Source organism: Streptomyces griseiscabiei, assembly GCF_020010925.1.
Lineage (GTDB): Bacteria > Actinomycetota > Actinomycetes > Streptomycetales > Streptomycetaceae > Streptomyces > Streptomyces griseiscabiei.
On record NZ_JAGJBZ010000001.1, the window covers coordinates 747,364 to 978,049 of the forward strand.

187 protein-coding genes, 5 tRNA genes and 3 pseudogenes (1 of these 195 cut by a window edge) are annotated in these 230,686 nt (G+C 71.5%); 78 read left to right on the forward strand and 117 right to left on the reverse strand.

From position 1 onward, the window contains the following. Positions 1-68: pseudogene (locus J8M51_RS03230) on the forward strand (oxidoreductase); its annotated part reaches 241 nt to the left of the window's first position; the annotation flags it as partial. Between the two features lie 12 nt (positions 69-80). Here J8M51_RS03230 and J8M51_RS03235 read toward each other — a convergent pair. From J8M51_RS03235 to J8M51_RS03260, 6 genes are all read right to left on the reverse strand, one after another. Continuing rightward, complete coding sequence (locus J8M51_RS03235; protein ID WP_086759169.1) at positions 81-458, reverse strand: cytidine/deoxycytidylate deaminase family protein; 378 nt, start codon at positions 456-458, stop codon at positions 81-83. A 16-nt stretch (positions 459-474) separates the two neighbouring features. Beyond that, entirely contained in the window at positions 475-834 is a 360-nt protein-coding gene (locus tag J8M51_RS03240; RefSeq protein ID WP_086759167.1) for an MmcQ/YjbR family DNA-binding protein, read from the reverse strand. Beyond that, positions 831-2,138, reverse strand: a complete 1,308-nt coding sequence (locus tag J8M51_RS03245) for a hemolysin family protein (RefSeq protein ID WP_086759165.1) — start codon at positions 2,136-2,138, stop codon at positions 831-833. Before J8M51_RS03245 ends, J8M51_RS03240 begins: the two co-directional genes overlap by 4 nt. Beyond that, complete coding sequence (ybeY, locus tag J8M51_RS03250; protein WP_086759164.1) at positions 2,135-2,632, reverse strand: rRNA maturation RNase YbeY; 498 nt, start codon at positions 2,630-2,632, stop codon at positions 2,135-2,137. Before ybeY ends, J8M51_RS03245 begins: the two co-directional genes overlap by 4 nt. A 14-nt stretch (positions 2,633-2,646) precedes the next feature. Then, entirely contained in the window at positions 2,647-3,720 is a 1,074-nt protein-coding gene (locus J8M51_RS03255; protein ID WP_086759162.1) for a PhoH family protein, read from the reverse strand. Between the two features lie 155 nt (positions 3,721-3,875). Further along, positions 3,876-4,661, reverse strand: a complete 786-nt coding sequence (locus J8M51_RS03260) for an IclR family transcriptional regulator (protein ID WP_086759160.1) — start codon at positions 4,659-4,661, stop codon at positions 3,876-3,878. Between the two features lie 147 nt (positions 4,662-4,808). On the opposite strand from J8M51_RS03260, the gene J8M51_RS03265 reads away from it, so the two are divergent. The 4 genes and pseudogenes from J8M51_RS03265 to J8M51_RS03280 all read left to right on the forward strand — a co-directional run bounded on the left by J8M51_RS03265 (position 4,809) and on the right by J8M51_RS03280 (position 9,927). Further along, positions 4,809-5,756: a 5-dehydro-4-deoxyglucarate dehydratase gene (locus J8M51_RS03265; RefSeq protein WP_398856269.1), complete on the forward strand. Its 948-nt coding sequence runs from the start codon at positions 4,809-4,811 to the stop codon at positions 5,754-5,756. Then, positions 5,753-7,087, forward strand: a complete 1,335-nt coding sequence (locus J8M51_RS03270; RefSeq protein WP_267298951.1) for a glucarate dehydratase family protein — start codon at positions 5,753-5,755, stop codon at positions 7,085-7,087. Before J8M51_RS03265 ends, J8M51_RS03270 begins: the two co-directional genes overlap by 4 nt. A 187-nt stretch (positions 7,088-7,274) precedes the next feature. Further along, on the forward strand, positions 7,275-8,384 hold the full coding sequence (locus J8M51_RS03275; protein ID WP_086764775.1) for a carbohydrate kinase family protein: 1,110 nt from the start codon (positions 7,275-7,277) through the stop codon (positions 8,382-8,384). A 323-nt stretch (positions 8,385-8,707) separates the two neighbouring features. Next, a pseudogene (locus J8M51_RS03280) lies at positions 8,708-9,927 on the forward strand (MFS transporter). A 26-nt stretch (positions 9,928-9,953) separates the two neighbouring features. Here J8M51_RS03280 and J8M51_RS03285 read toward each other — a convergent pair. From J8M51_RS03285 to hrcA, 10 genes and pseudogenes are all read right to left on the reverse strand, one after another. Then, positions 9,954-10,944, reverse strand: a pseudogene (locus J8M51_RS03285) (adenosine deaminase). A 262-nt stretch (positions 10,945-11,206) separates the two neighbouring features. Next, positions 11,207-12,115: a ribonuclease Z gene (locus J8M51_RS03290; protein WP_086754417.1), complete on the reverse strand. Its 909-nt coding sequence runs from the start codon at positions 12,113-12,115 to the stop codon at positions 11,207-11,209. A 6-nt stretch (positions 12,116-12,121) separates the two neighbouring features. Then, positions 12,122-12,475 carry a histidine triad nucleotide-binding protein gene (locus J8M51_RS03295; protein WP_086754415.1) on the reverse strand — a complete coding sequence of 118 codons (354 nt, stop codon included), beginning with the start codon at positions 12,473-12,475 and terminating at the stop codon, positions 12,122-12,124. Positions 12,476-12,724: 249 nt separating this feature from the next. After that, positions 12,725-15,949: a S41 family peptidase gene (locus J8M51_RS03300; RefSeq protein WP_086754413.1), complete on the reverse strand. Its 3,225-nt coding sequence runs from the start codon at positions 15,947-15,949 to the stop codon at positions 12,725-12,727. Positions 15,950-16,016: 67 nt separating this feature from the next. Continuing rightward, positions 16,017-16,568: a hypothetical protein gene (locus tag J8M51_RS03305; RefSeq protein WP_256964165.1), complete on the reverse strand. Its 552-nt coding sequence runs from the start codon at positions 16,566-16,568 to the stop codon at positions 16,017-16,019. Positions 16,569-16,653: 85 nt separating this feature from the next. Beyond that, positions 16,654-17,046: a VOC family protein gene (locus J8M51_RS03310; protein WP_086754410.1), complete on the reverse strand. Its 393-nt coding sequence runs from the start codon at positions 17,044-17,046 to the stop codon at positions 16,654-16,656. Positions 17,047-17,087: 41 nt separating this feature from the next. Continuing rightward, positions 17,088-17,828, reverse strand: a complete 741-nt coding sequence (locus J8M51_RS03315) for a 16S rRNA (uracil(1498)-N(3))-methyltransferase (RefSeq protein WP_086754408.1) — start codon at positions 17,826-17,828, stop codon at positions 17,088-17,090. Next, complete coding sequence (locus J8M51_RS03320; RefSeq protein ID WP_086754406.1) at positions 17,825-18,889, reverse strand: nitronate monooxygenase; 1,065 nt, start codon at positions 18,887-18,889, stop codon at positions 17,825-17,827. Before J8M51_RS03320 ends, J8M51_RS03315 begins: the two co-directional genes overlap by 4 nt. Positions 18,890-19,129: 240 nt before the next feature. After that, the gene (gene dnaJ, locus J8M51_RS03325) at positions 19,130-20,266 is read right to left on the reverse strand and encodes a molecular chaperone DnaJ (RefSeq protein ID WP_086754404.1); all 1,137 of its coding nucleotides are present in this window, start codon (positions 20,264-20,266) and stop codon (positions 19,130-19,132) included. After that, the gene (hrcA, locus tag J8M51_RS03330) at positions 20,267-21,283 is read right to left on the reverse strand and encodes a heat-inducible transcriptional repressor HrcA (RefSeq protein ID WP_086754402.1); all 1,017 of its coding nucleotides are present in this window, start codon (positions 21,281-21,283) and stop codon (positions 20,267-20,269) included. It lies immediately after the preceding gene. 190 nt (positions 21,284-21,473) lie between these two features. Here hrcA and J8M51_RS03335 point away from each other — a divergent pair, with 190 nt between their 5' ends. Together J8M51_RS03335 and J8M51_RS03340 are read left to right on the forward strand one after the other, a co-directional pair. Continuing rightward, positions 21,474-22,205, forward strand: a complete 732-nt coding sequence (locus J8M51_RS03335; RefSeq protein ID WP_086754400.1) for an MBL fold metallo-hydrolase — start codon at positions 21,474-21,476, stop codon at positions 22,203-22,205. Between the two features lie 42 nt (positions 22,206-22,247). Beyond that, positions 22,248-23,063 carry a DUF3097 domain-containing protein gene (locus tag J8M51_RS03340; protein ID WP_086754397.1) on the forward strand — a complete coding sequence of 272 codons (816 nt, stop codon included), beginning with the start codon at positions 22,248-22,250 and terminating at the stop codon, positions 23,061-23,063. On the opposite strand, the gene J8M51_RS03345 is transcribed toward J8M51_RS03340, so the two are convergent. The 3 genes from J8M51_RS03345 to J8M51_RS03355 form a co-directional block, all read right to left on the reverse strand. Further along, positions 23,041-23,619 (reverse strand): Uma2 family endonuclease, encoded by a 579-nt coding sequence (locus J8M51_RS03345; RefSeq protein ID WP_086754422.1) that lies wholly within the window; start codon positions 23,617-23,619, stop codon positions 23,041-23,043. The genes J8M51_RS03340 and J8M51_RS03345 overlap by 23 nt on opposite strands. A 99-nt stretch (positions 23,620-23,718) precedes the next feature. Further along, on the reverse strand, positions 23,719-24,951 hold the full coding sequence (gene hemW / locus J8M51_RS03350; RefSeq protein WP_086754419.1) for a radical SAM family heme chaperone HemW: 1,233 nt from the start codon (positions 24,949-24,951) through the stop codon (positions 23,719-23,721). Between the two features lie 69 nt (positions 24,952-25,020). Further along, positions 25,021-27,303 carry an ATP-binding SpoIIE family protein phosphatase gene (locus J8M51_RS03355; RefSeq protein WP_267298952.1) on the reverse strand — a complete coding sequence of 761 codons (2,283 nt, stop codon included), beginning with the start codon at positions 27,301-27,303 and terminating at the stop codon, positions 25,021-25,023. Between the two features lie 242 nt (positions 27,304-27,545). Here J8M51_RS03355 and J8M51_RS03360 point away from each other — a divergent pair, with 242 nt between their 5' ends. Next, positions 27,546-31,592: a HAMP domain-containing protein gene (locus J8M51_RS03360; protein WP_086756877.1), complete on the forward strand. Its 4,047-nt coding sequence runs from the start codon at positions 27,546-27,548 to the stop codon at positions 31,590-31,592. Then, positions 31,589-32,161: a response regulator gene (locus J8M51_RS03365; protein ID WP_086756875.1), complete on the forward strand. Its 573-nt coding sequence runs from the start codon at positions 31,589-31,591 to the stop codon at positions 32,159-32,161. Before J8M51_RS03360 ends, J8M51_RS03365 begins: the two co-directional genes overlap by 4 nt. A gap of 76 nt (positions 32,162-32,237) precedes the next feature. Here the strand turns inward: J8M51_RS03365 and J8M51_RS03370 are convergent, their stop codons facing one another. Together J8M51_RS03370 and lepA are read right to left on the reverse strand one after the other, a co-directional pair. Continuing rightward, on the reverse strand, positions 32,238-34,115 hold the full coding sequence (locus J8M51_RS03370; protein ID WP_179203158.1) for an AMP-dependent synthetase/ligase: 1,878 nt from the start codon (positions 34,113-34,115) through the stop codon (positions 32,238-32,240). 244 nt (positions 34,116-34,359) lie between these two features. After that, positions 34,360-36,228: a translation elongation factor 4 gene (gene lepA, locus J8M51_RS03375; RefSeq protein WP_086756871.1), complete on the reverse strand. Its 1,869-nt coding sequence runs from the start codon at positions 36,226-36,228 to the stop codon at positions 34,360-34,362. A gap of 275 nt (positions 36,229-36,503) precedes the next feature. Here lepA and rpsT point away from each other — a divergent pair, with 275 nt between their 5' ends. Next, positions 36,504-36,770, forward strand: a complete 267-nt coding sequence (rpsT, locus tag J8M51_RS03380) for a 30S ribosomal protein S20 (protein ID WP_033525839.1) — start codon at positions 36,504-36,506, stop codon at positions 36,768-36,770. A 300-nt stretch (positions 36,771-37,070) separates the two neighbouring features. Here the strand turns inward: rpsT and holA are convergent, their stop codons facing one another. The 8 genes from holA to leuS form a co-directional block, all read right to left on the reverse strand. Beyond that, positions 37,071-38,057 (reverse strand): DNA polymerase III subunit delta, encoded by a 987-nt coding sequence (gene holA / locus J8M51_RS03385; protein WP_216591255.1) that lies wholly within the window; start codon positions 38,055-38,057, stop codon positions 37,071-37,073. A 144-nt stretch (positions 38,058-38,201) separates the two neighbouring features. Further along, positions 38,202-38,447, reverse strand: coding sequence for a hypothetical protein (locus tag J8M51_RS03390; RefSeq protein WP_216591256.1), 246 nt, complete (start codon positions 38,445-38,447; stop codon positions 38,202-38,204). Between the two features lie 90 nt (positions 38,448-38,537). After that, positions 38,538-39,356, reverse strand: a complete 819-nt coding sequence (locus J8M51_RS03395; RefSeq protein ID WP_267298953.1) for an arylamine N-acetyltransferase family protein — start codon at positions 39,354-39,356, stop codon at positions 38,538-38,540. A 4-nt stretch (positions 39,357-39,360) separates the two neighbouring features. Beyond that, on the reverse strand, positions 39,361-41,847 hold the full coding sequence (locus J8M51_RS03400; protein WP_086762332.1) for a ComEC/Rec2 family competence protein: 2,487 nt from the start codon (positions 41,845-41,847) through the stop codon (positions 39,361-39,363). 95 nt (positions 41,848-41,942) lie between these two features. Next, complete coding sequence (locus J8M51_RS03405; protein WP_267298954.1) at positions 41,943-43,058, reverse strand: ComEA family DNA-binding protein; 1,116 nt, start codon at positions 43,056-43,058, stop codon at positions 41,943-41,945. A gap of 103 nt (positions 43,059-43,161) precedes the next feature. Beyond that, entirely contained in the window at positions 43,162-44,007 is an 846-nt protein-coding gene (locus tag J8M51_RS03410; protein ID WP_216588087.1) for a DegV family protein, read from the reverse strand. 99 nt (positions 44,008-44,106) lie between these two features. After that, positions 44,107-44,892 (reverse strand): hypothetical protein, encoded by a 786-nt coding sequence (locus J8M51_RS03415; protein WP_086758305.1) that lies wholly within the window; start codon positions 44,890-44,892, stop codon positions 44,107-44,109. 221 nt (positions 44,893-45,113) lie between these two features. Further along, positions 45,114-47,984 carry a leucine--tRNA ligase gene (gene leuS, locus J8M51_RS03420; protein ID WP_086758306.1) on the reverse strand — a complete coding sequence of 957 codons (2,871 nt, stop codon included), beginning with the start codon at positions 47,982-47,984 and terminating at the stop codon, positions 45,114-45,116. 415 nt (positions 47,985-48,399) lie between these two features. Here leuS and J8M51_RS03425 point away from each other — a divergent pair, with 415 nt between their 5' ends. Together J8M51_RS03425 and J8M51_RS03430 are read left to right on the forward strand one after the other, a co-directional pair. Then, complete coding sequence (locus J8M51_RS03425; RefSeq protein ID WP_216869088.1) at positions 48,400-49,812, forward strand: ferric reductase-like transmembrane domain-containing protein; 1,413 nt, start codon at positions 48,400-48,402, stop codon at positions 49,810-49,812. Next, on the forward strand, positions 49,809-51,425 hold the full coding sequence (locus J8M51_RS03430) for an NADH-quinone oxidoreductase subunit NuoF family protein (RefSeq protein WP_086758310.1): 1,617 nt from the start codon (positions 49,809-49,811) through the stop codon (positions 51,423-51,425). Before J8M51_RS03425 ends, J8M51_RS03430 begins: the two co-directional genes overlap by 4 nt. Positions 51,426-51,545: 120 nt before the next feature. Here J8M51_RS03430 and J8M51_RS03435 read toward each other — a convergent pair. From J8M51_RS03435 to J8M51_RS03475, 9 genes are all read right to left on the reverse strand, one after another. Continuing rightward, positions 51,546-51,618: transfer RNA gene (locus J8M51_RS03435), tRNA-Ala, on the reverse strand. Positions 51,619-51,864: 246 nt separating this feature from the next. After that, positions 51,865-52,098 (reverse strand): hypothetical protein, encoded by a 234-nt coding sequence (locus tag J8M51_RS03440; protein WP_005479297.1) that lies wholly within the window; start codon positions 52,096-52,098, stop codon positions 51,865-51,867. A gap of 407 nt (positions 52,099-52,505) precedes the next feature. Then, positions 52,506-52,578 (reverse strand) — tRNA-Ala (locus tag J8M51_RS03445). A gap of 123 nt (positions 52,579-52,701) precedes the next feature. Next, the gene (locus J8M51_RS03450; RefSeq protein ID WP_086754870.1) at positions 52,702-53,370 is read right to left on the reverse strand and encodes a histidine phosphatase family protein; all 669 of its coding nucleotides are present in this window, start codon (positions 53,368-53,370) and stop codon (positions 52,702-52,704) included. Then, the gene (rsfS, locus tag J8M51_RS03455; protein WP_086754871.1) at positions 53,367-53,813 is read right to left on the reverse strand and encodes a ribosome silencing factor; all 447 of its coding nucleotides are present in this window, start codon (positions 53,811-53,813) and stop codon (positions 53,367-53,369) included. The genes J8M51_RS03450 and rsfS overlap by 4 nt, the downstream gene beginning before the upstream one ends. Positions 53,814-53,977: 164 nt before the next feature. Further along, a complete protein-coding gene (locus tag J8M51_RS03460; RefSeq protein ID WP_086754872.1) occupies positions 53,978-55,798 on the reverse strand; it encodes an LCP family protein in 1,821 nt (606 codons plus the stop codon). A gap of 16 nt (positions 55,799-55,814) precedes the next feature. Further along, positions 55,815-56,525 carry a nicotinate-nucleotide adenylyltransferase gene (gene nadD / locus J8M51_RS03465; RefSeq protein WP_086754873.1) on the reverse strand — a complete coding sequence of 237 codons (711 nt, stop codon included), beginning with the start codon at positions 56,523-56,525 and terminating at the stop codon, positions 55,815-55,817. 58 nt (positions 56,526-56,583) lie between these two features. Beyond that, a complete protein-coding gene (locus tag J8M51_RS03470; RefSeq protein ID WP_045557516.1) occupies positions 56,584-56,751 on the reverse strand; it encodes a hypothetical protein in 168 nt (55 codons plus the stop codon). A 177-nt stretch (positions 56,752-56,928) separates the two neighbouring features. Further along, positions 56,929-57,099, reverse strand: a complete 171-nt coding sequence (locus J8M51_RS03475) for a hypothetical protein (protein WP_086754874.1) — start codon at positions 57,097-57,099, stop codon at positions 56,929-56,931. 98 nt (positions 57,100-57,197) lie between these two features. On the opposite strand from J8M51_RS03475, the gene J8M51_RS03480 reads away from it, so the two are divergent. Next, on the forward strand, positions 57,198-58,298 hold the full coding sequence (locus J8M51_RS03480) for a M48 family metallopeptidase (protein WP_086754875.1): 1,101 nt from the start codon (positions 57,198-57,200) through the stop codon (positions 58,296-58,298). A 130-nt stretch (positions 58,299-58,428) separates the two neighbouring features. On the opposite strand, the gene J8M51_RS03485 is transcribed toward J8M51_RS03480, so the two are convergent. The 5 genes from J8M51_RS03485 to proB form a co-directional block, all read right to left on the reverse strand. Continuing rightward, positions 58,429-59,499 (reverse strand): SCO2583 family membrane protein, encoded by a 1,071-nt coding sequence (locus J8M51_RS03485; protein WP_086754876.1) that lies wholly within the window; start codon positions 59,497-59,499, stop codon positions 58,429-58,431. Positions 59,500-59,621: 122 nt separating this feature from the next. Further along, a complete protein-coding gene (locus J8M51_RS03490; RefSeq protein ID WP_086754880.1) occupies positions 59,622-60,221 on the reverse strand; it encodes an SCO2584 family spore wall biosynthesis protein in 600 nt (199 codons plus the stop codon). Between the two features lie 123 nt (positions 60,222-60,344). Further along, complete coding sequence (locus tag J8M51_RS03495) at positions 60,345-61,631, reverse strand: glutamate-5-semialdehyde dehydrogenase (RefSeq protein ID WP_086754877.1); 1,287 nt, start codon at positions 61,629-61,631, stop codon at positions 60,345-60,347. An 84-nt stretch (positions 61,632-61,715) separates the two neighbouring features. Beyond that, positions 61,716-62,192: a hypothetical protein gene (locus J8M51_RS03500; protein ID WP_086754878.1), complete on the reverse strand. Its 477-nt coding sequence runs from the start codon at positions 62,190-62,192 to the stop codon at positions 61,716-61,718. A 174-nt stretch (positions 62,193-62,366) separates the two neighbouring features. Continuing rightward, positions 62,367-63,473, reverse strand: a complete 1,107-nt coding sequence (gene proB / locus J8M51_RS03505; RefSeq protein ID WP_086754879.1) for a glutamate 5-kinase — start codon at positions 63,471-63,473, stop codon at positions 62,367-62,369. 400 nt (positions 63,474-63,873) lie between these two features. Between proB and J8M51_RS03510 the strand changes: the two genes are divergently transcribed. Next, a complete protein-coding gene (locus J8M51_RS03510) occupies positions 63,874-65,946 on the forward strand; it encodes a hypothetical protein (RefSeq protein WP_267298955.1) in 2,073 nt (690 codons plus the stop codon). Between the two features lie 151 nt (positions 65,947-66,097). Here the strand turns inward: J8M51_RS03510 and obgE are convergent, their stop codons facing one another. The 6 genes from obgE to J8M51_RS03540 all read right to left on the reverse strand — a co-directional run bounded on the left by obgE (position 66,098) and on the right by J8M51_RS03540 (position 74,956). Then, positions 66,098-67,537, reverse strand: a complete 1,440-nt coding sequence (obgE, locus tag J8M51_RS03515) for a GTPase ObgE (RefSeq protein WP_086759249.1) — start codon at positions 67,535-67,537, stop codon at positions 66,098-66,100. A 176-nt stretch (positions 67,538-67,713) separates the two neighbouring features. Beyond that, a complete protein-coding gene (rpmA, locus tag J8M51_RS03520) occupies positions 67,714-67,968 on the reverse strand; it encodes a 50S ribosomal protein L27 (protein ID WP_020115438.1) in 255 nt (84 codons plus the stop codon). 14 nt (positions 67,969-67,982) lie between these two features. Continuing rightward, positions 67,983-68,303, reverse strand: coding sequence for a 50S ribosomal protein L21 (gene rplU, locus J8M51_RS03525; protein ID WP_006374708.1), 321 nt, complete (start codon positions 68,301-68,303; stop codon positions 67,983-67,985). A gap of 282 nt (positions 68,304-68,585) precedes the next feature. Then, positions 68,586-72,743 (reverse strand): Rne/Rng family ribonuclease, encoded by a 4,158-nt coding sequence (locus J8M51_RS03530; RefSeq protein WP_267298956.1) that lies wholly within the window; start codon positions 72,741-72,743, stop codon positions 68,586-68,588. 245 nt (positions 72,744-72,988) lie between these two features. Beyond that, positions 72,989-73,831: a TIGR03936 family radical SAM-associated protein gene (locus J8M51_RS03535; RefSeq protein ID WP_086761937.1), complete on the reverse strand. Its 843-nt coding sequence runs from the start codon at positions 73,829-73,831 to the stop codon at positions 72,989-72,991. Positions 73,832-73,879: 48 nt separating this feature from the next. Further along, on the reverse strand, positions 73,880-74,956 hold the full coding sequence (locus J8M51_RS03540; protein WP_179203412.1) for a hypothetical protein: 1,077 nt from the start codon (positions 74,954-74,956) through the stop codon (positions 73,880-73,882). A 249-nt stretch (positions 74,957-75,205) separates the two neighbouring features. Between J8M51_RS03540 and J8M51_RS03545 the strand changes: the two genes are divergently transcribed. Further along, positions 75,206-76,741 carry a collagen-like domain-containing protein gene (locus J8M51_RS03545; RefSeq protein ID WP_086761939.1) on the forward strand — a complete coding sequence of 512 codons (1,536 nt, stop codon included), beginning with the start codon at positions 75,206-75,208 and terminating at the stop codon, positions 76,739-76,741. An 82-nt stretch (positions 76,742-76,823) separates the two neighbouring features. On the opposite strand, the gene J8M51_RS03550 is transcribed toward J8M51_RS03545, so the two are convergent. The 11 genes from J8M51_RS03550 to J8M51_RS03600 form a co-directional block, all read right to left on the reverse strand. Continuing rightward, positions 76,824-78,776 carry a TIGR03960 family B12-binding radical SAM protein gene (locus J8M51_RS03550; RefSeq protein ID WP_086753293.1) on the reverse strand — a complete coding sequence of 651 codons (1,953 nt, stop codon included), beginning with the start codon at positions 78,774-78,776 and terminating at the stop codon, positions 76,824-76,826. A 78-nt stretch (positions 78,777-78,854) separates the two neighbouring features. Continuing rightward, entirely contained in the window at positions 78,855-80,420 is a 1,566-nt protein-coding gene (locus J8M51_RS03555; RefSeq protein WP_086753295.1) for a CYTH and CHAD domain-containing protein, read from the reverse strand. Between the two features lie 88 nt (positions 80,421-80,508). Further along, positions 80,509-81,705 (reverse strand): rod shape-determining protein RodA, encoded by a 1,197-nt coding sequence (rodA, locus tag J8M51_RS03560; RefSeq protein ID WP_086753297.1) that lies wholly within the window; start codon positions 81,703-81,705, stop codon positions 80,509-80,511. Next, positions 81,702-83,972: a penicillin-binding protein 2 gene (gene mrdA / locus J8M51_RS03565; protein ID WP_086753299.1), complete on the reverse strand. Its 2,271-nt coding sequence runs from the start codon at positions 83,970-83,972 to the stop codon at positions 81,702-81,704. The genes rodA and mrdA overlap by 4 nt, the downstream gene beginning before the upstream one ends. 117 nt (positions 83,973-84,089) lie before the next feature. Next, positions 84,090-84,761: a rod shape-determining protein MreD gene (mreD, locus tag J8M51_RS03570; protein ID WP_086753301.1), complete on the reverse strand. Its 672-nt coding sequence runs from the start codon at positions 84,759-84,761 to the stop codon at positions 84,090-84,092. A gap of 28 nt (positions 84,762-84,789) precedes the next feature. Further along, a complete protein-coding gene (gene mreC / locus J8M51_RS03575) occupies positions 84,790-85,740 on the reverse strand; it encodes a rod shape-determining protein MreC (protein WP_086753303.1) in 951 nt (316 codons plus the stop codon). Between the two features lie 174 nt (positions 85,741-85,914). After that, positions 85,915-86,934, reverse strand: a complete 1,020-nt coding sequence (locus tag J8M51_RS03580) for a rod shape-determining protein (protein ID WP_005479350.1) — start codon at positions 86,932-86,934, stop codon at positions 85,915-85,917. 422 nt (positions 86,935-87,356) lie between these two features. Further along, complete coding sequence (gene ndk / locus J8M51_RS03585; RefSeq protein WP_086753305.1) at positions 87,357-87,770, reverse strand: nucleoside-diphosphate kinase; 414 nt, start codon at positions 87,768-87,770, stop codon at positions 87,357-87,359. Between the two features lie 76 nt (positions 87,771-87,846). Beyond that, positions 87,847-88,200, reverse strand: a complete 354-nt coding sequence (locus J8M51_RS03590; RefSeq protein WP_086753307.1) for a DUF4233 domain-containing protein — start codon at positions 88,198-88,200, stop codon at positions 87,847-87,849. Positions 88,201-88,210: 10 nt separating this feature from the next. After that, positions 88,211-89,719, reverse strand: a complete 1,509-nt coding sequence (gene folC / locus J8M51_RS03595; protein WP_086753309.1) for a bifunctional tetrahydrofolate synthase/dihydrofolate synthase — start codon at positions 89,717-89,719, stop codon at positions 88,211-88,213. 206 nt (positions 89,720-89,925) lie between these two features. After that, complete coding sequence (locus J8M51_RS03600) at positions 89,926-92,556, reverse strand: valine--tRNA ligase (protein ID WP_086753311.1); 2,631 nt, start codon at positions 92,554-92,556, stop codon at positions 89,926-89,928. Positions 92,557-92,693: 137 nt separating this feature from the next. On the opposite strand from J8M51_RS03600, the gene J8M51_RS03605 reads away from it, so the two are divergent. Then, positions 92,694-93,665 carry a hypothetical protein gene (locus J8M51_RS03605; protein ID WP_267298957.1) on the forward strand — a complete coding sequence of 324 codons (972 nt, stop codon included), beginning with the start codon at positions 92,694-92,696 and terminating at the stop codon, positions 93,663-93,665. Positions 93,666-93,729: 64 nt separating this feature from the next. Here the strand turns inward: J8M51_RS03605 and clpX are convergent, their stop codons facing one another. The 5 genes from clpX to J8M51_RS03630 all read right to left on the reverse strand — a co-directional run bounded on the left by clpX (position 93,730) and on the right by J8M51_RS03630 (position 98,686). Next, positions 93,730-95,016: an ATP-dependent Clp protease ATP-binding subunit ClpX gene (gene clpX / locus J8M51_RS03610; RefSeq protein WP_086762710.1), complete on the reverse strand. Its 1,287-nt coding sequence runs from the start codon at positions 95,014-95,016 to the stop codon at positions 93,730-93,732. Positions 95,017-95,219: 203 nt separating this feature from the next. Beyond that, entirely contained in the window at positions 95,220-95,900 is a 681-nt protein-coding gene (locus J8M51_RS03615; RefSeq protein ID WP_013003578.1) for an ATP-dependent Clp protease proteolytic subunit, read from the reverse strand. A gap of 79 nt (positions 95,901-95,979) precedes the next feature. Beyond that, the gene (locus J8M51_RS03620; RefSeq protein WP_086762708.1) at positions 95,980-96,594 is read right to left on the reverse strand and encodes an ATP-dependent Clp protease proteolytic subunit; all 615 of its coding nucleotides are present in this window, start codon (positions 96,592-96,594) and stop codon (positions 95,980-95,982) included. A 408-nt stretch (positions 96,595-97,002) separates the two neighbouring features. Next, complete coding sequence (gene tig, locus J8M51_RS03625) at positions 97,003-98,400, reverse strand: trigger factor (protein WP_086762706.1); 1,398 nt, start codon at positions 98,398-98,400, stop codon at positions 97,003-97,005. A 209-nt stretch (positions 98,401-98,609) separates the two neighbouring features. Beyond that, positions 98,610-98,686 (reverse strand) — tRNA-Pro (locus J8M51_RS03630). Between the two features lie 200 nt (positions 98,687-98,886). Between J8M51_RS03630 and J8M51_RS03635 the strand changes: the two genes are divergently transcribed. Further along, positions 98,887-98,960, forward strand: a tRNA-Gly gene (locus J8M51_RS03635). A gap of 107 nt (positions 98,961-99,067) precedes the next feature. Here the strand turns inward: J8M51_RS03635 and J8M51_RS03640 are convergent. Next, entirely contained in the window at positions 99,068-99,262 is a 195-nt protein-coding gene (locus J8M51_RS03640) for a hypothetical protein (RefSeq protein WP_033526477.1), read from the reverse strand. Between the two features lie 502 nt (positions 99,263-99,764). On the opposite strand from J8M51_RS03640, the gene J8M51_RS03645 reads away from it, so the two are divergent. Then, on the forward strand, positions 99,765-100,970 hold the full coding sequence (locus tag J8M51_RS03645) for an acyltransferase family protein (RefSeq protein ID WP_086762703.1): 1,206 nt from the start codon (positions 99,765-99,767) through the stop codon (positions 100,968-100,970). Positions 100,971-101,004: 34 nt separating this feature from the next. Here the strand turns inward: J8M51_RS03645 and J8M51_RS03650 are convergent, their stop codons facing one another. Together J8M51_RS03650 and J8M51_RS03655 are read right to left on the reverse strand one after the other, a co-directional pair. After that, positions 101,005-101,493: an HD domain-containing protein gene (locus J8M51_RS03650; protein WP_267298958.1), complete on the reverse strand. Its 489-nt coding sequence runs from the start codon at positions 101,491-101,493 to the stop codon at positions 101,005-101,007. Between the two features lie 204 nt (positions 101,494-101,697). Next, entirely contained in the window at positions 101,698-102,870 is a 1,173-nt protein-coding gene (locus tag J8M51_RS03655) for a PP2C family protein-serine/threonine phosphatase (protein WP_086763040.1), read from the reverse strand. Positions 102,871-103,095: 225 nt separating this feature from the next. On the opposite strand from J8M51_RS03655, the gene J8M51_RS03660 reads away from it, so the two are divergent. Continuing rightward, entirely contained in the window at positions 103,096-104,352 is a 1,257-nt protein-coding gene (locus J8M51_RS03660) for a GNAT family N-acetyltransferase (RefSeq protein WP_086763042.1), read from the forward strand. 19 nt (positions 104,353-104,371) lie between these two features. Here the strand turns inward: J8M51_RS03660 and J8M51_RS03665 are convergent, their stop codons facing one another. Together J8M51_RS03665 and J8M51_RS03670 are read right to left on the reverse strand one after the other, a co-directional pair. Beyond that, complete coding sequence (locus J8M51_RS03665) at positions 104,372-105,223, reverse strand: Fpg/Nei family DNA glycosylase (RefSeq protein ID WP_086764303.1); 852 nt, start codon at positions 105,221-105,223, stop codon at positions 104,372-104,374. 143 nt (positions 105,224-105,366) lie between these two features. Continuing rightward, positions 105,367-105,852, reverse strand: coding sequence for a ribose-5-phosphate isomerase (locus tag J8M51_RS03670; RefSeq protein WP_086764834.1), 486 nt, complete (start codon positions 105,850-105,852; stop codon positions 105,367-105,369). Between the two features lie 277 nt (positions 105,853-106,129). Here J8M51_RS03670 and J8M51_RS03675 point away from each other — a divergent pair, with 277 nt between their 5' ends. Continuing rightward, positions 106,130-107,608: an amino acid permease gene (locus tag J8M51_RS03675; RefSeq protein ID WP_086764831.1), complete on the forward strand. Its 1,479-nt coding sequence runs from the start codon at positions 106,130-106,132 to the stop codon at positions 107,606-107,608. Here the strand turns inward: J8M51_RS03675 and J8M51_RS03680 are convergent. Continuing rightward, entirely contained in the window at positions 107,595-109,367 is a 1,773-nt protein-coding gene (locus J8M51_RS03680; protein WP_267299284.1) for a serine/threonine-protein kinase, read from the reverse strand. The two genes, J8M51_RS03675 and J8M51_RS03680, sit on opposite strands and share 14 nt — an antisense overlap. Before the next feature lie 273 nt (positions 109,368-109,640). On the opposite strand from J8M51_RS03680, the gene J8M51_RS03685 reads away from it, so the two are divergent. Beyond that, entirely contained in the window at positions 109,641-110,414 is a 774-nt protein-coding gene (locus tag J8M51_RS03685; protein WP_086764536.1) for a cell wall protein, read from the forward strand. Between the two features lie 52 nt (positions 110,415-110,466). On the opposite strand, the gene J8M51_RS03690 is transcribed toward J8M51_RS03685, so the two are convergent. Continuing rightward, a complete protein-coding gene (locus J8M51_RS03690) occupies positions 110,467-111,048 on the reverse strand; it encodes a biotin transporter BioY (protein WP_216591628.1) in 582 nt (193 codons plus the stop codon). Positions 111,049-111,531: 483 nt separating this feature from the next. Here J8M51_RS03690 and J8M51_RS03695 point away from each other — a divergent pair, with 483 nt between their 5' ends. From J8M51_RS03695 to J8M51_RS03730, 8 genes are all read left to right on the forward strand, one after another. Then, the gene (locus J8M51_RS03695) at positions 111,532-112,809 is read left to right on the forward strand and encodes an ROK family protein (protein WP_267298959.1); all 1,278 of its coding nucleotides are present in this window, start codon (positions 111,532-111,534) and stop codon (positions 112,807-112,809) included. A 257-nt stretch (positions 112,810-113,066) separates the two neighbouring features. Further along, entirely contained in the window at positions 113,067-114,131 is a 1,065-nt protein-coding gene (locus J8M51_RS03700; RefSeq protein WP_086755912.1) for an ABC transporter substrate-binding protein, read from the forward strand. Beyond that, positions 114,128-115,048, forward strand: coding sequence for an ABC transporter permease (locus J8M51_RS03705; RefSeq protein WP_398855479.1), 921 nt, complete (start codon positions 114,128-114,130; stop codon positions 115,046-115,048). Before J8M51_RS03700 ends, J8M51_RS03705 begins: the two co-directional genes overlap by 4 nt. Next, entirely contained in the window at positions 115,024-115,824 is an 801-nt protein-coding gene (locus J8M51_RS03710; protein WP_086755913.1) for an ABC transporter ATP-binding protein, read from the forward strand. The genes J8M51_RS03705 and J8M51_RS03710 overlap by 25 nt, the downstream gene beginning before the upstream one ends. Positions 115,825-115,862: 38 nt before the next feature. Continuing rightward, positions 115,863-117,233 (forward strand): LLM class flavin-dependent oxidoreductase, encoded by a 1,371-nt coding sequence (locus tag J8M51_RS03715; RefSeq protein WP_086755920.1) that lies wholly within the window; start codon positions 115,863-115,865, stop codon positions 117,231-117,233. An 11-nt stretch (positions 117,234-117,244) separates the two neighbouring features. Continuing rightward, positions 117,245-118,180 (forward strand): TauD/TfdA dioxygenase family protein, encoded by a 936-nt coding sequence (locus J8M51_RS03720; protein WP_086755914.1) that lies wholly within the window; start codon positions 117,245-117,247, stop codon positions 118,178-118,180. Between the two features lie 113 nt (positions 118,181-118,293). Further along, complete coding sequence (locus J8M51_RS03725) at positions 118,294-119,688, forward strand: amino acid permease (protein ID WP_086755915.1); 1,395 nt, start codon at positions 118,294-118,296, stop codon at positions 119,686-119,688. A gap of 379 nt (positions 119,689-120,067) precedes the next feature. Beyond that, on the forward strand, positions 120,068-120,283 hold the full coding sequence (locus J8M51_RS03730) for a hypothetical protein (RefSeq protein WP_086755916.1): 216 nt from the start codon (positions 120,068-120,070) through the stop codon (positions 120,281-120,283). A gap of 170 nt (positions 120,284-120,453) precedes the next feature. On the opposite strand, the gene J8M51_RS03735 is transcribed toward J8M51_RS03730, so the two are convergent. Further along, positions 120,454-121,116, reverse strand: a complete 663-nt coding sequence (locus J8M51_RS03735) for a mycothiol-dependent nitroreductase Rv2466c family protein (protein WP_086755917.1) — start codon at positions 121,114-121,116, stop codon at positions 120,454-120,456. Between the two features lie 155 nt (positions 121,117-121,271). Between J8M51_RS03735 and pepN (J8M51_RS03740) the strand changes: the two genes are divergently transcribed. From pepN (J8M51_RS03740) to J8M51_RS03750, 3 genes are all read left to right on the forward strand, one after another. Beyond that, complete coding sequence (pepN, locus tag J8M51_RS03740; protein ID WP_267298960.1) at positions 121,272-123,854, forward strand: aminopeptidase N; 2,583 nt, start codon at positions 121,272-121,274, stop codon at positions 123,852-123,854. Positions 123,855-124,116: 262 nt separating this feature from the next. Then, the gene (locus J8M51_RS03745) at positions 124,117-125,181 is read left to right on the forward strand and encodes a hypothetical protein (protein WP_267298961.1); all 1,065 of its coding nucleotides are present in this window, start codon (positions 124,117-124,119) and stop codon (positions 125,179-125,181) included. A gap of 193 nt (positions 125,182-125,374) precedes the next feature. After that, entirely contained in the window at positions 125,375-125,827 is a 453-nt protein-coding gene (locus J8M51_RS03750; RefSeq protein ID WP_143673114.1) for a hypothetical protein, read from the forward strand. 22 nt (positions 125,828-125,849) lie between these two features. Here J8M51_RS03750 and J8M51_RS03755 read toward each other — a convergent pair whose 3' ends face one another. The 3 genes from J8M51_RS03755 to J8M51_RS03765 all read right to left on the reverse strand — a co-directional run bounded on the left by J8M51_RS03755 (position 125,850) and on the right by J8M51_RS03765 (position 129,592). Beyond that, the gene (locus J8M51_RS03755) at positions 125,850-127,007 is read right to left on the reverse strand and encodes a serine hydrolase domain-containing protein (RefSeq protein WP_179202985.1); all 1,158 of its coding nucleotides are present in this window, start codon (positions 127,005-127,007) and stop codon (positions 125,850-125,852) included. Between the two features lie 113 nt (positions 127,008-127,120). Further along, entirely contained in the window at positions 127,121-128,893 is a 1,773-nt protein-coding gene (locus J8M51_RS03760; protein ID WP_086754582.1) for a TIGR03767 family metallophosphoesterase, read from the reverse strand. Between the two features lie 234 nt (positions 128,894-129,127). Beyond that, positions 129,128-129,592: an NUDIX hydrolase gene (locus tag J8M51_RS03765; RefSeq protein WP_086754584.1), complete on the reverse strand. Its 465-nt coding sequence runs from the start codon at positions 129,590-129,592 to the stop codon at positions 129,128-129,130. 222 nt (positions 129,593-129,814) lie between these two features. Here J8M51_RS03765 and J8M51_RS03770 point away from each other — a divergent pair, with 222 nt between their 5' ends. Further along, the gene (locus J8M51_RS03770; protein ID WP_086754587.1) at positions 129,815-133,135 is read left to right on the forward strand and encodes a S8 family serine peptidase; all 3,321 of its coding nucleotides are present in this window, start codon (positions 129,815-129,817) and stop codon (positions 133,133-133,135) included. Positions 133,136-133,229: 94 nt separating this feature from the next. Here J8M51_RS03770 and J8M51_RS03775 read toward each other — a convergent pair whose 3' ends face one another. Both J8M51_RS03775 and J8M51_RS03780 read right to left on the reverse strand, forming a co-directional pair. Then, positions 133,230-134,264, reverse strand: coding sequence for a hypothetical protein (locus J8M51_RS03775; RefSeq protein WP_086754589.1), 1,035 nt, complete (start codon positions 134,262-134,264; stop codon positions 133,230-133,232). A 1-nt stretch (position 134,265) separates the two neighbouring features. Then, positions 134,266-134,802, reverse strand: a complete 537-nt coding sequence (locus J8M51_RS03780; protein ID WP_086754591.1) for an RNA polymerase sigma factor — start codon at positions 134,800-134,802, stop codon at positions 134,266-134,268. A gap of 353 nt (positions 134,803-135,155) precedes the next feature. Between J8M51_RS03780 and J8M51_RS03785 the strand changes: the two genes are divergently transcribed. Beyond that, complete coding sequence (locus tag J8M51_RS03785; protein ID WP_086754593.1) at positions 135,156-136,175, forward strand: aspartate-semialdehyde dehydrogenase; 1,020 nt, start codon at positions 135,156-135,158, stop codon at positions 136,173-136,175. 68 nt (positions 136,176-136,243) lie between these two features. On the opposite strand, the gene J8M51_RS03790 is transcribed toward J8M51_RS03785, so the two are convergent. Together J8M51_RS03790 and J8M51_RS03795 are read right to left on the reverse strand one after the other, a co-directional pair. Next, positions 136,244-136,591 carry a type II toxin-antitoxin system PemK/MazF family toxin gene (locus J8M51_RS03790; protein WP_086754595.1) on the reverse strand — a complete coding sequence of 116 codons (348 nt, stop codon included), beginning with the start codon at positions 136,589-136,591 and terminating at the stop codon, positions 136,244-136,246. Continuing rightward, positions 136,578-136,808, reverse strand: coding sequence for a ribbon-helix-helix domain-containing protein (locus tag J8M51_RS03795; RefSeq protein ID WP_086754598.1), 231 nt, complete (start codon positions 136,806-136,808; stop codon positions 136,578-136,580). Before J8M51_RS03795 ends, J8M51_RS03790 begins: the two co-directional genes overlap by 14 nt. A gap of 100 nt (positions 136,809-136,908) precedes the next feature. On the opposite strand from J8M51_RS03795, the gene pepN (J8M51_RS03800) reads away from it, so the two are divergent. Next, the gene (gene pepN / locus J8M51_RS03800; RefSeq protein ID WP_086754601.1) at positions 136,909-139,488 is read left to right on the forward strand and encodes an aminopeptidase N; all 2,580 of its coding nucleotides are present in this window, start codon (positions 136,909-136,911) and stop codon (positions 139,486-139,488) included. Between the two features lie 70 nt (positions 139,489-139,558). Here pepN (J8M51_RS03800) and J8M51_RS03805 read toward each other — a convergent pair whose 3' ends face one another. Further along, positions 139,559-140,521 (reverse strand): EamA family transporter, encoded by a 963-nt coding sequence (locus J8M51_RS03805; RefSeq protein WP_256964175.1) that lies wholly within the window; start codon positions 140,519-140,521, stop codon positions 139,559-139,561. A gap of 147 nt (positions 140,522-140,668) precedes the next feature. On the opposite strand from J8M51_RS03805, the gene J8M51_RS03810 reads away from it, so the two are divergent. Then, a complete protein-coding gene (locus tag J8M51_RS03810; RefSeq protein ID WP_086754603.1) occupies positions 140,669-141,187 on the forward strand; it encodes a MarR family winged helix-turn-helix transcriptional regulator in 519 nt (172 codons plus the stop codon). A 40-nt stretch (positions 141,188-141,227) separates the two neighbouring features. Here J8M51_RS03810 and J8M51_RS03815 read toward each other — a convergent pair whose 3' ends face one another. Then, positions 141,228-142,718, reverse strand: coding sequence for an FAD-dependent monooxygenase (locus J8M51_RS03815; RefSeq protein ID WP_086754605.1), 1,491 nt, complete (start codon positions 142,716-142,718; stop codon positions 141,228-141,230). A 109-nt stretch (positions 142,719-142,827) separates the two neighbouring features. Between J8M51_RS03815 and J8M51_RS03820 the strand changes: the two genes are divergently transcribed. Next, positions 142,828-143,442 carry a TetR/AcrR family transcriptional regulator gene (locus J8M51_RS03820; protein ID WP_086754607.1) on the forward strand — a complete coding sequence of 205 codons (615 nt, stop codon included), beginning with the start codon at positions 142,828-142,830 and terminating at the stop codon, positions 143,440-143,442. Between the two features lie 109 nt (positions 143,443-143,551). Here the strand turns inward: J8M51_RS03820 and J8M51_RS03825 are convergent, their stop codons facing one another. The 3 genes from J8M51_RS03825 to J8M51_RS03835 all read right to left on the reverse strand — a co-directional run bounded on the left by J8M51_RS03825 (position 143,552) and on the right by J8M51_RS03835 (position 146,398). Next, positions 143,552-143,803 (reverse strand): hypothetical protein, encoded by a 252-nt coding sequence (locus J8M51_RS03825; protein ID WP_086754610.1) that lies wholly within the window; start codon positions 143,801-143,803, stop codon positions 143,552-143,554. Between the two features lie 249 nt (positions 143,804-144,052). Continuing rightward, positions 144,053-146,161 carry a 4-alpha-glucanotransferase gene (gene malQ, locus J8M51_RS03830; RefSeq protein WP_267298962.1) on the reverse strand — a complete coding sequence of 703 codons (2,109 nt, stop codon included), beginning with the start codon at positions 146,159-146,161 and terminating at the stop codon, positions 144,053-144,055. Beyond that, complete coding sequence (locus tag J8M51_RS03835; protein WP_086753152.1) at positions 146,162-146,398, reverse strand: hypothetical protein; 237 nt, start codon at positions 146,396-146,398, stop codon at positions 146,162-146,164. Positions 146,399-146,577: 179 nt separating this feature from the next. On the opposite strand from J8M51_RS03835, the gene J8M51_RS03840 reads away from it, so the two are divergent. From J8M51_RS03840 to J8M51_RS03850, 3 genes are read left to right on the forward strand one after another with little or no spacing between them, the layout of a single operon-like run. Then, a complete protein-coding gene (locus J8M51_RS03840) occupies positions 146,578-147,111 on the forward strand; it encodes a PadR family transcriptional regulator (protein WP_086753154.1) in 534 nt (177 codons plus the stop codon). Further along, complete coding sequence (locus J8M51_RS03845; RefSeq protein ID WP_086753156.1) at positions 147,108-147,821, forward strand: ABC transporter ATP-binding protein; 714 nt, start codon at positions 147,108-147,110, stop codon at positions 147,819-147,821. Before J8M51_RS03840 ends, J8M51_RS03845 begins: the two co-directional genes overlap by 4 nt. An 8-nt stretch (positions 147,822-147,829) precedes the next feature. Further along, a complete protein-coding gene (locus tag J8M51_RS03850; protein ID WP_086753204.1) occupies positions 147,830-149,188 on the forward strand; it encodes an ABC transporter permease family protein in 1,359 nt (452 codons plus the stop codon). A gap of 133 nt (positions 149,189-149,321) precedes the next feature. On the opposite strand, the gene J8M51_RS03855 is transcribed toward J8M51_RS03850, so the two are convergent. After that, positions 149,322-150,419, reverse strand: a complete 1,098-nt coding sequence (locus tag J8M51_RS03855) for a mechanosensitive ion channel family protein (protein ID WP_086753158.1) — start codon at positions 150,417-150,419, stop codon at positions 149,322-149,324. Positions 150,420-150,734: 315 nt separating this feature from the next. Here J8M51_RS03855 and J8M51_RS03860 point away from each other — a divergent pair, with 315 nt between their 5' ends. The 15 genes from J8M51_RS03860 to J8M51_RS03930 all read left to right on the forward strand — a co-directional run bounded on the left by J8M51_RS03860 (position 150,735) and on the right by J8M51_RS03930 (position 170,980). Further along, the gene (locus J8M51_RS03860) at positions 150,735-151,271 is read left to right on the forward strand and encodes an HNH endonuclease (protein WP_086753161.1); all 537 of its coding nucleotides are present in this window, start codon (positions 150,735-150,737) and stop codon (positions 151,269-151,271) included. Between the two features lie 197 nt (positions 151,272-151,468). Further along, complete coding sequence (locus J8M51_RS03865; RefSeq protein ID WP_086753206.1) at positions 151,469-152,305, forward strand: hypothetical protein; 837 nt, start codon at positions 151,469-151,471, stop codon at positions 152,303-152,305. 182 nt (positions 152,306-152,487) lie between these two features. Continuing rightward, positions 152,488-153,690 carry an ROK family transcriptional regulator gene (locus J8M51_RS03870; protein WP_086753163.1) on the forward strand — a complete coding sequence of 401 codons (1,203 nt, stop codon included), beginning with the start codon at positions 152,488-152,490 and terminating at the stop codon, positions 153,688-153,690. Between the two features lie 159 nt (positions 153,691-153,849). Beyond that, positions 153,850-155,187 (forward strand): ABC transporter substrate-binding protein, encoded by a 1,338-nt coding sequence (locus J8M51_RS03875; RefSeq protein WP_086753165.1) that lies wholly within the window; start codon positions 153,850-153,852, stop codon positions 155,185-155,187. A 6-nt stretch (positions 155,188-155,193) separates the two neighbouring features. Then, positions 155,194-156,135: a carbohydrate ABC transporter permease gene (locus J8M51_RS03880; RefSeq protein WP_086753167.1), complete on the forward strand. Its 942-nt coding sequence runs from the start codon at positions 155,194-155,196 to the stop codon at positions 156,133-156,135. Continuing rightward, positions 156,135-157,034 carry a carbohydrate ABC transporter permease gene (locus J8M51_RS03885; RefSeq protein WP_086753169.1) on the forward strand — a complete coding sequence of 300 codons (900 nt, stop codon included), beginning with the start codon at positions 156,135-156,137 and terminating at the stop codon, positions 157,032-157,034. The genes J8M51_RS03880 and J8M51_RS03885 overlap by 1 nt, the downstream gene beginning before the upstream one ends. 7 nt (positions 157,035-157,041) lie before the next feature. Next, a complete protein-coding gene (locus J8M51_RS03890; RefSeq protein ID WP_086753172.1) occupies positions 157,042-158,307 on the forward strand; it encodes a 6-phospho-beta-glucosidase in 1,266 nt (421 codons plus the stop codon). Positions 158,308-158,438: 131 nt separating this feature from the next. Next, positions 158,439-159,395: an N-acetylglucosamine kinase gene (locus J8M51_RS03895; protein WP_267299285.1), complete on the forward strand. Its 957-nt coding sequence runs from the start codon at positions 158,439-158,441 to the stop codon at positions 159,393-159,395. 277 nt (positions 159,396-159,672) lie between these two features. Continuing rightward, on the forward strand, positions 159,673-161,145 hold the full coding sequence (locus J8M51_RS03900; protein ID WP_179202915.1) for a hypothetical protein: 1,473 nt from the start codon (positions 159,673-159,675) through the stop codon (positions 161,143-161,145). Positions 161,146-161,180: 35 nt separating this feature from the next. Then, the gene (locus tag J8M51_RS03905; RefSeq protein WP_236067471.1) at positions 161,181-162,212 is read left to right on the forward strand and encodes a glutamate ABC transporter substrate-binding protein; all 1,032 of its coding nucleotides are present in this window, start codon (positions 161,181-161,183) and stop codon (positions 162,210-162,212) included. A 70-nt stretch (positions 162,213-162,282) separates the two neighbouring features. Beyond that, positions 162,283-163,608, forward strand: coding sequence for a hypothetical protein (locus J8M51_RS03910; RefSeq protein ID WP_086753177.1), 1,326 nt, complete (start codon positions 162,283-162,285; stop codon positions 163,606-163,608). After that, entirely contained in the window at positions 163,605-166,322 is a 2,718-nt protein-coding gene (locus J8M51_RS03915; RefSeq protein ID WP_086753179.1) for a serine/threonine-protein kinase, read from the forward strand. The genes J8M51_RS03910 and J8M51_RS03915 overlap by 4 nt, the downstream gene beginning before the upstream one ends. 3 nt (positions 166,323-166,325) lie before the next feature. Beyond that, positions 166,326-167,642, forward strand: coding sequence for a PP2C family serine/threonine-protein phosphatase (locus tag J8M51_RS03920; protein ID WP_086753212.1), 1,317 nt, complete (start codon positions 166,326-166,328; stop codon positions 167,640-167,642). Positions 167,643-167,794: 152 nt separating this feature from the next. Then, on the forward strand, positions 167,795-169,141 hold the full coding sequence (locus tag J8M51_RS03925; protein ID WP_086753181.1) for a vWA domain-containing protein: 1,347 nt from the start codon (positions 167,795-167,797) through the stop codon (positions 169,139-169,141). A gap of 72 nt (positions 169,142-169,213) precedes the next feature. After that, positions 169,214-170,980 carry an FHA domain-containing protein gene (locus tag J8M51_RS03930; protein ID WP_086753182.1) on the forward strand — a complete coding sequence of 589 codons (1,767 nt, stop codon included), beginning with the start codon at positions 169,214-169,216 and terminating at the stop codon, positions 170,978-170,980. 64 nt (positions 170,981-171,044) lie between these two features. Here the strand turns inward: J8M51_RS03930 and J8M51_RS03935 are convergent, their stop codons facing one another. Then, a complete protein-coding gene (locus J8M51_RS03935; RefSeq protein WP_086753184.1) occupies positions 171,045-172,025 on the reverse strand; it encodes a methyltransferase domain-containing protein in 981 nt (326 codons plus the stop codon). A 119-nt stretch (positions 172,026-172,144) separates the two neighbouring features. Between J8M51_RS03935 and J8M51_RS03940 the strand changes: the two genes are divergently transcribed. Continuing rightward, positions 172,145-172,549, forward strand: coding sequence for a globin (locus J8M51_RS03940; protein ID WP_086753186.1), 405 nt, complete (start codon positions 172,145-172,147; stop codon positions 172,547-172,549). A 67-nt stretch (positions 172,550-172,616) separates the two neighbouring features. Here the strand turns inward: J8M51_RS03940 and J8M51_RS03945 are convergent, their stop codons facing one another. The 7 genes from J8M51_RS03945 to J8M51_RS03975 form a co-directional block, all read right to left on the reverse strand. Then, entirely contained in the window at positions 172,617-173,309 is a 693-nt protein-coding gene (locus tag J8M51_RS03945) for a hypothetical protein (RefSeq protein WP_086753188.1), read from the reverse strand. Next, on the reverse strand, positions 173,306-173,716 hold the full coding sequence (locus J8M51_RS03950) for an acyl-CoA thioesterase (protein WP_086753190.1): 411 nt from the start codon (positions 173,714-173,716) through the stop codon (positions 173,306-173,308). The genes J8M51_RS03945 and J8M51_RS03950 overlap by 4 nt, the downstream gene beginning before the upstream one ends. Before the next feature lie 6 nt (positions 173,717-173,722). Next, positions 173,723-175,387 carry an energy-dependent translational throttle protein EttA gene (gene ettA, locus J8M51_RS03955; protein WP_086753192.1) on the reverse strand — a complete coding sequence of 555 codons (1,665 nt, stop codon included), beginning with the start codon at positions 175,385-175,387 and terminating at the stop codon, positions 173,723-173,725. Between the two features lie 259 nt (positions 175,388-175,646). Beyond that, positions 175,647-177,080 (reverse strand): TQXA domain-containing protein, encoded by a 1,434-nt coding sequence (locus J8M51_RS03960; RefSeq protein WP_216587852.1) that lies wholly within the window; start codon positions 177,078-177,080, stop codon positions 175,647-175,649. Positions 177,081-177,345: 265 nt separating this feature from the next. After that, positions 177,346-177,834 (reverse strand): single-stranded DNA-binding protein, encoded by a 489-nt coding sequence (locus tag J8M51_RS03965; RefSeq protein WP_086753196.1) that lies wholly within the window; start codon positions 177,832-177,834, stop codon positions 177,346-177,348. A gap of 190 nt (positions 177,835-178,024) precedes the next feature. Then, positions 178,025-179,995 carry a YfjP family GTPase gene (locus J8M51_RS03970; RefSeq protein ID WP_086753214.1) on the reverse strand — a complete coding sequence of 657 codons (1,971 nt, stop codon included), beginning with the start codon at positions 179,993-179,995 and terminating at the stop codon, positions 178,025-178,027. Between the two features lie 5 nt (positions 179,996-180,000). Continuing rightward, positions 180,001-181,671, reverse strand: coding sequence for a dynamin family protein (locus J8M51_RS03975; protein WP_086753198.1), 1,671 nt, complete (start codon positions 181,669-181,671; stop codon positions 180,001-180,003). A 272-nt stretch (positions 181,672-181,943) separates the two neighbouring features. Between J8M51_RS03975 and J8M51_RS03980 the strand changes: the two genes are divergently transcribed. The 4 genes from J8M51_RS03980 (at position 181,944) to J8M51_RS03995 (ending at position 183,487) form a co-directional block, all read left to right on the forward strand. Further along, positions 181,944-182,016: transfer RNA gene (locus tag J8M51_RS03980), tRNA-Arg, on the forward strand. A gap of 277 nt (positions 182,017-182,293) precedes the next feature. After that, positions 182,294-182,758, forward strand: coding sequence for a hypothetical protein (locus J8M51_RS03985; RefSeq protein ID WP_179202918.1), 465 nt, complete (start codon positions 182,294-182,296; stop codon positions 182,756-182,758). A gap of 7 nt (positions 182,759-182,765) precedes the next feature. After that, positions 182,766-183,011, forward strand: a complete 246-nt coding sequence (locus tag J8M51_RS03990; protein ID WP_086753200.1) for a hypothetical protein — start codon at positions 182,766-182,768, stop codon at positions 183,009-183,011. A gap of 188 nt (positions 183,012-183,199) precedes the next feature. Further along, positions 183,200-183,487, forward strand: coding sequence for a chaplin (locus tag J8M51_RS03995; RefSeq protein WP_086753202.1), 288 nt, complete (start codon positions 183,200-183,202; stop codon positions 183,485-183,487). Positions 183,488-183,597: 110 nt separating this feature from the next. Here J8M51_RS03995 and J8M51_RS04000 read toward each other — a convergent pair whose 3' ends face one another. The 8 genes from J8M51_RS04000 to chpG all read right to left on the reverse strand — a co-directional run bounded on the left by J8M51_RS04000 (position 183,598) and on the right by chpG (position 188,765). After that, positions 183,598-184,464 carry a tyrosinase family protein gene (locus J8M51_RS04000; RefSeq protein WP_216587856.1) on the reverse strand — a complete coding sequence of 289 codons (867 nt, stop codon included), beginning with the start codon at positions 184,462-184,464 and terminating at the stop codon, positions 183,598-183,600. Beyond that, complete coding sequence (locus J8M51_RS04005; protein WP_398855499.1) at positions 184,448-184,906, reverse strand: tyrosinase family oxidase copper chaperone; 459 nt, start codon at positions 184,904-184,906, stop codon at positions 184,448-184,450. Before J8M51_RS04005 ends, J8M51_RS04000 begins: the two co-directional genes overlap by 17 nt. Positions 184,907-184,996: 90 nt before the next feature. Beyond that, positions 184,997-185,503 carry a hypothetical protein gene (locus J8M51_RS04010; RefSeq protein WP_086763356.1) on the reverse strand — a complete coding sequence of 169 codons (507 nt, stop codon included), beginning with the start codon at positions 185,501-185,503 and terminating at the stop codon, positions 184,997-184,999. A gap of 126 nt (positions 185,504-185,629) precedes the next feature. Next, the gene (locus J8M51_RS04015; protein ID WP_267298963.1) at positions 185,630-186,295 is read right to left on the reverse strand and encodes a vitamin K epoxide reductase family protein; all 666 of its coding nucleotides are present in this window, start codon (positions 186,293-186,295) and stop codon (positions 185,630-185,632) included. Then, a complete protein-coding gene (locus tag J8M51_RS04020) occupies positions 186,295-186,792 on the reverse strand; it encodes a DUF5949 family protein (protein ID WP_216587857.1) in 498 nt (165 codons plus the stop codon). Before J8M51_RS04020 ends, J8M51_RS04015 begins: the two co-directional genes overlap by 1 nt. A 176-nt stretch (positions 186,793-186,968) precedes the next feature. After that, positions 186,969-187,259 (reverse strand): hypothetical protein, encoded by a 291-nt coding sequence (locus J8M51_RS04025; RefSeq protein ID WP_086754992.1) that lies wholly within the window; start codon positions 187,257-187,259, stop codon positions 186,969-186,971. A 165-nt stretch (positions 187,260-187,424) separates the two neighbouring features. Beyond that, the gene (locus J8M51_RS04030; RefSeq protein WP_086754997.1) at positions 187,425-188,321 is read right to left on the reverse strand and encodes a hypothetical protein; all 897 of its coding nucleotides are present in this window, start codon (positions 188,319-188,321) and stop codon (positions 187,425-187,427) included. A 204-nt stretch (positions 188,322-188,525) separates the two neighbouring features. Next, positions 188,526-188,765 (reverse strand): chaplin ChpG, encoded by a 240-nt coding sequence (chpG, locus tag J8M51_RS04035; protein ID WP_046708543.1) that lies wholly within the window; start codon positions 188,763-188,765, stop codon positions 188,526-188,528. A 301-nt stretch (positions 188,766-189,066) separates the two neighbouring features. Here chpG and J8M51_RS04040 point away from each other — a divergent pair, with 301 nt between their 5' ends. From J8M51_RS04040 to J8M51_RS04080, 9 genes are all read left to right on the forward strand, one after another. Further along, the gene (locus J8M51_RS04040) at positions 189,067-190,176 is read left to right on the forward strand and encodes a DUF3344 domain-containing protein (protein WP_179203022.1); all 1,110 of its coding nucleotides are present in this window, start codon (positions 189,067-189,069) and stop codon (positions 190,174-190,176) included. 39 nt (positions 190,177-190,215) lie between these two features. Continuing rightward, entirely contained in the window at positions 190,216-191,397 is a 1,182-nt protein-coding gene (locus J8M51_RS04045; protein ID WP_086754991.1) for a glycosyltransferase, read from the forward strand. Beyond that, positions 191,394-192,848 carry an exopolysaccharide biosynthesis polyprenyl glycosylphosphotransferase gene (locus J8M51_RS04050; RefSeq protein WP_086754990.1) on the forward strand — a complete coding sequence of 485 codons (1,455 nt, stop codon included), beginning with the start codon at positions 191,394-191,396 and terminating at the stop codon, positions 192,846-192,848. The genes J8M51_RS04045 and J8M51_RS04050 overlap by 4 nt, the downstream gene beginning before the upstream one ends. Further along, positions 192,845-194,239 (forward strand): O-antigen ligase family protein, encoded by a 1,395-nt coding sequence (locus J8M51_RS04055; protein WP_086754995.1) that lies wholly within the window; start codon positions 192,845-192,847, stop codon positions 194,237-194,239. Before J8M51_RS04050 ends, J8M51_RS04055 begins: the two co-directional genes overlap by 4 nt. Beyond that, entirely contained in the window at positions 194,236-195,939 is a 1,704-nt protein-coding gene (locus J8M51_RS04060) for a lipid II flippase MurJ (protein WP_236067472.1), read from the forward strand. Before J8M51_RS04055 ends, J8M51_RS04060 begins: the two co-directional genes overlap by 4 nt. Positions 195,940-196,018: 79 nt before the next feature. Further along, the gene (locus J8M51_RS04065; protein WP_086754989.1) at positions 196,019-196,711 is read left to right on the forward strand and encodes a polysaccharide deacetylase family protein; all 693 of its coding nucleotides are present in this window, start codon (positions 196,019-196,021) and stop codon (positions 196,709-196,711) included. A gap of 7 nt (positions 196,712-196,718) precedes the next feature. Further along, on the forward strand, positions 196,719-197,864 hold the full coding sequence (locus J8M51_RS04070) for a glycosyltransferase (protein WP_086754988.1): 1,146 nt from the start codon (positions 196,719-196,721) through the stop codon (positions 197,862-197,864). Further along, on the forward strand, positions 197,861-198,529 hold the full coding sequence (locus tag J8M51_RS04075) for a YveK family protein (RefSeq protein ID WP_086754987.1): 669 nt from the start codon (positions 197,861-197,863) through the stop codon (positions 198,527-198,529). The genes J8M51_RS04070 and J8M51_RS04075 overlap by 4 nt, the downstream gene beginning before the upstream one ends. Further along, positions 198,526-199,665: a GNAT family N-acetyltransferase gene (locus J8M51_RS04080; protein WP_086754986.1), complete on the forward strand. Its 1,140-nt coding sequence runs from the start codon at positions 198,526-198,528 to the stop codon at positions 199,663-199,665. Before J8M51_RS04075 ends, J8M51_RS04080 begins: the two co-directional genes overlap by 4 nt. A 22-nt stretch (positions 199,666-199,687) precedes the next feature. On the opposite strand, the gene J8M51_RS04085 is transcribed toward J8M51_RS04080, so the two are convergent. Further along, positions 199,688-201,091, reverse strand: a complete 1,404-nt coding sequence (locus J8M51_RS04085; RefSeq protein ID WP_267298964.1) for a glycoside hydrolase family 26 protein — start codon at positions 201,089-201,091, stop codon at positions 199,688-199,690. A gap of 191 nt (positions 201,092-201,282) precedes the next feature. On the opposite strand from J8M51_RS04085, the gene J8M51_RS04090 reads away from it, so the two are divergent. Next, the gene (locus tag J8M51_RS04090) at positions 201,283-202,548 is read left to right on the forward strand and encodes a carboxylate--amine ligase (protein ID WP_086754993.1); all 1,266 of its coding nucleotides are present in this window, start codon (positions 201,283-201,285) and stop codon (positions 202,546-202,548) included. Then, entirely contained in the window at positions 202,548-203,807 is a 1,260-nt protein-coding gene (locus J8M51_RS04095; RefSeq protein WP_267299286.1) for an NAD(P)-binding domain-containing protein, read from the forward strand. Before J8M51_RS04090 ends, J8M51_RS04095 begins: the two co-directional genes overlap by 1 nt. Positions 203,808-203,855: 48 nt before the next feature. Here J8M51_RS04095 and J8M51_RS04100 read toward each other — a convergent pair whose 3' ends face one another. The 3 genes from J8M51_RS04100 to J8M51_RS04110 form a co-directional block, all read right to left on the reverse strand. Continuing rightward, the gene (locus tag J8M51_RS04100; protein WP_267298965.1) at positions 203,856-204,854 is read right to left on the reverse strand and encodes a chaplin; all 999 of its coding nucleotides are present in this window, start codon (positions 204,852-204,854) and stop codon (positions 203,856-203,858) included. Between the two features lie 110 nt (positions 204,855-204,964). Next, the gene (locus J8M51_RS04105) at positions 204,965-205,222 is read right to left on the reverse strand and encodes a chaplin (RefSeq protein ID WP_086763900.1); all 258 of its coding nucleotides are present in this window, start codon (positions 205,220-205,222) and stop codon (positions 204,965-204,967) included. Positions 205,223-205,489: 267 nt separating this feature from the next. Further along, positions 205,490-205,900 (reverse strand): rodlin, encoded by a 411-nt coding sequence (locus tag J8M51_RS04110; RefSeq protein ID WP_086763902.1) that lies wholly within the window; start codon positions 205,898-205,900, stop codon positions 205,490-205,492. A 255-nt stretch (positions 205,901-206,155) separates the two neighbouring features. Between J8M51_RS04110 and J8M51_RS04115 the strand changes: the two genes are divergently transcribed. Further along, entirely contained in the window at positions 206,156-206,569 is a 414-nt protein-coding gene (locus J8M51_RS04115) for a rodlin (RefSeq protein ID WP_086763904.1), read from the forward strand. Between the two features lie 117 nt (positions 206,570-206,686). Continuing rightward, positions 206,687-207,094: a rodlin gene (locus J8M51_RS04120; protein ID WP_216587867.1), complete on the forward strand. Its 408-nt coding sequence runs from the start codon at positions 206,687-206,689 to the stop codon at positions 207,092-207,094. A gap of 88 nt (positions 207,095-207,182) precedes the next feature. Here J8M51_RS04120 and J8M51_RS04125 read toward each other — a convergent pair whose 3' ends face one another. From J8M51_RS04125 to iolC, 9 genes are all read right to left on the reverse strand, one after another. Then, positions 207,183-209,108 carry an AMP-dependent synthetase/ligase gene (locus J8M51_RS04125; RefSeq protein ID WP_267298966.1) on the reverse strand — a complete coding sequence of 642 codons (1,926 nt, stop codon included), beginning with the start codon at positions 209,106-209,108 and terminating at the stop codon, positions 207,183-207,185. Positions 209,109-209,260: 152 nt separating this feature from the next. Further along, a complete protein-coding gene (locus J8M51_RS04130; protein WP_086763511.1) occupies positions 209,261-210,853 on the reverse strand; it encodes a vWA domain-containing protein in 1,593 nt (530 codons plus the stop codon). A 169-nt stretch (positions 210,854-211,022) separates the two neighbouring features. Further along, complete coding sequence (locus tag J8M51_RS04135; protein ID WP_086763513.1) at positions 211,023-211,919, reverse strand: ABC transporter permease; 897 nt, start codon at positions 211,917-211,919, stop codon at positions 211,023-211,025. Then, entirely contained in the window at positions 211,916-214,573 is a 2,658-nt protein-coding gene (locus J8M51_RS04140; protein WP_086763515.1) for an alpha/beta fold hydrolase, read from the reverse strand. The genes J8M51_RS04135 and J8M51_RS04140 overlap by 4 nt, the downstream gene beginning before the upstream one ends. Before the next feature lie 222 nt (positions 214,574-214,795). Continuing rightward, complete coding sequence (gene mmsA / locus J8M51_RS04145) at positions 214,796-216,298, reverse strand: CoA-acylating methylmalonate-semialdehyde dehydrogenase (protein ID WP_086763544.1); 1,503 nt, start codon at positions 216,296-216,298, stop codon at positions 214,796-214,798. Positions 216,299-216,314: 16 nt separating this feature from the next. Further along, entirely contained in the window at positions 216,315-218,222 is a 1,908-nt protein-coding gene (gene iolD / locus J8M51_RS04150) for a 3D-(3,5/4)-trihydroxycyclohexane-1,2-dione acylhydrolase (decyclizing) (RefSeq protein WP_086763547.1), read from the reverse strand. Continuing rightward, complete coding sequence (gene iolB / locus J8M51_RS04155; protein WP_086763549.1) at positions 218,219-219,067, reverse strand: 5-deoxy-glucuronate isomerase; 849 nt, start codon at positions 219,065-219,067, stop codon at positions 218,219-218,221. Before iolB ends, iolD begins: the two co-directional genes overlap by 4 nt. A 7-nt stretch (positions 219,068-219,074) precedes the next feature. Then, positions 219,075-219,971 (reverse strand): Cgl0159 family (beta/alpha)8-fold protein, encoded by an 897-nt coding sequence (locus J8M51_RS04160; RefSeq protein ID WP_086763557.1) that lies wholly within the window; start codon positions 219,969-219,971, stop codon positions 219,075-219,077. A gap of 14 nt (positions 219,972-219,985) precedes the next feature. Further along, positions 219,986-220,936: a 5-dehydro-2-deoxygluconokinase gene (gene iolC, locus J8M51_RS04165; protein WP_086763551.1), complete on the reverse strand. Its 951-nt coding sequence runs from the start codon at positions 220,934-220,936 to the stop codon at positions 219,986-219,988. Between the two features lie 150 nt (positions 220,937-221,086). On the opposite strand from iolC, the gene J8M51_RS04170 reads away from it, so the two are divergent. Together J8M51_RS04170 and J8M51_RS04175 are read left to right on the forward strand one after the other, a co-directional pair. Then, positions 221,087-222,004: a sugar phosphate isomerase/epimerase family protein gene (locus J8M51_RS04170; protein ID WP_086763553.1), complete on the forward strand. Its 918-nt coding sequence runs from the start codon at positions 221,087-221,089 to the stop codon at positions 222,002-222,004. 345 nt (positions 222,005-222,349) lie between these two features. Then, positions 222,350-222,550, forward strand: coding sequence for a helix-turn-helix transcriptional regulator (locus tag J8M51_RS04175; protein WP_086763555.1), 201 nt, complete (start codon positions 222,350-222,352; stop codon positions 222,548-222,550). Positions 222,551-222,672: 122 nt separating this feature from the next. On the opposite strand, the gene J8M51_RS04180 is transcribed toward J8M51_RS04175, so the two are convergent. Both J8M51_RS04180 and J8M51_RS04185 read right to left on the reverse strand, forming a co-directional pair. Next, on the reverse strand, positions 222,673-223,716 hold the full coding sequence (locus tag J8M51_RS04180; protein WP_267298967.1) for a zinc-dependent alcohol dehydrogenase family protein: 1,044 nt from the start codon (positions 223,714-223,716) through the stop codon (positions 222,673-222,675). A 553-nt stretch (positions 223,717-224,269) separates the two neighbouring features. After that, positions 224,270-226,507 carry an MMPL family transporter gene (locus tag J8M51_RS04185; RefSeq protein ID WP_086762083.1) on the reverse strand — a complete coding sequence of 746 codons (2,238 nt, stop codon included), beginning with the start codon at positions 226,505-226,507 and terminating at the stop codon, positions 224,270-224,272. Positions 226,508-226,689: 182 nt separating this feature from the next. Here J8M51_RS04185 and J8M51_RS04190 point away from each other — a divergent pair, with 182 nt between their 5' ends. The 3 genes from J8M51_RS04190 to J8M51_RS04200 all read left to right on the forward strand — a co-directional run bounded on the left by J8M51_RS04190 (position 226,690) and on the right by J8M51_RS04200 (position 230,097). Then, positions 226,690-227,388, forward strand: a complete 699-nt coding sequence (locus tag J8M51_RS04190) for a TetR/AcrR family transcriptional regulator (protein WP_267298968.1) — start codon at positions 226,690-226,692, stop codon at positions 227,386-227,388. Positions 227,389-227,531: 143 nt separating this feature from the next. Beyond that, entirely contained in the window at positions 227,532-227,771 is a 240-nt protein-coding gene (locus J8M51_RS04195; RefSeq protein WP_086760129.1) for a heavy-metal-associated domain-containing protein, read from the forward strand. A 19-nt stretch (positions 227,772-227,790) separates the two neighbouring features. After that, on the forward strand, positions 227,791-230,097 hold the full coding sequence (locus J8M51_RS04200; protein WP_086760127.1) for a heavy metal translocating P-type ATPase: 2,307 nt from the start codon (positions 227,791-227,793) through the stop codon (positions 230,095-230,097). Positions 230,098-230,686 lie beyond the last annotated feature (589 nt).

Below are 230,686 nucleotides of genomic sequence, written 5' to 3' on the forward strand. Positions count from 1 at the left end.
TCGCCCTCGGCTGGATCCTGACGACGGCCGTCATCGCGGGGGTGACCCGCACGCTGCAGAGGAACTGACCCCGCGGGGGTTCAGCCCGCCGTCACCGTCGCCCGCACCGACCCGTCGGGCCCCGCCAGCAGCACCGGCGTCCCCGGCCCGCCGAGGTCCCGTACGGCCGCCCGGTCCTCGTCGGGGACGGCCCGCGCGTCGCTCACCACGGCCGCCGCCTCCAGGGACTTGGCGCCGGAGGCCACCGCCATGGCGACGGCGGTACGCAGGGCGCTGAGGCGCAGGGAGTCGAGGGCCACGGTCCCGGCCACGTACGTCCGGCCGTTCTCGTCGCGCACGGCGGCCCCCTCGGGCACCCCGTTCCGGGCCCGCGCGGAACGGGCCAGGGTGACGATCTTCCGGTCCTCGGGGTCGAGGTCGGGCACGCTGCTGTCGGTGCTGTCGGTGCTGTCGGTCATGTCCCGAGCATACGTTTCACGGCCGGTCGAGCCGGAGCCGGTCCGCCCGGGGCAGACCGGCCACCACCAGGTCGTACGAGTCCTCGATCAGCTCCCTGATCAAGGGGACCGGGAGGCCGCCGTCGAGAGTCACCGTGTTCCAGTGCCGCTTGTTCATGTGGTAGCCGGGGGCGATCAGGCCCGGCCGCTCGGTGCGGAGCCGGAGCGCGTCCTCGGGGTCGCACTTGAGGTTGACCTTCAGGGGGCGCTGGTCGATCCAGCTCAGGGCGAACATCTTGCCGAGGACCTTGAAGACGGAGATCTCGGGACGGAAGGGGAAGTCCTCGACCGCCTCGTCGAAGGAGAGGCAGAAGGTGCGCAACTCCTGTGGTGTCACCCGGACTTCGCCTCCTCCTCGGGCGGTCCGGCGGGACCGATCGGCTCCACCAGCACCGTGACGATCTTGTTCCGGCGGCCGGCCGCGGCCTCCGCCGTGAGCCGCAGCTCGCGCTCGTCGGGCAGGGCGACGACCGAGGAGGCACCGGCGATGGGGACCCGGCCCAGGGCCTTGGCGAGGAGGCCGCCGACGGTCTCCACGTCCTCGTCGTCGTAGGCGTCGAGCCCGTACAGCTCGCCCAGGTCGGTGATGTCGAGGCGGGCGGTGACCCGGTAGCGGTCGTCGCCCAGCTCCTCCACCGGCGGCAGCTCCCGGTCGTACTCGTCGGTGATCTCGCCGACGATCTCCTCCAGGATGTCCTCGATGGTGACGATCCCGGCGGTGCCGCCGTACTCGTCGATGACGACGGCGACGTGGTTGCGCTCCTGCTGCATCTCGCGGAGCAGATCGCCGGCGTTCTTGGTGTCGGGGACGAAGACGGCCGGGCGCATCGCCGTGGACACCAGCTCGCTCTCCGCGTCCCGGCTGATGTGCGTCTTGCGGGCCAGGTCCTTGAGGTACACGATCCCGACGATGTCGTCCTCGTTCTCCCCGGTGACCGGTATGCGGGAGAAACCGGAGCGCAGCGCGAGGGTGAGCGCCTGCCGGATGGTCTTGTACCGCTCGATGGCGACCAGGTCGGTGCGCGGGACCATCACCTCGCGGACGAGGGTGTCGCCCAGTTCGAACACCGAGTGCACCATCCGGCGCTCCTCGGCCTCGATCAGGGACTCCTTCTCGGCGAGGTCGACCAGCGCCCGCAGCTCCGCCTCGGAGGCGAACGGGCCGCGCCGGAAGCCCTTGCCGGGCGTGAGCGCGTTGCCGATGAGGATCAGCAGGTTCGGGATCGGGCCCATGATCCGGGCCAGCGGCAGCAGCACGTACGCCGCCGCCGTGGCCGTGTTCAGGGGGTGCTGGCGGCCGATGGTGCGCGGGGAGACGCCGACGGCCACGTAACTCACGAGGACCATCACGCCGATCGCGACGACCAGCGCCTCCCAGGTCGCGTCGAACTCCTGCAGGCAGGCGTAGGTGACGAGCGCGGCGGCGGCCATCTCGCAGACGACCCGCACCAGCAGCGCGACGTTCAGATAGCGGGTCGGGTCCGCCGAGATCTGGGCGAGGCCCGCGCTGCCGCGCCGCCCGGACCGTACGGCCTCCTCGGCGCGGAAGCTGGAGACGCGCGCGAGGCCCGCCTCCGCGCAGGCGGCGAGCCAGGCGACGACGACCAGGGCGACGGCACCACCGATGAGGGTCGCGCTCATGACACGGTCGGTGCCGGGGAGGGGCCGGTGAAGCCCTTCTCCGCGCGCCAGCCGTCCACGATGGCGGCCTGCAGACCGAACATCTCGGCCTTCTCGTCCGGCTCCTCGTGGTCGTAGCCGAGCAGGTGCAGCACCCCGTGGACGGTCAGGAGCTGGAGCTCCTCGTCCATGGAGTGCTGCGTCTCCGCTTCCTTGCCCTGCTTCTCGGCGACCTCGGGGCAGAGCACGATGTCACCGAGCAGCCCCTGCGGCGGCTCGTCGTCGTCCTTCGACGGCGGACGCAGCTCGTCCATCGGGAAGGACATGACATCGGTCGGACCGGGCAGGTCCATCCACTGGATGTGCAGCTGCTCCATGGCGTCCGCGTCCACCACGATCACCGACAGCTCGGAGAGGGGGTGGATCCGCATCCGCGTCAGCGCGTAGCGGGCGATGTCGAGGATCGCCTGCTCGTCGACCTCGGTTCCGGACTCGTTGTTGACGTCGATCGACATGGTGCGGTGTCTGTCTACTTCCCCTTGGGCCCGGACTGCCTGCCCCGGCCGCCCTTGTGGCCGCCGTTCTCGGTGCCGTGCTCGCTGTCGTACTTCTCGTACGCGTCGACGATACGGCCGACGAGCTTGTGCCGGACGACATCCTGCGACGACAGCCGGGAGAAGTGCACGTCGTCCAGGCCCTCCAGGATGTCCTGCACCTGGCGCAGACCGGACTTGGTGCCGTTCGGCAGGTCGACCTGGGTCACGTCACCGGTGATGACGATCTTCGAGTCGAAGCCGAGGCGGGTGAGGAACATCTTCATCTGCTCGGGCGAGGTGTTCTGCGCCTCGTCGAGGATGATGAAGGCGTCGTTCAGGGTCCTGCCGCGCATGTACGCCAGCGGCGCCACCTCGATCGTCCCCGCCGCCATCAGCCGGGGGATCGAGTCCGGGTCGAGCATGTCGTGCAGCGCGTCGTACAGCGGGCGCAGATAGGGGTCGATCTTCTCGTAGAGCGTGCCGGGCAGGAAGCCGAGCCGCTCCCCCGCCTCCACCGCCGGGCGGGTCAGGATGATGCGGTTGACCTGCTTGGACTGCAGGGCCTGGACCGCCTTGGCCATGGCGAGGTACGTCTTGCCCGTACCGGCCGGGCCGATGCCGAAGACGATGGTGTGCTTGTCGATGGCGTCGACATAGCGCTTCTGGTTGAGGGTCTTGGGGCGGATCGTGCGGCCGCGCGAGGACAGGATGTTCTGTGTCAGCACCTCGGCCGGGGTCTCCTGGCCTTCGCTCTTCCCGTTCCCGCTCGCCCTCAGCATGGCGATCGAGCGTTCCACCGCATCCTCCGTCATCGGCTGTCCGGTGCGGAGCACCAGCATCATCTCGTCGAACAGGCGCTGGACGAGAGCGACTTCGGGGGCGTCGCCGACCGCGCTGATCTCATTGCCCCGGACATGGATGTCGACCGCCGGGAAGGCCTTCTCGATCACGCGCAGGAGGGAGTCGCCGGAACCCAGCACGGTCACCATGGGGTGCGCCGCGGGGACGGTGAACTGCGCTCTCGCCTTGCCCTGCGCGGGGGTGTGAGCTGTGCGTGTCTGAGTCATGGGCCGGCTCTGTGGCCGCACGTCCTCCTTGAAGCGAGTCGCAGGGTGGGCCTGCGCTGGTGACTCAAGGGTACGCCGGGGCACTGACAGGGCCGTAGGGCTTTTACGCCCCGCACCTTTCGCCCCTTTCGGTGTTCTCGGCGCTCTCGGCGCTCTCAGCGCCAGACCGGCGCACCCGCCGCGCCCGGGGCGGTCGCCTCGATCTTCGCCCGGATCTCCCTCATGACGGTCACGATCCGCTCCTCGTGCTCCGGGACGAGGCGGGCGACCGGGACCGAGCAACTGACGGCGTCGGTGGCGGGGGTGTCGGTGCGCAGGGCGAAGCCGAAGCCGACGATGCCCGGGACGCCCTCCTCCCGGTCGACGGCGTAGCCCCGGGCGCGGACGGCGGCGAGGTCGGCGGCCAGGTCGGCGCGGGTGGTGCGGGTCCGGGGGGTGAGCGCCTCGTAGGGGCCGTCGGGGAGGTCCGCGTCGGGGCGTTCGGCGAGGAGGGCCTTGCCGAGGGCCCCGGCGTGGGCGGGCAGCCGGCGGCCGACGCGGCTGATCGTGCGCAGGTACTCGTGGGACTCGCGGGTGGCGAGATAGGCGACGTCCATGCCGTCGAGGCGGGCGAGGTGGATGGTCTCGCCGAGCGCCTCGGACGCCTCGTCGAGGTACGGCCGTACGGCGCGCACGCGGGGGTCGGAGTCCAGATAGCTGGTGCCGGTGAGCAGTGCGCGGATGCCGATGCCGTAGAGCGAGCCGGTGGTGTCGGTCCTGACCCAGCCCCGGCCGACCAGGGTCTGCAGCAGGGCGTACATCGAGCTGCGCGGGACCCCGAGTTCGTCCGCGAGTTCCTGGAGGCGGGCGGGGCGGTCGCCGCGCGCGGCCAGCAGTTCCAGCAGGTCGACGGTGCGCGCCGCCGACTTCACCTCGCGTACGCCGCTCTCTGTTTCCGACATGCGCCGATCGTAGAAGAGGCACGCACGGCCATTGACGGTCGAAGTTCACCTATCTAATCTTCATCCTCATACATAGATGACGTCTACATAGGGAGATGGTGTCGCGTGAGTCCGTGCACGGATACGGTCCGACGGCTGGCGCACGGCATGACGAGCGGCGTCCTGTCGTTCCCCCTCACCAGCTTCCACGCCGACGGCTCCCTCGACCTCGACGGCTTCCGCGCCCATCTCGACGCCCAGGTCGCCACCGGCCCCGGCGCGGTCTTCCCGGCCTGCGGCACGGGCGAGTTCTTCTCGCTCGACGAGGACGAGTACCGGCAGGTCGTGACCGCCGCGGTGGAGGTCACGGCGGGCCGGGTGCCGGTCGTCGCGGGCATCGGCTACGGCTGGGCGCAGGCCGTACGGTTCGCGCGCATCGCCGGGGAGGCGGGCGCCGACGCCCTGCTGGTGCTGCCGCACTACCTGGTCGCCGCCCCGCAGGAGGGTCTGGTCCGCCAACTGGAGGAGATCGCCGCACGGACCCCGCTGCCGCTGATCGCCTACCAGCGCGGCCAGGTCGCCTTCACCGCCGACTCGCTGCGCCGCATCGCCCGTGTCCCGAACGTCGTCGGGCTCAAGGACGGCCACAGCGACCTCGACCGCCTCCAGCGCCTCACCCTCGCCGCGCCCGAGGGCTTCCTCTTCTTCAACGGCGCCGCCACCGCCGAGATCCAGGCCCGTGCCTACGCCACCGTCGGCGTCCCGGCCTACTCCTCGGCCGTCCACGCCTTCGCACCCGAGATCGCCGGGACCTTCTTCGACGCGCTGCGCCGCGGCGACGACCCGGCGGTGGAGCGGCTGCTCCGCGAGTTCTACGTCCCGCTCGTCGAACTGCGCGACCGGCGGCCGGGATACGCCGTCTCCCTGGTCAAGGCCGCCGCCCGGCTGCGCGGCCGTCCCGTCGGCCCGGTGCGCGCCCCGCTCACCGACCCCTCCCCCGCCGATCTGGCCGACCTGGAGGCGCTGCTGGCCACGGGCCTCGACCTGGTCGCCGATCTCGCCCCCGCCGAGTCCCCCGTCCCCACCCCCACCCTCGCCGTAGGAGCCGCCCTGTGACCGCGCCCCGCGATCTGACCGTCACCGAGGTCCGGCTGACCCCGATCCTGGTCGCCGACCCACCACTGCTGAACACCCAGGGTGTGCACCAGCCGTACACGCCCCGGCTGATCGTGGAGGTGGTGACCGCCAGCGGGATCACGGGCGTGGGCGAGACGTACGGCGACACCAAGTACCTGGAGCTGGCCCGGCCGTTCGCGGAGAAGCTGGTGGGCCGTCAGGTCGGCGATCTGAACGGGCTGTTCACCGTCGCGGACGAGCTGGCGGTCGACGGTTCCCGGGTCGCCGGACAGGTCGACGTGGGCGGGCTGCGCGGTGTCCAGACCGCCGACAAGCTGCGGCTGTCGGTGGTGTCGGGGTTCGAGGTCGCCTGTCTCGACGCGCTCGGCAAGGCGCTGGGGCTGCCCGTGCACGCGCTGCTCGGCGGCAAGGTGCGGGACACCGTGGAGTACAGCGCGTACCTCTTCTACAAGTGGGCGGACCATCCCGGGGGCGTCACCGCCGAGAAGGCGGACCATCCCGGGGGCGTCACCGCCGAGAAGGACGACTGGGGCGCGGCCCTGGACCCGGCCGGGGTGGTGGAGCAGGCCCGGCGGTTCAAGGAGCGGTACGGCTTCACGTCGTTCAAGCTGAAGGGCGGTGTCTTCCCGCCGGAGGAGGAGATCGCCGCGATCCGCGCGCTGGCGGAGGCGTTCCCCGGGCATCCGCTGCGGCTGGACCCCAACGGGGCCTGGTCCGTGGAGACTTCGCTGAAGGTCGCGGACGAACTGGGTGACGTCCTCGAGTATCTGGAGGACCCGGCGCTCGGGACGCCCGCGATGGCGGAGGTGGCGGCGCGGACCTCCGTACCGCTCGCCACCAACATGTGCGTGACGACGTTCGCGGAGATCGAGGAGGCCTTCACGAAGGGCGCCGTGCAGGTCGTCCTCTCCGACCACCACTACTGGGGCGGGCTGCGCAACACACGGGAACTGGCCGCGATCTGCCGGACGTTCGGGGTCGCCGTGTCCATGCACTCCAACACCCATCTGGGGATCAGCCTCGCCGCGATGACCCATGTGGCGTCCACGGTGCCCGGTCTGCGTCACGCCTGCGACTCCCACTACCCCTGGCAGTCGGAGGACGTCCTCACCACCCGCCCGGCCTTCGAGAACGGCGCGGTACGGGTGTCCGACGCGCCCGGCCTCGGCGTCTCCCTCGACCACGACAGGCTCGACCTCCTGCACCGCCGCTGGCTGGACGACGACGGCGCCCTGCGCGACCGGGACGACGCGGCGGCGATGCGGGCCGCCGACGCGGGGTGGGTGACGCCGGGGGTGCCTCGCTGGTAGCGCCGTGAGCGCCCCTGAAAAGCAGGGGGCGCAGCCCCTGCTTTTCAGGGGCGCGGGGAACTGCGCGACCCGCCCCCACCGGACCCGCACCCGACAACACACCGAAGCCCCCCACCACCACACTCGCCCCACCCAGCGGAGCGTTGCGGCAGACTGGCTGGATCCGCACCACGCCAGGGAGCACACCGTGACCGCGTTCAAGGGAGAACGTCCGCACCGGCCCGAGGTCGACCCGCTGAGGGACCTGAGAACGGCCGGCGACCCGCCCTGGGACGTCTATCTGACCGGCACCGTCTTCCTCGACATCATCTTCACCGGCCTGGACTCCGCCCCGGTGCGCGGAACCGAGTCCTGGGCGCGCGGCATGGGGTCGAGCCCCGGCGGCGTGGCGAACATGGCCACGGCCCTGGCCCGGCTCGGCCTGAAGACCTCCCTGGCGGCGGCCTTCGGCGACGACCACTACGGCGAGTACTGCTGGGACGCGCTGGAGCAGGGCGAGGGCATCGACCTCTCCACCTCCCGCACCGTCCTCGGCTGGCACTCCCCGGTCACCGTCTCCATGGCGTACGAGGGCGAGCGCACGATGGTCTCGCACGGCCACGCGGCGCCCCCGGAGCAGTCCGAGCCGGAGTGCCCGCCCTCCGCACGCGCCGCCGTCGCCTCCCTCACGCCCGGCGTACGCGCCCCCTGGATCGCGAAGGCCGCGAGCGAGGGCACCCGGATCTTCGCGGACGTCGGCTGGGACGAGACCGGCGCCTGGGATCTGGCAGGGCTCGCCGATCTGGCGCACTGCGAGGCGTTTTTGCCCAACGCGGCCGAGGCGATGCGGTACACCGGCGCCGAGTGCCCCCGGGCCGCCGCGCGCGCCCTCACCGAGCACGTCCCGGTGGCCGTGGTGACGCTGGGCGCGGACGGCGCGTACGCGGTGGACGGGCGGACCGGTGAGACGGCGGAGGTGCCGGCGATCGCCGTGGAGGCGCTGGACCCCACGGGTGCGGGTGATGTGTTCGTGGCCGGTTTCGTCGCCGGGACGCTGGCGGAGTGGCCGCTCGCGGACCGGCTGGCCTTCGCGGGGCTGACGGCGGCGCTGTCGGTGCAGGAGTTCGGGGGGTCGCTGTCGGCGCCCGGCTGGGCCGAGGTCGCCGCGTGGTGGCGGCGGGTGCAGTCGCTGGACCGTCAGGATCCCGCCGCGCTGCGCCGGTACGCGTTCCTGGAGGACTTCCTCCCCAAGGACCACGTCAGCCCGTGGCCGCTGCGGCGCGCCGTCCCGACGATCGGCTTCCGCCGCTCGGCTTGAGACCGGGCGCCTCATGGCTCGGGGGTGCCTGATTCGTCGGCGGGTGCGGGTGGGTGGGCTGGTCGCGCAGTTCCCCGCGCCCCTGAAAAACCAGGCCCCTGCGGGCCTGAGAAGCACGGGGGCGCAGCCCCTGCTTCTCAGGGGGCGCGGGAACTGCGCGAGAAGCCCCACTGACCCGCACCCGCCGACGAATCAGGCACCCCCGAGCTACTAGGCGCCCCCGAAGCCCCCTCGCCTACCCAGCAACCCCCACCCCAAACCCACCGTGATACAAATTCTCCGCGCGTCCCTGTCCATCGACAGCCAGCCGCCCAACCCCCCGTATTGAGCCGCACCTTCGCACGTCCAGGAACGCCCGTGTCCCCCGCACCACCACCCCACCCCGGCCCCTCGTCGCCCTTTTCACCGCCGGGTACCTCGCCGCGTACCTCCTGCCCACCACGGTCGGCAGACTCGACGCGGCCCTCCCTCACCACCACCGGCGCGGGCGCCGTCGGCAGCGCCCTGCTGCTGGGCTCGGCCACGGCCGGCTTCACGCTCGCCGCCCACGTGGAACGCCTCGGTCCCCGCCGACTCGCCCGCGCCGCCTGCTGCTGGCCGCCGCCGGCTACGGCACCGCCGCGCTCACCACGGCCCTGCCCGCGGTGGTCGCCGGCGCGGTCCTCGGCGGCTTCGGCTCGGGTACGGCGACCGCCGTGGCCGCGACCGGGATCGCCGCGCAGCGCGACCTGCACCGGGTGTCGACGGCGGGCCTGCTGAGCGTCTCGGCGCTGGCCGCGCGCTCTATCTGACGATCCCCCGGCTCGGCCCCGGCCACGGCGTCCCGCTCGCCGCCCTCGCCCTCACGGCCCTGCTCACCCTCCCGGCGACCGCCCGGCTCGCCGCCCCGGTGGCCACCGCCCAGGTCGCCCGGGAGCGGGCCCCGTTGCCCCATCTCCGCCACGGCCTGACCCTCGCCGTGACGCTGCTGCTGTGGTCCCTGGCGCAGAACTCCCTCTGGGGTGTCAGCGGCCGGATCGGGACCACCCAGGCGGGGCTGTCCGAGGTCACCGTCGGCGCGGTGTTCGCGACGGCGCTCGGCGCGGGCCTGCTCGGAGTGATCGGGGCGAGTGCGCTGGGCGCGCGCTTCGGCCGCGCGCTCCCCATAGGGGGGTACCGCACTCATCGCCGGCTGTATCGCGCTCAGCGCAAGCGCCACCGACCTGCCGGCCTTCGCGGCGGGCGAGATCGCCTGGAACACGCTCTACCCGGTCGTGCTGTCGTATCTCATCGGTCTCGCCGCCTCCCTGGACCCGCGCGGCCGTTGGGCGGTCCTCATCGGCTCCGCGTCCTCACTGGGCACGGCCGCCGGTCCGCTCGTCGGCAGCCTGCTCTCCGCGCACGCCGCTATCCGGCGATGGGCGCGATCCTCGCCGTGGGCCTCCTGCTCATCGCGGCCCCCATGACCCGGGTGGCCCTGCGCGTGCCCTCGCTCACCACGGAACACGCCCGCTACCAGGAGCAGGCGACCGCCGGGCATCCCGAGTACCGCCCGGCGGCCTGAGCCCCTCACCGCACACCACCCGCCGCTCAGCCGAACGCGTACGCCTCGACCTCGGCGAGATACCGGGCCCGCCGCTCCTCGTCGTGCTCCAGGAAGGACGCCTCGAAGGAGTTGCGGGCCAGCTCACGCAGCCGGTCCTCGCTCAGGCCGAGGGTCCGGCGTACGGCGTCGAAGTTGTCGCCGGCGTAGCCGCCGAAGTAGGCCGGGTCGTCGGAGTTGACCGTGCAGAGCAGACCCGCGTCGAGCATGGCGGGCAACGGGTGGTCGGCGAGGGTGTCGACGGTCCGCAGCCGTACGTTGGACAGCGGGCACAGGGTCAGCGGCACCCGCTCGCGCACCAGCCGCGCCACGAGGGCCGGGTCCTCCATGCAGCGCAGCCCGTGGTCGACGCGCTCGACGCCGAGGACGTCGAGGGCCTCGGTGATGTACTCCGGCGGGCCCTCCTCCCCGCGTGCGCGACCCGGCGCAGCCCGAGCGCCGCGGCGGCCTCGTACACCGCGCGGAACTTGACCGGCGGATGCCCGACCTCGGCGGAGTCCAGGCCGATCCCGACGATGCGGTCGAGGTACGGCTTCGCGGCCTCCAGGGTGGCGAGGGCGGACTCGGCGGACTCGTCCCGCAGGAAGCAGAGGATCAGCTGTGTGGAGATCCCGTGCCGCTCCTCGCTCCTGCCCAGCGCCCGCCACAGCCCCTCGACGACCGTGCCCATCCCCACGCCCCGCGCGAGGTGGGCCTGCGGGTCGAAGAAGATCTCCGCGTGCCGGACGCCCTGGGCGGCGGCGCGGGCGAGATAGGCGTCGGCGAGGTCGGCGAAGTCCTGCTCGGTGCGCAGGACGGCCATCAGCTCGTAGTACAGGTTCAGAAAGGACTGCAGATCCTCGAACTCGTACGCCTTGCGGAGCGCTTCCGTGTCCGCGTACGGCAGCGCGACCCGTTGCGGGCGGCCAGCGCGAACGCCAGCTCCGGCTCCAGGGTGCCTTCGATGTGCAGGTGCAGTTCAGCTTTGGGGAGGGACATCAAAGCATCGTACGGCCGCTCTGCCACCGTTCCGTAAACGGCCGCTCTCTCGCCCCTAGGGCCTGTCTTCAAATTCCCGTCGTCGCCCGAAGAGCGGCCCCGCGGCGTCAGGTGCGTGCTTTGGCGTGCCGGCCCTGACCCGCGTACTGGACGTACTCGGGTCAGGGCCCGGTGCGGCGGTGGGGTACCTCCCGCTCGAGCGAAGCCGAGAGTGGGGAGCGTGCATGGCGTCGCGGGGCAGGCGGGAATTTGAAGACAGGCCCTAGCGCCGTTTCGGAAGCGGCACCCGCATCAGATCGTGCGCCACGGTCAGCTCCCCCTCGAACCCGGCGGCCCGCGCCTGCCGTTCGAACTCCGCGGGCTCGGAGTAGCGCTGGCTGAAGTGGGTGAGCACCAGATGCCGTACGCCGCTGTCGCGGGCGACGGCGGCGGCCTGGCCGGCCGTCAGATGCCCGTGGTCGGTGGCGAGTCGGACGTCCTCGTCGAGGAACGTGGACTCGATGACGAGCATGTCGGCCGCGTCGGCGAGGGCGTACACCCCGTCGCACAGCCGGGTGTCCATGACGAACGCGAACCGCTGTCCGCGGCGCACCTCGCTGACGTCGTCGAGGGTGACACCCCCGATCGCCCCTTCCCGCTGTATCCGTCCGATGTCCGGGCCCTTGATCCCGTGCTCGGCGAGCCGCTCGGGCAGCATCCGGCGCCCGTCGGGCTCGACGAGCCGGTAGCCGTAGGACTCGACGGGGTGGGACAGCTGCCGCGCGTCGAGCGTGTAGGCGGGGGTGGCGGCCAGCACCCCGCCCTCCCCCTCCACCGGCGCCTCGATCAGCTGAACCGTCTCCCGGTACGCGGTGGCGTACCGCAGTCGGTCGAAGAACCGCTGGCCGGAACGCGGGTAGTGGGCGGTGACCTCGTGCGGGACCCGGTCGAGGTTGATCCGCTGGATGACACCGGCCAGCCCCAGCGAGTGGTCGCCGTGGAAGTGGGTGACGCAGATGCGGTTCAGGTCGTGCGCGGCGACCCCGGCGCGCAGCATCTGGCGCTGGGTGCCCTCGCCGGGGTCGAAGAGGAGGCCCTCGGCGTCCCAGCGCAGCAGATAGCCGTTGTGGTTGCGGTGGCGGGTCGGGACCTGGCTGGCGGTGCCGAGGACGACCAGTTCACGTACGGACACGGCTGGTCAGCCGGGGGGCCACTGCAGGCCGCGGCCGCCGACGACGTGGGCGTGCGCGTGGAACACGGTCTGGCCGGCGCCGGTGCCGGTGTTGAAGACGATGCGGTAGCTCTCCAGCTTGTCCTCGTCCGCGACGGCCTGGGTCTCGCGGAGGACGTCCGCGGCGAGGTCCGGGGCGGCGGTGGCGAGTGTCGCGGCGTCCTTGTAGTGCGCCTTCGGGATGACCAGGACGTGGGTCGGTGCCTGGGGGTTGATGTCCCTGAACGCGACCGTCGTCTCCGTCTCCCTCACGATCGTCGCGGGCACATGCCCCGCCACGATCTTGCAGAACAGACAGTCGTCCTGCGGCTCCCCAGCCATACGTCGCCTCCCAGCCACCGGTGAATCCCCTACCGGGGCATGCTATCTGGAGGGTGCGTCGTCGGGTGCGGGTGCGTGGGGGCTGGTCGCGCGGTTCCCCGCGCCCCTGAAAGACCAGGGCCCCACGGCCCTGGAAGGCGACCGGCGGCGGGCCTGAAAAGCACGGGGCGCAGCCCCTGCTTTTCAGGGGCGCGGGGAACTGTGTGAGAAGCCCCACCGGACCCGCAGACGACAACGCACCCCCGACCCCTAGGACGGCAGCGGAGGTGCCACCTTGGCCGGTGTCGACTCCAGCCCCTCCAGCGCGATCCGGATCGCCTCGTCGAGCTGGGGGTCACGCCCCGCCGCATGGTCCTGCGGCGCCTGGACGACCTCGACGTCCGGATCGACACCGTGGTTCTCCACGCCCCACCCGTACCCCTCCAGCCAGAACGCGTACTTCGGCTGGGTCACCAGCGTGCCGTCCACCAGCCGGTACCGGCTGTCGATGCCGACGACCCCGCCCCACGTCCGCGTCCCGACCACGGGCCCGATCCCGAGAGCCTTGACCGCCGCGTTGACGATGTCCCCGTCGGAGCCGGAGAACTCGTTGGCGACGGCGACGACGGGCCCCCGGGGCGCGTCGTCGGGGTAGCTGGTCGGCCGCATCCCGCGCGGCAGGTCCCACCCGACGATCCGCCGGGCCAGCTTCTCCACGACGAGCTGGGAGGTGTGGCCGCCCCGGTTCTCCCGGACGTCCACGACGAGCCCCTCCCGCGCCACCTCGATCCGCAGATCACGGTGGAGCTGGGCCCACCCGGAGCCGACCATGTCGGGCACATGCAGATAGCCGAGCCGCCCGCCGGACTTCTCGTGGACATAGGCCCGCCGGTCCGCGACCCACGCGTGGTACCGCAGCGGCTCCTCGTCGGAGATGGGCACCACCACGGGATGCCGCAGGTCCCCGCCCCCGGCCGGCAGCACGGTCAGCTCGACCGCCTTGCCCGCCGTGCCGACGAGCAGCGGCCCGGGCCCGGCCACCGGGTCGACGGGCTGCCCGCCGACGGCGACGATCGCGTCCCCGGCCCGCACGGCCACCCCGGGCGCGGCGAGCGGCGAGTGCGCGTCCGGGTCGGAGGTCTCCGAGGGCAGCACCCGGTCGATGCGCCACAGCGGTGATCCCTGCGGCCCGTCGTCGTGCCGGGAGACGTCCGCCCCGAGCAGCCCCTGCCGCCGGTCGCCGGAGCCGCCCCGGCCGCGCGGGGTGACGTAGGCGTGGGAGGTCCCCAACTCGCCCTGGACCTCCCAGAGGAGGTCCACGAGGTCGTCGTGGGTGGCGACCCGCTCCAGGACGGGGCGGTAACGGTCCAGGACGCCGTCCCAGTCGACGCCGCCGAGGTCGGGGCGCCAGAAGTTGTCCCGCATCAGCCGGCCGGTCTCGTCGAACATCTGGCGCCACTCGGCGGCCGGGTCGACGGTCCGCCGGACGCGTCCGAGGTCGACGGTGATGTTGGTGTCGCTGTCGTCGTCGCCGGAGGCGCGCCGGTCGCTGGGGACGACCTTGAGCTTTCCGTCGGTCCACAGCAGGACCCGTTTGCCGTCGCCGCTGACGGAGAAGTGCTCGGCGTCGGAGGCGAGGTACTCCAGGCGCCGCTGGGCGAGGTCGTACCGCTCCAGGGAGGTCTTCGGGTCCGGGTCATCGGGCGTGGCCCGGGAGTGGCCGAGGACGCCGGTGACGGGGTGGCGCAGCCAGAGCACGCCGTCCTTGGCGGCGCGGAGCGTGGAGTAGCGGGCGGCCTCGACCGGGAAGGGGACGATCCGGTCGGCGAGTCCTTCGAGGTCGATCCGGGTGGTGGGGGCGCCCTCGCTGTCGGGGGTCTCGTCCTTGTCGGGCGCCTCGAAGGGGCGGCCGTGGCGCTGCGGTCCGAAGGGCGACGGGGTGGTCGCGGCGAGCGTGATGAGGTGCGGGCGGGCTCCGCTGACGAAGTGCAGGTCGAAGACGTGTTCGTCGTAGACCGGGTCGAAGGCGCGCGCGGAGAGGAACGCGAGGTGTTTGCCGTCGAGGGTGAAGGCCGGGGAGAAGTCCTGGAAGCGCAGCGGGGTCGCCTCGGTGACGGACAGGTCGCTGGTGTTGGCGAGCTTGAGCTGACGCAGGGGGCGTGCGCCGGGGTGCGACCAGGCGAGCCAGGCCGAGTCGGGCGAGAAGACGAGGCCGGAGACCTCGCCGTCCTCGCTGCGGTCGACCTCCCTCACCTCGCCGCTCTCCCGTTCGACGAGCAGGACCCGGCCGTCGTGCGCGGCGACGGCGACACGGCTGCCGTCGGGGGCCACGGCGAGCCCGAGGACGCGGCCCAGCTGTCCGGCGGCGAGCCGGCGCGGGGTGGCGCCCGGTCCGACGCCGGTCGACGGCGCGAACTCCAGCGCGTCGTCGCCCTCCGCGTCCGTCACCCACACCACCCATTCCTCGCCGTCCACCCGGAAGGTGCGCGGCAGCCGGGCCCGTACGCCGTCCTGGGCGGCGAGCGCGCGGGCGGGGCCGGAGCGGTGGGTGATCCAGTGGATCGAGCCGCGTACGGAGACGGCACTGCCCCGGGCGGTGTGGTCGGGCGAGGCGGAGCCGAACCAGCGGGAGGCGTTCACCGGGAACGGCTGGAGGTCGGCGCGCTGTCCGCCGAGCCGGATGTCCAGCCTGCGCGGTTCGGCGCCGTCCAGGTCGTCCAGCAGCCACAGTTCACCGGCGGAGGCGTACACGACGCGGGTGCCGTCGGTGGCCGCGTGCCGGGCGTAGAAGCTGTCGACGGGGGTGTGCCGGCGCAGGTCGGAGCCGTCGGCGAGGGAGGAGTACAGGGCGCCGACACCCTCGTGGTCGGAGAGGAACGCGATCCGGTCGCCGACCCACAGCGGGTACTCGATGTTCCCGTCCAACTCGGTGTGCAGCCGCGTGAATTCAGCGCCGCCCTCGGCGCCCTCGTCGGCCCGGTCGATCCACAGCTTGCCCGCCGTGCCGCCCCGGTACCGCTTCCACCAGGCGGCCTCGCGGCCCATGGGGGCGGACAGCAGCACGGTCGCGGGCCCGTGGGCGACATCGCCGACCGGCCCGTACGGCAGGGTGGTGGCCGGGCCGCCGTCGAGCGGGACCGCGCGTGCCCAGCTGCGCCGGAGGCTGGCCTGGCCGTGGGTGCTGAGCGCGAGGACCCGGCCGTCGGGCATCCAGCCGCGTACCTGGGTGCGCCAACTCCCCCAGTACGTCAGGCGCTTGGCCGAGCCGCCGTCGAGGGGCGCGACATGCACCTCGGGCGCGCCGTCCCGGGTGGAGGTCCACGCGACGGTGGTGCCGTCCGGGGAGATCCGTGGATGGTTCACGGGCACGTTGTCCGCGCTGACCCGCCAGGCACGGCCGCCGTCCAGAGGCGCGACCCACACGTCGTCCTCGGCGGTGAAGGCGACCAGGTCGCCGTGCAGGTGCGGATACCGGAAATACGCGAGCTGAGTCACCCAGTTACTTTATGCAGCGTTCGGTCCGATGGGGAGGGGTTTGGATCATGTCTCCCGCGGCCGGGCCTCACTTGCCCTCGGGCACGCAGGCCGGGTCCTTCTGGCACCAGATGGTCTGGGTGACGGTGACCGTCGCGGTCGGCCCCGGCTGCCCGGGCCCGCCCGGCTGCTCGGACCGGGGGGCGTCGCAGTTGCCCAGCCCCTCGACGTGGAACCACTCCTTGCCGCCCACCTTCGCGGTCAGATCGCCGCGTACGCACCGGCCGTTGACCCCCTTGGTCACCTTCCCGGTGACGGTGATCTTCCGGCCTTCCTTGTCCTCGCCCTCGCAGTCGACCTTCGCGACGGTGGCGACCGAGGAGGACGGCGACGCGGATTTCCCGCCGCCCCCGCCCTCGCCGTCGTAGGACGCCGTGCAGGTGAGCCACCGGACGTCGAGGCCCTCCCGCTCCAGCTCCTTGGTGGCGAGCTGGTCCGTGGTGAACGCGACCGCCCCGGTGTTGAGTCCGCCGCCCTCGCAGGCCACCAGGCCCGCGACCGCGCCGATGCCGAGCCCGGCTCCCAGCAGGAGCTGGCGCCCGCCGGCCCGGTACGCCCTGATCCGCCTCCATGCCCCCATGTACGGCAGCCTGCCACCGCCCGCGGCGCCGGGGAAGACCGCATGCGGCCATGCCGACGGGAGGAGCGGAACCGGGCGTCGGCCGTCAGCCGCCCATCAGCAGCCATTCCTGCAGCTCCACCAAGTTCCCCTCGGGGTCCTTGAGATGGGCCACCCGCATCCGGTCGGTCATCAGTGCGGGTCCCTGGAGGAGGGTGGCGCCGCGCTCCACGATCCTCTCGCAGTAGGCGTCCAGATCGTCGACCCGCAGCACGACCAGCGACCGGTGTCCGTTCGCCGCGTCGGCCAGCTCCCCGAGCACCTCGGACATCATCGCCCGGTCCTGGAGGGCGATCCCCGCGGACCCGACGGCCGGACTGAACTTCTCGTACGGCCCGTCGACCGCCCCGGACTGCGGTTTCAGCCCGAGGACATCGGCGTAGAAGCGGTAGCACGCGGCGAAGTCGGAGACGAGCAGCCTTACTTGGGCGAGTTCCACGTTGCTCCCAGGGGTTGGGGAGGCCGGTCGCGACCGGAGGGTCAGGACCAGCGTCCGGTTCGGCCCAGCAGCAGCGCCCCGGCCGCCGTCCCGGCGGTCGAGGTGCGCAGCACACTGGGCCCGAGTCGATACGCCCCCGCGCCCGCCTCGCCGAAGAGCGCCAGCTCCTCCGGCGACACGCCCCCCTCGGGCCCCACGACGAGCACGATCTCCCCGGCGGCCGGCAGCTCCGCCGTGGCCAGGGAGTCGTCACCGCTCTCGTGCAGGACGGCGGCGAAGTCGGCCTGCGCCAGCAGCGCCGCGACCTGCTTGCTCGTGGCCGCCTCCGCGACCTCGGGGAACCGCGTCCGGCGGGACTGCTTGCCCGCCTCCCGTGCGGTGGCCCGCCACTTGGCGAGGGCCTTCGTCCCCCGGTCGCCCTTCCACTGGGTGATGCAGCGGGCGGCGGCCCAGGGCACGATCGCGTCGATGCCGACCTCGGTCATGGTCTCGACGGCCAGTTCGCCCCGGTCGCCCTTGGGCAGCGCCTGGACGACGGTGATCCGGGGCCGCGCGGGCGGCTCCTCGCGCACGTCCCCCACATCCATGACGACCAGCCGGTCCTTGCCCTCGGCGGCTTTCACCACGCCTTCCACCCACCGGCCCCGCCCGTCGGTGAGGACCACGTCCTCACCGGCCCGCAGCCGCTTCACGGAGACGGCGTGCCGTCCTTCGGGGCCGTCGAGCACGATCTCCGAGCCCCGGCCCTCGAACCGGTCGACCACGAACACGGGTGCGGTCATCGCCCCTCGCTCCCGGCCCGCGCGGCGGTGATCTCGGCGACCAGCAGCTCGACCAGTTCCCCGGCGGGCAGCTCCCGGGCCATCCGGTGGCCCTGCCCGGCCCACAGCGCCATGCCCTGCGCGTCCCCGGCCTTGGCGGCGGCCTTGCGCAGGGGCGAGGTGAGGTGGTGGACCTCGGGGTAGGCGACGGGCGCGTACGGGCCGTGCTCGCGCAGGAACCGGTTGACCAGGCCACGGGCCGGGCGGCCGGAGAAGGCCCGGGTCAGCTCGGTGCGGACGAAGAGGGGGTCGGTCAGCGCCCGCTTGTGCACGGCGTGCGCGCCGGACTCGGCGGTGGCGAGGAACGCGGTGCCCAGCTGGGCCGCGCTCGCGCCCGCCGTGAGGAGGGCGGCGATCTGGCCGCCGCGCATGATGCCGCCGGCCGCGACCACCGGCAGGGCCACGGCCTCGCGGACCTGCGCGACGAGCGACAGCAGGCCGATCCCGGCGCGGTCCCGCTCGGGGTCGTCGCGGTGGGTGCCCTGGTGGCCGCCGGCCTCGACGCCCTGCACGATCACGGCGTGCGCCCCGGACCGCTCCACGGCCTGTGCCTCCTCCGCCGAGGTCGCGGTGACCAGGGTGAGGGTGCCCTTGCGGGCGAGGGAGTCGATGACCTCGGGGGTCGGGCAGCCGAAGTGGAACGACACCACGGGCACCGGGTTGTCGAGCAGCACGGCGAGCTTGGCCTCGTAGCCGTCGTCGCGTCCGCTGTCGGGATCGCCCAGCTCGGCGTCGTACCAGGTGGCCTCACCGGCGAGCTGCTCCGCGTAGACCTCGACGGCGGCGGGCTCGGCATGCTCCGGCTGCGGCATGAAGAGGTTCACGCCGAAGGGGCGTGCGGTGAGTGCCCGGAGCGCCTTGATCTCCTGGTACATCCCGTCGGCGGTCTTGTACCCGGCGGCGAGGAACCCCAGCCCGCCGGCCTCGGACACGGCGGCGGCCAGCTGCGGCACGGATACACCGCCCGCCATCGGGGCCTGCACGATCGGCAGCGGGACGAGATCGGTCAGTGCGGAGGACATGACGGCATGGTGCCACTGTCCTCCGGACATCGCCGAATCGGGTGCGGTCGTGCGTTCGGGTGCGGGTCCGGTGGGGCTTCTCGCGCAGTTCCCCGCGCCCCTGAAAGACCAGGCCCCCGCGGGCCTGAAAAGCCACCGGTCCTACGGGCCTGAAAGGCACGGGGCGCAGCCCCTGTTTTTCAGGGGCGCGGGGAACTGCGCGAGAAGCCCCACGCAGCCGCACCCGACGACGAAACCCACTCAGCGCCCGTTGAACGCGTCCTTCAGCCGGGAGAACAGCCCCTGCTGACCGGGCTGGAACTGCCCCGTGGGCCGTTCCTCACCCCGCAGCGCGGCGAGCTGCCGCAGCAACCCCTCCTGCTCGGGATCCAGCTTCGTCGGCGTCTGCACCTCGACGTGGACGATCAGATCCCCGCGCCCACCGCCGCGAAGATGCGTGACACCGCGCCCGTGCAGCGGAATCGACTGCCCGGACTGCGTCCCGGGCCGGATGTCGACCTCCTCCAGCCCGTCCAGCGTCTCCAGCGGCACCTTCGTACCGAGGGACGCCGCCGTCATCGGGATCGTCACCGTGCAGTGCAGATCGTCGCCGCGCCGCTGGAACGTCGAGTGCGGCAGCTCGTGGATCTCGACGTAGAGGTCACCGGCGGGACCGCCACCGGGCCCGACCTCGCCCTCGCCGGCGAGCTGGATCCGTGTGCCGTTGTCGACACCGGCCGGGATCTTGACCGTGAGCGTCCGCCGCGACCGCACCCGTCCGTCGCCCGCGCACTCGGGGCACGGGTTGGGGACGATCGTGCCGAAGCCCTGGCACTGCGGGCAGGGCCGGGAGGTCATGACCTGGCCGAGGAAGGACCGCGTGACCTGCGAGACCTCACCGCGACCGCGGCACATGTCACAGGTCTGGGCGGTGGTCCCCGGGGCCGCGCCCTCGCCGCTGCACGTCGTGCAGACGATGGCGGTGTCGACCTGGATGTCCTTCGTCGTGCCGAAGGCCGCCTCGTCGAGGTCGATCTCCAGCCGGATCATCGCGTCCTGCCCCCGGCGCGTACGCGAGCGCGGGCCGCGCTGGGACGCCGTACCGAAGAAGGCGTCCATGATGTCCGAGAAGTTGCCGAAGCCACCGGCGCCGAAGCCGCCCGCGCCCCCGCCGCCCGCCTGGGACAGCGGGTCGCCGCCGAGGTCGTAGACCTGCTTCTTCTGCGGGTCCGACAACACCTCGTAGGCGGCGTTGATCTCCTTGAACCGCTCCTGGGTCTTCGGATCGGGATTGACGTCCGGGTGCAGCTCGCGAGCGAGCCTCCTGAACGCCTTCTTGATCTCGTCCTGGGACGCGTCGCGGCGCACGCCGAGCACGGCGTAGTAGTCCGTGGCCACTTAAGACTCCGCCAGGATCTGTCCGACGTACCGTGCCACCGCTCGTACCGCTCCCATCGTTCCCGGATAGTCCATGCGCGTAGGTCCGACCACGCCCAGCTTCGCTACTGCCTCGCCGCCCGAACCGTAGCCGACGGAGACGACGGACGTGGAGTTGAGTCCCTCATACGCGTTCTCATGACCGATGCGTACGGTCATGCCCGAATCCCCCGCCTCGCCAAGCAACTTGAGGAGGACGACCTGTTCCTCCAAGGCTTCCAGAACGGGCCGGATCGTGAGGGGGAAGTCATGACCGAAGCGGGTGAGATTGGCGGTTCCGCCGATCATCAGCCGCTCCTCGCTCTCCTCCACGAGTGCTTCGAGGAGGGTGGAGAGCACCGTCGCGACCGTCCCCCGGTCCTCGACGTCGAACGCCTCCGGCAGGTCCTCGACCAGCCGGGGCACGTCGGTGAACCGGCGGCCCGCGACCTTGCTGTTCAGCCGGGCGCGCAGATCCGCGAGTGACGTTTCTCCGAACGGCGCCGGGCAGTCCACCAGCCGCTGTTCCACCCGTCCCGTGTCCGTGATCAGCACGAGCATCAGGCGGGCGGGGGCCAGCGCCAGCAGCTCCACATGCCGCACCGTCGACCGTGTGAGCGACGGGTACTGCACGACGGCCACCTGCCGGGTGAGCTGCGCGAGCAGCCGCACGGTCCGCGCCACGACGTCATCGAGGTCGACCGCGCCGTCCAGGAAGTTCTGGATGGCGCGCCGCTCGGGCGGGGTCATCGGCTTGACGCCCGCCAGCTTGTCGACGAAGAGCCGGTACCCCTTGTCGGTGGGGATGCGGCCCGCGCTGGTGTGGGGCTGGGCGATGAAGCCCTCGTCCTCCAGCGCCGCCATGTCGTTGCGGACGGTCGCCGGGGAGACGCCGAGGTTGTGCCGCTCGGTGAGCGCCTTGGAACCGACCGGCTCCTCGGTGCCCACATAGTCCTGGACGATGGCGCGCAGCACCTGCAGCCTGCGTTCACTGAGCACTCGCGCACACCTCCAGCTCGTCTCTCTCGTGCGGCCCTGTTGGCACTCACCCCGGGCGAGTGCCAACACTCCCCGCCCAGTGTACGGCGGTGGGGTACGCCCCCGGCAAGGCCGGGCTCCGGGCGGGGCCACTTTCCTACTGGGGAGTACACGACAACGCGGTCCCACGAGCTACAGCTAGCGTCGGCGCATGACGGTGTCTTGGGAAGAGTGCGGGTGGCAGGGATTGACGCCGCGGGTCGGGCGGTGCCGCCTCCCCGGCTGGGACTGCACGGTCGGGCTGGTGGCCGGGGGCGGTGCGGCCCTCATGATCGACTCCGGGTCGAGTCTGCGGGAGGGCGCGCGGTTGCGCGGCGAGGCGTGCCGGCTGCTCGGCGGCGCCCGTGTGACACATCTCGCGCTCACCCACCCCCATTTCGACCATGTCTTCGGCGCGGCGGCGTTCTCCGGGGTGGAGGTCTTCGGCGCGGTGGGCGTCGACGGCGTCCTGGCCCGTGACCGCGACGCCCTCCACACGGACGCCGTGCGCCACGGCCTCCCCCCGGCCGACGCCACCGAGGCGGCCGATCTTCTCGTCCTCCCCCGCCACTCTGTCTCCGGCGAGTGGACGCTCGACCTGGGCGGCGGCGTCCGGGTGCTGCTGGCGAACGTGGGCCCCGGCCACACCGGTCACGACCTGGCGGTCCTGGTGTCGGAGGGCGCCCGGGAGGTGGTGTTCTGCGGTGACCTGGTCGAGGAGTCCGGCGAACCGCAGGCGGGTCCGGACGCGATCCCGTCCCGCTGGCCGGCCGCCCTGGACCGGCTCCTGGCCCTCGGCGGCGAGGACGCGCTGTACGTCCCCGGGCACGGGGCGGTGGTGGACGCGGCGTTCGTCCGGGCCCAACGTGACGCGCTGGCCCGCCGCTTCGGCGTGTCGGACTGAGTGCGGCGGCATCCGGGCGCGGCTTCTCCTATCGTCACTCGAATGCGCCAGTACTCACCCGACCTGACCCCTCCCTGGAAGAAGTCCCAGCCGGCCCCCGAGGTCCCGGCCGACCCCGGTCTGGTCGTCGAGGAGCCCGCCACCGGGTTCTGCGGCGCGGTCATCCGCTGCGAGGCGGGCACGGTGACGCTGGAGGACCGCTTCGGCAAGCACCGGGTGTTCCCGCTGGAGCCCCGGGGCTTCCTGCTGGAGGGCCGTGTGGTGACCCTGGTCCGCCCCTCGTCGGCGGGCCCCGCCGGCCCCTCCCGCACGGCCTCGGGCTCGGTGGCCGTCCCGGGCGCCCGCGCCCGTGTGGCCCGCGCCGGGCGCATCTACGTCGAGGGCCGCCACGACGCCGAGCTCGTCGAGAAGGTCTGGGGCGACGATCTGCGCGTCGAGGGCGTGGTCGTGGAGTACCTGGAGGGCGTGGACGACCTCCCCGCGATCGTCGAGGACTTCGCCCCCGGCCCGGACGCGCGTCTCGGCGTCCTGGTCGACCACCTGGTCCCCGGAAGCAAGGAGTCCCGTATCGCCGCGTCGGTCACGAGCGACCACGCGCTCGTCGTCGGCCACCCGTACATCGACATCTGGGAGGCCGTGAAGCCGTCCTCGGTGGGCATCACGGCGTGGCCGCGCGTACCGCGCGGGCAGGACTGGAAGACAGGGGTGTGCCGGGCGCTGGGCTGGCCCTCGGACAACACCGGGGCGGTGTGGCAGGCGATCCTGGCGCGGGTGGGTTCCTACAAGGACCTGGAGCCGGAACTGCTGGGCCGGGTGGAGGAGTTGATCGACTTCGTCACGGGTAGCGATGAGGCCTGACGTCGGGCAACGTGGCGAAGTCACTCGTGTCCAGTTCGACTCCCAGAATCTCCAAGGCCACCAGGTCACCGAACTTGGTGATCTGTTGCGTCAGGTAGTTCGCTTCCTCTCCCACCCCCTCGGGCCGAGTCAGCAGGACACATTGCCCCATGATCGGGTCAAGGATGAGATACGCGGGCACGTTGCCCGCCGCGTAGATCGACCTCTTGACCTCGTAGTCCTGATGAACACTGGACTTAGAGACGACCTCCACAACCATGGTGACGAGCTGCGACGGCAGCAGCCGACCCGAAGAAGGCAAAAGGTCCCGCGCGACGACCACCAGATCCGGCACAGGCTCACTGGGCTCGGTCACAACGTCGATGTCCTGTGTCTGAAGACGAGACCAGTGCGATCGCGGAATCTGGTCCTGTACATCGGCAACAATCATGTTGTGCACGATGTCAGGGCTGGCCATCATCACGATTACCCCCCGGAGAAGCTCCACCTTGACACCCTCGGGGGGTTCAAGCTCCTCGAAGTACCTGGTCATGTCGCGTTCGTCCACAGCGGTCATCTCCATGGCCTCCATATCCGCCGCGTGCCGTCGGCGGCAGCCTACGAACCAGGTTAGGTACCGAACCCCCGTTCCGCACCGATTCACCCGCCCGAGTGATCAGTCCACCAGGTCCCGCACCACCGCGTCCGCCAGCAACCGCCCGCGCAGGGTGAGAACCGCGCGCCCCTCGTCGTACGGGCCCGGGTCGAGCAGCCCGTCGGACAGGGCACGCTCGGCCGCCGCGAGGCCCTCCTCGCGCAGCAGCGACAACGGGCACCCCTCCCGCAGCCGCAGCTCCAGCAGGATGCGCTCGACGCGCCGGTCCTCGTCCGCCAGCAGCTCACGCCCCGCGCCGGGGGAGCGCCCGGCGGCCAGTGCGCCCGCGTACGCGCCGGGGTGTTTCACGTTCCACCAGCGGACGCCGCCGACGTGGCTGTGGGCGCCCGGCCCCGCGCCCCACCAGTCCGCGCCGCGCCAGTACAGCTCGTTGTGGAGGCAGCGCCCGGCGTCGGAGGTGGCCCAGTTGGAGACCTCGTACCAGTCGAACCCGGCCGCCGAGAGCATCTCCTCGGCGATCAGATACCGGTCGGCGTGGACGTCGTCGTCGGTCATCGGCACCTCGCCCCGGCGGATGCGCCGCGCGAGCTGCGTGCCCTCCTCCACGATCAGCGCGTACGCCGAGATGTGATCCGGCCCGGCACCGAGCGCGGCGTCCAGGGAGGCCCGCCAGTCGTCGTCGGACTCCCCCGGCGTGCCGTAGATCAGGTCCAGGTTGACGTGGTCGAAGCCGGCGGCGCGCGCCTCCGCCACGCAGGCCTCCGGGCGCCCCGGCGTGTGCGTACGGTCGAGGATCTTCAGCACATGCTGCCGCGCGCTCTGCATCCCGAACGAGAGCCGGTTGAAGCCGCCCGCGCGCAGGGTCTCCAGATAGGCGGGGTCGACCGACTCCGGGTTCGCCTCGGTCGTCACCTCCGCGTCGTCCGCGAGCCCGAACTCCTCCCGGACCGCCCCCAGCATCCGTACGAGATCACCGGCGGCCAGCAGCGTGGGCGTGCCGCCGCCGACGAAGACCGTCCGGACCGGGCGCGGGTCGTCACCGAGGACCTTGCGGGCGAGGCGGATCTCGTCGACGACCGTGTCCGCGTAGTTGTCGCGGGAGGCGAGGACGCCGCCGGTACCGCGCAGCTCGGTCGCGGTGTAGGTGTTGAAGTCGCAGTAGCCGCAGCGGGTCGCGCAGTACGGGACGTGCAGATAGAACCCGAGAGGCCGCTCGGCCGCGCCGGACAGGGCGTGCGCGGGCAGCGCCCCGTCGTCGGGGACGGGCTCACCGTCGGGGAGTGCGGAAGGCATGTCGTCCATTGTCCAGCACCCCCGCCGGTCCTCGTCGCGCCCCGGCGTACGCCCCCACTCCGCCCGCAGCTACTCCGCCCGCAGCACCAGCAGCGCCAGGTCGTCGTCCGGCGGGCGTTCCCCGAACTCGTGCACGAGCCGTCGGATGCGTTCGGCGATCAGCTGGGCGTCGAGGCCGGCGCAGCCGGAGAGCGCCACGGCGAGGCCGTCCCCGTCGTCGAACATGTGCGGACCGCTGCGCCGCTCGGTGACCCCGTCGGTCACACACAGCAGCGTGTCGCCGCAGCGCAGCTCGAACGTCTCGGACACGTACTCGGTGTCCTCGATCACCCCGAGCAGCGTCTGCGGCTCCGCCACGGCCCGTACGTCGCCGTCGGGGCCCAGGAGCAGCGGCAGCGGGTGCCCGGCGGAGGCGAGGGTGCAGCGGACGCCGCCGGGGACGGGGACGAGTTCGCCGTAGAGGAGGGAGAGGAAACGGGTCTGGGGGCCGTCGGGGTCGACGAGGCCGGGGTCGCCCGCCGTGACCAGGGCGCGGGCGGCGGCGTCGGCGGCCTCGGTGGCGTCGTCGAGGAGGAGCTGGTTGAGGCGGTCGAGCACGTCCGCCACGCCGTATCCCTCGCGGGCGAGCAGCCGCAGCCAGGGCCGGGCGAGGCCGATGACCACGGCCGCCTCGGGGCCCTTGCCCTGGACGTCGCCGATCGCGAAGCACCAGCGGCCCCGGCCCGCCGGGAAGAGGTCGTAGAAGTCGCCGCTGGGTCCGCCCTTGTCGCACGGCTCGTACACCAGTGCGCTGGACACCCCGGGGATCTCGGCGACCGCGCCCGGCAGCAGTCCGCGCTGGAGGACCCGGCTGATGGTGGCCTGGCGGGCGTACTGGCGGGCCGCGCCGATGGACAGCGCGATCCGCCGGCTGAGGTCCTCGACCAGCCCGGTCACCTCGTCCGGGAAGCGGAGCAGTCCGGCCCGGCCGATGACGAGCGTGCCGAGGGGCCGCCCGCCGGCGATCAGCCGGTAGGCGAGTGCGGCGCCGCCCTCGTCTTCGGCCTTGCCTTCGCTCTCGCTGTCGGTCTCGCTCTCGGCCTCGGTTCGATCCACAGGCCCGCCACCCTCCCCGGTGGCATCGGTCTCCGGCCCTCCCTCCGGCCCTCCCTCCGGCCCTCTCTCCGTTCCGGCGCCCGGCCAGGGGACCGGCACCGCCCTCGACCGCACCGACTCGGGCAGTCTCGGCGGGTCCTGTTCCAGGGCCCGGCGGAGTTCCTCGATGCGGTTCTCGCTGCCGTGCCAGACGCGGGCGAGGCGAGGCGCCGGGCCGAACGAGCCGTCGCCGCCGCGCCAGCCGAGCCCCTCGTCCTCCAGCCACACCGCGCACCAGTCGGCGAGCCTCGGCACCAGCAGCTGCCCGGCGAGCGCGGCGACCAGGTCCTCGTCCAGCTGTCCGGCGAGCAGATCGGACGCCTCGGCGAGGAAGGAGAGCGCGCCCCGGTTCAACCACTCCCGGTCGCGCTCCCCAGTGCGCCGGGGCGCGAGGGCGATCCGGTCCGCCGGGCTCACGCCGGACCCCGGGCCGGCCTCCCCGGCGTAGCCGGCGCAACCGGCGTACGCCCGCGCGTCCCAGCCCCGGTCCCCCTCGCCTGCACCGGCTTCCCCGCCCCCGTCATGGTCCGCGCCCCCTTCGCGCCCCTCCTCCCCCGACCCCGCCGCATCATCGCCGTACGCCTCGAACGCGCCCTCCACGGCCAGGGAACCGTCGACCGCCATCGCCATCGCCCCGTCCACGGACAGCCGCGCCCACACGGTCTTCATGCCTGTCCGGTAGGTGATCCCCCATGCCTCGGAGAGCGCGGCGACGAGCCGCAGGCCGCGCCCGTACTCGGCGTCCCCGTAAGGCCGTTCGACGAGGTAGGGGCGTTCGGCGCCCTCCTCCCGCACCGCACGGGAGGGGTGGTGGTCCGAGACCTCCACCAGCAGCCACCCGGCGGCGGTCGGGTCGTCGCGGCCGAGCCGGCACAGGAGGTCGACGTCCGTGCCCGCGTGGACGACCGCGTTGGTGACCAGCTCGCTGACCACGACGAGCGCGTCCTCGACGAGACGGGCGGGCAGCGCGGCGGCTCCCGGCAGATCGAGTTCCGCCCACTCCGCGAGCGCGGCGCCGACGAAGCGCCGGGCGGCTCCCGGCGCGAGCGGGCCCCCGGGCAGCGACAGATGCGCCATCGCGCGCCGGTCGACGCCCGCGTACGCGGGCGCGGCGGATGATGGATCGGACGGCGCGGCGTACAGGGTTTCGGGCCCGACGCGCGCCGGCGTATCGGAAGCACAGGACACGATGTCCCGTTGCGTCGGAATGGCCCCCACTGAGCGGCTCCCTGAGAAAGTTCGGACGAATAGGCCTCAGGCGGCACGGACAGAGTGACAGACTGACCCCGCCCATAAGCGCCGAGTTACCGAAGTGGGCCACCATGAGTGAGAACAGTGCTACGCGGGTGCTCGAAAACAGCCAATCGGACAGTCGAGCCGACAGCCGGGTGGACAACCGAGCCGACAGCCGGGCGGACGGGTCGATCCGGGCCTCCGATCTCCGCGCGCTGACCGCCGCCATGACCGCCGCACGCGACGGAAGCTTCACCAAGATCCCGGAGGCGGGCCCCGCACCGGTGGCGGAGCTGTGCGCGCTCTTCAACCAGATCATCGACCGCAGCACCCACTTCGGCGGCGAAGTGCAGCGCGTACGGCGGGAGTTGGTCCGGCACGGCCGGCTGGACGAGCGGCTCTCGGCCAGCCCCGGCCAGGGCGCCTGGGCGACCCGTGTCGACGACGTCAACCAGACGCTCGACGCCCTGGTCGCCCCCGCCGCGAACGCCACCCGGGTCCTGGACGCGGTGGCCGGCGGCGACCTGACCCAACGCGTCGACCTGCACGACGGCAACCGTCAACTCCGGGGCGATCTCCGGCGGTTGGGCCGCGCCGTGAACAAGATGGTCGACCAGTTGTCGCTGTTCACGGGTGAGGTGACCCGGGTGGCCCGCGAGGTCGGCACCGAGGGGCGCCTCGGCGGCCGGGCCAAGGTCCGTGGCCTGTCCGGGAGTTGGCGGGACGTGACGGAGGCGGTCAACACCATGGCCGCCCGACTGACCGCGCAGGTGCGGGACATCGCCCTGGTGACGACGTCGGTGGCGCGCGGCGACCTCACCCGTACGGTGACGGTCGAGGCGACCGGTGAGTTGCTCGAACTGAAGCTCACCGTGAACACGATGGTCGATCAGCTGTCCGCGTTCGCCGACGAGGTCACCCGCGTCGCCCGCGAGGTCGGCACCGAAGGGCAGCTCGGCGGCCGGGCCCAGGTCCGGGGCGTCTCCGGGGTGTGGAAGGACCTCACCGACAACGTCAACTTCATGGCGTCCAACCTGACTTCGCAGGTCCGCAACATCGCCCAGGTGACGACGGCCGTGGCGAACGGCGACCTCTCACAGAAGATCATGGTCGACGCGCAGGGCGAGATCCTGGAGCTGAAGTCGACGATCAACACGATGGTCGACCAGCTCTCCGCCTTCGCCGACGAGGTCACCCGCGTCGCCCGCGAGGTCGGCACCGAAGGCAACCTCGGCGGCCGGGCCCAGGTGCGCGGCGTCTCCGGCGTCTGGAAAGACCTCACCGACAACGTCAACTTCATGGCGGACAACCTGACTTCACAGGTCAGGAACATCGCCCTCGTGTCGACGGCCGTCGCCCAGGGCGACCTCGGCAAGAAGATCACGGTCGAGGCGAAGGGCGAGATCCTCGAACTCAAGTCGACGATCAACACGATGGTCGACCAGCTCTCCGCCTTCGCCGACGAGGTCACCCGCGTCGCCCGCGAGGTCGGCACCGAAGGCAACCTCGGCGGCCAGGCGCAGGTACGCGGCGTCTCCGGCGTCTGGAAGGACCTCACCGACAACGTCAACTTCATGGCCCTGAACCTGACTTCACAGGTCCGCAACATCGCCCAGGTCACCACCGCCGTCGCCAACGGCGACCTCTCCAAGAAGATCACCGTCGACGCGCGCGGCGAGATCCTGGAACTGAAGGACACCGTCAACACGATGGTGGAGCAGTTGCGGGCCTTCGCCGACGAGGTGACGAGGGTGGCCCGCGAGGTCGGCACCGACGGCGCGCTCGGCGGCCGGGCCCAGGTGCTGGGCGTGTCGGGTGTGTGGCGGGACCTCACCGACAACGTCAACTACATGGCGGACAACCTGACTTCACAGGTCAGGAACATCGCCCAGGTGACCACGGCGGTGGCCAACGGCGACCTCTCCAAGAAGATCGACGTGGACGCGCGCGGCGAGATCCTGGAGCTGAAGACAGCCATCAACACCATGGTCGACACCCTCTCCTCCTTCTCCTCCGAGGTCACCCGCGTCGCCCGCGAGGTCGGCTCCGAGGGCCAACTCGGCGGCCAGGCACGGGTGGAGGGCGTGTACGGCACCTGGAAGCGGCTGACGACGAACGTGAACGAACTCGCGTCGAACCTGACCACCCAGGTCCGCGCGATCGCCGAGGTCGCCTCCGCCGTGGCGCAGGGAGACATGTCGCGCTCGATCACGGTGGAGACGCAGGGCGAGGTCGCCGAGCTGAAGGACAACATCAACCTGATGGTGGCCAACCTCCGCGAGACCACCCGCGCGAAGGACTGGCTGGAGTCCAACCTCGCCCGGCTCGCCGCCCTGATGCAGGGCCACCGCGATCTGATGGAGGTCGCCGACCTGATCCTGCGCGAGCTGACCCCGCTGGTGAACGCCCAGTACGGCGCCTTCTATCTGGCCGACCCGGACGAGGACGGCGCATCCCCGCTCCCGGTGGCGCCCACCAAGGGACTGGCCTTCATCGCGGGCTACGGGGCGGCGCAGGGCGCGACCGTGGAGACCGGCGGCCTGCCCGTGCACGGTCTGGTCGCGCAGGCGGCCCGGGAGAAGAAGCGGATCCTGGTGGAGGAGGCCCCACCGGACTACATCAAGATCAACAGTGGGCTGGGGGAAGCGTCCCCGTCCAGCGTGGTGATCATCCCGATCCTCTTCGAGGACAAGCTCCTCGGGGTGATCGAGCTGGCCTCCTTCTCCCGCTTCTCCGATGTCCACCTGGCGTTCTTCGACCAGTTCGTGAACACCATCGGTGTCGCCATCAACACCATCATCGCCAACTCCCGCACGGAGTCCCTGCTCGGCGAGTCCCAGCGCCTCGCCATGCAGCTCCAGGAGCGCTCCGACGAACTCCAGATGCAACAGGCGGAGTTGCAGCGCTCCAACGCCGAACTGGAGGAGAAGGCCGCTCTGTTGGCCACCTCCTCCCAGTACAAGTCGGAGTTCCTGGCGAACATGTCCCATGAGCTGCGCACCCCGCTGAACTCCCTGCTGATCCTGGCGCGGCTGCTCTCCGACAACCCGGACGGCCATCTCACCGACCAGGAGGTGCAGTTCGCGACCACGATCCACCGCTCCGGCTCCGACCTCCTCCAGCTGATCAACGACATCCTCGACCTCTCGAAGATCGAGGCCGGCCGGATGGACGTACGCCCCAAGCGCCTCCCGCTCATCAAGCTGCTGGACTACGTGCACGCCACGTTCCGCCCGCTCACCCTCGACCGGGGCCTGGCCTTCGACGTCACGGTCGGCGACGACGTACCCCGCGAGATGTACTCCGACGAGCAGCGCCTCCAGCAGATCCTGCGCAACCTCCTGTCCAACGCGATCAAGTTCACCGCGTCCGGCCGGGTCGAGCTGACCGTCGCCCGCGTCAAGGACCCCGACCACCGCTTCACCCGCGAGGACCACGATGCCGCGACCGCCGAGGTGATCGCCTTCGCGGTCTCCGACACCGGGATCGGTATCGCGGCCGAGAAACTCCCGGTGATCTTCGAGGCGTTCCAGCAGGCCGACGGCACCACCAACCGCAAGTACGGCGGCACCGGCCTCGGCCTCTCCATCAGCCGGGAGATCGCCGGTCTGCTCGGCGGCCGGATCATCGCCGAGAGCGTCCCGGGCAAGGGCTCCACCTTCACGCTGTACGTGCCCGTCTTCAGCCCCGGCCACGGCGTGACCGGCCATGCCGCCGAGGAGCCCGGCAGCCTCGTACCCGAACAGCTGACCACCGAGCCGTACCCGGCCGCCCACGACAGCGGCACGCACGACAGCGACGACACCTGGCCCGCGCCCACCAAACTGGAGGCGTGGAAGGCGGGCCGCGCCGGTCAAGTGCTGCCCGGCCGCCGGGTGTTGATCGTCGACGACGACATCCGCAACGTCTTCGCGCTCACCCATGTACTGGGCCGTGTCGGGATGCCCGTCCTGTACGCGGAGAACGGCCGCGAGGGCATCGAGACCCTGGAGCGCAACCCGGACGTCGAACTCGTCCTGATGGACATCATGATGCCGGAGATGGACGGCTACGAGACGATCTCCGCGATCCGCCGCACCCCGCGCTGGGCGGGCCTGCCCATCGTCGCCCTCACCGCCAAGGCGATGCCCGGCGACCGCGAGAAGTCCATCGTCCGCGGCGCCAACGACTACGTACCGAAGCCGGTGGACGTCGACCAGCTGCTCACGGTCGTCTGCGCGGTCCTGGACCCGGAGGCCGCGGAGAACGAAGAGAACGAGGCACCCTCACCATGACCACTCAGGACCGGACCGACCACAGCGCGGGCATCCTCCTCGTCGACGACATGGAGGACAACCTGATCGCCCTGGAGGCCGTCCTGGCATCCCTCAACGAGCCGCTGGTACGCGCCCGTTCGGGCGAGGAGGCGATGAAGGCGCTGCTCCGGCAGCGCTTCGCCGTGGTCCTCCTCGACATCCGGATGCCCGGCATGGACGGCTTCGAGACCGCCGCCCACATCAAGCGCCTCGACCAGACCAAGGACGTCCCGATCATCTTCCTCACCGGCACGGACGCCGACGCCGGCTACGCCTTCCGCGGCTACGCCACCGGCGCCGCCGACTACCTCACCAAGCCCTTCGACCCCTGGGTGTTACGGGCGAAGGTCAGCGTCTTCCTCGACCTTCACCGCAAGACCCGCGCCCTGGAGACCCTGCTGGCGAACCAACGGGAACACGCGGAACAGGTCAACGCCCGCCTGGCCGCCCTGGAAAAACAACTGACCACACCCACACCGGACTTGACCGAGCTGCGCATACAGATACGCGACCTTCAAGCCTTGGTGGAGAGCAACCGCGCCCTTTAGGGGCGCGGGGAACTGCGCGACAAGCCACAACGAACCCGCAGCCGCCGCCCAGCCCCGCCACCCCCTTCAGACCGCGCTACGCCTCACGAGCCCCCGCGTACATCTCGTCGATGAGGTGCTGGTACTCCTTCTCCACCACCGGCCGCTTCAACTTCAGACTCGGCGTCAGCTCACCGTGCTCGACATCGAGATCCCGCGGCAGCAGCCGGAACTTCTTGATGGTCTGCCACCGCTGCAGCCCCTCGTTGAGCTGCTTGACATGCCCCTCGACCATCTCCACCGTCGCCGGCGCCGAGATGACCTCCTCGTACGACTTCCCGGCCAGCCCGTTCTCCGCGGCCCACGCCTGGATGGACAGCTCGTCGAGCGCGATGAGGGCCGTGCAGAAGTTCCGGTCCGCGCCGATCACCATCACGTTGGAGGTGAAGGGGCACAGCGCCTTGAACTGCCCCTCGATCTCGGTCGGCGCGATGTACTTGCCGCCGGAGGTCTTGAACAGGTCCTTCTTCCGGTCGGTGATCCGCAGATACCCGTCGGGCGACAGCTCCCCGATGTCCCCGGTGTGGAACCACCCGTCGGCCTCCAGCACCTCCGCCGTCTTCTCCGGCAGCCCGTGGTACCCCTCCATGACACCGGGACCGCGCAGCAGGATCTCGCCGTCGTCCGCGATCCGCACCTCACAGCCGGGCAGCGGCTTGCCGACCGTACCGGTGCGGTACGCCTCGCCCGGGTTCACGAAGGACGCCGCCGAGGTCTCGGTGAGGCCGTAGCCCTCCAGGATGTGGATGCCGGCGCCGGCGAAGAAGAAGCCGATCTCGGGCGCCAGCGCGACCGAGCCGGAGACACAGGCCCGCAGCCGGCCGCCGAACGCCTCGCGGAGCTTGGCGTACACCAGCGTGTCGGCGACCTTGTGCTTCGCGCCCAGCGCGAACGGCACCGAGGCGGTGCCGGTGCGCCGGAAGTTGTCCTGGCTGGCCTTGGCGTACTCACGGGAGACCCCGGCCGCCCACTGGAAGATCTTGTACTTGGCCGGGCCGCCCGCGCGGGCCTTGGCGACGACGCCGTTGTAGACCTTCTCGAAGATGCGGGGCACGGCCGCCATGTACGTCGGCTGCACGACCGGCAGATTCTCGATGATCTTGTCGATCCGGCCGTCGACCGCGGTGACGTGCCCGACCTCGATCTGACCGCTGGTGAGCACCTTGCCGAACACGTGCGCGAGCGGCAGCCACAGGTACTGCACGTCCTCGGCGCTGACCAGCCCGGTCGCGGCGATCGCCTTCGCCATGTACGACCAGTTGTCGTGCGGAAGGCGGACACCCTTGGGGCGGCCGGTGGTGCCCGAGGTGTAGATGAGGGTGGCCAGCTGGTCCTTGGTGATCGCGCCGACCTTCTCCTTGATCAGGTCGGGCTTCTTCTCCAGGTACGCGGCGCCGCGCTTCTCCAGCTCCGCCAGCGAGAGCACCCAGTCCTCGGAGAGGTCCGCGCCCTCGGTGTCGATGACGACGACATGCGTCAGCTCGGGCAGCTCGGCCTTCTTCTCCCGGGCCTTCGCGAGCTGCGCCGCGTCCTCGGCGATGAGGACCCGGCTGGAGGAGTCCGAGAGGATGTACGCGGACTCCTCCGCGTTGGTCTGCGGATAGACCGTCGTGGTCGCGGCCCCGGCGCACATGATGCCGAGGTCGGCGAGGATCCACTCGATACGCGTCGACGAGGCGAGGGCGACGCGCTGCTCAGGCTGCACGCCCAGCTCGATCAGCCCGGCCGCGACGGCGTACACCCGCTCGGCCGACTGCGCCCAGCTCAGCGACTTCCAGTCGGAGGGCCCCTCGCCGGAGGCCGGCGGCACCGGGTAGCGGTAGGCCTCGCCGTCGGGCGTCGCCGCCACGCGCTCCAGGAAGAGGGCCGCCACCGAGGGCGGACGGTTCTCGATCAGGGTCTGTGTGTCGCTCACGACATCCTCCGGGGCACGCGACAGTGCGGCTGGCTCATGGACTGCGCGGCTGGCTCAAAGCGGCTGTTGTTTAACTCGCGAGTAACTATCGAGTGGTGATCAGGGTAGAGCCCGGTCCGCCCGTTGGTAAGAGGCGGCGGCAGGTCACTTTCCACCGAGAACGACCCTACGAACACACGTGGGCCCGTCGCGACGACACGCGACGGGCCCACGCCCGGCCCAAGTTCCCCGGGGTAACCGGTGGCTACTTCTTGCCCTTGCCGCCACCGGCGCTGTCGTCGCTGGACAGGACGGCGATGAAGGCCTCCTGCGGAACCTCCACAGAGCCCACCATCTTCATCCGCTTCTTGCCTTCCTTCTGCTTCTCCAGCAGCTTCCGCTTACGGGAGATGTCACCGCCGTAGCACTTGGCGAGGACGTCCTTGCGGATGGCACGGATGGTCTCGCGGGCGATGACCCGCGACCCGATGGCCGCCTGGATGGGCACCTCGAAGGCCTGCCGCGGGATCAGCTCACGCAGCTTGGCGACGAGCCGCACACCGTAGGCGTAGGCGGCGTCCTTGTGGGTGACGGCCGAGAAGGCGTCCACCTTGTCGCCGTGCAGCAGGATGTCGACCTTCACCAGGCTGGAGCTCTGCTCGCCGGTGGGCTCGTAGTCCAGGGAGGCATAGCCGCGCGTCTTCGACTTCAGCTGGTCGAAGAAGTCGAAGACGATCTCCGCGAGCGGAAGCGTGTAGCGGATCTCGACCCGGTCCTCGGAGAGGTAGTCCATACCGAGCAGGGTGCCGCGCCGCGTCTGGCACAGCTCCATGATCGAGCCGATGAACTCCGAGGGCGCGAGGATCGTGGCGCGTACGACAGGCTCGTACACGGCGTCGATCTTCCCCTCGGGGAACTCGCTCGGGTTGGTGACCGTGTGCTCCGCGCCGTCCTCCATGACGACGCGATAGACCACGTTCGGCGCGGTGGCGATCAGATCGAGCCCGAACTCGCGCTCCAGCCGCTCACGGATCACGTCCAGGTGCAGCAGACCGAGGAAACCGACGCGGAAACCGAAGCCGAGCGCGGCGGAGGTCTCCGGCTCGTACACCAGCGCGGCGTCGTTGAGCTGCAGCTTGTCGAGGGCGTCGCGCAGCTCGGGGTAGTCGGAGCCGTCCAGCGGATACAGACCCGAGAAGACCATCGGCTTCGGGTCCTTGTAACCGCCGAGCGCCTCGGTGGCGCCCTTGTGCAGGGTGGTGATCGTGTCACCGACCTTGGACTGACGGACGTCCTTCACACCGGTGATCAGATAGCCGACCTCACCGACACCGAGGCCGTCGGCGGCCTTCATCTCCGGGGCCGAGACACCGATCTCCAGCAGCTCGTGGGTCGCGCCGGTGGACATCATGCGGATCCGCTCACGCTTGTTGAGCTGCCCGTCGATGACACGCACGTACGTCACGACACCGCGGTAGGAGTCGTACACCGAGTCGAAGATCATGGCCCGCGCCGGCGCGTCCTGGACGCCGACCGGGGCCGGGACGTCGGCGACGACCCGGTCCAGCAGCGCCTCGACGCCCAGACCGGTCTTGGCGGAGACCTTGAGCACGTCCTCGGGGTCGCACCCGATGAGGTTGGCCAGCTCCTCGCTGAACTTCTCCGGCTGTGCGGCCGGCAGGTCGATCTTGTTCAGCACGGGGATGATCTTGAGGTCGTTCTCCATCGCCAGGTACAGGTTGGCGAGGGTCTGCGCCTCGATGCCCTGGGCCGCGTCGACGAGGAGGACGGTCCCCTCACAGGCCGCCAGCGATCGTGACACCTCGTACGTGAAGTCGACGTGCCCCGGGGTGTCGATCATGTTGAGGATGTGCGTGTTGCCCGGATCGTCGGTCGGCGCCCAGGGCAGACGCACCGCCTGGGACTTGATCGTGATTCCGCGCTCACGCTCGATGTCCATGCGGTCGAGGTACTGAGCACGCATCTGCCGCTGGTCGACGACGCCGGTCAGCTGGAGCATCCGGTCGGCGAGCGTGGACTTGCCGTGGTCGATGTGCGCGATGATGCAGAAATTGCGGATCTGAGCCGGGTCGGTACGGCTCGGCTCGGGCACATGGCTGGGGATCGCGGGCACGCAGGGTCCTGATTCTTGAGGTGTCCGCAGCGTCTGCGGTCTCGGGTCGGATCTGGCGGTTCTGGTACGTGGTCCGGTGGTACGAGGGCCATTGGTACGTAGGCCATTGGTACGTGGATCGTTCTGCTACGTAGGCACCATGGTCCCACGGGCGGGGAACTGCGACCGGTTTGGGCCGACCCATGGGCGGCTGGTAGCGTGGGCGGCTGTGTCTCATGCCCTCTCAGCAGGAGGCACAACCCAAGAAAATCACCTGAAGCTGAAAAGGCTCATTCGTGGCGAACATCAAGTCCCAGATCAAGCGGAACAAGACCAACGAGAAGGCGCGCCTTCGCAACAAGGCCGTCAAGTCGTCGCTCAAGACCGCCATCCGCAAGGCCCGCGAGGCCGCTGCCGCGGGTGACGTCGAGAAGGCCACCGAGTACCAGCGCGCTGCCGCGCGTCAGCTCGACAAGGCCGTCTCGAAGGGCGTCATCCACAAGAACCAGGCCGCCAACAAGAAGTCGGCGCTTGCTTCCAAGGTCGCTTCCCTCAAGGGCTGAGCTGCACCTGTGATCTGATCGCCGGCTGGACCCAGAGCGGGCCCTCTCTCATCCGCTCCCACCCGGCACCCCGGACCCGTACGCGGCCTGCGTTCGCCACGCGGGTATGGGTCCACCTCTCAATCCAGAACCCCGGTTTCCCCCTTCCCCAGGGCGGACGCCGGGGTTTCGGCGTTGGGAGTGCGGGCGGGAAGAGCCGCCCCCAGGGGCGCGGGGAACTGCGCGAGAAGCCCCACCGAACCCGCACCCGACACCGCACCCCCTCGAACCTCGGGACCGAAGGGGGCAGCACCCGAACCCTCAGCCCCGCCGGGACCGGGCCGCCCGCGCGATCGTCACGACCGCCTTCTCAAGCGCGTACTCGGGATCATCGCCCCCGCCCTTCACCCCCGCGTCCGCCTCGGCCACCGCCCGCAGGGCGACCGCCACCCCGTCCGGCGTCCACCCCCGCATCTGCTGCCGCACCCGGTCGATCTTCCACGGCGGCATCCCCAGCTCCCGCGCGAGATCCCCCGGCCGCCCGCCCCGCGCCGACGACAGCTTCCCGATCGCCCGCACCCCCTGGGCCAGCGCACTGGTGATCAACACCGGCGCCACCCCGGTCGCAAGCGACCACCGCAGCGCCTCCAACGCCTCCGCCGCCCGCCCCTCGACGGCCCGATCGGCCACCTCGAAGCTGGACGCCTCGGCCCGCCCGGTGTAGTACCGCCCGACCACGGCCTCGTCGATCGTCCCCTCGACATCCGCGACCAGCTGCGACGCCGCGGACGCCAGCTCCCGCAGATCACTCCCGATCGCGTCGACCAGCACCTGGCACGCCTCGGGCGTCGCGGACCGCCCCAGCGTCCGGAACTCGCCCCGCACGAACGCCAGCCGATCCGCCGGCTTCGTCATCTTGGGACACGCCACCTCCCGCGCCCCCACCTTGCGCGCGGCGTCCAGCAGCGCCTTCCCCTTGGCACCGCCCGCGTGCAGCAGCACCAGGGTGATCTCCTCGGCGGGAGCCCCCAGATACGCCTTCACGTCCTTGACCGTGTCGGCCGACAGATCATGCGCGTTGCGTACGACCACGACCTTGCGCTCCGCGAAGAGCGACGGACTCGTCAGCTCGGCGAGCGTGCCGGGCTGCAGCTGGTCCGAGGCCAGGTCCCGCACATCCGTGTCGGCGTCGGCGGCCCGCGCCGCGGCCACCACCACCCGCACGGCCCGGTCGAGCAGCAGCTCCTCCTGCCCCACGGCCAGCGTCACGGGGGCGAGAGGATCGTCATTCACAGTCTTCTTGGCCATCCGGGACAGCATCCCACGCCCCACCGACAACCCACCCCGCGGCGACCGCGCCCCACCAGGGGCGCGGGGAACCGCGCGAGCAACCCCCGAAGACCCGCACCCGACGAGCGGCCTGTCAGTCACCCGGCCTTCCCCAGCGGAGCGCTACGGCTCCTCCCGCCACCCCTCCCACTCCCCCGCGAACTCGTCCAACGCCACCGGATCGAGCCGCCCCCGCTCGTCCCGCAGCACCAGCAGCCACTGCGCGTCCTCGGCGTCGTCCTCCCCCGCCAGCGCGTCCCGCACCAACTGCGGCTCCTCATCCAGCCCGAACCGCTCCCCGAGCGCCTCCAATGCCTCCTCGGCCGCGTCACGATCGGGCAGCACCAGCACATGTCTCACATCACTCACGCCCCCATCTTCGACCACGCCTACCCGTACGGGGGGCCTCCCCCTCCTCCCCCTCCCCCCTCCCCCGCCCTCCCCCGCCCTCCCCACCCCTCAACTCCCCCCGCGCCCCGCCCCCACCTCCGGCACCCGCGCCAGCTCCATCCCGAACCACTCCCGGTACGCCGTCAGCACCTCCCCGTCCGTCGACAGCTCGGTCACCTCCCGGTCGTCCTCCGCCGAGGTGACCGTCAGCGTGCGCCCGCTGAGGGTGACGCGGCCGCCGTCCCCGGTGACCCGGGAACAGACGAGGGACTGGGTGAAATGCGAGGCCGGTGAGGTGCTGTGCCACCAGGCCCCGGCCACGAAGTCCCCGAGCACCCTCGGCCGCACCTCCAGCCGGTACTGGGGCCTGCCGTCCCGGAGCACGTCCAGATCCCCGAACTCCCTCCCTCCGCTCTCCCGGTCCGCCTGGACCACCCGGAACACCCCGCCCGGATCCACCTGCTCCCCCCGGTCCCCGAACTCCAGCGGATGGTGGCTGTTCGCCCCGAACCCGACATCGGCCAGCCAGTCACCCCCGTCCACCGTCCGCACCCTCAGCGCCAGATGGTCGTACGGGATGCCCAGCCGTCCCTCCTCCCCGTACACCCGCGCCGCGAGCAGCGTCACATCGAACCCGAGTGCCGCGAGCAACGCCCCGAACAACCCGTTCAGTTCGAAGCAGAAGCCTCCCCTGCGCTCTCCGACCACCTTGTCCAGCAGCCGCTTCTCCTCCAGGACGATCTGCTCTCCGAGATGGATCGACAGGTTCTCGAACGGCACCGCCCGCAGATGGCGCAGGTGCAGATCACGCAGCACGTCGACAGTGGGCCAGGCCGGCTGCTCGGCTCCGAGACGGCGAAGGTAGGCGTCAAGCTCCGCGGTTTCCATGCCCTCAGTCTCTCGCCACGAGCAGTCCCTTCGCCGTACCCGCGACGGCGATCGCGCCGTCCTCGTCCGTACGCAGCACCGTGGCACCTCCGGCCCGCAGCGCCGCGACCGTACTGGGGGCCGGGTGGCCGTACGGGTTGTCCGCGCCGACCGAGATGAGGGCCAGCTGTGGAGTCATCGTCCGTATCAGCCCCGGATCCTGGTAGGCCGAACCATGGTGGGCGACCTTCACCACGTCCACGGCTCCCAGGGCCGCCGCCTCCGGGGATCTCGCCAGTTCCCGCTGGCCGGGTGGTTCCAGATCGCCCAGGAGCAGCAGGGTCAGCCCGGCGGAGCGGACCAGCATGGTCACGCTGGCGTCGTTCGGTCCGTCCGGCGCGACGGCGTCGCCCGGCGGCCACAGCACCCGCCAGGTCAGGCTTCCCGTGCGCCGCTCCTCCCCGGCCACGGCCCGCGTCAGCGGGATCCGCCGGGCCTCCGCCTCCCTGCGCACGAACGCGGCCTGGTCCGCGGGTTCCTCGAATCCCGTCGCCGCGATCGCCCCCACCGAACGCCCCCGCAGCACGCCCGGCAACCCCATGACATGGTCGGCGTGGAAGTGGGTGAGGACGACGAGCGGGACACTGGTGATGCCGAGCGAGGTCAGACAGCGGTCGACCAGCACCGGATCGGGCCCGGCGTCCACGACCACCCCGGCACCGTCGCCCGCCGCGAGGACGGTCGCGTCCCCCTGTCCCACGTCGCACATCACGAAGCGCCAGCCGGGCGGCGGCCACCCCGTGATCACCCTGGTCAGCGGCGGCGGCTGCACCACGACCAGCGCGAACGCCACCAGTGACGCCCCCACCAGCCAGGGGTGGCTCAGCAGCCGCCGCCCGACGAGGACGACGACCACGGTGACCAGGAGCAGCAGCAGCGCGCCGGTCCAGCTGCCCGGCCAGTCCACTCCCGCGCCGGGCAGCGACGCCCCGGTGCGGGCGATGTCCGCGATCCAGCCGGCGGGCCAGCTCGCGCACCAGGCGAGGCACTCGGCCACGGGCATCGCCACCGGGGCCGTCGCCAGTGTGGCGAACCCCAGCACCGTGGCCGGGGCCACCGCGAACTCGGCGAGCAGATTGCACGGCACCGCCACCAGGCTCACCTTGGCCGACAGCACGGCGACGACCGGCGCGCACACCGCCTGCGCCGCCCCGGCCGCGGCCAGCGCCTCGGCCGGGCGCGGTGGCACCCGGCGCCGCTGGAGGGCGGCGCTCCAGCGCGGGGCGAGGGTGAGCAGCGCTCCGGTCGCGAGGACGGACAGCAGGAAGCCGTAACTGCGGGACAGCCACGGGTCGTACAGCACCAGCAGCAGCACCGCCGTCGCCAGCGCGGGGACGAGCGACCTGCGGCGCCCGGTCGCGATGGCCAGCAGCGCGATCGAACCGCAGGCCGCGGCCCGCACCACACTCGGGTCGGGCCGGCACACGACCACGAAACCGAGTGTCAGCGCACCGCCGGCCAGCGCCGTCGCCCGCAGCGGAATCCCCAGCCGGGGCGCGAGTCCTCGTCGCTCGGCCCGCTGTGCCAGCCCCGGGGGCCCGATGAACAGCGCCAGCAGGATCGTGAAGTTGGCGCCGCTGACGGCGAGCAGGTGCGTGAGGTCGGTCGCCTTGAACGCCTCGTCCAACTCGGCCGGCACCCGTGAGGTGTCCCCGACGACGAACCCCGGCAACAACGCCCGCGCGTCGGCGTCCAGCCCGTCGGTCGCCTCCCGCAGCCCGGCCCGTAACCGCCCCGCGAACCGCTGCACCGTGCTCGGCTCCTCCACGACCACCGGCGCCCCGCCGCCGCGCACCCGCAGCGCGGCCGCCACCCGGTCTCCCCCGACCATCGCGGGCACGGCCTGCGCCGTCACCCGCACCCGGGTGGACGGCAGCAGCGAGAGCCAGGCCGCCCGCGCGGCCCGTCCCTCCACGTCGACGATGACCAGTACCGGTGTCCGGGTGTCCACGGCCGTCCCGTCCAGGCTCCGCACCCGCCGTACCTCGGCCTGGAGGAGCACGGCGGTAGGTGCCGCGTGGTTGCCCTGGATCCGGGGGCGGGTGAGCCGTGGGTCGGAGGTCAGCTCGGCCTCCGCGGTCACCCGGGTGTACCGCTCGGCCAGGGCGGGCACCGGGCCTCGCCGCAGATCCGCCCCATGCAGTCCGGCGGAGGCCGCGGCCGCGCCGGCACACAGCAGGACGGCCGCGACGGGCACCCGCGTCCGCCCCCGTCCGCGCACCCGCGCCCACACCCGCCCATGCCCATGCCCATGCCCCTGCCCGGGGACGAGCAGGGCCAGGCCGACGACCAGGCAGACCAGGACCACACCCATGACCCACCCGGGCGAGGCGTGGACCGTCAGCGCCGCCGTCCCCCACGCGGCCAGCGCCGGAGGCACGAGACGCAGATCCGTCGGCCCCTCCTGCCGGGGGTACGGGTCGCCGAGCCGGGTACCGGAGGCCGCGTGCACGGCGGCCCGGGACGGCGTGGCCCTCGCGGGAGCACCCCGCGCGGGAGCACCCCGCGCACCGGCCACCGCCCGCGATGTCTCCTCCTCGGTCGTCCTCATGGCCGTACGAGATTCCGCAGGTCGGCGAAGCGTCGGTCGCCGATGCCGTTCACCTCGCGCAGTTCGTCGACCGAGCGGAAGCCGCCGTGCTGGGTGCGGTAGTCGATGATGTGCTGGGCGAGAACGGGGCCGACACCGGGCAGGGTGTCCAGCTGGTCGGGGGTGGCCGTGTTGAGCGAGACGGGAGCCGCCGGGGCCGCCCCGGCGGCGGCTCCGCCGGTACCGGCCCCGCCGCCCGGTCCGGGCATCGCCCCCGGTGCGGAGACCGGTGCCGGGCTCCCGACCAGGACCTGTTCGCCGTCCACGAGGAGCCGGGCGCGGTTGAGTCCGTCGGTGTTCGCCCCCGGCCGCACCCCGCCCGCCGCGCGCAACGCGTCGGCCACCCGGGAACCGGCCGGCAAGCGCTGGATCCCCGGCCGGCGCACCTTCCCGCCGACGTCCACGACGATGGCGGGCCCGGCGGTGGAAGCGACCGCCCCGGCCGGGGTGCCCGCCCCGGCCGCCGAGCCGTCCGGAGCTCCCACGCGCACCACCTCGGGCGCGCTCACCGGCTGGGTCCGGCCCGCCCAGAAGTGCTGTGCCGCGAACACCGCCGCGACGACCAGCACCACGCTCAGCGCGACCACGCTCTTGCGCTCGATGCCGCACCGCACCTGCAACCACAGCGGCAGCCGCTCCCGCACGGCCGGCCCCACCCGCTCCCGCCAGGCCCCCCGCTCGCCGACGGAAGCACCGGAGCCTCCAGCCCGCTCCACCCGAGCCTCGCCCACCTCACAAGCGCCGGCCTCGCCCACCTCACCGGCCTCACCGACGCGGTCGACCTCACCGTCCCCGGCCTCCGCCGACCTCCCCCTGCGCGCCCCGGGCGGCTCGGGCGGCCCGTGCCCCAACTCCCGTGGCTCCCCGGCCCTTTCCGGGAACAGCGCCTCCGCGCGCAGGCGAAGCGTCTCCGCCGCGGCCTGGCGGCGGCCGGACCTGCCCCTCGGCTGCCGGGAGCGGTGCCGAGCGCGCCCGTCGGAGGACGGACCGCGCCCCGGCCCGCTGGTGACCGTCGCCGTCCGTGGACGTGGCTGTGTCTGTGTCTGTGATCCTGAACGTGATCGAAGTGCCATGCGACGAGGATCGGGCAATCCCGCCGCTCGCGATGATCTTGCTCAATTCCCGTGGATTACTACCCGGTTGTGGACAACTCCGTCACCCCCACGGGCGACAGACTCACCGGGGCGAGACGACCGCCCCCAGCAACCCGGGCCCCGTATGCGCCCCGATGACCGCCCCGACCTCGCTCACATGCAGGTCGGCCAGCCCGGGCACCCGCTCCCGCAGCCGCTCCGCGAGGGCCGCGGCCCGCTCGGGCGCGGCGAGGTGATGGACGGCGATGTCGACCGGTGCGCCGCCCGCCCGCTCGGCGACGATCTCCTCCAGGCGGGCGATGGCCCTGGACGCCGTACGGACCTTCTCCAGCATCTCGATACGGCCGCCGTCCAGCTGCAGCAGCGGTTTGACCGCGAGCGCGGACCCGAACAGTGCCTGTGCCGCGCCGATCCGTCCGCCCCGGCGGAGATAGTCCAGGGTGTCGACGTAGAAGAACGCGGAGGTCCCTGCGGCCCGTTTCTCGGCGGCCGTGACGGCCTCGTCCACGGTGCCGCCCGCCTCCGCGGACTCGGCGGCGGCCAGGGCGCAGAACCCGAGGGCCATCGCGACCATGCCGGTGTCGACGACGCGCACCGGCACGGGTGCCTCGCGGGCCGCGAGGGCGGCTGCGTCGTACGTGCCGGAGAACTCGGCGGAGAGGTGGAGGGAGACGATGCCCGTGGCGCCCGACTCCGCGACCCTGCGGTAGGTCTCCGCGAACAGTTCGGGGCTGGGGCGGGAGGTGGTGACGGACCGTCGCTTCTGCAGTGCCTGGGCGAGGGAGCGCGCCGAGATCTCGGTGCCTTCGTCGAGCGCCTCCCCGCCGAGGACCACGGTCAGGGGTACGGCGGTGATGCTGTGACGCTCCATCGCCGGCGGCGGCAGGTAGGCCGTTGAATCGGTGACGATCGCGACATGGCGGGACATGAGCTGGAGGTTACCCGCCGAGCCCCGAGGACGGCAGCCCGCCCCCTCTCACCTGGGGCCGGGCGGAGCGGACCGAGCGGGACGAGCGCGTCGTCCGGCTCAAGTCGTGCTCTCCGGGCGGGGCTTCTTCTGCCATGGGTAGGTCGGCCGCGCGCTCGGCGGTGTGATCGCGGGCCTGGGCGGCTCCTGGCCACCCTGCGCCCCACCGCCACCGGATCCGGCACCACCGGACTCGGCCCCGCCGGACCCAGCGCCGCGGGCCCCGGAAGTCTCCTGCCAGGTCTGCCCGCCGGAGGCCGTGGGCTCGGGCTTCGGCGCCTCCGGCCAGACCGAGGCGGGTTCCGTCGTCCAGTGCCGCAGCGCGCCCGCTTCGACGTCTATCTGTGCGCTGAGCGTGTCCAGGTCGTCCTCGGCGAACTTGCGGGCCCGGTCGTGTGCGGCCCAGCGCAGCGAGTCGGCGGACTTGATGATCCGCTCCGTGCGCTCGCGCAGCGCGGGCAGCCGCTGGGCGAGCTTGCTCCGGTCCGGCTCGGGCTCCAGGCGCCGCAGTTCGTCGTCCAGCTCGCGGCCGTGCTTGCTGAGCTGGTCGAAGAGGGTCAGGGACTCCTTCAGGGACTCGTCCTCGCCCACGCCCGCCTGCAACGCCTCCTGGGTGGCCCGCATCGAGGTGCGCAACTTCAGTCGCAGATCGGCCAATTGTCCCACTGGGCCGGGCTGGGCCAGGCTCCTGGCGCGCAGGGTGGTGTCCTCGACGGTCCGCTTGGCCTGTGTGATCGTGCGGTCCACACCGCGCTTGGCCGCGCCGACCGCCTTCACCGTGGCGTACGCGCCCAGCACCACAAGCAGCACGAAGAGCAGGGCGACGACTGCGATGACGGCTTCCACGACGCGCTCCTTCTCCGAACCTTCTCCGACCGGCACGGCATGTGCTGCGGCGCTCTTCAACGGTAAACGCAACAGGCAGGTCCCGAGTTCCATCCGAACCCGGAACCTGCCCGTAGGGGACGACCCCGAACCGCTGCCCGACAGCAGCCGGACGACTACCGGCAGCCATCACCGTGGGCGCCCCCTGCCACCGGCGGGGCCGCCCCACCGAGCCCCTCGGCTCACGTGACGATGTTCACCAGCTTCGGCGCCCGCACGATCACCTTGCGAATAGGCGCTCCCGCCAGTGCAGCGACCACCTTCTCGTCGCCCAGGGCCACCTTCTCCAGCTCCTCGTCGGAGATGGCCGGCGACACCTCCAGCCGGGCCTTGACCTTGCCCTTGATCTGGACGACGCAGGTGACGGCCTCGTCGACGACGTACGCGGGGTCGGCGACGGGGAAGTCCCGGTGCACGACGGAGTCCGTGTGCCCCAGCTTGCGCCACAGTTCCTCGGCGATGTGCGGGGCCAGCGGGGCGACCAGCAGGACCAGGGACTCGGCGACGGACCGGGACACCGGGCCGCCCACCTTGGTCAGGTGGTTGTTCAGCTCGGTGACCTTGGCGATCGCGGTGTTGAACCGCATGCCCTCCAGGTCCTGGCGGACGCCGTCGATGGCCTTGTGCAGGGCCCGCAGGGTGTCCTCGCCGGGCTCGGTGTCGACGACCGTGACCGCGCCGGTGGCCTCGTCGACGACGTTGCGCCACAGCCGCTGCAGCAGCCGGAACTGGCCCACCACCGCGCGCGTGTCCCACGGCCGGGAGACGTCCAGCGGTCCCATCGCCATCTCGTACAGGCGCAGCGTGTCGGCGCCGTACTCCTCGCAGATCGACTCCGGAGTGACCGCGTTCTTCAGGGACTTGCCCATCTTGCCCAGCAGCCGGCTGACCTTCTCGCCCTGGTAGTAGTAGGCGCCGTCGCGCTCCTCCACCTCGGCGGCGGGCACCGCGAAGCCACGGCTGTCGCGGTAGACGAAGGCCTGGATCATGCCCTGGTTGAACAGCTTGTGGAACGGCTCGGCCGAGGAGACGTGTCCCAGGTCGAACAGGACCTTGGACCAGAAGCGCGCGTACAGCAGGTGCAGCACGGCGTGCTCGGCGCCGCCGACGTACAGGTCGACACCGCCGTGCGGCTGCTCCGCGCTCGGGCCCATCCAGTACCGCTCGATCTCCGGGTCGACCAGCTTCTCGGAGTTGTGCGGGTCCAGGTAGCGCAGTTCGTACCAGCAGGAGCCGGCCCAGTTGGGCATGGTGTTGGTCTCGCGCCGGTAGCGCTTGGGGCCGTCGCCCAGGTCCAGGGTGACGTTCACCCAGTCCTCGTTGCGCGACAGCGGTGTCTCGGGGCGGGTGTCGGCGTCGTCCGGGTCGAAGGTGCGCGGCGAGTAGTCCTCGACCTCGGGCAGTTCCAGCGGCAGCATCGACTCGGGCAGCGAGTGGGCGACGCCGTCCTCGTCGTAGACGATCGGGAAGGGCTCGCCCCAGTAGCGCTGGCGGCTGAACAGCCAGTCCCGCAGCCGGAAGTTGACCGTGCCCCGACCGGAACCGGAGCGCTCCAGCCACTCGGTGATGCGTGCCTTGGCCTCGACGACGCCCAGGCCGTCCAGGGAGACGCCGTCGGCGGTGGAGTTGATGATCTTCGCGTCGTACGAGCCGAAGGCGTCCTCCCAGGTGGAGGTGTCCGTGCCGCGGCCGTCGGTGGGTTCGACGATGCAGTGGATCGGCAGTTCGAAGGCGCGCGCGAACTCGAAGTCGCGCTGGTCGCCGCAGGGTACGGCCATGATCGCGCCGGTGCCGTAGCCCATCAGGACGTAGTCGGCGATGAAGACGGGGACCCGCTCGCCGTTGACCGGGTTGGTCGCGTACGAGCCGATGAAGACGCCGGTCTTGTCCTTGGCCTCGGCCTGCCGCTCGACGTCGGACTTCGAGGCGGCCTGCGCGCGGTAGGCGGCGACGGCGCCGGCCGGGGTCGGGTGCCCGCCGGTCCACACGTCGTGGGTGCCCTCGGGCCAGGCGTCCGGGGTGAACTTGTCGACCAGGGGGTGCTCGGGGGCCAGCACCATGTAGCTCGCGCCGAACAGGGTGTCGGGGCGGGTGGTGAAGACCGTGATGTGCTCGCCGTCGACGGGGAAGTCGACGCGGGCGCCCTCGGAGCGGCCGATCCAGTTGCGCTGCTGCAGCTTGATGGCCTCGGGCCAGTCCAGCTCGTTCAGGTCGTCCAGCAGCCGGTCGGCGTAGGCGGTGATGCGCATGTTCCACTGGCGCAGCTTGGCCTTGAAGACGGGGAAGTTGCCGCGCTCGGAGCGGCCGTCGGCGGTGACCTCCTCGTTGGCCAGGACGGTGCCCAGACCGGGGCACCAGTTGACCGGTGCGTCGGAGGCGTAGGCCAGGCGGTACTCGCCCAGGACGTCGGCGCGTTCACCGGCGCTCAGCGCGCTCCAGGAGCCGCCGGGCAGTGCGCGCTCCCCGGCCTCGAACTGGGCGACCAGTTCGGCGATGGGGCGGGCCTTGTCCGCCTCGTCGTCGTACCAGGAGTTGAAGATCTGCAGGAAGATCCACTGGGTCCACTTGTAGTAGTCCGGGTCGATCGTGGCGAACGACCGGCGCTTGTCGTGGCCCAGGCCCAGCCGGCGCAGCTGGGACTTCATGTTGGTGATGGCGGCTTCGGTGGTGATCCGGGGGTGCTCACCGGTCTGCACGGCGTGCTGCTCGGCAGGCAGGCCGAAGGCGTCGAAGCCCAGGGTGTGCAGGACGTTGTGGCCGGTCATCCGCTGGAAGCGGGCGGAGACATCGGTGGCGATGTAGCCCAGGGGGTGGCCGACGTGCAGGCCCGCACCGGACGGGTACGGGAACATGTCCATGATGAACTTCTTGGGCCTGGCGGCCAGCTCGGGGTCGCCCGCCAGGTCGCCGCTCGGGTTCGGCGCGGCGTAGGTGCCCTCGGCGTCCCAGAAGTCCTGCCAGCGTGCCTCGATCTCGGCCGCGACGGCGGCCGTGTAGCGGTGTGGCGCGGCATCCACCGCCGCACCTGTGACAGCGGGGTTCGTCTCGCTCATGATCCTCAAGGCTCCATCGATCGTCTCTGCCAGCGGGCTGTTCGTCCAGGTTCGTCCGGGAAACGAAAAATCCCCTCGCACAGGAGGGGACGCCGCGCTGATGCCGACCACGCCGTTCACCGGCGGTCGGGACTGATCAGCGCGGCTCGCTAAGCAGAAGGCGTACGGCACGCATGGGCTCAGGGTACCGCAGCCCCGATGGACACAGACCAGCGGCGTGTCAGCCACGGGATCCGGCCAAAAAAGTTGAACCTTATTCAAAACTTACTTCGCGTAACGACCCCTAAGGGGCAACACAGATGTGAGATTGGCCCTTGATAACAGCGCAATAACTCAAACCTCGTACCGCCCGGTATTGGCACCACTTACAGTTCGACGACGGGACCGCTTTCCCGAACTGTTCGGAGTTGCCCCCATGAACCGTCCTCGCAGTAACAGCTCGCTGCCCCAGACAGGCCGCTCGGCCTATGGGATAGCCACGGCTGCCGCTCTGCTGCTGATACCCGTAAGTGTGCTGGTCGGAGGTGACGCGTACCGGGAGTTCCTCGACTTCGGAGCGGGCGTTCTCTCGCTCGTCTCGCTGACGCTCTCGGTGCTCTGGGGGCTCGTCGCCCAGGACCGGACGCTGCTCACCGTGCGCCAGCGGATCATCGGCCAGGCCGTCCACCGGACGACCGCGATCGCCTCGGTCGCGTTCCTCGTGCTGCACGTCTCGGTCAAGCTGGCGCTCAACCACGTGTCCGCGATCGCCCTGTTCCCCTTCGCCCTCGGCGTGACGGGTTCGGGCGTGCTCATCGGTTTCGGCGCGACCGCCGGTTCCCTGATGATCTTCGTCGCCATCACCGGTGCGCTGCGCAGCAACTTCGCCTCCCCCGCGCCGGTCGCGGCACGCTGGCGCGCGATGCACATGATGGCCTACCCGGCCTGGTGTTTCGCGCTGGTGCACGGACTCTACGCGGGTCGCGAAGCGAAGCCGGTCTTCGTGATCCTCTACTCAGCCGGCCTGGTCGCCGTCGCCGCCGCCCTGCTGCTGCGCGCCGCTCCCCGCCAGGTCAAGCGCGAGGTGGTCGAGCGCGTCGCCGCCATCCTGGGCACCGACGGCCAGCGGCCCCCCGAGGTCGACGAACTCGTGAAGTCCCGCTCCGCCCTGCAGGGCATGGACGAGACCGGCGGCGGACGCCGTGAGGGCGGCAGGCGCGAAGGCGGACAGCGCGACCAGATGCGCGACACCGGCCAGTTCCCGCTGCCCGGCTTCGGCGGCGGCCAGGGCAACCCGCCGCTCGGCGACCCGCTGGTGCCCCCGCAGCGCGCGGGTGCCTCCGCCGACAGCGGCCCCGGTTTCGCCGCCGCGTACCGCGCGGTGTCGATGACCCCGCGCACCCCCGAGCCCACCGCGCCCTATCTCACCCAGCAGCAGCCGCCGTTGGACATGCAGCCCACCCAGGCCATGCCCCGCATGGACGACGGCTCGACCACGGGCAGCACCCGCTGGCCGGCCCCGTCCCCGCCGCCGGTCGGCGAGGCGCCCCCGTCGTCGTACGACCCGATGCAGGACACCTTTGCCGGGCAGCCGATCGGCGGGCAGTCGTACCAGGGGCAGGCGTATCCGGGCCAGACCTACCAGGGCGAGACGTACAACACGGGGGCCAACCCCGTGGTCCCCGAAACTTCCTACGGAACCGCTGAGACGAACGCCCCCTACGGCACGTACAACCCGAACGACACGTACAACAGCGGTCCCGCCACTGATGCGCTGTCCGGCTACGACGACTACAACCAGCCGGGCTCAGGCGAACCCTGGAACGCGCCTTCCGGAGGATATAAGTGAACGAGGCCCTTCCCGACGTCCCCGAAGTCCGAGTGGTGGGGCTCCCCCAGCTCACCTCGGGCTTCGACCTCGTCGAGAGACTCGACCTCCCCATGCACCTGAAGGTGCACGGTCCGCTCGAACCGATGGGCGGCGAGCAACTCGCCCAGCTGTCCGAGCGGATCAATCTGAAGGGCAGGGGCGGCGCGGGCTTCCCGTTCCACAAGAAACTGCGCTCGGTCGCCGAGTCGGCGATCAAACGCGGCATCCGACCCGTCGTGGTCGTCAACGGCAGCGAGGACGAACCCGCCTGCCGCAAGGACACGGTGCTGATCAACCGTGCCCCGCACCTCATCCTGGACGGTGCTCTGCTGGTCGCCGAGGCCCTGGGCGCCCGTCAGCTGGTCATCGGGGTGACACGTGAATCCACCGAGCGCTCGATGGAGGCGGCCCTCGCCGAGCGCGGCCTGAGCAACCGGCGCGGCGCCGCGATCCGCGCGAGCGTGCAGCGCAACCCGGTCCGTATGGTCACCGGCGCGGCCGGCTCGCTGATCCGCTCCATCGACGGCGGCCCGCCCATCCCGCCGGGCCGCAAGACCAGCGCGTCCAAGAGCGGTGTCGGCGGCGCGCCGACCCTCCTCTCCAACGCCGAGACCTTCGCCCAGCTCGCCATCGGCGCCCGCATCGGCTCCGAGCGGTACGGCAACACGGGCCTGTACGACGAGCCGGGCACCGTCATGCTCACCGTGTCCGGCGCGGTCGCCCGCCCCATGGTGATCGAGGCGCCCACCGGTGTGCCGCTGCGCTACATCCTGCAGCTGGCCGGCGCGCCGCCGGTCCCGCAGGGCGTGCTGACCGGCGGCTACCACGGCAAGTGGATCGACGCGGCGACGGTCAACGAGGCGGTCGTCTCCCGCAACTCGCTGGACGCGGTGGGCGGTGCGCTCGGCGCGGGCGCGATCCTGCCGATCAGCCAGGACACCTGCCCGCTCGGCGAGTCGCTGCAGGTCGCCAAGTGGCTCGCCGAGGAGAGCGCGGGCCAGTGCGGTCCCTGCTACCTCGGTCTGCCGGCCGCCGCGCGCGGTATGGAGGACATCCTCAACGGCGGTGGTCCGGCCGCTCTGGAGGCCCTCAAGCAGGTCGCGAAGAACGTCAAGCGGCGCGGCGCGTGCTCGCACCCGGACGGCTCCGCGATGTTCCTGGAATCGACCGTCAAGGCGTTCACGGACGACCTCGCCGCCCATGTCCTCGGCAACGGCTGCGGCCGTCCCGTCGAGGGTGTGCTGCCGCTCTTCGAGGGCGGCAGGATGCCCACCGGCATCCCGGGCGGCACCGGCGAGGAGGAGGGCGGCGCGAGCCGTCAGAAGATCTACGTCGACTGGACGCTCTGCCGGGGCCACGGTCTGTGCGCCGACATCCTCCCGGAGGTCTTCCAGCTCGGCGCCGACGGCTTCCCCACCGTCGCTCAGGCGAAGGTTCCCCAGTACGCGGAGGCCAAGGCGCTGCGCGCGGTGCGCCGCTGCCCGGCGCTCGCCCTGCGCATCGAGGAGGACAACCGCCCCTCCGCCCCGTCCCGGAACCTCCCGGTCCTCTCCCAGGGCCGTGGCCGCCGGGCCCTGGGCAGCGGTCGCTGACGTAAGCACGGAGAAGGGCGGGTCACCCCCACTCGGGGTGACCCGCCCTTCTCCGTGCCACCGGAGCCCCAACAACGCGAAAACCCCGTCCACTTGGACGGGGTCTCTCGGTGAAACTTGTGGAGCTAAGGAGAATTGAACTCCTGACCTCCTGCATGCCATGCAGGCGCTCTACCAACTGAGCTATAGCCCCTTGCGGTGTTCTCCGCCCGGTCTCCCTGGCGACGACGCCAACATTACCGGTCCTCCGCGCGCACCACCAAATCGTTTCCGGCGGGTGCGAACAATGGGCGGATCGGGGCGCTTATGCCGGATTTCGAATCGCCTCTCGCGCAACCGGCGTTCACGCGCCCGTCCGCCAGGGCCGCCCTGCGGGCCCTGGGGCGGCCGTGGCCGCCCGGGAAGGAGCGACAGCCATGGACGGGCGCGGAGTTGACGCTCAGGCCGTCACGAACGAATAGAAGCGTTTGAGTGTGCAGTGCTCTTCGAGGAGCCGGCCGTAGATCGGCTCGCCCTCCAGCTCGCGGTACGTCTCGATCGGGTCGCCTTTTATGATCAGCGCCCGCGCGCATTCCTCGCACCAGTACTGGTAATCGGCGTTGACCGGCTCCATGTCACGGACGATGGGCGTGCCGCTGCCGCACCAGTCGCACTTCCTCCTGTGTGCACCCATCGATCAGCTCCAGCTGTGGCCGCAGGCCGTGCACACGTAGGAGATCCCTCCGTTGTCACCGAGGACTTGGGCAACGTGGAGCGAGCCGCAGGAAGGGCAGAGGAGGATGGTCTTGCTCCGCATCGCCACCGCTGCGGAAAGGTCGTGGACCCTCCCGCGGATGCTCGCAGGCATCGCTTCTCCCTCCCGTCGGGCCGCGCCCCCTTCCGGCCGTTTGATTCTGCCACGGCCGGACCAATACGGTCAGCGACGCCTTCGTACCAGTCCGGGCACGGAGCGGGAAAGAAGGCCGTCCGCAGAGGTATACGCCCACGAGGCCTTACCTGCTCAAGAAGGGACGCAGGTCACACACGAAAAATCCCGCTCCCTCGCGGGAACGGGATCTTCTGTACCGATCTGTCGAACTGTGGAGCTAAGGAGAATTGAACTCCTGACCTCCTGCATGCCATGCAGGCGCTCTACCAACTGAGCTATAGCCCCTTGCGTTCTTCCCGCTCGGCGGGCGAACAAGAAGAACTTTAGCCTGCGACCGGCCGGAAAGTGAAATCCGGCTCCCGGGCCGCCTGACCAGGCCTCTTACGGGGCTCGGTCGCCGTCCGTGGCTCAGTCGTCGTCGCCGAGCACCGGCTCGGGGAGCGTCCCGGCGTTGTGCTCCAGCAGCCGCCAGCCGCGGGCGCCCTCGCCGAGGACGGACCAGCAGCAGTTGGAGAGGCCGCCGAGGCTCTCCCAGTGACGGGGCTCCAGGCCGAGGAGCCGCCCGATGGTGGTGCGGATGGTGCCGCCGTGGCTGACCACCACCAGCGTGCCGTTGTCCGGGAGCTTGTCGGCGTGCCGGAGCACGACGGGGGCGGCTCGGTCGGCGACCTCGGTCTCCAGTTCGCCGCCGCCGCGGCGGATCGGTTCGCCGCGCTTCCACGCGGCGTACTCGTCGCCGTGCCGGGCGATGATCTCGTCGTGCGTGAGGCCCTGCCAGACGCCCGCGTAGGTCTCGCGCAGGCCCTCGTCGTGGCTGATCTCCAGGCCGGTGAGCGCGGCCAGCTCGGCGGCCGTGTTCGCGGCGCGCCTCAGGTCCGAGGCGACGATCGCGTCGGGCCCCAGGGAGGCGAGCAGCCGGGCGGCGCGGCGGGCCTGGCCGAGGCCGGTCTCGGTCAGCTCGACGTCCGTGGTGCCCTGGAAGCGGCGCTCCACGTTCCACGAGGTCTGGCCGTGCCGCCAGAGGATGAGGCGGCGGCCCCGGCCGCTGCCGCCGGCGGTGTCGATGCCGCCGGTCACCGCAGCTCCTCGCCCAGCTCGGCCTCCTCCTCGGCGGCCCGCAGCTTGGCGTGCTCCTCACCCTTGCCCCGGGTGGCCTTGGCGTCGGCGGGCAGCTCCAGCTCGGGGCAGTCCTTCCAGAGCCGCTCCAGGGCGTAGAACACCCGCTCCTCGCTGTGCTGGACGTGGACGACGATGTCGACGTAGTCCAGCAGCACCCAGCGGGCCTCGCGGTCGCCCTCACGGCGGACCGGCTTGGCGCCGAGGTCCTTGCTCAGCCGCTCCTCGATCTCGTCGACGATCGACTTGACCTGGCGGTCGTTGGGCGCGGAGGCGAGCAGGAAGGCGTCCGTGATGGACAGCACATCGCTGACGTCGTACGCGATGACGTCGTGCGCGAGCTTGTCGGCGGCCGCCTGTGCGGCGGTGGTGATGAGCTCGAGGGAGCGGTCGGTGGCGGTCACTACACGGCTTTCGGTCGTCGGTCAGGAACCCTCACGGGCTACCCCAAGGGTCTCACGGCCCACCGACACCGCCCCACGTGTTAATCGATCAGGCCCCGCAGCGGTGCCGATACCTCGGGTGGGTACGGCGGCTCCGGGGCCCGTTCGCGATCATGCCGGCCGGATCAGCCCGTGGTCCCCGTGGCTCCGGGGGTTCCCGTCGTCCCGGTCGTCCCCGTCGCTCCGGCCGGGTCGGTCGTCTCGTAGTTCTGGCCGAGTACGACGGAGACGTCGGCGTTGGAGGTGGTCTCGCCCTTCTTCACGGCGCCGGTCGGCAGGCCGAGGGTCTTGGCGACCTCGATGGCGTCCTGCTTGCGGGCCGGATCGGAGTAGGTGACCTGGGAGGTGGCCTGGGCCGTGGCGGTGGCGCCGGCGTCGAGGAAGGTGTAGCCGCCGTTGAGGACGGTCACCCGGGCCTGTTCGGTGGCGTCCTTCTCGCCGGTGGCGTTGCGGATGCCGACCCGGACGGCGTCCCCGGCGTCGGGGCTCTTCGCGGCGCCGCCGAGCAGGTCCTTGACCACGCTGTCGGAGTCCTCGGCGCTGAGGGTGCCGTCCTGCTGGACGGGCAGCAGTTCGGTCTCGTAGTCGCCGCCCTTGGCGTGGTCGGCGAGCCCCGCGAGGAAGGTGCCGAGGTCCTTGTCGCTGAGCGAGGGGTCGAGGATCTGGGCCAGTGTCTGCACGGTGACCGTGGCGGCCTGGGAGTCGGAGGACAGCTTGCGCAGCACGCCCTGCACGACCTGCCCGAACCGCTTCAGCTGCGCGTCCTGCGACTCGCCGGAGGCCCGGTAGGTGGCGTAGGCGACGGCCATCTTGCCGCTGAGGGTCTGGGCCTTGCCCTTGGTGACGAGGGGGGCCGTGCCCTTCTTCTTCGCCTCGGGGTCGGGCACGTCGGTGTTCGTGTCGACGTCGATGTTGCCGACGAGTCCGACGAGGTTGTTGAGATAGGGGGTGTCGAGCCGCCAGGTGCCCTCGATGTCGGTGCCGAGCACGGTGTCGAGCGCGTCGCGGGTACCGGAGGAGCCGTCGTCGTCGACGGACTTGGCGAGGGTGGTCGTGGTGCCGTCGTCGCCGGTGAGGGCGAGGGCGTTGGGGATCAGGACGGTGGCGCCCCGTCCGGTGGTGGTGTTGTTCACGAGCAGCGCCGTGGAGGTACCGCCCCCCTTGGTGTCGTGCAGGTGGACGACGATCACGTCCCGTTTCTGGGCGGCCGCGGAGGTCGTGGTGCCGGTCCGCCCGTCCGAGGAGGCACCGGGCAGCATGCCGGCCCACCACAGGTAGCCGACACCGCCGACCGCGACCAGGGCGAGGACCACGGCCAGGGCGACCATGCGGCTCTTGGCGCGCCGCTTGGCCTCCTCACGGCGCTCGGTGCGGTTCTCGGTGAAGTTCAGCCAGTCGATGACGTCCTCGGAGTCACCGTCGGGCTCCTCGACGAAGGCGAACTGCTCGGTGCGGTAGTCCGGTTCGTCCGGACCCGGCTCCGCGGAGTCGCCCTGGGCCCGGGACCCGTCCTCCTCTGCGGTGTCCGGCGGCGCCGACTGCTGCGGGATGTAGGCGGTCTGCTCGGCGGCGGGGGCCGCGCGGCCGCCGGCCGCGCTCTGCCCGTAGGGGTCGTACGGGTCGTACGCGTCGTAGGCGGGCCCCGGCGTCTGCTCACCGGTGCCGTAGCCCTGCCCGTACGTCTGGTTCTGGCCGTAGCCCTGGGTCTGCTGCTGCTGGACCTGGCCGGTGGCGTACGGGTCGTAGCCGTAGCCCTGGCCGTACGCCTGGTACTGCCCCTGCGGCTGCTGTGACCCGTAGGGGTCGTAGGCCTGCTGCTGGGGAACCTGCTGCTGCGGCACCTGCTGAGTGGGTGCCTGTCGGTACACCGGCTGTCCGTACTCGTCGTAGCCGACGAGTTCGTAACTCTGGTCTCCCCCGTAGCCGCCGTCGTGTCGGTCGTTCACCGGTGCCCCTCTCGGCTCACTCGCCGCGGTACAGCTGCCGCTTGTCGATGTAGCGCACCACGCCGTCCGGCACCAGGTACCAGACGGGATCGCCCTTGCCGACTCTCGCACGGCAGTCCGTGGAGGAGATGGCGAGGGCGGGGACCTCGACCAGGGAGACCCCGCCCGCGGGCAGGCCGGGGTCGGTCAGGGTGTGACCCGGACGGGTGACCCCGATGAAGTGCGCGAGGGAGAAGAGCTCCTCGGCGTCGCGCCAGGTGAGGATCTGGCCCAGGGCGTCGGCGCCGGTGATGAAGAAGAGGTCCGAGTCGGGGTTCAGCTCGTGCAGTTCCCGCAGGGTGTCGATCGTGTACGTGAGGCCCTTGCGGTCGATGTCGATGCGGCTCACGGAGAAGTGGGGGTTCTCGGCCGTCGCGATGACCGTCATCAGATAGCGGTCCTCGGCCGCCGAGACCGAGCGGTGGGACTTCTGCCACGGCTGGCCGGTCGGTACGAACACGACCTCGTCGAGACCGAACTGCGCGGCGACCTCCTGGGCCGCCACGAGGTGCCCGTGGTGGATCGGGTCGAACGTGCCGCCCATGACGCCGAGCCGGCGTCGGCCGGGCTCCGACGGGCGGTTCCCCGGGGCGCCGGAGGCGCTGTCGGCCCGGCCGTCCGTGGTGTCGTGTGCCTGGTCCGCCGCCTTGTCGTGCTCCGGACCGGTAGGCGTTTCCTGCTCTCCCATGCGTGGAGAGCCTACCGGCCCGGCCGACGCGCACCGTTCGAACGTCCTTTTGCGCGGATTAGCGGTCGCGGTTGAAGCGGGTGGTGATCCACAGCAGCAGCATCAGGGCGACGAAGGCTCCGCCGCCGGTCAGGTAGGGGCTCAGGCTCTCGTGGTTGCCGCCGTGCTCCCCGCCGCCCTCGGCGGCGAGAGTGACCAAGTCGGCAGCGGTGCTGTGGAAGCTCATCGTCGGCGTGACCTATCCGGGTGTGGGATCGGGATAAAGACCCGCCCATCGTAAGCGGGGGGCCCGCCGGCGATCACGCCGACTCCGCCCGGGAGTGAACACGGGCCCCGCCGCGCGCGTACTTCCCTCACGAGACAACCGTTCGCGGACCGTGGACGTCCTTCCTCTCGGCGGGCGTCAGTCGTCCCGCTTGTAGCCCCGCAGCAGGAACCACGCCATCAGGACGGAGCCCAGGACCATCACGATCAGCACCACACGCAGCAGGTTGCCCGGCCCCTGCTCCTTCGCGGCGAGGTCCGCGGCCTCGGTGAGCCAGGCGGACGCGTGCGGGTGCGGGAGATGTCCCATGGAGATCGCTCCTTACGGTTGATGCCCTGCCACGGTAACTCCGCCTAGGCTGGACCCCGCTTCGGGGGCAACATGGGCAAACAGAGCATGGGGGAAACATGCCGGACGACAGCCACGAGCAGAACGGCCACGACAACGGGCACGAGAACGTGCCGAGCAGGCAGCGCAGGCGCTTCGAGGGGATCTCCTCCCGGGCGTACGAACACCCCGCGGACCGCTCGGCGCTGGTGGCGCTGCGCAAGCTCAGCGGCTTCGACACGGTGTTCAAGGCGCTCAGCGGTCTGCTGCCGGAGCGCAGCCTCAGGCTGCTGTTCCTGTCCGACTCCGTACGGGTCTCGGACCAGCAGTTCGCCCACCTCAACACGATGCTGCGGGACGCGTGCTACATCCTGGACCTGGAGAAGGTCCCGCCGATGTACGTGAACCAGGACCCGCAGCCCAACGCGATGTGCATCGGTCTGGACGAGCCGATCATCGTCGTCACCACCGGGCTCGTCGAGCTGCTCGACGAGGAGGAGATGCGGGCGGTCATCGGGCACGAGGTGGGCCACGCGCTCTCCGGCCACTCGGTGTACCGGACGATACTGCTCTTCCTGACGAGCCTCGCCCTGAAGATCGCCTGGATCCCGCTGGGGAACATCGCGATCATGGCCATAGTGACCGCGCTGCGCGAGTGGTTCCGCAAGTCGGAGCTGTCCGCCGACCGCGCGGGCCTGCTGGTCGGCCAGGACGTCCAGGCCTCGATGCGCGGTCTGATGAAGATCGCCGGCGGCAACCACCTGCACGAGATGAACGTGGACGCGTTCCTCGCGCAGGCCGAGGAGTACGAGGCCGGGGGCGACCTGCGTGACTCCGTCCTCAAGATCCTCAATGTGCTGCCCCGCTCGCACCCCTTCACCACCGTGCGCGCGGCCGAGCTGAAGAAGTGGGCCGAGTCCCGCGACTTCCAGCGGATCATGGACGGGCACTACCCGCGGCGCAGCGAGGACAAGGACACCTCGGTGACCGACTCCTTCCGCGAGTCGGCCTCGCACTACACGAGCAGCGTCAAGACCTCGAAGGACCCGCTGATGAAGCTGGTCACCGACATCGCGGGCGGCGCGGGCGACCTGGGCAGCCGGGTCCGCCGCGGCTTCGGCGGTGGCGGCGGCACGGCCACCGGCACCGCCACGGAGGACCGGCCGCGGGACGACGAGTGACGCGGGACTGAGAGCAGAGCGGCCGGGCTGCGCCCCTGAAACGCGGGGGCGCAGCCCACTGCGTTCCAGGGGCGCGGGGAACTGCGCGAGAAGCCCCACCGGCCCCGCGGGCGACGACGCACCCGCGGCCTCACACCTTCGGCTGCGCACTCTCCGCCAAGGTCCCGCACAACGCCGTCGCGGCACCCGTGCCGTAGGGATCGGTCCCGGCGGCCGGCCCGCCGGCCTTCGCGGTCTGCCCGGCCAGCAGCGGCCGCAGATGGTTCGTGGCGTCGTCGGCGCAGGCCAATGGCCCGGCCTGGACGTAGGAGACGACGAGCTCGACCTGGTGGGTGCGCAGATCGTCCTGGTCGAAGCGGAAGTGCAGCTCGCGCCGGACGGTGAACAGCGAGGCCTCCGCGTCGGCCGGGCCGCCGGACGGCCGCAGCGCGTACACGAGGGTGTGGGCGGCGACGACCTCCAGGGTGCCGGAGTCGAACTCGGCGGCCTGCAGGGTGCCCTGTACGCGGACCTTCCGGTCGGCGAGTTCCGCGCGGGCCGGGTCGAAGCGGACCAGCCAGCCGGTGGGCGCGTGCCGCCCGTCCGCCGCCGGATGGTCGAAACTCTGCTCGAACTGGTCGAGCTGTTCGGAGTCGAGCAGCCGCCGCACCGGCTGGACGGTGGTGCCGCCGAGCACCTCCGGGTCGAGCGCGGAGGCGACCAGGTACTCCTTGGCGATGGTCAGCGCGGAGACGACCTGGCTGTCGGTGAAGTGCTCGGTGCGCCGGGTGGCCGGCATGGTGATGCCCTCGGCCCCGACCCGGAACCGGGCGGCCGGGCTGTGCGCGTACAGCGTCTCCGGCTCCGTGGCGCCGGGCACCGCGGACTGCGGGGACAGCGGGATCACCGTCATCCGCAGCGGCTCGGTGGGCTTCGCGGCCGGAGTGTCGTACGGATGGCGGACGCCCATGTAGATCGCGGTGGCGAAGGCGAGGGCGATCAGCAGCACGAGGACCAGGGCCTGCCGGGAGAGGCCGCGGCGTACGGCCGGGCGGCGGCGTACGGCCGGGGCGTGGTCGGAGAGGCGTTCCTGGGCGGAGAACTCCTGGAGGCGGGCAGCACGGATGAACGATTCGTCGAAGACGACGGATCGGTATTCGTCCTCTCCACCGCCGGGGGCGCCCTCGGGGCTCCCCTCAGGTGGGTTTCCGGGCCCGCCCATACATGGAGAGTAGGTCTTCCGGGGCCTCGGTAAACGCCCTGCTCCACCACAAGTTCTGACAGGTCCTCACCAAGGTTCACGCACCAGGGGCGCACCGCGCTCCGGGGCCCGCACGCGGCGCGTCAGGGGGTGCGGGGGTCCGCCGACACCGCCGGCTGGGAGAAGTCCGCGGAGGCGGAGGGGCCGGTCGGGGTGCCCTGTCCGACGCCGGTGGTGGCGGGCGGCAGCGGGACCTCGCCGCGTCCGGAGGAGGCGCCCCGGTAGACCGCGGTGAAGGCCAGCGCGACCATGCCGATGCCCATCACCAGGGCGAGGATCCAGGCGACGGGCCGGTGCCAGCGGGTCTGCTTGCCGTACGGCCTGCCGTAGGCCCCGTCGGCGCCGTAGCGGGCCTCCAGGACCTCGGGGTCGTCGAGGTCGTCCAGGTCGTCGTCGCGGCCGAAGTCGGGGCCGTCGGAGCCGAAGCCGTCGTCGTAGCGGTCGTCGTCGCCGCGTACGCCTCTGGAGTGGGCCCGGCGGGCCTCGGCCTCCTGGGCGGCGGCGCGGGCCTCCGCTGCTGCGAGCAGACGTTCGATCGCGGTCGGCTCGTGGACCACGGCCGCCCGTACGAAGTCCTCGTCGAAGACCACGGAGGCGAACTCTTCGTCCATACCCCCGCGGTCGCGGTCGTCGTCGGGCTCCCAGCCGTTCGGGAACGGCGTGCCCCCCACGTCCTCCGGCACGGATCCAGAGTAGACCGGGGTGGTCAATTTGGGCAGACGGTAAGGAAATTCATCCGTTTTGCCAGCTGGACACCAGGCTGTTCACAGGAACGGACCGGCGCCCCCCGAGCCCCGTGCGCCCCCTCAGCGCCGTACGTGCCCGTCGCCCGTGACGATGTACTTCGTGCTGGTCAGCTCGGGCAGACCCATCGGGCCCCGGGCGTGCAGCTTCTGGGTGGAGATGCCGATCTCGGCGCCGAAGCCGAACTGGCCGCCGTCGGTGAAACGGGTCGAGGCGTTGACGGCGACCGTCGTGGAGTCGACCAGCTGGGTGAAGCGGCGGGCCGCCTGCTGGGAGGTGGTGACGATCGCCTCGGTGTGGCCGGAGCTCCACAGCCGGATGTGCTCCACGGCCCGGTCGAGCGAGTCGACGACGGCGGCGGCGATGTCGTACGACAGGTACTCGGTCTCCCAGTCCTCGGTCGTGGCCTCGACCACGGTGGCCTTGGAGTCCTTCGCGTACGCCAGGACCCGCTCGTCGGCGTGGACGGTGACCCCGGCCTCGGCGAGCGCGTCGAGGGCGCGGGGCAGGAACTCGGGGGCGATGTCCTGGTGGACGAGGAGGGTCTCGGCGGCGTTGCAGACGCTGACCCGGTGGGCCTTGGAGTTGATCAGGATCTCGACCGCCGTGTCGAGGTCGGCCTGGGCGTCGACGTAGACGTGGCAGTTGCCCGTGCCGGTCTCGATCACCGGGACGGTGGACTCCTCGACGACCGAACGGATGAGGGAGGCGCCGCCGCGCGGGATGAGCACGTCGACCAGACCGCGGGCGCGCATCAGCTCGCGCACGGAGTCACGGCTCTCGCCGGGGACGAGCTGGACGGCGTCGGCGGGCAGGCCGGCGCCGCCGACGGCGTCCCGGAGGACCCGGACGAGGGCGGTGTTGGACTCGTAGGCGGAGGACGAGCCGCGCAGCAGGACCGCGTTGCCGGACTTCAGGCAGAGGGCGGCGGCGTCCACGGTCACGTTCGGGCGGGCCTCGTAGATGATGCCGACGACGCCGAGCGGGACCCGGACCTGGCGCAGGTCGATGCCGTTCGGGAGGGTGGAGCCGCGGACGACCTCGCCGACCGGGTCGGGCAGCGCGGCCACGTCACGGACGTCGGCGGCGATCGCGCGCACCCGCTCCGGGGTGAGCGTGAGCCGGTCGACGATCGCCTCGCTGGTGCCTGCCTGACGGGCCTTCTCGATGTCCTTGGCGTTGGCCTCGACGATCTCGCTCGTACGGACCTCCAGGGCGTCCGCGATGGCAAGCAGCGCGTCGTCCTTGTCGGCGCGCGGGAGCGGCGCGAGGTCGGCTGCGGCGGCCTTGGCACGGTAGGCGGCCCGGGTGACCGGCGTCATGGAGTCGTAAGGCGAGAGCGAGGTCATGGGGAAAGGGTAGTGCGCCCGGCGGAGGCGTTCACCGGCTGTTCCACAGCGCGAGACGCCCTCCCGGGGCGGCCGGCGGGAGGGTCAGAAGGGGTGGACGCCCACGGGCGTGGCCGGGGGCGGGCCGTAGCCCTCGGCGATGCGCAGGTGGTACGTCTGGCGGTCGATGACCTCCAGGCCGACGATCTCCCAGGGCGGCAGCCCGGCCGTCCGGCGGTGCTCGCCCCACAGCCGCAGGGCGACGGCGGCCGCGTCGTGGAGGTCGCGGGCCTCCTCCCAGTAGCGGATCTCGGCGTGGTCGTTGGCATAGCGGCTGGTCAGCAGAAAGGGGTGGTCGTGGGCGAGCTGTTCGAGGCCGCGCCGCACCTCCTTGAGGGGGGCCTCGGGACCGGAGACACTCAGGGTGACGTGCCACAGCCGGGGCAGGTCCTGCGGTTTCTCGGCGCTCTCGCCCTCGTACGTGTCCGAGGCGGCGACGCTGGTGAGCGTCCGCTCCTCGCCCGCCGCACGGGAGGTACCACCACCACGGGACGCCGCGGCCCCGGGGCGTACTCGTCTCACGACGGCCTCCTTCGCAACGATGTCGTGCCTCGTATCAGGTCGTGCAGCAGCTCTTCACAGGTCGTGCGGAATCCCCCTGGGACAAAGTTGAGCAGGCTCAGGGCCTTCGCGTGGTGGTTTTACGGAACGTGCACCGCCGGGGCCCGTGCTCCGGCCCCTCCAGGGGGCCGCTGGTCAGGGGTGCAGGAGGACGAGGTCGTCCCTGTGTACGACCTCTCGTTCGTACGCGGGACCCAGCTCGCGCGCCAGTTCCCGGGTCGATCGGCCGATCAGCTGGGGGATCTCCTTGGCGTCGAAGTTCACCAGTCCGCGCGCGACCGCCCGGCCCGCGCCGTCGCGCAGTTCCACGGGGTCACCGGCGGTGAAGTCGCCCTCGACGGCCGCGATGCCGGCCGGCAGCAGCGAGGTGCGGCGCTCGACGACCGCGCGCACGGCCCCGTCGTCGAGGACGAGCGCGCCCTGCGGGGTGGAGGCGTGCTGGAGCCACAGCAGCCGGTCGGCGGACCGCTTGCCGGTGGGGTGGAAGTACGTCCCGGTGTCCCCGCCCGACAGGGCGTCCGCCGCGTGGACCGCGCTGGTCAGGACCACGGGGATGCCCGCCCCGGTGGCGATCCCGGCCGCCTCGACCTTGGTGACCATGCCCCCGGTGCCGACGCCCGCCTTGCCGGCGCTGCCGATCTCCACGTGCGCGAGGTCCGCGGGCCCCCGTACCTCCGCGATCCGCGACGTACCGGGCCTGCCGGGGTCGCCGTCGTACACCCCGTCCACGTCCGACAGCAGGACCAGCAGGTCCGCCCGTACGAGGTGGGCGACGAGGGCGGCGAGGCGGTCGTTGTCGCCGAAGCGGATCTCGTCCGTGGCGACGGTGTCGTTCTCGTTGACGACCGGCAGCGCGCCCATCGCGAGGAGCTTGTCGAGGGTGCGGGAGGCGTTGCGGTGGTGGGCGCGGCGGCTCATGTCGTCGGAGGTGAGGAGCACCTGGCCGACGCGGATGCCGTAGCGGGCGCAGGAGGCCGTGTAGCGGGCCACCAGCAGGCCCTGGCCGACGCTGGCGGCGGCCTGCTGCCGGGCGAGGTCCTTGGGGCGCCGGCGCAGGCCCAGCGGGGCGAGTCCGGCGGCGATGGCACCGGAGGAGACGAGGACGACCTCCCGCTCGCCACCGCTGCGGGCCTTGGCGAGGACGTCCACGAGGGCGTCCACCCGGTCCGCGTCGAGGCCGCCGGACGCCGTCGTCAGCGACGAGGAGCCCACCTTGACGACGATCCGGTGCGCTTCCGCCACGCCCTGCCTTGCCGCTGACACGCTCATCCCCCATGTTCCGAACCGGCCCGGCGTGCGTACTCCGGTGTGTGTACTCCGCATCTCTACTCCGCAATCTACGGGAGCGCGCGGACCGTCGGCGTCCTCATTTCGAGGGGCGGACGGCGGCGGTGCCGGGGGCGGACGGGGTGGTCCGTCTCCGGCCCCTTCCGAAGGGCCCTTCGGAAGGGGGCCTTCATGAGGAGATGCCGGGACAGCCCTCTGGGTTCCATGCGTTATGTCCGACTACCGCCGATTGCTCCTGTCGAAGATTGCTCCCCGGCCTCCCTAGGTCATACGGTCAGGGATCGGCCTCCTTCAGGCCACCCCCAGACTCACCCTCCCCCCTCCGTCCGTCGCACCCTCCGCAGGAGCCCAGCCCGTGCCCTCCGCAGGCCTCGCACCCCGCCGCATCGCGCAGCTGTCAGCGCTGTTCGCGATGTTCGCGCTCTTCACGGCCCAGACCGTCTCCGCGCTGCTGCCGAACATTCCCTTGTTCGTCGCCGCGAGCGCGGCGGGCCTCGTCCTGGACACGTTCCTCCAGTACCGGGATCCCGGACTGCTCTCACTGCTGGGCAAGGTCCGCTTCGACGCGCTGGTCCGCCAGCTGCTGCGCGACATGCTGATCCTGGTGGGACTGCTGCGCATCGACGGCCTGCCGCTGAGCGAGCAGGCCCCGCTCGTGGTCGGCCTTCTGGTCTTCTACGTCGCGCACTTCACCTGCCAGGCCGTCTCGGTGCTGGTCCGCCGCACCCGGACGCTGCCGATCGTCACCCGCAACATCGACGCCTCCGCGCTGCGGCTCACCGCCTCACCGCCGCGTCTCCTGGCCCGCCGCCAGGCGCACCGCCTGCTGACCTTCTCGCTGCCGATCACGGCCGGCCTGGTGCTCACCGCGGCCACGAAGGACGCCACCTGGGGCGGTCTGGGCCTCGGCGCCTCGCTCGGCGCTCTCGTCGTCGGTACGGCGTACCTGGCGACCTGGCTGCTGCCGAAGAAGCGCGCCAAGAGCGAGCAGCAGGTCATGGAGTGGCTGGACCAGTGGCTCGCCGACTACCGGCCGACCACCGCGATGTACTTCTCCGGCGGTACGACGTCGGCGTACCAGGCGAACATGTGGCTCTCCACGCTCTCCCAGCTGGAGAAGCCGCTGATCGTGCTGCGTGAGCGCTTCATGGTGCAGAAGATCGACGCGACCGACGTGCCGGTCATCTGCTTCCCGAAGGTCTCGACGATGTTCTCCCTGGAGAACTCGACGCTGAAGATGATGCTGCACCCGGCCAACGCCGCGAAGACCTCCCAGGTGCTGCGCATCCCCACCGTCAAGCACGCCTTCATCAACCACGGCGAGAGCGACAAGCTGTCCTCCTGCAACCCGTACGCGAAGGCGTACGACGAGGTGTGGGTCGCCGGTCCCGCCGCGCGTGAGCGGTACGCGCTCGCCGAGGTCGGGGTCGAGGACAAGGACATCGTCGAGGTCGGCCGTCCGCAGCTGGCGCCGATCCGCCCGTACGCGGGCCCGCCGACCGGCACGTTCACGACCGTCCTCTACGCCCCCACCTGGGAGGGCTGGGACGGCAACCCCGGCAACACGTCCGTGGTCCTGGCCGGCGAGAACATCGTCCGGGGGCTGCTCGCCGACGACAACGTCCGGCTGCTCTACAAGCCGCACCCGATGACCGGTTCCGTCGACCCGCGCGCGGGCGCCGCGAACGAGCGGATCAAGGCGATGATCCGCGAGGCCAACACCAAGCGGACGGGTACGCGGCCGGGCGCCGACGCCGCGGCCGAACTGGCCCGCCGTACCGCCGAGCTGGACAGGCTCACCTCGACCTCCTTCCGGGCCAGCGCGGACGAGATGGAGCGGATGCTGCTGCAGGGCACGCCCAGCGGTGACCGTGAGGCGGCGATCTTCGAGGCGACGCTGGCCTGGGAGAAGGCGTACTGGGCGTCGTTCCCGGAGTGGGAGCACCGGATCGTCACCGAGGCGCGGCCCGCGATCTTCGCCTGCTTCAACGTGTCGGACCTGCTGATCAGCGATGTCTCGTCGGTGGTCTCCGACTGGCTGTCCAGCGAGAAGCCGTACTCGGTCGCCAACACCTCCGGGCTGTCGGAGGAGGCGTTCCGCACGGCCTTCCCGACGGTCTCCGCGGGTGTCGTGCTGACGCCGAAGGCGGGCGGTGTCCCGGCGCTGCTCGACTCGGTGCGCAACCCCGAGAAGGACCGCTTCGGCAAGGCCCGCGCCGACCTGAAGGAACAGCTCCTCGGCCCCTCGGACCCGCCGTCGCTCGTCCGCTTCGACCGCGCGGTCAAGGCCCTGTGCGCCAAGGCCGACGCCCGCCGTGTCCGCATGGAGTCCCGCCTCGTCGACGAGATGCCGTCGCCCCGGGAGACCGGCGACGAACTCACGGAGGGCGAACCCTCGGAGGGCGAGCCCACGGAGGCCCTCGCATAGCCCCCTGCAACGACCGAAGGGCCCCGGAGATGTCTCCGGGGCCCTTCTTCGTCGTCCGGCTCGAACACCGCGCGCCACGGCCTCGGCCGCGCCCGCCCCGGCCGTCCTGGGACGGCTCGGACCGGAGCGGCTCGGACCGGGAGCGCTCGGACTAGAACGGCTCGAAGTCGTCGTACTCCTTCTGGAGCTCGTCCCGCGCCGCCTGGCGGTCACGGCGACGCGTGACGGCCGGGCGGGGCTCCTCGAAGCGGTGGTCCTCGCCACGGCGGCCGAGCATCTCCGCGCCGGCCATGACGGTCGGCTCCCAGTCGAAGACGACCGCGTTGTCCTCGGGTCCGATGGCGACGCCGTCGCCGGAGCGGGCGCCCGCCTTCATCAGCGCTTCCTCGACGCCCAGGCGGTTCAGGCGGTCGGCGAGGTAGCCCACCGCCTCGTCGTTGCTGAAGTCGGTCTGGCGGACCCAGCGCTCGGGCTTCTCACCCCGGACGCGGAACAGCCCGTCCTCCTCCTGCACGACCGTGAAGCCCGCGTCGTCGACGGCCTTGGGCCGGATGACGATCCGCGTCGCCTCCTCCTTCGGCTTGGCGGCACGCGCCCGGCCCACGATGTCGGCGAGCGCGAACGACAGCTCCTTCAGCCCCATGTGGGCGACGGCGGACACCTCGAAGACCCGGTAGCCGCGGGCCTCCAGGTCCGGCCGCACCATCTCGGCGAGGTCCTTGCCGTCGGGCACGTCGATCTTGTTGAGGACGACGATCCGGGGCCGCTTGTCGAGACCGCCTCCGTACTGCGTCAGCTCCTCCTCGATGATGTCGAGGTCGGAGACGGGGTCGCGGTCGGACTCCAGCGTCGCGGTGTCGAGGACGTGGACGAGGACGCTGCAGCGCTCGACGTGGCGCAGGAACTCCAGGCCCAGGCCCTTGCCCTGGCTCGCACCGGGGATCAGTCCGGGGACGTCGGCGATCGTGTAGACCGTCTCGCCGGCCGTGACCACGCCCAGGTTGGGGACGAGGGTGGTGAACGGGTAGTCCGCGATCTTCGGCTTGGCGGCGCTGAGCACCGAGATCAGCGAGGACTTGCCCGCGCTCGGGTAGCCGACCAGCGCCACATCGGCGACGGTCTTCAGCTCCAGGACGATGTCGCCCGTGTCACCGGGCACACCGAGCAGCGCGAAGCCGGGCGCCTTGCGGCGGGCGGAGGCGAGGGCCGCGTTGCCGAGGCCGCCCCGGCCGCCCTGCGCGGCGACGAAGGAGGTGCCCTGGCCGACGAGGTCCGCGAGGACGTTGCCCTGCCGGTCCAGCACCACCGTGCCGTCCGGCACGGGCAGGACCAGGTCCTGCCCGTCCTTGCCCGACCGGTTTCCGCCCTCGCCGGGCTTGCCGTTGGTGGCCTTGCGGTGCGGGGAGTGGTGGTAGTCGAGGAGAGTCGTCACCGACTGGTCGACGATCAGGATGACGTCGCCGCCCCGGCCGCCGTTGCCGCCGTCGGGGCCGCCGAGCGGCTTGAACTTCTCCCGGTGGACGGAGGCACAGCCGTGGCCTCCGTTACCCGCGGCGACATTCAGCTCGACGCGGTCCACGAAGGTGGTCATGGTGGGTGCCTCCAGATACGCGCTGTGCGTGGTGTGCGTGGTGCTCGGAAATGTCTTACCTGTAACACGTCAAAGGCGGACCCGCTTCCCGTACGGAATCCCGTACGAGAAGTGAGGTCCGCCTCGACGAATCGCTCTACGGAAGCCTTGGTCGAAAGACCGGCGAGTCAGCAGACTCAGGCGGCCGGAACGATGTTGACGACCTTGCGACCACGGCTGGTGCCGAACTCGACCGCACCGGCGTTCAGCGCGAACAGCGTGTCGTCCTTGCCGCGACCGACACCCGAGCCCGGGTGGAAGTGCGTGCCGCGCTGGCGGACCAGGATCTCACCGGCGTTGACGACCTGACCGCCGAAGCGCTTCACGCCGAGCCGCTGAGCATTGGAGTCGCGACCGTTCCGGGTGGACGATGCGCCCTTCTTGTGTGCCATGTCTCCTCAGTCCCTTACTTCGCAGCCGCGGGGATCTCAGTGACCTTGATCGCCGTGTACTGCTGGCGGTGGCCCTGACGACGGCGGTAGCCGGTCTTGTTCTTGTAGCGAAGGATGTCGATCTTCACACCCTTGTGGTGGTCCACGATCTCGGCCTGGACCTTGATGCCGGCCAGCACCCACGGGTCGCTGGTCACAGCATCGCCGTCGACAACGAGCAGGGTCGAGAGCTCGACCGTGTCGCCAACCTTGGCAGTGGAAATCTTGTCAACCTCAACGATGTCGCCGACAGCAACCTTGTGCTGGCGACCACCGCTGCGCACGATGGCGTACACGCGGATCTCACTCTCTCGCTCGGGAACGGCACCCCCGCAGTCCAGCCGTCCGACATGCGTACGGCCTCTCCCGAGGCGCCCGGCGCCCGGAAGGGAATGAGGTTTACGGGGATGTGACGCGTCTCTACCTACGGACACGCCGACGGTCAAGGTTACGGGGCCACGCCCGAAGGGGTCAAACCGAGCCCCTGCCCGCACACACCGGCGCCCCTGCCCGGTGGTGAATTCACCTGGCAGGGGCGCCGGTTGGGGGCGGACGGCGAGCCGCTCGCCCCCTGTGACTCAGCTCTCGTCGGTCGAGGCCGTGACCGTGGCCGACGACTGCTCGGCGGCCACCGTGGTCTTCTTCGTGGCGGCCTTCTTCGTCGCCGCCTTCTTGGCCGTGGCCTTCTTCGCGACCGTCTTCTTGGCGGCCGCCGTCTTCTTCGTGGCGGCCTTCTTCGCGGTGGCCTTCTTCGCCGTCTTCCGCGCCGCCGTCTTCTTGGCGGGCGCCTCGGCCGCTTCCTCGGTCCCCGTCTCCTCGGCGACCGGAGCCGCCGCCTCGACCTGAGCCTCGGCCACGTCCTCGGCGGACGCCGACGGAACCACGACCACGGCCGCCTCGGCGGACGCGGTGGGCGCCGTCGCCTTGCGCACGGCACGCCGGCGCGGACGGGCCGGAGCCGCGCTCTCGGCGGCCTCGGCCGCCTCGGGCTCGGGGACCGGCTCGGCGGCCTTCTCGACCACGGGCTCGGCCACGGGCTCCGCGACCGGCTCGACCACCGTCACCACGGCGTCGTCCGCCGCGGCCCCGGCCGGCGCGCCCGCGGGGGCCGACACCTTCCGGGTCGCCCGGCGACGCGTACGGCCCTTGGGCGCGGCCTCCTCGACGCTCGGCGCGGCGGCCGGCGCCTCGACGACCGGGTCCTCCACGGCCACGGGCTCCGCCTCGGCGGCCTCCCGCGACTTCGGGGCACGGTCCTCGGAGACGGTGGCGGCCACGGTCTCGCGGGGCTCACGCGACTTCGGGGCACCCGAGGGCGCGGACGCCCGCCGGGTCGCCCGACGCCGCGAACGGCCCCGTCCGACCGCAGCCTCGGCCTCGGCGACGCTGCTGTACAGCTCCTCGTCCGGCTCGAACTCGGGCGCGGGCAGCGCCACGGGCTCGGCGACCTCGGCGGCCACCTCGGCCTCGACCAGTTCGGCCGGCTCCACCGTCTCCACGGCCTCGGTCACCTGCTCGTGGTCGTGCTCGGCGCCACCGCGGCCACGCTTGCGGCGCTTACCGCCGCCACCGCCGCCGCCGACGGCCGTCGGCTGGTCCATGTGCACGATGACGCCGCGCCCGTTGCAGTGGACACAGGTCTCGGAGAACGACTCCAGCAGGCCCTGCCCGACACGCTTGCGGGTCATCTGGACCAGGCCCAGCGAGGTGACCTCGGCGACCTGGTGCTTCGTCCGGTCGCGTCCCAGGCACTCCAGCAGGCGCCGCAGCACCAGGTCCCGGTTGGACTCCAGGACCATGTCGATGAAGTCGATGACGACGATGCCGCCGAGGTCGCGCAGCCGCAGCTGGCGCACGATCTCCTCGGCCGCCTCCAGGTTGTTCCTGGTGACCGTCTCCTCCAGGTTGCCGCCCTGGCCGGTGAACTTACCGGTGTTGACGTCGACCACGATCATGGCCTCGGTCTTGTCGATCACCAGCGAACCACCGCTGGGCAGCCACACCTTGCGGTCCAGCGCCTTCATCAGCTGCTCGTCGATGCGGTACGTCGCGAAGACGTCGACCTCGGAGGTCCACTTCTGGAGCCGCTCGGCCAGGTCGGGCGCGACGTGCGAGACGTAGCCGTGGATGGTCTCCCAGGCGTCCTCGCCGCTGACGATGACCTTGGAGAAGTCCTCGTTGAAGATGTCGCGGACCACGCGGACGGTCATGTCCGGCTCGCCGTACAGCAGCGTCGGCGCGTTGCCGTTCTTCGCCTTCTTCTGGATGTCCTCCCACTGCGCCTGCAGGCGTTCGACATCGCGGCGCAGCTCGTCCTCGCTCGCGCCCTCGGCGGCGGTGCGCACGATGACGCCCGCGTCCTCGGGGACGATCTTCTTGAGGATGGTCTTCAGCCGGGCCCGCTCGGTGTCGGGCAGCTTGCGGCTGATGCCGGTCATCGACCCCTCGGGGACGTACACCAGGTACCGGCCGGGCAGCGAGACCTGGCTGGTCAGGCGCGCGCCCTTGTGGCCGATCGGGTCCTTCGTCACCTGGACGAGGACCGATTGGCCGGACTTCAGGGCCGACTCGATGCGGCGCGGCCCGTTGGCCATGCCGAGCGCCTCGAAGTTGACCTCGCCGGCGTACAGGACGGCGTTGCGGCCCTTGCCGATGTCGATGAAGGCGGCCTCCATCGAGGGCAGCACGTTCTGGACCTTGCCCAGGTACACGTTGCCGACGTACGAGGTCGACTGCTCCTTGTTGACGTAGTGCTCGACGAGCACGTTGTCTTCCAGGACGCCGATCTGGGTGCGCTCGCCGCTCTGGCGGACCACCATGACGCGCTCGACGGCCTCGCGGCGGGCGAGGAACTCGGCCTCGGTGATGATCGGGACGCGGCGGCGGCCCTGCTCGCGGCCTTCCCGGCGGCGCTGCTTCTTGGCCTCCAGACGGGTCGAGCCCTTGATGGACTGCACCTCGTCGGAGAACTCGGTCTCCTTGGCGCGCCGTTCGCGCGGCTCACGGACCTTGACGACCGTGCGCTCGGGGTCGTCGGAGCCCGACTCGGCCTCGGTGCCGGAGTCCCCGGCGCGACGACGGCGGCGACGACGCCGACGGCTGCTGCTGGAGCCGGAACCGGACTCCTCGCGCTCGTCGCCCTCGTCCTCGGCGTCCTCGTCCACCTGCTCGGCGGTGTCCTCGGCGTCCTGCGCGGCCTGCTCGGCGGCGGCTTCGTCACCCTCGGCGTCGTCGGCGTCGGCCGACTCGCCCCGGCGGCGACGGCGGCCCCCACGACGGCGGCGACGGCGCGAACCGGTGGACTCCTCCTCCTCGCCGAACTCGTCGCCCTCGGCGGCTTCCTCCGCCTCCTCCGGCTCCTCGGAATCCTCCGGCTCGTCGGGCTCGGCCACCGGGGCGGCGGCCACGGGCCGCTCCGCCTCGGCGGGCTCGCCCCGGCGACGGCGGCGACGGCGCGAACCGCCGGTGCTCTCGTCCTCGGCGGAGGCGCCGAAGTCGGTGGGCGCGGGGGCCTCGGCGGGCTCCTCGGCCTCGACGGTCTCGGCCCGCGCCTCGGCGGCGGCCTGCGCGGCGGCCCGCTCCGGCGTCTGGAACATCGGCTCGGTGAACACCGGCGCCTGGAACACGGCCACGGCGGGGCGGGACGGCCGGGACGGCGCGTCCTCCACGACGGGCGCGGCAGGCGCGGAGAACCCACCGGCGGCCTTCCGCGTGGTCCGACGACGGGCCCGGCGCGGCCCGGCGTCCTCGGCGGCGGCCTCCTGGGCGGCCTGGGCCGGAACGGGCTCGGCTGCGGGTGTCTCGGCGACGGCCGCCTGCACGGACTGCGGCGCGGCGCTCTCGGCGGCGACGGACTCGGCCGCCTCGGCGGTCTCGCCCTCGGGCGCACCGGCGGGGGTGGTCACCCGGCGCGTGGCGCGGCGGCGCGTACGTCCCTTGGGCGCGGCCTCCTCGGCCGTCTCCGCCACGGGCTCCGCCACGGCGGCGGGGGCAGGGGCGGCGGCTTCCACGGCCTCCGCCGGAGCCTGCGCGACCTCGGCGGCCACCGGCTCACCGGCGGGCGCGGACACCCGGCGGGTGGCGCGACGGCGCGTACGAGCGGCGGGCGCGGCCTCCTCGACAGCGGCGGGCGCCTCGGCGGCGGGCACCTCGGCCGGGGCGGCGACGGTCACAGTCTCGGGCGCGGTCTCCACGGCACTCTCCGCGGCGTCCTTGGGCGCACCGGCGGGCGCCGACGCCCGGCGGGTGGCGCGACGGCGCGTACGAGCGGCGGGCGCCGCCTCCTCCACGGCGGCGGGCGCCTCGGCGCTCTCGGCCACGGCGGTGACAGCCGGCGCCACGGTCTCGACGACCTCGACGGTCTCGGCGTCCTTGGGCGCACCGGCCGGCGCGGAGGCGCGGCGGGTCGCGCGACGGCGCGGACGGGCGGCGGGCGCGGCCTCCTCCACGGCGGGCGCCTCGGCGACCTCTTCCTCGTCCGCCTCAGCGGTCACGGTGGCCTCGTCCGCCACGGTGGCCTCATCCACCTCGGCGGTCTCCTCGGCTGCCGCGAGGTCCTCGGACTCGGCGGCCGGTATGGCCGGCGCGGTGGTCTCCGCGGCCGCTTCGGAGGCGGCGGAGGGGGGTCCCGCGGGGCGGGACGCGGCACGGCGGCGACGGCGCGGCGGCAGGGTGTCGCTCGGCGTGTTCTGCTCGGAGCCCTGCGCGGGCTCTGCGGATTCGATCGATTCGGGCATGCGGGCGTTTCTCCCGTCAGGCTCCCGGGCGCCGCACCCGGTCCGGCGTGGCCGGTGACGTCCGCGGTTCGCGTCGTGCGCGACTGCCGCCGTCCGGGGCGCGGGCGCCGCACGGGAGCTCTCTGTGTCCTGTCTCGCCGGTTCCGTACGCCATGTTGCGTACGGCCTGGCGAAAGTCTTGTGGTCGGTGCGCTGCCCGACCCAGGTGGCACCCGGATCAGAGGGCGGCGCTACGACGTCCGTCCCTACGCGGGACCCACCGGCGCCGACGCCTTCGCGGCGGCAGCGGGTTCGGCCGTTGAGGGGGCCGGCGCTGCCTCGCGGTCGGGCGCGAGCGGGTCGGTCACCGTGCCGGTCTCTTCATCGAAAGGCCCCTGCGCCAGCCTGGTCACCGCTGCGGGGACCGGCGGCGCCAGGTCGGCCACGGCGCGGAGACCGGACAGGACGTCGTCGGGTCGTACGGCAGGCGTCACGTGCCGAACAACCAGGCGCAGTATCGCACAGGGCTGGTCCGTCGGCCTATCAGCCAGTGGACCGGGCATCCCGGAGCCGTCGGATCCGACGCTCCCGGCACGTCCTTCCCGTGCGTCCCGTCCGTCACGGCTGTCGAGTTCGACGACGGCTTCCCTCGCGTCGAAGGTCCGTACGCCGTTCTTGGTCCTGCGCTGGACCTCGACGAGGTCCGCCGCCTTGAAGGCCTCGACCGCGCGCCCGGCCTCCTCGGTGTCCACGCCTTCCAGGCGCAGCTCCCACACGGAGGCCGTGAGCCGGTCGGCGAGCCCGGAGGTCCGGGCCTCGACCGCGTCGACGATGTCGAGGCCGGTGGGCAGCGACTCGTCGAGCAGGATCCTGAGCTTCTCCGGGTCGCGCGCGTCGGTGAGCGCGATCTCCAGATATTCCGCCTCACTGCCCGTGCCGGTGGGTGCGGCATTGGCGTACGACACCTTCGGATGCGGCGTGAACCCCGCCGAGTACGCCATCGGCACCTCGGCACGGCGCAGCGCACGCTCGAAGGCGCGCTGGAAGTCACGGTGGCTGGTGAACCGGAGGCGGCCGCGCTTGGTGTAGCGCAGTCGGATGCGCTGCACCGCGGGTGCGGGCGGCGGGCCTTCGGGCTGTCGCTTGCCCAGTGTCGTTCAGTCCTTCGTGAGAGCGGTCGTACTTCTACCAAGAGTACGTGGCTCGGCGGCTCCCGGTTCCCGCCTGTGGACGGGCTCCGGCTCCGCCGGTCGTCCGAAGAGCGCCGATCGCACACTTGCGCGAGCCTGGCGGACGGATTCACGGGCGGTGGCCAGGGCCTGCCGGGTGGTGCGGGCCACCGCGCGCCCGGCCTCCGCGACCGGCTTCCACACGACGTCCCGTACGACATGACCGGCGGGCGTGAGGACGGTCCGGTACACCCACCGCGTCGGTTCGACGAAGATCCACCGGAAGAGGCCCGCCAGGAACCGCCCGACGGCCAGCGAGATCCGCCCCGCCACCCGCCACGCGTGCCCGAGCGCGTCCCCGATCTCCCGTCCGACGACGGCGAGCATCCGCCCGACCGGGGCGAGCACCCAACGCCACACCGCGACCGCGGGCAGCACGAGCAGCACCCGCAGCGTCCAGTAGACGCCGAGCCAGATCCCGGTGAGGACCATCCGCACGAGCCACACCACGCCCAGGGCCACCCACGCGATCGCGTGCCCCACGGGCGTCAGCGCATACCGGTACGTCCACAGCGCCGGTACGACGAGGAGGTACCGCACCAGCCACGCGATCCCGTGCCCGAGCGGCGTCAGGGTCCACCGGTACAGCCACGCCAGCCCGGCCCGGACCCCGGTGGCCAGCCAGGCGATCGCGTGACCCACAGGGGTCAGCGCGTACCGGTACACCCACACCGACGGAACGACCAGCAGCCGGTACCCGAGCCACCCGATCCCCTGGGCGACGGGCACGACGACGTACCGCCACAGCGCCACCCACGGCCACACGAGGACGGCCCTGCCGACCCACAGCGCCGCCCGGCCCAGCGGCCGCAGCACGGTGTCCGTCAGGAACCGCCCGGCCACCACGAGCGCGTCCCACACCATCCGCACCGGAACGACCAGCACGAGCACGACGATCCGCACGGGAACCCGGATCGCGACGGCGAGGCACCCCTCGGGCGCCTGTCGCGCCGGCATCGGCTGCCGGGCGACCGGCTGCCGCGCGGGCTTCTTCTCCAGGTCCATGACGACGTAGACGCCTCAGCGCCCTGTCCGGATGCACCCGATCGTCCACGAATCGCGTCACGTACCTCCTGCCACCTCGCAACTAACCACTCACAGCCCTGAATTAGCCCACCCGTGACGACCACTTAGGCCGATTTGATGATCTACGTCCCCGTCCGGTCCAGCGCGCTGGTCGGGTCGGTGGACAGGGGTGAGGCTCACGATCGAGCGAGGGGAAATGCCCCGAACCGGCCGAAGAGGAGCACATAGATGAGTCCTGAGCGCAGGACGATGTCGCTGATAGGCCCGCTGGCCCGCCACAGAGTCACCCAGGTCGGCACTGTCGCCTCACTCGCGCTGGCGGTGACGGCCGGACTGACCGGCCCCGCCTCCGCGGCAACGCGAAGCGTGTCCGAGCACTCCACCACGACGAGAGCCGGCAACGACGAATGCCCTCCCGCCGACGAACACGGCGAGCACCACGACGACAACGGGCAGCACCAGGCCGAGCACGACGGCTCGTCCGACTGGTACGACCAGGACGGCCACGCGCGTACGACGGCACTCGGCGGCAACGACGACCAGTGCGAGCAGGAGCCCGGGGGCCCGACCGGGCCACCCGGACCGGAGGGGCCTCCCGGGCCGCAGGGACCCGCCGGGCCGGTCGGACCGAAGGGTGAGCCCGGGAAGCCGGGCAAGCCCGGGATGAAGGGCGACACCGGCGAGACCGGCGACACCGGGCCTCAGGGTCCCCAGGGCGAGACCGGCCCTCAGGGTCCCCAGGGCGAGATCGGCCCCAAGGGCGACAAGGGTGACCCCGGCGGCACCGTCCCCGGTCCCAAGGGCGAGAAGGGCGACCCTGGCGAGATCGGCCCGAAGGGTGACCAGGGCGAGCCCGGCACGGTAGGCCCCGCGGGCCCGGCCGGGTCCACCGGCCCCGCCGGACCGGCCGGCCCCGCAGGCCCCACTGGCCCTGCCGGACCCACCGGCCCCTGCGCCGACATCGACGCCGCGCAGGACTCCAAGAAGCGCGAGTTCCGGGTCGTCCTGTCCAAGGGGCGGGTCTTCGCCGGCATCCGCGACCTCCAGGGCAAGGCCTCCCACCCGTTCCTGTGGACCGACCTGAGCACCCACCCCAACTTCCCCTCGGGCGGCCGTGATTCACAGGGCCGCCACGTCGGCCACGCCTGCGGTGTCTCCGTCAACACGCACTCGCCCGACGACACCCAGGAACACGGTCAGAAGGAGACGGGCAAGGACACGGGCAAGGAGACCGGCAAGGAGCACAGCACCGGCACCGGGACCGGGACCGGCCACAGCCAGGGCACGGGCACGGGGCAGAGCCACAGCCAGGGCACCGGCCAGAGCACCGGCCAGGGTCACACCCAGCAGACGGGCCAGAGCCACACGCAGGGCACCGCCCAGAGCCAGACGCAGCAGACCGGCCAGAGCCACAGCCAGGGTCAGCCCCAGAGCGCGACCCAGACGACCGGTGCGGACACGGGCAAGGACCACGGCACCGGCAGCAGCGGCACGGGCACCGGCAAGGACCACGGCGAGGACAAGGGCCAGTACAACGGCGGCCACGCGAGCGCCGACAAGGGCCTCGTCAAGTTCAACGTCGTCACCACCGTGGGCCAGGTCTGGGAGACCACCTGCGTCCCGGTCGACACCCGCCCCCACGCCACCCTGAACTGCGACGACGCCCGCGGCAACCCGCGCCCCTGGTACCGGGTCGAGCTCCAGCCCTCGGACAACATCGTCAACGGCGGCTCGATCGTCACCCCCCGCGTGAGCGGCAGCTAACACGTGAGAAGGGGTGCCCGGAGCACGGCCGACCGGCCCTCCGGACACCCCTCACGACCAGAGCCCGCGGGCCCGCGGCCGGTCAGTGGCTGTGCTGCCCACTCCCCACCGGCTGCTTCACCGTCAACGGCAGCAGCTTCTTGCCCGTAGGGCCGATCTGGATGTGCGTGTCCATCTGCGGGCACACCCCGCAGTCGAAGCACGGCGTCCAGCGGCAGTCCTCGACCTCGGTCTCGTCGAGGGCGTCCTGCCAGTCCTCCCAGAGCCAGTCCTTGTCGAGGCCGGAGTCGAGGTGGTCCCAGGGGAGGACCTCCTCGTAGGTGCGCTCGCGGGTGGTGTACCAGTCGACGTCGAGACCGAAGTCGGCGAGGGCCTTGTCCGCGCAGCTCATCCAGCGGTCGTAGGAGAAGTGCTCGCGCCAGCCGTCGAAGCGGCCGCCGTCCTCGTAGACCGCGCGGATGACGGAGCCGATACGGCGGTCGCCGCGCGACAGCAGGCCCTCGACGATGCCGGGCTTGCCGTCGTGGTAGCGGAAGCCGATGGAGCGGCCGTACTTCTTGTCGCCGCGGATCCTGTCGCGGAGCTTCTCCAGACGCGCGTCCGTCTCCTCGGCGCTCAGCTGCGGCGCCCACTGGAACGGGGTGTGCGGCTTGGGGACGAACCCGCCGATCGACACCGTGCAGCGGATGTCGTTCTGGCCGGAGACCTTGCGGCCCTCGGCGATCACGTTCATCGCCATGTCGGCGATCTGGAGGACGTCCTCGTCGGTCTCGGTCGGCAGGCCGCACATGAAGTACAGCTTCACCTGGCGCCAGCCGTTGCCGTACGCGGTGGAGACGGTCCGGATCAGGTCCTCCTCCGAGACCATCTTGTTGATGACCTTGCGCATGCGCTCGGAGCCGCCCTCGGGGGCGAAGGTCAGACCGGAGCGGCGGCCGTTCCTCGTCAGCTCGTTGGCGAGGTCGACGTTGAAGGCGTCCACGCGGGTCGAGGGGAGGGACAGACCGACCTTGTCCTCCTCGTACCGGTCCGCGAGGCCCTTGGCGATGTCGCCGATCTCGCTGTGGTCGGCGGAGGAGAGGGAGAGCAGGCCGACCTCCTCGAAGCCGGTCGCCTTCAGGCCCTTCTCGACCATGTCGCCGATGCCGGTGATGGAGCGCTCGCGGACCGGGCGGGTGATCATGCCCGCCTGGCAGAAGCGGCAGCCGCGGGTGCAGCCGCGGAAGATCTCCACGGACATGCGCTCGTGGACCGTCTCGGCGAGCGGGACCAGCGGCTGCTTGGGGTACGGCCACTCGTCGAGGTCCATGACGGTGTGCTTGGACACCCGCCACGGGACACCCGACCTGTTCGGCACGACGCGGCCGATACGGCTGTCGGGGAGGTACTCGACGTCGTAGAAGGCCGGGATGTAGACCGAGCCGGTCTTCGCGAGACGGAGCAGGACCTCCTCGCGGCCTCCCGGCCGGCCCTCGGCCTTCCAGGCGCGGATGATCTCGGTCATGTCGAGCACGGCCTGCTCGCCGTCGCCGATGATCGCCGCGTCGATGAAGTCGGCGATCGGCTCGGGGTTGAAGGCCGCGTGGCCGCCGGCCAGCACGATCGGGTCGTCGAGCGTGCGGTCCCTGGACTCCAGGGGGATCCCGGCCAGGTCCAGCGCGGTCAGCATGTTGGTGTAGCCCAGCTCCGTGGAGAAGGACAGACCGAACACGTCGAAGGCCTTCACCGGGCGATGGCCGTCGACGGTGAACTGCGGGACGTCGTGCTCACGCATCAGCGCCTCCAGGTCCGGCCACACGCTGTACGTGCGCTCGGCGAGGACGCCCTCACGCTCGTTGAGGACCTCGTAGAGGATCATGACGCCCTGGTTGGGCAGACCGACCTCGTACGCGTCCGGGTACATCAGCGCCCAGCGGACGTCCGCGGACTCCCACGGCTTGACGGTGGAGTTCAGCTCACCGCCCACGTACTGGATCGGCTTCTGCACATGCGGGAGCAGGGCCTCTAGCTGTGGGAAGACCGACTCGACTGTCATCGCGGGAGTTACCTTCGTGAGCTGACAGGGGTGACCATCTAGCGTAACGCCCCCGGAGACACCCCTCGCACGCCCGCATCAGAAGGGCACGTCCGCCCTGATCTTCGCCCATGTCTCCGGCAGCGCCGCCTCCGCCAGCTCCGCCCGCCGTTCCTCCCTGCCGTACAGCAGTCCGTAGGTGAAGGCGCTCTCCCCCGGTGCCGCGTGGGCCTGGTGGGCGAGGTCGCGCAGGGCCTCGCGGGCCATCACGCTGTCCTGGTGGTCGCCGAGCAGGGTCTGCAGGGACTTCATGTCCTTGACCAGCGCCTTGGCCGGCTTGCCGAGCAGGGGGTGCGCCGCCTCGGCCGCGTAGCGGGTGCGCTTGGTCTTCTTGCGGGCCTCGTGCATGGCGAGGTCGCGGTCGGCGCCGGACGGCTGTGCCAGGGCCTCCTCGACGAGGGTCGCCACCTTGGCGAAGTCCTTCCGGACCGCCTTGGTGATCACCTTCTCGGGATCACCTCCGGCGGCTTCGAGCAGCGGCGGGTCCGCGATCACGGCGTCGAGGGACTCCAGCAGCTCCAGATACCGCTGTCCGTCCAGCGCCTCGATCAGTTCCCTGCGGGGGCCGCTGCCGCCGCCGTCCTTCCGCGACCAGGCGCGCAGCCGTGCGTGGACCGGGCCCGTCACCAGGGTCTCGGGGAGGGCGTCCAGTGCCTCGGTGAGCCGTTCCGTCAGGACTTCCTGGTCACGGTCGACGCCCAGTTCTCCCGCGAGCCACTTCAGTTCGTCGCCGATGGGGTCCGTGACTGCCCGGTCCAGCACCTTCCCGAACGACTTGAAGGTGCTGCGCAGCCGGCGCGTGGCGACCCGCATGCTGTGGACGGAGTCGAAGACGTCCCGGCGGACAGCGGGATCGAGCTCGACGATCGCGTCACGCTGGGCACAGACGTAGACGAGGACATGATCACCGGGGGTGACGGGCTCGACCGGAGCCACCGCCCCGGCCTTCGTCCGATCCGTCTTCTCTTTGTTCTTGTCTTTGTTCTTGTCTTTCTTCCGGCCCTTCTTGGGGGCCGTCTCCTGAAGGGCCCTGGCGAGCTTCGACGGTGAGTCCGACGGCCGTACGCCCGCCTTGCGCAGCTTCTTCTCGACCTTGTCGAGGAACGCGGGATCACCCTCGTCGGCGAGTTCCACCTCGATCTCGGACCACTGGGAGGTCCGGCCGTCCTCGGTGAGACGCTCGGCGACCACGGCGTCCACACTGACCTCGGCGAGGAGCGCGCCGTCCGCGTCGAGCAGTTCGCTGACGTCGCGGGAGGAGAGGAGACGGACCAGCGGGACCAGTTCGGTGGTCCGGACCCGGGAGCGGACCAGCCCGGCGAGTTCGTCGGGCAACGTGTCGGACAGCGGGGCCCGGATCTCGTCCCGTACACCCGAGGAGACCGGGAACTTCAGATGCCAGCCCGCGTCGCTGCCGCCCGTGCGGCGACGCAGAGTGATGGACGCGGCGGCGAGGCGTTCGTCGGGGGTGTCGTAGTAGACGGCGTCCAGCTCCGCCACGCCCTTGTCTATGACGGTCGCGACCCCGGCCACACCGGTGAGGTCCGGCAGGCCGCTCTCGTCGGACTCGTACTTCCGCTCGATCTCGCGCTTGGTGTCCGCCATGAAATGAATCTAGTCGCATATTCGGCAAAGGGGCAGACCATCGCGCCCCGGAGGGGAGCGGAGGCCTGCCCCGAAGAAGCGCCGAGCCCTACGCCGACATCGGGCGCTGCACTCTGATGGACTGCAGCAGCCCCACCGCCACCCACACCGCGAACATCGAGGATCCGCCGTACGACACGAACGGCAGCGGCAGGCCCGCCACCGGCATGATGCCGAGGGTCATGCCGATGTTCTCGAAGGACTGGAACGCGAACCAGGCGATGATGCCGCCGGCCACGATCGTGCCGTACAGCTCGGTGGTCTCGCGGGCGATGCGGCAGGCCCGCCACAGGACGACCCCGAGCAGCAGGATGATCAGCCCGGCGCCCACGAACCCGAGCTCCTCCCCCGCCACCGTGAAGACGAAGTCGGTCTGCTGCTCGGGCACGAACTGCCCGGTGGTCTGCGAGCCCTTGAACAGCCCGGTGCCGAGCAGTCCGCCGGAGCCGATGGCGATCCGGGCCTGGTTGGTGTTGTAGCCCACGCCCGCCGGGTCCAGCTCGGGGTTGGCGAAGGCCGCGAAGCGGTTGATCTGGTATTCGTCGAGCACTCCGAGCTGCCAGACGGCGATCGCGCCCGTGGCGCCCGTGCCGATGAGCCCGAGAACCCACCGGTTGGAGGCGCCGGAGGTCAGCAGGACACCGAGCACGATGACCACCATGACCATGACCGAGCCGAGGTCGGGCATGAGCAGGACGATCAGTATCGGGACGGCGGCGAGACCGAGGGCCTGGACGACCGTGCGGTGGTCCGGGTGGGGTTTGTCGCCGGCGTCCACCCGGGCCGCCAGCAGCATCGCCATCCCCAGGATGATCGTGATCTTCACGAACTCCGAGGGCTGGAGCGAGAAGCCGCCGCCGATGACGATCCACGCGTGGGCGCCGTTGATCGTCGCGCCCAGCGGGGTCAGCACCAGCAGGATCAGCAGGACCGAGATGCCGTACAGGATCGGCACGGCCGTGCGCAGGGTGCGGTGGCCGAGCCAGACCGTGCCGATCATCAGGGCGAAGCCGATGCCGGTGTTGAGCAGGTGCCGGAAGAGGAAGTAGTACGGGTCGCCCTGGTTGAGTTCGGTGCGGTTGCGGGTCGCCGAGTAGACGAGGGCCACGCCGATCAGGGAGAGCGCGATGGCCGAGAACAGTATCGGCCAGTCGAGCCGGCGGGCGAGCGAGTCACGGGCGAACAGCCGGGTCCAGCCGGAGCGTTCGGGACCGTACCCGGAGACGGAGAAGCTGTTGCCGGTCATACGGCCACCCGCCGCCTCTCTCCTCGACGGGCGGCGCGGTTTCCGCCGCTCCCCCGTGTGCTGACGATCGCCGCCAGGTCGGGCAGGGACACCGGCTGGGCGAGCGGCCCGGCGGCCAGGGTCCGGGCGTCCTCGGCCGCCTTCTCCTCCGCGCTCTTCTTCGGCGGGTACTTCTCCAGCTTCGGGGCGTCGATCGAGCCGTCGGACTCGATCTTCGGCAGACCCTTCTGCGGGGTGGGCAGGAGCGCCTTCTTCTTGTCGATCTTGCCGTCCTCGGAGACGCCGTACAGCGCGTTGTACAGCTTGCGCACGGCGGGGGCCGAGGCGCCGGAGCCCGTACCACCCTGGGAGATCGTCATGACGATCGAGTAGTCCTTGGTGTACGTGGTGAACCAGGAGGTCGTCTGCTTGCCGTAGACCTCGGCCGTACCCGTCTTGGCGTGCATCGGGATCTTGTCCTGCGGCCAGCCCTCGAAGCGCCAGGCCGCCGTACCGCGGGTCGCGACCCCTTCCAGCGCTTCGTCTATCTCGCCGAGGGTCTTCTTCGTCATCGGCAGCTTGCCGTGCGACTTGGGTGCGATCTCCTGGACGTGCTTGCCGTCGGCGCTGATGACCGCCTTGCCGACGGTGGGGTCGTAGAGGGTGCCGCCGTTGGAGATGGCCGCGTAGATGGTGGCCATCTGGATGGGGGTGACGAGGGTGTCGCCCTGGCCGATGGAGTAGTTGACGGAGTCACCGGCGCGCAGGCGGTTGCCTTCGAGGCAGTTCTCGTAGGCGATCTGCTCGGCGTACGAGCCGCCCTTCTTGCCGTACTTGCACCAGGCGTCCTTGTTGGCCTTCCAGTAGTCCTGCTTCCACTTGCGGTCCGGGATGCGGCCGGTGACCTCGTTGGGCAGGTCGATGCCGGTCTCGGCGCCGAGGCCGAACTGGTGGGCGGTCTTGTAGAACCAGTCGTTGGCGCCCTTCTTGGGCTTGATGCCGCCGTCGCGCTTCCACTCCTCGTGGGAGAGGCGGTAGAAGACGGTGTCGCAGGAGACCTCCAGCGCCTTGCCGAGGCTGATCGCGCCGTGGCTCTGGGACTCGAAGTTCTTGAAGACCTGGCCGCCGATCGAGTACGAACTGGAGCATTGGTAGGGGCCGTTGAAAGAGTAGCCCGCGTTCACCGCGGCGGCCGTCGGGATCACCTTGAAGACGGAGCCGGGGGCCGACTGGCCCTGGATCGCGCGGTTCAGCAGCGGGTAGTTGGACTTCTTGCCGGTGAGCCTGGCGTAGTCCTTGGCGGAGATGCCGCCGACCCAGGCGTTCGGGTCGTAGTCCGGGTTGGAGGCCATGGCGACGACACGGCCGGTCTTGGCCTCCATCACGACGACGGCCCCGGAGTCGGCCTTGTAGTGCGTGCCCGTGTTGCGGTCGACGATCTTGCGGGCTTCCTTCATCGCGTCGTTCAGCTCGTACTCCGCGATGCGCTGGACGCGGGCGTCGACGCTGGTGACCAGGTTGGCGCCGGGCTGGGCGGGGTCGGCCTCGGCCTCGCCGATGACACGGCCGAGGTTGTCGACCTCGTACCGGGTGACGCCGGCCTTGCCGCGCAGCTCCTTGTCGTACTGACGCTCCAGGCCGGAGCGCCCGACCTGGTCGGAGCGGAGGTACGGCGAGTCGGTGTCCTGGGCCTTGGTGATCTCCTCGTCGGTCACCGGGGAGAGATAGCCGAGGACCTGCGAGGTCTTGGAGCCGCCTGGGCTGGCGTACCGGCGGACGGCCTGGGGCTCGGCGGTGATGCCGGGGAAGTCCTCGGAGCGCTCGCGGATCTGCAGGGCCTGCTTGGCGGTGGCCTCGTCGGTGATGGGGATCGGCTGGTAGGGCGAGCCGTTCCAGCAGGGCTGGGGGGTCTCGGAGTCGCAGAGCCGGACCTTGTCCATGACGTCCCTGGGCTTCATGTCCAGGACGCCGGCGAGCTTGGTGAGGACGGCCTTGCCGTCGTCGTCCATCTTCAACAGGTCGGTGCGGGAGGCGGAGACGACCAGCCGGGTCTCGTTGTCCGCGATCGGCACTCCGCGGGCGTCCAGGATCGAGCCGCGCACGGCGGGCTGCACGACCTGCTGGACGTGGTTGCCGGAGGCCTCCTTGGCGTAGGCGTCGCCCTCGCGGATCTGGAGGTACCAGAGGCGGCCGCCGAGGGTGCCGAGGAGGGAGAAGACGAGGATCTGGATGATGATGAGCCGGATCTGGACCCGTGGGGTCCGCCCGGTCTCCGGGATGTTGGTCACTGCCTGTCTCCCCCTCTCAGTACGCCGACGGGTTGTGGACTCGTACGCATGAAGAACGGCCGGCCGGTGAAGGTCCGTTCCGCCCTGGCGCACTCGTTCGAGTGAACTCGTGGCTGTTCACAGCCGCTTGACCCCCTTGATGCGTCCCGCCCGGGCCACCCGGGACCTCGCGGCCTTGAGCCGGAGTCCGCCGCGCTGGTTGCCGATGCTCAGGCCGGTGCCTCCGGAGAGCCAGCCGGAGGAGACGTCGGGCGCCTTGGCGGCGCTGTTGGTCTCGGCGAGCGGGTCGTTCTCGGCACGCCGGGCGAGCGCCATGACACCGGGGACGACGAAGGGCGCGAGCAGCAGGTCGTAGAGCGCGGCGGTGAACAGCAGGCTGGTCAGGCCGACATGGCGGGCGGCGTCGTCGCCGACGAGGGCGCCGACACCGGCGTACAGCAGGGTCGCGCCGAGCGCGGCCACGACGACCACGGCCATGGGCCCGGTGGCCGACTTCAGGCGGCCGGTCTCGGGCTTCGCGAGCCCGGCGAGGTAGCCGATGACGCAGAGGACCAGGGCGTACCGGCCGGCCGCGTGGTCGGCGGGGGGCGCGAGGTCGGACAGCAGCCCGGCGCCGAAGCCGATGAGGGCGCCGCCGACATGGCCGTAGACCAGGGCGAGGCCGAGCACGGTGAGGAGCACCAGATCGGGGACGGCGCCCGGGAGATGGAGTCGGGCGAGGACGCTCACCTGGATCACCAGGGCGACGATCACCAGGGTGGTGGAGAGCAGCATCCGGTTGAAGCGCATGAAGGGGTCAGCTCCTACTGTCCTACGTCTACTGCTCTTGCGACTGTCCGTCGGTGCCGCCGGGTTCGTCCGCGCCCGGGGTGACCGTGACGGTCACGGTCGGCGTGGGGGTGGCCTTCGGCTTGGCCGGCAGGACGGTGTCGCGGGGGTCCTTGCGGGGCGGCTGGACGACGACGCCGACGATGTCGAGCTGGGTGAAGGCCACGAACGGCTTCACGTAGATCGTGCGGGTGAGGTCACCGCCGGAGGGGTCGACCTTGGAGACGAGACCGACCGGGACGCCGGGGACGAACGGCTTGTCGGCCTGTGAGCCGAAGGTGACCAGGCGGTCGCCCGCCTTGACCTTGGCCTTGCCGTTGAGGAGTTCGACGCGCAGCGGGCGGTCGCCCTGGCCGGAGGCGAAGCCGAGTTCGTCGGTGGCCTCCATACGGGTGCCGACGGTGAAGTCGGGGTCGTTGGCGAGGAGGACGGTCGCGGTGTTCGGCCCGACGGTGGTGACGCGGCCGACAAGCCCGTCGCCGTTGAGGACGGTCATGTCGCGGGTGACGCCGTCGTCGCGGCCGATGTCGATGGTGACGGTCCAGGAGAAGCCCTGGGCCGCTCCTATGGCGATGACCTCGGCGCCCTTGATGCCGTACTGGCCGTTCGCGGCGGTCTTCAGCATCTTGTCGAGCTGTTTGAGCCTGCTGCTGTTGCGGTCGTCGCTGCCGAGGGACGCCTTCAGTTCGGCGTTCTCCTTCTCCAGCGCGGCGAGGCGGTCGTGGCGGGAGCCGGAGTCGCGGACGGCGCTTATGGCGTTGCCGATCGGGTCGACGGCGGTGGAGACGCCGTCCTCGATCGGGCCGAAGACGGTGGCGGCTCCACGTCGGGCACCGTCGACCGGTGAGTCCTCCCCGCCGCGGATGTCCACCGTGATCAGCGCGAACGCGACGGCGATCAGCAGCACCAGGAGCAGCCGGCTCTCTCGTGTGTCCCTCACGTGCGGCGGCCGTGCCTTCCTCATAGGAATTCGACAGAAATTGGGGAATTCGGGTAGCCCCTCGGAATCCCGGGCCGGGAACCGTAGGGGCGCATTGTGGGAGCTTATGCCTCTATATCAACGATCCGCCGCACGAGAAGAGAACGTCCCGTACGGCGGAATCGAAGCGTTACGTCATCTGCGGGGCTGGGCGTCGAGCACCTGCTGCAACGCCTCGAACTCCTCGACGCACTTGCCGGAGCCGAGCGCCACGCTGTCCAGCGGGTCCTCGGCGATATGGATCGGCATTCCGGTCTCCCGGCGCAGCCGCTCGTCCAGGCCGCGGAGCAGGGCGCCGCCGCCGGTCAGGACGATGCCGCGGTCCATGATGTCGCCGGACAGCTCCGGAGGGCACTTGTCGAGGGTCGTCTTGACGGCATCGACGATGGCGTTGACGGGTTCCTCGATCGCCTTCCGCACTTCTCCGGCGGAGATGACGACGGTCTTGGGCAGCCCGGACACCAGGTCCCGGCCGCGGATTTCGGTGTGCTCGTCAGCGTCGAGGTCGTACGCCGAACCGATCGTGATCTTGATCTGTTCAGCCGTCCGCTCACCGAGGAGGAGCGAGTACTCCTTCTTGATGTGCTGGATGATCGCGTTGTCCAACTCGTCGCCCGCGACGCGGATGGACTGGGCGGTGACGATGCCGCCGAGCGAGATGACCGCGACCTCCGTGGTGCCGCCGCCGATGTCCACCACCATGTTGCCCGTGGCCTCGTGGACCGGCAGGCCGGAGCCGATGGCCGCGGCCATGGGCTCCTCGATGATGTGCACCTGACGAGCGCCGGCCTGGGAGGACGCCTCGATGACGGCGCGACGCTCGACACCGGTGATGCCGGACGGCACGCAGACGACGACCCGAGGACGGGCGAGATACCGCCGCTTGTGGATCTTCAGGATGAAGTAGCGGAGCATCCGCTCGGTGATCTCGAAGTCGGCGATGACACCGTCCTTCAGCGGACGTACGGCAACGATGTTGCCGGGGGTCCGCCCGATCATCTTCTTCGCTTCCGCGCCGACCGCGAGAATGCCACCGGTGTTGGTGTTGATCGCGACGACGGACGGCTCGTTCAGTACGATCCCGCGACCCCTGACGTACACCAGCGTGTTGGCGGTCCCGAGGTCGACAGCCATGTCACGGCCGATGAACGACATTGAGTTCCCCATCAGGATTCGTGTGGCCTTCCCAGGAGGGCACTGAGGGCTTTTGAGTGCCTTTCAGGCTTTTTCGGGTCGGCGAAGTGGGTGCTGTGACGTGAAGGCTTACATCGTAGTCTCGCCCGCACGAACACTGCGCGAGGGTCTTCGCCATTGTGGGCATGCGATGCGCCGCCTCGCCTCTGGAGACGATCCATCGGGGGTGCGCGTTCCCGCGATCGCCCCGCATATGCCGTTGTACGGCCGGAATTTCGGCGGAGATGGCTGGTCAGCCTGGGGCTAGGCCGTGTGGGTGGTGGCCGTGTTGCGAGAAGAGTAGAGGCGGCGGGAGCGGGACCGATCACCGGCCCCCGCCGTCACGGACGCGACTGTGCGCGTCCCGGGCTCAGGCGTCTCCTGAGCCCGGAGAGGCCCTGGGCTCACACGCGCCCGGGGAAGAAGATCTTCAGCTCGCGTTCGGCGGACTCCTCGGAGTCCGACGCGTGGATGAGGTTCTCCCGGACGATGACGCCGTAGTCACCGCGGATGGAACCGGGCTGGGCGGCGATCGGGTCCGTCGGGCCGGCCAGCGCCCGCACGCCCTCGATGACCCGCTCGCCCTCGACGACCAGCGCGACGACCGGGCCGGAGGCCATGAACTCGACGAGCGGCTCGTAGAACGGCTTGCCCTTGTGCTCGCCGTAGTGCTGCTCCAGCGTCTCCTGGTCCAGGGTCCGCAGTTCCAGCGCGGTGATCTGCCAGCCGGCCTTCCGCTCGATTCGGCTGATGATCTCGCCTGTCAGACCACGCCGGACGGCGTCGGGCTTGAGCAGGACGAGGGTGCGCTGGCTCACTGTGGTGACTCCTTCGTTTCACACGGGTGCGGAGCTCAGAGGCTACAGGGCCCGTCCGGCACCGTGTTACGCAGCGTCAGGATGCCCCGGCCTCGCCGGCCGTCTGCGCCGCGAAGCGGGCCTTCGCCTCGTCGACCTTGCGGCCGAAGTGGACCGAGGCCCACCACAGGGCGGCGAAGACCGCGCCCATGAAGAACATGGTCGGCACGAAGAAGCCGGAGAGGATCAGCGCGATCTGCAGGGCCCAGCCGAGCTGGACGCCGCCGGGCCGGGTGACGACGCCGCACAGCAGGACGCACAGGAACATGGCGACGCCGCTGACCGTCCAGACCGTCGACATGGCCAGATCCGGATCCTTCATGGCGACCAGCCCGGCGAAGCCGATCACGAAGAACTCGCCGATCAGGGTAGAAGAACAGAGAGTACGCATGGTGTGGAGATCAGCCCTTCCCCAGCAGCAGCCGGGCCTCGCCGACGGTGATGACGGAACCGGTGACGAGGACGCCACCGCCCGCGAACTCGCCCTCCTCCTCGGCGAGCGTGATCGCCGCCTCCAGGGCGTCCGGCAGCCGCGGTTCGACCTGCACCCGCTCCTCGCCGAACACCTCGACCGCGATCCCGGCCAGCTCGTCGGCGTCCATCGCGCGATGGCTGGTGTTCTGGGTGATCACGACCTCGGCGAAGATCGGTTCGAAGGCCTCCAGGAGCCCCCGTACGTTCTTGTCGCCGCTGGCCCCGACGACGCCGATCAGCCGGCTGAAGTCGAACGCCTCTCCGACGGCCTCGGCCGTGGCCCGTGCGCCCGCCGGGTTGTGGGCGGCGTCGAGGACGACGGTCGGGGACCGCCGTACGACTTCGAGCCGGCCCGGTGAGGAGACCGCCGCGAACGCCTTGCGGACCGTGTCGATGTCGAGCGGCTCGGGGCGCTGGGAGCCGACGCCGAAGAACGCCTCGACGGCGGCGAGGGCGACGGCCGCGTTGTGCGCCTGGTACGGGCCGTGCAGCGGGAGGTAGACCTCGGGGTACTCGCCGCCCAGGCCGCGCAGGGTGAGCATCTGCCCGCCGACGGCGACCTGCCGGGAGACGACGCCGAACTCCAGGCCCTCCCGGGCCACGGTCGCGTCGACCTCCACGGCCTTCTTCAGCATCACCTGCGCCGCGTCCACCGGCTGCTGCGCCAGGATCACGGTCGCGTCCTGCTTGACGATCCCCGACTTCTCGACGGCGATCTCGGCGGGCGTCTCGCCGAGCCGGTCGGTGTGGTCGAGGTCGATGGGGGTGACCACGGCGACGTCGCCGTCGATGACGTTGGTGGCGTCCCAGGTGCCGCCCATGCCGACCTCGACGACCGCCACGTCCACGGGGGCGTCGGCGAAGGCGGCGTACGCCATGCCGGTCAGCACCTCGAAGAAGGAGAGCCGGTACTCCTGCGCCGCGTCGACCATCTCGATGTACGGCTTGATGTCCTCGTACGTCTCGATGAACCGCTCGGCGGAGATCGGGGCGCCGTCGAGGCTGATGCGCTCGGTGATCGACTGGACGTGCGGGGAGGTGTAGCGGCCGGTGCGCAGCTCGAAGGCGCCGAGGAGGGCCTCGATCATGCGGGCGGTGGAGGTCTTGCCGTTGGTGCCGGTGATGTGGATCGAGGGGTACGAGCGCTGGGGCTCGCCCAGGACGTCCATCAGCGCGGCGATCCTCGTGACCGAGGGTTCCAGCTTGGTCTCGCCCCAGCGGCCGGCCAGTTCCGTCTCGACCGCGCGGAGCGCCTTGTCGACGGCCGGGTCGGTGGGGCGGGCCGGGACACCGTCCTGCGGGGCGCCGCCCTGGGTACGCAGGGTGCGGCTGCCGGCCTCGATCACCGCGAGGTCCGGATCCCGGTCGGTCTCCGCGGCGATGATCTCCTCGAAGGGGTCGATCGGGTCGGGCTGCGTGTCACTGCGTTCGCTCACGGGGTCAGTCTACGAGTTTGGCTCTGCCGGGCTGTGGGCGCCTCATGGGGTGGGGGTGCGGGCCTTCGGGCGGCTGCGGGTGAGTGGGACGTTGCTCGCGCAGTTCCCCGCGCCCCTTGGGAAACCGGCGCTCGCCAGGCGCCCCGACGCGGCAGAAGGCCCCGGTGCCGTGAAGCATCGGGGCCTTCGTGTGTACATACGGACCGCTACGCCTGCGGCAGGCGGTCCAGCTGGGCGGCGATGCGGGCGATGTCCTCGTCCGCCTTCGCGAGGCGTCCGCGGATCTTGTCGACGACCTGGTCCGGGGCCTTGGCGAGGAACGCCTCGTTGCCGAGCTTGGCCGTGGCCTGGGACTTCTCCTTCTCGGCGGCCGCGAGGTCCTTCGCGAGGCGCTTGCGCTCGGCGGCGACGTCGATGACGCCGGAGAGGTCGAGGGCGACCTCGGCGCCCGCCACCGGCAGGGTCGCGGTGGCCGCGAAGCCCTCGCCCTCGGGCTGGAGGCGCAGGAGCTGACGGATCGCGGCCTCGTGCGGGGCGAGGACCGTACCGTCGAGCGTGAGGCGGGCCGGGACGCGCTGGCCGGGCTGGAGGCCCTGGTCGGCGCGGAACCGGCGGACCTCGGTGACGACCTGCTGGACCAGCTCGATCTCGCGCTCGGCGGCGTCGTCGCGGAAGCCGCTGTCCCCCGGCCAGTCGGCGATGACGAGGGACTCGCCGCCGGTCAGCGTGGTCCACAGGGTGTCCGTGACGAACGGGACGACCGGGTGGAGCAGGCGCAGGGTGACGTCCAGGACCTCTCCCAGGACGCGCTTGCTGACCTCGGCCGGCTCGCCGCCCGCCTGGAACGTCGTCTTGGACAGCTCGACGTACCAGTCGAAGACCTCGTCCCACGCGAAGTGGAACAGGGCGTCGCTGAGCTTGGCGAACTGGAAGTCCTCGTAGTACGCGTCGACCTGCTCGACGGTCTCGTTGAGGCGGGCGAGGATCCAGCGGTCGGTCGCCGAGAGCTTCGACGCCTCCGGCAGCGGGCCCTCGACCGTCGCGCCGTTCATCAGGGCGAAGCGGGTGGCGTTCCAGATCTTGTTGGCGAAGTTGCGGGAGGCCTGGACCCAGTCCTCGCCGATCGGGACGTCGGTGCCCGGGTTGGCGCCGCGCGCGAGGGTGAAGCGGAGCGCGTCGGAGCCGTACTTGTCCATCCAGTCGAGCGGGTCCACGACGTTGCCGAAGGACTTCGACATCTTCTTGCCGCGCTCGTCGCGGACCAGGCCGGTCAGCGCGATGGTCTTGAAGGGGACCTCGCCGTCCATGGCGTAGAGGCCGAACATCATCATCCGGGCGACCCAGAAGAAGATGATGTCGTGGCCGGTGAGCAGGACGTCGGTGGAGTAGAACTTCCGCAGGTCCGCGGTCTGTTCGGGCCAGCCGAGCGTGGAGAACGGCCACAGGCCGGAGGAGAACCAGGTGTCCAGGACGTCGGTGTCCTGGGTCCAGCCCTCGGCCTCCGTGCCGGGCGGCTGCTCGTCGGGGCCGACGCAGACCGTCTCGCCGTTCGGGCCGTACCAGACGGGGATGCGGTGGCCCCACCAGAGCTGGCGCGAGATGCACCAGTCGTACATGTTGTCGACCCAGTCGAAGTAGCGCTTCGACATGTCCTCGGGGTGGATCTTGACCCGGCCGTCGCGGACGGCGTCACCGGCCGCCTTGGCCAGGGGGCCGACCTTGACCCACCACTGCATGGACAGGCGCGGCTCGACCGTGGTCTTGCAGCGCGAGCAGTGGCCGACGGAGTGGGTGTACGGCCGCTTCTCGGCGACGATCCGGCCCTGCGAACGCAGCGCGCCGACGACGGCGGAGCGGGCCTCGAAGCGGTCCTGGCCGAGGAAGGGGCCGTGGACGGTGATGACACCGTGCTCGTCCATGATCGTCATGGAGGGCAGGTCGTGGCGCTGGCCGATCGCGAAGTCGTTCGGGTCGTGGGCCGGCGTGACCTTGACCGCGCCGGTGCCGAACTCGGGGTCGACATGGGTGTCCGCGACGACCGGGATGGAGCGGTCGGTGAGCGGGAGCTTGATCAGCTTGCCGATGAGGTGCTGGTACCGCTCGTCGTCCGGGTGGACGGCGACGGCGGTGTCACCGAGCATCGTCTCGGCGCGGGTCGTGGCGACGACCAGGCTGTCGTCCCCCTCGCCGTACCGGATGGAGACCAGCTCGCCGGCGTCCTCCTGGTGCTCGACCTCGATGTCGGAGATCGCGGTGAGACAGCGGGGACACCAGTTGATGATGCGCTCGGCCCGGTAGATCAACTCGTCGTCGTAGAGCCGCTTGAAGATGGTCTGGACGGCCTTGGACAGGCCTTCGTCCATGGTGAACCGCTCGCGGTCCCAGTCGACTCCGTCGCCGAGGCGGCGCATCTGGCCGAGGATCTTGCCGCCGTACTCCTCCTTCCACTGCCAGACGCGCTCGACGAACTCCTCGCGCCCCAAGTCGTGGCGGGACTTGCCCTCTTCGGCGAGCTGCTGCTCGACCTTGTTCTGCGTGGCGATGCCGGCGTGGTCCATGCCGGGGAGCCACAGGGCCTCGTAACCCTGCATGCGCTTACGGCGCGTGAGGGCGTCCATGAGGGTGTGCTGGAAGGCGTGGCCGAGGTGCAGGCTGCCGGTGACGTTCGGCGGGGGGATGACGATGGTGTACGCGGGCTTGTCGCTCTTGGCGTCGGCCGCGAAGTAACCACGCTCTACCCAGCGCTCGTACAGCGCCCCCTCTACATCGGCCGGCGCGTACTGGGTCGGCAGATCGGTGGCGGGCGCTGGAGGCTGCTGCTGAGCGTTCTCGGTCACCCGCCCAGTTTAGGGGTGTCACGGGGTGGTCCCGAAACCCGATTCTTCCGTAACGGTGTGACCCCCGGTGCGTGGGACCCATCGTGTTTGCGCCAGGATGTCAGGAACACATAAGCATCTGGAGGGGAACCCAGAACATGAGTCACAACCAGCCGGGCCCGTACGGCGGGCAGCCCCAGCAGCCCGGACCGTACGGACAGCCGGGCCCCTACGGCCAGCAGCCGCCGCAGGCCGCCCCCCAGCCCGGCTACGGCTACCCGCAGCAGGCACCTCCGCAGCAGCAGCCCGGCTACGGTTACCCCCAGCAGGCCCCCCAGGGCGTCCCGCCCCAGACCCCGCCCTACGGTCAGCAGCAGGCGTACGGCCAGCAGGCCCCGTACGGTCAGCAGCCCTACCCGACGGTGCCGCAGCCGCCGGTCGCCTCCGGCGGTGGCGGCAAGAAGGTCGGCATCATCCTCGGCGCGGTCGCCGTGGTGGCGGCGGTCGCGGTGGGCGCGTACCTCGTGTTCGGCGGGGGCGCCGGCGCGGACATCGCGGACGACGGGCCGCACAAGCTGACGACGCCGGCGACGGTGCTCAGCGAGTACAAGAAGGCCGAAGGCGGCGGCGACAGCGGCGCCATGTCCGAGGACGATCTGAAGGACGCCGAGAACTGGGGTGTCAAGAACCCCAAGGACGTCAACGCCAACTACCAGTCGGGCGACGAGAGCAACCCGCTCGCCGGGAAGATGCTCTCGTTCGGTGGCGTCTACGGCGAGATCGAGGACCCCGAGGCGGCGGTCGACGGTTTCTTCGCCTTCATGAAGAAGGACGCCCAGAAGGAGGACGGCGACGTCACCTTCGTCGGCGACCCGAAGGAGTACACCCCCGACGCCCTCGACGGCGCCGTCCTGAAGTGCCAGGAGGTCCAGATGGACAACTCCGACAGCACTTCGGCGACCGAGCCGAAGAAGGTGAACATGACCTACTGCGTGTGGGGCGACTACAGCACCCTCGGCTTCGCCCTGCCGATGGAGTTCGCCGACGTCGCCGCGGGCAAGAGCACCGAACCCGAGGACGCGGCCGACATCACGGCCAAGCTCCGCAACGAGGTTCGCGTCAAGATCTGATCAACCTCGAAGGGGCCCCGGTCTGTTGACCGGGGCCCCTTTCGATGTCGGCATCGCCTTCGGGCTACGCCGTCTTCTGCTCGCCCGGTCCCCGGCCGCGGGCGTCGCGCGGGATCAGGGTGGGGTTGACGTTGGAGCGGACCACGTCGGCGTTGATGACCACGCGGGCGACGTCCTTGCGGGACGGGACCTCGTACATGACCGACATGAGGACTTCCTCCATGATGGCGCGCAGACCGCGGGCGCCGGTCTGGCGGAGGATGGCCTGGTCGGCGATGGCTTCGAGGGCCTCGCGCTCGAAGTCCAGCTCCACGCCGTCGAGTTCGAAGAGGCGCTGGTACTGCTTCACCAGGGCGTTGCGGGGCTCGATCAGGATCTGGAGGAGGGCCTCGCGGTCCAGGTTGTGGACGGAGGTGATGACGGGGAGGCGGCCGATGAACTCGGGGATCATGCCGAACTTGACCAGGTCCTCCGGCATGACGTCCTCGAACTGGTCCTTGGACTCCAGCTCGCGCTTCGAGCGGATCGTGGCGCCGAAGCCGATGCCCTTGGCGCCGGCCCGGGACTCGATGATCTTCTCCAGGCCGGAGAAGGCGCCGCCGACGATGAACAGGACGTTCGTGGTGTCGATCTGGATGAATTCCTGGTGCGGGTGCTTACGGCCGCCCTGCGGGGGGACCGAGGCCGTCGTGCCTTCCAGGATCTTCAGGAGGGCCTGCTGCACGCCCTCACCCGATACGTCGCGGGTGATGGACGGGTTTTCGCTCTTTCGGGCCACCTTGTCGATCTCGTCGATGTAGATGATGCCCGTCTCGGCCTTCTTGACGTCGTAGTCCGCCGCCTGGATCAGCTTCAGCAGGATGTTCTCGACGTCCTCGCCGACATAGCCGGCCTCCGTCAGCGCGGTCGCGTCGGCGATCGCGAACGGGACGTTCAGCATGCGCGCGAGGGTCTGGGCGAGGAGGGTCTTGCCGGAGCCCGTGGGGCCCAGCAGCAGGATGTTGGACTTCGCCAACTCGATGGCGTCCTCGCGGCTTTGACCGCCGCCGTTCTCGCCGGCCTGGACCCGCTTGTAGTGGTTGTAGACCGCTACGGAGAGCGCCTTCTTGGCCGCCTCCTGACCGACTACGTACCCCTCCAGGAACTCGTAGATCTCGCGGGGCTTCGGGAGTTCCTCCCAGCGGACCTCGCTGGTCTCCGCGAGTTCTTCCTCGATGATCTCGTTGCAGAGGTCGATGCACTCGTCGCAGATGTACACACCGGGCCCTGCGATGAGCTTCTTGACCTGCTTCTGGCTCTTGCCGCAGAACGAGCACTTGAGCAGATCGCCGCCGTCACCGATGCGTGCCACGGTGTGCTTCCCCTTCGCCTGGGAGTCGACTGGACGATTGGAATCCAGCGGCTCCTGGTGCTGCCTTATGTCGACGGTACCTTGCCTGGCCCCCCGTTCGGGCCCCCCTTGGCACGGTTCGCTTTGACGTGCACCTTGTCGTGCACTGGGTCAAACGGTGCCAACCATGTCAAGGGGCGGCAGACATTACAGCCTTTCCGCGGTCAGCGGACGTTGTTGTTGTTCATCTTCCGCGTGGAGATGATCTGGTCGATCAGGCCGTACGACAGCGCGTCCTCGGCCGTGAGGATCTTGTCGCGCTCGATGTCCTCGCGGATCTTCTCGATCGGCGTGGTGGAGTGCTTGGCCAGCATGTCCTCCAGCTGACCACGCATCCGGAGGATCTCGTTGGCGGCGATCTCCAGGTCGGAGACCTGACCGCGGCCCGTCTCGCTGTACGGCTGGTGGATCAGGACGCGGGCGTTCGGCAGCGCCATGCGCTTGCCCGGCGTACCGGCGGCCAGCAGGATCGCGGCGGCGGAGGCCGCCTGGCCCATGCAGACCGTCTGGATGTCGGGCTTCACGAACTGCATCGTGTCGTAGATCGCGGTGAGCGCCGTGAAAGAGCCGCCGGGGCTGTTGATGTAGACCGAGATGTCCCGGTCGGGGTCCATCGACTCCAGGCACAGCAGCTGCGCCATGACGTCGTTGGCGGAGGCGTCGTCGATCTGCACCCCGAGGAAGATCACCCGCTCCTCGAAGAGCTTCGCGTACGGGTCGTACTCACGGATGCCCTGCGAGGTGCGCTCGACGAAGCGCGGGATGACATAACGGGACTCGGCCGTCGGGCCCGAGTACTGGGAGCGTGCGCCGTCGTAGAGGCCGCTGCCGGGGAAGTCGTTCACTGTGGTCTCCTGGAAGCCTGAGAGGGGCTGAGGCGGTCGGCTGGGGGCTTTGCGGGGGTGAGGGTGGCGGCGGGTGCCGTCACTCCTGCCCGGCCCCGGTGCCGCCGCCGCCCGGCATACCGGCGGCCGTGGGGATCACGTCGTCGATGAGGCCGTACTCCTTGGCCTCGAAGGCGTCGAACCAGCGGTCACGGTCCGAGTCGCGCGTCACCTGCTCGACGGTCTGGCCCGTGTGCTGGGAGGTCAGCTCCGCCATACGCTTCTTGGTGTGCAGCAGCCGCTCGGCGTGGATCTTGATGTCCGAGGCCGAACCGGCCAGGCCGGCCGAGGGCTGGTGGATCAGGATCTCGGCGTTCGGCAGCGCGAAGCGCTTGCCGGGGGTGCCCGCGCTGAGCAGGAACTGGCCCATCGAGGCCGCGAGGCCCATGGCGATCGTCACGACGTCGTTCTTGATGAACTGCATCGTGTCGTAGATCGCCATACCGGCCGTGATGGAGCCGCCGGGGCTGTTGATGTAGAGGTAAATGTCCTTGTCAGGGTCTGCGGCAAGGAGCAGCAGCTGTGCGGTGATCTTGTTCGCGATGTCGTCGTCGACCGGCTGGCCGAGGAAGATGATCCGCTCGTTGAGCAGCCGGTTGTAGACCTGGTCGCCGAGGCCACCGCCGATGGAAGGCTCGCCGGCGGCGGAGGGCATCAGATTCGTCACGTATCCACCTGCTCGTCTTACGACGGCGCCGGGCCGTCTTCACGTTTCCCTTCCGGGGACCGAGCCGTTTTCCCGACGGCTCCGCCCTCGTATTCATGGACCCTAACGCGGTGGCTCCGCCGGTGAATCCCGCAGAGGGAACTGTTCGCTGTCAGCGCATGCGCTCCGCTGGTCGAGCGGGTGCGTTGTGGCCCCCGGCCCGGAAAGGGGCGCGGGGAACTGCGCGGCCGGCCGAGAACAAGCCGCACTCGCCGACGCGCCTGGCGTGCCAGACGCGGCTGCGGCTCGTACGTGGCCGGTCGCGCAGTTCCCCGCGCCCCTGGGTAGGCCGACGGGCCCCTGGGTCACAAGTGATCCAGGGGCCCGTCGTAAGCCATCCAGCTGCTACCGGAGCGATCAGGCCTCGGGGGCCTTCTCCTCGGCCTCGGCGGCGGCCGGGGTCTCCTCGGTGGCCTCGGCGGAGGCCTCCGTGGTCTCCTCCTCGTCGTCGTCCAGGTCGACGATCTCGCCGTTGGTGTCCTTCACCGTGGAGGACTCGACGACCAGGGCCAGGGCCTTGCCGCGGGCGACCTCGCCGACGAGCAGCTGCACCTGGTTGTTCTGGACGACGGCCTGGGCGAACTGGTCCGGGGACATGCCGGAGGAGGCCGCGCGGCGCATGAGGTGCTCGGTGAGCTCCTCCTGGTTGACGTTCAGCTTCTCCTTGGAGACCAGCTCGTCGAGGACGAACTGGGTCTTGATGCCCTTGACGGCCGCTTCCTTGGTCTCGGTGTCGAACTCCTCGACCGTCTTGCCCTGGATCTCCAGGTACTTCTCCAGGTCAAGGCCCATCTGGCCGAGCTGGTGGTGCTCCAGGTTGTGCTTGCGGGTGTTGATCTCGTCCTCGAGGAGCTTCTCGGGGACGGGCACCTCGACGAGCTCCAGCAGCTTCTCCAGGACGCGCTCCTGGGCCTGCGTGGCCTGGTCGTACTGCTTCATGTTCTCCAGGCGCTTGCGGCTGTCCGCCCGCAGCTCCTCGATGGTGTCGAACTCCGAGGCGAGCTGGGCGAACTCGTCGTCCAGGGACGGGAGTTCACGGGCGGCGACCTGGGAGACCTTGACGGTCACCTCGGCCTCCTTGCCGGCCGCCGAGCCGCCCTTCAGCTCGGAGGTGAAGGTGGCCTCGCCACCGGCCTCCAGGCCCTTCACGGCGTCGTCGATGCCGTCCAGCAGCTCGCCGGAGCCGATGGTGTAGGAGACGCCCTCGGCGACGCCGTCCTCCAGGATCTCGCCGTCGACCTTGGCCTCCAGGTCGAGCGTCACGACGTCGCCGTCCTCGGCGGCCCGCTCGACCGGGGAGGTGGAGGCGAAGCGCTCGCGCAGCTGCTCGACCGCCTTCTCGATGTCCTCTTCGGTGACCTCGACGGCGTCGACCTCGACCTCGATGCCGGAGTAGTCCGGGATCTCGATGGTCGGGCGGACGTCGACCTCGGCGGTGAAGTTCAGCGTCTCGCCGTCCTTCAGCTCCGTGATGTCGACCTCGGGCTGGCCCAGGACGTTGAGCTCGGCCTCGTTGACCGCGTCGGTGTAGAACTTCGGAAGCGCGTCGTTGACCGCCTCCTCCAGAACCGCACCGCGGCCGAACCGCTGGTCGATGACGCGGGCCGGGATCTTGCCCTTGCGGAAGCCCTTCACCGTGACCTGCTGGTTGATCTTCTTGTACGCCGCGTCGAGGCTGTCCTTGAGCTCCTCGAAGGGCACCTCGATGCTGAGCCGAACCCGGGTCGGGTTCAGGGTCTCCACGGCGCTCTTCACGGTTCGGTCTCCTTGGGGGCTGACTTCTTGGGTTTCTGCCGATGTCCCTCGCCGGGTGGGCGGGGCTTCGGCAGGATTCGCGGCCCTTGAGAGACGTCAGAGTGCAGACACACGGGCGCGCAGCTTGCATAGTAACCGCAGGCGGTACACGCCCCAAAAGGCGATCTTGCCGGTGGCGGACGCGCCCTCGGGCGCGACGGCCCGGGCGGTGGTCGGGGTGGCGGGATTTGAACCCACGGCCTTCCGCTCCCAAAGCGGACGCGCTACCAAGCTGCGCCACACCCCGTCTGGTGCGACACGTAGGGTACATGCCCGCAGGCCGTGCGGTTGCCGCATTTACCGAGTGCGCGGGCGTGTGCGACGGCGGGCGCGGGAGCGGTCACGGAGGCGGTCGAGGGGCGCGACCGGAAGGGGTGTGCGGCCGGGGCGCCCGACCCGCTACGATGCCTTCAGTGCCGCGGTCCTCCGACCTGCGGCGCGAGCTGTGCGGGCGTAGCTCAATGGTAGAGCCCTAGTCTTCCAAACTAGCTACGCGGGTTCGATTCCCGTCGCCCGCTCCATATGACTCAGGGCCAGGCCGAGGATCACTCCTCCGTCTGGCCCTGAGTCGTTCCACGGGCAGAGCGCCGTGAGGAGAGCCATCTCACAGCGTGTGGCGCGGACGGTGTCAGAACTGGATCGAGTTGATCGTGTCCGCTATCGAGTTCAGGAAGCGTTGGATGTCGTCGGCCATGCCTGTCGAGGCGAGGAAGAAGCCGAAGAGGATGGCGACGACGGCCGGTCCGGCCTTGATCGTCCCTCCCCGCATCAGAACTACCAGGATGATCCCCAGCAAGAGCACCACTGACAGCGAAATGGCCACACAGATCACACCCTCGGTCGGTCCGCACTCCCGGCCCGGGGCGCCGACCCCACGCGCACCCCGCCAGGACCATCGTGCCACCAACCAGGCCGTCCTATGCAGCGGGTGAGACAACGTCGGCCACGGCACCGCACGCGCGCCACCCGCGCCCCCGGTCAACAAGGGGGCGTCGGGAGTGAATTCGCGGTGATCGTTTCCATGCACACACAACCCGGCCGCAGGTAATTCGAATTGTTGCCACAGACACACCAAGGGGTAGGCCCAGGAAGGGAATTAACCGGACATTCCACCGGAGTCGCCTGCGCATGTTATGCACCATTTAGTCGGGATGAATGCGGACAGAACGGTGCGTGTCATGTGCCTTGCGGTGTACGGACGGTGATGCTCTGCCCGATGACGACTTCACCGAATCCGGGGTACCCGGGGGTGACACGTACCCCTCAATACAGGATTCACATCGATGGTTTTACGAAATCGCACAGACAACGCTAGGGTGCCTCAGATGTTCACCGCTGCCTCGTCCCCCACTTGCGCAGCGAGTGCGCCGCTCCCGCCGGCACAGTCAGCACCGTCGCCGGCCGACGGAGTACCGAGTCCGCGCTCGCTGAAGTCCTCGTCCCCCGACCCGACGCCAAGTGGCGCCTCCCCGGAGGCCAGACCGGCCAAACAACGTGACGCGTTCTTCGACAACGCCAAGTACCTCGCCATCGTGCTCGTCGCGATGGGGCACGCGTGGGAGCCGCTGACCGACCACAGCCGCGCCGCCGAGGCGCTGTACATGTTCGTGTACACCTTCCACATGCCGGCGTTCATCATCATCTCCGGCTACTTCTCGCGCAGTTTCGACATGCGCCCCGACCGGCTGCGGCGGCTGATCACCGGTATCGCCGTGCCGTATGTGCTGTTCGAGATCGCGTACTCCTTCTTCAAGCGGTGGGGCGACGACGATCCCTCGCATCCCATCAGCCTGCTCGACCCCTGGTACCTCACCTGGTTCCTGATCGCGCTGTTCGTGTGGCGGCTGACGACCCCGCTGTGGAAGGTGGTGCGCTGGCCGATCCCGGTGGCGCTCGCCATCGCGGCGCTCGCCTCCGTCTCGCCCGACATCGGTGACGACCTGGATCTGCAACGTGTCCTGCAGTTCCTGCCGTTCTTCGTCGTCGGTCTCTTCATGAAGCCCGCGCACTTCCAGTTCATGCGGCGCCGTGAGGTGCGGATCCTGTCCGTCCCGGTCGCGGCGGGCGCGCTGGCGCTGGCGTACTGGCTGGGTCCGGACATGAACTCGGCGTGGTTCTACCACCGGGACAGCGCCCAGGAGCTGGGTGCGCCGTGGTGGGCCGGGATCGTGATGACCTTCGCCCTGTTCGGCTGCTCCATGGTGCTCACCACCTGCTTCTTCGCCTGGGTGCCGCGGCGGAAGATGTGGTTCACCGTGCTGGGCGCGGGCACGCTGTACGGCTACCTGCTGCACGGGTTCCTGGCCAAGGGCTCGCGGTTCTGGGACTGGTACGACGCGAACGCGTGGGTGTACCAGCCGGTCGGCGCGCTGTTCGTGACGTTCCTCGCGGCGGCGGTGATCACGCTGCTGTGCACGCCTCCGGTGCAGCGGATGTTCCGGTTCGCGATGGAGCCGAGGATGGAGTGGGCGTTCAAGCGGGACGCGGCCGAACTGGCCCGTGAGCGCGGGAAAGTCGGCGCCAAGGCCTAGGCGGCACGCGGTAGGCGGTAGGCGGTCCGTCCGCTCAGTTCTGGTTGTTCGGGGCCTCCTCGGCCGTCGGTTCGTCCGGCAGGCCGAGGAGGTTTCGCATGTGGGCGTACTTGTGGGTGAGGCGGGTGCGGGTGGGGGCGTCCAGGACGGCGAGACGGGTGGGGTCGGCGTTGTGGGCGAGGTCGGACTGTTTGACCAGGAGGGCGCCGGGGGTGGCGAGGATGCGGGCGGCGTAGGTCTCCGGGGGTTCGCCTGGGCGTTTGGTGAGGGCTCGGACCACGGCCTTCGTGCGGGGGGTGAGGGGGGCCTCTGTCAGCCATGCGTCGGTGAGGGCGTTGTCCTCGATGGCGTCGTGGAGCCAGGCCGCGGCGATCTGGTCCTCGTCGCCGCCCCTTGCCCGGACGCCGGCCGCCACGGCCTGGAGGTGTTCGGTGTAGGGGCGGCCGGCCTTGTCCGTCTGGGTGGCGTGGGCGGTTCTCGCGAGGGTCTCCACCTCGGGGAGGGAGAGGGGGGTCGGGGGCATCCTCATCCTGGTCGGGCTCCTGTGTGTGGTGGGTTGCGGTAGTTGTTGTCGCCCCCGCCGCCCCTACCCATCCCGTCCTCAAGGGGCTGTGCCCCTTTGACCCCCTTGGGCGTCTTATGGGGTGGGGGGGGTGGAGTCGTTGGCGGGTGCGGGTGTGTGGGGCTTCTCGCGCCGTTCCCCGCGCCCCTATAGGGCGTGGGGTGCTCACCTTGTGGCTGTGGGGCCTTCTCGGCAGATGAGGAGGAGGGCTCGGTCGTCGTTGACGTCTTTGGCCACGGCTTCGATGAGGTGCCAGGCGGCGCCGTGGAAGCCGCCGGCGACGTAGCGGTCGGCCTCGCCGGTGAGGCGGTCGATGCCTTCGACGATGTCGCGGTCGGAGGTCTCGACGAGGCCGTCGGTGAACAGCATCAGGACGTCGCCGGGGCGCAGGGAGCCCTTGACGGGGTCGAACTGGGCGCCGTCGTAGACCCCGAGGAGGGGGCCCTCGGCGGCCTTCTCCTCCCAGCGGCCGGTGCCGGCGCTGAGCTGGAGGCCCGGCGGGTGGCCGGCGGAGAAGAGTTCGTAGTCGCCGGAGTCGAGGTCGAGGACGAGGTGGATGGAGGTCGCGAAGCCCTCGTCCCAGTCCTGGCGCAGGAGATAGCCGTTGGCGGCCGGGAGGAAGGCGTGGGGCGGGAGCGAGCCCAGCAGGCCGCCGAAGGCGCCGGAGAGGAGCAGTGCCCGGGAGCCGGCGTCCATGCCCTTGCCGGAGACGTCGGTGAGGACGACTTCGAGGGTGCGACCGCCGTTCGTACGGGCGGCCACGACGAAGTCGCCCGAGAAGGACTGGCCGCCCGCCGGGCGCAGGGCCATCTCGCGGTGCCAGCCGGCCGGCAGCTGCGGCAACTTGCTCTGGACCCTGATGCGTTCGCGCAGGTCGAAGAGCATGGTGCCGCCGCGCCGCCAGGGGACGCCGACCCGGCTGCGGAACTGGGCGATGAGCAGGCCGAAGAAGCCGCAGGCGGCGACCACGAGCACTATGCCGGGGGTGACTCTGGCCGGGCCCTCGGTGTAGGGGCCGAGTTGCACGGACTCGATGATCAGCGCGCTCGCGGCGGCGGCGTACAGGCCGAGGAGGCTCGCGGGGCGGAGCAGCAGTCCGCCCGCGACGATGGGCAGGACGAGGACGGCGGGTGAGAACCAGACCTCGTCGATCAGGGTGAGGCAGGCGATCAGCGGGATCATCAGCAGCAGTCCGACGAGGGCGATCCAGTCGGAGCCGTCCCCGCGGAAGTAGTCGACGGCGGATTTGCGCACGCCGGTGCGGGCCCGGTGAACCAGCTTCTTCATCCGGGCCGTGAACGTATCGGCCGCCGCGCGCCGCTCTCGTCCTGCTGCCATTGTTCGGGACCTTATCCATCCGACCAGCCCCTGTGCACAGGAGGTCCTACTTGTCCCCCTTCCGAGGGCCGGTTCACGACGAATCTCACACAGATCTCACACCGGAACGCTTTCCTCTGCCCCCGTGCGCCCTCCGTGCGGCACCTGCGAAGGATCCCACGTCGAACGGCGACGCGCGGGGCAAATTCGCTCGCTCGTGGCGGAGCGCCCTGCTAGGCATGGCGTATGACCACTGAGCTGCGGGCGCTGCGCAAGGAAGACTGGACCGACTGGTACGACAACCTCCTCCGCGCCTTCGGCGGAGCCCTGGAACCGGCCGAGGAACGGGAGTTGTGGCAGGCACTGACGCCGTACGACCGCTCGATCGGGGCGTGGGACGGTGATCGGTGCGTGGGGTCGGCCGGGGCGTTCGACTTCCGGCTGACGGTGCCCGGGGGTTCCGTCGTCCCCGCGGCCGGCGTCACCATGGTCGGGGTCGCGGCCACGCACCGGCGGCGCGGGGTGCTGACGTCCATGATGCGGCGGCAGTTGGACGACATCCGGTCCTGGGGCGAGTCGGTGGCCGTGCTGACCGCGTCCGAGCCGGAGATCTACGGCCGGTTCGGGTACGGCCTGGCCACCCAGCGGCTGGCCGCCGACATCGACACCACCCGGGTACGGCTGTCCGTACCGCCCGGCACCGATGACGTACGGCTGCGGTACGCGGACCCCGCCGAGGTGCTCGACGTGTGCGAGGCGGTGTACGCGCGCCGGGTGCCGGAGCGGCCGGGGATGCTGGAGCGGCGGCCCGGCTGGGAGCGGTTGGGTCTGCTCGACACGGAGCAGCAGCGGAACGGGGCGTCGCCCCTGCAGTGCGTGGTGGCCGAGCGGCCCGGCGAGTCCGGTGCGGGCGGGGACGGGTCCGAGGTGGTCGGGTATGTGCGGTTCCGGGTCAAATCGGACTGGGGGCCGGCCGGGGCGGAGGGGGTCGTCCAGGTGGCCGCGCTGGAGGGGCTGGATCCCGCCGTACGGGCCGCGTTGTGGCGGTTCCTCTTCGACGTCGATCTGACGCGCCGCGTCGTCGCTTCCCGGCTGCCGGTCGACGATCCGGTGCTGCATCTGGTGTCGGACACGCGGCGGTGCGGGCTGCAGCTGAAGGACGACCTGTATCTGCGGCTCGTGGACGTCGGGGCCGCGCTCCGGGCGCGGACGTATCAGGCGCCGCTGGACGTGGTGTTCGAGGTCGAGGACGCCTTCTGCCCCTGGAACGAGGGGCGTTGGCGGCTCACCGGCGACGCCAAGGGCGCGACCTGCGAGCGGACCGCCGACGCCGCCGATCTCTCCCTCTCCGTACGGGAGTTGGGGTCGGCCTATCTGGGCGGGGTGAGTCTGTCCTCGCTGGCGGGGGCCGGGCGGGTGCGGGAGTTGCGGGAAGGGGCGCTCGCGGAGGCGTCCCTGGGGTTCCAGTCCGGCGTCGCGCCCTTGCTGCCGCACGGGTTCTAGCGCGCAGGGCCGCGCCGGTTCACCTCTGCTGGCAGGTGGGGCACCAGAAGAGGTTGCGGGCGGCGAGGTCGGCGGTGCGGATCTCGTCGCCGCAGCTGTGGCAGGGCAGGGCGGCCCTGCGGTACACGTACACCTCGCCGCCGTGGTCGTCGACGCGGGGCGGGCGGCCCATGGCCTCCGGGAGGTGTTCCGGGCGGACGGTGTCGATGCGGTTGTGGCGGACTCCCTCGCGCATCAGGGCGACGAGGTCGGTCCAGATCGCGTCCCACTCCGCCGGGGTGATGTCCCTGCCCGCGCGGTACGGGTCGATGCCGTGCCGGAAGAGGACCTCCGCGCGGTAGACGTTGCCGACGCCCGCGATCACCTTCTGGTCCAGGAGGAGTGCGGCGATCGTCGTACGGCTGCGGCTGACGCGTGCGTACGCGCGGGCCGGGTCGTCGTCGGGGCGCAGCGGGTCCGGGCCGAGGCGGGCGTGCACGGCCTGCTTCTCGGCGTCCGTGATCAGGGCGCAGGTGGTGGGGCCGCGGAGGTCCATGTACGAGGTGGCGCCGCGCAGCCGCAGGCGGACGGTGTCCGTGGGCGGGGGCGCGGGGGCCGGGCCGAAGGTGACCTTGCCGAAGAGGCCGAGGTGGATGTGGACCCGTTCCTCGGCGTCCGGGTCGCCGAAGTGCAGGAACAGGTGCTTGCCGTGGGCCTCGGCGGTGTGGAGGGGGGTGCCGGTGAGGAGGGCGGCGGCGTCGGCGAACTTGCCCTGGGGGCTGGTGACGTGGATGCCCCGGCCGTCGTCGCCTTCGCCTTCGCCTTCGGTCCGGCCGCCGAAGCGGGTGCGGATGTCTTCGGCGAGGCGGTGGATGGTGTGCCCCTCCGGCACGGGGGCCTCCGGCGGTTCGGCAGGGTGGGTGGGGGGTGGTTCGGGGTGCGTTGTCGGGTGCGGGTTCGGTGGGGGTTGCTCGCGCAGTTCCCCGCGCCCCTGAAGAGCGGGGGCTGCGCCCCCTGCTCTTCAGGCCCGCGCGGCTACGGCTGGGGGTGGTGGGCCGGGATCGGGGGCAGGTCGCCCGTCGTCTCGTAGGACGCCAGCATGTCGATGCGGCGGATGTGGCGCTCGTCGCCGGAGAACGGGGTGTTGAGGAAGGTCTCGACGAACTTGGTCGCGTCCTCCTCGGAGTGCATCCGGGCGCCGACGGCGACGACGTTCGCGTTGTTGTGCTCGCGGCCCAGCGCGGCCGTCTCGGCGCTCCAGGCGAGGGCGGCGCGGACGCCGGCGACCTTGTTCGCGGCGATCTGCTCGCCGTTGCCGGAGCCGCCGATGACGACGCCGAGGGACCCGGGGTCCGCGGCCGTACGCTCCGCCGCGCGGAGGCAGAACGGCGGGTAGTCGTCCTGGGCGTCGTAGATGTGGGGCCCGCAGTCGACGGGCTCGTGGCCGGCGGCCTTCAGCCACTCCACGAGGTGGTTCTTGAGTTCGTATCCGGCGTGATCCGAGCCGAGGTAGACGCGCATGGTCCGAGTGTGACACGCGTGTTTCGGCGGGGCACGACGGGGTGTGGAGACGCAGAAACGTGAGGTACGCCACCGAACCTCAAGTAAACCTCAAGTAACGATCCGGATTCAAAGGTTCAGGATTCCTTTCACCTCCGATTCACTGGACCGATCTTTACATCGGCCCACTTGGACCCCGGCTGTCGACTCTCGTTTCCCGCTCTTACGAGAGTCGATCGGGCGGTCGCTGGGCAGACGCACGGAAGTCCCCACAACGGCGCAAAGGAAACCTCCCCCCATGACCTCGCAGCCGACACTGCCGTCCCAGGCAGACTCGCAAGGCTCCTCCTCTCCCCCTTCCCCCGGTCTGCACGCCGGTCTCAAGAACCGTCATCTGTCGATGATCGCGATCGGCGGTGTGATCGGGGCCGGTCTGTTCGTCGGGTCGAGCTCCGGCATCGCCACCGCCGGCCCCGGCATCCTCCTGTCGTACGCGCTCGTCGGCACGATGGTGGTGCTGGTGATGCGGATGCTCGGTGAGATGTCCGCGGCCAACCCGACCTCGGGGTCGTTCTCGGCCCACGCCGACCGCGCGCTCGGGCGCTGGGCCGGGTTCTCGATCGGCTGGCTGTACTGGTTCTTCTGGGTCGTCGTGCTCGCGGTCGAGGCGACCGCGGGCGCGGTGATCCTGGAGGGCTGGATCCCGGCCGTACCGCAGTGGGGCTGGGCCCTGATCGTGATGGTCGTGCTGACCGCCACGAACCTGGTGTCGGTCGGCTCCTACGGTGAGTTCGAGTTCTGGTTCGCCGGGATCAAGGTCGTCGCGATCGCCGCGTTCATCGTGGTGGGCGGGCTGGCCGTGTTCGGGGTGCTGCCGGGGGCGAGCACCGAGAAGGCCGGGCTGGCGAATCTGACGGACCACGGCGGGTTCCTGCCCAACGGGGCCGGCGCGATCCTCATCGGTGTGCTGCTGGTCGTCTTCTCCTTCATGGGCAGCGAGATCGCCACGCTGGCCGCCGGCGAGACGGAGAACCCGCAGAAGGCCGTCACCAAGTCCACCAACAGCATCATCTGGCGGATCGGCGTCTTCTACCTCGGCTCGATCTTCGTCGTGGTCACGCTGCTGCCGTGGAACGACCCGTCGATCAAGGAGAAGGGCTCCTACGTCGCCGCCCTGGACTCCCTCGGGATCGCGCACGCCGGGCAGATCATGAACTTCATCGTGCTGACGTCGGTGCTGTCCTGCCTCAACTCCGGTCTGTACACCGCGTCCCGGATGGCGTTCTCGCTGGGCACGCGCGGGGACGCGCCGCGCGCGTTCGGCCGGACGAACGGGCGGGGTGTGCCGATGGCCGCGATCCTCTCCTCGGTCGTCTTCGGCTTCGTCGCCGTCATCTTCAACTACTTCTTCCCCGAGGGTGTCTTCCTCTTCCTGGTCAACTCCTCCGGTGCGGTCGCCCTGTTCGTGTGGCTCGTCATCTGCTTCTCGCAGCTGCGCATGCGGCGGATCATCGAGCGGGAGACGCCGGAGAAGCTCGTCGTGAAGATGTGGCTGTACCCGTATCTGACGTGGGCCACCATCGGGCTGATCCTCTTCGTCCTCGGCTACATGCTCACCGACACCGAGCACGGCAACCGCGAGATCCTGCTGCTGTCGCTGCTGGTCGCGGGGGTCGTCGTCGGTATCGCGCTGGTGAAGGAGCGGATCGGCGGCGGCGGGAAGAGCCCCGCCGCGGCCGAGGTGTCCGACGAGTCGGACCGGGTCACAGGGGCGTGAAGGTCTTCTCGACCTTCTCGTAGACCGGCAGGGCCCGGTCCTCGATGCCGGGGTGGTACCAGGTGGTGAGCTGATAGGACTTGCCGCCGGTGTCGAAGCCCAGGGAGCGGACGTGCCAGGGCAGTTCCTGGGCCGTGACGGTGTACTCCCACACCACGGCCGGCCTGCCCCGGAACTCCGTCTCCTCCAGGCGGATGCGGCTGTACCCCGGCCCCTGCGCGGTGCTCTCCTCCTTCTTCCGCCACTGCTCCAGCAGGTCGCCGCGCGCGAGGGAGGCCTTGCCGACGATCTCCTGCCGCCCGTCGGGCGAGGTGTAGTGCACCTCGGCGCCGGCGTGCACCTCGCGCGAGAAGCCGTCCGGCGGGACCCAGGCGAACACCCCGGCCTCCGTGCGGGCGCCGGGCGGCAGTTCGGGCGGTCGGGAGGTGCCGGCGACGGTGGGGGTCGGGGAGGCGGAGGGGGGCGCGGAGACCGCCCGGTCGTCCTTGCCGCCCCTGCCGTCCCTGCCGTTCCCGCCGTCCTTGTCGCCGGGTGAGCCGTTCATCGCCGGTACGACCACGGCGGCGACGGCGGCGGTCACCGCCACGGCGGCGGTCGCGACGAGGCCGGCACGGCGGGCGGACCTCCTACGGCCGGCCGGCGCGGGCGGGCCCGGGAGTTCACCCGGCGGCCCGGGGTCGGGACCGGGACCGGGGGCGGGGGCCGGAGCGGGAGCAGGGGTCCGTGGTGCGGGGCTCAGGTGGGTGGTGGCTCGGTCGGGGCGCGCGGACGAGGTGTGCCGCTGCTCGGGAGGCGGGGGCTGCTGTCGCCGCTCGGGGGCCGGGGGCTGTTGCCGCCCGGGCTTCGCCTGCGGTTCGGGGTCCGGCTGGTCGCGCACCGTCGGGGTCGGTCGTACGGGCCCTGCTGCGGGGGTGGGCGCGGGAGCCGGGCCGGGCTCCGATGGTGGCTCCAGCGGGGTCGGGGCGTCCGGTGGGGTGACCTCGTCCGGTGGGGTCGATCGTGGGCCGCCCGCGGCGAGGGCGCGCAGTGCCTCGGCGAGGTCGGGGAGGGCCGGGCGGGACTCGGGGTGCTTCTTCAGGAGGGCGGCGAGGATGTCGTGGAGGGCGCCCGCCGCGGCGGGCAGTTCGGGCTCCTCGTAGAGGACCGCGTGGAGGGTGGCGAGGGTGGTCGCGCGGGAGAACGGGGAACGACCGCCGAGGGCGGCGCAGAGCGTGGCGCCGAGGGACCACAGGTCGGAGGGCGGGCCCTGGGGGCGGCCGGAGACCCGCTCGGGGGCCATGTAGTCGGGGGAGCCGACGAGCATGCCGGCCATGGTGAGGGCCTCGGCGTTCTGGATGGCGGCGATGCCGAAGTCGGTGAGCACGGCCCGGTGGCCGCCCGTGCGCCTGATGAGGACGTTGGCCGGTTTGATGTCGCGGTGCAGGACGCCCTGCGCGTGCACCTGGCCCAGCGCGTCGACGAGTTCGAGGCCGATACGGGCCGTGTCGCGTACGTCGAGGGGGCCGTCCTCCGCCAGCAGGCGTTCCAGGGAGCGGCCGTCGACCAGTTCCATGACGATCCAGAGCCGTTCGCCCGCGTCGACCACGTCGTAGACGCGGACCACGTTGGGGTGGTCGATACGGGCCGTGGCCCTGGCCTCCCGCAGAGTCCGCTCGCGCCGGGTGAGGCTGTCCTCCGGGTCGAGGCCGTCGATCCGCATCTCCTTGACCGCGACCTGCCGGTCGAGCATGTCGTCGGTGGCCCGCCAGACCCGGCCCATTCCGCCCTGGCCGATGCTCTCGACCAGTCGATAACGGCCGCTCACGATAAAACCCGGAACACCGCCCCGCGTTATTTCCGGCACCCCCATGCCCCCCTTCGACAACCCTTCCGCGACCCTTCCACAACCGACCGCAGACGCCACAGAAGAATCAATTGGTCGCGCATTGGTCACACTTCGTGCCGCACCAGCATAGTGCGGAGAAATCTTGTGGTACCTCTTCATAGGCCGTGAATTCAGGCACGGCCCAGGGGGACGCAAGGGGGATGGAACATGAGTTCTCATCGTAGGGCTGCCATAGCCGGATCTCTGCTCACCGCGTCGTTCACGTCGGTGATGATCCTCGGCTTCACGGCCTCGGCGGACGACGAGGGGGGATTGAGCGGTCACGGCGGCAAGACCATGGACGCGGCACCGGCGGACGTGAAGCTCTCGACGCTGCTGTCCAAGAAGATCGAAGTCGACAACAAGTCCGGGGAAACGGATATCACCGGCGTCGTGAAGAACGAGGGCGGCAAGGCGAGCGGGAAAATCCGAATGCTCGTGGTCGGTTTCGACGGTATGACGGTCAAGAACGTGAAGGGTTGTTCGGCAATTCCGGAGGGAGATCTTCCCGACGGCGCGAACAGCGGTTTCGCGTGCGCGATCGACGATCTGGCGGCCGGAAAGTCGAAGACCTATGCGATCGACGCCACGTTCGATCTGAGCAAGAAGGGCGACATCTGTCTGCCCGTGCAGAACGCCGACGGCTCCAAGACGTACTGGCAGCAGGGACCGGTGCCGTTCGGCACGACCAACCAGGCACCCAACGAGCCCGCCACGCCGCTGCTCCTCGGCACCGACAACAGCCCGGTCACGCCCGGCGGTGGCGGTGACGGCGGCAGCGGTGGCGGCAACGGCGGTGGGAAGGGTGACGCGCCGGACGAGCTGCCGCAGACCGGTCCCGCCGATCGTCTGCTGCCGCTGGGCGCGACCGGCGCCGCGCTCGTCTCGGCGGGCACGGCGGGCCTGTGGTGGAACCGGCGGCGGGCCAGGCACGAGGCCTGACCCGCCGACCGGGAGGGACCCCGGGAAGGAAACCGGTAAGCGCTGAACGGCGCTACTTGTTCAGCAGCTTCCAGGCCGTCGGCAGCAGCCCCATGGCCAGGGCGACCTTGAGGGCGTCGCCGATCAGGAAGGGGGTGAGGCCGGCGGCCACGGCGGCGGTGAGGCCGATGTGCGCGGTGGCGGCGAGGTACGGGACGCCGACGGCGTAGATGATCGCCTCGCCGACGAGCATCGTGCCCGCCATGCGCAGCGTGGAGCGGTCGCCGCCGCGACGGGCCAGGGCGCCCACGGCGGCGACGGCGAGGATCATGCCGAGGATGTAGCCGAAGGAGACGCCGACGCCGGAGGTGCCGTTCGCGAACCACGGCACACCGGCGAGACCGACCACCGCGTACAGGCCGAGCGCGGCGGCACCGCGGCCGGCGCCGAGCGTGGTGCCGACGAGCAGCGCGGCGAAGGTCTGGCCGGTGACCGGGACCGGGGAGCCCGGCACGGGTACGGCGATCTGGGCGGCGAGCCCGGTGAACGCGGCGCCGCCGACCACGAGCGCGATGTCCCGGACACGGGTGCCGGAGGCGGGGAGGAGGTCGGCGAGGACCTCGCCGGGGCGGGCTGTGGTGGCGGCGGTGCTCATGGGCGGGCTCACTCCGGCGGGTGACGAGGGCGGGGACACGGTGACGCTATCCCGGGGCCCGCGCACCGGGCACCGTCAGCGGTCGACAAAGAGCGGAACAGCGACTTGGTGGGCTTCACACAAAGGATGCGAGTTACACCTGATACGGCGTGATGCCGGTCACTGAGGTGGCGCGGCTTCGGTCCTGACGGGGCGTCGGAGCGGATCTGTAGGGTTTCTCCAATCGGTCTGTGGGCGTGGGCCGCTCGGTTCGTCGGCGTGGACAGCCGCCGTCTCGCCCGTCGGTCGCGGTCTGGGCAGCGGTGGACCGCTTTGCTAGCTTCGAGCGCATGGTTGCTCAGGCCCGGTACTTCTCGTCGCGTCGCTACGTCGACCTGCGACGCGTGGGCACGGCCACCTGTCGCCGATCCGGGTGAGGCGGCTCCGGCACTCCTCGCCCTTCGAGACGGCGCAGTGTCGGACCCGTTCCCGAGGATGATCGCCATGCCCCGTGCCGCGACGGCACCCACTCTTCACGCCCCTGCCCCTCCTCCCCCCGCCGCCCCGGCCCCCTCTCCCGTGCCCCGGGTCGCCGACAGCGACCGGCGGCGGACCAGCGCCAGCGTGGTGCTGCGGTCCGTGCTGGAGCACGGGCCCGTGGCGCGCAGCACCATCGCCCGGGTGACCGGTCTGTCGCCGGCCTCGGTGACCGACTACTGCGCCCGCTTCACGGCGCTCGGTCTCATCCGTGAGGCCGAACCGCCGCGCCGCTCCAAGGCGTCGGGGCGCCCGCACGTGCCCCTCGACCTGGACGACTCGCGGTTCGTGGTGGCCGGGGTGCATGTGGCCGTGCCGTACACGACGGTCGCGCTGCTCGATCTGCGCGGCCGGGTCCTCGTGGAGCGGCGGTCGAAGCACGGCCCCACCGATCCGGCCACCGTCCTGGCGCGGGCCGCCGACGCACTCCGGGCCCTGCTCGACGCGGCGCCCGGCAGCCGTCCCCTGGCGGTCGGCTTCGCGGCCGGTGGCTGGGTGGACCGGGAGACCGGGACCGTCGTCGAGCATCCGCTGCTGGGCTGGCGCGAGGTGCCGGTGCGGGAGCTGCTCGGCGGCCTCACCGGACTGCCGGTCCATGTGGACGGGCACGCGCGGGCGTTGGTGGGTGCCGAGCAATTGTTCGGGCGGGCGCGGGGCAGCCGGAGCGTGCTGCATCTGTTCGTCGGCAACATGGTCGACGCGGCGTTCGCGACCAACGACGAGGTGCACCACGGGCCCCGTTCACAGGCCGGGTCGATCGCCCATCTGCCGCTGCCCGGTGGTACGGAGCCCTGCGACTGCGGACGGACCGGCTGCCTCCAGGTGGAGTTGAGCGAGCGGACGCTGTGCCGGCGGGCCCGTGCGGCCGGGGTCGTCGACGGGGAGAACCCGCTGCGGGTGCTGGACGCGGCGGCGGGCGGCGACGCCAGGGCCGTACAGCTGCTGGTGGAGCGGTCGCGGATGGTGGGGCGGGCCGCGGAGCTGCTGCTCGACGTGCTGAACCCGGAGACCGTGGTCGTCACCGAGATCGGCGTCATCGGCCGGGCGGACTGTCTGGCGGCGGTGCACGAGGCCGTCGGGGCGGACCGGGCGGCGGCCGTGGGGCCGTCGAGCTTCCCCGACTCCGTACTGGCCACGGCGGGCGGGGCGGTGGCCCTGGACGTGCTCTACCGGGACCCGCTGGGGGCCGTGGAGCGCCTCGGCGCGCCCGCGACGCGGGCCGGCGCCATGGCTCACCGAGGCTGAGTTAATTCAGAAACTCCGAATGTTGACAGGCGTCACCGAAGACCGGGAACATCGTATTCATGCTGCTCACGAGCTGTCGCACCCTCTGTTGCTGACACGTTGACGTTCCGGAGTCCCTCTCGCACTCCGGCCGACGCGGCACTTCCTTCTGCGTGAAATCTCCGTCCGCTTCCGCGGATTCCTTCCGTGCGCCACCGTGCGCCGTTTCGTGCGCAATTCCGTGCGCAGTCGCACCGTTTCCCTCTGGGGGTCCTCCCATGCCTTCTTCCGCCGCGCCCGGTCTCGACCGGCGACTCTTCCTCACCTCTCTGCTCGGCGTCACGGCCGCGGCGGCCGGGCTCAGCGGCTGCGCCGACAGCGGCACGGCGACCGCCCAGGTGGCCGCGGACGCGCCTCTGCCCACCAAGGTGCCCTCGGGCACGAGCCTGAAGATCTCCTCCTTCCAGGGGCAGCAGGAATTGCAGCTCAAGCTCGCGAAACTCGGCAAACTGCCTTTCCGGGTGAGCAGTTGGGCGAACATCGGGGCCGGCCCCGATGTCATCAACGCCTTCCGTTCGGGTTCGCTGGACGTCGCCAACAACGCGGGAATCCCGCCGATCCAGGCGCATTACCAGGGTTACGACGCGAAGATCGTCGCGATCAACGTCACCCGCAAGCCGAACTATCTCTTCGCCACCAAGCCCGGCAGCGACATCACCTCGGTGAAGGATTTCCGGGGAAAGAAGCTCGCCTTCTCGCAGGGGCAGGCGCAGGGTGTCGTGCTGCTGCGGGCGTTGAAGGAGGCGGGACTCGCCTACGACGACGCGGAACTCGTCCCGCTGACCAGCAACCAGTTCCTGACGGCCCTGCAGTCGGGCCAGGTCGACGTCGCCCCGCTCGCCAACCAGCAGGCGCCCGCCTATCTCCAGCAGTACGAGGCCAAGGGCGCCCGCACGATCCCCACCGATGTGGTGGACCTGCTCAGCCTGCTGTGGGCGCCTGCCTCGGTCCTCGCCGACGCCGACAAGGTGGCCGCCGTCGCCGCGTACATCCCGTTCTGGGCGAAGGGCGCGGTCTGGCAGTACGAGAACCCGGACATCTGGAACGAGGAGTTCTACGTGAAGACCCAGAACCTGACCACCGCCCAGGCCGAGTCGATCACCGAACTCGCCAACAAGCCGCTGTTCCCGCCGAGTTGGGACGAGGCGATCAAGTGGGAGCAGGAGACCGCGGATCTGCTGGCGGAGGGCGGCTTCGTGAAGAAGTTCGACGTCGGCTCGCTCTTCGACCGGCGGTTCGAGGACATCGCCGCGAAGGCCGTCGCCGAGGAGTACCGGAAGTGAGCGCCGTGACCACGAGTGCCGTGACCACGAGTGCCGCAACCGCGAGTGCCACGGCCACGAGTGCCGCGGCCGCCGCCCCGGTCGGGAAGACCGCCGCCGCCGCGGTCGGCACCGGCGCGGAGAACGCCCAGGTCCGCAGGCGCCGCAGGCTCTCCCCCGGCAAGCGGCTGCCCGCCGCCCGGCTCGTCGGGCCGGTGCTGTTCCTCGCCCTGTGGGCCGCCGCCTCCGCCGCCGGGCAGCTCGATCCGGCGGCGGTCCCGGCACCCTGGACGGTGCTGGAGTCGGGGGTGCGGCTGTGGACGGCCGGGACGCTGCCGACGGACATCGTGACCTCGCTGCAGCGGGCCGGTTCCGGCTTCGCGATCGGGCTGACCGCCGGGATCGTGCTCGCCCTGGCCTCCGGGCTCAGCCGGACCGGCGAGGCGCTGATCGACGGGACCGTGCAGCTCAACCGGGCGATCCCGACCCTGGGTCTGATCCCGCTGTTCATCCTCTGGCTGGGCATCGGCGAGACCTTCAAGATCGCGATCATCGCCATCGTCGTCTACATCCCGATCTACCTCAACACCCATGCCGCGCTGGCCGGGATCGACAGCCGTTTCGTCGAACTCGCCGAGGTGCAGGGCCTGTCGAGGTTCCAGTTCGTCCGGCAGATCGTCATCCCCGGCGCGTTGCCCGGCTTCTTCGTCGGTCTGCGGCTCGGGGTGACCGGCTCCTGGCTGGGCCTGGTCGTGCTGGAGCAGATCAACGCCACCAACGGACTCGGCTACATGATGTTCCAGGCCACCAACTACGGCCAGAGCGACGTCATCCTCGTCGGCCTGGTCGTCTACGGGATCTTCGGCCTGGTCTCCGACAGCGCGGTCCGTCTCATCGAACGGAGGGTGCTGTCATGGCGACGCACACTGAGCAGCTGACGACGGCCACCGGCACGGAAGAGCCGGCGGCCACGACCACGGCAGCCGCCTCCACGGCCACCCTCGACCGTCCCGCCGTACAACTCCGGGACCTCACCCGGTCGTTCGACGGGCGCAAGGTGCTCGACGGCGTCGACCTCGACATCCCCGCCGGGCAGTTCGTGGCCCTCCTCGGGCACAGCGGCTCCGGCAAGAGCACACTGCTGCGGGCGGTCGCCGGGCTCGACCACGAGGTGGCGGGCAGCGGCCGGCTCACCGCGCCGAGCAGGGTGTCCGTCGTCTTCCAGGACTCCCGGCTGCTGCCCTGGCGCCGGGTCCTCGACAACGTACTGCTCGGCGCGGAGGGCAAGGAGGCCGCCGCCCGGGGCCGCGAGGCCCTCGCCGAGGTGGGGCTGAAGGGCCGCGAGCGCGCCTGGCCGAACGAGCTGTCCGGCGGTGAGGCCCAGCGCGCCGCACTGGCCCGTTCCCTGGTCCGCGACCCCGAACTGCTGCTGGCCGACGAGCCGTTCGGCGCGCTGGACGCGCTCACCCGGATCCGGATGCACACCCTGCTGCGGCAGCTGTGGGAGCGCCACCGGCCCTCCGTCCTGCTCGTCACCCACGACGTCGACGAGGCGATCGTGCTCGCCGACCGGGTCCTCGTGCTCGAAGAGGGCCGTATCGGACTCGACCTGACCATCGACCGCCCGCACCCCCGCTCGTACCGGGACCCCCTGCTGGGCGAGTACCGCGAACGGCTGCTGGCCGCGCTCGGCGTGAAAGAGGACCACCAGTGACCACCTCCGCATCACCCGTGACCCGGGAGAACAGACACGTGCCCGCACGACAGCTCCACCTCAACGCGTTCCTGATGAACACCGGCCACCACGAGGCGTCGTGGCGGCTGCCGGAGTCCGACCCGTACGCGCACGTCGAGCTGGACCACTACGTCCGGCTGGCCCGGATCGCGGAGCGCGGCACCTTCGACTCGCTCTTCCTGGCCGACGGGCCGCAGCTGTGGGGCAGTGTGGGCCAGCGCCCGGCGGGCGCCCTGGAACCGCTCACGCTGCTGACCGCGCTGGCGACGGCGACCGAGCACATCGGGCTGATCGCGACCGCCTCCACCTCCTACAACTCCCCCTACAACCTGGCCCGCAAGTTCGCCTCGCTGGACATCCTCAGCGGCGGCCGGGCGGGCTGGAACATCGTCACCACGGCCGGCGCGGAGGCCGCCCGCAACTTCGGTCTGGACGCCGAGCCCGCGCACGCCCGGCGGTACGAGCGGGCCGCCGAGTTCCTCGACGTGGCCCTGAAGCTCTGGGACAGCTGGGAGGACGACGCGATCGTCGCCGACAAGGAGTCCGGTGTCTGGGGCGACGACACGAAGATCCATCCGCCCCGGCACAAGGGCACGTACTTCAGTGTCGAGGGACCGCTCAACGTGCCGCGTTCGCCGCAGGGTTATCCGCTGCTGGTGCAGGCGGGGTCCAGCGAGGACGGCAAGGCGTTCGCCGCCCGGTACGCGGAGGCCGTGTTCACCGCGCAGCAGACCATCGAGGACGCGCAGGCGTTCTACGCCGACCTCAAGGCCCGTACGGTCGCGGCCGGCCGGGACCCCGGGCACATCAAGGTGCTGCCCGGGATCGTGCCCGTCCTCGGGTCCACGGAGGCCGAGGCACGGGCGGCCGAGCGGGTCCTGGAGGACCACATCGTGTACACGCACGGCGTGGGCAATCTGGAACGGCTGCTGCAACTGCCCGCCGGTTCCCTGGAGCTGGACGCCCGGCTGCCCGACGATCTGCCGCCGGAGAGCGCGATCGAGGGGGCCAAGAGCCGCTACACGCTCGTCGTCGAGCTGGCCCGGCGCGACCGGCTCACCGTACGGGAGCTGATCGGGCGGCTGGGCGGCGGGCGCGGGCACCTCACCTTCGCCGGGACTCCTGAGCAGGTCGCCGATGAGATCGAGACCTGGTTCGCGCGGGGTGCCGCCGACGGGTTCAACATCATGCCCGCGGTGCTGCCGTCCGGTCTCGACGCCTTCGTCGAGCATGTCGTCCCGATCCTGCGCTCCCGCGGTCTGCTGCGCACCGAGTACGGCCCGCGCCGGACCCTGCGCGACCGCTACGGCCTTCCGCGCCCCGCGAACCAGCACATCGGCCCGTCCGCTCCCGCGTCCGCCCCCGTATCGGCACCCGCCCTCGTCTGAAAGGACCGACCATGTCCATCGAGATCCAGAAGGTCACCGCGAACATCGGCGCCCGTGTCTTCGGCGTCGACATCTCCCAGCCCCTCGACGAGGAGACGGTCGCCGCCCTCCGTGAGGCCCTCAACGTCCACAAGGCGCTCGTCTTCGACGACGTGAACCTCGACGACGAGTCCCATCAGGCCTTCGTCCGGCACTTCGGCGACGTCACCACCGCCCATCCGACGGTGGCCGCCGTCGACGGCGCCGCGAACGTCCTGCCCGTGGACAGCGAGCGGGGCCGCGCCAACCACTGGCACACCGACGTCACGTTCGTCCTCAACCCGCCGCAGGCCACCACCCTGCGCAGCATCACGATCCCGCCGTACGGCGGCGAGACCCTGATCGCGAACGCGGCGGCGGCCTACCGGGACCTGCCCGAGCCGCTGCGGCGGCTGGCCGACGGCCTGTGGGCGGAGCACACCAACGACTACGACTACGCGGTGCCGGACGAGGAGATCGACGCGGAGAAGGCCGAACAGCGCGCCCGGTTCACCTCGATCAAGTACCGCACGGCCCACCCGGTGGTCCGCGTCCATCCGCTGACCGGTGAACGCGGGCTGTTCATCGGCGGGTTCGCGCAGCGGATCGTCGGGCTGTCGCTCGGCGAGTCCCGCAAGCTCCTCGACCTGCTCCAGTCGTATGTGACCCGGCCGGAGAACGTGCTGCGCCACCGCTGGTCGGAGAACCAGCTCGTCGTCTTCGACAACCGCATCACCCAGCACTACGCCATCGACAACTACGACGGTCTGCCGCGCCGTCTGCACCGGGTGACCGTCGCCGGTGACGTGCCGGCGGGCATCGAGGGCAAGGAGAGCCATTCGATCGAGGGGGACGCCTCGCACTACACGTCCGTGGCGGCCCCGGAGTCCGTGGCGGCCCCGGAGGAGGTCACACCCGTAGCGGCGTAGTCACCTTCCGTGCCGGTCGCGTCCGGATAGCGGACAGCCCCTCCATGCCCGTGGAGGGGCTGTTCAGACTGGCGGCGTTTTTGCCCATCTCACGCATTGGACGAGCCGCGCCCATGCCCAGCACCCCCACCAAGGCTTCCGAGGCTTCGCAGGAGCCCGGCGCCGCCCTGTCCCACGGCCTCAAGCAGCGCCATCTGTCGATGATCGCCCTCGGCGGTGTGATCGGCGCGGGTCTCTTCGTCGGGTCCGGGGCGGGCATCGCCGCCGCCGGTCCGTCGATCGTGCTCGCGTACACGCTCTCCGGGCTCCTCGTCATGCTGGTGATGCGGATGCTCGGCGAGATGTCCGCCGCGCACCCCTCCTCGGGCTCCTTCTCCGCGCATGCCGAACGCGCCATCGGTCCATGGGCCGGCTTCACGGCCGGCTGGTCGTTCTGGGTGCTGCTCTGCACGGCCGTGGGCCTGGAGGGCATCGGCGCCGCGAAGATCGTGACGGGATGGCTGCCCGGGACGCCCGAGTGGGCCTGGGTGGCGCTGTTCATGCTGGTGTTCCTCGGCACCAACCTGGCCGCCGTGAAGAACTTCGGCGAGTTCGAGTTCTGGTTCGCCGCGCTGAAGGTCGGTGCGATCGCCCTGTTCCTGGTGCTGGGTGTGCTGGCCGTCGCCGGCGTCCTGCCCGGCACCGACGCGCCCGGCCTCACCAACCTCACCGGCGAGGGCGGTCTGCTGCCGGGCGGCGCCGACGGCCTGGTCGTCGGCCTGCTGGCGTCGATCTTCGCGTACGGGGGTCTGGAGACCGTGACGATCGCGGCGGCCGAGTCCGAGGACCCGGTGAAGGGCGTGGCGTCGGCGGTCCGCACGGCGATGTGGCGGATCGCCCTCTTCTACATCGGCTCCATGGCGGTCATCGTCACCCTCGTCCCGTGGGACTCGAAGGAGGTCGTGGAGAAGGGCCCGTACGTCGCCGCCCTCGACCACCTGGGCATCCCCGGCGCCGGTCAGGTGATGAACGTGGTCGTCCTGGTGGCCCTGCTGAGCGCGATGAACGCCAACATCTACGGCTCCTCGCGGATCGCGTACTCCCTGGTGGCGCGCGGGCAGGGCCCGAAGGCGATCGGCCGGGTGTCGGGCGGGGTTCCCCGGATCGCTGTCCTGGCCTCCAGCGTCTTCGGCTTCCTCTGCGTCCTGCTGAGCTACTGGCGCCCCGACGACGTCTTCCCCTGGCTCCTCAACATGATCGGCGCGGTCGTCCTCGTCGTCTGGATCCTCATCGCCGTCTCCCAGTTGCTCCTGCGCCGCCGTATCGAGCGTGAGGCCCCCAAGCGGCTGGTCGTGCGGATGTGGGCGTTCCCCTGGCTGACCTGGGTGGCGCTCGCGGGGATGGCCGCCGTCTTCGTCCTCATGGCGCGGGAGCCGGGGACGCGGACGCAGTTGTTCTGGACGGGCGGGATGACGCTGATCCTGGCGGCGGTCGGTTACGCCCGGCAGCGGGCGCGCGCCACGCGCTGACATCGCTCGCACACTTCAGGGCCCTCGCGCGGAGGACGGACGGTCGGTTCGCGCGAGGGCCCTTTCGCGTGCCGGGCACGCCCCCACAGTCTCTTGCCACTAGCCTGTACTTGCAAGTATTTTGCAATAAGAGGTCGGAGGCGGCTCCCCGAGCCGCTGCCCCGGACGCTCTGCTCGTGATCGTCTTCTCAACCTTCACCGGGCAGGCGGAAAAAGGAGAACCCCCGCGAGGACGTGACTCGCGGGGGTTCTCGCCTTGCGGGGTGCCGGAAAACGCCGTGGCGGGACGCATTCCGGTCTGACGGTTTCCCGAACTTTCGCCCTAAGCTCCCGTTTTCCGGCCGGGTGCCCGATCCGGCCGACCGGACCGGGAGGTCGTATGCCGAGCTACAAGCACTGCCCCCCTTGCGGGGGCGGCAAGCCCCTGCCGTTCCACGAGGTCGACAAGGAGGTCCAGGAGCACCTGAGGTCCCTGGGCAAGAACCCGGCCGGCTGGTGGCGCTGCGGCAACCACGGCGAGAAGGGGCGCTGCCTGTTCGTCCAGCCCTGGGGCAACCAGAACGAGGGCCTGTCCCTCCCCGAGTCCTTCCGCTGACCTGACCGGCCACCGGCCACCGGTCACCTTGAGGCGAGTGAGCCGAAGGGGCGCGCCTGTGTCGAGACGGCGAACGCGCGCAGCGCCCGACGAAGGAGGGCCGAGCACGATCGCCGTCTCGACACAGGCTCAGGCGCCCCGGAGGCGAACCGAGCCCTAAAAGACCAGCATCAGATCAGGTTGCTGAAGTCCGGGCCCTGCGTGCGGGTGCGCTTGATCTCGTAGAAGCCGGGGACCGAGGCGACGAGGAGGGTGCCGTCCCAGAGCCTGGCGGCCTCCTCGCCCTGGGGCGCGGGGGTGACGACGGGGCCGAAGAAGGCGATCTGCTCGCCGTCGGCGCCGGGGACGGCGATGACGGGGGTGCCGACGTCCTGGCCGACCTTGTCGATGCCCTCCTTGTGGGAGGCGCGCAGCTGCGGCTCGTACGGGGTGGAGTCCCAGTGGTCCATGAGGGACTCGGGGAGGCCGACGTCCTTCAGGGCGGCGGCGACCGTCTCCTTCTCCGGGCCCTCGCCCTGGTTGTGGATACGGGTGCCGAGCGCGGTGTAGAGGTCACCGAGGACCTCGGCGCCGTGCTCCTCCTGGGCGGCTATGACGATCCGTACCGGACCCCACGCCTTCTTCTCCAGCAGCTCGCGGTACTCCTCGGGCAGTTCGTCGATCTTGGGCTCGTTCAGCACGGCGAGGCTCATCAGGTGCCAGCGGACCTCGATGTCCCGGACCTTCTCCACCTCCAGGACCCACCGCGAGGTCATCCAGGCCCAGGGGCACAGCGGGTCGAACCAGAAGTCGACAGGGGTCTTGCCGGAGGTCTGCGAGGACTGATCGGACATGGTTCTCCTCGGAAGGCGGTGGTGCGCGGTCGGTTTACGGGGCAACAACGCGGCAACGTCCGGGACCGCCCCTGCCATTCCCGTGACCCATGGCAGGATCGAGCTGTCCGCATACTGAACACCAGCCGCAACACCACCTCTAGGGAGTGCCGCCCGTGCCCGGTGAGAATCTGTCCCGCGACGAGGCCCGGGAGCGGGCCGCTCTGCTCTCCGTCGACGGTTACGAGGTCTCCCTCGATCTGCGGTCCGCCGTCGGCGACTCCGGCGGAGCCGAGCCGCGTACCTTCCGCTCGGTGACGACGATCCGCTTCCGCTGCGCCGACCCGGGCGCCGGAAGCTTCGCCGATCTGATCGCGCCGAGTGTGACGGCCGTCTCCCTCAACGGCAAGGACCTCGACCCCAGCGAGGTCTTCGACGGCTCCCGGATCACCCTCGACGACCTGGCCGCCGAGAACGAGCTGGTGGTCGACGCCCGGTGCGCCTACTCCCGTACCGGCGAGGGCATGCACCGCTTCGTCGACCCCGAGGACGGCGAGGTCTACCTCTACACGCAGTACGAGCCGGCCGACGCCCGCCGGGTCTTCGCGAACTTCGAGCAGCCGGACCTCAAGGCCCCCTTCCGCTTCGAGGTGCGGGCGCCCGAGGACTGGGTCGTGTGGAGCAACGGCGTCGGGGAGCGGACGGACGGGGTGTGGCGGTTCGCGGAGACGAAGCCGATCTCGACGTACATCACGGCGGTCGTCGCGGGCCCGTACCACTATGTGACGGACACCTACGAGCGGACCTTCGACGACGGTACGCGGCTGGAGATCCCCCTCGGCGCGATGTGCCGCAAGGGTCTCGCGCCCTACTTCGACTCCGACGACGTCTTCCTGATCACCAAGCAGGGCCTGGACTTCTTCCACGACCACTTCGACTACCCGTACCCGTTCGGGAAGTACGACCAGGCGTTCGTGCCCGAGTACAACCTCGGCGCGATGGAGAACCCCGGACTCGTCACGTTCCGGGAGGAGTTCATCTTCCGGGGCAAGGTGACGCGGGCGTCGTACGAGCGCCGGGCCAACGTGATCCTGCACGAGATGGCGCACATGTGGTTCGGCGACCTGGTGACCATGGTGTGGTGGGACGACCTGTGGCTCAAGGAGTCCTTCGCCGACTTCATGGGCTCCTTCTCGATGGTGGAGGCGACCCGCTTCACCAACGGCTGGGTGACCTTCGCCAACAACCGCAAGTCCTGGGCCTACCGCGCCGACCAGCTGCCCTCCACCCACCCGATCACGGCCGACATCCGTGACCTGGAGGACGCCAAGCTCAACTTCGACGGCATCACGTACGCCAAGGGCGCGTCCGTGCTGAAGCAGTTGGTGGCGTATGTGGGGCGCGACGCCTTCCTGGAGGGCGCGCGGCGCTACTTCAAGCGGAACGCGTACGGCAACACGCGCCTCGGTGATCTGCTGTCGGTGCTGGAGGAGACCAGCGGGCGGGACATGGCGTCCTGGTCGCGGGCGTGGCTGCAGACGGCGGGGGTCAACTCCCTGACGCCGCAGGTGCTGCTGGACGCCGAGGGGCGGATCGGCGAGCTGGCGGTGGTGCAGGAGGCCGCCGAGTCGCACCCCGAACTGCGGCCGCACCGGGTGGCGATCGGTCTGTACCGGCGGAGCGACGAAGGGGGTTCGCTGGAGCGGTACGCGCGCGCCGAGGTGGACGTCGACGGGCCGCGTACGGTCGTGGGTGAGCTGGCCGGGGCCGAGGCGCCCGCGCTGGTGCTGGTCAACGACGACGACCTGACCTACTGCAAGATCCGGTTCGACGCGGGGTCGCTGGACACGCTGCGGGCCGGGCTCGGGGACATCACCGACCCGCTGGCGCGGGCGCTGTGCTGGTCGGCGCTGTGGAACCTGACCCGGGACGCGCTGCTGCCGGCGCGGGACTTCGTCGGCCTGGTGCTGCGGTTCGCCGGGCGGGAGTCCGACATCGGGGTGCTGCAGATGCTGCACGCCTGGGCGGGCTCGGCGCTCACGCACTACGCGGCGCCCGCGTGGCGGGAGACCGGGGGGCGGCTGCTGGCGGAGGGCGCGCTGCGGGAGCTGCGGGCGGCCGAGGCGGGGAGCCAGCATCAGCTGACGTGGGCCCGTTTCCTCGCCTCGGTGGCGTCGGGCGAGGACGATCTCGCCGTGCTGCGGGGGCTGTTGGCCGGCACCGAGAAGATCGACGGGCTGGAGGTCGACCAGGAGCTGCGATGGGCGTTCCTGGAGCCGCTGGCCACGTACGGGGTCGCCGACGAGGCGGCGCTGGCGGCCGAGTTGGCGCGGGACGACACGGCTTCGGGGAAGCGGCATCAGGTGCGGTGCCTGGCGGCGCGGCCGTCCGCGGCGGTCAAGGCGCAGGCGTGGGCCTCGGTGGTGGAGTCGGACGCGCTGTCCAACGCGCTGGTCGAGGCGACGATCACGGGCTTCGCGCGGCCGTCCCAGCGGGAGCTGACGGCGCCGTACGCCGCCCGGTACTTCGAGGTGATCGAGCGGGTGTGGGCCGAGCGGTCCATCCAGATCGGGATGGATGTGGTGCGGGGCCTGTTCCCGTCGCTGCAGGACTCGCCGGGGACGCTGGAGGCGACGGACGCGTGGCTGGCCTCGCACGAGGCGGCTCCGCCCGCGCTGCGGCGGCTGGTGATCGAGGCGCGGGACGATCTGGCCCGGGGGTTGCGGGGGCAGGAGTGCGACCTCGCCGCCGGGGGCTGATCTCCGCCGGGGCGCGATGAGGACGGGGCGCGATGAGGACGGGCGGGGGCGGGGCAGCCGTAAGGGTGCCCCGCCCCCGCCCTCTCCTCCGGTTCAGGGTTACCGAATTCGGGTAATCGGACCCGTAACCTTTTCTGATCCCCGTACGGACCAGCGGGTATCGGCAGTCGAACGCACGTACTTTAGTGCTGTCTTGTCCTGATTTGTCGACGGGCGTGTAACAGAGGTTCATGGGCGGCCCCGGAGCGGGAACCTCCGGGTCATGACCCACAACACCCCGCTCTCCCCCCGCCCCCTCCGTCGCCTCCCGGACGTCACGCGCCGGGTGCTGACGGCCGCGCAGCTGCGCGCGCAGGGTGTCACCGCGGCCGAGACGAACGAGCAGTGCCGGCCCGGTGGTTCCTGGCAGCAGATCCTGCCGGGTGTGTTCCTGCTGCACCCGGGCCCGCCCACCTCGGAGGAGCGGCTGCACGCGGTGCTGTCGTACGCGGCCCGCGCACCGTTCCGCGAGACGGCCACCGGGGTCGCCGCGGGCGTGCCCGCCCAGCCGAACGCGGACGAGCCCCGCCCCGCGCCCCGCTACCAGGACGCGGTGATCACCGGCCTGGCCGCCCTGACGCTGCACGGCTTCACCTCCGCTCCCCCGCTGCCCTCCCTCGACGCGATCGACGTCCTGGTCCCGCGGCTGCGCCGGCTGCGGACCGTGGGCTGCGTCCGGATCGTCCGCACCCCGGCCATGCCGACCCCGTCGTACGTGACCGGCCTGCCCGTCGCGCCGGTGCCGCGCGCCCTCGCCGACGCGGTCGCGGAGCTGACCGACGCGGGCGCCGTACGCCGGCTGCTGACGGAGGCGGTGCGCGGCGGCCACACCGAACCGGCCTCTGTCGTCCGGGAGTTGACACAGGCACGGCTGCTGAACCGGCCGCATGTGGCCGACGCGGTGGAGTCGCTGCTCGCGGAGGGGCGGGCGATCGCGGAGAACCAGCTGTACCGGATGGTGCGTGAGCACGCCCTGCCCGACCCGGTCTGGAACGTGGACCTCCGCCTGCCCGGCGGCCCCCACCTCGGCGGCCTCGACGCGTACTGGCCGGAGCAGGCCGTCGCGGTCGAACTGGACGTCCGGGCCCCGCGCCAGGAGGACGACGCGCTGTGGTCCGAGTACGCCCGCAAGCGCGAGATGCTGGAGCGGCTCGGCATCACCGTCGTCCACCTCACCCCCAGGAAGCTGCGCGACTCCCTGGAGCAGCAGGCGGCCGTCGTCCGCACCGCGCTGATGGCATCGTGCGACCGCGATCCGGCGGCGTACGTCGTGGTACTTCCCCGGTGAACGGGTGACCCGGACCACCAGGAGGGGAGAGGAAGGGCCGCCGCTCGCCCGGCGGCCCTTCCTCGTGCGTACAGGGAACGTACGGAAAAGCTTCGCCTACCCGGGAGTTGGACAGGCCGGGTAGAGTCCCCCGATCACCCGCCCGCCGGTCATGTGCGCGGCGGGACTGTCGTTCGGATCATCAGGGGGAAACATGAAGCAGGCTTGCACGTCCGTGGTCAGAGGCGGCCTCGCGGTCGGCGCGGCCTTCGGGCTGGTGCTGCTGGCCAACGCGCCGGCGATGGCGGCCGACCGGTGGGTGTACTGGACCGAGGGCAACGACGACATCGAGATCGACCTCCACCGCGACGGCACCTTCCGCGGCTACGGCGTCTTCAACGCCGACCCGAACGGTCTCGTCAACCCGATCCCCGGTGACGCGTTCCAGGCGTGCGACAAGTACGCCGACGGAAAGGGGATCGAGGTCCAGCGGAAGTTCGAGGGCGGCTCCTGGAAGACCATGGCCACCACGCGGGGCATGAACGCGCCCTACTGCTCCCTCTGGGAGACCGACAACATGCCGGAGGAGACCTTCCTGGGTGTCCGCGTGTGCATCGTCGAGGGCACCCACCGCACCTGCTCCGACGACAGGTGGACCTGGGCCTGAGCCGCCGCCCGGGAGCGGGGTCCTACTTCGCGCAGAACTCCGCTTCCATGATCGGCGTGCTGTCGCCGTTCCAGTCGCTGTTGAAGTTGTAGGTGAGGGTGTGGCGGCCGTCGGCGGTGGTGGCGGTCTCCGAGGAGGAGCCGTGGATGCCGCCGCTGTGGCCCCACAGCCGGACGCCGCAGGAGAGCTTGTAGGTGATGAGGCCGAGGCCGTAGCCGCCGCGGTCGCCGTCGACGGGGATGACGTCCTTCATGGCGGCCAGTTGCTTCTTCGGCAGGAGCTTTCCGCGGAGCAGCGCCGAGTAGAAGCGGTTCAGGTCGTCGGCGTCGGAGACCATCTCGCCCGCCGCGCCCGCGACCGAGGGGTTGAGCTTCGTGACGTCGTACGTCCTGCCGTCCGTCGTCTCCGCCAGCTTGGAGTAGGCGCGGCTGTGCGGCTTCGGAAGGGTGGGGTCGGTGGCGGGGACCTTCGTGTCGGTCAGGCCCAGGGGCTCGATGACACGGGCGCGGATCTCGTCGCCGTAGGAGCGGCCGGTGGCTTTCCCGATCACCAGGCCGGCGAGCACGTAGTTGGTGTTGGAGTAGCTCCAGTCGGTGCCCGGGGCGAAGGTGGGTTCGTGCTTCATGGCGATGCCGACCAGTTCGCGCGGGGTCCAGGTGCGGTAGCGGTTCTCGAGGAAGCCCTCGGCGAGGAACACGTCCTTCACGAACCGCTCGTCCGAGGTGTACTCGGCGATTCCGCTGGTGTGGTTGAGGAGTTGACGGAGGGTCACCTCGCGCCCGTCGTGGCCCTTGCCGCGGACGACGCCCGGGAGCCACTTCTCCACCGTGTCGTCCAGCGACAGCCGGCCCTCCGCCTCCAGTTGGAGCAGCACGGTGGCGACGAAGGTCTTGGTGATGCTGCCGACGCGGAAGTGGTCGCGGGCGGAGCGCGGTTCGCCCGACTTCAGGTCGCCGACGCCCGAGGTCGCCTTCCAGACGCCGTGTTCGTCCTTCGCCTGGACGGCGATGCCGATGACGCCGTCCCGCACATTGGCGTCCATCGCCTTCTGGGTGGCGCGGTGGTCGCCTCTCGCGGACGCGGCGGTGGGTGCCGCCGCGGTCGCGGGCGCGGCCAGGGCCATCGCCGCGACGACGGCGGTGGCCGCCACGAGACCCGTGCGTGCTGCGCGTGCTGGCATGTGGTTCTCCCCCTTCGGCCGGCACTCCCGGTGACTCCGAGAACGTCCGGTCGCGAAGGGGGACACGGCCGTGACCGTCCGGGTTGAGCGAGTGCGGGCCGGTTGAGCTGCTTTCAGCCCTTTCGCAGGACCAGCTCCGTGTTGCGGTCGCCCGGGGTGCCGGTGAGCGTGTCGCGGCGGCCGGGGGCGTTGTAGGACAGCTCGCGGTACAGGGCGGCGAGGCCGGTCTGCGAGAGGTCCGTGAAGTCGGTGGCGTGCGGGGCGGCCGATTCGATCAGGGTGGTGAACAGGGAGAGCGTGCCGTCCTTGTTGTCCACCAGCTCGATCACCCGGGCGAGTTGGGGGAAGTCGATGTGGGAGGCCGTGGAGATCTCCCAGAAGGAGCCGCCGCCGGAGGACGCGTGCGGGGTGATGCGGTTGCGGTGGCTGTGCCCGTTCACCCAGGCCAGAACGGAGCGGTGACGGCCGAGCAGGGCGAGCACCTCGTCGCCGCCGTGACGGGCCTCGGTGGGGCGGGCGGGGTCCTTGCGCAGGTTCCGCATCGAGGCGCTGGTGTGGTGGCTGAAGACGACGGCGTACGAACCGTCCTTGGCCGCCTCCTTCAGCGTGCTGTCGAGCCACTTGAGCTGAGCCGTGCCGAGCGAGCCCTCGTAGTGGCCGCCGGGGTCGGTGGAGTCCAGGCTGATGCCGATGACGTCGTCGGCGATGCGGAAGGCGTAGTACTGGGTGCGGGCGTCCAGGTTGGCCTTGGAGTAGCCGTGGCCGACCGGACCGGCGCCGGTGTGGGCCGGGTCCAGGTGGGCCTTGAGGTACTCCTGCGGGGTGAAGGGGGCGCGGTTCTCGTCCGGGGTGACCGCGCGCATCTTCTTCGCCTGGGCCTTGAGGATGGCCTTCCACTCGGCGCCCTTGGGGTCGCCGCCGCTCTTGACGTTGTCCCAGATGGCTTTGCCGACCTTCTCGTCCAGCGTCATCAGCTTCCGGCCGCCGACCGCGAAGTCGGCGAAGAAGGAGTCGCCGGGGGCGTAGCAGCCGCCGGGGAGGGAGTCGTGGTTGCCGACCGTGGAGTACCAGGGGACGTTCAGGCCGGGGCTGTTGACCTCGCGGACGGCGGCGGCCAGGAAGCCGTTCAGCCGGGGGAAGCCGAGCTGCTTGTCGGCGTCGCGGAGGGCCGCGTCGGGCTGCCAGTAGAGCTTGAGGCCGGAGTCCTGGACGCCCTCGTAGCGGCGCGGGTCACCGGAGTTGGGGGTGATCCGCCCCCCGCTCATCACCTTGAGGAACCAGTCCAGTTCCGTCCTGGAGTTGTTGTCGGTGTTGTCGCCGGTCGTCATCACGAAGTGCAGCGGGGAGCCGGTCACCGGGGCGCCGAGCAGCGCGTTGACCCGCTCGACGAGCGAGACCGCGCCGGCCACGGACAGCGCCTCCTGCGGGCGCCAGGCGCTGGCGGTCTGGGCGCGCAGGTACTCGTAGCGCAGCGGGTGCTGGACGTCGACCACGTGCAGGTCGGTGAACTGCACGAAGGAGGCCAGGGCCGTACGGCGGTTCTCGCGCCCGGACTTGGGGGCGGCGAGGTCGCCGCGCACGACCCGCTTCCAGGCGGGGCCGCCGCCGAGACGGCGGTAGCCGGAGGAGGTGCGGGGGGCGGCGACCGAGGCGAGGGTGGTGCCGCGGGTGTAGGGCGCGAGCGGTGCGGCCGGGGCCTCTCTGTTGGAGAGGTTGGCGAGGGGGACCTCCGTGGCGGTGACCCCGTCGGCGGCGGTGGCGGCGCCGGCCTCGGGCCGCAGGGCGAAGCCGGCCCCCGCGGCGAGGCCGACCGCGCCGGTGGCGGCGAGGAAGGCCCGGCGGTCAGGGTTGGTGGCGGCGGCAGCGACTGAGCGTATGCGCGACATGGCGCGGTCTCCCCGAGTGCGAACGCGTCGGAAGTGGTCGCGGGGGGCCACCGCGCGGTGTGGGCCGCACTGGGGTTCCCGCTCTTCCTCGATGCTTGGCAGCGGGGGTGGCCTGGACGTTAACGACGTCGCAACGGACAGCGCCGATCACCGTACGTCGATCTCCGGCGACGGTGTGCGTCACCGGAAGTTCCCGAATGTGAGCGGAAGCGAAGGGAAGGGGTCACTCCGTGTTCATCTGCCGGGGTAGGGCACCGGCGGACGGCCGCTGCGGGGGCGTTCCCTCCACAGGCGCAGGCCCACGTCGACCAGGCCCACCCGGTCGAGGTCCGGGACCTCGGCCAGGGGGTGCCAGGCGGCCATGTCCGTGGAGCCGCCGGTCTCGTGGCGGAGGTCGCCGCCGGTGACGCGGGCCTCGTGGACGACGCGCAGGGCCTGGAAGTCGACACGGGCGCCCAGACGGCCGGAGCCCTGGCGCCTGCTGGTGTCGATGCCGAGGAGCGTGGTGGGTTCGACGGCGTAGCCGGTCTCCTCGGCCGCCTCGCGGACGACCGTGTCGTAGGGGTCCTCGCCGTGCTCCATGCCGCCGCCGGGCAGGGTCCACCTGCGCAGGCCGTCCCGGGAGACCCAGCGGGCCAGCAGCAGCCGCTCCTCGCGGACGCACACGGCGTAGGCCGCCACCCTCAACTGCTCACGCATGCGCAAACGTTACCCGCAATGTCCGCCCATACGCGGTCATTGCACTCATGACGGGTTGAGGGTTTACCCCATGAATTCGATCCGTCGCGGTCAGCACTCCCCAAACATCTATCACTTCGGTAAGACTGAGCGATCATCCGGGACCACATAACGGACCGGACCGATCCGAACCTGCCGCTCGGATCACCCATGTCCTCTCACTGAATTCCTTACCTACAAGGGATGTCGATGACCCTCACCCCCCAGCCCGGCCCCCGGTCGGGTTCAAGACGCGTGGCACGCATCGCCGTGGCCGCGGGTCTGGTCGCCGCGCTCTCCGCGGCCGGGCCGATACCCATGGCCTTCTCGGCGGACGACCCGTCCACCACCGTCCCGTCCGACGGTGGTGTCAAGTCCGCGCACGACAAGCTCGGCTCGACCGACGCCGACCTCCTCGCCGAGGCCAAGGCCGACGGCGACAAGAACGTCACGATGATGATCGCCACCGCGCCCGGGAAGACCGAACAGGTCGCCGAGCAGCTGGACGCGGTCAAGGGCGGCTCCGTGGGCCGTACCTACGACAAGCTCGGCTACGTCCGCGCCACCGTCCCGACCAAGAGCGCCGACTCGGCCATCTCGGCCGCCGCGAAGCTCTCCTCCGTGCAGGGCATCGACCTGCGCCAGGAGATCGTCCTCGACGACCCCTCGCCGGTCGCGGGCGCCGCGAAGGGCGCGAAGAAGCAGGCCACGGCCGCCGAGACGTACCCGGGGCCGGACAAGAACACCCCCGCCAAGAACCCGTACAACCCGTCCTTCGAGACGGGCGCCGTGGACTTCGTGCGGAAGAACCCGACGGCCGACGGCCGGGGCATCACCATCGGCGTCCTGGACTCCGGCGTCGACCTCGCGCACCCCGCGCTGCAGAAGACCACCACCGGCGAGCGCAAGATCGTCGACTGGGTGACGTCCACCGACCCGATCGTCGACAACGACCTCAGCTGGCGCCCGATGACGAACTCGGTCTCCGGCCCGACGTTCACCTTCGGCGGCCGGACCTGGACCGCGCCCGCGGGCACCTACTCCGTCAACACCTTCCGTGAGTCCGCCACGGCGGGCGGCGACGCGGCGGGCGACGTGAACCGCGACGGCGACACCACCGACGCGTGGGGCGTGCTCTACGACGCGGCGGCCGGCACGGTCACCGTCGACGTGAACCAGAACTTCGACTTCCGCGACGACAAGCCGATGAAGCCGTACAAGGACGGCTACCAGATCGGCTACTTCGGCACCGACAACCCGGCGACCGACGTCGCCGAGCGTCAGCCGTTCGTCGTGGAGTACCGCAAGAACGTCCCGATGGACCCCTTCGGGGGCGACTGGGTCGGCAAGAAGGCCGACTTCGTCAACATCGGTCTCATCTCCAGCGAGCACGGCACCCACGTCGCCGGCATCACCGCCGCGAAGGGCCTGTTCGGCGGCGAGATGAACGGCGCCGCCCCCGGCGCGAAGATCGTCTCCTCCCGCGCCTGCGAGTTCGGCCCCGGCTGCACCAACGTGGCGCTCACCGAGGGCATGATCGACCTCGTCGTCAACCGCGGCGTCGACATCGTCAACATGTCCATCGGCGGCCTCCCGGCGCTGAACGACGGCAACAACGCGCGCGCCGAGCTGTACACGCGCCTCATCGACACCTACGGCGTCCAGCTGGTCATCTCGGCCGGCAACTCGGGCCCCGGCGCCAACACCATCGGCGACCCCGGTCTGGCCGACAAGGTGATCTCGGTCGGCGCGTCCATCTCCAAGGAGACCTGGGCCTCGAACTACGGCTCCGAGGTCGCCAAGGGCTACCAGCTGTTCAACTTCTCCTCGCGCGGTCCGCGTGAGGACGGCGGCTTCACCCCGACCCTGGTGGCGCCCGGCGCCGCGGTCAACACCGCGCAGACCTGGCTGCCCGGCGTCATCGCGCCCGAGGCGGGCTACACCCTGCCGGCCGGCTACCAGATGCTGAACGGCACCTCGATGGCCTCCCCGCAGGCGGCCGGCTCCGCCGCGCTGCTGCTCAGCGCCGCGAAGGAGAAGGGCATCGCCCTGCCGCCCGCGAAGCTGCGCACCGCGCTGACCTCGACGGCCGACCACATCCGCCGTGTGCAGGCGTACGCCGAGGGCGCGGGCCTGATGGACATCGAGGCCGCCTGGAAGTCGATCAAGGCGGGCGCCTCGGCGCACGAGTACACCGTCAAGGCCCCCGTCGACACGGCCATCGACTTCGCGCTGAAGACCCCGGGCTTCGGCACCGGCGTCTACGACCGTGAGGGCGGCCTGAAGGCCGGGCAGTCGAAGACGTACGACGTCGTCGTCACCCGTACCACCGGGGCCGACACCGCGATCGCGCACGACCTGCGCCTGAAGAACGACGAGAACGACACGTTCTCGATCGTCGGCGGCGACAAGGTCTCCCTGCCGCTGAACAAGCCGGTCACCGTGAAGATCGCCGCCAAGCCCGAAGAAGCCGGCATCAGCAGCGTGATCCTGGAGGTCGACGACCCGAAGACCGTGGGCGTCGACAGGCAGATCCTCAACACGGTGGTCGTCTCCAAGCCGCTGAACTACACCCACTCGGTGAAGAGCACGGTCCAGCGCAACGCCTTCAAGTCGTACTTCGTCACCGTCCCCGAGGGCGCCAAGTCCCTCGAGGTCGCGATCAGCGGTCTGAAGGACAAGAGCCAGACCCGCTTCATCGCCAACCACCCGTACGGCGTCGCGGTCGAGAGCACCAGCTCCCTGACCTGCTACAACAACTTCCAGGACGGCGGCGGCTGCAAGCCGGACGTGCGCTCGTACGCCAACCCGCAGCCCGGTGTCTGGGAGTTCGAGGTCGAGTCGCGCCGCACCTCGCCGCTGCTCGACAACCCCTTCAAGCTCGACTTCGCGGTGTACGGGGCGAACTTCGACCCCGAGGTCGTCACCGTGCCCGAGGCCAAGGTCGGCACCCCGACCGCCGCCTCCTGGAAGGTGGACAACAAGCTCGCCCCGATCGAGGGCAAGCTCACGGGCGGCCCGCTCGGCTCGGCCAAGACCGACCGGCCGACCATCGCGACCGGTGCCACCCAGACCTCCACGGTCACGGTGCCCGCGGGCGCCGAGTCCCTGGACGTCACCATCGGCAACACGGCCGACACCGGCGCCGACCTCGACCTGTACGTCTACGACGCCGCGGGCACCCAGGTCGGCAGCTCCGCCGACGGCGACTCCGAGGAGTCCGTCTCCCTGCCGTCGCCGGCCGCCGGCACGTACACCATCGAGGTCGTCGGCTACGCGGTCCCGGCCGGGTCCACCACGTACGACTACCGCGACGTGTTCTTCTCCTCCGCCCTCGGCGAGGTGAAGGTCGCGGGTGCCGCCGTCAAGCTCGGCACGGGTCAGTCGACCACCGTCTCCGGCGACGTCGTCGCGTCCGCCGAGGCCCCGGCCGGCCGGGAGTTCTTCGGCCAGGTCCAGCTGGTGAACGCCCGCGGCACCGCGGCGGGCACCGGCAGCGTGCGGATCGAGAAGGTCACGCCGTAGTGCGCGAGTAGCGCGCCGGTAGTGCGTGCGTGAGGCGAGGGGCGGGTGTCAGGTCGGACACCCGCCCCTTCGTCGTGCCGCCCCCCTCACCGGGTCACTCGCACCCCAGCGCCTTCGAGAGCTCCTTCGAGTCCGGGAGCGCCGCCTCCATCCGGGCCCGGTCGCGGGCGATCTCCGCCTCCTGGTTGGTCCAGACGTCCGGCTGCGCGCTGTCCCTCGGGATGCCGATGAGGACGTGGTCGCCCTTCCGCAGCCGGGGGTCGGCGTCGTGGGCCATGGGGAAGTCGATCCGGTCCTCGCCCCGGCCGGGCTTGATCCAGCGGTCGACCTCGACCGTGATCCGGTCCTGCGCGGCTCCGGGCACGGGCTCGACCTCGGCGACGGTGCCCTCGACGATGAGCCGGGCACAGGCGACGTACCCCTCCTCGGTGCGCAGGTCGGAGTCACCGCCCGCGTCGCTCTGCGCCTGGCCCTCCGCCTTGCTGGTGGTGCCCGCGTCGGACGCCACGCCGCCGCTCTGGACGACGACCCAGCCGATGCCGAGGACGACGGAGGCCGCGGCCGCGGCGGCGAGGGTGCCGAAGGTGATCTTCAGGGCACGCCGGGCGCGGGACGGCCGCGGCGACAGGGGTGTCACCGACGCGGTGGGGGCCGCCGCGGGCCCGGACACCCGCCCGGGGTCCGTCTCGGCACCGGCCGCGTCCCCCGGCCGCGCGGCCCCGGCTCGCCCCGGCGAAGTCCCGGCCACGGAGTCCCCGCCCGCCGCCGGCCCCGCCAACGCGTCACCGATCAGCCCCAGCTGCTCCCGCAGCAACGCGATGTCCCCGGCAGCGGCGTCCCGCGCCGCCACGAACTCGGAGTCCCGCAGCGCCTCTTCGGACAACGGCTCGTCGAGCAGGGCCGCCAGCAGCGCGTCCATACCGTCGTGGACGGGGGCTTCGAGGGTGAGGTCGTCGAGGGCCGGGCCGTCGGGGGCGGGGTCGTCGTGCGCCGGCTCGTCGTGCGCCGGGCCGTCCTGCGCGAGGCCCACCTGCGAGGAGCCCTCCCGCTCGGGGTGGTCCCGCGACGGGCCGGGGCTCTCGACGGCCTCGTGTTCGGCGTCGTGCCTGCTGTTCTCCTGGGCGGACACGTCACACCACCTCGTCCTCGTGCAGGCGGGTACGCAGGGCGCGGACCGCCGAGTGGAGCCTGCTCTTGACCGTGCCCTCGGGGATGCCCAGCTCGTCGGCGATCCCGCGGACCGGCAGGTCGGCGTAGAAGCGCAGGACGAGGACCTGGCGCAGGGCGTCGGGCAGCTCGTCCAGGCCTCGGGCGACGGCGAGCGAGAGCACGCTGGAGTCCTCGCCGGAGGGGTGCTCGTGCTGGCGCAGCGAGGCCAGCCGCTCGCCCAGGCGTTCCTGGCGCCGCTTGGCGCGGTGCCAGTCCATCGCCAGGTTGGAGGCCACCACCGCCGCCCACGCGGACACGTCCCGCGGTGACTCCCGGCCGCTCGCCGCCCGCTCCAGCAGCCGCAGCCGTACCTGCTGTACCCCGTCCAGCAGGTCCGACTGCGGCACACCGCCGAGCGCGAGCACGGCCCGCACCCGCCGTTCCTGGGCCGCGTCCAGTGGGTCGTCCGCCTCCGGGACCCCCTCGACGTGGCGCGCCTTTCCGCGCAGCACAGCCACCCCTCCCCCCTCCCGCGTTTCCCCTACGACGCCGACGGGGGCCGAAACGTTCGGCCGGTCCGGCACGACTTTCCCGCCGGAACGCAGAGGCGTACGTCACACCTTCGCGTGCGTCCGGGTGCCGTGGGCAGGGTCGAGGCAGCACAGCTTGCGGTACGGGGCCGCCGTAGGGCGAATTTCTCCAGCTCAGCGGGGGTGACGGCCATAGAAGCGGCTCCGCCGCCGGGGGCGGTCGCGTCCCGGTCCCCGGGCGTTCCGGTCAAAGGATTGGACACACGGGCCGGGACTGACCGCATGATGGAAACGCCTCGGTCATGCCGCAGACACACACAAGCCACGTAAAAGGAGTCGCCGTGAGGGTCGGAATCGTCGGAGCCACGGGTCAGGTCGGCACGGTCATGCGGAAGATCCTCAAGGACCGTGACTTCCCGGCGCGCGAGCTGCGTCTGTTCGCGTCCGCCCGTTCGGCCGGTTCGGTCATCGACGGGGTGACGGTCGAGGACGCGGCGACCGCCGACTACTCCGGTCTCGACATCGTGCTGTTCTCCGCGGGCGGCGCGACCTCGAAGGCGCTGGCCGAGAAGGTGGCCTCGCAGGGCGCGGTCGTGATCGACAACTCCTCCGCCTGGCGCCGCGACCCCGAGGTGCCCCTCGTGGTCTCCGAGGTGAACCCGCACGCGATCGCCGACCGCCCCAAGGGCATCATCGCCAACCCGAACTGCACGACGATGGCCGCGATGCCGGTCCTGCGTCCGCTGCACGAGGAGGCGGGCCTCGAAGCGCTGGTCGTCGCCTCCTACCAGGCGGTCTCCGGTTCCGGTCTGGCGGGCGTCGCGGAGCTGCACGGCCAGGTCCAGAAGGTCGGGGGCGACGCGGACAAGCTGACGCACGACGGCTCGGCCGTCGACTTCCCCGAGCCCGGCGTCTACAAGCGGCCCATCGCCTTCAACGTGATCCCGCTGGCCGGTTCGATCGTCGACGACGGTCTGCACGAGACGGACGAGGAGCAGAAGCTCCGCCACGAGTCCCGCAAGATCCTGGAGATCCCCGGCCTCAAGGTCTCCGGCACCTGTGTGCGCGTCCCGGTCTTCTCCGGGCACTCCCTCCAGATCAACGCCCGCTTCGCCCGGCCGATCTCCGTGGAGCGCGCGACGGAGCTGCTGGGCGGCGCCCCCGGTGTGGCCCTCTCCGACATCCCGACCCCCCTCCAGGCCGCCGGTCAGGACCTCTCCTTCGTCGGCCGCATCCGCGCCGACGAGACCGTGGACAACGGCCTCGCCCTGTTCGTCTCGGGCGACAACCTCCGCAAGGGCGCCGCGCTGAACGCGGTCCAGATCGCGGAGCTGGTGGCGGCGGAGCTGAGCGAGAAGTAGGCGGGCGGTACGCGCGCGAAAGGGGGCGCCCACCAGCATCCATCCGGTGGGCGCCCCCGTGCGCGTGTTCAGAGGGCCAGATGCCGCCGCAGGGCCACATCGACCTCGGCCATGCGTTGCCCCGGCACCGAACCGATGGGCCGCAGCAGCCTCTCCGGGGCGAGAGCGCGAACCTGCTCGCACTGCACCTTGGAGTCCTTCGGGAGGCCACATTCCTCGGCGGGGAGCAGCACCTGGAACGGATAGACGCGAGAGGTGTTCGTCGTCAGGGGGACCAGCGTGATCACGCCTCGGCCGGTTCGTGCCACAGCCGCGTTGGCGCCGTCGTTGGAGACGATCACCGCCGGGCGGGCCTTGTTGGCCTCGCCGCCGCGTGCCGGCTCGTAGTCGACCAGATAGATGTCACCGCGCTTCATCGGACAGCCCGTCCCCCACGAACCGGTCCCAGAACGCGGCGTCCTCGCTCCCGTCCCACTCGGCGAACGCCTCCGCGTACTGCTGCTCCAGTTGCGCCTCACGCAGGAGCTCGATCGCGGCATGTATCACGGCCGACCGCGAATCGGCGTCCGTACGCGCGGCGTACTCGTCGACGAAGGTGACGTCCTCCTGCGGCAGACTCACACTGATCTTCATACACCTGATGCTACCCGTGGTAGGCACAGGTTAGCCACTCCAATTGGGCCGCCACTCATGGAAGGATGGCGCAACCCACACATACCGAGGAGATGACCGCGTGCCTGGCACAAACCTGACCCGCGACGAGGCTCAGCAGCGGGCGGCGCTGCTCAGCGTCGACTCGTACGAGATCGATCTCGACCTCTCCGGCGCGCAGGAGGGCGGCACCTACCGGTCCGTGACCACGGTGCGCTTCGACGTCGCGGAGAACGGCGGGGAGTCGTTCATCGACCTGGTGGCCCCGACCGTCCACGAGGTGACCCTCAACGGCGACGCGCTGGACCCGGCGGAGGTCTTCGCGGACTCCCGGATCGCGCTGCCCGGTCTGCTGGAAGGCCGCAACATCCTGCGGGTCGTGGCCGACGCCGCGTACACCAACACCGGTGAGGGCCTGCACCGGTTCGTCGACCCGGTCGACGACCAGGCCTATCTGTACACGCAGTTCGAGGTGCCGGACGCCCGCCGGGTCTTCGCGTCCTTCGAGCAGCCGGACCTGAAGGCCACCTTCCAGTTCACCGTGAAGGCCCCCACCGGCTGGACCGTCATCTCCAACTCGCCGACGCCGGAGCCCAAGGACGACGTCTGGGTCTTCGAGCCGACGCCCCGGATCTCGACGTACATCACGGCCCTGATCGTCGGCCCGTACCACTCGGTGCACAGCGTGTACGAGAAGGACGGGCAGAGCGTGCCGCTCGGTATCTACTGCCGGCCGTCCCTCGCCGAACACCTGGACTCCGACGCGATCTTCGAGGTCACACGGCAGGGCTTCGCGTGGTTCCAGGAGAAGTTCGACTACGCGTATCCGTTCGAGAAGTACGACCAGCTGTTCGTGCCGGAGTTCAACGCGGGCGCGATGGAGAACGCGGGCGCGGTGACCATCCGCGACCAGTACGTGTTCCGCTCGAAGGTGACGGACGCCGCGTACGAGGTCCGCGCCGAGACCATCCTCCACGAGCTGGCCCACATGTGGTTCGGCGACCTGGTGACGATGGAGTGGTGGAACGACCTGTGGCTGAACGAGTCGTTCGCCACCTACACCTCGATCGCCTGCCAGGCCGCCGCGCCCGGCTCGCGCTGGCCGCACTCCTGGACGACCTTCGCCAACTCCATGAAGACCTGGGCGTACCGGCAGGACCAACTGCCGTCCACGCACCCGATCATGGCGGAGATCAACGACCTGGACGACGTCCTCGTCAACTTCGACGGCATCACGTACGCGAAGGGGGCGAGCGTGTTGAAGCAGCTCGTCGCGTACGTCGGCGAGGACGAGTTCTTCCGGGGCGTGCAGGCGTACTTCAAGGCGCACGCGTACGGCAACACGCGGCTGTCCGATCTGCTGGGCTCCCTGGAGGAGACCTCGGGCCGTGATCTGAAGTCCTGGTCGAAGGCGTGGCTGGAGACGGCGGGCATCAACGTCCTGCGTCCCGAGATCGAGACGGACGGGCAGGGCGTCATCACCGCCTTCGCGATCCGTCAGGAGGCCCCGGCGCTGCCCACGGGCGCGAAGGGCGAGCCGACGCTGCGCCCGCACCGCATCGCGGTCGGCCTGTACGAGCTGGACGACGCCAGCGGCAAGCTGGTCCGCGACGAGCGGGTCGAACTGGACGTGGACGGTGAACTGACCGCCGTACCGCAGCTGGTGGGCCGACGCCGCCCGGCGGTCGTCCTGCTCAACGACGACGACCTCTCCTACGCGAAGGTCCGCCTGGACGAGCAGTCCCTCGCCTTCGTCACCGAGCACCTCGGCGACTTCGAGTCCTCCCTCCCGCGCGCGCTGTGCTGGGCCTCGGCCTGGGACATGACACGTGACGCGGAGCTGGCGACCCGCGACTACCTGTCCCTGGTGCTCTCCGGCATCGGCAAGGAGTCCGACATCGGTGTCGTGCAGTCGCTGCACCGCCAGGTGAAGCTGGCGATCGAGCTGTACGCCGACCCGGTGGCCCGCGAGGCGCTGCTGACCCGCTGGACGGACGCCACGCTCGCGCATCTGCGCGCGTCCGAGGCCGCCTCCGACCACCAGCTGGCCTGGGCCCGCGCGTTCGCCGCGACCGCCCGCACCCCCGAGCAGCTGGACCTCCTGGAGGCCCTGCTGGAGGGGACGCAGACGATCGAGGGCCTCGCCGTCGACACCGAGCTGCGCTGGTCCTTCGTGCAGCGGCTCGCGGCGGTGGGCCGTTACGACGAGGCGGAGATCGCCGGCGAGTACGAGCGGGACCGGACGGCGGCCGGTGAGCGGCACGCGGCCACGGCCCGTGCCTCCCGCCCGACCGCCGAGGCCAAGGCGGAGGCCTGGGCCCAGGTCGTCGAGTCGGACAAGCTGCCCAACGCCGTGCAGGAAGCGGTCATCGGCGGGTTCGTCCAGACCGACCAGCGGGATCTGCTCGCCACGTACACCGACAAGTACTTCGAGGTGGTGAAGGGGATCTGGGAGTCGCGCTCCCACGAGATCGCCCAGCAGATCGCCATCGGTCTCTACCCGACCGTGCAGGTCTCGGCCGAGACCCTGCACAAGACCGACACCTGGCTGGCCGACGCCGAGCCCAACGCGGCCCTGCGCCGCCTGGTCTCGGAGTCCCGCTCCGGAGTGGAGCGCGCCCTGAAGGCCCAGGCGGCGGACGCGGCGGCGCCCGCGGAGTGACGAGGGTCGCCCGTACGACGGCGGGGGCGCCCGGTGAATTCACCGGGCGCCCCCGCCGTTGTCGTCGTGGTCAGTGACGGACCCGCTCACGGATGCCGCTCCGCCCGGCGACCGGCAGCGGAGCCGGGGGCACCGTGGGGCGGGCCGGGCGTGGCCGGAGCTGGCCCAGGACCGTCGCGCCGAAGGCGATGGCCATGCCGAGGAGCTGAAGGGGGCCCAGGGCCTGGCCGAGGGCCGCCCAGCCGACCACGGCGGCGGTCAGCGGGGAGAGGGGGCCGAGGAAGGTGACCTGGGTGGCGGAGAGGCGGCCGATGCCGCGGAACCAGAGCCAGTAGGAGACGGCGGTGTTGGCGAGGGCGAGGTAGAGGTAGCCGCCGATCGCCCGGGTGTCCAGGGCCGGGGGTGCCCCCTCGACCAGCAGGGCCAGCGGGGCGATCAGCAGGCCGCCGGCGGTCAGCTGCCAGCCGGTGAGGGCGAGCGGGCCAACACCGGCCGGGCGGCCCCAGCGCTTGGTCAGGACCGTGCCGGTGGACATGGACGCGGTGGCGGCGAGCGCCGCGAGCAGGCCCACCGTGTCCAGCGCGCCCGCCGCCTTCAGGACGACCAGGCTGACGCCGAGGGCCGCCGCGATCCCGGTGAGCAGGGTGCGCACGGTCGGCCGCTCCCTCAGCAGCACGGTCGCCAGGCCCGCGACGAACAGGGGGGCGACCGAGCCGACGACCGCCGCCATACCGCCCGGCAGCCGGTACGCGGAGAGGAAGAGCAGCGGGAAGAAGGCGCCGATGTTCAGCGCGCCCAGCACCGCGGCCTTCCACCACCAGACCCCGCTGGGCAGCCTGCGGGAGATCGCGAGGAGCAGCAGCCCCGCCGGCAGCGCCCGCATCAGGCCCGTGAACAGGGGGCGGTCGGCCGGCAGGAACTCCGTCGTCACCGCGTAGGTGGTGCCCCAGGAGATGGGAGCGAGCGCGGTGAGGGCGATGAGGGGCAGACGGCTCGTGGCGGGGCCGGTGTGCGCGGGAGTGTGCGCGGTCATGGGAGGCGTCCTTCACGGCGGGGAGCGGCCTGGTCGGTCGACAGGCCGGTGCACTGAATTACCTTGCTTGCAATTAGCTTAGCGCTAAGCAACTTTCCGTCAAGCCACTTTCTTGCGGCCGACCCATCGGCGTCCGATACTCACCCCATGAACGCGCGCCCCGAGCCCGACCGGCCCCTCCGCGACCCCGTCGACGCGATCGTCGACCAGTGGGCGCTCGCCCGGCCCGACCTCGACACCACCGCGATGGAGGTGTTCGGCCGCGTCAGCCGGCTCGCACGGGCCGTGGGCGACCGGATGGACAAGACGTACGCGCGGTTCGGGATCTCGCGCGGCGAGTTCGATGTGCTGGCGACCCTGCGGCGGTCCGGCGAGCCGTACACGCTCTCGCCCCGCGAGCTGTCCGCCACCCTGATGCTCACCACCGGCGGGATGACCGGCCGCCTCGACAAGCTCGAACGCGCGGACCTGCTCCGCCGCTCCCCCGACCCGCACGACCGCCGCGCGCTCCAGGTCACCCTCACCGACGTCGGCCTGCGCCTGATCGACGACGCCGTCGTCGCGGGGCTCGCCGTCCAGACCGAGGCACTCGCCCACCTGGACGACGAACAGGCCGGCCAACTGGCCGGCCTGCTGAGGACGCTGGTGAGGGGGACGGGGGCGTGAACCCGGCCCGGGGAGGCGTGCGGAGGGTCCCGGCGGCCGGCTAGGACACGCCCCCGGCGCCCAGCCACGTGGTCAGCGCCGTCTCGGTGGCGGCGCGGTCGGCGTCGTCCGCCGCCCAGGCCACATAGCCGTCGGGCCGGACCAGCACGGTCGTACGGCGGTCACTCGTCCAGTGTCCGACGGCGAGGCGGTCCCCCCGGTCACCCTTGTGGTCCAGGCCAGGCGGGGTGACGAGGACGAAGCGTCCGCCGCGCAGGGACTCGTGGAGGCGGCCGGTGGTGAGGGCGACGTCCGGGACACGGGTGCCGACCAGGCGGTGGGCGCCGCGCGGTGCCGCGTACCGGTAGCCGATGCCGGTGACCTGACCGACCGCACGGGCGCGGACCGGGGGGACCCGGTCGACGAGGGTGGTGAGGGCGGCCCGGAGCCCCAGCATCCAGGGGGACTTGGCGAGGGCGAGGCGGACGATGCCCCCGCTGCTGCGGAGCACGGCCCTGCCGACGGGGTGGCGTTCGGCCTCGTAGGTGTCGAGGAGGGCGGGGTCCGCGTGTCCGCCGAGGACGGCGGCGAGCTTCCAGCTCAGGTTCGCGGCGTCCTGGAGGCCGGTGTTCATGCCCTGGCCGCCGGCCGGGGTGTGGACATGGGCGGCGTCACCGGCGAGCAGGACGCGACCGACGCGGTACGCGGGGGCCTGGCGCTCGTCGCTGTGGAAGCGGGACATCCAGCGGGCGTCGCGCATGCCGTAGTCACGGCCGAGCGCGAGCCTGGTGATCTCCCTGACCTCGTCGAGGCCGAGCGGCTCGGTGTCGGGGACGTCGTGGCCCCGGTGCCAGCCGATGACCCGGTGGTAGCCGTCGCCGAAGGGCGCGATGAAGGCGAAGGCGTCGCCGACGGCGTTCGCGGTGAGGACCTGCTCGGGTTCCTCGTCGAGCCGTACGTCCGCGAGGACCACCGAACGGATGACCGACCTCCCCGGGAACGGCAGCCCGATCGCCGTACGGACCGCGCTGCGGTGCCCGTCCGTCCCGACGACGTACGCGGCGGTCAGCCGGTCCGTCCCGCCGTCCGCGGTCCGGACGGCGACCGTGACGACGCCCGGGTCCGCGCCCGCGCCGTCCCCTGCCTCCGCACCTTGCTCGATCGCCGTCACCTCCGTCTCGTACCGGAACCGCACCCCGGCCTCCACCGCCCGGCGCTCCAGGACCCTCTCCACCTCGTACTGCGGGATCACCAGCAGGTGGTTGAAGCGGGAGGGGAGGGTGTCGAGGCGTACGGAGAGACGGCCGAAGAGGCTGATGCGGTCGAGGGGGCGCCCCTTGGCCTCCAGCGCGTCGGCGAGGCCCCGCGCGTCCAGTTGTTCCAGGGTGCGGGCGTGCACGACGAAGGCACGGGAGAGGTTGCTGATCCGGTGACCGCGCTTCTCGACGAGGGTGACGGGGACACCCGCGGCGGCGAGGTCGCCCGCCAGCAGCAGTCCGGTGGGGCCCGCGCCCACGACGACGACCTGGCGCTCGCTGCTCTCTCCCTGCATGGCGGCCTCCTGCCAACACTTGTTGGTCAACGGTTGTTGGCCAACGCCTGTTGTCAAGGTAGGGACGGGCTCCTGGACTGTCAACACATGGTGGCCTACGTTTGTTGGCATGACCGGAACGGAACCCGCGCCGCCCTCGCCCCTCTCACCTCCCGCCCCTGCCGCGCCGACGCCCCGCCGCTCCGACGCCACCCGGCAGGCGATCCTCCGGGCCGCGCGGGAGCGGTTCGCGGCCGACGGGTACGACCGGGCCACCATCCGGGCGATCGCCAGGGACGCGCGGATCGATCCGTCGATGGTCATGCGGTACTACGGCTCGAAGGAGGGCCTGTACGCGGCGGCCCTCGACGTCGATCTGCGGCTGCCGGACCCGGACGGGTACGACGCGCGGGACGTGGGCCGGGTGCTGGTGAGCCACTTCCTCGACCTCTGGGAGGAGAACGAGATGCTCACCGCGATGCTCCGGGTCGGCGCGACCAACGAGGCGGGCGCGGAACGGATGCAGGGCGTCTTCCGGGACCAGTTGCTGCCGCTCGCCCGGCGGGTGTGCCCCGACCCCGAGGAGGCTCCGACGCGGGCGGCGCTGTGTTCGTCACAGGTGCTGGGGCTGGCGCTGGCGCGCTATGTGCTGCGGTTCCGGCCGGCCGTCGCGCTGAGCCGCGAGGAGATCGTGGAGTGGCTGGGGCCGACGGTGCAGCGGTATCTCACGGCGCCGCGGCCGTAGCCTGCGGCGCGGCTCCGGAACGCGTCGAGGGCACCCCCGGCGCACTGGTGTGCGGAGGGTGCCCTCGACGGACGTGATGGAACGTGTGGGGAGGGTGGGGCGGAGGCGGTCAGGCCTTCGCCTTGGCCTTCGGCTGACGGTCCGTCGAACGGTCCAGGACCATCACGAGGCCGGTGATCAGCGCGAACAGGGCGAGCGGCGCGACGACGAAGAGGCCGAGCGTGTCGATCACGCTCAGGCCCGGGCCCGGGTCGTCGCCGTCGTCGGGCGTCAGCGCGAGGGCGGGGGACGACATGAGCAGCATCATCAGCGTCGTACCGGCAGCCAGGGCGCCGGCGCGCAGGGCGTTCTTCTTGTCCACGCGCTAAAGGTAACGAACGCGGGTGGGCTCCGCGCGGGCGGGGGGCGCCTAATGGCTCGGGGGTGAGTGTTTCGTCGGCGGGTGCGGCTGCGTCGTGGTTGCTCGCGCAGTTCCCCGCGCCCCTGAAAAGCAGGGGCTGCGCCCCGTGCTTTTCCCCGAAAGGGCCGCAGGCCTCTTTCAGGGGCGCGGGGAACTGCGCGAGAAGCCCTCACCGGAGCCGCACCCGCCGACGAAACACTCACCCCCGAGCTACTGGGCGCCCCCTCGCAACACATCCACCAGCGCGTACAACCGGGGCGACGCCGCCAGCTCCTCCAGCGTCACGGGACGCCCCGCCGCGTCCGCGATCGGGAGCCGCCAGTTCGGATACTGATCCCACGTGCCGGGAAGGTTCTGCGGCCGCCGGTCACCGAGGGTGTCGGGGAGCCAGAGCCCGATCATCCGGGCCGGGGTCCGCAGCAGAAAGCGGTGGAGGGCCTGGATCCGGTCCTCCTCGGACGTCGTGGAGATACCACCGCCCGCCCCGTTCAGCAGCCCCAGCCGCGCCAGCAGCGCCAGCCACTCCCCCGCGTCGGCCGCCGCCTCCGCCCGCTCCTCCTCCAGCGAACGGGTGAGCAGCCCCAGCCCGTGCCGGAGGTCGACGTGGTCGCAGGTGAGCCGGGAGGCGGTGGGCGGGAGGTCGTGGGTGGTGGCGGTGGCGAGACAGTTCGCCCGCCAGCGCTCGGGCGGGAGAGGGCGGCCCGTGCCCTCCCAGTCGCGCTCGAACCACAGCACGGACGTGCCCAGCACCCCGCGCGTGTCGAGGGCCTCACGGACCCCCGGCTCGACCGTGCCGAGGTCCTCGCCGATCACCAGGGCGCCGGCCCGGGACGCCTCCAGGACCAGGATCGCGAGCATGGCGTCGGCGTCGTAGCGGACGTAGGTGCCCTCGGTGGGGGCCTGTCCCTGCGGGACCCACCAGAGGCGGAACAGGCCCATGACGTGGTCGATGCGGAGGGCGCCCGCATGGCGCAGGAGGGCGCGCAGGAGGTGGCGGTAGGGGGCGTATCCGGACTCGGCGAGGCGGTCGGGGCGCCAGGGAGGCAGACCCCAGTCCTGGCCTCGGGAGTTGAAGGCGTCGGGGGGCGCGCCGACGGACATGCCGGCCGCGAAGTACGCCTGCTGCGCCCAGGCGTCGGCGCCGCCGGGGTGGACGCCGACGGCGAGGTCGTGGACGAGCCCGATCGGCATGCCCGCGTCGCGCGCGGAGCGCTGCGCGGTGCCGAGCTGGGCGTCGGTCAGCCAGGCCAGCCGGGTGTGGAAGTCGACACGGTCCATCAGCTCGCCCCGGGCGCGGGCGGTCTCGGTGGAGCGCGGGTCGCGCAGACCGGCGGGCCAGCGGTGCCAGTCGGAGCCGTGCACCTCGGCGAGGGCGCACCAGGTGGCGTGGTCCTCCAGTGCCTCGCCCTCGTCGGCGAGGAAGTCCCAGTAGGCGGCCCGCCGCCCGGGGCCGAGTTCCACGGCGCGCACCTGCTCCAGCGCCTCGCGCTTGAGGTCCCAGACCGCGTCCCGGTCGATCAGCTCGCCCTTGTCCAGAACGGCTTCCCGCAGGCGCGCGGCCCTCTCCCGCAGGGCGTCCGGGGTGGGGGCGTACGGGTACTCGTGGATGTCCTCGACGCGCAGGTGGACCGGGTCCGGATAGCGGCGGGAGGAGGGCCGGTACGGGGAGGGGTCGGTGGGGGCGCCGGGTACGGCCGCGTGCAACGGGTTGACCTGGACGAATCCGGCGCCGAGGGCGCGGCCCGCCCAGGCGGTGAGTTCGGCGAGGTCGCCGAGGTCCCCCATGCCCCAGCTGCGGCGCGAGAGGAGGGAGTAGAGCTGGACGAGGAGGCCGTAGGTGCGGCCGGGCGGGGCGGGCAGCCGGGCCGGGGCCACGACGAGATGGGCGTCGGCGGTACGGCCGTCGGGGGCGGTGGCGCGCAGGGCGTGGACGCCCGGGGGCAGGTCGTCGAGGCGGGAGCGGAGTTCGCCCGGGCCGGTCTCGACGTGTTCGCCCCGCTCGGTCTCGATCCGCAGCCGGGTGCCGTCCGGGAGGGCGGTCAGCGCGGCGGGCGGCTCACCGTCGGCCCAGCGGACCACGGTCGGCGGCAGCAGCCGTGCGTCCAGCTGTCGTTCGCGTGCCGTGAGGGCGGCGGTGACGGCCTCCGGGGTGCTCGCGTCGACGTCGAGCGCGGCGAGGGCGGCCACGACCGCGCCGTCCGAGGCCGCGACCGTACGGTCCGGGGAGGGGCTGTAGGAGGTGGCGACGCCGTGCAGTGCGGCGAGCCGGGCCAGCGGGGTGCCGGGCACCGGGCCCGAACCCCCTGGATCTTCGTGCATCTAGACCCCCGCTGCGGCGCCGTGGGACGTGGGTTCACTGGTGAGGGGGGCCGCGTCGGTGAGGGGCGGCTCGCTGGTGAGGGGCTCGGCGTCCGGGAGCGGGGGCTCACTGGTCAGGGGGACGTCGGCACAGGGTCCCTCGGCGCTGAAGACGCAGAAGTGGGGCTCGTGGAGCTCGTACGGCTCCGCGGTGCGTTTGGAGCGGGCCGGGGTCGGAACGTGGGTCTGTGCGGCCACGGGGGCCTCCTGGTCGTCGTACGGCGATGGTGCCGGGGTGGGCGATGGGTGCGGGTCCGGGGTACTCCAGCCCTACCCAGCGGGCGCCGCCGCAGACGTGGGCGGGCGGACATCGTGGTGTGGGTCACTCCGGGCCAGACTATTCACTCAGTACATATACTCAGTGCATACTGGAGCGCATGAGCACTCGTCACATCCTGTTGGGGCTGCTCGCCGGTGGGCCGAGCCATGGCTACGACCTCAAGCGACGGCACGACGAACGCTTTCCGCAGGCCCGCCCGCTGGCCTACGGACAGGTCTACACGACCCTGCAGCGGCTGGTCCGCGACGGGCTGGCCGAGATCGACGGCACCGAGGCGGAGGGGGGTCCGGAGCGGACGATGTACCGCTCGACGGACGAAGGGGCACACGAACTGGCCGAATGGGCCGGGCAGATCACACCGCCCGCGCCGTTCGTGACCAACGAGATCTTCGCCAAGCTCGTCGTCTCGATCCTGGCCGGCGGCGATCCGGCCGCCTGTCTCCGGGCGCAGCGCACGGCGCACATGGCGCGCATGCGTGAGCTGACCGCCGTGAAGACCGCGCCGGGAGCCGACCTGGCGACCGTGCTCGCGGCGGACTACGCCCTCAACCATCTCGACGCCGATCTGCGCTGGATGAACACCACCGCGGCCCGGCTGACCACCCTGACCGCGGAGGTCGACACAGCATGAGCGAGAAGAACACCGGCCCACTGCCGCTGCTCGCGGCCCGGGGGCTCGTCAAGGAACACGGCAGGACGCGGGCGCTGCGCGGCGCCTCGGTGGAGCTGGGTGCGGGCGAGATCCTCGCCGTCACCGGGGCGAGCGGCAGCGGGAAGTCCACGTTGCTGCACTGCCTCGCGGGCATCGTGCGACCGGACGGGGGCTCGCTGACGTACTCGGGGCAGCGGCTCGACCAACTGTCCGAGAAACGGCTCAGCGAGCTGCGCAGGACGGACTTCGGAGTCGTCTTCCAGTTCGGGCAGCTGATACCGGAGCTGACGGCCGTCGACAATGTCGCGCTGCCGCTGCTGCTGGCCGGCACGGCCCGCCCGGAGGCGCGGGAGCGGGCCGCTGCGTGGCTGGAGCGGTTCGGCGTGCGCGGGCAGGAGGAGCAGCGGCCCGGCGAGCTGAGCGGCGGTCAGGCGCAGCGGGTGTCGCTGGCGCGGGCCCTGGTGACCGCGCCGAAGGTGGTGTTCGCGGACGAGCCGACCGGGGCGCTGGACTCGCTGGCGGGCGAGCAGGTGATGACGGCCCTGACGCATGTGGCCCGGGAGTCCGGTACGGCGGTGCTGCTGATCACGCACGACGCGCAGACGGCGGCGTACGCGGACCGCGAGGTCACGCTGAAGGACGGGGTCGTGGTGTCGGAGGCGGACGCGTCGCTGGAGGTGTCCCGGTGAAGGCACCGCTGAAGACGCTGGGGAACGATCTCCGTCTCGCCGTTCTGCTGACCCGCGGGTCGGACCGGCGGGAGTGGTGGCGGGTGGCGCTGACTGCCCTCGGGGCGGCCCTGGCCTGCGGGTTCGGCATGGCCGCCGCCGCGCTGGCCTCGTTGGAGGGTCAGCACAGCATCCCGTTCGGCAGTGGTCTGCTGAACCAGCCCGGCGAGCGCTCCGGGGTGATCGTCGCCCTGCTGCTCCTGCTCGTCCCGGTGCTCGGGTTCCTCGGCCAGTGCACCCGGATCGGCGCCGTCCACCGCGACCGGCGGCTGGCCGGACTGCGGCTGGCCGGGGCCTCGGCGGCCCAGGTGCGGCGGATCGCGGCGCTGGAGACGGGGGTGGCCTGTCTGCTCGGCTCCCTGGTGGCCATGCTCTTCTTCGTGCTGCTCGTGCTGAGCACCTGGACCCCGCCCGTCCTGGCCTGGGCCGGTGTCGCCGTGGTGGCGCTCGGGGTGCCGGTGCTGGGCGCGGTCGCGAGCGTGCTGGCGCTGCGCCGGGTGGTGGCCTCGCCGCTGGGCTGGGTGCGCCGGGTGCGGCCGGGCACGGGACGCGGTCCCGGGTGGGTGTTCCTGGGCGCGGTGGGCCTGGTGGTGCTCGGGGCGCTGCTCGCCGTCGTCAACACCCACCGCGACATGCCCGGCGGCAAGGTCGGTCAGGCGCCACTGATCGTCGCCGGCGCGGTGCTCGCGGTGGGCGCGGGCGCGGTGCTGCTGTCCGGCGTGGTCTCGCTGCTCACCGGGCGGCTGCTGGCCGGGCGCACCGGGAACCCGGCGGTGCTGATCGCCGCCGAGCGGCTGCGCGACGACCCGTGGGCGGCGGCCCGTACCCATGCGGCCGTCCTCATGGGGGTCGTGGTCGGCAGCGGGTTCATCGGTGTGCGCCGGGCGCTGCTCACGGAGATCGACAGGTACGACTACCTGGCCGAGCGCGACGACTTCTACCTCGCGGGTCTGAACTTCACCGCCGCGGCCATCCTGGTCGGCTTCACCATCACCCTCTGCGGGCTGGCCGTCGGCACCGCCGAGTCGCTGGCCACCCGCCGCCGGGGCCTGGCCGCCCAGGTCGCCACCGGGGTGCCGTACGAGGTGCTGGGGCGGGCCCTGCTGCTGGAGACGGCCCTGCCACTGGCGCCGTCGGTGCTGGTCGCCGGTCTCGGCGGCACCGCGATCGCCGTCACCTACGCGACCGCCCTCGGCGACACCCTGGTCGTCCCGTACGGCGCCTTCCTGGTCCCGCTCGCGGTGTACGGCGCCTGCCTCCTGGCGGCGGCCACCTCGCTCCCCCTGCTGCGCCGCACGGTCCGCCCCGCGGAGCTGCGGTACGCGTAGGCCCCCGGGCCCGGCGGCCGGGAGACACGGGGGTGTTCCCGGGCCGCCGGACCGAGGCGGACAGAGCGGTGGGGGCGCCCGGAGAGATCCGGGCGCCCCCACTGTCATGCGCAACCCCCTGCGCGCCTCCGCGCTACTTCGGCACCCCCGAAGGCGCGATCGGCGTAGCCCGTTCCGACTGCGGCGAGGTCGTGTTGGCGTAGACGGACGGGGCCGAGACGCCCGCCGCCGGGTCGGCGTCCTCGGCGGCGACGAGGACCGGGACGCCGCCCACGATGCGGATGTCGGCGGCGTCGAAGGCCTTCTTGATGCGCCAGCGCAGCTCGCGCTCGACGGTGAGGGCCTTGCCGGGCATGGTCTTGGCGGAGACCCGGACGACCATCGAGTCGAGCAGGACGTCGTCGAGGCCGAGGACCTCGATGGGGCCCCAGAGCAGCTCGTTCCAGGGGTCCTCCTTGCTCATCGCCTCGCCGACCTCCAGGAGGGTGCGGCGGACCTTGTCGAGGTCCTCGTCGTGACGGACGGTGACGTCGACGCCGGCGGTGGCCCAGCCCTGGGAGAGGTTGCCGATGCGCTTGACCTCGCCGTTGCGGACGTACCAGATCTCGCCGTTGTCGCCGCGCAGCTTGGTGACGCGCAGGCCGACCTCGATGACCTCGCCGGAGGCGACGCCCGCGTCGACGGTGTCGCCGACGCCGTACTGGTCCTCCAGGATCATGAAGACGCCGGAGAGGAAGTCCGTGACCAGGTTCCGGGCGCCGAAACCGATGGCGACGCCCGCGACACCGGCGGAGGCCAGCAGCGGGGCGAGGTTGATCTCGAAGGTGGCGAGGACCATCAGGGCGGCGGTGCCCAGGATCAGGAAGGACGCCACCGAGCGCAGCACCGAGCCGATGGCCTGGGAGCGCTGGCGGCGGCGCTCGACGTTGACCAGCAGCCCGCCGAGGGTGCCGCCCTCGACGCCGGGGACGGAGCGGTTCATCCGGTCTATGAGCTTGGTGATCGCCCGCCGGACCACCACTCTCAGCACCGCCGCTATCACCACGATCAGCAGGACGCGGAGACCGATGGCCAGCCAGGTGGACCAGTTCTCCTCGACCCAGCTGGCGGCGTTGGTCGCGCTCTCCTGTGCGTCCTCCAGCGACGGCACGGCGGGCGTCGTCGACGTCTCGGAGGGAGACGGCGACGGCGAGGCGGCCAGCAGGAGGGACAGGGAAGAAACGGACGACACGGCGGTTACCTCCAGGTGCGCTATCTGCCCTCCGGTACGGCGGTCAAGATCCATCGGGTCACGGAAAGGTCACCGGACGGGCAGGCCCACCACACTAACGGGGCATTGTGTGGAGGTCGTCGCCATGTTCGAGGGAGACAGGGCGCTCACCAGGGAGTGAAGGGCGCACACGGCGGGGGATGAATCAAGGTGTGGTCGAAAACACTCCCAGCCCGTTACCGGGACATGGTGGCGCTTCCACCAGGCATGAGGGGAGACTGACTACGGATCGTCCACGGCGCGAGCCACGCGCCGCCGGCGTACAAGGAGGCATCCGTGCCGCACGTCCTGGTCCTCAACGCGTCGTACGAGCCGCTCGGTGTCGTACCGCTCCGCCGCGCGCTCGTCCTCGTCCTGGAGAACAAGGCGGTCTCCCTGGAAGAATCCGGCGCCTATCTGCACAGCGCGACCGTCACAGTCCCCGCACCCAGCGTGGTCCGGCTCAAGCGATTCGTCCGGGTTCCCTATCGGGGGCCCGTTCCTCTGACCCGCCGGGCGCTGTTCGCCCGTGACGGGGGCCGGTGCATGTACTGCGGTGGCGTCGCAACCAGCGTCGACCACGTCATCCCGCGCAGCCGCGGGGGCAAGCACGTCTGGGACAACGTCGTCGCGTCGTGCCGCCGTTGCAACCATGTCAAGGCCGACCGCCATCTCGTCGAGATCGGCTGGCGGCTCCGCCACAAACCCGCTCCGCCCACCGGGCTGGCCTGGCGCATCATCGGCACGGGCCATAGGGACCCGCGCTGGCTGCCCTACCTGCAGCCGTTCGGCGCGGACGACGCGTTGGCCCGGATCGACGGCATCTCCGCCTGACGGTCCGGGTTTTTGCATGCCGGGTGCCCCTGAGCGGGGGCACCCGGAACAGTCACATCCGGTTGACCTGCGGATTCGTTACCGCCTTCACAGGCACCCCACGTTCCCCTCGCACATGTGATCGCTTAGTGTCACCCCAACAGCGGCCCTTGTTCTGGAGCGCAACGCCCAGGGGCCCGCTTCGAATGTGGGGACTCATGCGCAAGCTCGCCATAGGCGCCGCCGTGTCCGGCGCCCTGGCTCTCACCGGCCTGGCCGCGCCCGCCGCGCTGGCCGACTCGCCGGACCTGGCCTTCGGCGCCGTCACGGTCAACAACGGCAAGCCGATCGTGGTCGGCACCAAGGCCGATGTGACCGTCCCGGTCACGTACACCGTCACCCGGCCGACCGCCTTCAAGGTCGACTACCAGAACAACTTCCTGGGCGTCGCCCTCTACCGGGGCAGGCTCGCGGAGCCCGACAACGCCATCGAGGGCGCCGCCAGGAAGCCCGCCTGCACGCCGACCGCGACGACCGACACCACGGTGACCGAGTCCTGCGCAACGAAGCTCACCATCGACCCCCGGGACAACCTCTTCGAGGGCGCGGACGCCACCACCTGGAAGGCCGCCGCCGTCTACTTCGAGGCGGCCGAGGACAGCGACGACTCCGACGACCACATCGGCGCGCACTTCGGCAGCGACATCTGGGGCAACCTCGGCACCGCGAAGGTCCAGCGGCTCGCCAAGGCCACCGTGAACGCCACCCCCGAGCCGGCCGTCAAGGGCAGGACCCTGACGGTCAAGGGCCAGCTCACCCGCGCGGACTGGAACACGAGCAAGTACGCGGGCTTCAAGGGCCAGAAGGCGACCCTGCAGTTCAAGGCCAAGGGCGCCACCGCCTACACGGACGTGAAGACGGTGACCTCCGGTACGGCCGGCGCGCTGTCCACCACCGTGAAGGCGTCGAAGGACGGCTCCTACCGCTACCGGTTCGCGGGCACGTCCACCACCGCGGCCGTGACGTCCGCGGCGGACTTCGTCGACGTGAAGTAGCCCCCGGCCTCCGTGGCCGACACCGCCCCCAGGTAACGACTCCGTTGCCCGGGGGCTTTTTTGTTGGCCGGATATTGACGCTCACCTGGTCTAGTCCTATCGTCCTGGCATCCGACAGGAAACTTTCCTAACAGTTGGGCAGGTGGCGGACCGTGGCAGGAACCCCTCGCGTACTGCGCGCCATGAACGACCGTGCCGCACTCGACCTGCTGCTGGAGCACGGGCCGCTCTCCCGGACCCGGCTCGGCAAGCTGACGGGGCTGTCCAAGCCGACGGCCTCCCAGCTCCTGGCCCGCCTCGAAGCCGCCGGACTCGTGAAAGCCACGGGCACCGGCACGGACGGCACCGGCCCCGACACCCCGGGCGCGGGCCGACCCGGCCCCAACGCCCAGCTCTACGCGGTCGACCCGACCGCCGCGTACGCCGCAGGCCTCGACGTCACCCCCGAACGCGTGCTGGCCGCCGTCGCCGACATCACCGGCCGCACGGTCGGCGAGCACGCCGTCCCCACCCCCGGACGACGCCCCGCCGAACCCGTCGTACGGCAGGTCACCGCCGCCCTCGACGGGGCCGTCAAGGCCGCCGGACTCGTCCGCTCCGACGTACACCGTCTGGTCATCGGCACACCCGGCGCCTTCGACCCGGGCACCGGGCGGCTGCGCTACGCCTCGCACCTGCCGGGCTGGCACTCCCCCGCCCTCCTCGGCGAACTCGCCGCCGCACTGCCGATGCCGGTGGAGTACGAGAACGACGTGAACCTCGCCGCGCTGGCCGAACAACGGCTCGGCGCGGCCCGGGGCCACGAGGACTTCGTCCTGCTGTGGAACGAGGGCGGTCTCGGCGCGGCCGTGGTCCTGGGCGGCCGGCTGCACCGGGGGTTCACCGGCGGCGCGGGCGAGGTCGGCTTCCTGCCGGTGCCCGGTGTGCCGCTGGTCCGCCAGGTCACCAAGGCGAACAGCGGGGGCTATCAGGAGCTCGCCGGTTCGCAGATCATCCCCCGGCTCGCCCGTGAGCTGGGGATCACCCCGATCCCGGAGGGGCCCTACGCCGAGGTCGCGACGGCGCTCGTGGCCCGTGCCGCCGCCGACATCGACTCCGGGGCCCACCGTCAACTTCTGGCCACGTACGCCACGGGGCTCGCGACAGGTATCGCGTCGCTCGTGGCCGTACTCGATCCCGAACTCGTCGTCCTCAGCGGTACGGCGCTGACCGCCGGCGGCGAGCCGCTGCGGGCGCTCGTCGAGGCCGAGCTGGCGGAGCTGGCGGCCTCCCGGCCACGGCTCGTGCTCGGTGACGTACGTGAACACCCTGTGCTGCGGGGCGCGTTGGAGAGCGCGCTCGCGGCGACGCGTGACGAGGTCTTCGACACGCTGACGCTCCGCTGAGTTCGGCCGCGTCCCAGGTCCTTCGAAAACTGCCGGCCGTGCGTGGCTGGTCGCGCAGTTCCCCGCGCCCCTTGGGGTTTCCCGGGCGCGCCCCCGTCCTCCCAGATCACCCCTGTCTTCCTCCCAGATCATCCCTCCCCTCCCTCAGGAGACCCTGCCATGTCCGGAATATCCAAGAAAGCGGCTGTCGCTCTCGCCGCCACCGCCTCCCTCTCCCTGCTCGCCACCGCCTGTACCGGTCAGGCCGAGAGCGGTGCCTCCGACGACCCGAACGCGAAGACGACGATCACCTTCTGGCACGGGTGGAGCGCGCCCGGCGAGGTGAAGGCGATCCAGGCGAACGTGGACCGCTTCGAGAAGGACCACCCGAACATCACGGTGAAGGTCGTCGGCAACATCAACGACGACAAGCTCAACCAGGCGCTGCGGGCGGGCGGTTCGAACGGGCCCGACGTCGTGTCGTCCTTCACGACCTCCAACATCGGCAAGTTCTGCTCGTCCGGGGCCTTCCTCGACCTCAAGCCCTTCATCGAGAAGTCCAAGCTGGACCTCGACAAGATCATCCCGAAGCCGATGCTGGACTACACGCAGTTCGAGGGCACCCGGTGCGCGCTGCCGCTGCTGGGTGACGCGTACGGGCTGTACTACAACAAGGACGCGTTCGAGAAGGCCGGCATCAAGGCGCCGCCGAAGACCTGGTCGGAGTTCGCGAAGGTCGCCGAGAAGCTGACCAAGAGCAAGGGCGACAGCTACTCGCAGCTCGGCTTCATGCCGAACTTCCACGGCTACGAGACGGTCGTGGACCACTACATGTCGCAGTGGGACCACGCGTACTTCAACGCGGACGGCAAGTCGAACATCTCCGAGGACCCGGCGTTCGCGGAGATGTTCAAGTACCAGAAGAGCCTGGTGGACTCGCTCGGCGGCTTCGCGAAGCTGGAGAAGTACCGGAACACCTTCGGTGACGAGTGGGGCGCCAAGCACCCGTTCCAGACCGGCCAGGTGGCCATGCAGCTGGACGGCGAGTGGCGGCTCGGGATGGCGAAGGCCGCCGGGACCGACTTCGAGATCGGCACCGCGCCGATGCCCGTGGCCGACGACGAGGTCGACGAGTACGGCAAGGGCTTCCTCTCGGGCACGATCATCGGCATCGCCCCGCAGAGCACGAAGCAGAACGCGGCCTGGGAGCTGGTGAAGTACCTGACGACCGACACCGAGGCCGTCGTCTCCTTCGCCAACGCCATCCACAACGTGCCGTCCACGTTCGCGGCCCTGAAGTCGCCCGACCTGAAGGTGGACGAGGGCTTCCAGACCTTCCTGGACATCGCCCAGAACGAGCACTCCAACACCCCGCCGGCCTCCATCAACGGCTCGACGTACCAGACGACGCTGCAGGACTTCGGCTACCAGTACGAGTCCGGGAAGGTGAAGGATCTGCAGAAGGGTCTGGAGAAGACCGCGGCGCAGATCGACACCGACATCGCCCAGGCGAAGTAGCGCCCGATGTCCACCCACACTCTCGGTGCGAAGCGCCGCCGGTCGGCGCTTCGCACGGTGGCCTTCCTGTCACCCTGGCTGATCGGCTTCGGCGTCTTCTTCGCCTATCCGCTGGTGTCCACCGTGTACTTCTCGCTGATGAAGTACGACGGCTTCGGTACGCCGGCCTTCCGCGGCCTGGGCAACTGGTCCTACGTCTTCAACGACTACCCGATGTTCTGGCCGGCCCTGCGCAACACCCTCTGGCTGGTCCTGGTGATGGTGACCTGCCGGGTGGTGTTCGGGCTCGGCGTCGGCCTGCTCATCACCAAGATCAAGACGGGTACGGGCGTCTTCCGCACCCTCTTCTACCTGCCCTATCTGGCCCCGCCGGTCGCCGCGACCCTCGCCTTCGTCTTCCTCCTCAACCCCGGCACCGGCCCGGTCAACGCGATCCTGGGCGACCTGGGCCTGCCGACACCCGGCTGGTTCACCGACCCGACCTGGTCCAAGCCGGCGCTCACCGCGCTCGCGCTGTGGGGCGTGGGCGATCTGATGGTCATCTTCATGGCCGCGCTGCTCGACGTGCCGAAGGAGCAGTACGAGGCCGCCGAGCTGGACGGGGCCTCGGCCTGGCAGCGGTTCCGGTTCGTCACCCTGCCGACCATCTCGCCGATCGTGATGTTCGCCGTGGTCACGGGCGTGATCCAGACCATGCAGTACTACACGCAGCCCCTGGTGGCCGGGAAGGTCGCCTCCGGCATCATCGGCGGCTCCGGCCAGCAGTTCGAGCCGGGCTACCCCGACAAGTCGACCCTGACCCTCCCCCAACTCGTCTACAACCTGGGCTTCCAGCGCTTCGACTACGGCTCCGCCTGTGTGGTCGCCCTCGTGCTGTTCGCCCTGTCGATGGTGTTCACCGCGCTGCTGATGCGGCGCAAGGGCGGACTGATCGGAGCGGGTGACTGATGACCCAACTACTCGACGCACCCGACAGGGCCGTGGCACCGGTCGCCGCCCGGGAGAGCGAGCGCACCGCCCGCCGCCGGGCCCTGCTGGAGTGGATCGCCGTCCACTCGCTGGGCGTGGCCGCCGCGCTCTTCTTCACCCTGCCGTTCGTCTTCGTCGTCCTGACCTCGCTGATGAGCGACCAGCAGGCGCTCACCCGCGACCTCGTCCCGGACACCTGGGAGTGGAGCAACTACCGGCAGGTGCTGGACACCCCCGGCTTCCTGACCTGGTGGAAGAACACCCTGATCTACGCGGGCCTCGGCACCGTCCTGACCGTGGTGTCCTCTGTGCCCGTGGCGTACGCGCTCGCCAAGTTCCGCTTCCGGGGCCGCAATCTGGCGCTGATGCTGGTCATCTCGATGATGATGCTGCCGCCGCAGGTCGTCGTGATCCCGATGTACCTGTTCTGGGCCAAGCAGATGGACCTGTCCGGTTCGCTGTGGCCGCTGATCATCCCGATGGCGTTCGGGGACGCGTTCTCCATCTTCCTGCTGCGGCAGTTCCTGACGACCATCCCGAACGAGTACCTGGACGCGGCCCGGGTCGACGGCTGCGGCGAACTGCGCACCCTGCTGCGGGTCGTCCTGCCGATGGCGAAGCCGGGTATCGCGGCCGTCGCGCTGTTCCAGTTCTTCTACGCCTGGAACGACTACTTCGGCCCGCAGATCTACGCCTCCGAGAACCCGGCCGCCTGGACGCTCAGTTACGGCCTGGAGTCCTTCAAGGGCGCGCACCACACCGACTGGAATCTGACCATGGCCGCGACCGTGCTGGTCATGGCCCCCGTGATCCTCGTGTTCTTCTTCGCACAGAAGGCGTTCGTCGAAGGCGTCACCCTGACCGGAGTAAAGGGTTGATCCGCATATGAAGCTCACTGTGGTCGGCGGAGGATCGACCTACACACCCGAACTCGTGGACGGGTTCGCCCGGCTCAGGGACACGCTGCCGATCGAGGAGCTGGTGCTCGTCGACCCGGCCGCCGACCGGCTGGAGCTGGTCGGCGGCCTGGCCCGCCGCATCTTCGCCCGTCAGGGGCACCCCGGCCGGATCGTCACCACCGGTGATCTGGACGCCGGCGTCGAGGGCGCCGACGCGGTCCTGCTCCAGCTCCGTATCGGCGGGCAGGCCGCCCGGGAGCAGGACGAGACCTGGCCGCTGGAGTGCGGCTGCGTCGGACAGGAGACCACCGGCGCGGGCGGCCTCGCGAAGGCGCTGCGCACGGTCCCGGTCGTCCTGGACATCGCCGAACGGGTCCGCCGTACCAACCCGGACGCCTGGATCATCGACTTCACCAACCCGGTGGGGATCGTGACCCGGGCGCTGCTCGGTGCCGGGCACAAGGCGGTCGGGCTGTGCAACGTGGCGATCGGGCTGCAGCGGAAGTTCGCCGCGCACCTCGGGGTGACCCCGGGCGAGGTCCACCTGAACCACGTCGGCCTCAACCACCTCACCTGGGAGACCGGCGTCCGCCTCGGCGGCCCCTCCGGCGAGGACGTCCTGCCGAAGCTGCTGGCCGACCACGGCGACACCATCGCCGCCGATCTGCGGCTGCCCCGCCCGGTCCTGGACCGTCTCGGCGTGGTCCCCTCCTACTACCTGCGCTACTACTACGCCCACGACGAGGTCGTACGGGAACTGGCCACCAAGCCGTCCCGGGCCGCCGAAGTGGCCGCGATGGAACGACAGCTGCTGGAGATGTACGCCGACCCCGCCCTCGACGAGAAGCCGGCGCTGCTCGCGAAGCGGGGCGGGGCCTTCTACTCGGAGGCGGCCGTCGACCTCGCCGCGTCGCTGCTGGGCGACGGGGGCAGCCCGTACCAGGTGGTGAACACCCTCAACCACGGCACCCTGCCCTTCCTGCCCGACGACGCGGTGATCGAGGTGCAGGCGGCCGTGGGCAAGGAGGGCGCGGCCCCCCTGCCGGTGGAGGCCGTGGACCCGCTGTACGCGGGCCTGATGGCCAACGTGACCGCGTACGAGGACCTGGCCCTGGACGCGGCCCTGCGCGGCGGCCGGGACCGGGTGTTCCGGGCGCTGCTCTCCCACCCCCTGATCGGCCAGTACGAGTACGCCGAGGCCCTCACCGACCGTCTGATCGCACACAACCAGGAGCACCTCACGTGGGCGTGAGCGACGGCGTGCGCGCGGGTTCGGACGCGGGCGCGCGCGGGCGGGACGGCGTGCGCGCGGATGCGGACACGGGCGCACGCGAGCCGGACGGCGGGCAACCGGATGCGCGCGGGGACGGCGGGCGCGGAAGCGTGCTCGCCGTCGACGCGGGCAACAGCAAGACCGACGTCGCCGTGATCGCGCCGGACGGGCAGGTGCTGGGCGCGGCGCGCGGTGGCGGGTTCCAGCCGCCGGCCGTCGGGGTGACGGCTGCGGTCGACGGCCTCGCGGAGATCGTGGGGCGGGCCCTCGCCGAGGCCGGGGTCGGCTCGGTCGACCATGTCTCGGCGTGTCTGGCCAACGCCGACTTCCCCGTGGAGGAGGAGCAACTCGCGGCGGCGCTGCGCACGCGCGCGTGGGGCACGACCGTCGAGGTCCGCAACGACACCTTCGCCATCCTGCGGGCCGGCGTCGCCGAACCCCGGGGTGTGGCCGTGGTGTGCGGGGCCGGGGTGAACTGCGTCGGTATGCGCCCCGACGGCCGCACCGCCCGTTTCCCGGCGCTCGGGCGCCTCTCCGGCGACTGGGGCGGCGGCTGGGGCCTCGCCGAGGAGGCGATGTGGCACGCGTCCCGCGCGGAGGACGGCCGGGGCGGGCCGACGGCCCTCGCCGACACCCTGCCCGCGCACTTCGGCCTGGACTCCGTGTACGCCCTGGTCGAGGCCCTGCACCTGGAGCACATCCCGGCGTTCCGCCGCCATGAGCTGACCCCGGTCCTGTTCGCCACGGCGACCGCGGGCGACCCGGTGGCCCGCTCCCTGGTGGACCGTATGGCCGAGGAGGTGGTGGCCATGGCGACGGTGGCCCTGACCCGCCTGGACCTCCTCGGCGAGGAGACCCCCGTCCTCCTCGGCGGCGGTGTCCTCGCCGCCCGGCACCCTCTCCTCGACGCCCGTGTCCGCGAGGCGCTGGCCGCCGCCGCGCCCAAGGCCGTCCCCCGGGTTGTCACCGCCGCCCCGGTGCTGGGCGCGGCCCTGCTCGGCCTCGACCGGGTGGGCGCGCCGGGAACCGTGCACGCGCGCGTGCGGGCGCACTACGAAGGAGGCTGACCCGGCACCCGCGCCACCCCTCATCCCTCCCCCTCGAACGCGTTCGAACCCCCAGGGAACCGAACCCGACCGGAGCGCGTATTCATGGGCGGGGGGTGGCGCGGGAAGCCTTGTGCTGCGCCGGTGCACAACAGGCTCGGCACCTACGGACACGATCGGGGAACAAGATCGAGTCAGGGTCTGTGCGTTGTCGGTCCCGGCGGCGATACTTGCGGCCGTGCACCTCTGTCCGTGCGTGCGGGCGGAAGTGACGGACGGATGACCAGGGGGAGGTCAGGTGACATTCACGCCGGAGGGCAGCAAGGCACCGACGGCACCACCCGCGGGCCCGGGCCCCGCCGTGCCGGCACAGGCCGCGCCCGCGTCCAGGTCGCCCCTTCCGCTCCCGGCCCCGGACGGGGGCCCGCCCCGCCGTACGGCGTTCGCCGAGGGCGTCGACCAGCTGCGCGCCGCCGCGACGACCGAGCCGGGCCGGCTGCGCATCATCGGTGCCGTCCTCGCCTTCCTGGTCGTGGCGTTCGGCTCGGTCACCGCCTGGCAGATGAACGACCGGTCGTCCGCCGCCGACGACGTGCTCTACGGCAGCCAGCGCCTCAGCTCCGCCGCGGCGGAGATCTACAGTTCACTGGCCGCCGCCAACACGGCGGCCTCCGACGGCTTCCTCGCCGGCGGTCAGGAGACCCCGAAATCGCGCGAGGTGTACGAGCGGGAGATGGGGGAGGCCGCGAAGAAGCTGGCCTTCGCCGCGACCGCGTCGAAGTCCGGCTCCGACTCCGAGCAGCGCATCGCCAAACTGAACGCCCTGCTGCCCGAGTACAAGGGCCTGGTGGAGCGGGCCCGCGCCAACAACCGGCTGGGCTACCCGCTGGGCGGCGCCTATCTCCGGTACGCGAACGACAAGATGCAGATCATGCTCGGCGAGGCACAGCGCATCTACGACAACGAGAACGAGCGGCTCCGTGACGACTACGCGGACGCCACGGCGTACCCGTGGGCCGCGATCGGTCTCGGAGTGCTGGCCATCGGCGGCCTCGTCTGGGCTCAGCGCCGCAACTACCGGCGCACCAACCGGGTGCTGAACCAGGGCCTGGTCGCGGCGACGGCCGCCTCCACCGTCGTCCTGCTGTGGCTGGCCGGGGGCCATACGGTCGCCCGCTCGGGCCTGAACGACTCCTATGAACACGGTGTGCGGTCGCTGACCGTCCTGAACGACGCGCGCATCGCCTCCCTCACCGCCCGTGGCAACGAGAACCTGACGCTGATCAGCCGGGGCGCGGAGACCGCGACGAACGCGAAGGACGAGGTCGTCGACAAGTTCGACCTCCAGTTCGACACAAGTATGGCCACGCTCGAGAAGCAGCTGGCCGCCGCGGAGGCTCTCGCCGACGACGACAGCGGCGAGCGGCCCCTGAAAGCCGCCGGCGCCGGCATGGAGGAGTGGAAGAAGCGGCACGGGAACGCCCGCACGGCCGACGAGCAGGGCGACTACCAGTGCGCCCTCGCCCAGGTCATCGGCGGCACGAAGACCACCGAGTGCCCGCAGGGCAACAAGCCGACCGGCGAGTGCTTCGACGAGGTCGACACGAACCTGGGCATCGCGAGCAAGTACGAGACCGCGGAGTTCAGACGGGCTGCCGAGGGCGGCAGGAACGCCATGCTCGGCCTCCCCGTGGGCGCCGCGGTCCTCGCCGTGCTGGGCGCGGCGGGCGCGATCCTCGGCATCGGACGCAGGCTTTCGGAGTACCGGTGACGGCGGCGGGAGGAGACGCGGTGGGAGGAGGAGCGATGCATGCGGTACGACGTCTGCGGGCCGGTCTGCGGGGCTGGGGCGGCGTGGGCGCGATGGCGGTCCTCTGCGCCCTGACCCTGGTCTTCGCCCTGGTGCTGCCGGTCAAGGGCACCCGCGGCGACGGCACGACGGCCACCGGCGGCCAGGGCGTGGCCCGGGGCACCCAGACCCGGGCGGACAAGTGCGCCACCATGAAGGACCCGGAGAACCAGAGCCTGCGGCCCTCCTCCGACGCGTCCGACGAGGCCGTCGAGCGCATCGAGAAGAACGACTACATCACGGTCGGCGTCGACCAGAACAGCTACCGCTGGGGCTACCGCGACCCGAACAGCACGAACGACGACGCCCAACTGGAGGGCTTCGACATCGACATCGCGCACCGCATCGCCGAGGAGCTGCTCGGCGACCGGGACAAGGTGCGCTTCAAGGCGATTCCCACCAGCCGGCGCATTCCCGCGCTCCAGGAGGGGGAGGTCGACATGGTGGTCCGCACCATGACGATCAGTTGCAAGCGTATGGAGGAAGTCGCCTTCTCCCAGCCGTACTTCAAGACCGGTCAGCAGATACTGGCCCCCAAGTCGACGACGATCGAGGGCTACGGCAAGACGCTGGCGGACAAGAAGATCTGTACGGCGGCCACGTCCACCGCCTGGTCCACCCTCGATGCGGGCAAGACGTCGGGTCGGCTGCCCGCCTCCACCGACGTCTCCCTGACCGTCCCCAACCAACTCGACTGCCTGGTCAGGCTCCAGCTCGGCCAGGTCGACGCCGTGGTCACCGACGGCGCCCTCGCCGCGAGCCAGGCGGCACAGGACCCGACGGTGAAGCTGGTCGGCGAGCCGTTCACCACCGAGTACTACGGCGTGGCGATGAACCGGGACGCGGAGGGTCTGGTACGCCGGGTCAACCAGGTGCTGGTGGACTATCTCAAGGACGGCTGGCAGACCTCGTACGACACCTGGCTGTCCGGGACACTCGGCCGCGACTCGGCGAACTCCCGGCCGCCTTCCCCCCAGTACAGCGACTGACGTACTGGACTGACTGACCTAGAAGGACCGCTTTCCACTGACGGACACCGACAGCAGCGAGAGGTGATCGATGGGCGTCGCGGGATCCACGGGGCCGGTGATGGACCGGGACGATGTGGACCGTGCGCTCGCGCGGCTCGGCGCGGAGCACGAGGCCATCGAGACCTCGCTGCTCGCCCTGCAGGACCACGCGGGCCGCAGGCTGCTCGAAGGCGCCGAGCTGACCGGCGTCACCAAGGAGCGCTGGACCTCCGCGGACGCGTCGATCACGCTGCTGTGGGCGTACTTCGACGCGTACTCGGACGCGCTGCGCTCCGCACGGGAGATCCGTTCGCGGCGCCGCTGGTCCAGCCGGGAGGACCTGGTGGAGCTGACGGAGCTGCTGCGCGGCGAGGCCGTCACGGTCGCCGGCTCCGCGACGGCGATGGCGAACGCGCCGACGCTGCAGGGCGGAAGCCGCCTCAGCGAGCAGTTCTCGCTGGTCACCCTCGTGGACCGGATGAACGACCTGTACGCGTCCTCGCTGGACATGGTCGTGGCCGCCGACGCGGTGTGGTCCGCGCTGCCCGCCCGGATCGATTTACTGGCCGCCGAGCTCCAGCGCACCCGCCAGCTCGCGCACTCCGTGGGCGTACGCCCCGGCGAGCACCCGGCCGCCGACGATCTGGAGCGGATCACCCGCACCCTGACCCGGCTGCGTGAGCAGGTCGTCTCCGATCCGCTGGCCTTCTGGGTCCCGGCGCCGGGCAGTTCGGCCCCCGGCGGCGGTCGCCCGGACACCACGACGTACGACCGCGAGGCACGCGCCCTGGAGGACGTACGGCGGGAGATCGACGCCGTGCTGACGGTCCGCCAGGACGCCGAGTCGCGGCTGGTGAAGCTGCGGGACGTGCTCAGCCGCGCGGACCGGACGCTCGCCGAGGCGCGCAGCGCGCGCGGTGAGGTGCTGGCGAAGATCGCCGCGACCGAGGTGCCCGTGGTGAGCGGCCCGCCGACGGTGCTGCAGGAGCAGTTGGCGCTGGCGGCCGAGTACCGCCGGCACGCGCAGTGGCACCGGCTGTCCCCGCTCCTGGAGTCCCTGGAGCAGAAGGCGGACGACGAACTGCTGCGCGCCCGCGAGTCGTTGACGGCGGTCACCGCGCCGCTGGCGGTCCGCGCGGAGCTGCGCGGCCGGCTGGACGCGTACAAGGCGAAGGTCGCCCGGCACGGCTTCGCGGAGGACTCGCTGCTGGTGGAGCGGTACGACGCGGCGCGCCGCATGCTGTGGAGCGCCCCTTGCGACCTGCGCGTCGCCGAGCTGGCGGTGCTGCGCTACCAGCAGGCGGTCGCGGAGTTGCTGGGCCAGTCGGTACCCGTCCGACGGGCGCCGCAGGACCGGAGGGAGGAGCAGTCGTGAGCCAGACGGAGGAGAGTCCGGCGGGCGAGGGCACGGCGGGCGAGAGCCCCGCGGCCGAAACCCCCGCGGGCGAAGGCGGGTCGGGCGCGGAGGCGTCGCGGCAGTCGTGCCAGCGGCCCGGCTGCTCGGGCGCCTACGAGGACGTCGGCGGCGGCGAGTTGTACTGCGACGAGTGCGGTCTGGCGCCGGTGGTCTCGGCGAGCGGCATGGTCAACTCCCCGCCCACCGGCATCACGGGCGGCGGCAGGGGCTCGCGCGGCTCCAGTTCCGGCAGTGCACGCTCCTCGCGCACCTCCGGGCGCTCCTCGCAGTCCCGGCGCTCGGTCTCGGGCCGGCTCTCGCGTGCCCTGTCGGGCAGGTCGACGGGCCGCTCGGTGTCGGTGCGCAGTTCCGGCAAGACCGCAGGTTCCTCGGGGCGGGCCCGGCTCGGCGTCGGGCTCGTCCAGGTCCCGGACGTACCGCGCCCGGACCCGCGTTCGATGGTGCTGGAGACCGCCGAGGTGCCCGAGCGGAAGCGGTTCTGCTCGCGCTCCGACTGCGGGGCGCCGGTCGGGCGGGCGCGCGGGGAGCGGCCGGGGCGCACGGAGGGTTTCTGCACCAAGTGCGGCCACCCGTACTCCTTCGTGCCGAAGCTGCACTCGGGCGACATCGTGCGCGGCCAGTACGAGGTCGTGGGCTGTCTCGCGCACGGCGGTCTCGGCTGGATCTATCTGGCCATCGACCGGGCGGTGTCGGACCGCTGGGTGGTGCTGAAGGGCCTGCTGGACACCGGCGACCAGGACGCGATGGCCGCCGCGATCTCCGAGCGCCGCTTCCTCGCCGAGATCGAGCACTCCAACATCGTCCGCATCTACAACTTCGTCGAGCACCTCGACCAGCGCACCGGCTCGCTGGACGGGTACATCGTCATGGAGTACGTCGGCGGCAAGTCGCTGAAGGAGATCGCCAACGGCCGCCGGACGACGGACGGCCGCCGCGATCCGCTCCCGGTCGAGCAGGCGTGCGCGTACGGCATCGAGGCGCTGGAGGCGCTCGGCCACCTGCACAGCCGCAATCTGCTGTACTGCGACTTCAAGGTCGACAACGCGATCCAGACCGAGGACCAGCTCAAGCTGATCGACATGGGCGCGGTGCGCAGGATGGACGACGACGAGTCGGCCATCTACGGCACGGTCGGCTACCAGGCGCCCGAGGTCGCCGACGTGGGCCCGTCGATCGCCTCCGACCTGTACACGGTCGCCCGGACGCTCGCGGTCCTCACCTTCGACTTCCAGGGCTACACGAACGTCTTCGTGGACTCCCTGCCCGACCCCGACAACATCGAGGTCTTCCGCCAGTACGAGTCCTTCTACCGGCTGCTGGTCCGGGCCACCGACCCCGACCCGGCCCGCCGGTTCGCCTCCGCGCAGGAGATGTCGGAGCAGCTGACGGGTGTGCTGCGGGAGGTCGTCTCCCTGCAGACGGGCCGGGCCCGGCCCGCCCTGTCGACGATATTCGGCCCCGAGGTACGGGTCACCGACACGGAGCTGTTCGCGAAGCTGGACGGGGACGTGTCCCGGCTGGGGGTGCGGCGCGACAAGGACGGCGACAGGGGCAGTGGGAAGAGCGGCGGGGCGAACGGTGGGGTGAACGGCGGGACGAACGGTGGTTCGCCTTCCGGTACGCCCTTGCTGCTGACCGCCGGCGCGGCCGTCCCCGCCCGGCTCACCCGGGAGCTGGACACCGCCGCCGCGGCCCTCGCGCTGCCCGTCCCGCGCGTGGACCCCGGGGACCCGAACGCGGGGTTCCTGGCGGGGCTCATGACCTCCGCGCCGACCGAGCTGATCACGGCGCTGCACGCGGCGCCCAGCGGCTCGCTGGAGCTGCGGCTGCGCGAGCTGCGGGCCCGGCTGGAGATGGCGGAGTTCACCATCGCGCTCGCCACCCTGGACGCCCTGGAGCGGGACCACCCCGACGACTGGCGGGTGGTCTGGTACCGGGGCGTGGCCGCGCTGGCCACCGGCGACCACGAGAACGCCGCGCTGTCGTTCGACGCGATCTACGACGCCTTCCCGGGCGAGCCGGCCCCCAAGCTGGCCCTCGGCCTGTGCGCCGAGGTGCTCGGGCAGCTGGACAACGCCGCCGAGTACTACCGGCTGGTGTGGACGACCGACCCCAGTTTCGTCAGCGCCGCGTTCGGGCTCGCCCGGGTGCGGCTGACCGCCGGGGACCGGCGGAACGCCGTGCACACCCTGGAGTCCGTGCCGGAGGCGTCCATCCACTACACCGCCGCCCGGGTCGCCGCGGTACGGGCCCGCCTCAGACACCGTACGGAGGCGACGCTCGGGGCCACCGCCGGGACGGCCGGGGCCGGGGGTTCCGGAGCCGTCCCGTCCGCGTCCGGGGCCGCGCCGGACGCGCCCTTCCTGGACGATCTGACCGCGGCCGCCGGGCAGGTCGAGGCGCTCGGCGGGTACGGTCTTGACGCGGTGCGCCGTGAGCAGTTGTCCACAGAGGTCCTTGGCTGCGCCCTCGACTGGGTACTCTCCGGTAGCCAGGGTGTCGCGCCCCGGGCCGGTGAGCGGGTGCTGCTCGGCAGCGCGCTGGACGAGCGCGGCCTCCGCTTCGGACTGGAGCGGTCGTACCGCACTTTGGCCCGGCTCGCCCAAGGCGGCGAGGAGAGGATCGACCTGGTGGAACGTGCCAACCGTTACCGCCCCCGGACGTGGGTGTAGTTGATGTCCCAGATGCCCCAGCCGACCGCGCTGACGAAGTGCCCGATCTGCGAGTGGCCCCTCGCCTCGGACGACCGCTTCTGCGGTGCGTGCGGCCATGACCTCTCGGCGGTGCCCGCGCCGCCGGAGGACCACCCGACGATCACCATGAACGGGACGGCGGGCGAGGCGCCCGACGAGTCCGCGTCCGTGGACTGGCCCGTCGCCTCCGAGCCCAGCACGGACACACCTCCGCCGGTGGTCCGTCCCACCGACATCCAGGGCACCGACTCCGGCGGCGGCGAACTGCCCGGCCCGGGGCGGGGCGTACGGTTCGACCGGCCCCACGAGCCCGACGAGTACCCGCTCGCCGCGCCCCGGCCGCCGGACCCGCGCACCGCCGACCTCGCCACCCCGCCGGCCGGTACGAAGGTGTGCGTGGCCTGCCGCGCGGGCCGGGTCGACCTGGACGGCTACTGCGAGAACTGCGGGCACGCGCAGCCCCGCGAACGCGACCACATGGAGCTGGAGCTGGGCGCGGTCGCCGCGGTCAGCGACCGGGGCCTGCGGCACCACCGCAACGAGGACGCGTTCGCGATCTCCTCGACCGCGCTGCCCGACGGCTCCCCCGCGGTCGTCGCGATCGTCTGCGACGGCGTGTCCTCCGCGACCCGCCCCGACGACGCCTCGCTCGCCGCCGCCCGCGTCGCCAACGAGACGGTGCTGGGCGCGCTGCCGCGCGGCACCCACCCGCAGCAGGCCATGCACGACGCGATCGTCGCCGCCGCGGGCGCGGTCAACGCCCTGGCCGAGGAGCCGGAGACGGCCCAGGAGCACGCCCCGCACCAGAACGCGCCGGCGTGCACCATCGTCGGCTCGATCGTCACCCCGAGTCTGCTCGTGGTCGGCTGGGTCGGCGACAGCCGCGCCTACTGGGTCCCGGTGGACCGCAGCGCGCCCCCGGCCCGGCTCACCGAGGACGACTCGTGGGCGGCACAGATGGTGTCCGCGGGACTGATGAGCGAGGCCGAGGCGTACGCCGACGAGCGCGCCCACGCGATCACCGGCTGGCTCGGCGCGGACGCGTACGAACTGGAGCCGCACACCGCTTCCTTCAAACCGGACCGGCCGGGTGTAGTGGTGGTGTGCACCGACGGACTGTGGAACTACGCGGAGGCCGCCGAGGAGATGGCCGAGGCCGTGCCCCTGGACGCGGCCGGGCGACCGCTGCACTGCGCGCAGGTTCTGGTCGGCCGCGCGCTCGACGGCGGGGGCCACGACAACGTAACAGTGGCCGTCCTGCCGTTCCCGGCCCCTCCTCAGGGGGCAGGATCGGCCTGAGGGTGCTCGCGGGCCGGGTGTTCGCGAGCGCCTTCGCGGCCGGACGGACGGGCCGCCGGACCGGAGGGGACCGGTCCGGTACAGGCAGGCGGAGTCATCACCCCACGGGCTGTGGGGCCAACAGTGGGGCTGCTAGGGGGATCTGAGTAGGCATGGCCAATTTCTCGAAGTCGAACGTGCCGCAGTTCTCGGTCGAGGTGTACCAGAACGAGTACCTGCCCGAGGGCGGCCGCGAGGTCAACGCCATCGTGACGGTCAGCGCGACGGGGGGCGGCACCATCGGCAGCGCGGTCGCCGCGCCGCACCTGTACTCACCCGGCCAGGGCCCGTCCGCCGCCGTGGCGCTCATGGTCGACTGCTCGGGGTCGATGGACTACCCGCCGACCAAGATGCGCAACGCCCGCGACGCCACGGCCGCCGCGATCGACACCCTGCGCGACGGCGTCCACTTCGCGGTGATCGACGGCACCCATGTGGCCCGGGAGGTCTACCCCGGCGGCGGCCGGCTCGCGGTCGCCGACTCCGCCACCCGCGACCAGGCCAAGCAGGCGCTGCGCAGGCTCAGCGCGGGCGGCGGCACCGCCATCGGCACCTGGCTGAAGCTCGCGGACCGGCTGCTCGCCTCGGCGGACGTCGCCATCCGCCACGGCATCCTGCTCACCGACGGCCGCAACGAGCACGAGTCGCCGGAGGACCTGAAGGCCGCGCTGGACGCCTGTGCCGGACGGTTCACGTGTGACGCGCGTGGAGTGGGCACCGACTGGGAGGTGAAGGAGGTCACGGGGATCGCCTCCGCACTGCTCGGGACCGCCGACATCGTCGCCGACCCGGCCGCCCTGTCCGCCGACTTCACGCAGATGATGGAGGCGGCCATGGGCAAGGAGGTCGCGGACGTCGCGCTGCGGCTGTGGACCCCGGTCGGCACCCGGATCAAGTTCGTGAAGCAAGTGGCGCCCACGGTCGAGCAGTTGACCGACCGTCGCACGGAGGCCGGACCGCGTGCCGGAGACTACCCGACCGGCTCCTGGGGCGACGAGTCCCGCGACTACCACGTGTGCGTCGAGGTACCGGCCGCCGATCTCGGCCAGGAGATGCTGGCCGCCCGTGTCTCCCTCGTCATCCCGCAGTCCGACGGGAGCGTGCAGAACCTCGGTGCCCAGGGTCTGGTGAAGGCGATGTGGACCGACGACATGGTCGCGTCCACCTCGATCAACCCCCAGGTCGCGCACTACACAGGTCAGGCCGAACTGGCACAAGTCATCCAGCAGGGTCTGGACGCCCGTAAATCGGGTGATTTCGACGGAGCAACGGCCAAGCTGGGACGGGCCGTTCAGCTCGCCAGCGCGTCGGGGAACGCGGATACTGCGAAACTGCTTGCGAAGGTGGTGGACGTGGTCGACGCGGCGACAGGTACTGTGCGACTGAAGGCGAAGGTCACGGAGGCCGACGAGATGACTCTCGAGACCCGGTCCACAAAGACTGTTCGTGTAAAGAAGTAGCCAGACCACACCGGCCCGTCGCGGCCACAGGAACCGGCCGCGAGGTCGGAAAGGAGAGGGGGAAGCGCCGACATGCCGACCTGCCCGAACGGACACCAGTCGGGTTCCGACGACTGGTGCGAGGTCTGCGGTCACCGTATGGCCGGTGCCGTACCCCCGCCGCCTCCACCGCCGCCCCCGGGCGCCGGTTACGGATACCCGCCGCCCGGCTCCCCGCCCCCGCCTCCGGGCGGAGGTGGCCCCGGGGGCCCTGGCGGGCCCGGTGGACGCCCGCACCTCGCCGCCCAGCCGGAGCTCTGCCCGCAGTGCCGCACGCCCCGCGAGGGCGGCGCGCCCTTCTGCGAGGAGTGCCGGTGGAACTTCCTGACCAACACCGCGACGACCTACACCCCGGCCGCGCCCCGGCCCTCGGCACCCGGCCCTGGCCCCGGTCAGGGGCCCGGTCCCGGTGGCCCCGGCCCCGGTCCGGGTCCTGGTGCCGGCGGGAACCCGGCGCTGCGGTTCCAGCAGCAGCCTCCCCCGCCGTCCTTCGGCGGCGGTGACGCGTACGACTACCAGAGCTCCCGCCCCTCGCAGGTGAACCGTCCCGCCGAGCCGATCCCCCCGGGACCGCCGTTCGGCGGCGACCCCTCGGGCCAGGGCGGCCCCGGGGGACCGGGCGGATTCGGCGGCCCTGGTGGACCCGGTGGACCCGGCGGCCCCGGACACGGTGGACAGGGCGGACAGGGTCCCGGCGGCCCCGGCCGTCCTGGTGGGCCCGGCCGTGCCGGCGGTCCCGGTGGACCCGGTGACCCGTCGGGGCCGGGTGGTTTTTCCGCGTTCGGCAATGGGCCTTCGGGTCAGCCCGGCCCGGGACAGCCCGGTCCGTCCGGTCCGCCCCCGTTCGGCGGTGACCCTTCGCGCCCCGGCCCCTCCGGCTTCGGTGGCGACCCCTCGCGCCCCGGCCCCTCGGGCTTCGGCGGCGACCCCTCCCGACCCGTTCCGCCGCCGCCCGGACCCACGCCGGGCGGACCCGGTGGGCCAGGTGGGCCGGGCGGACCCGGATTCCCCGGCGGCCCCGGCGGTCAGGGCCCCGGTGGCGGTCAGGGCGGCCCCGGCGGGGCACCGCAGGCGTTCCAGCAGGCCGGGGCGGGCGCTCCGCCCGCCTTCCAGCAGGCCGGGGCGGGCGCTCCGCCCGCCTTCCCGCAGGAGACCCGACGACCGCAGACCGGAGGTCCGGGCGGCCCCGGCCCCGGCGGTCAGGGTCCCGGCGGCGGCCCCTCCTTCGGTGGCGACGACGACTGGGTGATCTCCCCGCCGTCGACCGGCCCCGGCGGTCCGGGCGGCCCCGGACCCGGTGGCCCCAGCGGCGCGGGCGCCCGCCCCGGTGGCTACGGCTACCCGCAGCCCGGTGCCACCCAGGCCCCGCCCGGTCCCGCGTACCCGCAGGCGCCGACCACCTGGAGCGCGACCATCGGCCCGGACCGCGACTACTTCATGGCGATGATGCAGCGCTCGGGCCCCGAGGCGACGGGCCTGAACCTGCCCGCGTACTCCCCGGAGCAGCGACGCGCCCTCACCGGCAACCAGATCACCATCGGGCGCCGCCGCCACTCCACCGGTGACACCCCCGACATCGATCTCTCGGTGCCGCCGGAGGACCCGGGCGTCTCCCACCAGCACGCGGTGCTCGTCCAGCAGCCCGACGGCGGCTGGGCGGTCGTCGACCAGAACTCCACGAACGGCACCACGGTCAACGGCTCCGAGGACCCCATCCAGCCCTTCGTCCCGATCCCCCTCCAGGACGGGGACCGGGTCCACGTGGGTGCCTGGACGACCATCACCATCCGCCGGGGCTGACCCGCCCCGCGACAGCGCGACGACTCAGGGCCGGCCGGGCGACCTCGGCCGGCCCCGAGCCGTGTCACGGCAAGGGCCAGGCGTACGCGCCCTCGGGATCGTCCAGCCAGGCCCAGGCCCGGTCGCCGCGGACCGTGATGCCGTAGCGCTCACGGGACGGCATGCCCTCGCGCTGCCACAGGGCGAGGGCCTCGTGCGGGTCGAGGCTGCCCGCCGTCAGGGCCAGCAGGAACCGGAACAGCTCGTGGTCCCTGGCCCGGTGCGGCAGTCCGCCGAGATGCGGATGCACCACCTCCGGCTCGCTTCCCCCGCGCAGGGGCACGAAGTACGCCGACGTGTGCAGGAAGCGCCCCTCGGCGTGCTCGGCGTCCTCGACCCGCAGCCGTACGAGCCCCGTGGCCAGCGGGGTCAGGACGCGCGCGCCGGGGACGCACTGGGCGAGCCAGGCGCGCGGGATCGAGTGCAGCGTGCAGGTCGCGATGATCCGGTCGTACGGCGCCCGCTCGGGCACCCCGCGCGCCCCGTCCCCGGTGACGACCGTCGGGTGGTGTCCGGCGGCGTCCAGATGTCTGCGCGCCGCCTCCGTGATGTCGGCGTCCAGGTCGACGGTCGTGACCAGATCGTCCCCCAGCCGGTGCGCCAGCAGCGCGGCGTTGTACCCGGTGCCGGCGCCGATCTCCAGCACCCGGTCGCCGTCCGTCACCTCCAGCTCGGCCAGCATCTTCGCCATGAGCGACGGCTGGCTGCTGGAGGAGATCAGCTCCCCGTCCCGCACCCGCGTGGCGAGCGGGGCGTCGGCGTACGCGCCCCGCACCCAGCGCGCCCGCCGCCCGGGGGCGCGCTCCTCACCCCACAGCCGCTCGAAACCGCCCACGCCGCTCACGTAGTAGTACGGCACGAAGAGATGCCGGGGCACGCTCTCGAACGCCTTCCGCCACTGAGGGTCCGCGTCCCACGCCCCGCTCGCCTCGATCTCCCGCACCAGCGCCGACCGTGCCTCGGCGGCGAGACGTTCCAGATCGTGGTCCTCAGCGTGCGAGCCCATACCTCCACTGTGCGGCCGGACGCCCCCGGAGGCGAGCACCCGGGCCCACCGGCCCGCGATCCACCGGTCCTGGTCCTAGGCCTCAAGTCCTCCGCCGCCGCGTCTGAGACCATGGGGACGTGAATGAGATTCGGCGCGGCACGCTTCAGGAGCAGACCTTCTACGAGCAGGTCGGCGGCGAGGAGACCTTCCGACGCCTCGTGCGCCGCTTCTACGAGGGTGTCGCCGAGGACCCGATCCTGCGGCCCATGTACCCCGAGGAGGACCTCGGCCCGGCCGAGGACCGTTTCGCGCTGTTCCTGATGCAGTACTGGGGCGGCCCCACCACCTACAGCGAGAACCGCGGCCACCCCCGGCTCCGGATGCGCCACGCCCCCTTCGCGGTGGACCGCGCCGCCCACGACGCCTGGCTGAAGCACATGCGTGACGCCGTGGACGAGCTGGGCCTCTCCGAGGAACACGAGCACACGCTCTGGAACTACCTCACCTACGCGGCGGCCTCGATGGTGAACACCGCGGGCTGAGCGGCCCACGACGGCCGCCCAGCTCCGCGCAGAAGCCTCGCCGACCGCTCAGGCCCGCGAGGAGGGCTCAGCGGACGCTGACGCCCAGGGTCCCGAGCCCCGCCCTGCGTACCGCGATCGATCCGTACGGGGTGCGCAGCCTGAGCCACGCCCCCGAAGAGAACAGCCCCGGTGAAGCCGTCTCGTGCGATCCGCCCGGGCGGGCGGTGCGGAGGAAGCCGAGCGACTGGGCCGCGTGCACGGCCCGCACCGGCAGAGGTGTGTCCCCGACGGTCCGGGACCAGATCTCCCGCCCGATCCGGTCGAGTTCGGCCCGCGTCCGCCGCTCGGACTCCAACTCCTCCGTACGGGACCGGAATTCGCGTACCGCCGCGGACACCATCGCCCGCAGCGCGTCCGGCGCGGGCAGCCCCGCCTCCGGACGCCAGCCCCCGCGCGGGGGCAGCACCCCGGCCCACGGCGGCCCGGTGACGGCCTCCGGCACCAGCGCCGTACCCGCCGGCTCGTCGACGGACTCCAGGAGTTCACCGGCCGACACGGTCACGTCGAGCGTGACGTCGAGGCCGTTCTCGTACGGCTTGGCCAGGCGCACGGCCCGGATCGCCAGGACCTCGAAGGACGGCGGCCGGCCGAAGACGGCCAGGGCGGTCCCGGCCGCCTGGAGGCGCACCGCGGCCCCACGGTCGTAGTGGAGCAGCCGGGAGAGGAAGGCCGCGAGATCCGCCGCCTCCCCCTCGTCGGCGAGGTGGAGCACCGTCATGCGGCGACGGCCTCCGCCTTGTCGTCTCGGTACTCCTCCAGGAACTCCCGCTCCTCGGCGGTGATCCGGCGGGGCCGCTGGGTCGCGAAGTCGAACGGCACGATCACCGTCGAGGCCCGGACGTAGACCTGCTCGGGGTCCTTGACCTCGTAGGTGATCGTGAACGACGCCGCTCTTATCTCGGTGACCCACAGCTCGATGTCCACCGGTGTGTGCCGGTGGACCAGCTGCCGCTTGTAGTCGATCTCATGGCGCGCCACCACGGACCCCTGCTGGAAGTCCTTCTCCGGGCGGAACAGGAAGTCGATACGGGCTTCCTCCAGGTAGCGGAGGAAGACCACGTTGTTGACGTGGCCGTACGCGTCCATGTCCGCCCAGCGCAGTGGGCAGCGGTAGATGTGCCGCAAGATCGATCAGCCCCGGGTCAGCTTCTTGTAGGTGGCGCGGTGCGGACGGGTGGCGTCGGCGCCGAGCCGCTCGATCTTGTTCTTCTCGTACGACTCGAAGTTGCCCTCGAACCAGAACCACTTGGACTCGCCCTCGTAGGCGAGGATGTGCGTGGCCACCCGGTCCAGGAACCAGCGGTCGTGGGAGATGACCACCGCGGCGCCCGGGAACTCCAGGAGCGCGTTCTCCAGCGACGACAGGGTCTCGACGTCGAGGTCGTTGGTCGGCTCGTCGAGGAGCAGCAGGTTGCCGCCGAGCTTGAGGGTGAGCGCCAGGTTGAGACGGTTGCGCTCACCGCCGGAGAGCACGCCGGCCGGCTTCTGCTGGTCCGGGCCCTTGAAGCCGAACGCGGAGACATAGGCGCGGGAGGGCATCTCGACCTGGCCGACGTTGATGTAGTCCAGTTCGTCGGAGACGACGGCCCACAGCGTCTTCTTGGGGTCGATGTTCTCGCGGCTCTGGTCGACGTAGGAGATCTTGACGGTCTCGCCGACCTTGATCGAACCGGAGTCGGGCTCCTCCAGACCCTGGATCATCTTGAAGAGGGTGGTCTTGCCGGCGCCGTTCGGGCCGATGATGCCCACGATGCCGTTGCGCGGGAGCGTGAAGGAGAGGTCGTCGATCAGGACCTTCTCGCCGAAGGCCTTGCTGAGGTTGTTGACCTCGACGACCACACTGCCCAGACGGGGGCCCGGCGGGATCTGGATCTCCTCGAAGTCCAGCTTCCGCATCTTGTCGGCCTCGGCCGCCATCTCCTCGTAACGGGCGAGACGGGCCTTGGACTTGGCCTGGCGGCCCTTGGCGTTGGAGCGGACCCACTCCAGCTCTTCCTTGAGCCGCTTGGCGCGCTTGGCGTCCTTCTGGCCCTCGACCTTGAGACGGGTCTGCTTGGTCTCCAGGTAGGTGGAGTAGTTGCCCTCGTAGCCGATGGCGCGGCCGCGGTCGAGCTCCAGGATCCAGCCCGCGACGTTGTCGAGGAAGTACCGGTCGTGGGTGACGGCGACGACGGTGCCGGGGTACTTGGCGAGGTGCTGCTCCAGCCACTGCACGGACTCGGCGTCCAGGTGGTTGGTGGGCTCGTCGAGGAGCAGGAGGTCGGGGGCCTCCAGCAGCAGCTTGCAGAGCGCGACGCGGCGGCGCTCACCACCGGACAGGTTGGTGACGGGCCAGTCGCCGGGCGGGCAGCCCAGGGCGTCCATGGCCTGCTCCAGCTGGGTGTCCAGGTCCCATGCGTTCGCGTGGTCCAGGTCCTCCTGGAGCTTGCCCATCTCGTCCATGAGGGCGTCCGAGTAGTCGGTCGCCATCAGCTCCGCGACCTCGTTGAAGCGGTGGAGCTTGCCCATGATCTCGGCGGCGCCGTCCTGCACGTTCTGCAGGACCGTCTTCGACTCGTCCAGCGGCGGCTCCTGGAGGAGCATGCCGACGGTGTAGCCGGGCGACAGGAAGGCGTCACCGTTGGAGGGCTGTTCGAGGCCCGCCATGATCTTCAGAACGGTGGACTTACCGGCACCGTTCGGACCGACCACACCGATCTTCGCGCCGGGCAGGAAGCTCAGCGTGACGTCGTCAAGGATCACCTTGTCGCCGTGCGCCTTGCGTGTCTTGCGCATCGTGTAGATGTACTCAGCCAAGAGAAACCGTCCGGCAACTTGAAATCTGGCAGTGGGCAGTACCACCCATCTTGCCGCACGGCCAGCCCTCGACGGAAACCGGATGGTGAGGCCCCCGCCGGAACGACACGACCCCGGTGCCTCAGGGGCGTACCGGGGCCGCGTCGCACGCGTGTGTCATCGCGCGGTCACTCGCTGTCGAGTTGCCAAGGAACGCTCCCGCTCAGGGATCACCGGCCGTGCCCGCCCGGGGATTCACGGATCGCGCCTCGCCCGGCTGTCACGGGTTCCGCTTGCGGAGGAGGATCATCACCGCGCCGCCGATCACGACCAGCCCGATGGCGATGCCCCCGATCAGCGGGGTGGCGCCGGAGCTGCCGGTCTCGGCGAGGTCGGTGTCGGACGCGGTGGCCGCGTTGCCGCCGACCGTCGCCGGGCTCGGCTCGCTCAGCGTCTGCACCGAGTCCCCGCCCGCACCGGCCGCGGTCTCCGTCCGGCAGTCGAGCACGCCCCGGAACCGCTTCGCGTAGCCGTTCGGCCCCTCGATGGTGAAGTCGTACGCCTGGTCCTCCTGAAGGGGGATCGTCACCGTGCGGGTCCCGCCCGCTTCGATGGTGTAGGTGATCCCCATCAGATCGAAGGTGAAGGGTTTGTCGCCCTGGTTGGCGGCCGTGATGTCCAGGCCGCCCTCGGCGCAGTTCTTCTCGGCGGACAGGGCGGGTATCGCCCCCTTCCCGGCCCAGTGCGCGGTCGCCGTCGCGGAGACCGTGGACTCGCTGGAGCCGGCGAGGATCTGCGTCTGGCTGCGGGTCTCGGAGGCGAAGGCCCGGCCGACCGGCACGGTCGTCGAGGCCTGCACGGTCAGCTCGGCCGTACCGTCCGCGGCGTCCTCGGGCACCTCGAAGTACAGCTCGCCGCCGTCGAGGGCCGAGGTCACGGCCTCGCCGTCCGCGTCGACGACCTTCACTCCGTCCGCCGTGCCGTCCGAGGGCGGGGTCACGGTCACACCGTCCGCGTTGGTGCGCACCGTGACCGGGCCGACCCGCTCACCCGGCCGGCCGGAGACCGCGGCCGGGTCGAGGGTCAGGGAGGCGGCGGGCTCCGTCAGGTTCCGCGCGCTCCTCTCCAGGTAGTCCGCGAGCTTCTCCGCCTCCGGGTCCAGGGCCGTCACATCGGCCCCGTCCGAGTACCGCCAGATCGCCACCTGGGTCCCGGTCGCCGCCTCCTGCTCCGTGAGGCCCTTGGTGCCGGCCTTGCCGGCGAGGGCCGCGAGGTCGTTCACCTGCGGGTAGGAGTTCTGCAGGATCCAACGGATCTTCCCGGCGTCCTTGTTGGCGCCCAGCGAGGTGCCGCTCCAGGGGGTCTCCTGGTACTTGGCGTCCTTCTGCGTCGGGTTCTGGACATCGACGCAGTAGGTCTGCAGGGTGCCCCCGCCGTCGACGAACATCTCGAACAGCCCTGCGGGGAGCTGCTGTTCCTGTCCGTCGTCGGTCCGGAGCACGGCCGTCCCGTAGGTCTTGAGGCCGTCCATGGTCGCGGTCGCCCCGCCCGCGTTCTGCGGCGTTCCGTCGGCGGCGGCCGGGCCCGCGGTGACGATCGCACCCGCGACGACGACGCCGGACACGAGTGACACGGCGGCGAGGCGGGCCGTCCCTCGCCTGCGCGCGGCCCGCCCGGACCACTCGGAGAACGACGCCGAGAACGAAGAAACCACAGAATTTCCCTTCGAGCAGGACCCGTTGACGTGGGGGGTTGTGGTCCCACCAGCAGAATCAGAAGCCCCGTGAGCTATGCCCGGCATCCTAGGGATGCGGCGCACCACACTTCCCAGTCGTATCGTCGGACAACCGATCCGAATCGGAATCGTTATCGCTCGCACAGCTCGTGAACAGCCCTTGTCGACAAGTCGATCAGGAGTGCACACGGAGTCTTCACGACGCGTCCCCCGACGGGACACGACCGCGCGCCACGGCCTGAGGTCACATCACCCCGGCCGGTTCCGGCCGGAGTTCGTCGGCGGCGAGACCGCCCCCTGGCGGCGGCGCCTCCCAGTTCGGCTCCGGCTGGGCCGGATGCCGGGAGTCGGCCTGAGCCGGGACCGGCACCTCTCCCCGGGTCGTCCTTCGGAACGCCGACGTGCCCCGCGACAGATCGTGGCCGATAGCGACCGCGTCGACATCCGCCGAGACGCGGCTCTGCCCGTCCCGCTGCTCGGTGCGCACCTTCAACCGCCCCTGCACCACCACCGGATCGCCCAGCGCCACGGACGACGCCACGTTCGCGGCGAGTGCGCGCCGCGCCCACACCGTGAAGAAGTTGGTGTGGCCGTCGGTCCACTCGTTCTTCTCCCGGTCCCAGTACCGCGAGGTCACCGCCAGCCGGAACCGGGCCGACGACCCCGCCGACGACTCCCGGCAGACCGGCTGGGTCGCCACGTTCCCCACCACACACACCATCGTCTCGTTCATCTCGCGGATGCCTCCTTCGCCCCGGCGCCGACGCCCACGCCGGCTCAGGCCGGACACGCGCACGGGCCCGTCCCGTACGGCTGTCATGTCCGTCGTGCGGCGGTGCTGCGATCGCCGCGTGTTCAGACTGCCGCCGTCGGGCCGAGCCCGCTGAGCCCTGTGGACCACCCGCCAGTTGTGGAGAACTCCGTCACCCGACGGGGTGAACCCCCACCGGCGCCGCTCCCAGCACCCTCCCGTACTGCTCCCGCACCTCGCGGTACCGCAGCAGCTCGGCGGCCACCGGATCGAGCACCCGCGCCCGTCCGCACCCCGCCGCCGCCTCCCGCAGCCGCCGTTCCGCCTCGTGGCCGTACCGCCGTGCCGGACCGCGTGCGGCCAGGCGGCACCCCCACTCGACGGCGGGACCGCCCACGATGCCGATCACCATCAACAGCACCGGGACCCCGAGGTTCGGCGCCATGAAGCCGATGATCTGCCCCAGCAGCCACAGCCCGCCGATGACTTGGAGCAGCGTCATGGAGGCCTGCGCGAGGACCGCCCCGGGCCACCAGCCCGGCCGCGGCGGCCGTCCCGTCGGCGTCCCGACCCGCATCGCCAGCTCGTCCAGCGCCTCGGGCAGCCCCTGCGCCCCTCGGACGGCCGCCTCACGCACCGCCTGTGCCCAGGGCGCGGGCAGCCCCGTCGCGGCGCGCTCCGACAACGTCCGTACGGCCTGTTCGACGCGCTGCCGGGCGGTCGCCTCCTCGTCCACGGGCGCCGCCAGCGCGAGCCGCCCGGTCGGGGGTTCGCTCCGGTCCTGGTACCACCGCCACAGCCGTAGCCAGGGCGTCCCGCACGCGCGGTTGGCGTTGCGCAGCCAGGCCCGCTCGGCGGCCTCGCCCGCCGCGGTGGCGCCGACGGCGTCCGCGAGCCGTGCGGCGAACTCGTCCCGGGCCGGCTCGCTCAGCCCCGCGCGCCGCTGATTCGCGTACACCGGCCACAGCCGTGCCGCCGCCGCGTCCAGGTCGGCGCGGACCCGGCGGGCGGGCGCGCCCCGCTCGGCCACGAACTGCTCCAGCGCGTCGCGCAGTTCGCCCACACCGTCCCCGGTGAGCGCGGACAGCGCGAGCACGGTGGCGCCCGGTTCGCCGTGTTCCCCGAGCGCGATCCCGTCCTCGTCGAGCAGGCGCCGCAGATCGTCGAGCACCTGGTGGGCGGCCTCGCCGGGCAGCCGGTCCACCTGGTTGAGGACGACGAACATCACCTCCGCGTGACCGGCCAGGGGCCGCAGATAGCGCTCGTGGAGGACGGCGTCGGCGTACTTCTCCGGATCGACGACCCAGATGACCGCGTCCACCAGCGCCAGGATCCGGTCGACCTGTTCCCGGTGCTGGACCGCCGCCGAGTCGTGGTCGGGCAGGTCCACCAGCACGAGTCCGCGCAACTGGGCCTCGGCCTCCGGGCTCTGCAACGGCCGCCGCCGAAGCCGCCCCGGGATGCCCAGGCGGTCGATGAGACTCGCCGCGCCGTCGCTCCAACTGCACGCGATGGGCGCGGCCGTGGTGGGCCGGCGTACACCCGTCTCCGAGATCGCCACCCCCGCGAGCGCGTTGAACAGCGTCGACTTGCCGCTGCCGGTGGCGCCCGCGATGGCGACGACGGTGTGCTGCCCCGAGAGCCTGCGGCGCGCCGCCGCCTCGTCCAGCACCCGCCCGGCCTCCGCCAGCGTCGTGCTGTCCAGCCGGGTACGGGACAGCCCCACCAGTTCCCGCAGCGCGTCCAGCCGCGACCTCAGACGCCCGTCGTACGCGAGCGGGGCGACCGGCTGAGCGGCCGAGGACCTGACCTCCCCGGCCGAATTCCGCTCACCGGCCCCCGACTCGCTGACCCGCCGGGCGATGAGCCCGTCGTCCCACGGATCACCGGACTCCGTACGCACGGACGCGTCACCGGACGAACCACTGCCGCCCCCGCTGACACTGCCGTTGACGTTTCCGTTTCCGTTGCCGTTGGCGGGACGGCCCTGCGAGCCGACGCCTTTGTCACCGATCATCTCGTCGACCTTCTCGCCGAACTCCTCGCGGAGCTTCTTGCCGGTGTCCGGTGCCTTCTCCTCGCCCCTCTCGGGGACGTCGTCTCCGGTCTGATCCGTATGGTCGTGGTCAGTGACGGCGGTCACGGCGGTCACCTCTCCTTCTGCAGTACGGACAGGGCGGCGATGAGTTCGGCCTGTGGTTCGGGGTGGACGTCCAGTGCGTCGAGGGGGGCGAGGCGGCGGTCCCGCTCGGTGTCGAGGGCCCGGTCGAGGTACTCGGTGAGCAGCCGTCCGCCCCGGTCGCGCAGCCGCAGCGCCCCGTGCGCCCCGATCCGCTCGGCGAGGCCCTCCCCCGCGGACCGGGCCCGGCGGCCGCCCAGCAGGGCCGTGGCGCCCAGGGCGGCCACCACCTCCGCGTCCGGCGCGACGCTCCGGTCGAGGTCCCGTACCTCTTCCTCGGCGTACTCCTCCAGGACGCGCCGCCAGCGCCGTACGGTCATCCCGATCCGGTGTTCGACGCTCTCCCGCGTGGCGTCACGTTCCGTCAGTCCTGCGGCCACGGCGGCCGGTTCCCGGCTCCAGGCCTCACCGATCCGCTCGTCGGCGGCCGTGACGGCGCACAGCACCACCGTGCCGAGGCTCTCCACGAGGGCGTCGAGCAGTTCACCGGCGGTGCAGTCGAGCGGATAGCTGCGCCACCGCTTGAGGGCGTCGCCCGCGAGCACGGCCCCCGCCTGCAGACGCCCCTTCACGCGCGCGTGCTCGCTGTCGTACGCCGTGTCGACGGCGGCGGTGAGCCGGAGGGCGGTGGAGTACTGCTGGGCCGCGGCGCTCGCCAGTTCGGGCATCCGGGAGCGCAGCGAGTCGAGGACGCCGTGCGCGGTGCGGGCGACGGTCTCGTGCCGGGCGCCCGGCTCGGTGGCCTGCTGGACGAGCCAGGTCCGCAGCGGTGCCACGGCCGTGCCCGGCAGCAGCCCGCCGCCCCAGGCGGACTCGGGCAGTTCGGGCACGGTGAACCGGGGTACGTCGCCGAGCCCGGCCTTGGTCAGCAGCGCCCCGTACTGCCGGGAGACCTCGGACACCACCTGGTGGGGCACCCGGTCGAGCACGGTGACCAGGGTCGCCCGGTGCTCCTTCGCGGACCGCAGCAGATGCCACGGCACGGCGTCGGCGTAGCGAGAAGCCGTGGTGACCATCACCCAGATGTCGGCGGCGCAGATGAGTTCGGCGGCGAGTACGCGGTTGTCGGCGTCCAGGGAGTCGATGTCGGGTGCGTCGAGGAGGGCGAGACCGGGCGGAAGGCTGTCGGCGGTCTCGACGCGCAGCACACGCTCGCCGCCCTTGCCGCCGTCGCTCTCCGGGGGAAACGCATCGTCACCCGTGTCCCGGCCGGGCTCCCGCTGGGGCGTCCACGCGCGCGTGAGGTTGGGCAGCACGCGCATGCCGCTGAACCAGTGGTGGTCCTCGGGATGGCAGATCAGTACGGGCGTACGGGTCGTCGGCCGCAGTACACCGGCCTCACTGACCTTCCGTCCCACCAGGGAGTTGACGAGAGTGGACTTTCCGGCCCCGGTCGACCCCCCGACGACGGCCAGCAACGGCGCTTCGGGTTGCCGCAACCGGGGCACCAAGTAGTCGTCGAGTTGCGCGAGCAGTTCGTCGCGATTGGCACGCGCGCGCGGGGCCCCTGCCAGGGGCAGCGGAAAGCGCGCGGCGGCGACACGGTCGCGCAGGGCGGAGAGCGCGTCGAGCAACTGAGGCCGTACGTCCAAGGTCACCACATGCGAAGAATGCCCAATTTTGTGGACATTCTGAAGCATATAAGTTATGTCTGCGCGCCGACAGGACACACGGGACGGAGGGGACGAGAGGGGCGCAGGCATAACGAGTGCACAACACCCGAGGCCCGAGGCGCCAAAAGAGGTGCACGATTCGTACCTGCCTGCGATTATCAGGACCGCTTCACCGAACCTCCACATTGAGCCACGGAGGCGAAGCAACAGGGACAAGGACTCGGGAGCCCTATCCTTGTCCCCGGCAACGTCACGGATCAGCCCACACCCGGGCACCACGACAGAGGCCACCACACCCGGCCCCCGTAGCTCAGTGGATAGAGCAGGCGCCTTCTAAGCGCTTGGCCGCAGGTTCGAGTCCTGCCGGGGGCGCCCACTCTCCACCCTCCCTCGGGAGGGCTTTTCTCTGCCCGGACGGCTCCGCACCCACGCCCGCGACAGCGGAAATCACTCCCAGTCACCATCAAATACGGAACGTGACGCCCTCACGTGTCGATCCCGTACCGGCGGCCAGCGATCATCTTCGCCTGTCATCGCATCAACGTGTCGATCACACTTGATAGTGAACCTATCAAAATGCAGCAACTGGCAGCAGGAAAAGCGAGTTGTCCCAGGTGTTCATCAGGAGATCACCAAAAAGGGGACCACCTTGGCCTCGCCGTACTTCGCGCGCCTCTTCATCGCCCTGGCCTCCGCGAGTGCACTCGTTCTCACCACTCCGACCGGGGCGCATGCCACCGCGATCGGCTCAACTCCCGTGCGCACTTTTGAATACAGCATGGGTGGAGTGACCATGAAGGTTCCGACCGGGTGCATGTTCACGCACATCATCCGAGGCGGCGGGAGGAAGATCACCTACCAGAACGCGGGCGTGGACTGCGCCTTCGTGGCCGCGCTGAGCAGCGGCTTCTGCAACTGGCGCATCGATTTCACCTATGCCGACGTCGACAACCGCACCTATCGCACCTCGCGCGGCACGACACACAGGGAATGCAAGATCGACCCTATGAGGAACAACTCTCCCCAGACCCTGCCTCGTTATGGGAAGGCGTGCGCCCATCTCCACGTCAATGGAGTCCGGCGCGTGAGCCAGTGCCACCACATCACGAAGTGAGTCACCGATGATCGAGCAGCAAAACGGTGGGAACTCCCAGCGGATTCCAGAAGCCCGGCGCCGCCAGGTCGAGATCGCCGCTTTCCTTGCGGGAGTGATCGTCACACTCGCCTTCTTCGCCTTCTTTCCGGGGCTTCCGCATGTCATCGACTGGGGGGCCGTCGTCCTGTCCCTGCTCATGGGCGGGCTGGCCCGGTGGGGATGCCGGGCATGGCTGACCAGAACAGGCAAGAAACAAGCCAGGAGCAGCTGATCATGAGGCGGGGTCACGGCCGGCGCCTGCACACCTGTGCGCAAGGCGCCCGCGCCACCCGACCCACACTCCCGTTCGGAACGGGTGATCCCCCGTTGGACGCCGTGACCCCCGGTGCGCGGGCGCGTTGAAGGGGCGTGCGGCCATGAAGAGGGGGTCGTGCTCAGTCGATCAAGAAGGAGAACGTGATGTCTCGCATCGCGAAGGCAGCTGTCGTCACGCTCGGCACGTCCGCTGTCGTGCTCGGCGGCGCCGGCCTGGCCTCGGCGGACGCGGGCGCCGAGGGCAAGGCCGTCGGTTCCCCGGGTGTCCTGTCGGGCAACGTCGTCCAGGTCCCCGTCAATGTCCCGGTCAACGTGTGCGGGAACACGATCAACGTCGTCGGCCTGCTCAACCCGGCCTTCGGCAACGTCTGCGTCAACAAGAGCGACGACAGCCACAAGGGCAACCCCGGCCCGTCCGGCTACGGCCACTGACGGGGTCGACACCCCGAGCCGCGCGCAGCAGCGACACGGCGCCACGAAAACCCCCGACGGTCCTCCGTCGGGGGTTTTTCGTCACCCGGTCGCGGATGCGCCGCCGCCGCTCACGCGTACCGGTACACGCTCCCGATCTCCTCCAGCGCCCCCGGCGTCACGTTCCAGGGCGGCATCCGCTCGTCGCGCGCGACGACCCGCCCCCGCTGCGCGTCGCCCCGCCCCGGCGGCTTGGCCGGCAGATAGCGTGCGCCCCGGTGGCGTCGCTGCCAGAGCGTCCACTGCAGGTCGATGAAGGCGTGGTGCAGCCAGAAGACGGGGTCGTTGACGGACGCGCCGCCGACCATGTGCCCGCCGACCCACCGGTGCACGCGATTGTGGTTGAGCCACGAGCCGTTGCCGGTCCCCTGCCCCCACCCTTCGAGCCGGTTGCGGAAACCCCCGCGTGTGACCGAGTTCCAGGGCGCCTTGTCGTAGACCGGCTCGGCGAGCGCCGCCTCCAGGTCGCGGGCGGTGGGGAGTTCGACGGGGTTGCGCGGGTAACCGAAGTCCCGGGTGAGGTACTCGGTGTCCGTGATCCCCTCGGTGATGGTCCACCGTCCGGTCCCGTATGCGAAGGGGCCGGTCATGACCCGGTGGTCGGAGCGCCGCCCGTTGCCACCGAGCAGGTCCACCGTCCAGGGCGGCGCCGTCGTCGTGCGGTCCCGCGTCCAGTCCCAGTACGGGACGGTCACCGAGTCGTCGAGCCGGCGCAGCGCCTTCTCCAGCTCCAGCACGAACCGGCGGTGCCAGGGCAGGAACGAGGGCGCCATGTGGGCCGTACGCAGACCGCCGTCGCCGTCGGAGACGTAGTGGTCGATGTGCATACGCACGAACTCGTCGTACTCGCCGCGCTGTTTGAGCCCCAGCAGCGCGGCGACGAACCGCTTGCGCTCCGCGCGCGTGAGCGTGCTGACGTCCTTACGGATGTAGGCCATGGCCGATCGCCCCCTCCGCCAGGTCCAGCACGCGCAGGCGCTGGGTGGTGCCCAGCTCGTCGACGGCGGCGCGGGTCGCCTCCAGGGCCGTCGGATACGAGCGGTAGTGGTCGATCATGCTCAGATACGTGCCGTCCGCGCGCCGCATGAGATGCAGCGGGCGTCCGTCGACGGTGACGTCCCACTCCCCCGGGCCCGGCGTCCGGGCGCCCAGATAGGCGGCCTGGCCCGAGTCGGTCTTGGCGCCGCGGATACGGCGGCCCCGGTACGTCTCGTCGAAGTCGCCCTCCCCGGACCGCGCCGACCGGCGGGGCCACGCGGCGGCGACGACCGGGGCCACGGCCAGGGCGACGGCCGAGACGCCCAGGGCGCGCAGCACGCCCCGGCGTGTTCTGCTCCGGCCGGGGTCGGGGTCCACCGTCACTCTGCTGACGAACAACACTTTCTCCTCGTCGTGTTCAGTAGCGGTGACCCCCGGACGGCCGGACCCGGGCGCGCACGGCCCGGGCCTCGTCCTCGTGTCGCCGCGGGCTCAGACGAGCCCGAGGTTCGCGGTCGGCGCCGTCCGCAGCAGCGGGGTGAGGACGGCCGCCTGGGGGTCCTGGAGGCTGGGCAGGCCCAGCGCGTCGGGGTCGGCCGCGGAGAGCGGGGCATCCACGTCCAGCCCGGGGGTCAGGGTGCGCAGGTCGGCGGCGGGGGCGTCGACGCCGACCCGCTCGAAGCCCTCCCCGACGACCCGGGGCAGCGGGGCCTCGGCCTTCAGCCCCGGCAGCGCGGCGCCGAGCGGCACCTGTGGCAGGGCGCTCGCGGGCAGCAGCCGCCCCTCGGCGTACGTCGGCCCCTGGGGGGCGCCCGGCATGAGCAGCGGCAACTGCCCCGCCAGCTTGGGCGCCTTCACGTTCAGGGAGTGCTCCACCCCTTCGAGGGGCAGGGGGACGGGGACCGTCTCGGCCGCGGCGGCGGGGGCGGCGGAGGCGCCCACCGCGGCCACCACACCGGTGACGACGGCGGCAAGGGTTCCTCGTGTGGTCGGCTTCATCTCGGTACGGTCCCTTTCAAGGAATGTGCGGATCCGGGCTCGGCGTCCGTACCGGGTGAACGATCCGGGGATCTCCCCCAGTTCAAGATTCGCCCGACTGCCGCAATAGTCCGAGAGGCGTATTGGTCAGCTTGTCCAGAAGTCCCACCAGCGGGTCAGGATGAGCATGCCGATCACGCCCAGATGCACCACCGGGAACACCCAGGTGAATTCGGCGAGGAAGCTCTTCAGCCCGGCCGGCGCGGGCAGGAAATCGTTGCGGACGCCGAACGAGGTCAGGTACCAGAAGAGGACGATCGTGGCGATCCAGGCCAGACAGCACCACAGGCAGAGCGAGTTGATCCGGTAGAGCGACTCGAACTGCAGCCAGGTCACGAAGCCGACCCCGAACAGCGCGCCCGCCTCGAAGGTCAGCCAGTACCAGCGCGGGAAGACCGCCCCGGCCAGCAGGCTGACGCCGACGCAGATCACGATGCCGTAGGCGACGAGGCCGAGCATCGGGTTGGGGAACCCGAAGGCGGAGGCCTGGTCGCTCTTCATGATGTTGCCGCAGGAGACGACCGGGTTGAGGCTGCACCCGGGGGTGAAGTTCGGGTCCTCCAGCAGCTTGAACTTGTCGAGCGTGATGACCCAGGAGGCGAGCAGCCCGGCCGCACCGGTGATCAGCAGGAGCACCGCGAAGGCACGACTGCCGCCGACCGCGCCCCCCGTCCGCGCCGCCGAACCCGCTCCGCCCACCGCCCGCCCCACCGGACCCACCCCACCCGTCGACCGCCCTGCCGGGGCGGCCATCAGCCGCGCAGGCTGCGGGCCGGCAGAAGGACGTGCGCCGCGCTGGTCAGCGTCTCGGTGTCGCCCGCGAACGCGGCGAGGGCCTCGGGCTCGACGGGCGTCCCGGGCCGGGCCTCGGGCCAGGGGCGGGTCGCGAAGAGCAGGTAGGCGAAGCCGCGTTCGCCGACGGCGGCGAGCCACTCCGGCGGAGCCGGGCACTGGGCGTTGAGCTGCGGCATGGTGACGACGGCCTGGCCGGCCTCGACGAGGAGGGTGACCGGCAGGCTGGGGTGGGCGGCGCCGTCGACGATCTTCTCGCCGATGGACAGACCGAGGCTCGTCAGCAGATCCGTCACGGCGGCCGTGGAGCCCTCCGGGCCGCTCCGGCCGTCGCCCAGGGTGTAGGCGAGCAGATAGGGCATGTCCCCGTCGGGGGCTTCGCCGCTCCACGCCATGACGACGAGCGTGCCGAGATCGGCGGGGCGGAAAGGGCGGGTTTCAGCGGAAGTTGAAGTCACCGCGGAACCCTATCCACGCCCGCCAAACGAGCCGACCGTCTTTTCACCCGACCGGGCGACACCCGGCGACTGACCACACGAACGAGGGACACGCGTCGAACAACGGGGAGTTCACGCCCACGGGGCCGGTTCCGCGTCTTCGCGGAGCCGGCCCCGTGGGGCTGGGAAAGGGACCGTCAGCCCTGGAGGGGCAGACCGCCGAGAAGCTGGCTGGGGCCGCCCGGGGAGTTGAGGGCCTTGGTCGCGCCGCTCACCGTGTGGAGCACGGAGTCCTTGTTCTCCGTGTCGAGCGCGTTCGACTGCTGCTGCAGCGGCGCGGGCTCGATGGGCCCCTTGAAGAGCGTGTTCACCGCGCCGTTGAGGCTGGTGGGCGTGACGTCCGCGGCGTCGTAGGCAAAGGCCGGCGCGGCGGCACCGGCGATGGCGATGGACCCTGCGACGACAGCGGCGGCCTTCAGCGACTTCATCGTGTTCCTCTCCTCGGATACTGGAAGCACTGCGCCGTGTCCAACGAGCCCTCGCGCCGACGGAAACCCCGTACCGGACATGTCATATCTGACGCCGAACGACAGGTCATACGAACAGCCGCCTGACCGACCCGGCGACGGTCGGCCCGACGGCTCCCTTCGGTCCTACGAGGCGGGCGGCACGGCCTGCGGCTGGACGGGCAGCGCGGCCGACGGGGCGACCGGCGGGGCGACCGGCAGGTCCGTCGGCGACTGCACGGCCAGCAGGTCGGCCGGGAGGGGCAGTCCGGTGCCCAGGAGTGTGGCCGCGACCAGTTTGACCAGGCTGTTCACCACACCGGTGACGGCGGGCAGCACCTGCGCGGGGTCGCCGGAGGTGACCGCCTTCAGCAGCGCGTCGACGGCGCTCTGCAGGGTGGTCAGCGCGTCGGTCACGAGGTCCGCCGAAACCCTGCCGGCCAACAGCACGGGACCGCGGTCGTACGCCGGCAGCGTGACGGCCGACTGCGCGTCGGCCGGGGCGACCGGGGCCGACGGAGCGACCGGCACCGAAGGAGCCGCCGGGACCGAGGGCGCCGCCGGGAGCATCGGCGTGGTGGCGGCGGGCGGAGTGCCGGGCACGAGGGGCGCGGCCGGTACGGCGGGCGCCTCCGGTACGGCCGGTACGGCGGGCGCGGCCGGGTCCACCGGCGGGGCGACCACCGGTGGGACGACCGGCGCCGCCGGGGCCTCCGGAGCGGCCGGGGCCGCCGCCCTCGCCTCGGCGATGGCGGTCCGCACGGCCTCGCCGAGTTCCGCGGCCCTGTCGGCGGAGAGCTGGCCGTTGTCCGCCTTGAGCGCGGCGTCGAGCAGATCGGTCACCGGCTCGAGCACGCCCCCGAGGTCGCCGAGACCCTTGAGCTGCGCCACGAGCGCGTCCGCGCCGGGGACGGGCGCCGCCGACCGGGCGCGGTCGCGCGCCGTCTCGACGTCCGCGGCCAGGGCGGCCGGGGCGGTGACGCCGAGCAGGAGTGCGGCGCAGACTGCGGGGACCGCGAGACGCCGTGCGGGCAGAGCACGCATGGAGGTTCCTTCCATCGGTTCGAGGGATCGTTCCTTCACCGTGAAATCGGTGATCGCCGCCTGCAACCGAGGGACCCCATTCGGGGCAACACGAACCGGCCGCCCTCCCCGTGGGGAGGACGGCCGGTTCATGTGGAACGTGCGAACGTCAGTGCGGGGACGTCAATCCTCGAACGTCAGTCGCTGAACGTCAGTCGTCGAACGTCAGTCGTTGAAGCACTTGTTGCCGAACGAGGGGTTCAGCAGACCGATGACGTTGATGGTGTTCCCGCACACGTTGACCGGCACGTGGACCGGAACCTGCACGACGTTGCCCGACAGCACGCCCGGGGAGTGAGCGGCGAAGCCCTTCGCCTCGCTGTCGGCGGTGGCGACGCCGGCGGTGCCCGCCACGGCCGCGGCAGCAACGGAGGTCAGGGCCAGGCCCTTCGCGATACGCGACATGGAGAGGTGCTCCTTGGAGTTGATGCAAAAAACACTCGGGCGGGGATGCCCGGCGCGGGGAACAACGCGCGGCGGGCACCGGGGGTTGTGCCTCCAAAGGAGTGATCTCCAAAAACACCTGCTTCACCATTCCGACACAGTTGGCGCGTTCCGCAGATAAGTACGCATAGCGGGCTAGAGTTGCGCACCTCCCCAGGCCGCCGCGTCTTTTATCAGATCCGCAGGATTCCGGCCTTTCGGCGGCCCGCGGACATTCCCCCGACAAGCACCCGAACGAGCTCCCGAAAGGGCACCGCCGGTCATGCGCATTCATCCGGGTCCTCTGCTGCGTCGCGTCATGGTGGGCTGCTGCGCCCTCGCCGCCCTCTGGGGGCCCGGCGCCGCCGCGACGGCCGCGCCCCCCGCCCCCTCGCCCGAGGCCGAGCGCCTGGCCTTCACCGAGCGCTACCGGGCGCTGCGGCACGGCGGCATCGTCCGCGCGGCCAACTCCTCCATCACCTGCCGTACGACGGTGGCGTCGTGCGCCGACGCGCGCGCGGGGCGTGTCGGCGTGAACCCGGCGCGCACCGCCGTCAACGACGACTTCGACATGTTCTACATCGACGTCGACCGGGACCCGAACACCTACAACTCCAGCCGGGGCGAGGTCCGGCTGCCGCCGGGCGCGCGGGTGTCGTACGCACGGCTGTACTGGGGCGGAAACCTCAAGGTGGGGGAGCAGAAGCCGCCGAAGGACAACGGGCGGGTGCTGGTCGCGGAGCCCGGCGGGGAGTACAAGGAGGTGCTCGCGGACTCGGTGGTGGGCCACCGGGTGGCGCGCGGCGCGGACGCCTTCCAGGCCTCGGCGGACGTCACGGAGCTGGTGCGGTCGAGCGGTTCGGGGCTCTACACGGTGGCGCAGGTCAATGTGGCCATGGGCCGTTCGGCGGCCGGGGCGTGGGGCGGCTGGACGCTGGCGGTGGCGTACGAGAACCCGGCGGAGCCGCTGCGGCACCTGGTGATCGGGGACGGGTTCGACGCGCTCGCGGCGGACGGGGAACAGCTGGTCCGGCTGCGGGACACGGCCTTCCCCGCGGGCGCCCGGGGCACCGTGGGCCTGGTCGCCTACAACGGCGACCGCGGGCGCACCGGTGATTCGCTCACCGTTTCGACGGGTGACGGTGAGGCAGGCGCCCTGGAGGACGCGGCCAACCCCCACGACGACGTCCTCAACTCGACGATCAGCCAGCCAGGGGCGGTTGTCGCGGGGCGCACGCCCGCGTACGCGAACACCCTCGGCTACGACTCGGACGTCCTCGAACTGGACGATGAAATCCGCCATGGGGGTGACCAGTTGGCCTTCCGGCTCGTTTCGCAGCGGGACGCGGCTTGGGTCGGGGCGCTCTTCGTCGCCGTCGACGCCAAGCCGTGACGCGCGCCGCCCGGCGCCGCCCTTGAGCGAGGAACCCGCATGCATCTGTCACCATCCGACCCTCCGTCGCGGGTCCTGCACCTCACGCAGCCGGTCGACGGCGGCGTGGCCCGCGTCGTGACGGACCTGGTGCGGGCCCAGCTCGCCGAGGGCCTGCGCGTCGCGGTGGCCTGCCCCGACGGTCCGCTCGCCCCTGAGCTGCGCGCGCTCGGCGCGGATGTGCGCCCCTGGGCGGCCACCCGGTCACCCGGGCCCACGCTCCTGTCCGAGGTGCGCCGGCTGCGGCGGATCCTCGACGACGTACGGCCCGATCTGGTGCACGCGCACAGCGCGAAGGCCGGGCTGGCGGGCCGGCTCGCCGTACGGGGGCGCGTGCCGACCGTGTTCCAGCCGCACGCCTGGTCGTTCGAGGCGGTGGAGGGCGCGATGGCGGCGCTGGCGCTCGGCTGGGAGCGAATGGGGGCGCGTTGGGCCTCCCGGGTGGTGTGTGTCAGCGAGGCGGAGCGGGTCACCGGGGAGCGGGCCGGGGTGCGCGCGCGGTGGACGGTGATCCCGAACGGCGTCGACACCGGGCGTTTCCACCCCGCCGCCGTGGACGCCGTCCGTGCCGGGATCCCCCTGCTCGAAGGGGTCGATCCGGCCGCGCCGCTGGTGGTGTGCGTGGGGCGGCTGTGCCGGCAGAAGGGGCAGGACGTGCTCCTCACGGCCTGGGACGCGGTGCTGCGGCGGGTGCCCGGGGCGCGTCTGGTGCTGGTCGGGGACGGGCCGGAGGGCGAGCGGCTGCGGGCCGCGGCGCCCGAGGGGGTGCTGTTCGCCGGGGGTGTCGCGGACGCGGTGCCCTGGTACCAGGCCGCCGATCTGGTGGTCCTGCCGTCGCGGTGGGAGGGCATGGCGCTGGCGCCGCTGGAGGCCATGGCGTGCGGGCGGCCGGTCGTGCTCACCGAGGTGGACGGGGCCCGCGAGAGCCTGCCGCCGGGACAGGAGCCCGTGCCCGTCGAGGACCCGGCCGCGCTCGCCGCGTCCGTCGCCCGGCTGCTGCTCGATCCGCTGCTGCGCGAGTCGCTCGGCCACGAGTGCCGCCGCCACGTACTGACCACGCACGACGTACGGCACACCAACGAGGCCGTGGCGGGCGTGTACCGCGAACTGCTCGGCGGTGCGGGCGGCCGGCGCGGGAAAGCCACCGAGGCCACCGAGTACAGGGAGTCGATCCACACGTGACCGCGGAACGTACGGAGAGCACCGTCTCCTCCACCGGTGGCCAGCAACGCGGGTTCGGCGGCTCGTCCGTGTCGGTGGTCCCGGCGCGTGACACCGTCGGCGGCCCGGCCCTCCCGGCCGGGCGGCGGCCCGTCGCCCGGCCTCCCTCGGGGCTGCCGCTGCTCGCCGCGGACGGCGGCGCGGCCCTGCTCGCGGTGCTGGTGCTCACGGGCAGCGCGACGCCCGGGCGCCCCCTGATGGCCGCCCTGCTGGCCCTGACCGTGGCCTGGCTGAACGCCCGCGCGCGCCTCTACCGGCCGCCCGCCGTACCCGCCGCGCTCGACGAACTGCCCGCCGTCTGCGGACGGATCGTGCTCGGCTGGTGCGTGCTCGCCGCCGGCGTGGCCGCGCACTCCCCCGACCACGCGCTCACCGCCCATGAACTGGCCCTCGGCTGCGCCCTGCAGTCGGCGGCGGCCTGTGCCGGGCGGGGCTCGGTGCACTGGACCCGCCGCCGAGCGCTCGTCCGGCGCCCCGGCGCGGCCCTGGTGGTGGGACCGGCGGCGACCGCGCAGCGCGTGGCCGCCGCGTTCCTGCGCCACCCGGGGTGCGGCATCCGTCCCGTCGGCGTGGTCGCCGACCAGGCGGCCGGAACCGAGGGCCTGCCCGTGCTGACCACTCCGGAGGAGGTGCGGCGGGCGGCCGTCCAGAACGGCGTCCAGGCCGTCCTCGTCGTCGGCTCCCGCACCGAACGCGCCCCGCTGCTGCGGACGTTGGAGAACGACGGCTGCGTGCTGTGGGAGGTGGACCCCGAGTCGCCCTCGTACGACCGGGACGGCTCGACCGAGCTGCTCGCCGGGTTCGCCTGCCGTCGGCTGGTCCTGACGCGGATTCATGAGGCTTTCGGCAAGCGCCTGTTGGACGTGACGGTGTCCGGGGCGCTGCTGCTCCTGGTGAGTCCGCTGCTGCTGCTGTGCGCGGTCGTCCTGCGGCTGAGCGACGGGCCGGGCGTGGTGTTCCGGCAGGAGCGGATCGGGCGGGACGGGCTGCCGTTCACCCTGCTGAAGTTCCGCACCCACCGCCCGGCCGACGCACACGAGGCGGCTACCCGGTGGAGCGTGGCGAACGAGCAGGAGATGCGCTGGTTCTGCCGCTTCCTGCGGCGCAGCTCGCTGGACGAGCTGCTCCAGCTGTGGAACGTGCTGCGCGGCGACATGAGCCTGGTCGGCCCGCGCCCCGAACGGCCCTATTTCGTGGCCAAGTTCGGGCAGACGTACCCGGGTTACGCGGCCCGGCACCGGATGCGGACCGGCATCACCGGGCTGGCCCAGGTCACCGGGTTGCGCGGCGACACCTCCATCGAGGACCGGGCCCGCTTCGACAACGCGTACATCGACAACTGGTCGCTGTGGCAGGACTTCTGCATCCTGGTGCGCACGGCCGCCGCGCTCGTCCGTCCGACGGGGAGCTGACCTTGACGTCTCCGCGCGCTGCGGCGCCCCTTCTGCCCGTCCTGCCCGTGGTCGCCGTGGTCGCCGCGCTCGCGCTGCCGATCGCCCAGGGCGCCGAGGGCGGCGCGACCCCGGCCGACGCCGTCTCCGGACTGCTGGTGCTGTGGTGCGCCGTACGGCTGCTGCGGGACCGGCGGCGCCCCCTGACCCTTACGGCCGCGGTGGTCCTCGGGCTGCCGGTGTGCGGGCTCGCGCTGGCGGCGGCCGGGGCGGGTGACCCCGGGGAGGGGATCGCCGGGCTCGGCCGGTATCTGCAGATCTTCGTGCTGGTGCCGATGGCGGTGCTGCTCTGTGTCCGGAGCCGGGCGGACTTCCGGGTGGTGGCCTGGTCGTTCGTGGGACTCGCGCTGTGGCAGGGCGCGGTCGGGGTGCATCAGTACGCCACCGGGACCGGGGCCAGTTACGCGGGTGAGGACATCCGGGCCGTGGGGACCTTCGGGGCCGGGGACGTCATGGGAATGGCGACCGTGGTGTCGTTCGGGCTGGTGTGCGCGGTGGGTCTCGCGCTGGCGCCGGCGACGGCGAGGCAGCGGGTCTGGGCGGTGGTCTGCTCGGTGCTGCTGGTGCTGCCGCTCGCGGTGTCGTTCAGCCGGGGCGCGTGGATCGCCACGGCCGTGGCGTGCTCGCTCCAGGTGGTGCTGGCCGGGCTGCGGCGGGCGGTGGTGGTCTTCGCGGCCGTCGCCGCCGTGGGCGTGGTCCTGGTCGGCGGGCTCGGCATCGGGTCCTCGATGATCCAGGACCGGATCAGCAGCATCACCCAGGTCGCCGACGCGCCGGACCAGTCGGTCACCGACCGGTACACGATGTGGGCCGCCGCCGTCGGCATGTGGAGTGAACAGCCCCTGGACGGCGTCGGGTTGAAGGGTTTCCCCGAGCACCGCGACGGCCATGCCTCGCTGGCCCTCTCCGCCGGCAGCGACATCGCGGGCGCCGGCACGGCCTACCAGAAGCAGCCGCTGCTCTCGCCGCACAACATGTATCTGCTGGTCCTGAGCGAGCAGGGGCTGATCGGGCTGCTGACGCTCGGCGGGAGCTGGCTGGCGCTGGCCGTGTGCGGGGTGCGGGGGCTGGCGCGGGTCCAGCGCGAAGGCGCGGCCGTGACCGGGACCGGGGCGCGGGCCGAGGCCGGGACGCGGGCCGGTGGGCTCGACTGCGGGCTCGTCGCCTGCGGGCTGATCTCCTGGGTGCTGGTGGACTTCATGTACGCGGACATCGGCGGTCCGACGACCGTGCTGACGGCCGTGTGCTTCGGGCTGGTGGCGTGGTGGGCGCTGGCGGACCGGACCGCGACGGGTGCCGCTCCGGCCGGGGCCCCCGCGGCCCGCGTACCGGAGGGGGCCGGGGCGCGATGACGACGACGCCGCCCGAGACACCTTCCCAGCCGCCCCGGGCGGCTTCGCAGCCGCCGCCCGCGGACCCGGGAGACGCCCCCGGGGCCGACCCGGTGGTGCCCGGCGCGCGGGCCGCCGAGCTCTCGGAGGTCGCGCCCCCCACGGGACGGTTCCTCGCGAAGGCCACGCTCGTCACGGCGGCGCTCACGGCGGCGGCGGCGCTGCTGGGGCTCGGCCGGGACCAGTCGCTGTCGTATCTGTTCGGGGCCGGCAGCGAGACGGACGCCTTCCTGGTGGCCTGGACGGTGCCGGAGTTCGCGGCGACGCTGCTGATCGAGGACGGCATGGCGTTCGTGCTGGTGCCCGCGTTCAGCGTGGCCGTGGCCCGCCGCGCTCGGGGCGGCGCGGGCGACCCGGTCCGTTCCCTGGTCGCCTCGACGCTGCCCAGGCTGACGCTGGCCTTCGTGGTGGTGGCCATGCTGCTGATCGTCGGCGCGCCCTACCTCGTCGAGGCGCTCGCCCCCGGGCTGCCCGACCCGCAGCTGGCCGTCGACTGCACCCGGCTGACCGGCACCTGTGTCCTCAGCTTCGGCCTCGCCGGCTACTGCAGCGCGGCCCTGCGTGCCCATCGCCGGTTCGTGGCCCCCGCGGCGATCTACGTGGCGTACAACGTCGGGATCATCACGGCGATGTTCACCCTGGGCGGGCGCTGGGGGGTGCGGGCGGCGGCCGTGGGCGTCGCGGTGGGCGGCGTGCTGATGGTCCTCACCCAACTCCCGGCGCTGCTGCGGCAGTTGCGCCGCAAGGAGCGGGCGCCCCAGGAACCGGGGGCCCTGGAGGAGGCCGAGGGCGCCCGTCCCGTCGAACTCACCCTCATCGCCACCGTCCTGCTCTTCGCGCTCTGCCGTCAGTCCCAGGTCCTCATCGAGCGCTTCCTCGGCTCGACGCTGCCCGCCGGGGCCATCTCGCATCTCAACTACGCGCAGAAGGTGGCCCAGATCCCGATGACGTTCTCGCTGATGCTGTGCACCGTCACCCTCCCGGTGGTGGCGCAGGCGATGGCGGAGGGCGACACCGAGCGGGCCCGCAGCCGGGTGGAGAAGGACCTCGCGCTGGTGTCGTGCATCGTGCTGTTCGGCGCGGCGGCGATCTTCGCGTGCGGCCCGCAGATCATCGAACTGCTCTTCCAGCGCGGCGCGTTCACCGCGCGGGACACCGCCGCCACCGCCGCCGTGATGCGTGTGTACGCCCTCGGTCTGCTCGGCCACGCCCTGGTCAGCGCGCTCGTCCGGTCGTACTTCTCGGCCGGGCGGCCCACCTGGTACCCGCTGGCCGCGATGGCCGCCGGGATCGTCGCGACCTCCTGGATCGGCGCGGCGACCGTCGGCTCCTGGGGCGTCCTCGGCATCGCCGCCGCCAACGCGATCGGCATCACCCTGACCGCGCTGCTCCTGCTGTACGGCATGGGCGGCCGGGCGGTGCCGATCCGGGTCCGGCAGGTGGTGACCGAGATGAGCAGGCCGGTCCGGGCGGCGGTGGCCGCGGGCGCGGTGGGGATGTACTGCGCCGACCGGATCGACTCGCCCGTCCTCGGTCTGCTCGCCGGTGGCGCGGCCGTCACCTTCGTCTTCGTCCTGCTGGCCTCGGCCATGGGCGCCTCCGGCGTCACCCCCGCACTCCGTTCCGTCACACGAAGGCTGCCGAATGTCCGTATCCGCTGACCGCCCGTCCGTCCCCGCCGGTTCCAGACCGACGGGGTCCCCCGCGGCGAGGAGCACAGCGGCCCCCCTGTGGGTCGCCATGTACCACTCGGTGGGCGACTGCTCCGACGACCCGTACCGCATCACGGTCTCGCCCGACCGGCTCGACGCCCAGCTCGGCTGGCTGCGGCGGCGGGGTCTGCGCGGGGTGGGCATGGCCGAGCTGCTGGCCGCCCGCGCCCGGGGCGAGGGCCGGGACCTGGTGGGGCTGACCTTCGACGACGGGTACGTCGACTTCGTCGACCACGCGCTGCCCCTCCTGCGGGCGCACGGCTGCGGGGCCACGCTCTTCGTGCTGCCGGGGCGGCTCGGCGGCGAGAACGCCTGGGACCCGCTGGGCCCGCGCAAGCCGCTCCTCGACGAGGAGGGCATCCGCAGGGCCGCCGGGACGGAGGGCATCGAGGTCGGCTCGCACGGGCTGACCCATGTCGACCTCACGAAGGCGGACGACGAGACCCTGCGCGCCGAGACCGCCGACAGCCGGGCCGCGCTGTCGAAGCTGATCGACGCGCCGGTCCAGGGCTTCTGCTACCCGTACGGCACCCTCGACCAGCGGGCCGCCGACGCCGTCCGGGACGCCGGGTACGCCTACGCCTGCGCCATCGACCCGGGCCCGCTGAACGGCCCGTACGCGCTGCCCCGGGTGCACATCGGCGAGGAGGACACGGCCCTGCGGCTGCTGCTGAAGCGGAAGCTGCACCGGCTGCGCCGGCGGCCCGTCGAGGGGGTCTGAGGCCGACGTGAAGGCACTGCACATCATCACCGGCCTCGGCGTCGGCGGCGCGGAGCAGCAACTGCGGCTGCTGCTGCGGCACCTGCCCGTCGACTGCGACGTGGTGACGCTGACCAACCCGGGCCCGGTCGCCGACGGGCTCACCGCCGACGGCGTCCGTGTCACCCATCTCGGCATGGCCGGCAACCGCGACCTCGCCGCGCTCCCCCGGCTGGTGCGGCTGATCCGCGGGGGCGGCTACGACCTGGTCCACACCCATCTCTACCGGGCCTGTGTCTACGGCCGGATCGCCGCCCGGCTGGCGGGCGTCCGCGCGGTCGTCGCCACCGAACACTCGCTCGGCGACTCCCAGATGGAGGGCCGGAGGCTCTCCGCCGGCGTGCGCGCCCTGTACCTCGCCAGTGAGCGTCTGGGCCGGTCCACGGTCGCCGTCTCGCCGACCGTCGCCGACCGGCTGAGGCGCTGGGGGGTGCCGGACCCCCGGATCGAGGTCGTCCCCAACGGCATCGACCTCGCCGGTTTCCGCTTCGACGCCGATCTGCGCGAGCTGACCCGGCGGCGGCTCGGGCTGCCCGAGGACGCGTATGTCGTCGGGGGCGTCGGGCGGCTCGCGGCGAGCAAGCGGTTCGACGTGCTGATCCGCGCCCTCGGCCAACTCCCGCAGGACTGCTGGGTGTTGGTCGTCGGCGGCGGCCCGGAGGAGAGCGTGCTGCGGCGGGCCGCCCAGCGGGCCGGGGTCGCCGACCGGGTGCTGCTGACCGGGGAGCGCCCGGCCGCGGGTGCCCCCGGCTCGGATCTGCCCTCCCTGATGAACGCCATGGACGTGCTCGCCTCCCCCAGCGCCGAGGAGGCCTTCGGGCTCGCGGTGGTGGAGGCGATGGCGTCCGGGCTGCCCGTGCTCTATGTCTCCTGCCCGGCGATCGAGGACCTGCCGCCGGACGCGACCGCCGGCGCGCGCCGCGTCCAGGGAGGCGCGGAGTCGTTCGTACGCGCCCTGCTGGACCTCCGCGCGCAGGGCCCGCGCCCCCGTGGTGTCCCCGCCGCCGCCCAGCACTACTGCATCACCCGCAGCGCCGCCCAGCTCATGGACCTGTACGCCGCCGTCTCCAGCACGCCCTCGCCAACCCCGTCCCTGGGAGTGAGTTCCGTATGACCGACCGTACGCCAGAACGCCTGACCGACGGCCCCGACCGCGGGCCCGCCTCCCTCGCCCGCTCCAGGTCCCTGCCCCCCTGGTCCCTGCTCGCCGCCGGCGCGCTGCTCGGCGGGCTGGCCGGGGGCGCGTACGGCGTGGTGAAGGCGCCCGTCTACACCGCCACCAGCTATGTCGTCGCCGTGCCCGGCGAGGGGTCGGACCCGCAGTCGGCGCTCGGCTTCGCCCAGGCGTACGGGCGGGTGGCCACGCAGGTCGCGGTGCTCGGGGACGCCCAGGTGTGGGCGGGGGTGCCGGTCGCGACGCTGCGCAGGAACGTGCAGACGGCGACCTCGCCGGACGCGCCGATGGTCGCCGTGTCCGCCACCTCCTCCCGGCCGGACGTCGCCGCCGACATGGCCAACGCCGTCTCCCGCGCGCTGACCCGGCACGCCAACGACTCCGAGCGGTCGACGCGCGTCGAGTTGCAGGAGTTCGCCCGTGCGACCAGGCCGACCGAGGCGTCCTCGGCCTCGCCGACGGTGACCGGCCTGGTGGGCACCGCGGCCGGCGGGCTGCTCGGCGGACTCGCGCTGCTGGTCCGGCCCCGGCGCTCCCCACAGACCCCGCCGGCCGCCTCCGTACCGGGCCCCGCGCTCGCCGCAGACACCCACGGCCAGCTGTGACCAGCACCCTGGACACGGGGGCGAGCACCACCCTGCGCGCCGAACTCTGCACCGACGAGGATGAGTTCGGCGCGCTGGCCGAGGCCTGGGACCGGCTGTACCGGCGGTGCGGCGCGGCCACCCCGTTCCAGAGCCACGCCTGGCTGCACTCCTGGTGGCTGTCGTACGGCACCCCGGGCAGGCTGCGGCTGGTCGTGGTCCGGGACGGCGCCGAGCTGCGCGCGGTCGCGCCGCTGATGCTGGTGCGCCGTCCGCTGCCGGCCCTCGTCCCGCTCGGCTGCCCGATCTCCGACTTCGCGGATGTGATCGTCGACGACGAGTACGCCGAACAGGCGTCGGCCGCCCTCGCCGAGGGCCTGTCGGCCGCCGCCCGGACCGCGCTGATCGACTTCCGCGAGGTACGGCCGGGCGCCGCCGTCGAACGGATCTACGACTGCTGGCCGGGGCCGCGCCGCAAGGTGGCCGACTCGGTATGTCTGGAGCTGCCCGCCCAGCCCATGGCCGAGCTGCTCAAGCGGCTGCCCAACTCCCGGGCCCAGCGGGTGCGCGCCAAGCTCCGCAAGCTCGGTGACCTCGGGATCGAACCGCGTGCCGTGGCCGCCGACGAGGTGGACGCGGCGCTGCGGACCATGCTGGAGCTGCATCGGCTCCAGTGGCAGGACCGCAAGGTCACCACCGAGCACATGCGGCCCCGCTTCTCCGAGCATCTGGCCCGCTCGGTCGCGCCGATGGTGCGGTCGGGGGACGCGGTGGTGACCGAGTTCCGGCTGGGCGAGGACGTCCTGGCCGTCGACGTCACCCTCCTCTCGCGCAGACTGGCGGGCGGCTACCTCTACGGCGCCCATCCCCACCTGCGTGAACGCAAGGCGGACGTCGCCACCATGCTGCTCGACGCCTGCGCCGGGCATGTCGGCTCCGGCGCCCACCAGGTGCTGAGCCTGCTGCGGGGCGCCGAGCCGTACAAGCTGCGCTGGCGCCCGGACACCGTCGTCAACCAGCGGCTGCTGCTCGCCCGCCGCCGTACCTCCCCGATCCTGTCGGCGGTCGTCTGCGACGCGGCGGCCCGCTGCCGGGGCAAGGAACTGGTCCGCCGGTGGCGAGCGCGGAAGGAACGCGATGCCGGCGGCGGGGGGTGAACCGCCCGCCGCCGGCTCCGGATCACCGGTAGCGCGCCCACCAGTCCGTACGGATGCAGAGCTTCCCGCCGATCCAGTACTCCACCCAGTCGCCCAGTTCCAGCGGCGAGCAGTTCGGCGGACGTACGGGCGTGGTGGGAGCCGGCTTGGGCGTGGGGGTCGGCGTCGGGGTGGGTGTGGGAGTGGGGACGGGCTTCGGGGTCGCGGTGGCGGTCGCGTCACGGCCGAAGAGCATCGACCGGTACACCTGTGCCGCCTTCGGGTTGCTCGCGCACTGCCAGACGCCGTGCGGGCAGTAGTCCGTGAGCGTGTTGTAGAGGGGCTTGTGCTCGTCCATCCAGGCGAGCATGCGCCGCATGTACTCCGGGTTGTCGCCGTTGCGGAAGAGCCCCCATTCCGCATAGGAGATGGGCTTCTTGTGCTCCTTCGCGAAATCGACGTGCGCTTGCAGGCCGTACGGTTCCTTCACCTGTTCGTCGAAGGTGATGCCGCGCGGCTGGTCGTAGGAGTCCATGCCGATGATGTCGACCGTGTCGTCCCCCGGATAGCACTGGGTCCAGGGAATGGCGTCCCGGCCGCGGTTCGGGGTCCAGTCGAACTGGAATTTCTGGCCCGGCACCGCGCGCATCGTGGTGACGATCCTGTTCCAGTACTTCTTCCAGCTCTCCGGGTCGGGCCCGCAGCGATGGGTGTACGTGATGCCGTTCATCTCCCAGCCGAGCACGATCACCGTGTCCGGGATCTTCAACTCGACCAGCCGCTCGGCGAGCCGGCGGTAGTGGTGGTCGAACTGGCCGGCGGCGGCGCGGCGCAGCAGCGCGCGGACCTCGCTGTCGGAGACGCCCTCCTCGTTGCGCTCCATCATGGGCACGTTGAGGACGAACATCCGGTCGTCCTCGTCGCGCCGCCACTCCGCCCAGGAGTCCAGGAAGCCGGGCAGCCCCTCGATGTTGGACCAGCGGTCGCCCGGCAGATAAGTGTGCGCCACCCGCAGGTCGGAGCCGCCCAGCCAGTCGCTCAGCTCGGCGATCCGGGCGACTCCGCGGGGCCCGTAGTGCAGATAGGCGCCCATGGCGGGCAGCTGCTCGGGAGGCTTCGGGATCTCGGAGGGAGTGGCCGGCACGGGCGAGGCGCCCGGCGGCGGGACGGACGCGTCCGGTGCCTGCGATGCCGTGGGCACGGCGGGCGCGGGTGCCGGGACGACCGGAGCCGGGGTCACGGCGGCGGGTGCCGGCGGGACCGTGGGGGTGGCCGGAGCCGCCGGGGCGGCCGGGGCCGGTGGGTCGGTCACCCGGTCCACCACCGCGCCCACGGCGTACACCGGGACCGACGCGAGGGCGAACGTCGTGACCACGCCGGCCGCGACGAGCGCCAGCCGTCTGTTACGGGGCCGCCTGTGCCGGGCCCGTCGCTGCTGTGGAGCCATGTCCGCTCCCCTCTCCGCTTTCTTCACTTCACTGCTTTCCGCCGCCGATTTCCACCTACTGACAATCAGTCATACGAATGTGAATTCCGCCAACTGGGGCTCCGGCCTTCGGGTGCCCGAATCGCCCGCACGGGTGACCCGACGTCAAAGAAATGTGCGAGGACCCTGTCGAAATGAACGCGTCAATGAACGTGTCGCCGCTCGACACCCGCGTTCCGGCCGTTCTGCTGCGGACGGACCGCAATCCCTTCCATCACGGAACCCTGGGAGCCGTACGGTCCTTGGGCCGTGCCGGGGTGGAGGTGCATCTGGTCGCCGACTGCGCGGGAAGTCCGGTCCGCAGTTCGCGGTTCCTCCGCGCGACGCACGCCCCGCCCCGACTCGGCGCCCGGCCGGACGAGTTCGCCGCCGTGCTGCGCCGGGTGGCGGCCCGGGTCGGCCGCCCGTCCGTCCTGGTCGCCCTGGACGACGCGAGCGCCGTGGCCGTCGCCCGGCTGCGCGAGGAGCTGACGGACGACTACCTGCTCCCGGCCGGTCCCGCCGCGCTCGCCGAGCAGGTGGCCGACAAGGCCGAACTGGCCGCGCTGTGCGGACGCCTGGACCTCCCGCACCCGGCGACGGCACTCCCCGACAGCCCGGCCGGGGCGGCGGCGTCCGCCCGCGAGCTGGGTCTGCCGGTGGTCGCCAAGTGGAGCCGCCCCTGGCTGCTGCCCGCCGACGCGGGCCTGCGCAGCACGACGGTGGTGCGCTCCGCCGGGGAGGCGGCGGCCCTGTACCGCCGCTCGGCGCAAGCGGGCAGCCGGCTGCTGCTCCAGGCGTTCCTGCCGCCGGGGCTCGACCGCGACTGGTTCTTCCACGGGTACGCCGACCACGCCGGGGTCGTGCGCGGCGGCGGCCCCGGCCGCAAGCTGGGCGCCTGGCCGCCCGGCGCGGGCCTGACCACCGTCGGCCGCTGGACCCCGAACCCCGAGGTCCAGGCGCTCGCCGAGCGGCTGACCGGCGCACTCGGCTACCGGGGCGTGTTCGACCTGGACTTCCGCCGCGAGGGCCGGACCGGCGCGTACCACCTGCTCGACTTCAACCCGCGCCCCGGCGCGCAGTTCCGGCTCTTCACGGACACGGCCGGCGTGGACGTCGTCCGTGCCCTGCACCTGGATCTGACCGGCCGCCGGGTCCCGGACGGGGCGCCTGTGCCGGGCCGGACCTTCGTCGTGGAGAACTACGCGCCGCTCACCGCGCTGCGCCCGCCGCCCCTGCCGTACCCGCCGTCCCGTCCGGGCGGGCGCGAACTGGCCTGGTACGCGCGGGACGACCGCGCCCCCGGCCTCGCCCTGTGGTCCCTGTGGCCCCGCCACGCGCTCGGCCGGCTGCTGGCCCCCCGCACCTCCCCTCCCCCGCAGCAGCCCGGCAGCCGCGCCGCGAAGCGCGCCGAGAACGAGAAAGCGAGCCGTCCGTGATGTACGACCTGCTGGTGGTGGGCGCCGGCCCGTACGGCCTGTCCATCGCGTCCCACGCCGCCGCGGCCGGGCTCAGCCTGCGCGTCCTCGGCCGGCCCATGGCGTCCTGGCGCGACCACATGCCACCGGGCATGTTCCTCAAGTCCGAACCCTGGGCCTCCAACCTCTCGGACCCCGAAGGGCGTTGGCGGCTGGACGCGTACTACGCCGAACAGGGCGTCGAGGCCCGCCACGGCCGCCCCGTCCCGGTCGGCACCTTCGCCTCGTACGGCCTGTGGTTCGCCCGGAACGCCCTGCCGCCCGTCGACGAACGGATGGTGACGTGCCTTCAGCGCCGCTGCGGGGCCTTCGAGGCGGTCCTGGACGACGGCGAGATCGTCCGCGCCCGCACGGTGGCCCTCGCCGTCGGCGTGCTCCCGTTCGTCGACGTCCCGCCCGTGCTGCGCGAGTTGGACCCCGCCCGGGTCTCGCACAGCAGCCACCACGGCGACCTCGCCCGCTTCCGGGGGAGGGACGTCACGGTGATCGGCGGCGGCCAGGCGGCCCTGGAGACGGCCGCGCTCCTCGCCGAACAGGGCACGCGGGTAAGGGTGTTGGCCCGCTCCCCCGCCCTCCGCTGGAACGACGTCCCGCCCCCGCTGGAACGCCCCCTGCGGGACCTCGCCCGCTCCCCACACAGCGGCCTCGGCTGCGGCTGGCGCAACTGGTTCTACGCGGAACGGCCCGGCTGGTACCGCCGCCTGCCCGAGGCGAGACGGGTCCGGGTCGCGGCCGAGGCCCTGGGTCCCGCGGGCGCCTGGTGGGTCCGCGACCGCGTCGAAGGGGCCGTCGAGCTGCGGCTCGGGCAGGAGGTCGCGGTGGCGTACGAGACGGGCGGCGCGGTCCGGCTGGAGACGGTGGGCCGGGGCGGCGAGCTGACCTCGCTGGACACCGAGCATGTCATCGCCGCCACGGGCTTCCGGGCCCGCTGCGAGCGGCTGGGGCTGCTCGCGCGCGAGGTCCGCGCGGACCTGGTGCCGCTCGCCGACGGCTCGCCCTCGGTCGGCCGGGACTTCGAGTCCTCGGTCCCCGGTCTGTTCCTCGCGGGCCTCACCACCGCCGCCGGGTTCGGCCCGGCGATGCGTTTCGTGTACGGCGCCTCGTTCACCGCGCCCACCCTGGTACGGGGGGTACGGCGGCGGCTGCGCTCGGGGGTGCCCGGCGGGCGGATCCCGGTGCCGGGGGCGCGGGCCGACCTGGCCTCCACCGCCGGGTCGTGACGGTCCCGGGTGCCGGAGGCCCGCCGCGCCTCCGGCACCCGGAGCGGCTCAGCGACCGGACGCGGCCCGGCCCCGCCGGTACAGGATCGCCCCGCCCGCGATCAGCGCGAGGCTGCCGGCCCCGGCGGCGATCAGCGCCTCACGGTCACTGCCGGTCTCGGGCAGCGTGGGCGGGATGGTCGGCGGCTGGGTGGAGTGCGGGGGCTTCGTCGGCGGCTGCGACGTGTGGGGCGGCTTGGTCGGGTGCGGGGACTTGGTCGGCGGCTGCGACGAGTGCGGGGGCTTGGTCGGCGGCTGCGACGTATGCGGGGGCTTCGTCGGTGGCTGCGACGTGTGGGGCGGCTTCGTCGGCGGCTTCGTGGGATGCGGGGACTGCGTCGGCGGCTTGGTCGGGTGCGGGGAGTGCGTCGGCGGTGTCGGCGGCTTCGTCGTGGGCGGGGGCTCGGTCGGCGGGGTGTCGCCGTAGCCGCCCTCGGCCTCCTCGTCGTCCGGCTGGTCGCCGTAGTCGCCGTAGTCGTCCGACGAATCGTCGTGGCCGCCCTGCGTGCCGTCGTCGTTCCCGTAACCGCCGTCGTCCCAGGGGTCCGTGTACTCCGTGTACGCGTCGTCCCCCTCGTACGCGCCGTGTCCCGCGGCCTCCTCGTACTCCTGGTACGCCGGCTCCCACGAGTCGTCGGGGTCCGCGGCCGGGGCGGCGTAGCGGGGCTCGGCCACCGGGGCGGCCTGCTGCTGCTCGGGCGCCGCCTGCCGCTCGGGCGCGGCCTGGCTCTCCGGGGCGCTCCGGGTGCTCTCCGGGGCGTGGTCGCCGGTGTTGGCGCACGCGTTGCCGATGGCCGGGTTGCCGGCCGCGGCGACGTCGACGGTGTTGCCGCAGACGTTCACCGGGACGGTGACCGGCACCTCGACCGCGTTGCCCGACGCGACGCCGGGCGAGTTCGAGGCGGCTCCGTGCGCGCCCGTGTCCGCGAGCGCCGACGTGCCGTAGAGGGACAGCAGGCCCGTCGTCGCGGCGGCCACGACCATTCTCTTGCGCAGGGTCTGTCGCATCTCGTTCTCTTCCTGCTCGAAGAAGTGGGAAAAGCCGGCCTTGGAGCCGCTGAGGACGCTCCAAGGCCGGCTTGGGCACAGCCGAACGGCTGGTGCGAGGTGTTACGACGTCAGTCGTTGACGCACACGTTGCCGGCCGCCGGGTTGAGCAGCCCGATGACGTTGATCGAGTTACCGCACACGTTGATCGGCACGTGGACGGGAACCTGCACCACGTTGCCCGAGAGGACACCCGGGGAACCGATGGCGGCACCCTTGGCCTCCGCGTCGGCGAAGGCCGGGGTGGCCATTCCCATGGCCATGATCACGCCGGCGACGACGGCAGCGCTCTTCTTGAGCTTCACGAATTTTCCCTTCTCCGCGGTCATGCCTCAATTGACGGCCGAAACCGAGCGAGCACAGCATGAACGGCTCGCATCATGACCTGCAGCCTGCGAAACGAGGAATAGACACCGGAAGAAACTCAGGAACGCGGGGAGTGGGGTAATTCACTCGATCGCCCCGGGAATTATCGGACAGTCCAATATTCGGCCACTCGTATGGCCCTGTCCGAGGGCAAGGGAAGGGCTCGGGCCGCCCGCATGCACCGCGCGGACGACCCGAGCCGTTTCCCGGTTTCCGGTTCCGGCCTCGGATCAGCCGTTGCCGTTTCCGTTGCCGTTGTCCGAGAGGATCGGGATGTCCGACAGGATGTGCGACAGTGGCTCGTCGCCCTTGGCCTGCGTGGAGTTCTCGGTGCACTGCTGGTTCTGCGGGGCGGACAGGACGGGGATGTCCTGGAGGGCGATACCGGCGATCAGCCCGGCGCCGCCGATGTTGCCCTTGACCGGCAGGCCGACACAGGGCTTGTTGAGCGAACCCTGGACCAGGGAGAGCTGCGGGCTCATGTCGCCCTTGGTCGCCGAGTTGCCGAACGCCTGGCTGGCACCGTTGCCACTGAAGGAGTTCGTGCCGCCGTCGTCGGCGAGCGCGTGGGGAGCGACGGCGGCAGCGAGGCCGGTGATGGAAGCGGCGATCGTCACCGCAGCCATTGCCTTCTTGAGCATTTCGCGTTCCTTTCCTGGCGGAACCCGGGGGTCCCTGACTCTGGCAGCAACGGCCGTACACCCGCGCCGGTTTCGGGGCATCACCCGTTCGGCCCGCTCGCGGCGGCGAATTCGAGCGGACCGAATTCGCGACGCGCGCCCCGCTCCCACTCCTCTGTTTGGGCCGACGGAGTGAATCAGAGCAACCGGTGGGTCCGGGAGAAGTTGTCCATGGCGCTCCGGTGGAAACGGGGTTTTTCCAGAAGGGAACCGCAAGTGATCAAGAAGCTCATGGCCGTGACCACGATCGCCGCCTCCGTCGTCGGAGCCTCGGCCGCCGTCGCGCCCCAGGCCCTCGCCGACGACGGTGGCACCACGACCTTCAGCGGCAACGGCGCCGAGCAGGTGTACGGCAACTCCGCGACCTACGGCAACATGAGCCCGCAGATGGCGTTGATCCAGGGCTCGTTCAACAAGCCCTGCATCGGCCTGCCGGCCAAGCTCAACCTCGGCGGCATCGGGCTGCTCGCCGGTATCGCGCTCCAGGACATCCCCGTCCTGTCCGCGCCGCAGAACCAGCAGTGCACCGAGAACTCCACCCAGGCCAAGGGCGACGAGCCGCTGTCGCACCTGCTGTCGGACATCCCGATCCTGTCGGACAACGGCAACGGCAACAACAACGGCAAGTAGCACCCCGATAAGCCTCCTAATGCGCCAATGGGGGCAATCTACGCAACCGTTGGCCGGACGCCCGGTTGATCAGAGCGCAACTCCGCAACGGAGTCCGCTTTCCGAAAGGGATCGAACATGAAGAAGCTGTGGGCTACCGCGGCTGTTGCCGCTTCCATCGCCGGCCTCGCGGCCACCGCCGCCCCCCAGGCGGTCGCCGACGACGGAGGCACGAACTCCTTCAGTGGCAACGGTGCCAGCCAGGCGTTCGGCAACTCGGTGACCAAGGGCGACATGAGCCCGCAGCTCTCCCTGGTCCAGGGTTCGCTCAACAAGCCGTGCATCGGCCTGCCGGCCAAGCTCAACGTCGGCGGTATCGGCGCCATCGGGGCGGCCCTCCAGGACATCCCGATCCTGTCGGCCCCGCAGAACCAGCAGTGCACCGAGAACTCCACGCAGGCCAAGGGCGACGAGCCGCTGTCGCACATCCTGTCGGACATCCCGGTCCTCTCGGACAACGGCAACGGCAACAACAACGGCAACTAGCGTCACGCCACCACCGGACACACCGAAGCGGGTCGCCGAGTCCATCGGCGGCCCGCTTCGCCGTGCTCCGGCAGATGGCGGCCCCGGCTCACTTCTTCGCGTACAGCGACTCGATCGCCGCCGCGTACGCCGCGGTGACCGCGTGGCGCTTGACCTTCATGGAGGGGGTGAGAAGGCCGTTCTCCTCGCTGAACTCGCCTTCTATCACCTTGAATTCGCGGATGGACTCGGCGCGGGAGACGGCCTGGTTGGCGTGGTCGACGGCCTGTTGGACGTCGGCGCGCATCCGGGGGTCGTCGACGATCTCGGGGAGCGGGGTGTCCGGGGACATGCCGCGGACGTGCAGCCAGTGGGTGACGTCCTCGGGGTCGAGGGTGATGAGGGCGGCGACGTAGGGGCGGTTGTCGCCGACGACGATGCACTGGCCGACCGGGGGGCGGCTGCGCAGCCGGTCCTCCAGGACGGCCGGGGAGACGTTCTTGCCGCCGGAGGTGACGAGGATGTCCTTCTTGCGGCCGGTGATGGTGAGGTAGCCGTCGTCGTCGAGCGCCCCGAGGTCGCCGGTGGCGAACCAGTCGTCGGTGAGGGCCGCGTCGGTGGCGGCCGGGTTGTTCCAGTAGGTACCGAAGACGATGCCGCCCTTGATGAGGACCTCGCCGTCCTCGGCGATACGGATCGCGGTGCCGGGGACGGGCCGGCCGACGGTGCCGGGGCGGGGCTTCAGGGGCGGGACGATGGTGGCCGCCGCGGTCGTCTCGGTGAGGCCGTAGCCCTCGTAGACGATGATCCCGGCGGCGTAGAAGAAGAGGTTGAGGTCGCGGTCGAGCGGGGAGCCGCCGCTGATGGCGTAGCGCATCCGGCCGCCGAGCTCCCTGCGGACGCGGCGGTAGACCAGCAGGTCGTACAGCGCCCAGGCGGCGTACAGGCCGGGCGTCGGGCCGGGGCCCTGGTCCAGGAACTTGTCGAGGGAGGCGCGGGCGAAGCGGACGCCGAGGCGGTGGGCGCGGTCGAAGGAGGAACCGCGGCCGATGCGTTCGGCGGTGGCGCGGCCGGTGGCGTGGATCCGCTCGAAGAGGTACGGGACGCCGACCAGGAAGGTGGGCCGGAACTTCTTGAGCGCGGGCCGCAGTTCGTCGGGCTTGATGCTCGGGCAGTGGCCGATCTCGATGCGGGCCATGAGGCAGGCGATCTGGATCGTGCGGCCGAGGATGTGGGCGAGGGGGAGGAAGAGGAGGGTGGACGCGGCCTGGCCGGTGACCGCCTCGAAGACCGGGTGGAGCAGTTCGACCGTGTTGGCGGCCTCCGCGTGGAGGTTGGCGTGGGTGAGGACGCAGCCCTTGGGGCGGCCGGTCGTGCCGGAGGTGTAGCAGATGGTCGCGGCCGTGTCGGGGGTGAGGGCGGCGCGGCGCTTGGTCACCTCGTCGTCGGGGACGCCCCGGCCCAGGTCGGCGAGGTGGGCGAGGGCCTCCCGGTCGATCTGCCAGACGTGCGGGGGCCGGGAGTGGCCGGCGGTGGCGGCGGCGACGGCCTCCGCGTTGCCGGCGGTCTCCACGACGACGAAACGGGCGCCGGAGTCGCGGACGATCCACTCGATCTGCTCGGGCGAGGAGGTGGCGTAGACGGGGACGGACTGGCCGCCTGCCGCCCAGACGGCGAAGTCGAGGACCGTCCACTCGTAGCGGGTGCGGGACATGATCGCGACCCGGCCGCCCGGTTCCAGCCCGGCGGCGATCAGCCCCTTGGCGGTGGCGGTGACCTCGCGGGCGAAGGTGGTCGCGGTCACCGGCTGGTAGGTGCCGTGCTGGTCGGCGCGGCGCAGGACCACCGCGCCGGGGGCCGCGGTGGCGTTGACGAAGGGCAGGTCGGCGATGCTGCCACTGGTCGGGCGGGGGGCGAGGGCGGGGGTGCGGGCCTCGCGGACCACGCCGTGCGTGTCCCGGACGATCTCGACCTGGACGCGGTCGGTGAGGCCGCCGCGCCGTTTCGCCTGGTCCAGTTCCCTGCGTACGCCCATCACCGCTCCCCGAGGCCCCCGACCGCTTCATTACTGACGAGTCAACTTACCGGTGCGTAAGGAATTTTCAATGGTTTCGGACGACTCCGGGGGACGAGGAGGGGTGGGGGTCAGGCACGGTGCGGCTCCCGCCCGTCCCCCGGGGGCGGGCGTCAGAACAGCATCGTGTCGGCGGTCCTGATCGCCTCGGCCAGGCCGTACAGGTCCTTGTCCTCGCGGTCGCGGGCCAAGTCGTCGGCGCGAAGGCCCAGTTGGCGGAGGGAGGGGCCGGCCGGGAGGTCGGGCCGGCGGCCGTCCTGGCGGCGGAGGGAGTCGGCGAAGTAGGCGGCCACGGCGGCGACCCGGAGTCCGTACGGTGAACCGGACCACAGGTCGTCGTGCAGGGCGGAGGCCTCCAGACCGGCCGACTCCTCGTGCGGGGTGCGGGTGTCGGGGTCGAGCCAACGAACGGTGGCGGTGGCGAGGTGGCCGCCTTCGGTGCCCTCCTTGGTACGGACGACGTAGAGGGCGGTGACGGTGTGGCCGGGGCCGACCTCGCCGCCGTCCACCCGGTCGTCGCGGAAGTCCTCGTCGGCGACCTGCCGGTTGTCGTAGCCGATCAGGCGGAACTCCTCGACCGTCGCCGGGTCGAAGGCGACCTGGGCCTTGGCGTCGCGGGCGGTGAGGTCGATGTTGCGCGGGAGTTCCTCGCAGAAGAGTTCCTCGGCCTCCTCCTCGGTGGAGACATACGTGGTGTGGCCGTCGCCCTTGTCGGCGAGCTGTTCCATGAGCGCGTCGCCGTAGTCGCTGCCGACGCCCACGCCGAAGAGGGTGATGCCGTGCTCGCGGCGCTCGCTCGCGATGCGTTCGAGGATGGTGTCCGCGTCGGTGGAGCCGGTGTTGGCGAGGGCGTCGGAGAGCAGGACGACCCGGTTGGTCGCGCCCCTGCGCAGGCCGTCGACGGCCGTCTCGTAGCCGGTCTCGACGCCCGCCGCGAGGTTGGTGGAGTCGGTGGGTTCCAGGCTGTCGACGGCCTCGCGGATCTCGCCGCGGTTGTCGTCGAGGCGGGTCATCGGCAGGACCGTCTCAGCCTCGTCGCTGAAGGTGACGATGGCGACCGAGTCGTCGTCGCGCAGCCGTTTCGTCATGGTGCGCAGGGCATCCTGGGCGAGGTCGAGGCGGCCCGGTTCGGACATGGAGCCGGAGACGTCGATGACGAAGGTGAGGGCGGCGGGCGGGCGCCTGCTGTCGCTCTCGGCGGTGCGGGTGGCGAGGCCGACGCGGACCAGGGACCAGTTCTCGTCGTCGGTGCGGGCGCCGTCGACGGTGACCGAGAAGCCGTCGCCGTCCGGGCGTTCGTAGTCCTGGCGGAAGCTGTTGACGAATTCCTCCGGGCGGACCGTCGACGGGTCGGGCAGGCTGCCGTCCTGCAGGGTGCGGCGCGCGTAGCCGTAGGAGGCGGTGTCGACGTCGAGGGCGAAGGTGGAGAGGTAGTCGGGCGAGGGCGCGAAGTCGGGAGTGTCGTTTTCCGGTCGCTCGCCGCGCTGTTCGCCGGTGCCCTCGGGGGCGGGGGCCGGGAAGCCGTCGTCGGGGCGGCTCTCCCCTTTGCCCCGGTCGTGCGACGAGGAGTCGCCCCGCTGGCCACCGCCGCTGCAACCGGTGAGGAGCAGGGCTCCTGCCGTGCCGAGGGCCAGGAGTGCGGTGCCCAGTCGGCGTCGTGCCGTCGTCCGTGCCCTGTCCGTTCCGCTCCTGCGATACGTGTGCATCCGGGCCCCCTAGCCACGTCGTCCGTCGCCTGTTCGCGGGTTTCGCGGGCGACTGGTTGTGACTGTGACGGCGGAGGGGGCTCGGATGTGCGCCACGGGGTGTTGCGGATGCGTCTCGAAGCGGCCACGAAGGGTGGCCGCCGAGACCGGTGGGTGATCCTCCGTTGACCTAGGAGACGACGTCCTTGCGGCGGAAACCGCGGAAGGCCAGGGCGAACAGGACGAGCGCGTACGTTACCGAAATCGAGACGCCCTGGATCATGTCCGTGTACTCGGGCTGCGGGCGGACGACGTCCAGCCAGGCGTACTGCCAGTGGGCGGGCAGGAAGTCGCGCCAGTCACCGAGGGCGGTCACCGAGTCGAGCACGTTGCCGACGATGGTGAGGCCGACGGCGCCGCCGACCGCGCCGAGCGGGGCGTCGGTCCGGGTGGAGAGCCAGAACGCCATGGCGGCGGTGACCAGTTGGGAGACGAAGATGTACGCCACGGTGATCGCCAGGGCCTGGCCCGCGGCGCCCGTCGTGATCTCGCCGCCGGTCGGCAGCACCAGCGGGCCCCAGCCGTAGGCGATCGAGCCGACGACGAGCGCGACGACCGGCAGCAGCACGATCGCCACCAGGCTGAGCGTGAGACCGACGACGAGCTTGGACCACAGCAGCCTGAGGCGCGGTACGGGCGCGGCGAGGAGATAGCGCAGGGAGGACCAGCTGGCCTCCGAGGCGACCGTGTCGCCGCAGAACAGCGCGACGGGGATGACGAGCAGGAAGCCCGCGGCGGCGAACAGGTTCACCGCGGCGAAGTTCGCGCCGGACGCCGTCGCGGTGTCCATCAGGTTGGTGCGGTTGTTGCCCTCGCCGGGGCTGCCGCCGACCTGGAAGGCGATCAGCAGCACCAGCGGCAGGGCGAACAGGATGCCGAACATGACCATCGTGCGGCGGCGCTTCAGCTGGCGGACCAGCTCGACCCCGAGGGGCAGGGTGCGGCCCGCGCGGTAGCCGTCGGCGACCTCGACCGGCTCGTGGTGTCCGGGTTCCGTGTGCTCGGCACGCTCGGTCGCCGTGCTCATGCGTGCTCTCCGATCAGGGTGAGGAAGGCGTCTTCGAGGCGGCGGTTCGGGCCGACGGACTCCACGGGGACCTCCAGCCGGACGAGTTCGGCGACCAGACGCCGGGCGCTGCCGTCGGCGTCGAGGCGGACCACCAGGCCGTCGTCGGCGCGGACGGCCGACTCGACCCCGGGCAGGGCGGCGATCTTCTCGACGAGCGGCTCGTCCACGGGCTCGGCCGTGCCGACCAGGAGCGTGTCGCCGGAGCCGACGATCTCGCTCACGGGGCCCGCCTGGACGAGCTGTCCGTGGTCCATGACGACCAGATGCGTACAGGTCTGCTCGACCTCCGCCAGCAGGTGGCTGGAGACGATGACCGTGCGGCCTGCGGCGGCGTAGCGGATCATGACCTCGCGCATCTCGCGGATCTGCGGCGGGTCGAGTCCGTTGGTCGGCTCGTCGAGGATCAGCAGGTCGGGCAGGCCCAACATGGCCTGGGCGATGGCCAGGCGCTGGCGCATGCCCTGGGAGTAGGTGCGGACCGCGCGGGCGAGCGCGTCGCCGAGACCGGCGATCTCCAGGGCCTCGTCCATGTGGGCGTCCTCGGCCGGGCGGCCGGTGGCGGCCCAGTACAGCTCCAGGTTCTCGCGGCCGGACAGGTGCGGGAGGAAGCCCGCGCCCTCGACGAAGGCGCCGACCCGGGAGAGGACCGGGGCGCCCGGCACGATCGCGTGGCCGAAGACCCGGATCCGGCCGCCGTCGGGCTGGATGAGGCCCATCAGCATGCGCAGGGTCGTCGTCTTGCCCGCGCCGTTCGGCCCGAGCAGCCCGAGGACCTGGCCCTTCTCGACGCGGAAGGAGAGGTCGCGGACGCTGTAGCGGTCGCCGTTCTTGTACTTCTTGCTGAGGTCGGTGATCTCCAGCGGGACCTCGGCGAGCGCCGGGTCCGGGGCCGGGGTGACGATCCGGCGGCGGCCGGTGACCAGCAGCAGCGCGGCGATCGCGGCGCCGGCGATCGGCAGGTACACGACCCAGGCGGGCAGTACGTCGCCGCGGTCGGCCCGGCCGAGCGGGGTGGGCACCGCCAGGTCGCCCTTGAGGGAGACGGTGTACGTCGCCGGGGTCGTCGGGGAGGCGTAGCCGAGGTCGGTGGAGGCCAGGACCAGGCGGAGGCTGTGGCCGTCGTCGAGGTCGTAGTCGACGGCGGGGAGGGTGAGCTTCACGTCCTTGCCGGACTTGGCGCCCTCGACGCGCAGCGGCTCGACCAGCTGGGACGGGAGGACCTGGGACCTGCCGTCCGGGCCGACGTCGTACACCTTGGCGAAGAGGACGGCGTCCTCGCTGGTGGACCTGACGTGGACCGTCGCCGTGGGCGAGCCGGTGATCTGCAGGTCGTCGGCGACGGGCTTCGACTGGAACGCGGCGAACTGGCCGGGGAAGTCCAGGGAGATGCTGACGCCGAGCGAGGAGAGCTGGGCGAGGCCGCCGGCGGCGCCGAGGCCGGGGAGGGCGGAGATGGCGGGCGGGTTGGCGCCGGCCGGGTTCTCGAAGCTCTGCTCGCGGCCGGCGAGGGCGATCTTCGTGGGGTCGCTCGCCAGGCCCGGGTAGGTGTCGTCGGTCGTGCCGGCGAGGCGGGGCTCGCCGTCGCCGGAGCCGGCGCCGAGGGTGCGGGTGACGCGGAACGCGGAGCCGGTGTCGGCGCCCTTGTCGTCCTTGAGGTAGCGGTCGAACCAGGCGGTGGTCCGGGCCTGGACCCGGCTCGTCTCCATGTCGCCGCCGTCGTGGCCGCCGGCGATCCAGTCCACGTCCACGGGGGCGCCGTTGGCCTTGATCGCCTCGGCGGCGGCGTCGGCCTGGCCGAGCGGGAAGAGGGAGTCGGTCTGGCCCTGCATCAGCAGGGTGGGCACCTTGATGCGGTCGCCGACGGCCTCGGGGCTGCGCTCGTCGAGCAGCTTCACGGCCGCCGCGTCGGGCGCACCGGACTCGGCGACGCGCTGGTACATCTCACAGAGCTGGGTCTCGAACTTCTCGCAGCCGCCGCCGGTGTTCACGAAGAGACCGGCCCACAGCTTCTTGAAGACGCCGTTCGGGAACAGGGCGTCCGCCAGGTTCCAGTACGTGATCGCGGGCGCGATGGCGTCGACGCGGTCGTCGTATCCGGCGGCCAGCAGCGAGATCGCTCCGCCGTACGAGGCGCCTGCCATGCCGAGGCGCGGGTCGCCCTTCTTGTCGAGCTCCACCTCGGGGCGGTCGGCGAGCCAGTCGATCAGCTTCGAGACGTCGGCGACCTCGCCCTTCGGGTCGTTGAGGCCGATCTTGCCGGTCGACTCGCCGAAGCCGCGGGCGGACCAGGTGAGGACCGCGTAGCCGTCGCGGGCGAGGGACTCGGCCTGGGCGCGGACGTCGTCCTTGCTGCCGCCGAAGCCGTGGCCGAGCATGACGGCCGGGCGGCGGCCGTCACCGCCGGAGGTGAAGTACGAGGTGTCGATGCGCACGCCCTCGGCCGTGGTCATGGCCTGGTCGGTGCGGGTCACCGGCGCCGCTTCGTCCGAGGCGGTGGCCGTCCAGGTGCCCGCGCCGGCGAGCACGACGACGGCGGCCGCGGCGGCGATGGTGCGCCTCGGCCTCCGCCGGAGCGCTCCGCGCAGGCGCGGGCCGGGCAGTCGAAGATCCATGCGTCAACGGTACGGGGGTGTGGTGGGGGCCCAGGGCCCCCTCAGGGGGGAAGAGTGGGACATCCCACGGTCGTACGGGAGGAATTCGGCATACAGCGGGTGCGGTACGTCCTTGGCTGACAGCAACCTGATAAGTGCGGGGTGGGTGGGTACGTGTCGGCTCGGTGGGGGCTTGTCACGCAGTTCCCCGCGCCCCTGCTTTTAGGGGCGCGGGGGGGCCGCTCAGTGGTTGCGGGGGAAGCCCAGGTCCACGCCCGAGGGGCCGTCGGCCGGGTCGGGCCAGCGGGTGGTGACGACCTTGCCGCGGGTGTAGAAGTGGGTGCCGTCGTTGCCGTAGATGTGGTGGTCTCCGAAGAGGGAGTCCTTCCAGCCGCCGAAGCTGTGGTAGCCGACGGGGACCGGGATCGGGACGTTGACGCCGACCATGCCGGCCTCGACCTCCAGCTGGAAGCGGCGGGCGGCGCCGCCGTCGCGGGTGAAGATCGCGGTGCCGTTGCCGAACGGGGAGGCGTTGATGAGGGCGATGCCCTCGTCGTAGGTGTCGACGCGCAGCACGGTCAGGACCGGGCCGAAGATCTCGTCCTGGTAGGCCTTCGCCGTGGTCGGGACCTTGTCCAGGAGCGAGATGCCGATCCAGTGGCCGTCCTCGTGGCCCTCGACCGTGAAGCCGGTGCCGTCGAGGACGACCTCGCAGCCCTCGGCCGCGGCGCCCGTGACGTAGGAGGCCACCTTGTCGCGGTGGACGGCCGTGATCAGCGGGCCCATCTCGGAGGTGGGGTCGTTGCCGGGACCGATCTTGATCTTCTCGGCGCGCTCGCGGATCTTCTCCACGAGTTCGTCGCCGATCGCGCCCACCGCCACCACCGCGGAGATCGCCATGCAGCGCTCGCCGGCCGAGCCGTAGGCGGCGGAGACGGCGGCGTCGGCCGCCGCGTCCAGGTCGGCGTCCGGGAGGACCAGCATGTGGTTCTTGGCGCCGCCGAGGGCCTGGACGCGCTTGTGGTTGGCGGAGGCCGTGGTGTGGATGTAGCGGGCGATCGGGGTCGAGCCGACGAAGGAGATCGCCTTCACGTCCGGGTGCTCCAGCAGGGCGTCGACGGCCACCTTGTCGCCGTGGACGACGTTGAAGACGCCGTCCGGGAGGCCGGCTTCCGCCAGCAGCTCCGCGATCTTGATCGAGGCCGACGGGTCCTTCTCGGACGGCTTCAGGACGAAGGTGTTGCCGGTCGCGATGGCGATCGGGAACATCCACATCGGGACCATCGCCGGGAAGTTGAACGGCGTGATGCCCGCGACGACACCCAGCGGCTGGCGGATCGAGGAGACGTCCACCCGGCTGGCGACCTGCGTCGACAGCTCGCCCTTCAGCTGTACGTTGATGCCGCAGGCCAGATCGACGATCTCCAGGCCGCGCGCGACCTCGCCGAGCGCGTCCGAGTGCACCTTGCCGTGCTCGGCGGTGATCAGCTCCGCGATCGCGTCACGGTTGGCGTCCAGCAGCGCGCGGAAGCGGAACAGGATCTCCGTGCGCTTGGCCAGCGAGGACTGGCCCCAGCTGACGAAGGCCTCCTTGGCGGTACGGACCGCCGCGTCGACCTCGTCGACGGTCGCGAAGGCGACCTTGGTGGTGACCGCGCCGGTCGCCGGGTCCGTGACCGGCCCGAACGTACCCGACGCGCCTTCGACGGTCTTGCCGCCGATCCAGTGGTTGACGATCTTCGTCATGCCCAGATACTCCTTCTCACAGATGGCGGCGTCGGGTTGAGACGTGCCGGTCGTACTCCTCGCGTGCCTTGACCGCCGACGCGCGGGTCGCGGTCTCGGCCACAGGTACATCCCACCAGGCCTGAGCGGGAGGCGGGCCAGACACTGTGTCGGCCGTTTGGGTCTCCACGTAGACACAAGTGGGAGTGTCGGCCGCCCGTGCCTCGGCGAGGGCGGCGCGCAGGTCGCGGACGGTCTTGGCGCGCAGGACGCGCATACCGAGACTGGCCGCGTTGGCGGCGAGATCCACGGGCAGCGGGCTGCCCGTGAACGTGCCGGCCTCGGGGTCGCGGTACCGGTAGGCGGTACCGAACCGCTCCCCGCCGACCGACTCCGAGAGTCCGCCGATGGAGGCGTACCCGTGGTTCTGCACCAGCAGCACCTTGATCGGGACGTTCTCCTGAACGGCGGTCACGATCTCGGTCGGCATCATCAGATACGTGCCGTCGCCGACCAGCGCCCACACCGGGCGCCCGGGGGCGGCCAGCCGGACCCCGATCGCGGCCGGGATCTCGTACCCCATGCAGGAGTAGCCGTACTCCAGGTGGTACTGGTCCCGTGACCGCGTCCGCCACAGTTTGTGCAGGTCACCGGGGAGCGAGCCGGCCGCGTTGATGAGGATGTCGGACTCGTCGGCGATCTCGTCGAGGAGGCCGAGGACCTGGGCCTGGGTGGGCCGGGTGTCCGGTTCGTCGGCCTCGTAGCAGGCGTCGACGCGGTGTTCCCAGCGCTGCTTGTCCTCCCCGTACTCGGCGACGTACGCGTCCGCGACCTTGTGCCCGTGCACTTCCAGGGCCTCGGCGAGTGCTTCGAGACCGGCCCGCGCGTCCGCGATCAGCGGCAGGGCGGAGAGCTTGTGGCCGTCGTAGGGCGCGATGTTCAGGTTGAGGAAGCGGACGCCGTCGGCGGCGAAAAGGGTGTTCGAGGCCGTGGTGAAGTCCGTGTAGCGGGTGCCGACGCCGATCACCAGGTCGGCGGTACGGGCCAGTTCGTTGGCGGTCGCGGTGCCGGTGTGGCCGATGCCGCCCACGTCCTGCGGGTGGTCGAAGCGCAGCGAGCCCTTGCCCGCCTGGGTGGAGGCGACCGGGATGCCGGTGGCGCCTGCCAGTTCGGCGAGCGCCTCCTCCGCGCGGGCGTGGTGGACACCGCCGCCGGCGACGATCAGCGGGCGGCGGGCGCCCCGGATCGCGCCGACCGCGCCGGCCAGTTCGGCGACGTCCGCCGCCGGGCGGCGCACGTTCCACGTCCGCTCGGCGAAGAACTCCTCCGGCCAGTCGTACGCCTCCGCCTGCACGTCCTGCGGCAGCGCGAGGGTCACGGCCCCCGTCTCCACCGGGTCGGTGAGGACGCGCATCGCCTGCAGCGCGGCCGGGATCAGCGCCTCGGGGCGGGTGATCCGGTCGAAGTACCTCGACACCGGGCGCAGTGTGTCGTTGACGCTGATGTCGCCCGCGTAGGGGACTTCGAGCTGCTGGAGCACCGGGTCCGCGGGCCGGGTGGCGAAGATGTCGCCGGGCAGGAGCAGCACCGGGAGGTGGTTGATGGTGGCGAGGGCCGCGCCGGTGACGAGGTTGGTGGCGCCGGGGCCGATGGACGTCGTCACGGCGTGCGTGGACAGCCGGTTGGACTGGCGGGCGTAGCCGACGGCCGCGTGCACCATCGACTGCTCGTTGCGGCCCTGGAGGTAGGGCATGTCGTCGGCGTACTCGACCAGCGCCTGGCCGAGGCCCGCGACGTTGCCGTGGCCGAAGATGCCCCAGGTGGCGCCGATCAGCCGTCGGCGCTCGCCGTCGCGTTCGGTGTACTGGGCGGCGAGGAAGCGGACCAGCGCCTGCGCGACCGTGAGCCGCGTGGTGGCCGTGGCCCTGCTCGTGGTCGGGCTCATCGGTACCCCTCCGTGTGGTCGGGGTGGAAGCAGATCTGCCACTTCCGCTCGGAGCCGGGACCAGCCATGACGTTCAGGTAGTACATGCTGTGGCCGGGCTGCGCGATGGACGGGCCGTGCCAGCCGTCGGGCACGAGCACCGCGTCGCCGGACCGGACCTCGGCGAGCACCTCGGAGCCGCCCTCGCGGGAGGGGGAGACGCGCTGGTAGCCGAAACCGTTCGGGCCGTCGATCTCGAAGTAGTAGATCTCCTCGAGTTCGGTCTCCTCGCCCGGCCGGTTCTCGTCGTGCTTGTGCGGCGGGTACGAGGACCAGTTGCCGCCGGGGGTGATGACCTCGACGGTGATCAGCTTGTCGCACTCGAAGGCGTCGGCCGAGGCGAAGTTGCGGACCTGGCGGGCGCAGTTGCCGCTGCCCCGGTCCTCCACGGGAACCTCCGGCGCGGGGCCGTAGCGAGCGGGGAGTCGTCGCTCGCACTTCGCTCCTGCCAAAGCGAAGCGGCCTCCCGCGCCGGAGGCGATCTGTACCCGGGCGTCGCGGGGCGCGTACACGAAGTCGGAGACTCCGGCGAACACGCTCTCCCTGCCCAGGATCTGAAACTCCGTGACCCCGTCGGGGTCTGAATTGCCCGGTTCCTCCGACACCTGAACCGTACAACCGCCGTTGAGGGACAACACGATCCACTCGCTGTCCCCGGTGGTGAACGTATGCGTCCCGTCCGGCCCCAACTCCACGATCCTGAGGCTGCTGTGGGTCCAGCCGGCCCGCTTCGGATCGATGTCGACGGTGTACGAGGCGTTCGTGGTGGCGCCCTTGGGTACGTACAGCTCGGTCTTCTGTGTCATGCGGCCCTCACAACAGTCCAACGGCGGTGTCCACGGCGGCGGTCACGTCGTCGTCCGCCGGGTAGAGCAACGAGCGGCCGACCACCAGGCCCTGCACGGTGGGCAGTTGCAGCGCGCCCCGCCACTTCTCGTACGCGCCCTCCTGGTCCTCGCCGACATCGCCGCCGAGCAGGACGGCGGGCAGCGTCGAGGTCTCCATGACGCGGGCCATGTCGTCGGGGTTCTCGGTGACGGGCACCTTCAGCCAGGTGTACGCCGAACTGCCGCCGAGCCCGGCCGCTATGGCGATCGACTTGGTGACGGCCTCGGCGCTCAGGTCATTCTTGACCTTGCCGGTGGCCGGGTCGCGGCGGCTGATGAACGGCTCGACGAACACGGGGAGCCGTCGCTCGGCCATGGCGTCCACGGCGCGTGCGGTGGACTCCAGGGTGGTGAGGGAGCCCGGGTCGTCGTAGTCGACGCGCAGCAGGAGCTTGCCGGCGTCGAAGCCGAGGCGCGCCATGTCCTCGGGGCGGTGGCCGGTGAAACGGTCGTCCAGTTCGAAGCTGGCGCCCGCGAGGCCGCCCCGGTTCATCGAGCCCATGACGACCTTGCCGTCAAGGGCGCCGAGGAGGAGCAGGTCGTCGAGGATGTCGGCGGTCGCGAGGACGCCGTCCACACCGGGGCGGGACAGTGCCAGGCACAGTCGTTCGAGGAGGTCGGCGCGGTTCGCCATGGCGAGCCTGCGGTCGCCGACGGAGAGCGCGCCCCGGGCCGGGTGGTCGGCGGCGACGATCATCAGCCGGCCGGAGTCGCCGATCAGGGGGCGCCGGGTGCGCCGGGCGGCGGCCTCGGCGATGGCCTCGGGGTGGTGGACCCGGGTGCGGACGAGGGCGGAGACGTCGACGGGGCCGAGGGGGCTCACGGGCCGCGTGGGGGTCACAGGACCGCTCCCGCCGCGACCGCTGCCTCGATCTCGTCCACGGTGGGCATCGCGGAGGAGCACTCCAGGCGGGAGGCGACGATGGCGCCGGCCGCGTTGGCGTGCCGCATGATCTTCTCCAGGTCCCAGCCTTCGAGCAGGCCGTGGCAGAGGGAGCCGCCGAAGGCGTCACCGGCGCCGAGGCCGTTGAGGACGTTCACGGGCAGCGGCGGGACCTCGGCGGACTCACCCTTGCTGTTGACCGCGAGGACACCCTTCGGGCCCTGCTTGACGACCGCGAGTTCGACCCCGGCGTCCAGCAGCGCGCGGGCGGCGGCCTGCGGCTCGCGGACCCCGGTGGCGACCTCGACCTCGTCCAGGTTGCCGACCGCGACGGTGGTGTGCCGCAGGGCCTCCTCGTAGAAGGGGCGGGCCTCGGCCGGGTCGGTCCAGAACATGGGGCGCCAGTCGAGGTCGAAGACCGTGGTGCCGGCCTTGGCCCGGTGGGCGAGGGCCGCGAGCGTCGCCGTGCGGCTGGGCTCCTCGCTCAGGCCCGTGCCGGTCACCCAGAAGATCCGGGTCCCGGTGATCGCGTCGAGGTCCAGGTCGTGGGCGTCGATCTCCAGGTCCGGGGCCTTGGGACGGCGGTAGAAGTAGAGCGGGAAGTCGTCCGGGGGGAAGACCTCGCAGAAGGTCACGGGCGTCGGCAGGCCGGGGACCGGGGTGACCCAGCGGTCGTCCACGCCGAAGTCGCGCAGCGCCTGGTGGAGGTAGTCGCCGAAGGGGTCCTCACCGGTGCGGGTGATCACGGCGGTGGAGCGGCCGAGGCGGGACGCGGCCACCGCGACGTTCGTGGCCGAACCGCCGAGGAACTTCCCGAAGGACGTCACCTGCGGCAACGGGACCCCCGTCTGCAACGGGTAGAGATCCACACCGATCCGCCCCATGGTGATCAGGTCGTACGCCATCGAGTTCCCTTCACGCGCCGGGTCCGTCCACCGGGTCCGTCCGCTGGTTCCGTCAAGGTCTAGCCCCGCCGGGCTGACCCTGTCAATACTTTGTCCAGACATTCGGACTACCTATTGACACCCTCCGCTTCGAGGCTGAAGCTGACTCCCATGACGTCGTTGTCACCTCAGTCCTCACTTTCGCGCATCCGAGTCGGCTCGGCGCCCGACTCCTGGGGCGTCTGGTTCCCCGACGACCCTCAGCAGGTCCCCTGGCAGCGCTTCCTCGACGAGGTCGCCGCTTCCGGCTACGAGTGGATCGAGCTGGGGCCGTACGGCTATCTGCCGACCGACCCGGCGGTCCTCGCCGAGGAGACCGCCAAGCGCGGCCTGAAAGTGTCGGCCGGCACCGTCTTCACCGGTCTGCACCACGGTCCGGACGTCTGGGAGAAGACCTGGGCGCACGTGGCCGACAACGCGGTCCTCGCGCAGGCCATGGGCGCCAAGCACCTCGTCGTCATCCCGTCGTTCTGGCGGGACGACAAGACGGGCAAGGTGCTGGAGTCCAGCGAGCTGACGGTCGAGCAGTGGCGGCACCTCACCCAGCTCACCGAGCGGCTCGGGCGGGAGGTGCGGGAGAAGTACGGCCTCCAGATCGTCGTCCACCCGCACGCCGACACCCACATCGACAGCGAGGAGAACGTCGTCCGCTTCCTGGACGGCACCGACTCCTCGGTGGTCTCGCTCTGCCTCGACACCGGGCACTACGCCTACTGCGGCGGCGACAGCGTCAAGCTGATCGAGACCTACGGCGAACGCATCGGGTATCTGCACCTCAAGCAGGTCGACCCCGAGATCCTGGCGGACGTGCGGGCGAACGAGGTTCCGTTCGGGCCGGCCGTCGCCCGGGGTGTGATGTGCGAGCCGCCGAAGGGCGTGCCGGAGCTGGGGCCCGTGCTGGCCGCCGCGGCGAAGCTGGACGTGGACCTGTTCGCGATCGTCGAGCAGGACATGTATCCGTGCGAGCCGGACGCTCCGCTGCCGATCGCCCAACGGACGCGGGCCTTCCTGAGGTCCTGCGGGGCGTGAACGCTCCGCTGGCAACCGGGTACTGAAAAGCGCCGGGGAACTGCGGGTCGTCAGCAGGTCACGGGTTCGTCGTGGCCGGTCGCGCAGTTCTCCGTGCCCCTTCCGGACGCGGTCGCCGTCCCTTGACTATGGGACACCCCCATTCGTCACCCGTGTCACAAAAGACACGTTTCTGTCACGTGTGTCACGTGTACGCGGGTCTTCCGTCACACGTGGTCCACGGGGCCTTCCGGGGATCACTGAGGGTCGTTGACCGGGCACAGGCTTGTGATCGCCAGCGCAGTGCCCGGCTCCCCCGACGGTCTTCCCGGCCGCCGCCGTGGTGCGCGCAGGGAGGTGCCACTGATGACCGACCGACGCCTCTGGTCGTACAAGGACATCGCGGCGCACATCCGTGTGCAGCCCGACACCGTCCGCTCGTACCGCAAACACGGGCTGCTGCCCGCGCCCGACCATGTGGAGGGCGGCAAGCCCTACTGGTACGCCGACACCATCCGCGCCTGGGTGGCCTCCAGACCGGGCAACCGGGGGCGCAAGGTCGACTGACCGCCCCGGTCGCTCGTCCGTCCGCCCTCCGTCACTCGTCCGTCCGTCATCCGTCACTCGTCCGTCCGTCCCCGAGTCCTCTCTGGCGAGGATCCGGGGACTCTCCATTCCTCCGGGGACTTTCAGTTCCACGGTTCGATGACCGTCACCCCGCTGCCGAGGGCGGTCCCCATCGCCGCGAGGGCGGCGGGGGTCGCGTCCAGGGGGATCGTCGCGGTGACCAGGAGGTCGGGGCGGAGGACGCCCGCGCGGACCAGCTCCAGCATCCGGGGGTAGGCGTGGGCCGCCATGCCGTGGCTGCCGAGGAGTTCCAGCTCCAGGGCGATCACACGGGCCATGGGGACCGGGGTCGTGCCGGTCGCGGACGGCAGCAGGCCCACCTGGACGTGGCGGCCCCGGCGGCGCAGGCCGTCGACGGAGGCCGCGCAGGTGACCGGGGAACCGAGGGCGTCGAGGGAGAGGTGGACACCGCCGCCGGTGAGGTCGCGGACGGCCCCGGCCGTGTCCGCCACCGCCGACGCGTCCACGCATTCCGCCGCGCCGAACTTCCGGGCCAGGTCCAGGGCCCGGGGTGATACGTCGACGGCGATCACACGGGCTCCGGACGCCGCCGCGATCATCACCGCGGAGAGGCCCACACCGCCGCAGCCGTGGACGGCGACCCACTCCCCCGCCGCGACCCGGCCCTGCGTCACGACCGCGCGGAACGCCGTGGCGAAGCGGCAGCCGAGGGAGGCGGCCGTGCCGTACGACAGGTCTTCCGGGAGCGCGATCAGGTTCACGTCGGCGTGGTCCAGGGCTACGTACTGGGCGAAGGAGCCCCAGTGGGTGAAGCCCGGCTGGGTCTGGCGCTCGCAGACCTGGTGGTCGCCGGTCGCGCAGGCGGGGCAGGTGCCGCAGGCGCAGACGAAGGGGGCGGTGACGCGGTCGCCGGGACGCCAGGCGGTCACCGCGGTGCCGGTCTCCTCCACGACTCCGGACAACTCGTGGCCGGGGACGTGCGGGAGGGTGATGTCGGGGTCGTGGCCCTGCCAGGCGTGCCAGTCGCTTCGGCAGAGGCCGGTGGCTTCGACTCGGACGACGACGCCGTGGGGGGTGGGGGTGGGGGGCGGGACGTCCCTCACCGTGGGCGGCTCTCCGAATCGCTCGAACACCACCGCGCGCATGTGTCCCGCCTTTCCGTTGTGGGTCGTCGATCGTCTCGGTTGTGGGCCGTCGATCGTCCGGCCGTCTGGGGTCCGGTCAGCATCGCACCTGTCGGGTGAGGGGTTTTCGCCCCCGCCGCCCCTACCCGTCCCATCCTCCAGGGGCTGCGCCCCTTCGACCCCCCTCGTGCTGCGCGCGGGCGTTCGGGGGTGGGGGGTGGGGGTGCGTCGGCCGGTGCGGGTCGGTGGGGGCTGGTCGCGCAGTTCCCCGCGCCCCTGGACGGTGCGGCGGCCCTTCGGGCCTACCGCACCGTCCATCACCGGCCACCGGCACCAGCCATTGACCACCGGCCGTCGGCCTCCCGGTCACTGGTCACTGGTCACTGGCCGTCAGTCACCGACCGTCGGTCACCCGACCACCCGGCCACCCGCCGTCGGCCTCCCGACCACCGGTGACCGGTCACCGGCTGCCGGTCACCCCGTCACCCGGTCACCCAGGCACCCAGGCACCCAGGCACCCACCATCGGTCGGCCCGCCCCCGGTCACCGGCCGACACCCGCTCCCTCTTATGCGTCAGGTTCGAGTGGAGACGGGTTGGCGGTCCTCGGGCTTCTTCTCAGCCTCCGGGTTGGAAGGTGGGGTTGGGTCGGCCTCGCTGAGGCCGAACCTCTCGTGGAAGCGCCTCAGAGGGGTCGGGGCCCACCAGGTGGCGCGGCCGGTGAGGCGCATGACGGCGGGGACCAGGAGGCTGCGGATGATCATGGCGTCCATGAGGACGGCGAGGGCTATGCCGAGGCCGAGCATCTTGGTGTTGGTGACGCGGGAGGTGCCTATGGCGATCATGACGACGGCCAGGATCACGGCGGCGGCGGTGATGAGGCCGCCGGTGCGCTGGACGCCGAAGCGGACGGAGGCCGTGTGGTCGCCGGTCTGGTCGTACTCCTCCTTGATGCGGGAGAGCAGGAAGACGCCGTAGTCCATGGAGAGCCCGAAGGCCACGCAGAACATCAGGACGGGGAGGGTGGTCTCGATGGAGCCGGGGGTGGTGAAGGCGAGGAGTCCGGAGAGGTGGCCCTCCTGGAAGACCCAGACCAGCGCGCCGAACATCGCCGTGAGGCTGAGCGCGTTCAGGAGGACGGCCTGGACGGGGATCAGGACGCTGCCGGTGAGGAGGAAGACCAGGATGAGGGTGACGATCGCGATGAAGGCGAGGGCCCAGGGGAGGTTCTCCCCTATCGCCGCCTTCGTGTCGACCAGGACCGCCGCCGTGCCCGTCACCGAGGTGTCGAAGGGGGCGTCCAGCGCTCGGATGTCGTCCACCAGCCCCTGCGCGCCCTCGTCGACCGCCTCGCCCTTCGGCTGCACCGTGAAGTAGGCCCAGTCGCCCTTGACCAGGGGGCCCTCCACACGGAGCACCTCGGGGAGGTCGGCGAGCCGCTCCTTGTAGGCGGCGTACTGCGCCTTCGTGGCCTCTCCTTCCGCCAGGACCTCCAGGCCGCCTCCGGGAGTGCCCGGGAAGCCCTCGCGCAGATGCTGCTGGACGACATGGGACTCGGCGGTCGCGGGGAGCTGACGGTCGTCGGCCGTGCCGAACTTCACGCCCAGGAAGGGGAGGCCGAGGAGGAGCAGGCCGGCGGTGGTGGCGACGGCGAAGTACGGGGCACGGCGCATGACGAGGGCTGCCATACGGCCCCAGGCCGCGCCCTCCTCCTTGGCCGGGGAGGCCGGCTCGTCGTCGGTCGTCCGGCGGCGCCGCAACAGCCTGCGCAGGTCCCAGGCGTTGACGCGGTCGCCCAGGAGGACCAGGGCGGCGGGGAGGAGGATCAGGGCCGCCGCGGCGGCCAGGAGGACCACCGCTATGCCCGCGTAGGCGAAGGACTTCAGGAAGTACTGCGGGAAGACCATCATGGCGGCCAGGGAGACGGCGACCGTGAGGGCGGAGAAGAGGACCGTACGGCCGGCCGTGCGCAGGGTGGTGGCGACGGCCGTCAGGGAGTCGGCGCCGGTGGAGAGTTCCTCGCGGAAGCGGCGCACGATGAACAGGGCGTAGTCGATCGCGAGGCCGAGGCCCATGGCCGTGGTGAGGTTCAGGGCGAAGACCGAGACGTCCGTGATCTCGGTCAGGCCGCGCAGGATCGCGTTGGTGCCGAGGATCGCGACGATGCCCACGCCGAGCGGGAGCAGGGCGGCGACCGCGCTGCCGAAGACCATGACGAGCAGGACCAGGGTCACCGGCAGGGCGATCAGCTCGGCCCGCAGCAGGTCCTCCTGGATGATCGTCTGCATTTCGTGCCTCACGGCGAGGATGCCGCCGACCTTGACCTCGACGGGGCCGTGCGTGCCGCGGAACTCGGGGGCGACGCGGTCCAGGGTCTTGTTGACCGCCGTCTCGTCGCCGGTGAGACGGGCCGCTATCAGCGCCTCCCCGCCGTCCTGGGCGCGCAGGGCGGGGGCGCCGGTCTGCCAGTAGGAGCCGACGCCGGTGACGCCCTTCTCCCCGGCGAGCCGCTCGGTCAGCTTCCTCGCCTCCGCGGCGACGGCCGGGTCGTCGACCGAGGCCCGGCCGGCGTCGACCAGCAGCAGGAAGTTCGGGTTGGAGTCCGGGAACTCGCGCTCCAGGGCCTTCGTCGCGTACGTGGACTGGGCGGCCGGGTCCTCCCAGCCGCCGCTGCCGAGCCGGTCGGCGACATCGCTGCCCGCGACGACCGCGAGAGCGGTGAGCACCAGGGCGACGAGCAGGGAGAGCCGGGGGCGTGCGGTCACGAACCGGGTCCAGCCTCCTGGTCGGGGTGGCCGGTTGACTTCGGTCATGGTGCGGTGTCCCCTTCACTCTGATCCGTCGTCGGATCCGTCGCTCTGGACCGTGCGTACGCGGCAGGGCAGCACGGACCACCGAGCCATACACTGGCAAACACGAGACATCGCTCGCGTTTCAAGAATGCGAGCGACCACTCGCGTTTGTCAATCGCCTCTGGAAAGCTGGGGATAACCGCGTGCCCACCCACCAGGAGAAGGAACAGCAGGAGAGGGAGCGGCAGGAGAAGGAGCAGCCGCGCCGCCGCCAGGCCCGCGGCGAGCGCCGTATCGCCCAGCTCCTCGAAGCCGCGGCTTCCGTGTTCTGCTCGACCGGGTACACCGCCGCCAGCACCAACGCCATCGCCCGCGAGGCGGGGGTCTCGCCGGGCACGCTGTACCAGTTCTTCCCGAACAAGGAAGCGATCGCGATCGAGCTGAGCGAGCGGCTCATGCACGAGATGCGCGAGACGTACGGCGAGGCGCTCGCCCCCGTGGATCCGGCGACCCCGCTGGAGGAGGCCGTCGGGGCCGCCGTCGACCGCTTCATCGACTTCAACTGCCGGCACCCGGTGATCTTCACGCTGATGCACGGCCCGGACACCCCCGGCCGGATCGCCGAGCAGCACGACGCCCTCCACACCGCCCTGCTCACCCGGATCGAGGCGCTCCTCACCCCCTTCCTGCCGGACACACCGGCCGCCGACGTGACCCGTACCGCCCATGTCTGCGTGGCCGTGTACAAGGCCGGCCTGGAGCTGGTGCTCGGCCGGGAGGGCGCCGAGCGCGACGCGTACGTCCGGGAACTGAAGAACGTCCTGCTGGGCTATCTGCGGCCCCTGGTGGGCGACTGCCCGCCCGCGGCCCCGCCGGACTCCCCGCGGACCCCGGCCCCCTGACCCCGGCCCCCCGACCCCGCCGCCCCACCACTCCCGCCCCACCTCTCTTGGATTCATACCCCTAGGGGGTATAAGGTGGGTGTCCTGAAGGGTTACCCGAACACCTCCATGCCCCGAGCACACCCCCGACGAGGAGTAACGACATGACCGCCGAGACCGACACCCAGGGTTCCGTCACCGCCGTGTACAAGGTGAGCGGTATGAGCTGCGGCCACTGCGAAGGCGCCGTCTCCGGCGAGATCACCCAGCTCGCCGGGGTCTCCTCGGTGAAGGCCGTCGCCTCCACCGGCGAGGTCACCGTGGTCTCGGCCGCCCCGCTCGACGAGGAGGCCGTGCGCGCCGCCGTCGACGAGGCGGGCTTCGAGCTGGTCGGCAAGGTCTGACACCGACCCGGGCAAGGACATGACCAGCACCACCGCAGCGGCCCCCATAAGTGGCCCCGTCCACGAGGTCGAACTGACCATCGGCGGGATGACCTGCGCCTCCTGCGCGGCCCGCGTCGAGAAGAAGCTCAACCGCCTGGACGGGGTCACCGCCTCGGTGAACTACGCCACCGAGAAGGCGAAGGTCACCTACCCCGCCGGGGTGGAGATCGCCGACCTGATCGCCACCGTGGTGAAGACGGGCTACACGGCCGAGGAGCCACCGCCCCCGGCCCTCCCGGAGGCCGGGGCCGGGGCCGGGGGTGCCGAGCACGCGGGTTCCGCCCCGGCGGAGGATCCCGAACTCGCCTCCCTGCGACAGCGGCTCACCGTCTCGGCACTGCTCGCGGCCCCCGTGATCCTCATGTCCATGGTCCCCGCCCTGCAGTTCGACAACTGGCAGTGGCTCTCGCTGACATTGGCCGCGCCGGTCGTCGTGTGGGGCGGGCTGCCCTTCCACCGGGCCGCGTTCACCAACCTCCGGCACGGCGCGGCCACGATGGACACACTCGTCTCCGTCGGCACGCTCGCCGCGTTCGGCTGGTCCCTGTGGGCCCTCTTCCGGGGCCACGCGGGAATGCCGGGCATGCGGCACGCCTTCGAGTTCACTGTCTCCCGTACGGCCGGAGGCACCGCCGCGGGGACCGCGGGACCATCGACGATCTATCTCGAAGTGGCCGCAGGGGTCGTCGCGTTCATCCTGCTCGGCCGGTATCTGGAGGCCCGCTCCAAGCGTCGCGCGGGTGCCGCGCTCAGGGCGCTGCTGGAGCTGGGCGCCAAGGACGTCTCGGTGCTCCGGGAGGGGCGGGAGACACGGATCCCGGTCGGCCTGCTGGCCGTCGGGGACCGTTTCGTCGTACGGCCCGGGGAGCGCTTCGCCACCGACGGCACCGTCGTCGAGGGGTCCTCCGCCGTCGACGCGTCCATGCTGACCGGCGAGTCCGCGCCGGTGGACGTGACCGCCGGGGACGCCGTCACGGGCGCGACCGTGAACGCCGGGGGCCGGCTCGTCGTCGAGGCGACCCGGATCGGCGCGGACACCCAGCTGGCCCGCACGGCACGGCTGGTCGAGGACGCGCAGAACGGCAAGGCCCGGGCGCAGCGGCTCGCCGACCGGATCTCGGCGGTGTTCGTGCCCGTCGTCGTCCTGGTCGCGGTCGCCACCTTCGGCGCCTGGCTCGGTCTCACGGACGACACCACCGCCGCCTTCACGGCGGCCGTCGCCGTGCTGATCATCGCCTGTCCGTGCGCGCTCGGCCTCGCCACCCCGACCGCCCTGATGGTCGGCACGGGGCGCGGCGCCCAGCTCGGCATCCTCATCAAGGGCCCCGAGGTCCTGGAGTCCACCCGCCGCATCGACACGGTCGTCCTGGACAAGACCGGCACGGTCACCACCGGCCGGATGGCGCTGCGGCACGTGCGCGTGGCCGCTCGCGCGGATGCCGATGCCGACGACGTGCTGCGCCTGGCGGGCGCCGTCGAACACGCCTCCGAGCACCCGGTGGGCCGGGCGATCGCCGCGGGTGCCGAGGAGCGCGTGGGCGCGCTGCCGCCCGTGGAGCGCTTCGAGAACCTGCCCGGAAGGGGCGTACGCGGCCGTGTGGCGGGCCACGACGTCGAGGTGGGCCGAATCCACGACACGCCGCTCCCCGAGGCCCTGAAGAGCGCCAAGGAGGCCGCCGAGGACGCGGGACACACCGCGGTCGTGGTCGTCCGCGACAGCGTGGCACTCGGTGTCGTCACGGTCGCCGACGCGGTCAAGGAGACCAGCGCCGAGGCCGTACGGCGGCTGCGCGCGCTCGGCCTCACCCCGATGCTGCTGACCGGGGACCACGCGCGCGTGGCCCGTTCCGTGGCCGCCGCGGTCGGTATCGCCCCGGAGCACGTCATCGCCGAGGTGCTCCCCGAGGACAAGGTCGCCGTCGTACGGCGGCTCCAGGGCGAGGGCCGTACGGTCGCGATGGTCGGTGACGGGGTCAACGACGCGGCGGCGCTCGCGGCGGCCGACCTGGGGCTCGCGCTGGGCACGGGGACGGACGCGGCGATCGAGGCGGCCGATCTGACACTGGTGCGCGGGGACCTGCGGGTGGCCGCCGACGCGATCCGGCTGTCGCGGCGGACGCTGTCCACGATCAAGGGCAATCTGGCCTGGGCCTTCGGATACAACCTGGCCGCGCTGCCGCTGGCCGCGGCCGGACTGCTCAACCCGATGATCGCTGGGGCGGCTATGGCCTTTTCGTCCGTTTTCGTGGTAACGAACAGCTTGCGACTCAGGACATTTTCATGACTGGCGGGCAAAAGTCCCTCTAGAGTCCGGAAGCAGCCTCACATAAGCTCTTCACAAGGCTCGCGCATCATCCTTACGCTGGGGTCTCGATCACCGAATCGGGTCTCTTACGTATCTTCAGGACATATGGCAAGAGACGCAGATCACAGTGATGTGAACGTAACCATCGAAGGGGTTCGTGAGTCTAAGTTGGCGATGTCAGAAGCGTCTTGGGGGGCGTGACTGACATCTGGGGATGTCTTGGGGGACGTTCCCGGAATTGCGTTGCCGGGGCACGTGCACCGGGGAGCTTTGAGCGGCCCTCCCGTACGTACGCGTCCCGGCAGACCGCACACCGACTCAGTGGAACAGATTCATACAGGTAGGACGAGCTCTGCTCGTTCAGCTCAGCGATTCAGGCGCTGTGCCCACCAAACGCCCGGCCGGATCCCGTGGGGGGAATCCGCACCGGGACATGGGAAGGCGCCCTGCTCGCCGGCCCGTGGGGGGACCAGCGTTGCAGGGCGCCTTCTCCTTATTTTTCAAGGCTCGGTTCGCCTCCGGGGCGCAGAAGCCTGTGTCGAGAGCGCGACCGTGCTCGACCCCTCCT

Coding starts and splice junctions, on each gene's coding strand:
- chpG (WP_046708543.1), bottom strand. CDS start 188,765: ATGTCGCGTATCGCGAAGGGCCTGGCCCTGACCTCCGTTGCTGCCGCG.
- J8M51_RS03995 (WP_086753202.1), top strand. CDS start 183,200: ATGTCTCGCATCGCGAAGGCAGCTGTCGTCACGCTCGGCACGTCCGCT.
- J8M51_RS03945 (WP_086753188.1), bottom strand. CDS start 173,309: ATGACGGTGCTCCACCTCGCCGACGAGGGGGAGGCGGCGGATCTCGCG.
- J8M51_RS03845 (WP_086753156.1), top strand. CDS start 147,108: ATGAGCGAGAAGAACACCGGCCCACTGCCGCTGCTCGCGGCCCGGGGG.
- J8M51_RS04065 (WP_086754989.1), top strand. CDS start 196,019: ATGTACCACTCGGTGGGCGACTGCTCCGACGACCCGTACCGCATCACG.
- J8M51_RS03675 (WP_086764831.1), top strand. CDS start 106,130: ATGACCTCGCAGCCGACACTGCCGTCCCAGGCAGACTCGCAAGGCTCC.
- J8M51_RS03410 (WP_216588087.1), bottom strand. CDS start 44,007: ATGTCCCGCCATGTCGCGATCGTCACCGATTCAACGGCCTACCTGCCG.
- J8M51_RS03875 (WP_086753165.1), top strand. CDS start 153,850: ATGTCCGGAATATCCAAGAAAGCGGCTGTCGCTCTCGCCGCCACCGCC.
- iolB (WP_086763549.1), bottom strand. CDS start 219,067: ATGACACAGAAGACCGAGCTGTACGTACCCAAGGGCGCCACCACGAAC.
- J8M51_RS03840 (WP_086753154.1), top strand. CDS start 146,578: ATGAGCACTCGTCACATCCTGTTGGGGCTGCTCGCCGGTGGGCCGAGC.
- J8M51_RS03495 (WP_086754877.1), bottom strand. CDS start 61,631: ATGACCTCGCTCTCGCCTTACGACTCCATGACGCCGGTCACCCGGGCC.
- J8M51_RS04180 (WP_267298967.1), bottom strand. CDS start 223,716: ATGCGCGCGGTGGTGTTCGAGCGATTCGGAGAGCCGCCCACGGTGAGG.
- J8M51_RS03865 (WP_086753206.1), top strand. CDS start 151,469: ATGCGCAAGCTCGCCATAGGCGCCGCCGTGTCCGGCGCCCTGGCTCTC.
- J8M51_RS03655 (WP_086763040.1), bottom strand. CDS start 102,870: ATGGCAGCAGGACGAGAGCGGCGCGCGGCGGCCGATACGTTCACGGCC.
- J8M51_RS03650 (WP_267298958.1), bottom strand. CDS start 101,493: ATGCCCCCGACCCCCCTCTCCCTCCCCGAGGTGGAGACCCTCGCGAGA.
- J8M51_RS03795 (WP_086754598.1), bottom strand. CDS start 136,808: ATGAAGATCAGTGTGAGTCTGCCGCAGGAGGACGTCACCTTCGTCGAC.
- J8M51_RS03645 (WP_086762703.1), top strand. CDS start 99,765: ATGTTCACCGCTGCCTCGTCCCCCACTTGCGCAGCGAGTGCGCCGCTC.
- J8M51_RS04135 (WP_086763513.1), bottom strand. CDS start 211,919: ATGAGCACGGCGACCGAGCGTGCCGAGCACACGGAACCCGGACACCAC.
- J8M51_RS03485 (WP_086754876.1), bottom strand. CDS start 59,499: ATGGGCGGGCCCGGAAACCCACCTGAGGGGAGCCCCGAGGGCGCCCCC.
- J8M51_RS04140 (WP_086763515.1), bottom strand. CDS start 214,573: ATGGATCTTCGACTGCCCGGCCCGCGCCTGCGCGGAGCGCTCCGGCGG.
- J8M51_RS03530 (WP_267298956.1), bottom strand. CDS start 72,743: ATGCCCGAATCGATCGAATCCGCAGAGCCCGCGCAGGGCTCCGAGCAG.
- hemW (WP_086754419.1), bottom strand. CDS start 24,951: ATGCCTTCCGCACTCCCCGACGGTGAGCCCGTCCCCGACGACGGGGCG.
- J8M51_RS03725 (WP_086755915.1), top strand. CDS start 118,294: ATGCCCAGCACCCCCACCAAGGCTTCCGAGGCTTCGCAGGAGCCCGGC.
- J8M51_RS04200 (WP_086760127.1), top strand. CDS start 227,791: ATGACCAGCACCACCGCAGCGGCCCCCATAAGTGGCCCCGTCCACGAG.
- J8M51_RS04130 (WP_086763511.1), bottom strand. CDS start 210,853: ATGCACACGTATCGCAGGAGCGGAACGGACAGGGCACGGACGACGGCA.
- J8M51_RS03480 (WP_086754875.1), top strand. CDS start 57,198: ATGCCGGACGACAGCCACGAGCAGAACGGCCACGACAACGGGCACGAG.
- J8M51_RS04100 (WP_267298965.1), bottom strand. CDS start 204,854: ATGCGACAGACCCTGCGCAAGAGAATGGTCGTGGCCGCCGCGACGACG.
- J8M51_RS04000 (WP_216587856.1), bottom strand. CDS start 184,464: ATGGCCTACATCCGTAAGGACGTCAGCACGCTCACGCGCGCGGAGCGC.
- J8M51_RS03395 (WP_267298953.1), bottom strand. CDS start 39,356: ATGGAAACCGCGGAGCTTGACGCCTACCTTCGCCGTCTCGGAGCCGAG.
- J8M51_RS03745 (WP_267298961.1), top strand. CDS start 124,117: ATGACCCACAACACCCCGCTCTCCCCCCGCCCCCTCCGTCGCCTCCCG.
- J8M51_RS03680 (WP_267299284.1), bottom strand. CDS start 109,367: ATGGGCCGGGTCTGGCGGGCCACCGACGACATGCTCGACCGGCAGGTC.
- mmsA (WP_086763544.1), bottom strand. CDS start 216,298: ATGACGAAGATCGTCAACCACTGGATCGGCGGCAAGACCGTCGAAGGC.
- J8M51_RS04110 (WP_086763902.1), bottom strand. CDS start 205,900: ATGCTCAAGAAGGCAATGGCTGCGGTGACGATCGCCGCTTCCATCACC.
- J8M51_RS03540 (WP_179203412.1), bottom strand. CDS start 74,956: ATGGACCTGGAGAAGAAGCCCGCGCGGCAGCCGGTCGCCCGGCAGCCG.
- J8M51_RS03685 (WP_086764536.1), top strand. CDS start 109,641: ATGAGTTCTCATCGTAGGGCTGCCATAGCCGGATCTCTGCTCACCGCG.
- J8M51_RS03305 (WP_256964165.1), bottom strand. CDS start 16,568: ATGGGGGCATGGAGGCGGATCAGGGCGTACCGGGCCGGCGGGCGCCAG.
- mreD (WP_086753301.1), bottom strand. CDS start 84,761: ATGCGCTTCAACCGGATGCTGCTCTCCACCACCCTGGTGATCGTCGCC.
- J8M51_RS03235 (WP_086759169.1), bottom strand. CDS start 458: ATGACCGACAGCACCGACAGCACCGACAGCAGCGTGCCCGACCTCGAC.
- J8M51_RS03545 (WP_086761939.1), top strand. CDS start 75,206: ATGAGTCCTGAGCGCAGGACGATGTCGCTGATAGGCCCGCTGGCCCGC.
- J8M51_RS04185 (WP_086762083.1), bottom strand. CDS start 226,507: ATGACCGAAGTCAACCGGCCACCCCGACCAGGAGGCTGGACCCGGTTC.
- J8M51_RS03265 (WP_398856269.1), top strand. CDS start 4,809: ATGACGAGCGGCGTCCTGTCGTTCCCCCTCACCAGCTTCCACGCCGAC.
- J8M51_RS03755 (WP_179202985.1), bottom strand. CDS start 127,007: ATGCCAGCACGCGCAGCACGCACGGGTCTCGTGGCGGCCACCGCCGTC.
- J8M51_RS03735 (WP_086755917.1), bottom strand. CDS start 121,116: ATGTCCGATCAGTCCTCGCAGACCTCCGGCAAGACCCCTGTCGACTTC.
- J8M51_RS03405 (WP_267298954.1), bottom strand. CDS start 43,058: ATGGCACTTCGATCACGTTCAGGATCACAGACACAGACACAGCCACGT.
- J8M51_RS03880 (WP_086753167.1), top strand. CDS start 155,194: ATGTCCACCCACACTCTCGGTGCGAAGCGCCGCCGGTCGGCGCTTCGC.
- J8M51_RS04175 (WP_086763555.1), top strand. CDS start 222,350: ATGACCGACCGACGCCTCTGGTCGTACAAGGACATCGCGGCGCACATC.
- J8M51_RS03820 (WP_086754607.1), top strand. CDS start 142,828: ATGACCGGAACGGAACCCGCGCCGCCCTCGCCCCTCTCACCTCCCGCC.
- J8M51_RS04105 (WP_086763900.1), bottom strand. CDS start 205,222: ATGACCGCGGAGAAGGGAAAATTCGTGAAGCTCAAGAAGAGCGCTGCC.
- J8M51_RS03335 (WP_086754400.1), top strand. CDS start 21,474: ATGACGGTGTCTTGGGAAGAGTGCGGGTGGCAGGGATTGACGCCGCGG.
- J8M51_RS03475 (WP_086754874.1), bottom strand. CDS start 57,099: ATGGGACATCTCCCGCACCCGCACGCGTCCGCCTGGCTCACCGAGGCC.
- J8M51_RS03620 (WP_086762708.1), bottom strand. CDS start 96,594: ATGCCCTCCGCCGCCGGCGAGCCTTCCATCGGCGGTGGCCTCGGCGAC.
- J8M51_RS04075 (WP_086754987.1), top strand. CDS start 197,861: ATGACCGACCGTACGCCAGAACGCCTGACCGACGGCCCCGACCGCGGG.
- J8M51_RS04195 (WP_086760129.1), top strand. CDS start 227,532: ATGACCGCCGAGACCGACACCCAGGGTTCCGTCACCGCCGTGTACAAG.
- J8M51_RS04045 (WP_086754991.1), top strand. CDS start 190,216: ATGCATCTGTCACCATCCGACCCTCCGTCGCGGGTCCTGCACCTCACG.
- J8M51_RS03885 (WP_086753169.1), top strand. CDS start 156,135: ATGACCCAACTACTCGACGCACCCGACAGGGCCGTGGCACCGGTCGCC.
- J8M51_RS03550 (WP_086753293.1), bottom strand. CDS start 78,776: ATGACAGTCGAGTCGGTCTTCCCACAGCTAGAGGCCCTGCTCCCGCAT.
- J8M51_RS03295 (WP_086754415.1), bottom strand. CDS start 12,475: ATGGCTGGGGAGCCGCAGGACGACTGTCTGTTCTGCAAGATCGTGGCG.
- J8M51_RS03965 (WP_086753196.1), bottom strand. CDS start 177,834: ATGAACGAGACGATGGTGTGTGTGGTGGGGAACGTGGCGACCCAGCCG.
- J8M51_RS04060 (WP_236067472.1), top strand. CDS start 194,236: ATGACGACGACGCCGCCCGAGACACCTTCCCAGCCGCCCCGGGCGGCT.
- ybeY (WP_086759164.1), bottom strand. CDS start 2,632: ATGTCGATCGACGTCAACAACGAGTCCGGAACCGAGGTCGACGAGCAG.
- J8M51_RS03580 (WP_005479350.1), bottom strand. CDS start 86,934: ATGTCGTTCATCGGCCGTGACATGGCTGTCGACCTCGGGACCGCCAAC.
- holA (WP_216591255.1), bottom strand. CDS start 38,057: ATGGCCAAGAAGACTGTGAATGACGATCCTCTCGCCCCCGTGACGCTG.
- J8M51_RS03360 (WP_086756877.1), top strand. CDS start 27,546: ATGACCGCCGCACGCGACGGAAGCTTCACCAAGATCCCGGAGGCGGGC.
- J8M51_RS04010 (WP_086763356.1), bottom strand. CDS start 185,503: ATGAAGCCGACCACACGAGGAACCCTTGCCGCCGTCGTCACCGGTGTG.
- J8M51_RS03365 (WP_086756875.1), top strand. CDS start 31,589: ATGACCACTCAGGACCGGACCGACCACAGCGCGGGCATCCTCCTCGTC.
- J8M51_RS03890 (WP_086753172.1), top strand. CDS start 157,042: ATGAAGCTCACTGTGGTCGGCGGAGGATCGACCTACACACCCGAACTC.
- J8M51_RS03695 (WP_267298959.1), top strand. CDS start 111,532: ATGCCCCGTGCCGCGACGGCACCCACTCTTCACGCCCCTGCCCCTCCT.
- J8M51_RS03710 (WP_086755913.1), top strand. CDS start 115,024: ATGGCGACGCACACTGAGCAGCTGACGACGGCCACCGGCACGGAAGAG.
- J8M51_RS04015 (WP_267298963.1), bottom strand. CDS start 186,295: ATGGCCGCCCCGGCAGGGCGGTCGACGGGTGGGGTGGGTCCGGTGGGG.
- J8M51_RS03935 (WP_086753184.1), bottom strand. CDS start 172,025: ATGGGCTCGCACGCTGAGGACCACGATCTGGAACGTCTCGCCGCCGAG.
- J8M51_RS03605 (WP_267298957.1), top strand. CDS start 92,694: ATGAGTCACAACCAGCCGGGCCCGTACGGCGGGCAGCCCCAGCAGCCC.
- J8M51_RS03930 (WP_086753182.1), top strand. CDS start 169,214: ATGCCGACCTGCCCGAACGGACACCAGTCGGGTTCCGACGACTGGTGC.
- J8M51_RS04125 (WP_267298966.1), bottom strand. CDS start 209,108: ATGGGCGTACGCAGGGAACTGGACCAGGCGAAACGGCGCGGCGGCCTC.
- J8M51_RS03320 (WP_086754406.1), bottom strand. CDS start 18,889: ATGTCCTCCGCACTGACCGATCTCGTCCCGCTGCCGATCGTGCAGGCC.
- J8M51_RS04170 (WP_086763553.1), top strand. CDS start 221,087: ATGACGTCGTTGTCACCTCAGTCCTCACTTTCGCGCATCCGAGTCGGC.
- J8M51_RS04120 (WP_216587867.1), top strand. CDS start 206,687: ATGAAGAAGCTGTGGGCTACCGCGGCTGTTGCCGCTTCCATCGCCGGC.
- J8M51_RS03870 (WP_086753163.1), top strand. CDS start 152,488: ATGAACGACCGTGCCGCACTCGACCTGCTGCTGGAGCACGGGCCGCTC.
- nadD (WP_086754873.1), bottom strand. CDS start 56,525: ATGGGAGAGCAGGAAACGCCTACCGGTCCGGAGCACGACAAGGCGGCG.
- J8M51_RS03590 (WP_086753307.1), bottom strand. CDS start 88,200: ATGCGTACTCTCTGTTCTTCTACCCTGATCGGCGAGTTCTTCGTGATC.
- J8M51_RS03670 (WP_086764834.1), bottom strand. CDS start 105,852: ATGCGCGTCTACCTCGGCTCGGATCACGCCGGATACGAACTCAAGAAC.
- J8M51_RS03255 (WP_086759162.1), bottom strand. CDS start 3,720: ATGACTCAGACACGCACAGCTCACACCCCCGCGCAGGGCAAGGCGAGA.
- J8M51_RS03760 (WP_086754582.1), bottom strand. CDS start 128,893: ATGTCGCGCATACGCTCAGTCGCTGCCGCCGCCACCAACCCTGACCGC.
- J8M51_RS04025 (WP_086754992.1), bottom strand. CDS start 187,259: ATGAAGTCGCTGAAGGCCGCCGCTGTCGTCGCAGGGTCCATCGCCATC.
- J8M51_RS03920 (WP_086753212.1), top strand. CDS start 166,326: ATGTCCCAGATGCCCCAGCCGACCGCGCTGACGAAGTGCCCGATCTGC.
- J8M51_RS03660 (WP_086763042.1), top strand. CDS start 103,096: ATGACCACTGAGCTGCGGGCGCTGCGCAAGGAAGACTGGACCGACTGG.
- J8M51_RS03765 (WP_086754584.1), bottom strand. CDS start 129,592: ATGCGTGAGCAGTTGAGGGTGGCGGCCTACGCCGTGTGCGTCCGCGAG.
- J8M51_RS04040 (WP_179203022.1), top strand. CDS start 189,067: ATGCGCATTCATCCGGGTCCTCTGCTGCGTCGCGTCATGGTGGGCTGC.
- J8M51_RS03975 (WP_086753198.1), bottom strand. CDS start 181,671: ATGCTTCAGAATGTCCACAAAATTGGGCATTCTTCGCATGTGGTGACC.
- iolD (WP_086763547.1), bottom strand. CDS start 218,222: ATGAGCCCGACCACGAGCAGGGCCACGGCCACCACGCGGCTCACGGTC.
- J8M51_RS03770 (WP_086754587.1), top strand. CDS start 129,815: ATGTCGATGACCCTCACCCCCCAGCCCGGCCCCCGGTCGGGTTCAAGA.
- J8M51_RS03730 (WP_086755916.1), top strand. CDS start 120,068: ATGCCGAGCTACAAGCACTGCCCCCCTTGCGGGGGCGGCAAGCCCCTG.
- rpmA (WP_020115438.1), bottom strand. CDS start 67,968: ATGGCACACAAGAAGGGCGCATCGTCCACCCGGAACGGTCGCGACTCC.
- J8M51_RS03555 (WP_086753295.1), bottom strand. CDS start 80,420: ATGGCGGACACCAAGCGCGAGATCGAGCGGAAGTACGAGTCCGACGAG.
- J8M51_RS03805 (WP_256964175.1), bottom strand. CDS start 140,521: ATGACCGCGCACACTCCCGCGCACACCGGCCCCGCCACGAGCCGTCTG.
- J8M51_RS03720 (WP_086755914.1), top strand. CDS start 117,245: ATGTCCATCGAGATCCAGAAGGTCACCGCGAACATCGGCGCCCGTGTC.
- J8M51_RS03810 (WP_086754603.1), top strand. CDS start 140,669: ATGAACGCGCGCCCCGAGCCCGACCGGCCCCTCCGCGACCCCGTCGAC.
- malQ (WP_267298962.1), bottom strand. CDS start 146,161: ATGCACGAAGATCCAGGGGGTTCGGGCCCGGTGCCCGGCACCCCGCTG.
- J8M51_RS03990 (WP_086753200.1), top strand. CDS start 182,766: ATGATCGAGCAGCAAAACGGTGGGAACTCCCAGCGGATTCCAGAAGCC.
- J8M51_RS03925 (WP_086753181.1), top strand. CDS start 167,795: ATGGCCAATTTCTCGAAGTCGAACGTGCCGCAGTTCTCGGTCGAGGTG.
- J8M51_RS03690 (WP_216591628.1), bottom strand. CDS start 111,048: ATGAGCACCGCCGCCACCACAGCCCGCCCCGGCGAGGTCCTCGCCGAC.
- J8M51_RS03315 (WP_086754408.1), bottom strand. CDS start 17,828: ATGACCGCACCCGTGTTCGTGGTCGACCGGTTCGAGGGCCGGGGCTCG.
- rodA (WP_086753297.1), bottom strand. CDS start 81,705: ATGACCGGCAACAGCTTCTCCGTCTCCGGGTACGGTCCCGAACGCTCC.
- J8M51_RS03260 (WP_086759160.1), bottom strand. CDS start 4,661: ATGTCGGAAACAGAGAGCGGCGTACGCGAGGTGAAGTCGGCGGCGCGC.
- J8M51_RS03910 (WP_086753177.1), top strand. CDS start 162,283: ATGGGCGTCGCGGGATCCACGGGGCCGGTGATGGACCGGGACGATGTG.
- iolC (WP_086763551.1), bottom strand. CDS start 220,936: ATGGCGTACGACCTGATCACCATGGGGCGGATCGGTGTGGATCTCTAC.
- J8M51_RS03440 (WP_005479297.1), bottom strand. CDS start 52,098: ATGGGTGCACACAGGAGGAAGTGCGACTGGTGCGGCAGCGGCACGCCC.
- J8M51_RS04095 (WP_267299286.1), top strand. CDS start 202,548: ATGTACGACCTGCTGGTGGTGGGCGCCGGCCCGTACGGCCTGTCCATC.
- J8M51_RS03905 (WP_236067471.1), top strand. CDS start 161,181: ATGCATGCGGTACGACGTCTGCGGGCCGGTCTGCGGGGCTGGGGCGGC.
- J8M51_RS03790 (WP_086754595.1), bottom strand. CDS start 136,591: ATGAAGCGCGGTGACATCTATCTGGTCGACTACGAGCCGGCACGCGGC.
- J8M51_RS03425 (WP_216869088.1), top strand. CDS start 48,400: ATGAACCGTCCTCGCAGTAACAGCTCGCTGCCCCAGACAGGCCGCTCG.
- J8M51_RS03750 (WP_143673114.1), top strand. CDS start 125,375: ATGAAGCAGGCTTGCACGTCCGTGGTCAGAGGCGGCCTCGCGGTCGGC.
- J8M51_RS03245 (WP_086759165.1), bottom strand. CDS start 2,138: ATGAGCGCGACCCTCATCGGTGGTGCCGTCGCCCTGGTCGTCGTCGCC.
- J8M51_RS03345 (WP_086754422.1), bottom strand. CDS start 23,619: ATGACCGCTGTGGACGAACGCGACATGACCAGGTACTTCGAGGAGCTT.
- J8M51_RS03470 (WP_045557516.1), bottom strand. CDS start 56,751: ATGAGCTTCCACAGCACCGCTGCCGACTTGGTCACTCTCGCCGCCGAG.
- obgE (WP_086759249.1), bottom strand. CDS start 67,537: ATGACCACCTTCGTGGACCGCGTCGAGCTGAATGTCGCCGCGGGTAAC.
- J8M51_RS03815 (WP_086754605.1), bottom strand. CDS start 142,718: ATGCAGGGAGAGAGCAGCGAGCGCCAGGTCGTCGTCGTGGGCGCGGGC.
- J8M51_RS03340 (WP_086754397.1), top strand. CDS start 22,248: ATGCGCCAGTACTCACCCGACCTGACCCCTCCCTGGAAGAAGTCCCAG.
- J8M51_RS04030 (WP_086754997.1), bottom strand. CDS start 188,321: ATGCGTGCTCTGCCCGCACGGCGTCTCGCGGTCCCCGCAGTCTGCGCC.
- J8M51_RS04085 (WP_267298964.1), bottom strand. CDS start 201,091: ATGGCTCCACAGCAGCGACGGGCCCGGCACAGGCGGCCCCGTAACAGA.
- leuS (WP_086758306.1), bottom strand. CDS start 47,984: ATGAGCGAGACGAACCCCGCTGTCACAGGTGCGGCGGTGGATGCCGCG.
- J8M51_RS03700 (WP_086755912.1), top strand. CDS start 113,067: ATGCCTTCTTCCGCCGCGCCCGGTCTCGACCGGCGACTCTTCCTCACC.